Here is a 226,712-nt window from a genome sequence, read left to right on the forward strand (position 1 = left end):
GGGCGCCTCGTCGTCGACGTCGGTCGCGGCCTGCTGGAACTGCGAGTTGTACAGCCGGAAGTACGCGCCCTTGACGGCGATGAGCTCGTCGTGCGTGCCCTGCTCGACGATCCCGCCGTTCTCCATCACGAGGATGAGGTCGGCGTCGCGGATGGTCGACAGGCGGTGTGCGATCACGAACGACGTGCGGCCCTCTCGCAGCGCCGCCATCGCGTGCTGCAGCAGCAGCTCGGTGCGGGTGTCGACCGAGCTCGTCGCCTCGTCGAGGATCAGCACGGACGGCTGCGCCACGAACGCGCGCGCGATCGTGATCAGCTGCTTCTCGCCCGCCGAGATGTTGGACGCCTCCTCGTCGAGGAGCGTGTCGTAGCCGTCGGGCAGCGAGTGCACGAACCGCTCGACGTACGTCGCGCGGGCGGCGGCGAGGATCTCGTCGTCGGTGGCGTCGGCACGGCCATAGCGGATGTTCTCGCGGATCGTCCCGGCGAACAGCCACGGATCCTGGAGCACCATGCCCGTCTTCGCCCGCATGTCGCGCCGGGTGAGCAGCGAGATGTCCTGCCCGTTGAGCAGGATGCGCCCGCTGTCCAGCTCGTAGAACCGCATGAGCAGGTTGACCAGCGTCGTCTTGCCGGCACCCGTGGGGCCGACGATCGCCACCGTCTGCCCGGGCTCGACGCGGAACGACAGGTCGTGGATGAGCGGGTGGTCGGCCGAGTAGGAGAACGCCACGTCCTGGAACTCGATCGTCCCGTCGCCGTCGACCGGCGCCGGCGCGTCGGAGGAATCCGGCTCCTGCTCGGGCTCGTCGAGGATCTGGAAGACCCGCTCCGCGGACGCGGTGCCCGACTGCACGACGGCAGCCATGCCGCCGAGCTGCGACAGCGGCTGGGTGAACTGCTGCGAGTACTGGATGAACGCCTGCACGTCGCCCAGCCGGAGCTGGCCGCCGGCGACCATGAGTGCTCCGAAGACCGCGATGCCCACGTAGGTGAGGTTCCCGATGAACATCATGGCGGGCATCATCGTGTTCGAGAGGAACTGCGCCATGAACGACGCCTGGTACAGCTCTTCGTTCTCGGCCCGGAACGCCTCGCGCGAGCTCTGCTCGCGGCCGTACACCTTGACCAGTGCGTGCCCCGAGAACGACTCCTCCACGCGCGCGTTAAGGCGCCCGACCTTGCGCCACTGCGTGCCGAACGCCTTCTGCGAGCGCGGCCCGATGACGCCGAACAGCACGCCCATGAGCGGGAAGCTCACCAGCACCACGAGCGTCAGCTGCCACGAGATCGACAGCATCATGATGAGCACGCCGACGACCGTCAGCACCGCGGTGAGCGCCTGCGACAGCGACTGCTGCATCATCTGGGTGATGTTGTCGATGTCGTTGGTGACCCGGGAGATGAGCTCGCCGCGCTGCACCCGGTCGAAGTACCGCAGCGGAAGGCGGTTGACCTTCGCCTCGACGTCTTCGCGGAGGCGCCAGATGAGGCGCACCATGATGACGTTCATGACGTAGCCCTGCAGCCACATCAGCAGCGCCGACGCGAAGTAGAGTGCGAGCACGATCAGCAGCACGCGGCTCAGCGCCAGGAAGTCGACGCCGGCGCCCGGCACGAAGTGCTGCATCGCCTGGACGATGTTCGCGAGATCCTGCTGTCCCTGCGCCTCGAGGCCGGCGACCACCTGCTCCTTCGTGGTGCCCGCCGGTGCCATCGACGACACGACGCCCTCGAAGAGGATGTTCGTCGCCTCGCCGAGCACCTTCGGCGACAGCACGGCGAGCACGACGCCCGCCGCGCCGAGGACCGTCGCCAGCGTGAACGCGACCGCGTGCGGCTTGAGCAGCCCGAGCAGGCGACGGAACGACGGACCGAAGTGAGCGGCCTTGCCGGGGGCGACCGCGCCGCTCCAGTCGTCCGCGGCGATGCGCGCCTGCTCGCCGAGCTCGATCTCGGCCTTCTCCTCGGCGCTGAGCTCCGCGACGGCGTCCTGAACGCGGCGGCGGGACCTGGGCTGCTGCTCGCTCATCGGGCGACCTCCGCTCCGAGCTGGGATTCGACGATCTCGCGGTACGTCTGGCTGCTCTCGAGCAGCTCCTCGTGCGTGCCGAGCCCGACCACGCCGCCGTCGTCGAGCACGACGATGCGGTCGGCGTCGATGATCGTCGAGACGCGCTGCGCGACGACGATCTTCGTGACGTGCGGCAGCTCCCGCCACAGTGCCTGCCTCAGCCTCGCGTCCGTCGTGAGGTCGAGCGCCGAGAACGAGTCGTCGAACACGAGCACGCGCGGGTCGTGGACGATCGCCCGCGCGATCGCGAGACGCTGGCGCTGGCCGCCCGACACGTTCGTGCCGCCCTGCGCGATGCGCGCGTCGAGCCCGCCGTCCATCTGGCTGACGAAGTCGCTGGCCTGGGCAATCTCGAGCGCCCGCCAGAGCTCGGCGTCGGTGGCATCCTCCCGCCCGAACCGCAGGTTGGAGCCGACGGTGCCGGTGAACAGGAACGGGCGCTGCGGCACGAGGCCGATCGTCCGCCACAGGGCGTCGAGGTCTGCCCGCCGGACGTCGACGCCGCCCACGAGCACCGCGCCGTCGGTGACGTCGAACAGCCGCGGGATGAGCGAGACCAGGGTCGTCTTGCCCGCACCCGTCGAGCCGACGACGGCGACCGTCTCACCCGGATCCGCTCGGAACGTGACGTCCGCGAGGATGGGGTGCTCGGCGCCGGGATAGGTGAAGGTGACGCCGCGGAACTCGACCGCCCCCGGCTCGGGGAACGCGGCGACGGCGTCCGCCGGGCGCGCCAGCGTGGAGCGCGTGTCGAGGACTTCGCCGATGCGCTCGGCCGAGACGGCCGCGCGCGGGATCATCAGCGTCATGAAGCTCGCCATGAGGACGCCCGAGAGGATGATCATGGCGTACTGCATGAAGGCGAAGAGCGTGCCGATCTGGATCTCGCCGCTGTCGACCTGCATGCCGCCGAACCAGATCACGCCGATGACCGTGACGTTGAGGATGAGCATCACGGCCGGGAACAGCAGCACGAACAGCGAGCCCACCTTGCGGCCGACCACCATGATGTCGGTGTTCGCGACGCGGAAGCGCTCCTCTTCGATGGGCTCTCGCACGAACGCCCGGATGACGCGGATGCCGGTCAGCTGCTCGCGCATGATGCGGTTGACGCCGTCGAGCTTGCCCTGGAAGCTGCGGAACAGCGGCACCATGCGGGCGATCACGACGCCGGCGACCAGCAGCAGCACGGGGACCGCGATGGCGAGGATCCAGGCGAGGCTCGCCGCCTGGTCGATCGCCAGGATGATCCCGCCGACGGCGAGGAGCGGCGCGGAGACGAGGAAGGTCGCGCCCATCATCGTGAGCATCTGCACCTGCTGCACGTCGTTGGTGTTGCGGGTGATGAGGGAGCCCGCGCCAAAGCCGGTGACCTCGCGCTCGGAGAAGGCCGACACGCGCTCGAAGATGTCGTCGCGCATGTCGCGGCCGAGCTTCATCGCCGCCCGGGCCGCGAAGTACGTCGCGATGATGGCGGCGACGATCTGGCCGAGCGAGATCGTCAGCATGACCACGCCGGTGCGCCAGATGTAGTCGGTGTCGCCCTGGGAGACGCCGTTGTCGATGATGTCGGCGTTGAGGCTCGGCAGGTAGAGCGATGCCAGAGCGGAGGCGAACTGGAACACCAGCACGCCCAGCAGCAGCCACCCGGATGACTTCAGGTAGCGGACGAGGAGCTTGGCCAGCACGGAGGTCTCCCGGATGCGGCGGCACGGCAGGGCATGGCGAAGCCCGGCTCATGCGATGGATGGATGCGGCTCCCACCCTGGCACGGGCCGCCGACATCGCGCATTCGCGTTCACCGAGAGCGGAACGGGCCCGCCGGATCGCGCGCGGCGGCGCTCAGGCCTCCGCGCCCTGCGCGATGCCGGCTCGCTCGCGCCAGCTGCGCGCCGTGACCCGGTCGAGGGCCACCTGCCGGCGCAGCGCGTCGGCCTTCTCGTACAGCGACGGGTCGCCGTAGCTCGTGAGCACCTTCACGATCACGGGCAGCAGCTCGATCATGAAGAACAGCACGGCGATGAGCAGGTGCGCCCACTTCAGCGTCGGCTCGCGCTCCCCCAGCCGCTCCAGGGCGCCGATCTGGCTCAGCAGGCCGACCGCGCCGGCGTTGCCGCTCGCGATCTCCGCCGCCCGGGCGTCGTACGCGGCGAGCGCCGCCTGGTACTGCTCGCGGGCAGCCGGCAGCTCGTCGCGCGCCTGCTGCTTGTTCTGCTCCTCCGACGCGCTCGCGGCGGCCGTGCCCGACGCCTGGGCGTCGGCGAGGTCGGCCTGGGCCGACCGCAGCTTCGCGGCGAGGTCGTCGTAGGAGGCCTGCGCGGCGGCCAGCTGCGCCTCGGCGGCCTCGGAGCTCGCCCCCTCGCCGGCGACGCCGCTGCAGCCCGCGACCTCGCCGGCGCCCTGGCCGTTGATCTCGCACTGGTAGATCGCCCGCGCCTGGTCGATCACCTGCTGCTGCTCGGCGAGCTTGGCGGTGAGGTCGTCGACGGACGCCTGCGCCGCCGCGGCGGACGCGGTCGTCGTCTCGGCGCCGTCGACGACGCCGGTCGCCGCCTGGCTCTCCAACGCGGCGACCCGCTCGCTCGCGGCGTCGAGCGCCTGCCTCTCCGGGCCCGAGGTGACGGCATCCTGATCCGACTGCGCCTGCGTGATGTTGGTCGCGTTCACCTCGCGTGCGATGTCGTTCTGGAAGATCTGCAGCACGAGGGGCTCGGCCACGACGATGCCGATCACCGCCGCCATGATCACACGAGGGATCGCGAGCCCGATCAGCCGCCACACGTTGTGCGTCGAGCGCATCGTCGAGGTGAGGAAGCGGTCGAGGTTGAAGATGATGAGCGCCCACACCAGTGCGAGCGGCACCGCGACGAAGGCGGCGATCCGCACGCCGGTCACGAGCGCGAAGTACATCGAGATGGCCGAGACCAGCGCCGTCCCGGCGAGCACGAAGAACATCTGCACGAAGCGGGGCGTCTCGGTGGGCACCTCGTCGAGCACCGAGCCCTCCGCTCCGCCGAGCACGGCGAGGCGTCGCGCGGCGGAGGTCCGCTCGCGGCGGCGCTGCGCGCGCGGGGAGCGGGTGACGGGGACGGATGCCTCCGCCGCCGGCTCGGCGACGTCGGCCGCCGCCGGCTCCGGCGCCTCAGGCTCCGGCGGTGCGGGCGTCCCCTCGGGCGCAGGCTCGTCCACGGCGCCCCACTCGCCGACGGCCGGCTGACGCTCCGGCGTGGTCCGCGGGGCCTCGACCGCGACGGGCTCGGTCGGGCTCATCGCGAAGGAGTCCTCGAGCAGGCGCGTCTCGGGGAACGGGTCGTCCGGGCCTCCGCCGTCCTCGCGCCCGCCGTCCTCACGCGCGCCGGCGGCGTGCGCGGCGCGGACGTCGTCGAGGTACAGCTCCTCGGCCTGATCGGCCGGCGCGTCGAACTCGATGCGGCCGTCGGAGCCGAATCGGCCCGGCCGGTGAGCGGAGAAAGACATCCGGACACCCTAGACAACGCAACCTGGACGCCAGGTGGAAGACCCTCGTCGTCGAGCGGATGCCGCGGCCCGCGGCATCCGGAATCCGTCACACCTCGAGCGGGGTAACCGCGGCGACCGCGGCGTCCTCCTCGGTGGCGACCAGCTGGCCGCAGGCGCCGTCGATCTCCTTGCCGCGGGTGTCGCGGAGAGTGGTCGGGATGCCCGCGTCGTTGAGCCGCCGCACGAACTCGTTCTGCACCGGCACCTCGGACGCCGTCCAGATGGAGCCGGGGGTCGGGTTGAGCGGGATCGGGTTCACGTGCACCCAGCCGCGCCCGCGGGCGTTGAGCTTCTCGGCCAGGAGGTCGGCGCGCCACGCGTGGTCGTTCATGTCCTTGATGAGCGCGTACTCGATCGAGACGCGTCGTCCGGTCTTGTCGAAGTACGCACGGGCGGCGTCGAGGGCCTCGTCGACCTTCCAGCGGGAGTTGACGGGGATCAGCTCGTCGCGGAGCTTGTCGTCGGGCGCGTGCAGCGAGAGCGCGAAGGTCACCGGGATGTCCTCGTTCGCGAGCTTCGTGATCGCGGGCACGAGTCCGACCGTCGACACGGTGATGCCGCGAGCGCTCATGCCGAGGCCGTGCTGCTTGTCGGTCATGACACGCACCGCCTGCATCACCCGCGCGTAGTTCGCCAGCGGCTCGCCCATGCCCATGAACACGATGTTCGACACTCGTTCGGCGGAGTGATCGGTCTTCTTCTTGCCGCCGAGTCCACCCTCGGCGATGAGGCGGTTGGCGCGCACGATCTGCTCGACGATCTCGGCCGCCGACATGTTGCGGGTGAGGCCCGCCTGCCCGGTCGCGCAGAACGGACAGTTCATGCCGCACCCGGCCTGGCTCGAGACGCACAGCGTGATGCGGCCCGGGTAGCGCATGAGCACCGACTCGACGAGCGCGCCGTCGTGCAGCTTCCACAGGAACTTGATCGTGTCGCCGCGATCGGTCTCGAGGCGCCGCACCTCGGTGAGGAGGGAGGGCACCATGCCGTGCACGAATTCGTCGCGGCCCTCGGCCGGCAGGTCGGTCATGTCGGCCGGGTCGTGGGTCCAGTGCTGGAAGTAGTGCTTCTCGAGCTGCTTCGCGCGGAAGCCCGGCATCCCGAGCTCCTTCACCTTGGCGACCCGCTCCTCGGGAGTGAGATCGGCCATGTGCACCGGGGGCTTGCCGCGCTTGGGACTGGCGAACTGCAGGAGCGGCCGCCCCTCGGCATCCTTCTTCTGGGTCCACCCCTCGGTCGCTGGGCGCACCTGCTTCGGCTTCGTGGCGCGGACGGGGGAGGACTCGGTCATGGGTTCCAGGGTAGGCGACGACGCCTGGACGGATGCCGATGCCCGATGCCCGATGACGCCGTCAATCCCCCGCACGCCGGCGCAGCGCCTGGCTAGCGTGGCCGCATGGACGATCTGACCGTGCGCCCCATCCGCCCCGACGACGCCGGCGAGGTGATGACGCTCCAGCGCGCCGCGTTCGTGCAGGAGGCGCTGATCTACGGGACGCCCGAGATGCCGCCGCTGACGCAGACCCTCGAGGAGGTCGAGTCCGAGCTGCACGAGAACATCGGGTGCGTCGCGCTGGACGGGCCCCGCATGGTGGGCGCCGTGCGGGCACGCCTGGACGGGTCACTGCTGCTCGTCGGGCGCATCGCGATCGCGCCGGACCGGGCCGGCGAAGGCATCGGCACGACGCTGCTGGCCGCCGTCGAGCGTCGCGGGGCGGAAGCGGGCGCGACCGAGGCCGAGCTGTTCACCGGGTCGCTCAGCGAGGCGAACCTGCGCCTGTACGAGCGCGAGGGCTACGTCGAGACCGAGCGCGTCCAGGGCGACGACGGCACCGAGCAGGTGTTCCTGCGCAAGCGGCTCTGAACCGCCCGGCGGAGAAGGCTAGGGTGTGCACCGTGGTCCCCCTCGAGAACCTGCTCGCCTTCACGCTCGCCGCGCTGGTGCTGATCGTGATTCCGGGCCCGAGCGTGCTCTTCACGATCGGGCGCGCACTCGCGCTCGGGCGCGTGGGCGGCCTGCTGAGCGTGCTCGGCAACGCCCTCGGGCTGCTGCCGGTCATCGCACTCGTCGCGCTGGGCGTGGGCGGCATCGTGGCGCAGTCGGTCGTGCTGTTCACGATCCTCAAGATCGCCGGCGCGCTGTACCTGGTGTACCTCGGCATCCAGGCGATCCGGCACCGCGACCGGGCGGCGGCGGAGGCCGACGGCGGCGTCCTGCCCCGCTCGGCGTGGCGTCAGCTGGGCGAGGGCTTCGTGGTGGGCGTGACGAACCCCAAGACCATCGCGTTCTTCGTCGCGGTGCTCCCCCAGTTCGTCGACCTCTCGACGGGCTCCGTGCCGCTGCAGATGATCGTGCTCGGCCTGGTGTTCTTCGCGATCGCGCTCGTCTCCGACGCGATCTGGGCGCTGATCGCCGCGGGCGCCCGCGGCTGGTTCGGGCGATCGCCGAAGCGGATCGCGCGGCTGTCCGCGACCGGCGGCGGCCTCATGATCGGCCTCGGCGGCATCCTCCTCCTCACCGGGAACGAGCACTGATGACCACTCCGACAGGCTCAACGGCCGCCGACGCGACGCGTCCCCACCGGCGGCGGATCATCTTCCTCGATGTCGACGGCACGATCCTCGAGCACGGATCGCATGTCGCCCCCTCGACCGGCGACGCCGTGCGCGCCGCCCGCGCGGCCGGGCACCTCGTCTACCTCAGCACCGGGCGCTCCGCCGCCGACATCCACCCGAATGTCGCCGAGATCGGCTTCGACGGCGCGGTGACGAACTCCGGCGCCCTGGTCGTCTCCGGCGACGAGGTCGTCATCGACCGCCCGCTCCCGCGCGAGGCGACGGAGCGCCTGTTGGCGGCGATGCGCAGCCGCGGCATCCGCTTCTTCCTCCAGACCCGCGACGGCGTCTACGCCAGCGATGACATGGCCGAGCTCATGCGCGACTATGCCGCGGCACTGGAGGCCCGCGAGGCCGCGGGCGGCGAGGTGCGCCCGGAGGACTCGCTGGTGGGGCTGGCCCAGCGCACCTTCCCGCCGATCGAGGAGGCCGACCTCGGCCGCATCGACAAGGCGGTGTTCGTCAGCGACCACGAGGACGGCCTCGAGCAGCTGCGCGCCGACCTCGGGGACAGGTTCCTCGTGGTGCCGGGCAGCATGCCGCTGCCGGGCGGCTCGAACGGCGAGATCAACGAGCGCGACACGACCAAGGGCTCCGCGATCGAGCTGCTGCTGGACCGCCTCGGCATCGACGCCGCCGACGCCGTCGCCGTCGGCGACAGCTGGAACGACGTCGAGATGTTCCAGGTGTGCGGCGTCGCGGTCGCGATGGGCAACGCCCACCCCGAGCTCAAGGCCCTCGCCGACTTCGTCACCACAGACGTGCTCGACGACGGGATCGCCAACGCCTTCCGGCGCCTGGGCCTCATCTGACCGCTCGCGTCACGCCGGCGGCGCTGCGGGCGGCTCGGGCGGCTCGTCGGGCGGCTCGGCGCCGAGGTTGACGAGGTTGCCGGCGGGGTCCCGCACCTGCGCGACGCGCTCGCCCCACGCCATGTCGGCGGGCGGCTGCTCCGCGCGACCGCCGGCCGCGAGCCAGGCCGCATAGGTCGCGTCGACGTCGTCCACGTAGAACCACAGCGCGACCCGGTCGCCCACCGAAGGCGGCAGCGCGTCGAGGTCGCGTCCGATGCCCAGCGACACCTCGCCGATCTGGAGCGAGACGTAGTCGTCCTCGTCCCCGCCGGCGAAGCGGTAGGGCACCGAGGCGCCGAGCGCGGTCTCGTAGAACCTCACGAGGCCCGGAAGGTCTCGCGCGAGCAGGATCGGGAACAGGCTCCGTACCGCCATGGAGCCACCCTACGTCGGCCCGGTCGGCCCGGAAAGGCGGTGCGGGCCGACCCGGCGTCAATCGAGGAAGATGTCGGGGAAGAGCTCCGAGTCGGGGGTTCCCGGGACGGCGGCGTAGCCGGAGAAGTCGGTCACGCCGGCCGCCTCGAGCACGTCCTCGACGATGAGCGTCTGGCCGGTGTACGACCGCGACGGCTTGGTGAAGATCTCGTACGCGGCGTCGGCGTAGATCTCGGGGGTCCGGCTCACCTTCATCATGCGGTCGCCGCCCAGGGCGAACTTCACCGCGGCCGTGGCGATCGTGGTGCGCGGCCACAGCGTGTTCGCGGCGATGCCCGCGTCGGCGAACTCGGCCGCGAGCCCCAGCGTCGCCATGGTCATCCCGTACTTCGCCAGCGTGTAGCCGGTGTGCCCGCCCAGCCACTTCGGCGACAGGTTGAGGGGCGGCGAGAGCGACAGGATGTGCGGGTTGGCGGCATCCTTCAGGATCGGCACCGCGGCCCTCGACAGCATGAAGGTGCCGCGGACGTTCACGTCCTGCATGAGGTCGTACTTCTTCGCGTCGAGATCGAGCGAGCGGGACAGGTCGATGACCGAGGCGTTGTTCACGACGATGTCGATGCCGCCGAACTCCCCCTGTGTCTTGAGCACCGCCTCGGTGACGTCGTCGTCGTTGCGGACGTCGCCGACGATCGGCAGCGCCTGACCGCCCGCCTCGCGGATCTGCTCCGCGGCCGAGTGCACGGTGCCCTCCAGCTTGGGGTGCGGGGTGTCGGTCTTGGCCAGGAGTGCCACGTTCGCGCCGTCGCGGGCGGCGCGCAGGGCGATGGCGAGCCCGATGCCGCGGCTGCCGCCGGACATCAGGATGGTCTTGCCGGCGAGGGGCTTGTCGCTCATCTCGGGGTCCTTTCGGGTCGCACTTCCGTCGAGATCGTGTGTTCTCGGCGAGCTAGCACGTTGTCGGCGTCGATGACGTGGTCGTTCGGCGAGGTCGCGGTATCTCGACGGTGTTTGGGTGGGGGCGGATCAGGGGCGGGGGCGGGTCTGGGGCGGGGTGGGGTCAGGGGCGGGATTTGGCGGATGCCGCGGCGAAGGCGGCGACGCGGGCCTTCGACTCGTCGGTGTCGAAGCGGGCGCCGATCGAGGCCGCCTCGTCGTCCAGGTTGTCGGCGAAGGATCGTCCGGCTCCGGTGCGCACGAGACGCTTGGCCTGCCCGAACGCACCGGTCGCGCCGTCGAGCCAGAACCGGGCGACCGCCTCGGCCCGCGCCGCGACCTCGCCCGCGGGCGCGACCTCGGTGACCAGGCCCCAGTCCAGCGCGGTGGCCGCGTCGATCGTGAGGTCCTGGAGCAGCAGCTGCAGGGCACGACGCTGCCCGACGGCGGCCGGCAGCAGCGTCGAGACCCCCAGGTCGGGCGTCAGGCCGATGTTGGCGTACTTGCTGACGAACTTCGCCTGGTCGGACGCGACGATGTAGTCCGCCGTCAGCATGAGGCCGAGGCCCCCTCCGGCGACCGCGCCCTGTACGGCGGCGACGATCGGCGTGGAGGATTCGGCGAAGGTGCGGATGCCGTCGTGGATCGTGTGCGCGGCAGCCGTGACGTCGGCACCGGAGGCCCCCGACGTCGCCATCTCGAGCACGTCGCCGCCGGCGCAGAAGGCCGGGCCGGCGGCATCCAGGATGATGGCTCCGACCGAGTCGTCGGACGTGAGCTCGTGCGCCACGTCGCGCCAGCGGCCGCCCATCTCGAAGCCCATGGCGTTGAGGAAGGCGGGCCTGTTGAACGTCACGCGCGCCAGGGCGCCGTCGCGGGTGACGAGGATCGAGTCGCTCATGCGGTCTCCTTACTTCGGCGCCATGCGGATGGCGCCGTCGAGGCGGATGGTCTCGCCGTTGAGGTAGCCGTTGTCGACGATCGACATCACCAGACGCGCGTACTCGTCCGGCCTGCCGAGGCGGTTCGGATACGGCACCTGCTCGCCGAGGGAGTCCTGCGCGGCCTGGGGCAGCGAGGCGAGCATGGGGGTCTCCATGATGCCGGGGGCGATCGTGACGACGCGGATGCCGTACCGCGCGAGCTCGCGCGCGATCGGCAGGGTCATCGCGTGCACGCCGCCCTTCGACGCCGAGTACGCGGGCTGACCGATCTGTCCGTCGAACGCCGCGACGCTCGCCGTGCTGACGATGACGCCGCGATCGCCGTCCGCGGTGGGATCGGTCCTGGCCATGACGGCGGATGCCTGAGCGATGACGTTGTAGGTGCCGACGAGGTTGACGCGCACGATCCGCTCGAACGCGTCCAGCGGCGTCGGGCGGCCCTCGCGGTCGAGCACCTTGGCCGGCGGCGCGATGCCGGCGCAGTTGACCACCACCCGCAGCGGAGCGGATGCCGCCGCCGTCGTCACCGCGGCCGCGACCTGCTCCGGGTCGGTGACATCGGCGGGGGCGAACGACCCGCCGAGCTCGGCGGCGACGCCGGCCCCGGCGGAGGTGGGGAGGTCCACGATCGTGACGAGGGCGCCCGCCGCGGCGAGGCGCCGTGCGGTGGCGAGGCCCAGCCCGCTCGCGCCGCCGGTGACGAGGGCCGAGGCATCCGTCAGATCCATGGATTCTCCTTCGAAGTCCGGAATGTCGCGAAACCGCGTACCAGCATACGCGGGACTGAGTATCAGCCGCGACGCTGGGAGGCCGCCGCCCCCAGGCTAGTCGTGCGACCGCCGATCGGTCACGCCGCGCGGTGGCGCGGCCGCGGCGGGCGGGGTTGACTGGACGGGTGGAGATCCGGCTCAAGCGCGTGTACGAGGACCCCGACCCGGACGACGGGTTCCGCGTGCTGGTGGACAGGCTCTGGCCGCGCGGGCTGACGAAGGAGCGCGCCGCCCTCGACCTGTGGGCGAAGGAGGTGGCGCCCTCGACGGACCTGCGCAGGGAGTTCCACCACGGCGACCTGTCGTGGGCGGACTTCGAGACCGCCTACCGCGCCGAGCTCGACGGCCCCACGCGCACGGCCGTCGCGTCGCTGCGCGCGGAGCTGGCCGCCCACCCGGCCGTGACACTGCTGCACGCCGTCGCCGACGAATCCCACAACCACGCGCTCATCCTGCGGGAGGTCCTCGGGGCCTGACCAGGGAGGTCCTCGAGGCCTGACCCGGCAGGATGGGAGGGTGTCGATCCCGGGCGAAGACGTCGTCGTGCCGCCACGTGTGCGCCTGCTCGCGGGCGGGACCCGCACCGTGCCGGTGTGGCGCAACGACTACGGCGGGGTGACCTTCCGCACCGACGACGGCCGGTACATCAAACACGGCCCGCGCAACGCCGAATCGTCCTTCGCCGGCGAGGCCGAGCGGCTCGACTGGGCCGTCGCCCGCATCGCCGTGCCGCGCGTGCTCGAGGTCGGCGGCGACGACACGCACGAGTGGTTGGTGACGACCGCACTCCCCGGTCTCTCGGCCGTCGACCCTCGCTGGGTCGCCGATCCCGCGACCGCCGTCCGGGCGGTCGGCGAGGGCCTCCGGGCCCTGCACGACGCGCTGCCGGTCGCGGACTGCCCGTTCGACTGGGGTGTCGCCGGGCGCATCGCGAATGCGGCGGGGCGCGGCATCCGCGTGCCCGATGCGCTGCGCGAGCCGCCGCCGGTCGACCGTCTCGTCGTGTGCCATGGCGACGCGTGCTGCCCCAACACGCTCATCGGCGACGACGGCCGGTGGGTCGCCCACGTCGACCTGGGGACGCTCGGGGTCGCCGACCGCTGGGCGGACATCGCCGTGGCGTCGATGTCGACGGCGTGGAACTATGGCGAGGGATGGGAGGACGCCCTCATCGAGGCGTACGGGGTCGCCCCCGACCGCGAGCGCCTGTCGTACTACCGAGACCTCTGGAACGCGACATGACCGAAATCACCGGCACCGTCTGCAAGATCGACGGACACCCGAACCTCGTCATCCTCCGGCGGTTCCGGGCGACCGCCGATGCGGTGTGGCGGGAGCTCACCGAATCCGAGCGCCTCGAGCGCTGGATCGGCCGCTGGGAGGGCGATCCGGCGTCCGGCCGCGTGACCTTCTACATGACCGCGGAGGGACAGGAGCCGGAGCCGGAGGAGTACACGATCCTCGAGTGCGATCGCCCGCGGCGGTTCTCCGGCGACACGTCGCAGGGCAGCGGCTCGTGGCACCTGTGGTTCGAGCTCGCGGAGGACGTGCCAGGAGACACCGTGCTCACCTTCGGGCAGCGCCTGAATCCCAGTGAGGACGTGGGGTCGATCGGCCCGGGCTGGGAGTACTACCTGGACCGGCTGGTGGCGGCGCAGGCGGGCCTGGATCCCGACGAGGTCAGGTGGGACGACTACTTCCCGGCGCTGCAGCCGGCGTACGAGAGGCTCGTCGCCGCGGACTGACGCCACGGACAGTCGCCGCGGACTGACGCGGCGGGCCGCCCGATCGGATGCTCGCCGCCGACCGGGTGTCAGGACCACACGAAGCGGAAGGTGCCGACGGCCACCGCGGCGCCGATCGCCGCGGCCATGATCGCCACACCGCCCGCCAGCGCCACGGCGTCCCGTGCGTGCAGGCGCGACGGGCGCGACCACGTGCGCGGGATGCCGGACCCGAAGCCGCGTGCCTCCATCGCCATCGCGAGCTTCGTGCCGCGGCGGACGGCGAACACCAGCAGCACGAACGCCATGGAGAGGAAGCGGCGGACGGCACCGGTGTCGCCGACCCCGCGCGCGCGGCGCGCCAGCTGCATGCTGCGCCAGTCGTCGAGGAAGAGCCCCAGCGTGCGGGTGCCGGCCAGCACGCCGAGCACGAACCGGCTCGGCAGCTTCGCCACCTGGGCGAGCGCGTCGGCGAGCTCGGTGGGGTCGGTGCGCCCGAAGAGGAGGATGGTGGGCAGCGCCAGCGCGAGCACCCGCAGGCACACCGCGACGGCGAGGGCGATCGAGTCGTCGCTGATCGTCGCGTACCAGAACGACCAGTGGACGGTCCCCCCGGGCTCGGCGTACAGCAGCATGCTCACCCCCGCGACCGGCGCGAAGACCAGGACCGGCAGCATCCGCATCAGCACGGTCACGACGGCGAGGCCGGTGAGCGGGATGCAGACGAGCTGCAGCGCGATCGCGACGAGCGAGCTGGTGACGTCGATCGAGGCGAGGAGCGGCACCGACAGCAGCAGCGCGAGCACGATCCGGGTGACCGGGTTGACGCCGTCCAGCCACGCGCGCGCCTCGGCGGTCGCCTCCGGGACGCCCTCGCGCGCCTCGACCGCGGTCACGGCCGAGCTCCTGCCGGGACGGGGGCGCCGAGCTCGATGCGATGGCCGCCGAGGTGGCGCAGCACGTCCTCGTCATGGGTGACGGCGACGACCGTCGTACCGGCGGCGATCTCGGACTGCAGCAGCTGCACGAGCTCGATCCAGCCGCGGCGGTCCTGCCCGAAGGTGGGCTCGTCGAGCACGATGACCGGCGGCGCGTCGGCGAGCACGGTGGCGACCGACAGCCGGCGCTTCTGCCCGCCCGACAGCGTGAACGGGTTCGCCGCGGCGAGCGGGGCGAGGTGCAGCCGCTCGAGCAGCTCGTCGACGATCACGTCGACGGCCGCCGCATCGACGCCGCGCGAGCGCGGGCCGATGGCGAGCTCGTCGCGCACCGACGAGGCGAGGAACTGGTGCTCGGGCTCCTGGAACACCGTGCCGATGCGGGTGAGCAGCTCTCGCGACGTCCAGCGCGACGGGCGGCGCCCCGACCGCCCCGCCAGCTCGGGGGCCGCGACGACCTCCCCCGCCGCCTCGGGCAGCAGCCCTGCGAGGGTGAGGGCGAGCGTGGACTTGCCGGCGCCGTTGGGCCCGGTGATGGCGGTCGCCGCGCCGCGGGGCACGGTCAGGTCGAGCCCGGCGCGCACGATCGACCGCCCGTCCCGCGAGAGGGAGAGAGCGGATGCCGCCAGCGCCGCCGCCGCGTCGGGCTGAGCGGGGGGCAGCACGGGCAGGTCGACGGGCATCCCCGGCACCCAGACCCCCGCGGCCGCGAGGTCCGCGCCGTGACGGGCGAACACGTCGGCCGGGGTGCCGTCGGCGAGGAGTCCGCCGTCCGCGCCGACGACGATGACGCGGTCCATGAGATCGGCCCACACCGCGGTGCGGTGCTCGATCACCACGAGCGTGGCGCCCGTCTCGGCCAGCACCCGCTCGACGCTGGCGCGCACCTCGCGCACCCCGTCGGGGTCGAGGTTCGCCGTCGGCTCGTCCAGCAGGAGCACGCCCGGGCGCATCGCGAGCACCCCGGCCAGCGCGAGGCGCTGCTTCTGGCCGCCGGAGAGCGCCTTGGTGGGCCGGCCGAGCGGGACGCGCAGCCCCACCGCGTCGAGCGCCTCGCTCACGCGCGCCGGGATCTCGGCCGCCGGCACCCCGAGGTTCTCGGGCCCGAACGCCACATCGTCGCCCACCTTGGCCAGCACGACACCGGCGTCGGGGTCCTGGAGCACCAGGCCGACCCGCCCGCGGTGCGCTTCGGCACGCTCGCCGTCGATGAGCAGCGAGCCGGTCTCGTCGCCCTCGTCGGCGCCCCCGAGGAGTCCCGCCATCCCGGCCAGCAGCGTCGACTTGCCCGCGCCCGAGGCGCCGAGCAGCAGCACGCGCTCACCCGACTCGATCGTGAAAGCGACGTCGCGCACCGCCGGCGCGCGCCGCCCGGCGTAGCGCCACCCCCAGCCCGCCGCGGTGATGCGGCCGGGACGGGTGCCCGGCATCGTCAGACCTCGCGGCGCGCTTCGCGTCCGGCGGCGAAGCGGCTGAGCGCGCCGGTCGCGGCGAGCGCCCGCACCGCGAGCCAGCCGACGAGCCCGGCCAGCAGCGCGCCCGAGACGATGAGCGAGATCAGGTAGATCGTGTTGAACTCGAGCGTCTTGAGGATGTTCGGCGAGCTGCCGTAGAACAGCTCGAACACCCACGCCCCGACCGCGGCGCCGACACCGGCCAGCATCGCGACCGGCAGCGTGAAGCGCCGGTAGAGGAAGAGTGCGAAGACGAGCTCCGCCCCGAGTCCCTGGACGAGCCCCGACAGGAGCGTGGAGACCCCCCACACGTTGCCGATGAGCATCGAGACGATCGCCGCGATCACTTCGACGAGCAGCGCCGCACCTGGCTTGCGGATGACGAGGCCGCCGATGACACCGCCGATCAGCCAGATGCCGACCGCCAGGCCGCCGAGGCCGGGTGTGAGCCCGTCCATCGCGGTGAACCAGGCGTAGCCGACGGTGTTCCAGGCCCAGAAGACGAGGCCGATGGCGACGCCGAGGACCGCGGCGACGACGATGTCGACGACGCGCCACCGCAGACTGCGGGTGGTCGCCGAGGTGGCCGCAACGGGGGTGGATGCGGACGTGGATGCGTGCATGTGAACTCCTCCCTGCGCCGGCATGATCCGGATCAGGTTCGACGGTCGAAGCGTGGTTCGCTTCCTCTCAGCCCGGCTCACCGGACTCCCGTGGTCGTATGGCGAGTATACCGCCGCCATGACGGGTATTTTGGGGTGCGTGACCCCCGATGACGTTCCCGCACCGACGCGCCGTGCGCATCGGACGCGGTCGAGGGCCGTGCCGGGCGGGTCCCCCGAGGATCCGGCCGACAGCGGGACGCTGACCATGCCCACCGGCGGCGCGGCCGATTCGTCGCACCCCGGAACTCACACGGCGCCCGACGAGGTCCCGCTCGTGCCCGCGACGATCGCGACCGTGCCCCTCGGCGGCGCCACGGCCGTCGCGGCGCCGACGGTGCCCGTCTTCGAGCCGCCCGGGACCACGCTGACCCCTCCCCTCGGGGGCGCCGTCGCCGCTCTCGAGTCGAGCGGACCCGCCGCGGCCGCTCAGCCGAGCGGACCCGCCGCGGCCGCTCAGCCGAGCGAACCCCCCGCGGCCACCGAGCCGGGCCCGCCGACGGGCGACCCGGTCTCCGCCGAGGCCGCGACCGCGACCGCGACGGGAGGGCGGACCGCGCTTGCGTGGGTCGATGACACGACGCTCGCCGCGGGCTCGACCCCGGGCGACCTCGTGGCCGCGTCGACGCCGTACGTCGCCGTCGAGCCGAGCCTGCTCGCCGACCCGCCGCGCCAGTCGCCGCTGCGTCCCGGGGTGCTGGTGCCGACGCTGGTGATCGCCGGCCTGGTCGGCGCGTACTCCGCGACGACGCTGCTGTGGCCCCTGCACGCGGTCGCGCCGACGGTCACCGCGATCGAGGTGCAGCCTGAGGCGGCACCCGCGGCGGTGCCGGTCTGGCCCGCCCAGGGCAGCGCGGCGGCCGCGGTCGGCGGCATCCCGGGCCTCCTCACGTCGTCGCCCGACCCGTCCGCCATCGCGAGCATCACGAAGGTCGTGACCGCCCTGGTCGTCCTCGACGAGATGCCGCTCGCGCTCGGCGAGACCGGCCCCGAGTTCCGCTTCAGCGCCTCCGACAACTACCGGTACTGGCAGTACCGCGCCCGCGGCGAGTCGGCGCTCGACGTGCCCGTGGGCGGCAGCCTCACCGAGTACCAGATGCTCGAGGGCATGCTCATCGGCTCGGCGAACAACTACGCCGATCGCCTGGCGCAGAACCTGTGGCCGTCCGACGCCGTCTACGCGGCGGCGGCGACCGAGTGGCTGGCCGCGCACGGCGTGACGGGCGTCCAGGTCGTCGAGCCCACCGGGATGGATCCGCGCAACAGCGCCTCACCCGAGGCTCTCATCACCCTCGCGCAGAAGGCCCTCGCCCACCCGGTCATCGCGGAGATCGTCGCCAAGCAGTCGACCGAGCTGCCGGGCGCGGGCCTCGTCGAGAACACCAACGAGCTGCTGGCGGACCCGGGGGTCGTGGGGATCAAGACCGGCACGCTCGACGAGTGGAACCTGCTGTCGGCCAAGGACGTCGCGATCGGCGACACGACGGTGCGCCTGTACGCCTCGGTGCTGGGCCAGCCGGACGACGAGTCCCGGCTCGCCGCCTCGCGTGCGATCTACTCCCAGCTCGAGCAGGAGCTGCAGCTGAAGCCCTCGGTGACGGCGGGGACCGTCGCCGGCATCGTCGAGACGCGCTGGGGCGACGACGTCGACGTCCTCACGGCCGGCGACGCGTCGGTGGTGCTGTGGAACGGCGGCACGGGCGCGGTCGCGACCACCTACGACCTCGGCGACGCCCGCGACGAGGGTGACGTGGTGGGCTCGCTCACCGTGACCGGCCCGCTCGACGACGCGACGGTGGATCTGCGCCTGGCGGAGGAAGTGCCAGACCCGTCGCCGTGGTGGCGCCTCACTCACCCGCTGGATCTGTTCGGGCTGAACGACTGACGACAGCGCCGAGCCGCCGGCTGGCATCGGCCGGGTGCCGCCGCTCAGGCGGAGAGATGTCCCACGACACCCTTGCGCAGCAGGGCGTTGCCGTACTTGCGCGTCTCACCCGTGCGCACGACGACGTAGGCCTTCTTCGCCAGCTCGTAGTAGTCGAACCGGTCGACGTAGCGCGGGGCGTCGGTGCCGGCGGCCGCGGCGAGCTCGCGCTGCACGTCGAGCACCTCGCCGTCGGCCGACGCCATGAGGTCGAGCGCCGGCGCGTCGTCGAGCGGGAGCACCGTGCGCACCGCCGCGACGACCTGCGGCGTCGTCGTGCCGGGGAGGTCGACGACGCGGGTGCCCACCGCCCACGCCGGGAAGTGCGCGTCGGCGACCACGATCGCATCGGAGTGACCCATGCGGTCCAGGTGCAGCAGAAGCTCGCCGGTGAGCAGGCGGTCGATGCCCTCGAGCATGAGGGGTCCTTTCGTCAGCGGATGAGTCCTTCGGCGGCCAGATCCTCCCACAGGCCCGCGGGTATGCCGACCTCCATCAGCTCGGCGTTGCGCCGCAGCTGCTCCGGGCGGCTCCCGCCGACGACGACCGAGCGCACCGCCGGGTCGCGGAGCGGGAACTGCACCGCCGCGGCGGGGAGGGCGACGCCGTGCGCCCGGCACACGGCGAGGAGGCGCTGGAGCCGGTCCCACAGCGCGTCCGGCATCCGTCCGTACTCGTACCGGTCGTCCCGGCTCGGCTCTTCCTTCGCGAGCAGGCCGGAGTTGAAGACGGATGCCGCCACCACGCCGGTCCCGCGGTCGTGACAGGCCGGCAGCACCGCGTCGGCCGCGGGCTGCTCCAGCAGCGTGTACCTGCCGGCGATCATGATGACGTCGAGATCGGCCTGCTCGACCGCAGCCGCCAGCGCGTCGGCGACCATCGAGCCGATGCCGATCGCGGCGACGGCGCCGTCGCCGCGCAGCTGCTCGAGGGCGGGGAACCCCTCGCGCAGCGCCAGCTGGAGGTCATGCCGCTCGGGATCGTGCAGGTAGAGGATGTCGACGCGGTCCAGTCCGAGCCGCTCGAGCGACTCGTCGAGGCTCGCGCGGATGCCGTCCGCTGAGAAGTCCCACTCGCGGCGGACGGTTGTCGGCACGTGGAAGTCGTTGGCGAGGTCGAGCCCGCCGTCGTCGTCCGGGTTGGGACGCAGCAGCCGTCCCGCCTTGGTCGAGAGGACGAACTCGTCCCGGGGCTTCGTCCGCAGGAACGCGCCGAGGCGGCGCTCCGAGAGCCCCAGGCCGTAGTGGGGCGCGGTGTCGTAGTAGCGGATGCCGCTCTCCCACGCCGCGTCGAGGATCGCCCACGCCTGATCGTCGGTGACCTCGCGGAACAGGTTGCCGATGTTCGCCGCACCGTAGCCGAGGCGGGGCAGCGCCGGCACCCGGGACTCAGACGGCCGCACGGGCGACCTCCCACTCGTAGGCCGCGCGGCTCTCGGCCTTCATCTCCATGCCGGCGCCGGGTGCGAGCGGGGCCATGTACGCGCCCCCGCGGATGTCGGTCGGCACGACGAAGTGCTCGTGCAGGTGGTCGACGTACTCGATCATGCGGCCGTCGCGGGTGCCGCTGACGGCGACGAAGTCGAACATCGACAGGTGCTGCACCGCCTCGCACAGTCCCACGCCGCCGGCGTGCGGGCACACCGGCACACCGAACTTCGCCGCCAGCAGCAGGTTGGCGATGTTCTCGTTGACACCTGCCACGCGGACGGCGTCGATCTGCATGACCGACAGCGCCTCGGCCTGCAGCAGCTGCTTGAAGATGACCCGGTTCTGGGCGTGCTCGCCGGTGGCGACGCGGATCGGGGCGACGCCGCGGGCGATCTCCGCGTGGCCGATCACGTCGTCGGGGCTCGTGGGCTCCTCGATCCAGGCCGGCCGGAACTCGGCGAGCGCGTTCACCCACGCGATGGCCTCGGACACCTCCCACCGCTGGTTGGCGTCGATGGCGATCGGGAAGTCCGGCCCGCAGACCTCGCGGGCGACCCGGAAGCGGCGGATGTCGTCCTGCAGGTCCGCGCCCACCTTGAGCTTGATCTGCCCGAAGCCGTCCGCGATCGCCTCGCGGCACAGCCGGGCCAGCTTCTCGTCGGAGTAGCCGAGCCAGCCGGGGCTCGTCGTGTAGGCCGGGTAGCCGGTCGCCAGGAGCTCCTGCTCGCGCTGCGCCCGGCCGGGCTCGGCGGCACGGAGGATGGCGAGCGCGTCCTCGGGCGTGAGGGCGTTGGTGAGGTAGCGGAAGTCGACCAGTCCGACGATCTCCTCCGGCGACATCCTCGACAGCAGCTGCCACAGCGGCAGCCCCGCGCGCTTGGCCTTGATGTCCCACAGCGCGTTGACCACCGCGCCGATCGCCATGTGCATGACGCCCTTCTCCGGGCCGAGCCAGCGCAGCTGCGAGTCGCCGATGAGCTCGCGGTTGGTCGCGCCCATATCGTCGAGGAGAGGCTCCAGCTCGCGTCCGACCAGATGCGCGGCGAGCGCGTCGAGCGCCGCGACCTGCACGTCGTTGCCCCGGCCGATCGTGAAGACGAAGGCGTGACCGGAGACGTCGTCGGCGGCATCCGTCACCACCCGCAGGTAGGCGGCGGAGTAGTCGGGGTCGGGGTTCATGGCGTCGGAGCCGTCGAGGCTCAGCGACGTCGGGAAGCGGATATCGGTCGTCTCGAAGGCGACGATGCGGCTCACGGGGCGGCTCCTGAATGTCTGGATCCGCTGTTACGGACCGCTCGCAGTGTAAACATCGGATGTCTATACTGTCAATCACGCCCCGCGGACCACGACGGCACGGACGCCGCCCCGCACGAGAGTTCAGGAGAGCAATGAAGTTCGCGCGCCTCGGCGAGCCCGGAAGCGAGATCCCCGTCGTCCTCGACGGCGACCGTCACCTCGATCTGCGCCCGCTCACATCCGATGTCGACGGCCGATTCCTCGCCGACGACCCCGTCGGCCGCACGTCCGCGGCGATCGCCGAGGGGCGGCTCCCGGTGCTGGCGGGCGCAGACGCCCTGCGTGCCGGCGCCCCGATCGCCCGGCCGAGCGCCGTCGTGTGCATCGGCATGAACTACGCCGCGCACGCGGCCGAGTCCGGCTCCGCGCCGCCGAGCATGCCGGTGATGTTCCTCAAGACCCCCAACACGGTGGTCGGCCCGTACGACCCCGTCACGATCCCGCGCGGCAGCGAGAAGACCGACTGGGAGGTCGAGCTCGGCATCGTGATCGGGCGCCGCGCCGCCTACCTCGACTCGGCCGCCGACGCCGCGGCGCACATCGCCGGCTTCGTCGCCGCGAACGACGTGTCGGAGCGGACCTTCCAGCTCGAGGTGTCGGGCGGGCAGTGGTCCAAGGGCAAGTGCGCGCCCGGCTTCAACCCGACCGGGCCGTGGCTGGTCACCCCCGACGAGGTCGACCCGCAGGCGCTCCGCCTGCGCAGCCGCGTCAACGGCGAGCCGCGCCAGGACTCGTCGACCGCCGACATGATCTTCCCCGTCGACCACATCGTGTTGCACCTGTCGCAGTTCCTGACCCTCGAGCCCGGCGACCTGGTCCTCACCGGCACGCCCGAGGGCGTCGCACTGTCGGGGCGCTTCCCCTACCTCGCCCCAGGCGACGTCGTCGACATCGAGATCGAGGGCCTCGGCGCGCAGCGCCAGGAGTTCACAGCGTGGGAGGCGGCCCGATGAGCGCCTCGCAGCTGGACGGCCTGGTCGCCGTCGTGACCGGCGGCGCGTCGGGCATCGGCGCCGCCATCGCCGCGACGCTCGCCGATCAGGGTGCCGAGGTCGCGATCCTCGACCGCGACACCTCGGGCGCCGACCCCCGGTTCGCCGCCTTCGCCGCCGATGTGTCCGACCGCGCCGCGGTCGACCGCGCGGTCGCCGAGGTGGGCGAGCGGTTCGGCCGCATCGACATCCTCGTCAACAACGCCGGCATCGGCGCGCAGGGCGACATCGCCGCCAACGACGACGAGGAGTGGGCGCGCGTCCTGTCGATCAACGTCACCGGCATCGCGCGCGTCACCGCCGCCGCCCTGCCGTGGCTGCGCCGGTCCCCCGCGGCCGCGATCTGCAACACCTCGTCGATCGCAGCGACGGCGGGCCTGCCGCAGCGCGCACTGTACAGCGCCTCGAAGGGCGCCGTGCTGTCGCTGACGCGCGCCATGGCCGCGGACCACGTGCGCGAAGGCATCCGCGTCAACGCCGTGAACCCCGGCACGGCCGACACGCCGTGGGTGGCCAGGCTGCTCGACAGCGCGCCCGACCCGGCCGCCGAGCGCGCCGCCCTCGAGGCGCGTCAGCCGCACGGCCGCCTCGTCTCGGCGGGCGAGGTCGCCGGAGCGGTGCTGTACCTGGTGAGCCCCCTGTCCGGCTCCACCACCGGCACCTTCATCGAGGTGGACGGCGGCATGTCGGGACTCCGGCTGCGCCCCGCGCAGTCCTGAAACCGTCCCGACAGGTCAACCGGGCCTCCACAGGAGGGAATCCAGGCGAAACGTCCTGCAGAGCCCCGGTTGACCTGTCGGAGAGGTGCGAGAGACGGGCGGTGACGCCCGGGCGCACGGCACGCGCGGGGCGGTCACGCCAGACGGTAGACGCGTTCGGCGTTGCCGGCGAGCACGGAGTGACGGCCGTGCTCGCCGACGCGCTCGTCGAGCCACGTCGTGACCGTCTCGGCCCAGCGCCCGTACGGGCCCGAGACCGGCCAGTCGCTTCCGAACAGCAGGCGGCCGGGCCCGAAGGCGTCCAGCGCCACGTCGAGGAACGGCGTCAGCTGGGCGGCCGCCCACGCGCCCTGCGCCTCGGCCGGGAGCCCCGAGAGCTTGCACACGACGTTGGGACGGCGGGCGAGGTCGCGCAGCGACTGGGCCCACGGTGTCCCGTCGGCGGGGTCCGGCGCCTCGGCGGACCCCACTTCGGGCTTGCCGAGGTGGTCGAGCACGATCGTCAGCTCGGGCACCGCGTCGGCCAGCTCCACCATGTCGGGCAGCTGCGTCCAGCGCACGCACGCGTCGAAGACGAGACCGGCGGATGCCACGGCCCGCGCCGATTCGCGGAACCCCGGCGTCGCCGAGAACCCCGCCGGCTCGGACTGCAGCAGTCGCCGAACGCCGACGACGAGAGGTCGATCGGCATAGGCGGCGAGGTGCTCGCGCGTCGCCTCCGGGTCCTCGAGCGGGGCGCGGGCGACGATGCCGCTCACCCCGACGCGGCCGGCCAGCGCCGCGACCCAGTCCACTTCGGCGAGCGACTGCTCCGGCGCGCACTCCGCCTGGACGAACACGAAGCCGTAGGCCGCATCCGGCGCCTCGGCGATCGCCGTGTCGAGCTCGGCGGGCCCGAATGATCGGAGGAGCGGCCCCTCCAGCCAGTCGTACGACAGGACCGCGGGGTCCCACAGATGGAGGTGTGCGTCCACGACTCGCATGTGCCCCATTCTGCCGTGCACGGGCACGGGGTGCGGCATCCGCCCGCGATGACATCCGATGTCTATGATGAACGCGTGGCCGTCACCGACGAAGCGATCGAGAAGATCAAGGACATGATCGTCCGCGGCGAGCTCTCGCCGGGATCGCGACTGCCTCCCGAGAAGGACCTCGCCGAACGGCTCGGCCTGTCGCGAAGCTCCATGCGCGAGGCCGTGAAGGCGCTCGAGGTGATCCGCGTCCTGGACGTGCGCCGCGGCGACGGCACGTATGTCACGAGCCTCGAGCCGAAGCTCCTCCTCGAGGCCATCTCGTTCGTGGTCGACCTGCACGACGACGACTCGCTGCTGGAGATCTTCGCCGTGCGGCGCCTGCTCGAGTCGCACGCGACCGGGCTCGCGGCCCAGCGGGCCGACGACGACGACATCGCGGCCCTCGACGCGGAGATCGGCGCGATGGCGCCCGACACCGACATCGAGTCGCTCGTCGAGCACGACATGCGATTCCACAGCGAGATCGCGCGGCTCGCGGGCAACACCTACCTCGAGAGCCTCCTCGAGAGCCTCACGAGCCAGACGGTGCGCGCCCGCGTGTGGCGCGGCCTCACCCAGGCCGGCGCGGTCGAGCGCACCCTCGCCGAGCACCGCGCGATCCTCGACGCGATCGCCGACCACGACATGGAGCTCGCCGTCTCGACCGCGCAGGTGCACATCGCGGGCATCGAGCGCTGGCTGCGGCAGGCGCGCGACGCCTGAGCCGCCGCCTACGCGAAGCGCACCGTCTGCTGCAGGCGGGTGCGGTAGTCGAACACCTCGTTGCCGCCGATGTCGCGGGCGCCCGTGATCCCGCGGCGGAGCACGGTGCTGAGCGCACTGCGCGAGGTCACCGCCACGCGCACGCCGCGCACCTTGCCGATCTCGACGATGGGATCGAGCACGTCCTCGTCGGGCAGCACGACGATCGCGCCGCTGAAGCGCACGCCGGCCGCACGCGAGACCACCCGCATGCGGCCGAGCAGCTCGGCGATCGGGGCGCCGGGGACGCCGTCGCCCACGAACTCGCCGCGCCGGATCGACACCGGCCCCCCGAAGTCCTCCGAGAGCACGCCGTACAGCCCGCTCGGCCCGAGCACGATGTGGTCGATCTTCGCGTCGGGGTCGGCGTCCCGTCCGGCGGCGGCGACGTCGTGCCAGACGGTGTAGCCCATGCCCAGGTCCGCCACGATGCGCGCGGTGGCCTCCTCGGCGAGCGCGTCGGCGAGGAGGCGGCGGAGGCCGACCGGCGCCGAGCGCACGAGCGCCGGGTCGTACGGATCCTCGACGGTCACGCCGCGACCGGCCCACTCGCGGATGAGCGTGAGGTACCGCTCGCGCCGCCAACCGCCGGGGTGCCCGTAGGAGCGGGCGCGAGGCCGGGTGTCGGTGCGCGCCGCGGGCGGGCGCCACTCCGACCATTCCGGCGCCGCCGTCTCGCCGAAGCCGTGGCCGCGGTCGTACGCCGCGCGCGCCTCGGGCGTGCCGACGAGCTCCCACGCGCGCTGCACCTGGATGAACACGGCCGCGTCGCCGCCGGTGTCGGGATGCGTCTGGCGCAGCCGCAGGCGGTACGCCCGGCGCAGGGTCTCCTCGTCGACACCGGGGTCGACCGCGAGCACCTCGTACGCCGACGCCGAGAGCGGACTGTCGAACACGCATCCTCCCCGCAGGTTCCGCCGCGCCCCGCGGCGGGACTCAGGTTACGACACGCCTGCCTGGACGGGCTCCCAGCGATGCTCGTTGCGTCGCGCGTAGGCGGCGGCGCTGCGGCTGGACAGCGCGAGGAGGACGAGGATGTCCAGGCTCAGCGACACGAAGGTGCTGTCCAGCGTGATCTCCTGCCCCTGCACCCACCACGCGAAGAAGGATGTGCTGATCGAGCCCACGGCGATGACCATGACGACGACCCGCGCCCAGTTGTGCCCGCGGTACACCAGGATCGCCAGCAGCAGGTCCATGAGCAGCACGGTGCCGCCGGCGGCGAGCAGGAACCACAGCGCCGCATGCGTGCCCTCCGGGGACGGGTCGAAGCCGTCGAGGACGATGTCGGGATCGGCGATGATGCCCTCCCAGCCGATCGCGAGGCTGCCGAGGACCACGACTCCTGCGACCACGCGCAGCAGCACGAGCGCCGTGCCGGCGATGATCGTCGCAGGGCGGGGCATGTCGGGGTCGTAGCCCGTGGGCTTGAGCAGCCGCCCCGGCGGCTCGAAGGCGGGGCGCTTGTTCGGCGCCGGCGGGTGCTCCGGCGGCGGTGTCGACGCGCTCACGAAGTCACCTCCTGGATCGCCCGGACGTCCACGATCGGCAGGTCGCCGTCGGTGCGGATGCTGTCGCCGCCGCCGTTGCGCGCGTGATAGCCCGTGGCGAAGTCGGCGATGACGTCCACCGCCACGCGGGGGTCGGCATCCGTCACCGTCCGGACGATGTGATCGCGCTCGACATCGGTGTCGGCGTCGATGCGGTGGGTGACCTGGAGGGTGAACAGCGACAGCCCGACGCTCGTGTCGAAGGTGCCCGCCGCCAGCCAGTCGACACGACGTCCGCCCGGCAGCAGCCAGCCGTCGGGGCAGCGCCAGAACCGCACGTGGTGACGCTGGGAGGGATTGCCGTCGACCTCCTGCTGGTAGGCGAAGTCCTGCTGGCGCCCGAACAGGAACAGCGGGCTCACCGGAGCCTCGTCGTAGCTGCGCCGGGCGAGCGTCGACGTGATGATCCGCCACGACGACTGCAGGGTCACGGGCTCGGCGGGCGTCCAGCCCGCCGCCCGCATCGCCGCCTCGATCTGCTCGCCGGTGCCGAGGAACGCAAGGTTCACGGGGTCGCCGAGCAGGCCGTCGCTGGTGCGCGTCCGACCGATGAAGTAGTCGGGCACGTAGATGGTGGTGAGGATGCGGTGCAGCCGCGGCAGCACGAGATACGCCAGCAGCACCCAGAACGCGATGAAGAACGGGATGCCCCACCATCCGACCTGGAAGGTCTCGGTGAAGCTGAGGTAGGCCAGCCACAGCGCCGCCATCCCCGCGAAGACGAAGAAGAACCAGTCGATCGCGACCCCCAGGGAGTAGGCGCGTCGCCGGCTGCTCATGATCCCCCCGACGGTCCTTCAGCCCCAGAGCGGCACGTCGGGACGGTGGGCGAGAGCGGATGCCGCGAGATCCGGCGGCAGGTCGGCCACGGTCGCCGGCTGCCAGCGCGGCGAGCGGTCCTTGTCGATGACCTGCGCCCGGATGCCCTCGGGCAGGTCGGGCTGCGTCGTGGCGAACCACATGACCAGCCCGTACTCCTGCTCCAGAGCCTCTCGGAGGCCGGGCAGCTTCCGGGCGGCGCGGATGGCGGCCAGGGTGACGGCGAGCCCGGTCGGCGACAGCTCGCCGAGGAGGTCGGCGGTGGCGGATGCCTCGGGCTCGGGCCGGGCCCGCAGCCGCTCGATGATCCCGGCGACGGTGTCGGCGGCGAACGCGTCGTCGATCCAGGCGCGCGCGTCCTGAAGCCCGGACGGGGCCGGCGTCTCGTCGAAGAGGAGCACCAGTTCGGTCGGCGTCGACGGATCGGCCCGCGTCTGGAGCGCGTCTCGCAGCGCGTGGAGGTGCTCGTGGGGAACGAGATGGTCGGCGAAGCCGGCGTAGATCGCGTCCGAGGCGTCCATCACGGCGCCGGTGAGCCCGAGGTACTCCCCCACGCGGCCCGGGGCGTGCGCGAGCAGCCAGGTGCCGCCGACGTCCGGTGTGAAGCCGATGCGGGTCTCGGGCATCGCGAGCTTCGAGCGCTCGGTGACGATGCGGATGCCCGCGTGCCCGGCGACGCCGATGCCGCCGCCCATCGTGATCCCGTCGGCGACCGCGACGAACGGCTTCGGGTACTCGGCGATGCGGGCGTTGAGCGCGTACTCCTCGCGGAAGAACAGCGCCGCATCCTCGACGCGCCCTCCGGTCACCTGCTCGGCCAGTCCACGCACGTCGCCGCCCGCGCAGAGCCCGCGCTCTCCTGCGCCGTCCAGGAGCACGGCATCCACCTGGCTGCTGTGCTCCCAGGCGTCGAGGGTCTCGTGCAGGCGGCGGACCATGTCGAGGTTCAGGGCGTTGATCGCCCGCGGGCGATTCAGAGTGAGGCGACCGAGACCGCCGCTCGCCCTCACCAGGACGGGCGGCTCGGGTGCGGCGTCGACGGGGTCGGTCACGGTCGCAACGTTACCGGGCGGGCGAACTCGTTCCACGCCGGAACCGGATTTCCGCCAGGATGGGACGCAGTTCTGCTTTGAGTCCGCAAGGGAGCGGCCCGTCCCAGCCCCAACGGGGTGTTCGCTCACGACCACGAGAGGGTGAGGCATGCCCGATGGCCAGTTGCTGGAGTTCTCCGATGTCACCAAGCGCTTCGGCGCGGTCACGGCGGTGTCCGGCCTCACCGCCCAAGTCGAACCGGGGAGGGTGACGGGCTTCCTCGGACCGAACGGGGCCGGCAAGACCACGACGCTGCGCATCCTCCTCGGCCTCGTCCGCGCGACCGGCGGGCGCGCGACCATCGGGGGCAGGCGCTACGCCGACCTCGATCGGCCGCTGCACGCGGTCGGCGCGGTGCTCGAGGCCTCCAGCTTCCACCCCGGCCGCACGGCCGCCGCCCACCTGACGATCTACGCGCAGGCCGCGGGGATCGCCAGGGGCCGCGTCGACGAGGTGCTCGGCCTGGTCGGATTGTCGGATGCCGCGGGCCGCAAGGTCGGCGGCTACTCGCTGGGCATGCGCCAGCGCCTCGGGCTGGCCTATGCCCTGCTCGGCGACCCCGGCACGCTCGTGCTCGACGAGCCGGCCAACGGCCTCGATCCCGAGGGCATCCGCTGGATGCGCGGCTTCCTCCGGCAGCTCGCCGCCGAGGGGCGCACCGTGCTGGTCTCCTCCCATCTCCTGGCCGAGGTGCAGCAGACGGTCGACGCGCTGCTCATCATCGCGCGCGGCCGGCTGGTGTTCCAGGGCTCCGTCGACGAGCTCGCCGACACGGCCGAGCACGCGACCGTCGTCGACGCCCCCGATCGGGAGGCGCTCACCGCGGCCCTTCGCTCCGCCGGCGTGCCCTTCGAGGTGCTGCGGTCGGGCCTCACGGTGCGCGGACAGGACACCGTCGCGATCGGCGCCATCGCCGCGGCGTCCGGCATCGCGCTGTCGGCGCTGCACCGCCGCGGTCCGGCGCTCGAGGAGGTGTTCCTGGATCTCGTGAACGGCGCGCGCGTGCACACCGGCGCGTCGGTCGCGGCGGTCGCGGCGGTCGCCGCTGCGCAGCCGGAGGCTGCGGAGCCCGAACCCGGACGTCCGGAGGCTGCGGAACCCGAACCCGACCAGCCCGAGGCAACGGAACCCGAGGCCGAACAGCCTGAGGCGGCGGAACCCGTGTCGGGGCAGCTGGAGGCGGAGCAGCCCGAGGCGGAGCAGCCGGAGGCCGACCAGCCCGAGGCGGAGCAGCCCGACGCGGAGCAGCCCGACGCGGAGCAGCCCGACGCGGAGCAGCCCGACGCGGAGCAGCCCGAGGCACCGCGGCCGGAGGCGAGCACGGCGGCGTACGCGGTCGCCGGCACGGGCGTGATCGACATCGTGCCCGCCACCGGGGCCGACGCGCCCGAAGACGACCCGTGGGCGCCGGTGGACGCCGACCCGGACGTCGAGGCCATCGCCGCCGTGGACGACGAGCTGACCGCACCCGAGCCCCCGGACGCCGACGACCGCCCATGGGAGCGCTTCGTCAAGACCGAGTCCGACCTGGAGGCGGACGCGTTCTTCGCGGCCTTCGACGACAGCGACGGCGCCGCCGAGCCGGCACCGGCCGGCGAGGGCGGTCCCGAACCCCTCCCCGACGACACGGCCGGACCGGGCGACGACGGCGAGGACGCGGCATCCGTCACCTCCCCCGATGCTGCCGACGACGACGGATCCCGCCACGACGAAGGGGACGAGCGATGAGCCTCACCGCCGCGACGCGCGCGGAGACCACGAAGCTGTTCTCGACGAGCATCTGGTGGATCCTCGCGCTGGTGCTGTTCGCGTACATCGCCGTGACCGCCGCCGCCCTCGGCTTCATCTACGCCGCGGCGGCGACCGGATCGCTTCCCGGGAACGCCCCGCCCCTGCCCGAGGAAGGGCTCGCAGCGACGCTGTACAGCACAGCGACCGCGGTCGGATACGTCTTCCCACTGCTCGTCGGGACGCTCATGGTGACCGCGGAGTTCCGCCACAAGACGCTCACACCGACCTTCCTCGCGACGCCCCGGCGCGGGCGCGTGCTCGCCGCGAAGCTCGCCGTGGCCGCCCTGATCGGCCTGCTCCTCGGTGTCATCGGGGTGATCGCGTCTGTCGGCACGTCGGCGGCCTTCCTCGCGGGGTTCGGCATCGACACCATGCTGGGCGAATCCGACACGTGGGCGATGATGGGGCGGATGCTGCTGGCGTTCATGCTGTGGACGCTCATCGGCGTCGGCGTCGGAGCCCTCGTGCGCAACCAGGTCGGGGCGATCGTGGGCGTGCTCGTCTTCACGCAGTTCATCGAGCCGATCGGGCGCGCCGCGGCCGCATTCGTGGAGGGCCTGTCCGACGTGACGCGGTTCCTCCCGGGTGCGGCGAGCGACGCGCTGGTGGGCGCGAGCGTGTACAACGCCGGCATGCCGCAGGCCGATGGGGCCTCCGAGCTCGAGTGGTGGGTCGGCGGGCTCGTGCTCCTCGGCTACGCCGTCGTGTTCGTCGTGCTCGGGCACCTGGTGAGCTGGCGCCGCGACGTCAGCTGACGCGCCGGCTCCGGGCGGTGGCCTCGGCGGCGCTCGTCAGACCGCCGGCGCTGCGGCCGGGGTCTTGCGGCTGCGCGGCTTCTTCTCGGGGATGACGGGCGTGGTGCCGGTCTCGGCCGCGATCTCGGCGACGTCAGCGGGTTCCTCGTCGAGGTCGACCCGCAGCGCCTGCACGAGAGCGAGACCGTGCCGGGTGGTGAGGATGATGCGCTGGAACTCGGGGTGGCCCTCGAGATCGATCACGACGCTCGGGCGCCGGCGGCGGATCAGCGCGAAGTCGTCGCCGCCCGCCGAGCGCCAGGTTCCCATCGCGATGACGCCGCGCACGTACGAGCCGGGGCTCGGGTAGCCGCGAAGCCACGTCCACGCGTCGTCCGTCAGCTGCACACGGGTGATCGCGGAGCGCTCGATCACGACATTCCCCTTGCGGAATGACAGCGCGCGCTCGGAGAGCGACAGCACCACCTCGAGCTGCGTCGAGTCGAGCAGCAGCGTCACCATGGCACTAGTCTGCCAGCGGCTCCGGCGAGAACCCGGCTCATTTGCTTACGGGAGGGCAACGATCCGCGGCCCTCGCGGTGCACGCACGGTGCGAGACTGGGTCGGTGACCGTCGTGTCCCCCTCCGTCACCGTCCCGGCCGCCGCAGCCCCCTCCGCCGCCGTCGACGCCGCGCTCGTGCGCGCGGCCGCGGGAGAGCGGCTGGACGTCGGCGACGCCGAGGCGCTGCTGGGGGCGGCGGGCGACCGCTTCGAGCGGCTGCTCGCACTGGCCGGGAGGGTGCGCGACGCCGGGCTCGCAGCATCCGGCCGACCCGGCGTCATCACCTACTCGCGCAAGGTGTTCGTCCCGCTGACGACGCTGTGCCGCGACCGGTGCCACTACTGCGTGTTCGTCGACACGCCGGGTCAGCTGCTGAAGAAGCACAAGCCCGCCTTCATGTCACCCGAGCAGGTGCTCGCCGTCGTGCGGCAGGGACAGGCGATGGGGTGCAAGGAGGTGCTGCTGACGCTCGGCGATCGTCCGGAGGACCGCTGGCCCGAGGCTCGGGCGTGGCTCGACGAGCACGGGTTCGGCTCGACGATCGAGTACGTCGCCCACATCGCCCGCCTCGTCACCGCCGAGACCGGACTGCTCGCTCACGCCAACCCGGGCGTGATGAGCGAGGACGAGCTGCGGATGCTGCGGCCGGCCGCTCCGTCGATGGGCATGATGCTCGAGACGACGTCGCGCCGGCTCTTCGAGGAGCCCGGGCAGGTGCACTTCGGCTCGCCCGACAAGGACCCCGTCGTGCGACTCGAGGTGATCGACGCGGCCGGCCGCGAGCGGGTGCCGTTCACGACGGGCATCCTCGTCGGCATCGGCGAGACGGTGCACGACCGCGCGGCATCGCTCGTCGCCATCCGCGACGCCCACGAGCGGCATCAGATGGCCGGGCAGGGCCACGTGCAAGAGGTGATCGTGCAGAACTTCCGCGCGAAGCCCCGCACTGCGATGCAGGGGGCGCCCGACGCCGACCTGCTCGAGTACGTCGCCGCGGTGGCCGTGGCGCGGCTCGTGATGGGCCCGCGCATGCGCATCCAGGTGCCGCCGAATCTGTCGGACGCCGGCGAGTTCGGCCTGCTCGTGCGCGCCGGTGCCGACGACTGGGGCGGCGTCTCGCCGCTCACCGCCGACCACGTGAACCCGGAGCGGCCGTGGCCGCACCTCGACGACCTCGCGCGCATGACGGCGGAGCTCGGCTTCGCCCTCCGCGAGCGCCTGACGGCCCAGCCCGAGTTCGTGCTCGATGCCGAAACATGGATCGACCCCGCCCTGCGCCCCGCCGTGGCGGCCCTCGCGGACGCCGGGACCGGCCTGGCCGCCGCACCTGCCGTCGCGCCCGTCCGGCCCTCCCGCCTCCCTGCTCAGGAGGCGGAGGAGCGTCGCGCCTCGACAGCTCCCGGACCGGGCGTGCGGCGGCTCGCCGAGGCGGCGGCCGCCGACCCGCTCACCCTCGACGACGCCGAGTGGGTGCGGCTGCTGGGGGCGACCGGCGACGACCTCGACGTGCTCGCCGCGACCGCCGACGACGTGCGGCGCTACACCGTGGGCGAGGCCGTCACGCTCGTCGTGAACCGCAACCTCACCTCGACGGGGCTCCGCGCCGCGCCGACGGGCGAGCCTGCCGCCTTCACCCTCGACGACGTCGGCGCCATCGCGGCCGACGCGTGGGACCTGGGCGCCACCGAGCTCTGCGTGCAGGGCCGCCTCGACGCCGACGCCGAGCCGACCGGCTACCTCGACATCGCCCGTGCCGCGAAGGCGGCGGCACCCGGTCTCCACCTCCACGCCTACCGCCCCCAGGACGTCTGGGACCTCGCCGACCGCACCGGTCTCGGCCTCGACGGCGCCCTCTCGGCGATGCGCGAGGCGGGCGTCGACACCGTCCCGGGTACAGGGGTCAAGGTGCTGAGCGAGCGTGTCCGCGGGCTCGTCGCGCCGACGGACCTCGAGATCGACCGCTGGGTCGAGGGCATCACCACCGCGCACCGCGCGGGCTTCCACTCGACGAGCGTGATCTTCTACGGGCACGTCGAGACGGCCGCCGAGCGCATCGCCCACCTGCGGCGGCTCCGCGCGATCCAGGATGAGACCGGCGGCTTCTCGGAATTCGTGCCGATCCCGCTGCCGGGCCCGGCCGGGGGCGTCCCGCTCGTGCCGGGCCGCGCCGCGCTCGACGAGCACCGCGCGATGGTGGCGGTGTCGCGCCTGCTGCTGTCGGGCAGCATCCCGCACGTCCAGATCCCGTGGACGCGCGTCGGGCGCGCGGCATCCGCCGTCCTCCTGCAGTCCGGCGGCGACGACCTCGGCGGCGCCCTGCTCGACGGGCGCGTCAAGCCCGAGGCGGGGATCGAGCACGGTCTCGAGCTGCCGGTGACGGATGCCGCCGCCCTGGTCGCGCGACTGTTCCGGCCGTTCCGCCTGCGCACGACCACCTACGGTCAGGTCGCCCGATGACCCGCGTCGAGGTCGCGATCGTCGGCGCCGGGTTCGCGGGCATCGGCGTGGCGTCGGCGCTGCGTCGCGCGGGCCGCGAGGACGTCGTGGTGCTCGAGCGCGCGGCATCCGTCGGCGGCACGTGGCGCGACAACACCTACCCCGGCATCGCGTGCGACGTGCCCTCGCACCTCTACGGCTTCGCGGCGCACCCCAACCCGTCCTGGTCTGGCACCTACGCGAAGGGCGACGAGATCCGGGCGTATCTCGAGCATGTCGTCGACGCGGAAGGGCTGCGCGACCGCCTGCGGCTCCGCACCGCGATGCGGGGGGCGCAGTGGGATGCCGCGCTCGGCCTCTGGCGGATCAGCACCGGCTCGTCCGGGACGTGGCCCGGCACGCCAGATCACGGCGACACGCCCGACGGGGACCGCGGGGACGAGGTCATCGTCGCCGACGTGCTCGTGCTCGCGTGCGGGCGGCTCACCGAGCCCTCGATCCCCCGGATCGCCGGACTCGAGACCTTCCCGGGCCCGCTGTTCCACTCGGCGCGGTGGGACCATTCCGCCGAGCTGGCCGGCGCCCGCGTGGCGATCGCCGGCACCGGGGCGAGCGCGATCCAGATCGTTCCCGAGCTCGCCCGCACAGCGGCGCACGTCACCCTCTTCCAGCGCACGCCCGCCTGGATCGTGCCGCGCGGCGGCGATTCGTACTCCGACGCCGACCGCGCCCGGTTCGCCGCGACTCCGCAGGCGCTCGAGGCGCTGCGTGCCGACCTGTACGCCGAGGGCGAGGCGCGCTTCGCCTCGCGATCGGGCGACTCCGACGCCGCGGCCGAGGCCGAGGCCGTCGCGCGCGCGCACCTCGAGCGACAGGTCCCCGACGCGGCGCTGCGCGCCGCGCTCACGCCGGACTACGCGTTCGGCTGCAAGCGCGTGCTGCTGTCGGACGACTTCTACCCCGCCGTCGCCTCCGGGGCGGTCTCGCTCGTCCGCGGCGCGCTTTCGTCCGTCGAGGGCTCGACGCTCGTCGGCTCCGACGGTTCGCGGCACGAGGCCGACGCCCTCGTCCTCGCGACGGGTTTCGCCTCGACCCGCCAGCCCTACGCCGAGCTCGTCGCCGGCGAGGACGGCACGACGCTCGCCGCGCACTGGTCGGGCGGCATGACGGCGTTCGCCTCGACCGTCGTCGCGGGGTTCCCGAATCTCTTCGTGCTCAACGGCCCGAACGCGTCGCTCGGCCACTCCTCCTCCGTGCTCATGATCGAGGAGCAGGCGGCGTACGTCGCGCGCGTGCTGGACGACCGCGGCGGACGCGTGCTGCGCGTCGACCCCGAGGCCGAGCGCGCGTACACCGCCGAGATCGCGCGGGCCGCGGCATCCACTCGCTGGATGACCGGCGGATGCCGCAACTGGTACGTCGACGAGCGCTCGGGGCGGCTCACGCTGCTGTGGCCGGGCACCGTCGACGCCTTCCGCGCGCGCATCGCCCGAGCCGACGGCTCGGAGTTCCTGCCCGAACCCGCCCCCGTTCCCCGCTGAGAGGACACTCATGCCCGTTCCCCTGCGCTTCGGCTACAAGGCCTCCGCCGAGCAGTTCGGCCCGGCCGAGCTGCTGGACTACGCCATTCAGGCGGAGGAGGCCGGGTTCGACTCGGTCTTCATCTCGGACCACCTGCAGCCGTGGCTGCACGAGGGCGGCCACGCTCCGGCATCCGTCCCCTGGCTCGGGGCGCTCGGCGCGAAGACGTCGCGCGTGCTGATCGGCACGTCGGTGCTCACGCCGACGTTCCGTTACAACCCGACGGTCGTCGCCCAGGATTTCGCGACGCTCGGCGTCATGTACCCGGGACGCGTGATCCTCGGGGTCGGCACCGGCGAGGCGCTCAACGAGGCGAACCTCGGCATCACCTGGCCCGAGCCGCCGGAGCGCTTCCAGCGGCTCAAGGAGGCGATCGGCCTCATCCGCCGGCTGTGGTCGGAGGACCGCGTCACCTTCGACGGCACCTACTACCACGCCCGGAACATCACCATCTACGACAAGCTCCCCGAGCCGGTGCCGATCTACATCGGGGCCGCGGGCCCGGCCGCCACCCGCCTCGCCGGCCGGATCGCCGACGGGTTCATCACGACGAGCGGCAAGAAGCGGGAGCTGTACACCGACACGCTGCTGCCGGCGCTCCACGAGGGGCTCGAGAAGGCCGGCCGCGCACCCGACGCCATCGACACGCTCATCGAGGTGAAGGTCTCGCTCGACGAGAGCCTCGAGGCCGCGCAGGAGAAGACGCGGTTCTGGGCGCCGCTCGCGCTGACCCCCGAGGAGAAGATGGGCGTGGACGACCCCATCGAGATGCAGCGGCTCGGCGAGGCCCTGCCGATCGAGCGCGCCGCATCACGGTTCATCGTGTCGGACGACCCCGACGAGCACGTCGAACGCATCTCGTGGTACGTCGAGCTCGGCTTCCGCCACCTGGTGTTCCACGACCCGGGGCACGACCAGGGCTCGTTCCTGCGGATGTACGGCGAGGAGATCCTGCCGCGCCTCCGGGCCAAGTTCGGCGCGTGACGCCCTGGTTCACGCGGCGGTCGCGGGCTGAGCCCGTTGGGGCGCCGGCCCCTGCGCTGCGCTGGGTCGTCGTCGTCCCGGTGAAGAGGTCGGCGCAGGGCAAGTCGCGGCTCGAGGTTGCGGGCGTGGACCGCGCGGAGCTCGCGCGGGCGATCGCCCTCGACACGATCGAGGCCGCAGCGCGCTGCGAGAGCGTGCTGCAGGTCGTCGTCGTCTCGGACGACCCGGTGCTCGCACGCGAGTCGGCGACGATCCCCGCGCTGCGGACCGTCTCCGAGGGTGATCCGCGCGGACTCGACGTCGCGGTCGCGACCGGTATCGAGGCGATCGACCCGAGTGGACGGATGCCGCGCGCGGCGCTCCTCGGCGACCTCCCCTCGCTCCGCCCCGCCGACCTCCACGAGGCGCTGCGGGCTGCGGCATCCGTCGACCGCGCTGTCGTCGCCGACGCCGAGGGAACCGGCTCGACCATGGTGACGGCCCGGCCCGGGGTGCCCTGGTCGTCGTCCTTCGGCGACGGCTCCTTCGCGCGGCACACGGGCGCGGGGTGCACGCCGTTGGAGATTCCGGATGCCTCGACCCTCCGTCGTGACGTCGACACCGCAGATCAGCTCGAGGCTGCGGTACGGCTGGTGGTGGGCTGGAGGACGGCTGCGGTGCTCGGAGCCTCCCCTGCGCATTGAGCAAGGGTGGACTCGCCACTCTGGATGTCCATTCCGTGAGCCTGACGCCATCGCTCGAGTGCCGCAAGTGACGACGAGTGCGTTCTCCCACGACTCCTCCCGCACCGGGGGGGTGGCCCACTCTCAGGAGGGCGCGGGTTTCGCGGGGCAGCACTCACTCCCGGGCGACGAACCGCAGACCCGGCGGCGGGCGATCGATGTAGCGTCGGCCCAGTGGACTCGTCCACGCGAGCACGCCGCCGGAGTGCTGCTCGACCTGCCACGGAGTGTGATGCTTCAGCGTGTGATGTCGGCGGCACAGGTGGGCGAGATTCGTGTGCTCGGTCGGACCGCCGTGCTGGTGATCGATGGTGTGGTCGATGTCGGAGCGCCACACGGGCATGCGGCAGCCGGGGAATCGACAGTGCTCGTCGCGTGCCCGGAGGTGACGCCGCTGGGCCTCGGTCGGGAACCTGCGATCGACCGCAAGGACATCGCCCGAGACCGGATCGGTGAGCACGCGATCCCAGAGGGTCGCCGCACCCAGCAGCCGCCGCGCGGACTCGGGGTCGATCGGCGCGCGCCCGGTGAGCACGGGCGCGGGGCCGTCATCGCCGACGAGCGTCTGGAAGGGCACCGTGAGCTGCACGATCGCCTGCAATGCATCGATGCCTTCACCCCCGGACCGGTCAACCCCCGCGATCGTCGGATGACCTGTGAGCACGAGGTCGCACATCGCGTCGGCCCGCAGCTGATCCATCGTTCGGTCGTCGGGGTCGGGAGCATCGAGACCGATCGTGCCGGCGTGGCGATCAGGCGCGTCCTCGCCCTCGCCGAACGCGCCGACCGCGCCGACCGCGCCGATCGCGGCATCTTTCACCGATCGCGCGATTCGCGTCAGGCGATCGTGGATGCCGTGCGCCAGCACCGACGGGAGCAGAGCCCACAACTCGGTCATCCCGTCGTCCACGTCGTGAAGCGTCACTCTCCGCCCGACACGGGCCTCGGCGTGACGCTCGGCGATCGTCGACGGCGCGTAGTCTGCGGCGATCGAGGTCGCGACCACGCGCAGGCGGCCGGTCGTGAGCCCGGCGGCGCGGTCGAGCACGGCGGCCTCGTAGGACGCTCGGCCCTCAGGTGACGCGACCCGCACGCCCGCGTCGACCACCACCCGGGCGTGCGGCAGCGAGAGTCGCCCGGCTTCGAGCGCCGACATGGTCTGCGGGAAGCGGTCGCGCATCACAAGCGCGTCGTCCATGCGCTGCTCGATCGTGCGGTCGGCCATGCCGACGGCGCACGCGAGCTCGGCGGCGACGTTGCGCACCGACAACGGGGCGTCGTCGCGCATCGTGCCGTCTTCGAGGGCGAGGTCCATGGCCTCGGCCAGCAGCCGCACCTGCGCACCCTGCCACCGCGCGATCTGCTCGGTGACCCTCTCCCACTTGTACAGCAGCTCCTCGCGGCGCATCGCCACGACATCCCACTTGTGCCTCGACTCCATGCGCGGCCCGGTCTCCAGGGGCCCGTCGTACGGCTCTTCCCACCCCTCGGCGGCCAACTCACGCTCGCGCCAGAGCATCGCTTCGACCTCTTCGTCGAGAATCGGCGGCGGTGCGTTCATGCGTCTATTGTCGCGCCGGCCTCCGACATCATCTTCGAGTCCACCAGGATCATCCACATGTGGATGATCGAAGATCGGAACGACGAGGAACGTCCCCATCCCAGTCCGAACCGCGCCCGAGAACCTACGACACGAGCAGGTACGTCGCCCCCACGATCGTGAACGCGATCACCAGTCGCTCGAACACCGTCTGATCGAGCCGATCCGCGATCCAGCGGCCGGCCAGGGCCGCGACGATCACGAACGGCACGAGCACCAGGTCGATGAGCAGCCCCGGGACCGTGATGATGCCGATGCCGATCGAGAACGGCACCTTGAAGAGGTTCACGATCGCGAAGAACCAGGCGGCGGTGCCGAGGAAGGCCTTCACCTCGAACCGGGCGGCGAGGAAGTACATCGACATCACCGGACCGGCGGCATTGGCCACCATCGTGGTGAACCCGCCGAGCGAGCCGTAGGTCGCGGCGGCGACGCGGTGCGGCCCGTCCGTGTCGACCTGCGAGGCGAACCGCCGTCGCAGCAGCGTGATCGCGATGACGGCGAGGAGGATCACGCCGATCGTCCGCTTGACCCACAGGTCGTCGGCGAACCACAGGAAGACGACGCCCGCCAGCACGCCGGCCACCACGGCCGGCGCGAGCCGCAGCAGGGTGCGCCAGTCGGCGTGGCGCCGGTACATCGTCACCGCGAAGATGTCGGCGACGATCAGCAGCAGGAGCAGCACGCCGGTCGACTGCCGCGCCGGCAGGACGGCGGCGAAGATGGCGACCGCGATGGTCCCCGCTCCCGGCACGGCGGTCTTCGAGAGCCCGACGATCACCGCCGCGACGCCGAGGAGCACCCACGCCGACCAGGCGAGTTCCGGCACGTCAGACCCCGGCCGCCGCGAGGGCGGCCTCGGCGAGCGCGGCGCGGCGCGCGGCATCCGTCATCCACAGCGGACGGACGAGGGATCGGATGCCGTGCCCGGCCACCTCGTCGGACGCGGACGCGTCCTCCTCGGCGATCAGCCAAGCGTCGAGGATCCCGCCGGTGCCGCGGGCACCGTAGAGGGAGGCGACGGCGGCCGCCGAGGTGTCGACGCCGATCGCGGTGAGGCACACGTCGGCCATGCCGCGCACGACCTTCCCTCCGATGATCGGCGAGACGCCGACCACCTGGGCGGGCGCAGCGCGCAGCGCGTCGCGGACGCCGGGCACGGCGAGGATGGGGCCGATCGACACGACCGGGTTCGAGGGCGCGACGAGCACGGCATCGGCGGCCGCGATGGCGGCGGTCACGCCGGGCGCGGCTGCCGCGGCCTCGATGCCCGGATTCTCGAACCGGGCGGGAGCGAGGGTGGCGCGGTTGCGCGTCCACCACTCCTGGAAGTGCAGGCGCGTGCCGTCGCTCAGCACGACGACGGTGTCCACCTCGTCGTCGGTCATCGGCAGCAGTCGTGCTCCGAGGTCCCACCGCCGCGACATGCGCTCGAGCACGCCCGTGGGCGTCGCGCCCTCGCGCAGCCACCCGGTGCGTGCGAGATGGGTGCCGAGATCGAGGTCGCCGAGGGTGAACCACGGCCATCCGGCTCCCCACTCCTGGAGCTCGTGGTTGACGCGCTCACTGTCGCCCTGGCGGCCCCACCCCCGCTCGGCGTCGTTCACCCCGGCCAGGGCGTAGGTGATCGAGTCGACGTCGGGCTGGAGCCGCACACCCGAGAGCCACAGATCGTCGCCCGTGTTGACCACGACGGTCAGCGCCGAGGCGGTGTCGTCGACCCCCCGCTCACGCAGCGCGTCGCGCACGCCGAGCACGAACTTGGAGCCGCCGACGCCGCCCGCGAGCACGACGACGCGCGGTGAGTCCGTCACCGGGCTCAGCTCCGGTCGGCGCGCAGCCGCGGCAGCACACCCGTCTTCGGGGCGAACTCGTCGGCGGCGTGGGGCAGGTCGAACTTGCCGACCGCGTCGATGAGGGCGTCGACCGTCTGCGCGTCGGCGACGACGTCGACGTCGAGCCCGGCGCGGCGGGCGTCGCGGGCGGTGCGCGGGCCGATGGCGGCGATCAGGGTCGTGCGCGGGATCACGGGGAACTGGTCGTGCACCTGCTCGGCGACCGAGCCGCTGGTGACGAGGATGGCGTTGATGCGACCGGAGCGGACGTCCTCGGCGATGCGCTCGGTGACGGGGACCCCGACCGTGCGGTACGCCACGACGCTGCGGACGCGGTGGCCGGCCTCGGTGAGCATGCGCGTGAGCACGGGCTTGGCGATCTCGCTGCGGAGGGTGAGGATGTCGCGGGCCTGCGGCTCGAGCGCGATGAGCTGCTCGGCCATGCCGGCGGCGGAGTTGTCGCGCTCGGGGACGAGGTCGACGCGATACCCGACGGCGAGCAGCGCCGCCGCGGTCGTCTCGCCGACCGCCGCGACCTTGGTCGTCGGCGGCACGACGGCACGGTAGGCGTACAGCACGTCGACGGTCGTGGCACTGGTCACGGTGAGCCAGTCGAAGGCGCCGGCGGCGAGGTCGGCGATCGCCTGCTCGAGGGTGGCCTGGTCGTTGGTCGGGGCGAAGTTGATCAGCGGCGCGATGACCGGGGTCGCGCCCTGACGGCGCAGGGTGGCCGCGACGCCGTCGCCCCAGGGGCCGCCACGGGGCACGAGGACGCGCCAGCCGGTGAGCGGCTTGGCGGACTGGTGCTGTGCTGCGGCGGTGTTCATAAGGGGGTCGACTCTCGATGGTGCTCAGTCGGCCGCCCACGACGTTCGAGCAGCCGATTGCGCGATTGGAATCGGGTTCGCGCGATCGGCAGCATACGCACCATTGCACTGCCTTGCCTCACGAGCATACCCCTCCTTGCGGGAGGCGGGGACCGCCGTCGGGGGACGGTGGCGGCGAGGGCGGCGGGCGGAGCGGTCCGGGTCAGCGGGTGTAGAGGCGGACGAAACCCCACACCGCGGCGCCGACTGCGGCGGCGGACACGATCACCGCGACGGCGGCCAGCGCGGGATTGCGGCGCTGGAAGGTGCGGGCCCGGTCGATCCCGACATCGAGCGCGCGCCCGGCGCGCCGGGGCAGGTTCGCCTTCTCCTCGATGGCGGCGAGGGCGGCCTTCAGCTCGGTGCGCGCCTGCACCACGGGGTCGGCGATGCCGAGGGGGACGGCGGTGCGCGGGACCGGCACGACGGCGTCAGAGCTCATCGCGGACCTCCTTGACGTCGAGGGCGATCGATTCCACCGGGTTCTGGCGTTCGCCGATCTTGCGGAAGCGCAGGATGCCCAGCAGCGCCAGCACCGCGGTGATGATCAGCATGCCGAAGAAGACGACGAGCGCTGAGAGCCACACCGGCCACCAGGCCGACAGCCCGGCGATCACGAAGGTGCCGAGCACGGGGACGGACCAGAACAGCACGAACAGCGCCGCGAACACCCACAGGGCGCCCCAGCCCCCGTCCTTCGCCGTCCGGGCGAGCCAGACCTTGGCGGCGTCGATCTCGGCGATGACGAGGTTGCGGACCAGCTCCGGGATCTCCCCGACGAGGGTGAGCAGGCTGTCGTCCGCGCGGTCGCGGAAGCCACGCGGTGTGGTCATCACGTCAGGCCCCGCCGCGTCCGTTCTCGGAGGGGTCCCCGACCGCGTCGTCCACGGCGTCCTTCACGGCCTCCGCGGAGGTCTGCGCCGCCCGGCCGACGTCGTCGGAGGATTCCTTCCCGACCTTGATCGCGGCGTCCAGGCGCTCGCCGGGAGTGCCCTTCGAACCGGCGGCCTTGGTGACCTTGACGGCCGAGTCCCAGATGGTCGAGGGCAGCGCCATCGTCTGGGACTTCGCGAAGTCCTTGACCTTGACGACCTGCTCCTGCACCTGGTCCATGTTCCAGACCTTGAGCCACTGCTCCTTGATCTGCTCGTAGCGCTCGCGACCGGCCCTGCTCCCGAGCACATACCCGATGGCGATCCCGACGACGAGTCCTGCTTTGCCCTTCATGAGGTCTCCTCACGCTCGGTGTGACCTGACGATGCTCCCAGGGTAGCCCTGTATGCCGATCAGGGCATCCACCCTTGACACCGCTCGCCGCGCGGTGTTCACTTCTTCGGCCCGGCTCCCCACAGCACGCGACGACGGAGCTCGTCGGCCTGGTTCTGCGCGTCGGCGACGACCCGCGCAAGCCCGCTCCCGGCGAGCCATGCGCCCACCACCGCCAGATCCGGAACCCTCCCGGCGTCGGCGCGGACGCCGGCGGCGCGCTCGCGCTGCCCCATCGCCGAGGCGGGCGGCGCCAGCCGGTACACGCCCCGGTGGAAGCCCGCGACGCGGTCGGCGTCGAGCGGGACGCCGAGCAGGGCGGACGCCTCGCCCGCAGCGAGCGCGGCGGCGTCGGCATCCGTCATCCCGGCCGTCGCCGGTGCGGCGCCGGGCCCGCCGAACGCCACGCGCACGACGTGCCGGCCCGGGCCCGCCGCGCGGGCGATCCACTCCCACCGCGCGGTCTCGTGCACGAGACCGCTGGCCCGGCCGGTGCCGGGGACGGCGTGGACGTGCGCGCCGCGCGGCGCCGCGTCGAGCTCGGGCGCGTCGAGCACGAGCGTCACGACCTCGCGGACGATCCCGGCGGGCGATGTCTGCGCGAAGGCGGCGTCGCCGAGCACCGGCCCGAGAAGTGCGCGCGCCGCCGCCTCGTCGGCGGCGACGACGACCGCGTCGGCGGTGAGCTCGGCCGGCTCGACGGGCTCGCCCTCCGGCGCCGCAGTGTCACCCTCCGGCGCCGTGGGCTCCTCGAGCGTGACGCTCCATACGCCGTCGTGCCGCGCCAGCCCGGTCGCACGGGCTCCGGTGTGCACCACGGCGCCGCGCTCGGCCAGGCGCGCGGCGAGCGCGGCGACGAGCTGAGGCATCCCGCCGTCCAGTCCTTCGATCGAGCCACCCCGGGACGCGTCGATGCGGAGCTCGGCGACCGCGCCGCTCAGCGACCCCGTGCGGGTGAGCGCCGAGCCGAGCCCGGGCGCGGCGACCACGACGTCGACGTCGTCGGGCGCGACGCCGAAACGGTCGAGGCTGAGAGGCGCGACGAGGCGGTCGCGCACCTTCTCGCCCATGCGTCCGCCGACGAGCCGGCCGAGGCTGCGCTGCTTCCCGATGGTCAGCGGCGGCCGCAGGCGGTCCAGGTACGCGCGCCATGTGCCGCTCCAGCCGATGATGCGGCGCACGCTCTCGTCCCACGGGTTGGCGGGGATGCCGAGCACCTGCTCGGCCGGAAGGGGTGCGGCCGCACCCTTGGGCAGTCCCGCGATCCACTCGCTGTCGTCGCGCGGCCGTACGATCGCCGCGTCGGGCAGCACCTCGTCGATCAGGGCGCGCACCGCGCCGCCCCGGGTGGACCAGCACGTGACGCCCGTGTCGAGGTCGAGTCCGGCGATGCGCGTCGCCCCGATCGTGCCGCCGAGTCGATCGGATGCCTCGACCACCGTCACATCCATGCCGACCTTCGCGCACTCCCACGCGGCGACGAGTCCGGCGATGCCGCCGCCGACCACGACGACGCGCGTGTCGCGGGCGTGGGCGACGAGGTCCGGGAGCGGCTCGGCGGCCGGGCCCACGCGCCCGGAGGCTCCGGGCGACGCGCCGGCGGCGTCTGGAGTGGGCGTGGGGTGGGTCACGGCATCCATCCTCCCATCCGGGTGGTCCTCCCCCTCCGGCACTGTGCCGCCGCGGCGGGGCTGGTGGGAGACTGGGGCCATGACGCTCCACATCACGGGCGACGACGCCGCCGACCGCCTGCTGACCGACGACCCGCTCGCGCTCCTCATCGGCATGCTGCTGGACCAGCAGGTCGCGATGGAGACCGCGTTCGCCGGCCCGCTGAAGATCTCCGAACGCGCGGGCACGCTCGATGCCTCGGCACTCGCGAGCTTCGACCCGCAGGCGTTCGCGGAGCTGTTCGCGGCGACGCCCGCGGTGCACCGCTTCCCCGGGTCCATGGCCGCGCGCGTGCAGGCGCTGTGCGCCGCGGTGGAGCAGGAGTGGGGCGGCGACGCCTCGGCGATCTGGCGACAGGGCGAGCCGGACGGCGCCACCGTCCTGAAGCGCCTCAAGAAGCTGCCGGGCTTCGGGGAGCAGAAGGCCAAGATCTTCCTCGCGCTGCTCGGCAAGCAGTACGGGTACACCGGCGACGGCTGGCGCGAGGCATCCGCCCCCTACGGCGAGGAGGGGTCGTACCGCAGCGTCGCCGACATCGTCTCGCCGGAATCGCTGACCAAGGTGCGCGAGCACAAGCGCGCGATGAAATCCGCGGCGAAGAGCGGCGGCGGAGGGGTCTGATGAAGAAGACCGGAGGGGACGTCGACGAGTTCATCGCCGCCGTCACGCCCGCCAAGCGGCAGCGGGACGCGGCGGCCATGGTGCAGCTGATGCGCGACGTCACGGGCCGCGAGCCCGAGCTGTGGGGCACGATCATCGGCTTCGGCTCGTGCCATTACCGGTACCCGACCGGCACGGAGGGCGACGCACCGATCGCCGGGTTCGCGCCGCGCAGGCAGGCGACGACCGTCTATCTGCTCCGCACCGACGCGCACGCGGAGCGCCTCGCGCAGCTCGGGCCGCACGACACCGGCGTCGGCTGCCTGTACATCAAGGATCTGGACACCGTCGACACCGCGGTCCTGCGCGACATCGTGGCGGAGGACTACCGCAGGGTGATGGAGGGCGACACCGGACCGGCGACGCTCACCGTCACGGACTGAGGCGGCCGGGCACCCGGTTCTCCCCAGGCGGGCGGTTCCCGCCAGCGGTGAGACACCCAGTCCCACTAGGGTGGGGGGACCTCGCCCGTCGCCCTTCGTGGAGATCCCGTGCTGCCGTTCCTGATCGTCGGAGGCGTCGGCCTCGCCGTCCTGCTGATCTCGCTCATCGTCGGCGACATCTTCGACCACTTCGACATCGGCGACGGCGCCATCTCGGGCACCGCCCTCGGCATCGCCGCGGTCGTGTTCGGGGCGTCCGGCGCATTGACCTACACCAGCGGCCTCGACACGGTGTGGGCCTACGTGCTCGCGGCGGTGCTCGCCGTGCTGGCCTACCTCATCGCGGTGCTCTTCGTGAAGCGGCTGACGCAGAGCTCCGACGGGGCACCCGCCTCCGCGGTCGGGCTGTCGGGCGTGACCCGCTCCACGGTGTCGCCCGCCGGCGGCGAGGTGAGCCTCGACGGTCCGCAGGAGGTCGAGCGCCGGCTCGCGTACGCCGACGAGACCATCGTCGAGGGCGTGCGGATCCGCGTCGTCGAGCACTCCGGCACCCGCGTCAAGGTCGTCGCGGAGTAACCCTCGTCCCGGCCGCGTGCGGGTGGGGGACCCGGCGCGGCACCACACAGGAAAGGTCGTCCATGACCAACGAACTCATCCAGGTCATCGCGGTCGTCGCCCTCATCGTGGCGGTGCTCGGTCTGATCACGTTCATCGCGCGCCGCATCCGGCGCGTCCCGCCCAACGAGGCGCTCGTGATCGTCGGCCGCGGTGCGGGCAAGCCCGACCCCAGCGAGATCGGCAGCGGCCAGCGCGTCGTGATCGGCGGCCGCACCTTCGTCTGGCCGATCCTCCAGCAGGGCTTCTCGATCTCGCTCGAGCAGCGCCAGATCGGCATCACGGTCGAGGGCGTCGACAAGAACCGCATCAAGATCGCCATCAAGGCCTCGATCAACTTCAAGGTGTCGGGCACCGAAGAGGGCGTGCGCCGGGCGGCGCAGCGCTTCCTCTCGCAGCAGGACCTGCTCACCGAGATCATCAAGGAATCGCTCGAGGGGTCGCTCCGCTCCATCGTGGGCGACATGACGATCGAGCAGATCATCTCCGACCGCAAGAGCCTGTCCGACCGCGTCGTCGCCGAGACCAAGGCCGACCTCGTCGAGCAGGGGCTCCAGGTGGACCTCCTCAACATCAGCGACATCTCGACGCCGGGCAGCGACTACCTCGCGAACCTCGGTCGCGCCGAGGCGGCCCGCGCACGCCAGGTCGCCGAGATCAGCGAGGCCGAGGCGTCCCGCGCCAGCGAGTTCGCGCGCATCGAGGCGGCGGAGCAGATCGCCGAGCGCCAGAAGGCGCTCGCCCTCAAGCAGGCGACGATCAAGGCCGAGACCGACCGCGCCAACGCCGAGGCGCAGGCGGCCGGTCAGCTGGCGACCGCCGAGCAGGACAAGCTCGTCGCCGTGCAGGAGCGAGAGGCGCTGACCGAGCAGGCGCTGGTGACGCAGGAGCGCCTCGACATCGAGATCCGCAAGCCCGCCGAGGCGCAGGCGTACGCCGAGGTGCAGCGCGCGACCGCGCAGCGCGATGCGGCGAACGCCGCGACCGAGGCCGACGCGTACAAGCGCACGAAGATCGCCGAGGCCAACAAGGTCGCCGCCGTGCAGGACGCCGAGGCCGCCGCCACCGCGGTCCGCGTGTCGGGCGAGGCCGAGCGCGACAAGCAGGTCGCCCTCGCGGCCGGCATCAAGGCCGAGGGTGACGCGCGGGCGTCCGCGATCCAGGCCGAGGGTCTCGCCGAGGCCGCCTCGACCGACGCGAAGGCCCTCGCCCTGCAGAAGTACGGCGAGGCAGCGCTCGCGCAGGAGATCATCTCGCGCCTGCCCGAGATCGTGCGCGCCGCCGCCGAGCCCATCGCCTCGATCGACAAGCTCACGGTGGTCTCGACCGACGGCGCCTCCGAGATGACCAAGACGGTGGGCAAGGTGCTCGGCGAGGGCACCGAGGTCGTCAAGGGCCTCACCGGCCTCGACCTCCACGCGCTCCTGCAGGGCTACGCGCTGAAGGCCGCCGGCGCCGACGGCCTCGCCGTGTCGGGCGCGGCCATGGCGGCGTCGGACGGCGCGAAGAGCGCGGCGAACGGCTAGACCCGTGGAACGGCGGATGCCTCGACCCGGCCGGGTCGAGGCATCCGGCCTCGCGTGAGAGCGAGGGGTCAGGCGCCCTTGAGACGCTCCGCGAGGTAGGCGTGCAGACCCTCGAGCGGGACGCGCTCCTGCCCCATCGTGTCGCGGTCGCGGACCGTGACGGCGCGGTCGTCGAGCGAGTCGAAGTCGACGGTCACGCAGAACGGGGTGCCGATCTCGTCCTGACGGCGGTAGCGGCGGCCGATGGCGCCGGCGTCGTCGAAGTCGATGTTCCACTGGCCGCGCAGGGTCTCGGCGACCTCGCGCGCGATGGGCGAGAGCTGCTCGTTGCGCGACAGCGGCAGCACCGCGGCCTTCACCGGCGCCAGGCGCGGGTCCAGCTTGAGGACGGTGCGGGTGTCGGTGCCGCCCTTCGCGTTCGGCGCCTCCTCCTCGTGGTACGCGTCGACGAGGAACGCCATCATGCTGCGGGTGAGGCCGAACGAGGGCTCGATGACGTAGGGGATGTACTTCTCGCCCGACGCCTGGTCGAAGTAGGTCAGGCTCTGACCCGAGGCCTCGGTGTGGCTGCCGAGGTCGTAGTCGGTGCGGTTGGCGATGCCCATGAGCTCGCCCCACTCCTTGCCGGGGAACCCGAATCGGTACTCGACGTCGATCGTCCCGTCGGAGTAGTGCGCGCGCTCCTCCTCGGGCACGTCGAACCGGCGCATGTTGGCCGGGTCGATCCCGAGGTCGACGAACCAGTCCCAGCACTCGTCGACCCAGTGGTCGAACCACTCCTGCGCCTCCGCCGGCGGCACGAAGTACTCGATCTCCATCTGCTCGAACTCGCGGGTGCGGAAGATGAAGTTGCCGGGGGTGATCTCGTTGCGGAACGCCTTGCCCACCTGGCCGATGCCGAACGGCGGCTTCTTGCGGCTGGCGGTGAGCACGTTCGAGAAGTTCACGAAGATGCCCTGCGCGGTCTCGGGGCGGAGGAAGTGCAGCCCCGACTCATCGTCGACGACGCCGAGATAGGTCTTCACCAGGCCCGAGAACGCCTTCGGCTCGGTGTACTGCCCCTTCGTGCCGCAATTCGGGCACGGCACGTCGGCGAGGCCGTTCTCGGCCTTGCGACCCTTGCGCGCCTCGAAGTCCTCGACGAGGTTGTCGGCGCGGAAGCGCTTGTGGCACTGCAGACACTCCACCAGCGGGTCGGTGAAGGTGGCGACGTGACCGGATGCCTCCCACACGCGCTTGGGCAGGATGATCGACGAGTCCAGGCCCACCATGTCGCCGCGGCCGCGGACGAACGTCTGCCACCACTGGCGGCGGATGTTCTCCTTCAGCTCGGTGCCGAGGGGGCCGTAGTCCCATGCCGACCGGGATCCGCCGTAGATCTCACCTGCCTGGAACACGAACCCGCGATGACGGGCGAGGCTGATGACTTTGTCGAGGCGAGACTGCTCGGCCACGGTGGCTCCAATGGTCGGGAGAGGGGATGCACGAGGGTGCTGATGATCTCGATACGCTCGCAGAGCGAGCACTCGATCCGGCGGCCGCGTGAAACGGCCATCCGTCGATTCTAGTGATCGAGCAGCCGGTCCAGGTTCACGGCCGCGTTGATGAGCGACAGGTGGCTGAACGCCTGCGGGAAGTTGCCCAGCTGCTCGCCGGTCAGCCCGATCTCCTCGGCGTAGAGCCCCAGGTGGTTGGCGTACGTGAGCATCTTCTCGAAGGTGAGGCGGGCCTCCTCGGTGCGTCCGGTGCGCGCGAGCGCGTCGACGTACCAGAACGAGCAGAGCGTGAAGGTGCCCTCCGAGCCGCGCAGCCCGTCGGGCGACGCGGCCGGGTTGTAGCGGTAGACGAGGCTGTCCGACACGAGCTCCGTCTCCATGGCCGCGAGCGTCGAGAGCCACCTCGGGTCGCGCGGCGATATGACACCCATGACCGGCATGATGAGATTCGCGGAATCCAGCACATCGCTGCCCTCGGCCTGCACGAAAGCGCCGCGATCGGCGTCCCACGACGCGGCCATGAGCGCCCGGTAGATCTCATCCCGCCCGCCGCGCCATCGCACGATGTCGGCGGGCCGGCCGCCGGATTCGGCGAGACGGATGCCGCGGTCCAGCGCCACCCAGCACATGAAGCGGCCGAACGTGAACTTCTTGCGTCCGCCGCGGGTCTCCCAGACCCCCTCCTCGGGCCTGTCCCAGTTGTCGCACACCCAGTCGAGCATGCGGCTCACCTCGGACCATTCCCCGTCACTGAGCTGGAAGCCGTGCTCGGCGGCGAGCCGGATCGAGTCCATCGCCTCGCCGTAGATGTCCAGCTGCAGCTGATCGGCGGCGCCGTTGCCGATGCGCACCGGTGACGAGTCGCGGTAGCCGCGCCACCCGGGCAGCGTCGTCTCGGCCAGATCGGACGATCCGTCGACGCGATACATGATCTTGAGCGGGCCGGACTCGTCGCCCGCGCTCTCCTGCACCCGGTCGGTGAGCCACTGCACGAAGGCCTCCGCCTCGTCGCGGTAGCCGAGCCCCAGCAGGGCCTGCACCGAGAAGGACGCGTCGCGGATCCAGGTGTATCGGTAGTCCCAGTTGCGCTCGCCGCCGACCTGCTCGGGCAGTCCCGCCGTCGGCGCGGCGACCAGGGCGCCGCTCGGCGCGTAGGTGAGGAGCTTCAGCGTGATGGCCGATCGGTGGACCGTCTCGCGCCAGCGTCCGCGATACGTCGAGCGCCCCACCCAGTCGCGCCAGAAGCGCTGCGTCTCGGTGTACATCCGCTCGAGCTCGTCGATCGAGACGCGACGGGGCGCCGCCCCGCCCGTCTCGAGGAGCACGCCCGTGCGATCGCCGGCGTGGAGCGTCCCGTGGACGCGCAGCCCGCCGTCGATCAGCTCGATCGTGCCGGCCTGCTGATCGCCGCGGTGGATGATCTCGCCGACGCGGTGCACGGTGAGCGCCTGATCGCCGCCGCGGAACAGCACCCCGTCGCCGACCGCCGGCTCGACGCCGGTGTGGGCGACGGTCCCGTACGCGAACGCGGGCCGGATCTCGCCGACGAACGTCATCGACCCCCGGACGACGCGGATGAGGCGGGCGATGCGGTGCCGGTCGGTCGGCTCGTCGCCCGCGATGGGCATGAAGTCCAGGACCTCGCCGACGCCCTCCTCGGTCATGAACCGCGTGAGCAGGATGGCCGTGTCGGGCAGGTACAGCTGCCGCGTCACGTAGTCGTCGGTCTCGGGGCGCACGCGGCAGAAGCCGCCTCGCTGCGCGTCCAGGAGCGACCCGAACACGCTCGGCGAGTCGAACCGCGGCGCGCAGAACCAGTCGATCGACCCCTCGGTGTCGACGAGCGCGGCGGTCTGCAGGTCGCCGATCAGCCCATGGTCCGAGATGTCGGGATACTCGCTCATCGGTCCGCTCCCCTGCTCGTCCCCGCCGTCCGCCGTCGCCACGGCAGACCGCGCCGTCTCAGCTGATGAAGGAGATGGTCACCGGGTACTTGTACCAGTCGCCGCGGTTGGCCTTCACCGCGGCGACGATGCACAGCACGATGTTGAGCACGTACGCGGCGATGAGGATGAAGATGCCGATGATCACGACGCTCAGCACCGCGCCCACGATGTAGGCGATCAGCAGGGTGAGCTGGAAGTTGAGCGCGGTGGCGGTGTGGGCGCGGACGAACGGGCCCCGGTCCTTGAGCACGAGGAAGCCGATGAGCGGCGCCAGGAATCCGAAGAACAGGCCGCCGAGGTGCACGAGGGTCGCCCAGAGCTTCTCGTCGGCGGGCGACATCGGCTGCGGCGGAGGGGCGGCGCCGTACGCGGAGGGAGGTGGAGGGGTCGTCATGGCGTCAGCCTACTGGCGCGCACAGGACCGGCAGGAGGGGGATGCCCCCCGACGTCACGGCGGGGCGGCCCTCCCACCGCGCGCGGCGCCCGGACGCCGCGATGGCGCGGGCCCGCCGCCGGGGTGGTCCGTAAGCACCCCGGCGGCGGGGGTTTGGGAAAGCGTTCGCCCGAGAACCTAGGCCACAGGTCGCCGGTGGCGCAAGCCTCGGCGGCGACATCGCAAAAACGTTTCAGAAATGTCTTGCCCCTCCGCCCGGCCGCATGTCAGACTGCCAGCGGCTTCCATCGGAATACGCTTTCCGTCGGAGCCGACAACAAATCGGACCGGAGTATCCCCACCCCGGCCCGACCGGACAGGGCTCGAGTCCGTACGCGCCCGGTTCACGTCGACGGCTGTCGCGATGTCGCGTCCGCCGCCGTCATCCTTTGCCGATGCTGACAACAGGAGGAACCGTGCCCCACGTGTCCGCACGCGCCGACGGCGCGCAGCGACCCGCTGACCACGCCCCCATGCCCCGGGCTCCCCGCCACGGGCTCCGCCTCGCCGCGATCGCCGGCGCCACCGCCGTCGTCGCGGCCCTGCTCACCGCGACCCCGGCCGCCGCGTCCCTCGCCCCCGCCGAGGACGGAGCGTGGCGCTTCGACTTCGGCACCGCGTCGAGCCCCGTGGCGGACGGCTGGCAGCAGGTGCTCACCACGTCGCTCCACACGGCGGAAGCGGGGTGGGGCATCACTGTGCCCGACGGCGCCACGCTCTTCGACCGCGACCGCACGGGCAATCGCACGCCGGCCGATCCCGTCGCCGAGGACTTCGTCGCCGGGACGAACTGGGGATTCCTCCTCGACGGCGTGCCGGTCGGCGAGTACGACGTGACCCTCACGATCGGCGACGCCCTGACGGGGACCTCGGGCACCAACGCGACGATGTCGCTCGAGGGGATCGCCCAGACCCGTCTGACCACCGGCGGCGCGGCGACCACGACGGAGACGTTCCGCACCACGGTCGAAGACGGCCAGCTCACCGTGGGCTTCACCGGCAGCGGGCTCGGCGCGTACGTCAACGGCCTCGTCGTCGCGCCGGTCGTGCCCGACGCCCCCGCGGACCTCGCCACCACGCGGGTCGCCTGGAACGGCGTCGACCTCGCGTGGTCGCCCGCGGACGGCGCCGCGACCTATCAGGTGCTCCGTGCCGACGTCGTCGGCGACACCACCGGCGAGTTCTCCCAGATCGCCGAGACCACGGAGCCCTCGTACTCCGACACGTCCGTCGTCGAGGGCGGCTCGTACGCGTATGCGGTGGTCGCCGTGAGCGCGTACGACCGCACCTCGGAGCGGACCGCCGAGGTGCGCAGCGGCGTGATCCCCGCGCTCGTCGCGCCCGAGGCCCCGAGCGACCTCGCGGTCTCGCAGGTGACGCGGGAAGCCGTCGTCCTGACCTGGTCGGCGGTCGCCAACGGCGACGAGTACGTCGTCGAGCGCGCCGGCGCCGACGGCGTCTTCGCCGAGATCGCCACGCTGACGACACCCGGGCACACCGACCCCGTCGACACCTCGGCGGAATGGTCCTACCGCGTGACGGCCCGCAATCAGGCCGGGGCCTCCCCCGCGTCGGCGGTCGTCATCGCGCCCGTCTACGTCGCGCCCGCCCCGCTCCCCGAGAGCGACGTCGTCACCTTCGACTTCGGCCCCGGCGCGGTGGCCGAGGGAGCGCTCGGCGTCACCTCGTCGACCGCGTTCAGCGACGAGTGGGGCTACGGCTTCTCGACGGCCCCCGCCGCCGAGACGCCCGATGTCGACCGCGGCACCGACGACGCCCTGCGCAGCGACTTCGTCGCCGTCGCGGGGGCGACCTTCGAGGTGGATCTCGGCGCCGGCGACTACTCCGTGCAGCTGGTGGCGGGCGACGAGGAGAGCCCGACGACCACCACGATGACGGCGGAGTCGATCGCGAAGGTGCAGTCCAACCCGCAGGGCGCGGGCTCGTACCTGCAGATGGCGTTCCCGATCGCCCTGGTCGACGGCCGCCTCACCCTGCAGTTCGGCGGGGACGCGGCATCCGTCAACGCCCTCACCATCACGCGACTGCCCGAGCGCGTCGCGGGCGCCATCACGACGGCGTACCTCACGGGCGACTCGACCGTGCAGACCTACGACCCGATCGCCTACGCGCCGCAGGCGGGGTGGGGGCAGATGCTCGACCGGTTCCTCGCCGACGACATCGCCGTCGCCAACCACGCGATCGGCGGCCGCTCGTCGAAGAACTTCCTCACGCAGGGCCGCCTCGACGAGGTGCTGCGCAGCATCCGTCCCGGCGACTACCTGTTCGTGCAGTTCGGGCACAACGACGCCACCCAGGGCGTCGACGACCGCTACGCGAGCCCCGAGGACTACAAGGAGTATCTGCGCGTCTACGTGGAGGGCGCACGGCAGCGCGGTGCCACCCCGATCCTCGTCACGCCGGTGTCGCGGCGCAGCTTCGACCCCGCGACCGGCCTCTTCAACGTCAGCTTCCCGGAGTACGTGGCGAAGATGACCGAGCTCGCGGTCGAGGAGGACGTGCTGCTGGTCGACCTGTCGGCCTCCAGCCGGGCCTACCTCGACGAGATCGGCCCGGAGGCGGCCAAGGCGGTCTTCCTCCACGTCGACCCCGGCGTGTTCCCCAACCGTCCCGCTGGGACCGTCGACGACACGCACTTCCAGGAGTACGGCGCCATCCAGATGGCCCGCCTGGTCGCGCAGGACGTCGCCGGCCTCGACACCCCGCTCGCGGCCAAGGTCTCCGACATCGAGCCGCCCGCCGAGGTGCCGCCGGCGCCGCAGAATCTCGTCGCGGGTGCGATCAGCAACGGCGGGGCGACGCTGCAGTGGGATGCCTCGCCGACGGCGGACATCTACAAGATCCACCGTCAGGCCGTCGCCGACCCCGATCCGGAGTGGGCCCTCGTCGGCATGGTGACGCAGACGAGCTCGATCGTGCAGGGTCTCGCGGAGGGCACCGCCTACCGGTACCGCGTCGTCGCGGTCAACGGCCGGGGCGACTCCGAGCCGAGCGCCGTGGTGACCTTCACCACGAAGCAGGCGCTGTACAAGTACGACTTCCAGCTCGCGGGCAACCCGCTCATGGCCGGCTACACCGAGGTCACTCCCGACCTCACGTACACGACCGAGCGCGGCTACGGCTTCCTCGGCGTCCTGCCGGCGAACGCCGGGCGCGATCGCGGCGCGGCCGAGGGCTCGAACGACCTCGTGCGCGACTTCGTGCTCCCCGGCGACAGCTCGACCTTCGCGCTGGACGTGCCCAACGGCACGTACTCGGTGAAGACGTACTCGGGCGACTGGATCGGCTCGAGCCGGACGAGCTTCCGCATCGAAGGCAGGGACGCAGGTTCGGGCAACGCCGGCCGCGCCTCGGTCAACGCCACGCTGCGCGGACCGTTCCTCGTCACCGACGGTCAGCTGAACGTCGAGGCCTACGGCGCAGCGTCGGGCACACGTCTCAACGGCCTGGAGATCACGCCGATCCTGCTGGGTCCGGTGGGGCTCGAGGTCACCGACGTCGACGCCGACCCGGCCGCGCCCAGCGTCTCGCTGGCGTGGGATGCCGAGCCGGACCTCACCTGGAACGTCTACCGTCAGTCCCCGTTCGACGCGAAGCCGGTGCGGATCGCCGCGGTCGACGAGCCCGCGTACGTCGACACGACAGCCCGCGTGGGTCTGGACTACGAGTACCACGTGACCGCGATCGACCAGACGAAGCTCGAGTCGGTGCCGTCGGCGACCGCCGAGGTGTCCTTCGTCGACCCGGAGGTGACGCCGCCGGCCGCACCGGACGGGCTGACCGTCGAGGCCATCGAGAAGAACTCGGTGGAGCTCTCGTGGGCGCAGCCGCTGGGCGCGCTGTACTACCTGGTGTTCCGCTCCGAAGTGGAGGGCGAGCGCGGCGAACTGATCGGCGTGGCCGATACGAGCCGGTTCACCGACGGCGAGGTGCTCACCACGATCCCGTACTTCTACACGGTGGTCCCGGTGAACGCGGGCGGCGCCGGTGCGGCGTCGGCACAGCTGAAGACGGAGGCCGTGACGGTGCTGCAGCGGCAGGCGGAGTACCTCGATCGCGCTCCCGCGGCGGTGGCGACGGATGCCGGCAACCTGGTCTCGTGGCGCATGCTCGGCACCGACCCCGACAGCGTGGCGTTCCACGTCTACCGTGACGGCGCGCGGGTCACCACGACGCCGATCACCGACTCGACCAACTTCCTGGACGAGGGCGGGGACGAGGCATCCGTCTACTTCGTCACGAAGGTGCTGGACGGCGTGGAGGTCACCGACACCGACGAGTTCACGGTGCAGACCGGTGCGTACCGCTCGGTGCCGCTGGACAAGCCGGCGGACGCCTACTCCAAGGACGGCCAGCCGTACGGCTACCGCGCGAACGACGTCAGCGTCGGCGATGTCGACGGCGACGGTCAGTACGAGCTGTTCGTGAAGTGGGATCCCACGAACTCGAAGGACAACTCGTCCGGCGGGTACACCGGGAACGTCTACCTCGACGTCTACCGCCTCGACGGCACGCGGCTGTGGCGGATCGACCTCGGCGTGAACATCCGGGCAGGCGCCCACTACACGCAGTTCCAGGTGTACGACTACGACGGCAACGGCCGCGCCGAGGTCATCATGAAGACCGCCGACGGCACGATCGACGGCACCGGTCAGCCGATCGGCAACGCCGGCGCCGACCACCGCAACAGCTCGGGCTACGTGCTGACCGGACCGGAGTACCTCACGGTCTTCGACGGCGCCACCGGTGCCGCCATCGACACGGTGGACTACGTGCCGGCCCGAGGCGACGTCGGGGCGTGGGGCGACACGTACGGCAACCGGGTCGACCGGTTCCTGGCGGGCACCGCCTACCTCGACGGCGAGCGCCCGAGTGCGGTGTTCAGCCGCGGGTACTACACGCGCGCCGTCGTCGCCGCCTACGACTTCGACGGCGAGCAGCTCACCGAGCGGTGGGTGCTCGACTCGAACGACGAGGGCAACGAGGGCCTGTACGGCGAGGGCAACCACAACCTGTCGGTGGCCGATGTCGACGGCGACGCCAAGGACGAGATCGTCTTCGGCTCGGCGACGATCGACGACGACGGCGAGGTGCTGTACGCGACGGGGCTCGGCCACGGCGACGCGCTGCACGTGTCGGACCTCGTCCCGTCCCGCCCGGGCCTGGAGGTCTTCGCGGCGCACGAGGACATGAGCTCGTCGCAGAACCGCGGCGCGACCATGCGCGACGCGCGCACCGGCGAGATCCTCTGGGACATCCCGGCGGACCGCGACACCGGCCGTGCCGCCTCCGGCGACATCGACCCCCGCTACGAGGGTGCCGAGGGCTGGGCGGTCGGCGGCGACGCCGCGTGGAACTCGCGCGAGGGGTACCTCATGTCGGCGGACGGCGAGCGCATCGGCAGTGCGATCCCGGCGGCGAACTTCCTCGCCTGGTTCGACGGCGACCCGCTGCGCGAGATCGTCGACCACGAGTTCGACGACGGGCCGCGCACCGGCGTGCCGACCGTGTCGAAGTGGGACGCGGAGTCGCAGTCGTCGGAGGTGATCCTGCGCGCCGAGGGCGCCCTGTCGAACAACGACACCAAGGGCACGCCCAACGTGCAGGCCGACCTCTTCGGCGACTGGCGCGAGGAGATCGCGTGGCGGTCGGCCGATTCGACCGAGCTGCGCATCTACTCCACGACGGACGAGACCGACCTGCGCATCCGCACGCTGATGCACGACCCGGTCTACCGCCTGTCGGTGGCGTGGCAGAACACCGGCTACAACCAGCCGCCGCAGACGAGCTTCTTCCTCGGCGACGGCATGGAGCAGCCGCCGGCACCGCGCATCGCGGTGACGGGCGACCCCTCGGGGGCGACCGACACCACCGCCCCGGTGGTGAGCGGGCTGCCCGCCGACGGCACGCTGCTGGCGAGCACGGCGGCCCTCACGGTGGAGGTGACCGCGGACGACCCGGAGTCGGGCGTGCGCAACCTCGACATCGCGTTCGACGGCGAGCCGGTGGCCCCTGGCCAGGTCATCGAGCTCGACGGGCTGGTGGGAACCCACACGCTCACGGTCAACGCCGTGAACCACGACGGCCTGGTCACCCAGGCGTCGGCGCAGCTGCTCGTGTTCGACGACGAAGGTCCGACCGCGGCGCCGGGCCGCGGCATCCTGTCGACGAACTCCGGCTGGGACGACGGTCTCCACGACGGAACCTTCACGGTGTCGATGAATCTGTGGCACGGGGTGAACGGCGCGGTGTACAGGCTGTACGAGAACGGCGCGCTGATCTCGACGACGCTGCTGGACGCCGACTCGCCGAACGCGCAGGTGTCGACCGTCGACGTGAGCGGCAAGCCCAACGGCACGTACGTGTACACGGGTGAGCTGATCAACGCCGCAGGCGCCACGGCGACGTCGTCGGTCACCGTGAAGGTGGCGGATGCCGCTCCCGCGGTGCCCGTCCTCTCGCACGACAACCGCGACAAGGACGGGAACTACACCGTCACCGCGAACCTGTGGTGGGGCACCAACGGCACGAGCTACCGGCTGTACGAGAACGGCGTGCTGATCGACGAGCAGGCGCTCGAGGCGGCATCCCCGAACGCGCAGCAGGCCCGGACCGCGATCGCGGGACGCGCGCCCGGCACGTACACCTACGTGGCGGAGTTCGCCAACGCCGCCGGGGCCACCAGCTCCAAGGCGATCACGGTGACGGTGCGGTAGCCCGACCAGCGCCGGACGCGGCCGGTCGCCCTCGGGCGGCCGGCCGCTCGCCGTTCGTGGCGCGGACTTCGGGTCGCTCGGCGCGGGGCGCGCGGCGGTGGTCAGCCGGCGAAGCCGCACCAGGAGGCGACCCACGACAGGATCCTGCCCCGCATGTCCTCGCCGACGAAGAGCTCGACCTCGCCCGCCTCGCCGTCGACGGCGACGCGCACGCCGAAGATCGTCCCGCGCTTGTCCTCCTGCACGGCGTGCGGGTCGCAGCGGGTCGGTGTCAGCGGAAGCGAGACGACCGAGGGCTCCGCCTCCGCCGCGGCGATCTCGCGCTGCAGCGGGTACAGGTCCGCCTCGGGCGGGAGTCCCGCGAATCCGAGCAGGTTCGTCCGCTCGATGCCGACGAGGGTCGCCGCGGCGTCGCCGGTGGGCGCGACGGTCAGCTCCAGGGCGGCCGGCTCGCCGGGGGGCGACGGCGTGAACCCGGTGAAGGCGAGGGAGGCGGCATCCGTCACCCGCTCGAGCAGGCACTCGCGCGCGTGCAGCGCCGCGACGAACCCGAGCGGATCGGGAGCGGACGCCGTCATCTCGGCGCTGCCGTCGTCGCCGACGATCTCGAGCACGGCCTCGGCCTCGCCGTCGTCGGGCACGGAGCACTCGACGGGAGGCAGCTGGACGCGGATGTCGGCCGCGCCGCCCGCGGGGATCGTGCTGACGCGACCCTCGATCACGCGGGTGACCGGGCTCTCGAACCGCGGGTCTTCGACGCGCACGGCACCGACGGTGACCGCGGCATCGGACGCGTTCGCCACCCGCACCTGGGCCTGTCGCGGTCCGACGTCGGAGCGCAGCTGGTGCAGCTCGACGGTCACCCCGGCGGGCAGGCTCGGCGTGGCCGACGGCGCCGGTGTCGGCGTGCAGCCGGCGAGCAGCAGAATCCCCGCGACAACCGCGCCGATCCGCCCCCGTCGGCCTCGCCTCTCGACCGCCGGCCGTACCGTTCGCAGGACCGATCCCCGCCCTCGCCCCGGTGCGGCGGCGTGTCGGGGCCCCCGTCGCCCTTCCGTCCTGCGAACGGTACGCCGCTGCGCGCGCATGACCGGATCTGCGCCCGGCTACCGGATCAGCGTCTCGCGCGCGACGGTGAAGTCGTCGAGAGCGACCGGGTCGATCTCGACGCCGAGCCCGTGACCGGTGGGCACCCGCACGTGCCCGTCCTCCAGGACGGCCGGCTCGGTGACGATGTCGCGGCGGTAGAAGCGGTCCGACGCCGAGACGTCGCCGGGCAGCGTGAACCCGGTGAGGGCGGCGAGCGCGGCGTTGGCCGCGCGGCCGATGCCCGTCTCGAGCATGCCCCCGCACCACACCGGGACGCCGGCGGCGAGGCAGCGGTCGTGGATGCGCACCGCCTCGAGATATCCACCGACGCGGCCCGCCTTGATGTTGATGACGGATGCCGAGCCCAGCGCGAGCGCGTCGGCTGCGGCCTTGTCCGACACGATCGACTCGTCCAGGCACACCGGCGTGCGCAGGCGCCGCGCGAGCGTGGCGTGGTCGACGAGGTCGTCCTCCTGCAGCGGCTGCTCGATGAGGAGCAGGTCGAAGCGGTCCAGCTCCGCCAGGGTGTCGGCATCCGCCATCGTGTAGGCGGAGTTCGCGTCGACCTGCAGCGGGATGCCGCCGAACGCGTCGCGCACGGCCGCCGTGTCGGCCACGTCGCGGCCGGGCTTGATCTTGATCTTGATGCGCACGTACCCCTCGTCGAGGTAGCCGCGCACGGTGTCGACGAGCGCGGCCGGGTCGCGCTGGATGCCGACGGACACACCGCTCGGCACGCGGTCGCGCACGGCGCCGACGTATGCACCGAAGCTGCGCCCCTCGGCGCGCAGGGCCGCGTCGAGCACGGCGAGCTCGAGGCCCGCCTTCGCCATGCGGTGCCCCTTGAACGGCTCGAGCGCGCCGGCGATCTCGTGCGGGGCGATGAGGTGGCGGTCCAGCAGAGCCGGCACGAGGAAGCGCAGCGAGACGTCCCACGCGCCCTGCGTGTATTCGCTCGAGTAGAGCGGGTCGGACTGCGTCACGATCTCACCCCAGCCCTCGCCGTCCGAGGTCAGCGCACGGACGACGATGACCTCGCGCACCGTCTCGGTGCCGAACGACGTCGTGAACGGGGCGACCAGCGGCACGTGCAGCACGCGCAGCTCGAAGCCTTGCAGGGCGACGGATGCCGCCGGGGTGGCGATGGGCATGCGCTCAGCGTACGCCCGGGCCCGAGCGGTGCCTCGGCCTGGAGACCGGGCGTGGCGGGTCAGTGGGCGAAGCGCTGCGGCACGACGTCGCGGCGCACCGGCACGTACGTCGAGCGGGCGATGCGCGGTCGGCGCCGGCGGGGCTCGCGGGGGGCGGTGTGCTGCGCCTGGCCGCGCATGGTGTCGGTCAGGGCGACGATCAGGGTCTCGATGTGCTCGCGCATGGCTTCTCCTCGTTCGCCTGAGAAGAGCGGCGGAGCCTCGCGCTGATACGTCCCTCTTACGGCACCAGGGACGCCCGTCAGGCAGGGAGGTGCGTCAGGCGGGGACCTCGGCGAAGGCCCGCACCGGGAACGTGCCGAAGCCCGCGACGGCAGGCGGGGCGGCGGTGAAGCGCGCACCCCGCGCGGGCAGGGATCCGAGGTTGGTGAGGTGCTCGACGACGTGCACCCCCGCACCGAGGAGCAGCGAGTGGGCGGGGCGCTCGCCTCCTCCCGCACCCGTCGCAGGGTCGGCGTCGTCGATGTTGACCGAGTCGATGCCGACCAGCACGGCCCCGACGTCGATCAGCCACTGCGCGGCCTCGCCGGTGAGGAACGGCGCGCCGGCGCCGTACTCCGGCAGCCCGAACCAGCGGTCCCAGCCGGTGTGCAGGAGCACGGCGGCTCCGCGCACGTCGCGATCGGCGAGGGTGGTGGAGCGGATGCCTCGGCGCGCGGCATCCCACGCGTCCTCGAGGTGGAACACCTCGGCGCGCAGCCCCACCAGTGTCGAGAGGTCGAGCCCGGCGAGGTCGCTGCCCTCGGCGTAGCGGTGGTACGGCGAGTCGAGGTAGGTGCCGGTGTTGCCGATCATCGTGATGACGTCCATCGCGAACTCGGTGCCGGGCGCGTAGCGGGCGCGGGAGTCCTCGCGGGTGAGATGCGGCGTGATGGTCGGCGCCGGCAGCCCGGGGTACGTGACGAGCCCGGCGCGGATCGGGTGGCTGAGGTCCACGACGCGGGTCGCGCCCTGCGTCGCAGTCGCTCCGGCGTCGACGCCGCGGCTGCCGCGGTGCGGCTCCTCGACCACCCGCAGGGCCCGCAGCTCGACCTCGTCGACGAGGGCGAGGCCGAGGTGGATGACGAGGAGGCGCGCCACCTCGTCGTCGGCGACGTCGGCCGACGGCAGATCCAGCCGGAATCCCGTGCCGGACAGCGCACCGCCGTTGGCGAAGCGGATATCGAAGTCGAAGTGCGCGCGATACTGCGCAGGCGAGGTCGGCATGCCGGTCAGCCTAGACAGGATCACCCGCGGTCGACCGGAGGAAAAACGCGAAGCAGCGGACGATTCCCGCCGATCTCTCCTCCTTCCTCCGGTCGTCCTCGACGGAGCCGCCGGCGGCGTCGCGTAGCCCCGGGGCGCCGCGAGCGCAACCCCGTGCCACCGCTGAGAGCGCGCTCGTAGCCTCGAGCCCATGCAGACCTTCGACTTCTCCCCGCGCCGCGCGATCGTGACCGCCTCGGACTCGGGCATCGGGCAGGCGACGGCCATCGCCCTCGCCGAGGCCGGCCTCGATGTCGGCATCACCTGGCACAGCGACGAGGAGGGCGCGCAGCGCACCGCCGACGCCGTCCGCGAGCGGGGCCGCACCGCGGAGGTGGCGCAGTTCGACGCCACCGACCTCGACGGCGTCGCGCCGGCGATCGACGGGCTCGTCGAGCGGCTCGGCGGGCTGGACGTCTTCGTGAACAACGCCGGCGGCGGCTCCGGCGGCCCGTTCCTCGAGGTGTCGGTCGAGGACTGGCGGCAGGTCGTCGCGCTGAACCTCGACGGCGCCTTCGCCGCGCTCCAGGCGGCGGCGCGGCACATGGTGCGTGCCGGGCAGGGCGGGCGCCTCATCGCCATCACGAGCGTGCACGAGACGCAGCCCCGGGTGGGCTCGGCCGCCTACGTCGCCGCCAAGCACGGCCTCGGCGGCCTCATCAAGACGATGGCGCAGGAGCTCGGCGAGCACGCCATCACCGCGAATGCCGTCGCACCGGGCGAGATCGCGACGCCGCTGACCGACCAGGACCCGGAGGACGCCGAGCGCACGCACCGCCCCGGCATCCCGCTCGGGCGCCCCGGCAAGCCCGACGAGATCGCGGCGGTCGTCGCGTTCCTGGCGTCGCCCGCAGCGAGCTACGTGACGGGCGCGAGCTGGACGGTCGACGGCGGGATGCTGCAGATGGGGCCCCAGGCGGGCTCGCACCTGAAGAGCGACGAGTGGCGGAAGGGATGAGCATGGCGCAGGACAGCGGTCAGGGCGGCCGGGCGACGGACGGCACCGGAATGACGGATGAGGAGAAGCGCCGCGATCAGCTGACGTCGGCGCCGAACGCGGTGGAGTCCGACGCCGATCCGCGGATCGACGTGACGCACCGCGACGGCGTCACCCGCATCGACATCCGCGACGACGCCGACGTGCGGCCGGGCGACCCGACGAAGGACCCGGGCGAGTAGCACCTGGTGCGCCACGCGTCAGCGGCGCACCAGCAGGTAGCCGCGCGCGTCGTCGAAGCCGCCGATCACGAGACCCTCGGCCAGGTGCCGGGTGAGCTGCTCGCGCACGCGCAGACGCCAGGCCGCGGCATCCGCCGGCGCGTTCCGCCGCATCGTCTCGATGTCGCGCGGGATCTCGACGGACGCGACCACGCGGTCGTCGCCGGGCGTCGGCACCGGCGGCGCGGCGAGCGCCCACGACACCATGATGCGGTCGGTCTGGTCGCCCCGGTTGACCCCGTCGTCCATCGCGCCGTAGTGGTTCACGAGGTACTCGGTCGCGCGGGTGCCGAGCACGCGCAGGTTGAAGTGCGCGTTGCGGGCGACGAGCGGGTCGAACGTCCAGGTGATGTGGCCGACGCCGCGGGCGAGCGCCCATTCCCGCTGGTGCTGCTTGATCACACGGCCGACGCCGCGCGCCTGGCGACCGGGGAGCACCCCGGTGATGTGGCTGTGCATCGAGCGCGAGGAGGGGTCGCCGAAGAATGCGACGGATGCCCCCACCATCTGCTCCCCGTCGTAGACGCCGACCGCGTAGTTGCCGGAGTGGGCGAGGGCGCGCAGCAGATTCGGCGGCATGCCGCCCGGGTCGCCGCCCCACACCTCGGCCAGCACCCGCGCGGCGAGGTGGACCTGCTCGACGGTGTCGAGGGGGATGATGTCGATGCCCGGCGGCGGCACGGTGGGGGCCATGCCCTCAGTCTGCACCCGCGGAGCCCGCCCGCCCGAGCGCCGATAGCCTGAACTGATGCACACGGGTGATGAGGACGCGAGAAGCCGACTCACCCGGATGCCTCGCCAGGGCGCGATCGTGGCGGTCCTGGCGATCGCCGGCCTGGCCTCGTCGTTCATGTTCACGCTGGTCGTGCCGATCCAGTCCAAGCTGCCGGAGCTGCTCGACGCCAGCCGCGAGGACACCGCGTGGGTCGTGACCTCGACGCTCCTGGCAGCCGCGGTGATGACGCCCATCGCGGGGCGCCTGGGCGACATGTACGGCAAGCGCCGCATCGTGCTGGTGCTCCTGGCGCTGCTGGTGGTCGGCTCGGTCATCGCCGCGGCATCCACCGGCATCATCGGCGTGATCATCGGGCGCACGCTCCAGGGAGCGGTCACCGGCGTCGTCCCGCTCGGCATCTCGATTCTGCGCGACGTGCTGCACGAGGACCGGGTGGACTCGGCCATCGCGCTCATCAGCGCGACGCTCGGCGTCGGCGGCGCGCTCGGCCTCCCGATCAGCGCGCTCATCACCGAGCGCAGCGACTGGCACGTGCTGTTCTGGGTCTCGGCCGCGCTCGGCGCAGTCGTGTTCGCGCTCGTGCTGTGGATCGTGCCCGTCAGCGCGCTGCGCACGGGTGGGCGGTTCGACTACGTGGGCACCGCCGGGCTCGCGGTGGGCCTGCTGGGCGTGCTGCTCGCGATCTCGCGCGGCAACGAGTGGGGCTGGACGTCGCCCGCCACGCTGGTCAGCGGTCTCGGCGGCCTCCTGGTGCTGCTGGTGTGGGGCTGGTACGAGCTGCGCATCGCCGAGCCGCTCCTGGATCTGCGCGTGGCCGCGCGTCGGCCGGTGCTGCTGACGAACATCACGTCCATCGCCTTCGGCTTCTCGCTGTTCGCGTCGAACGTCGTCTATCCGCAGATGCTCGAGCTGCCCGCCACGGTGGGCGGCTTCGGCCTGTCGCTGGTCGCCGCGAGCCTCGTGGTCATGCCGGCGGGCCTGGTGATGATGGTGCTCTCGCCGTTCTCGGGGCGCCTTGCGCGCACCATGGGGCCGAAGCTCCTCCTCGTGCTCGGCGCCATCGCCCTCGTGCTGACCTACGGGTTCACGCTCCTGTTCGCGAGCGAGGTGTGGCAGATCCTCGTCGCGAACATCGGCATCGGATTCGGGATCGGCTTCGGCTATGCCGCGATGCCGATGCTCATCATGCGCTCCGTGCCGCAGTCCGAGACGGGCGCGTCGAACGGCCTCAACGCGCTGTTCCGCTCGCTGGGCACGAGCACGGCCGCGGCCGTCGTCGGCGCGGTGCTGGCCACCTACGTGGTCGACCTCGACGGCGTGGCGGTCCCCGGCCCGGCCGCTTTTCAGGTCTCCTTCCTGCTCGGCGGCGCGGCCGCGGTGGTCGCCCTCCTCGTGGCGCTGTTCATCCCGCGTCATCACTCGCCGCAGGAGCGGCATCCGTCCCTCCCGGAGTGAGCGGCACCCCTCCCGCGCGCGGGCGGTGCCCGCTACCCTGACGGGGAAACCGGGGGGCGACGGGAGCGAGGCGAGCTCATGGACGAGCGCGATCAGGGGTTCGACGACGGCGAGGGCGCACTGCTCGGGGACGGCGCACGGGATGCCGAGAGCCGACGCGAGCAGGTCCCGGTCGGCCCGCCCGACGGCGCCACCGCGGCCGCCGGCGACACGGGCGCGGCGCCGGGCGACACCGGCGCGGCGTCGCGGACGGCAGCGGCCCGCAGCGGAACGGACGCGGCGGCGACGTCCGCCGACGACGGCGCCGACCACGACTCCCGGTTCTTCGGGCAGCCGTGGGCGCTCGCGCACATCTTCGGCGTGGAGATGTGGGAGCGGTTCAGCTTCTACGGCATGCAGGGCATCCTGCTCATCTACATGTACTACTCCGTGTCCGAGGGCGGGCTCGGCATTCCCGAGGCGACGGCGACGGGCATCGTCGGCGCGTACGGCGGCACGGTGTACCTGTCGACGATCCTCGGAGCGTGGGTCGCGGACCGCCTGCTCGGCTCGGAGCGCGTGCTCTTCTTCAGCGCCTGGGTCATCATGGCCGGCCACATCGCGCTGGCGCTGCTGCCGAGCGTGTGGGGGCTCGGCGTCGGCCTCATCCTGGTCGCCGTCGGCTCCGGCGGGCTGAAGGCGAACGCGACGGCCGTCGTCGGCACGCTCTACTCGGCGAAGGACCCGCGCCGGGATGCCGGCTTCTCGCTGTTCTACCTGGGCATCAACCTCGGTGCGTTCCTCGGGCCCATCGTGACCGGGTTCCTGCAGAGCAGCGTCGGCTTCCACTGGGGGTTCGGCGCCGCGGCGGTCGGCATGGCGATCGGGCTGACGCAGTACTCGTTCGGGCGGAAGCAGCTCCCCGCGTCGTCGCGCGTCGTCGCCAACCCGCTGCCGGCGAACCGTCGCGGCCTCATGATCGGCGTCGCGGTCGCCGGCATCCTGGTTCTCGTCATTCTCGTGCTCACCGGGGTGATCCGCGCCGACAACCTGGCGGGCATCGTGATCCTCGTCACCCTCGTGGCGGCGATCGCCTACTTCTCGGTCATCATCACCTCGCGTGCGATCGGCGCGGACGACCGGTCGCGCGTGATCGGGTTCATCCCGCTCTTCGTCGTGAACGTCGGGTTCTGGTCGCTGTACCAGCAGCAGTTCACGGTGCTGACCATCTACTCCGACAAGCAGCTGGACCGCACGATCCTCGGGTGGGAGATGCCGGTGTCGTGGGTCAATTCGATCAACCCGGTGTTCGTGATCATCCTCTCCGGCGTGTTCGCCGCGATCTGGACGAGGCTCGGCGATCGCGCGCCGTCGGCGCCGATGAAGTTCTCGCTCGGCGCGATGATCATGGGCGTGGCGTTCCTGCTGTTCCTGCCCTGGGCGAACGGCGCGCCGAATTCGACGCCGCTGCTGGCGATCGTGCTGATCCTGTTGGTGTTCACCATCGCCGAGCTGTTCATCTCGCCGCCCGGGCTCTCGGTGACGACGAAGCTCGCACCCGAGCGGTTCCACACCCAGATGGTCGCGCTGTACTTCCTGTCCATCGCCCTGGGCACCGCGATCGCCGGCTGGCTCGCCCAGTTCTACAACCCCGAGGACGAGGTGCCCTACTTCACGATCCTCGGCGGCATCGCCATCGTGCTGGGCCTCGCGCTGCTCGCCGCAGTGAAGCCCGTGCTGCGGCTCATGCGGGGCGTGCGCTGAGGCGGGCGTGCGCTGAGGCGGGCGTGCGCTGAGGCGGCGCGGTACGAGGGCGCGACGCGGTCACGTCTGCCGCACTGCCATCCGCTCGCGCCGTCGGATCGGCGACCTCGTCACCGGCCGCCAGGTCCGCTGGGCGTCCCACCACGCCGGCCCTCTCACGTTGGGCACCCCCTCGACCATCGCCACCTGCCACCCGCCGGAGTCGATGGTGCGATGGTGGAACCAGCACAGCAGCACCCCGTTGTCGGTGTGCGTCGACCCACCCCGCGAATGCTCCTCGACGTGATGCACTTCGCACCACTGCGGCGGCACCTGACACCCGGGGATGAGGCATCCGCCGTCACGCAGGGTGATGGCCCGGCGCTGGTGATGGTTGAAGACCCGATCGAGCGTCCGCATCGACACGATCCGGCCGGCCGCGCCGAGCACGACCCGCTGCACCGCGCCCGCGCAGGCGATGTGCCGGGCCGCGGCGATCGAGACCGGCTCGTCGTCACCGGGGAGGTGCGCATACCCGCGCCCCGACGCGAGGTCTTGTTCGCGCACCGACACGACCAGTGTCGGTGCGGCGCCGCCGAGCATGGGCAGTTCACCGGATGCCGCGGCCGCCGTCAGCAGCACGGCCAGCGCATCGTGCCGCTTCTGGGCAGGCGTTCGGCGGTCCGCCGCGCCCCCTACCGAGTCGTCGCAATCGCTCGGATCGCTCTCTGAGAAGCACGGCCCCTGCACGTCGTCCACCTTCGGGTTCAGCACACTGTCGAACCCGAGCTGCAGCTGCGCTGCGACCTCGGGGAGGAGACCACCCCGAACCGGAACGAGCCCGTCTTCTCCTCGCCGCCCGATCGTGAGTCCCCGCTTTCGCATGGCGCGCGACTCGGCCGGCTCGTCGCCGTCCTGATCGAGATCGGCAGCCCACACTTGTGCGAACGCGCGAAGGTCGTCCGCTGTGGCCGGCGGCGCCGCATCCGCTCCCTCACCGCAGGCCGCGGCAGCGAGTTCCTCGTCTGCCGCCAGCAGCTCGCCACGACCCGCACCGCACCCGCGGAATGCGCTGACGACGGCGGCCATACCGTCGATGCCCACGGCACCCGCCGCGAGCGCGAGACGCAGGTGCGGGAACTCGGCCGGCAACGCCTCGCCGGTCGACAGCGACGTGGACCGTCGCACCGCCTTCGCCGTCGCGAGCACCTCGGCAGCGGTGCGCGATGACACCCGCGTCGCCCGCTGGATGAGCTCGCCGGCGTTCCGGCATCCGTTCCGCGCGGTCAGCCGGTCAGGATGTGCGCGCTCCTCATCCCGCTCGATGAGTTGGGCGACCGCCTCCGCCAGCAGGGCCTCGGCACCCCTGCGGAGTCGCCCGGCCGCAGCGAGCGTCGCCAGCAGCTCGTCATCGTCTGCCAGCCGCAGTCCGTCGTCGCCGAATCCCGCCGCGACACGCTCTGCGAGCGCGTCGCCGAGCGCCGTGAGGGCGGCGGCGAGGTTCGTCATGCACCCATTCTGATGAGAGCCACCGACATTCGAAGCCCAGATCAGAAGTCTTTTCCTCACCCCTGTGGACAACCACCGATCCAGAGGGTGCAGGACCGCCCTGTGGAGGAGGCGCGGCACCTACGGGGCGACATCCGCCGGCTGTGTCACCGTCCCCCGAGCTCGATCATGTGGGTGCTGCGCCCCGGTGTGAGCGCGACGTCGACCCCACCCGCGACGAGGTGCGCCGTGACGCCGAACGGCACGTCGACGGTGACGGTGCCCATGACCCCTCCGCGTGTCGTCCCCGCGCCCGCCGCGCGGGTCCACTCGACCGCGAGCCGCCCGAACGGCGTGCCGATGTGCGCGCGCACCCACTCGACCCCGGCATCGAAGCCGGGCTCGATCGCCGCGGTACGGAAGCCGGGCGAGGTGGAGCGGATGCCGGCGACCCGGCGGTACAGCCAGTCGTCGACGCTGCCCGGCGCATAGTGATTGAACGACATGGGCCGGATGGCGCCCTCCGGCGAGATCGCATCCCACGTCTCCCAGACCGTCGTCGCGCCGCGGTCGACCTCGTAGAGCCACGACGGCGCATCGGACTGCCACAGCAGCGTGCGCGCGACGTCGGCGTAGCCGTGGTCGCACAGCACGTCGAGCAGGTACGGCGTGGAGAGGAACCCGGTGTCGAGCCGGTTCCCACGCTCCCGGATGAGCTCCACGAGCCGCGCCGCCGTGCGTGCACGCAGCTCGGGCGGGACCATGTCGAAGGCGAGCGCGACGACGTAGACGCCCTGCAGCCGCACGGGGAGGTCGCCGTCGGCGTCGATGTACTCGAAGGCGAAGGCGGCGCGCACCTCGGCCGCCCGTGCGGCGAAGGCCGCGGCATCCGCCGGTCGTCCGAGAGCCGCCGCCGCCTGTGCGGCGATCGTCAGCGTCTGCGCCTGGAACATCGGCGCGAGGTACTCGCTCGTGAGCGCCGGGGCGACGCCGATCGCCTCGTGCGTCGGGCGGCCCTCCATCGTGCTCGGCGTCAGCCAGTCACCGAAGTGCAGGCCGGTGTTGTAGAGCAGCGCCTGCGCACGCCGGCGCTCATCCGACAGCCCGGCGCCGGCGAGCGCCTCGGGCAGCTCCGCCGCGGCGGTCGCGCGCTGGTACTCGACCCACCGCAGCATCGCGTCGTCGTTCTCGTCGAGCACGCGGCGATCGCCGGTGCGCTCGTAGAGGGTCCACGGCACGATCGCGACGGCGTCGCTCCAGCCGGCTGCCGCGACGATCGAGCCGATGCCCTGCGCGGCGTCCGCCGCCTCGGCGTCGAACGGCGAGCGCGGCGAGAAGATCGGGATCCGCCCGTCGGGCAGCTGGTCGGCACGCAGATTTTCGAGCCAGCGCGAGAGGAAGGGCAGCACCAGGGCGTTGTTCGTCGCGGCGCCGACGAACGCCTGGATGTCGCCGGTCCACCCGGCGCGCTCCCGCTGCGGGCAGTCCGTGGGCACCGACAGGAAATTGCCGCGCTGACTCCACACCACGTTCTCGTGCAGCCGGTTCAGACGGGGATCGGAAGACACGAACGAGCCCGTCTGCTCCAGATCGCTGGCGAGCACCACAGCCACCACGTCTTCGGGCTCGAGCGGCGCGGTCAGCCCGCTGATCCTCGCGAACCGGAAGCCGTGGAAAGTGAACGCCGGTTCCCACTCGTCGGGTCCCCCGTCGGCGACGAAGACGTCCGTCTGCTCCTTGTTGATGCCGACGATGTTCGCGAACCACGAGCCGTCGGCGGCGAGCGTCTCGGTGTGCTCGAGCTCGATCCGCTGTCCGTTCATCGACTCCCGCAGTCTCAGCCGTACGCGGCCGACAAGCACCTGCCCGAAGTCGACGATGGTGCCCTGATCGGTGTCGACGAGCGAGACCGCCGGCATCTCGCGCACGCGGCGGATCGGTTCGCCGCGGAACGGCACGAGCACGTGGTGGTCGGCGCCGACCTCTGCCACCGGCATCCATTCGCCGTCGTCGAAGCCGGGACGATCCCACCCGACAGGCTCGGCACGCCGGTCGAACCGCTCGCCCACGAACAGGTCGGCGTACGCCCAGGGCCCTGTCGCGCTGCGCACGTCGGAGCCGGATGCCACGACCTGCGTCGTGCCGTCGGCATAGTCGATGTGCAGCTGCCAGATCGCCGAGGTGCGGCGGCCGAACTGCGCACTCGAGCCGGTGAGGCCTATTCGGCCGGCCCACCAGCCGTCGGCCAGCGCGACGCCGAGCACGTTCTCGCCCTCGGTGAGCGCGGCGGTGACGTCGTAGGCCTGGAACGAGATGCGGTGCTCGTAGCTGTCGTATCCCGGGGCGAGCACCTGGTCGTCCGCGCGGGCGCCGTTGACGACGGGCGAGTAGACCCCGCGCGCGGCGGCGAACAGTCGCGCCCTGGCCACGCCGGGGCCGACGTCGAAGCGCTGGCGGAGCAGCTGCGGCGGTCGCAGCCGCTCTTCCGGCGATGTGTGGGGGCCGAGCCCGCGCACCCAGTCCACGATGCTCCACCGTTCGACGACGGCCTCCTGCTGCGCGGGTTCGACCCATGCCGCCGACCAGTCCGCGGGGTCGAGGAGCGACGTCTCGAACGTCGACGCCGCCCACTCCGACCAACCGCCTTCGGGCGACCGGCTGCGCACCCGCCACCGGTAGGCGCTGTTCGCGGCGAGCGGCTCCCCCGCGTAGGCGACGAGTCCCCCGTTCGGGCCGTCCACCGGGCCTCTCGCCCAGACGACCCGTCCACCGGTCGACACCTCCAGCTCGAAGGCGTCCTGGACGTGGTCGGCGAGCCACGAGAAGCGGGGCTCGCGGGCGCCGACGCCGATCGGCGCGTGCAGGTGTTCGACGCGCAGGCCGTAGGGGGTCATGGGTCCAGGGGTCAGTCGCCGACGGTGAAGCGCGTGGTGAGCGTGCCGATGCCCTCGATCTCGCTCACGAGCACGTCGTCCGGGCCGATGAAGCGCGGCGGCGTGCGGCGGTTGCCGATGCCCGCCGGCGTGCCCGAGAAGATGATGTCGCCGGGCAGCAGCCGGCACACCGCCGAGAGCCGCACGAGCAGCTCGGGCACGTCGTAGAGCATCATCGACGTCCGCGAGGACTGCATGCTCTCACCCGAGAGGCGGCACGAGATCGCGAGGTCGTCGCGGTCGGCGAACTCGTCCGGTGTGACGAGCCATGGGCCCGTCGGACCGAAACCGGGGAACGACTTGCCCAGGCTGAACTGCGGCGCCGTGCCCTGCAGCTGCGTGATGCGCTCCGACAGGTCCTGCCCGATCGTCAGGCCGGCGACATGATCCCAGGCCTGCTCGCGCTCGAGCCGGTGCGCCTCGCGCCCGATCACCACGACGAGCTCGACCTCCCAGTCGACGTGGCCCTCGGGCAGCTCGACCACGGCATCCTGCCCCACGATCGACGACGGGAACTTCGTGAACGTCACCGGCATCGAATCCGGCGGGTATCCCGCCTCCGCCGCGTGCTCGGCATAGTTCAGACCGATCGCGAACACCTGCCGCGGGCAAGGCACCGGGGCGCCGAGGGCCGCGACGTCGAGCGTGACGGATGCCTCGGGCGTGGCATCCGTCGCCGTCGAGGCCCACTGCGCGAACGACGCCCAGTCGTCGAACAGCGACTGCGGGTCGGGACCGAACCGGCCCGCCGAAGCCCGGTGCACGTCGACCGCGCGGTCCTCTGTCACGACGACGGCGCGCCCGCCGAGATTGGCCAGCTTCACCAGTCGACCCGCTGCGGAGCGGGCTCGCCGTAGCGGTCCTCCCACGAGATGACCCGGTTGCGAAGCGTCCCGATGCCGGTGATCTCGGCTTCGATCTGGTCGCCCGGCTTGAGGTAGAAGTCGAACGGGTTGTCCTGGATCGCCGCGACGCCTGAGATGGTGCCGGTCGTGATGATGTCGCCCGCGCTGTAGATCTGCGGCGAGTGGTACGCCACGAGGTGCGGGAATCTGATGCGGGTCTGGTTGGTGTTGCCCTGCTGGCGCACCTCGCCGTTGACGCGCAGCTGCATGGGCAGCTCGTGCATGTCGGGCACCTCGTCGCGCGTGACGATCCACGGGCCGATCGGGCAGAACGTGTCGATCGCCTTCGAGAACGAGAAGACGCCCGACTCCATCTCCTTGCGCTGTATGTCGCGCGCCGAGATGTCGTTGAACACGGTGAAGCCGGCGATGTAGTCGTCGGCCTCGTCGGGGCCGATGAACTTGCCCGACTTGCCGATGACGATCGCGAGCTCGAGCTCGTAGTCCATCTCCTTCGTGAGGTGATCGGGGTAGACGATGTCGTCGTCCGGACCGATGATCGCGTCCACGTTCTGGAAGAAGACGATGCCCTTGTGCACGGGGTGCGACCAGTTGACGGCTTCGAGCTCGTTGTGATGGTCGGCGAAGTTGCCCGCGGTGTGGAAGAACTTCTTGGGGCGGATGGGCGCCTCGAGCGTCACGTCGGCGTAGGCGAGGCGCTCGCCGGTCTCGGTGACCTGGCCGCCGCGCTCGAAGTACTCGCGGGTGGAGGGCACGTCGAGCTCGATGACGACGCCTTCCTCGAGTTCCAGACGGCCGACCCGGCCGCCGTCGAAGGTGATGAGCTTCATCGTTCGTTCTCTCCTTGATGTCGTCCGGCGGCGCTCAGGCGCCGACCATGTTGAAGCCGCCGTCGGCGAGCAGGTAGCCGCCGGTGAGGTGTGCGGACTCATCCGTCGCCAGCCACAGGCAGGTGCCGGCGACGAACTCCGGCGGCGGGATGACGCCCATCGGCGTCTGCGAGATCAGCACCTCGCGCCGGCCGCTCTTCCAGTCCTCGCGCTGGAGCAGACGCTCGGTCTCCATGAAGCCCGGAGCGAAGGTGTTGACCCGCACCGCGGGCGCCAGCACCTTTGCGTAGGACTTGGTGATGCCGAGGATGGCGTACTTCGCCGCCGCGTACTGCGGCGCGCGAGGCGACCCGCGCACGATGACGGTCGAGCCGACGTTGATGATGTTGCCGTGGCCCTGCTCGAGCATCCGCTCGCCGAACTCGTGCGTCATGAGGAGCGTGCCCTTCACGTCGACGTCGACGACCGCGTCGAGGGCCTCCTGCGTGAGGTCGCGCCATGACATCTGCTCGCTCGAGACGTCGCCGACGTTGTTGACGAGCACGTCGAGCACCCCGAAGGCCTCGAACACCTCGTCGGCCATGCGCTTGATCTGGTCCCACGAGCCGATGTCGGCCTGCACCAGGATGCCGTCGCTGCCCGCCTCGCGGATGCGCTCGAGCGTCGCCTCGGCGCCCGCCCTCGACGAGCGGTAGTGCACGGCGACCTTGGCGCCCTCCTGCGCGGCGCGCACGGCGATCTCGGCGCCGAAGCCGGTGCCGGCTCCTGTGACGAGCACCGTCTTGCCGGCGAAGCGGGGGTAGATCTGGGATGTGGGGTCGGTCATGGGTTCTCCAATCGTCGAGCGCGCTCAGACGAGCGTGCGTCCGCCGTCGATGTACATGACATGGCCGGTGACGAATTCGGCATGACGTGAGGACAGGAAGAGCGCGGGACCGGTGAGCTCGTCCGGGGTGCCCAGCCGGCCCGCCGGCACGAGGCTCTCGAGCTCTTCGCGCTTGCCCGGCTTGGACAGGTGGCCGGCGGTCAGGGGCGTCTCGATGTAGCCGGGAGCCAGCGCGTTGACGGTGACGCCCGCCGAGGCCCACTCGCGTGCCATGACGCGCAGCAGCTGGTTGATGCCGCCCTTCGAGGCCGCATACGGGCCGTGCGAGTGGTGCGCCAGCAGCCCCGACACGCTCGACAGCGCCAGGACGCGCCCATGCCCCTGCGCGACCATGTGCCGACCCGCGGCCTGCGCGAGCCCGAACAGCGACGAGAGGTTGACGCGCAGGATGCGGTCCCACTCGTCCTCGGTGAAATCGAGGATCGGGCGCCGGTCGTTGATGCCGACGGCGTGCAGCAGCACGTCCAGGCCGCCGAGCCGCTCGACGACGTCCGCGACGACCCGCTCCCCCGCCCCGTGCTCGGTGAGGTCCGCCTGGATCAGCTCGTGGCGGGCACTCATCTCCGACAGGTGCGTGCCGAGCGCATCGAGGGCACGCTGATCGCGGTCGACGACGGCGACGGATGCCCCGACCCCGGCGTACGCCAGAGCGCACGCGCCGCCGATGCCGCCGGCTCCGGCGACGAGGACGCGCGAGCCTCTCAGGCCCAGCCAGTCGGGATCGACGCCCCGCTGGGGAATGGTGTCCGCCATGACACTTCTCTCGCTCAGTTCACTAAATGAAAGTTGGTTTCGTTGAATGAACGTATACTGATCCCCATGATCCGTCAAACGGACGAGCCGATGACCGAGCGCGTGCCACCGTTCCCCCCGGAGGCGCTGACCGGCGCGCAGCGGGAGCTCTACGACGCCATCGCGAGCGGACCGCGTGCGCAGGGACCCCAGCACTTCGCGCTCACGCGCGCCGACGGCTCGCTGCGCGGGCCGTTCAACGCCTTCCTGCTCGCCCCCGAGCTGGGCGCCGCCCTGCAGAGCGTGGGAGCCGCCCTCCGCTACCGCGGCACCCTGACAGGCCGTGCCCGCGAGATCGCCATCCTCCTGGTGGCCGCCCGGTGGGACAGCGAGTTCGAGCGGGAGGCGCACGAAGCCGTGGGATCGGCGGCGGGCCTCACCCCGCCCGAGCTCAGCGCGCTGCGCGACGGCGACATCACGTCGTTCACGGGTGTCGACGCGGTCGTCGCGGTCGCCACCATGCGGCTGCTCGACGGTGATCTCAGCGACGAGGCCTGGGACGAGGCATCCGCGGCTCTCGGCGCCGAAGGCGTGTTCGAGCTCACCGTGCTCGTGGGCTATTACGCCACGCTCGCCCTGCAGCTGCGCGTCTTCCGCGTGCGGCCCTGACATTGCCGGCATCCAGACCAGCAGATACGGTTTCACACGATGAAAACTCCGGATGAGTCGCCCGCCCGAGACGACGCCGACTCCGCGGCCGACACACCCGGGAAGACCGCCAGCCGCTACCGCATCGAGGCGCTCGCGAAAGGCCTCGACGTCCTTCGGCTCTTCGACGAGTCCGTGACGTCGCTGAAGCTGCGCGAGGTCTCCGACCGCACCGGGATCCCGATGCCGACGGCGTTCCGCGTCGTCGCGACGCTCGAGGAGGGCGGCTATCTCGAGCGGCTGCCCGACGGCAGCATCCGGCCGGGAGTGGCGGTGCTCCTCCTCGGGTCGGCGGCGCTGCGCGGGTCGAGCCTTGTCCAGCTCAGCGAGCAGCCCCTCCGCCACCTCGCCGAGGAGACCGGCGAGACCGTGAACCTCGGCGTGCTGGTCGGTGACCAGGTGCTCTACCTCGCGCGCCTGCGCAACTCCGACCTCGTCACCGCGAACATCCAGGTGGGCTCGACGCTGCCCGCGGCGTACACCTCCATGGGCAAGCTCCTGCTCGCGTATCTCAGCGACGCCGAGCTGGCCGCCGCGCTTTCGAACCACGATTTCGGGGCGGATGCCGGCCCCAACGCCGCCCGGTCGCTCGACGAGCTGCGCGCGCGGCTCACCGAGATCCGCGAGCAGGGCTACTCGCTGCAGGATCAGGAGGTCGCCGCCGGCCTGCGCTCGGTCTCGGTGCCGGTCTTCGGCCGGGATGCCTCCAGGCCCGCCGCGGCGATCAACATCGCGGTCGCGTCGTCGCGTCATGACGTCGCCGCGCTGCGCGGCCCGCTGCTCACACGCCTGCAGGCGACCGCCGACGACATCTCGCGCCTGCTGCGCTCGACCTGAGTCCGGCGCCCCACGCTTCGTCGAGTAACCCCGATCTCGTCGAGAGACCACGTCCTCGGCGCCGACACCGTGGTCATTCGGCGAGGACGCGGTCACTCGGCGGAGAAAGGGTCTCGGCGAGCAGAGCGAGAGTGTGCTCCGCGGCGGGATGCCCGATCTCGTTGAGGTAGCCGTGCATCGCGCCGCGCTCGCGCACGACGCGGACGTCGACGCTCGCTGCGGCCAGCTCGGCCGCGAAGGCCTCGCCCGACGGCCGCAGGCTGTCGAGCTCCGCGTTGACGATCAGCACCTCGGGGAGGCCCGCCAGGTCGTGGCCGCCCGCGAACGCGTAGCCCTCGGGGTCGTGGCCGTCGGGCAGATAGTTGCGGTTGATCGCGTCCCGGCTCTCGGGCGTGAACAGATGTGCCGCAGGGACGTCCTTCAACAGCTCGGCGGTCTCGTCGTTCGGCGTCAGGATGCCGTCGTGGAGCGACGGGTAGACGAGGGCGAGCACGCGTGGCGCCGTGGTGCCGCGGTCGCGCAGCCGCATCGCGGCGCCGGCGGACAGGTTCGCGCCGGCGCTCGCGCCGCCGAGCGACACCCGCTCGGGGTCCGCGCCGTACGTGCGGGCGTTCGCGACGGCCCAGTCGAAGGCGGCGACGATCTGCAAGCCGGCGACGGGGAATCGCGCCCGGGGACCGGCGGCCTCCATCTCGGCGCGGATCTGCTCGGGAGACGGGATGTCGGCGTCGGGGTCGGGCGGACCGAGCACCTCGAGGGCGTCCAGCGGCGCCAGCGTGTAGTCGACCGACACCACCGTGACACCGCCCGCGCTGAGGCGCCGGCCGACCTGGTCCGCTTCGGGCATCTCGAGCGTGCCGAACATGAATGCGCCGCCGTGCAGCCACACCAGCAGTGCGCCGTTCGGCTCGCGGGCCGGGTAGACCCGCACCCGGAAGTCGTAGCCGCCACCTTCCAGTGCGACGTCATGCGTTCGGGTCATCGGTGATCCTCTCGGTTGTGCCCGGTGACGCGGGCGACGAAGTCGATGGCCCGATCGAACACCACGTCGGTGTCATCGAGCCCCTCCCAGAAGTGTCTGCCGCCGGGAACGGGGCGGAGCTCGACGCCGACGCCGACCGCACGCAGGGCCGCGGCCAGCGCCTCGCTCTGCGCGAAGGGGACGTGCTCGTCGGCCGTGCCGTGCGCGATGTGGAACGGGGGCGCCCCGGCGCGCACCTGCAGCGCCGGCGAAGCCAGACGTGCGACCTCCGGGCGATCTGCTGCAGGGCCACCCAGCCACTGCGCCTCCCGGGTGTCCTCGGGCGCTTCGCCGGTGTCGTGTTCGGCCATCGCGAACAGGTCGGCCGGTCCGAACCAATCCACGACGCCGCGGATGTCGTCTCGGCGGAGTCCCGCCAGGGCGGCGAGCGTCGCACCGGCCGAGACCCCCCACAGCACGATGCGCGAGGCATCCGCTCCGTGTTCGGCGCCGTGGGCCTGCAGCCAGGCGAGCGCGGCGTCCACGTCGTCCAGCTGCGCCGGAAAGCGCGCTTCGGCGCTCAGTCGGTATTCGCACGAGGCGACCGCGAACCCTGCGGCGACGATGCGGTCGAACGACCGGGCGTCGCCGATGCCGGGCGTGAACACCTTGCGGCTGCCGCGTCGCCACCCCCCGCCGTGCAGGAACACGACGAGGGGCGCGCCGGCGGCGCCGGGTGTGCGCAGATCGAGCGAGAGCGGGCGGAATCCCTCCGGCTGGGCGACGTCGACCTCGAGGATCGAGGGCATCGGAGTCAGTCGCGGAACCGGAACTCGGGCATGAACTGCGTCCAGTACTTCTCGCCCGCAGCACGCATGGTCGGGTAGTCGGGCACGTAGACGCCCTGGGGCTCGGTGAGATCGGTCTTCTGGCCCATCGCGTGGAAGAACCGCTCGAAGCCGGCCGTGCCCACACCGAACACCTTGGTCGTGTTGTGGATCTGGAACGCGTGCACGATGTTCGCGGGGATGTATGCGAAGTCACCCGTCGTCAGCGTGGTCTTGGAGTGGTAGTCGGCCTCGTCGTCCATCCAGATGCTGATCTCGCCGTCCACGACATAGAAGATCTCGTGCGTCTTGAAGTGCTTGTGGGCCGGGATGCGGTCGCCCTTCGGGCCGACCATGGTGAAGGCTCCGTACTGGTCGTCGGTCTCGTCGGCCGACAGCAGGATGGAGAAGAGCTGGTCGAAGACGAGCGACTTCTCCCCCTGCCCTTCGCCGAGGACGAACGGCCTGGGCGACGCCGGTAGGACGCCTGCGAAGGGGACCTTGTCGGGGTCGTCAGCGGGGAAAGTGGTCATGCTTACCTCCTTGTAAGAACGCGGTGCCGTTAGGCAGACGGAGCATCGGGTCGTTCCGAACAACTGCTCCGGGTGCCTCAAGTCTCGCCAGAGCGCGCGGCAGGCGGAAGTTCGAGCTCCCTACCCGGCGTTAGCCGGAAGCTAAGATTCGGAGCATGGATGTGCCTATCCACGTGATCCGCTATTTCTGTGTGCTCGCCGAGGAGCTGCACTTCGGACGGGCTGCGGAACGCCTCAGCATCACGCCTCCGTCGCTGAGTCAGCAGATCAGCCGCCTCGAGCAGCAGCTCGACGTCAAGCTGTTCGATCGCAGCCCCCGCAAGGTGGAGCTGACCGCCTACGGGCGCGAGCTGCTGCCCCTCGCCCGTCGGGTGCAGGACGACCACGACCAGCTGCTCAGCTGGGGCCGCTCGATCCGACGCGATCGCAACGCTCCGATGCTGCGGGTCGGGGTCGTGGCCGCCGGGGCGGGCAGCCTGACGACCGCGGCGATCGCGGCGACGATGCAGGCGATCCCGCAGGCGCGCATCGAGATGCGCCGGCTGGGCTTCTTCGACGTCGCCGAGGAGCTCGAGGGCGGGCGCGTCGACGTCGTCTTCGCACCGTGGCCCATGCTGCTGCCGCCGCGCGTCCGCGCCGAACCGCTCTGGCGGGAGGCGCGCGTGCTCGTCGTGCGGGCCGATCATCCGTTCGCCGGACGCGAGTCGATCTCGATCCTCGAGACCGGCGACGAGATGTTCGTCTCGGTGGCGAACGGTCCGGCCGAGGTCGTGAACTGGTGGCTCGTCGACCCCCGCCCCGACGGCACGCGACCCCAGCGCGGACCCACCGCCGACAGCGTCGAGGGGCTGCTCGAGCTGGTCGCCGCCGGCGCGGGCGTGAACATCGCCGGGCAGTCGGCCAGTCAGCACTATCGCCGCGACGAACTGGCGTTCGTCCCGATCTCCGACATCGAACCGGCGACCATCGTGCTGTGCAGCCTGAGCGACAGCCCGAACCCCATGGTCACGTCGTTCCGCGAGACCGCCCAGGCCCTGTCTCCGATCGTCGACGCGACGTTCCACTGACGCCGTCAGGCAGCGGGGACGGATGCCGCCGCCCTGAGCGCCTGCCATGCTTCGCGTCTGCGGGCCTGCTCGTCGGGATCGGGCACGGGCGACGCCGCCATGAGGACGCGGGTGTAGTGGGCCTGCGGGTTGCGCATCACCTCGGCGGTCTCGCCCTGCTCGACGATCCGGCCGCGGTTCAGCACGACCACCCGCTGGGCGAGGAACTCCACGACGGCCATGTCGTGCGCGATGAACAGGTAGCCGAGATCGGCGCCGGCGCGCAGGTCCGAGAGCAGGTTCAGCACCTGCGCCTGCGTCGACAGGTCGAGCGCGCTGACCGCCTCGTCGCAGACGACGAGGCGCGGGTCGGTGACGAGCGCGCGCGCGATCGCGATGCGCTGGCGCTGACCGCCCGAGAACTGGCGCGGATAGCGATCCTCCGAGCCGGGCGCGAGGCCCACGGATTCGAGCGCCGCCTGCACCCTCCACGTGCGCTCCGCGCGCGGCACGCCCGCGACGCGCAGCGGTTCGCCGAGCGCGTCGCCGATGGGCCTGCGGGGGTTGAGAGACGAGAACGGGTCCTGGAAGACGGCGCGCAGGTCGCCCTGCAGGGTGCGGCGATCCGCGGCGCTCAGCCGGGTGATGTCGCGTCCCTCGAAGATGATCTGCCCGCTCGTGACCGGCACAAGCCCGAGGATGGCGCGCCCGATCGTGGTCTTGCCCGAACCCGACTCGCCGATCAGGCCCAGGGTCTCGCCGCGGCCGATCGTGAACGACACGTCCTCGACGGCGAGCGGCCCCTTCCGCCCGTAGCGGATCGAGAGGTTGCGCACCTCCAGCAGCGGGGCGTCCGGCGAGATCACGACAGGCTGTAGCGCGCTCATAGCTCTCCTCCGACGGCGACCGGACGGCGCCACTCCTCTTGTCTGCCCTCGACCTCGTCGCGGCGGATGCAGCGCACGCCGCCCTCGCCCTCCGCGCGCGGCAGGAGCGGGATCACTGTCTTGCACTCGTCCCGGGCGAACCGGCACCTCGCGGCGAAGCGGCATCCGCTCGTCCACGATCCCGGCAGGGGCACCTGACCGGGGATGGACGCGAGGCGGGTCGTCCCCTCGAAGTCGATGATCGCGTGCGGGTCGGCGGCCAGCAGCGCCATCGTGTACGGGTGCTCGGGGCGCACGAGCACATCGCGCACGGTCCCGGACTCGACGATCTGCCCGGCGTACATCACCGACACGTCGTCGCACAGGTCGGCGACGACGCCGAGGTCGTGCGTCACGAGGATGATCGACATGTCGCGCTCGGCGATCAGCCCGCGCAGCAGTGCGAGGATCTCCGCCTGCACGGTGACGTCGAGCGCGGTGGTCGGCTCGTCGGCGATCAGCAGCTTCGGCGTGCCCGACAGCGCCAGAGCGGTCGCGACGCGCTGGGCCATGCCGCCCGAGATCTGGTGCGGGTAGCTCTTGAGCACGCCGGGCGGGTCGACGATCCCCACGTCTGTCAGCAGCTGCAGCGCGATGCGCTTCGCCTCGCGGCCGCCCACTCCGCGGAGCCGCTTGACGGATGCCGTGAGCTGCCAGCCGACCGTGAACATCGGGTCGAGCGCACGGGTCGGCTCCTGCGAGATGAACGCGATCTCGTGCCCGCGGGTGCGCTGCAGCGTCTTCTCGTCGGCACGGGCCAGGTCGACGCCGTTCCACCGGATGCTGCCGGACCGCACCGACAGCCCCGGGGCGAGCAGCCCGAGCATCGCGTACGACGTGACGCTCTTGCCGCAGCCCGATTCGCCCACGAGGCCCAGCACCCGGCCGGCCCCGACGCGGAGGGAGACACCGGAGACGAGCTCGGGCCCGTCGTCGACGCCGATGACCAGGTTCTGGACGAGCAGCGCGCCGTCCGCATCCGCGGGAACGAGGGATTCGGATGCCGCGACCGGCGCCGGCGCCGCGGCGGGCGTTCCCCCCGCAGCGGCCGGGGCATCCGTCGGCGCCTTCCTGCGCTTCAGTGAGACGAGGGAAGGCGGCATCGCGGAGCCCCCGGCGAGCACATCGGCCAGCGAGTTCGCGGCGATGATCGTGAGCGCGAGCACGCCGCCTGTCGGGATCATCATCCAGGGCTGCTGGAAGATGTATTGCGACGCGGTCTGCACCATGCCGCCCCACGTGGGCTCGGGCGGCTGGGGGCCGAGGCCGATGAAGGCCAGTCCCGCCTGCAGCCCGATCGCCGCGCCGAACAGCAGCACGAACTGGACGATGACCGTGGTCGACATGTTCGGAAGCACGTGGCGCAGGCTCGCCGTCATCGGCCTCACGCCGTCGACGGCGGCAGCCTCGACGTACAGCTGCTGGTGCAGCGACTTCGCCTGACCGAAGAAGACGCGGTAGAGCGCGCCGAACAGCAGCAGCCCGAAGGCGACCATGACCAGCGGCATGTTGGTGCCGACCGCGGCGATGAACGCCAGGATGATCACGGTGCCGGGAAGGGAGAGCACGATCTCGCTGACCCGGTTGACCACGCCCTCGGCGCGCGCGTAGCGCGCCGCCCACAGCGTGATCGGGACGGTGACCAGCACGGCGACGATCGGGGTGATGACCGCGATCAGCAGCGTCGGGGCGGCCGCGGTGACGATGCGGGAGAGCAGGTCGCGGCCGAGTTCGTCCGTGCCGAGGAGGTGCGCCCACGAGGGGCCCTGGAGCACGGCCGAGAGGTCCTGCTCGAGCGGACCGTAGCGCAGCCACAGCGGCGACGTGAGCGAGGCGAGCACGAGTCCCACCAGCCAGATGATCGACAGCACGGCCGCCGGCGAGCGCAGGACGCGACCGCCGAGCCGCCGCTGCGGCTTGCGGATGCGCAGGATCGAGGTGGTGTCGATGGTCATGATGCACGCAGCTTCGGGTCGAGGACGCGGTTGAGGAGTTCGAGGCCGAGGTTCACGACCACGACGACGAGCGTCGCGACCAGCACCAGCGCCTGGACGAAGGGCAGGTCGGCCGAGCCGACCGCCGCCTGCATGGCCTGCCCGATGCCGGGGAGCGCGAAGAGCACCTCGATGATGACCGAGCCGCCGAACAGGATGATGAACTGGATCGCGACGCTCGCCAGGATCGGCAGGCTCGCGCTGCGCAGCGCATGGACGTAGACGATGCGCCACGTGGGCGTGCCGACGGCGCGGAGGGTGCGCATGTGCTCCTGGGTGAGCGCCTCTCCCATGGAGGCCCGGGTCTGCCGCGCGAGGCCGGCCGCGGAGGTGATCGCGATCGTCAGCACCGGCAGCACCAGCGACCTCGCCCACGCCTCGGGGTTCACGGCGAACGGCACGAATCCCGTCGCGGGAAGCAGCCGCATCTGGACGGCGAAGAGGTATACGAGCAGGACGCCCACCCAGAACGCGGGAAGGGAGAGCAGGATGCCGGAGAGCGCGGTGATGCCGCGGTCCACCGCTCCTCCGCGCACGGCGGCCACGACGCCCATCGTGATCCCGAAGAGGGCGCTGACGAGCGTGCCGAGCACGGCGAGGGCGGCGGTGACCGGCAGGCGCTTGGCGATGTCGGGGCCGATCGGGCGCCCGTCGATGAGCGAGACGCCGAGGTCTCCCTGCAGGACCTGTCCCCACCAGCTGAGGTACTGCACGATCCACGGGTCGTACCAGCCGACCTCGATGTTGTAGGCCTCGACCTGCTCCGGGGTGCCCGCCATGCCGAGCGCCACCCCGCCGGGCGTGGACCCGGACAGGTGGACGAGCACGAAGGCGAGCATCGTGGCCACGACGAGGGTGAGGATCGCGAACGCGATCCGCTTGAGCACGAAGGTGAGCATCATCACTCCCTGGTGTGTCCGGTGCGGCGGCGGCGAGGGCCGCCGCCGCACCGGAGCCTGTCAGGACGCCGGCTGGAGCGCCGAGAGGATCGGGAACGAGTCCGTCCCGGGGAAGGTCGGCTCCTCGAGGACCGCCTCGTTGTAGGCCCAGGGAGACAGCTGCTCGAAGAGCGGGAGCAGCCAGCCGGACTCGACGATCGCCGCGTTGAGATCGGTCAGGGCCGCCGCCTGAGCGTCTTCATCACCGGAGCCCGCCGCCGCGCCGTACGCGCCGGCCGCCGCCTGGATCTCGGCGTTCTCGGCGCCGTGGAAGTTCGCGAAGCCGAACAGCACCCCGAACACGTTGCCGGGAGGGTTCGTCCACGTCAGCGCGATCGGGCCGCCCAGGGGCTGCGTCTGCACGGCGGCGAAGATCTCCTCCGTCGACGAGGCGTTCTTCAGCGAGACGTCCACGCCGATCTCGGCCCAGTACGGCTGCAGCGCCTCGAGGTCGCGCTGGCTCTGCTGGCTGATCGTGAAGTCGAACGCGAAGCCGTCGGGGTAGCCCGCCTCCGCCAGGAGCTCCTTGGCCCCCTCGGGGTCGTATGCGTAGTCGTCCTCGAGCTCGGGGATGTAGCCGGGGCTCTCGGCAGGAAGCGCGTTCGCGGTCGGGATGTCACCCGGGTGCACCGCGGCGACGTAGGCCTCGCGGTCGATCGCGATCGACAGGGCCTTCCACACGCGCGGGTCGCCGAACTGCGGCGCGAGGCTGCCGTTCTTGTCGAAGGGCAGCAGGTTCTGCACGACGCCGCCGTTGGCGACGAGTCCGACCCCGGCGGCCTCGACCTGGTCCTGCGTGGCGCTGGTGATGAAGGCCAGGTCGACCTCGCCCGAGATGGCGGCGTTCACGCGCGCCTGCGGGTCGAGGATCGGGCGGAACTCGTACGAGTCGTAGGGGTACGCGTCGACGTCGGGGTGGTCCTCCTTCTTGACCAGCAGGTACGAGTTGCCCTTGATCGTGGCATCGGTGTCGACCTCGAGCGGTCCCGAGCCGTCGGCCGTGGCATCGAGGGTGCTGCGGTCGGCGACGCCGGCGGCGCCCACGATCGCGCCGGCGGGAAGCACGAGGTTGGCCTCGAACCCGGGTTGCGGAGCCGCGAAGGTCAGCGTGACGGTGTCGTCGTCCACGACGGTGACCTCCGAGATCTCCTGCTCGCCGCCCTCCGCGAATCCGCTGTACGCCGACAGGTCGGGGTCACCGCGGAAGTCGAGGTTCTGCTTCACGAGATCGGCCGTCACGGTGGAGCCGTCGGCGAACTCCGCGCTCGTGTCGAGGTCGAGCGTGAGCTGCGTCTGGTCCTCGTTGTACTCGAAGTTCGTCACGAGGTCGGGGACGACCTGCCCTTCTTCGTCGAGGAGGAAGAGGGAGTCGTAGATCCCCTCGAAGAACATGCGCTGGCCACTGCCGTAGCGCAGCGGGTCGTAGCCGAGCGCGGCCTGGTCGGAGTCGAGGCCGATGACGAGGACCGACGTGTCGGCGGGCTCGCCGCTGGTGCCCCCCGAGCCGCCGGGCGCCGTGCAGGCGCTGAGCGCCAGGGCTGAGGCGGCGACGGCCGCAAGGACGGCGGCGCCGCGCGCTGTGGTGATTCGAGACATCCTGATCTCCTGTGATCGTGGTGTGCTGGTGCGGACTTCAGTGGTCGCGGATCGCTGATCGGGAGTCGATCCTTCGGTACAGGTTGACCCGGTGCGGCCGGTTTGGCCATTCGGATCCGGGCTGGGCTGCGTTAGCGAACGCCTAACGCTGCCCCTCTCGAGCGTTGCTTACAGTGAAACAGGTTTTCATACACTGAACGACTGTGCGAGGATGGACGAGAGTCAGAGAGGACCACTCATGCCCGCAGCATCCTTCCCCGCCGACTTCCTCTGGGGAGTCGCCACCGCCGGCCACCAGAACGAAGGCGACAACGTCCACAGCGACACGTGGTTCCTCGAGAACGTCACGCCATCGGTGTTCCAGGACCGGTCGGGCAAGGCGACGAACGGCTGGGAGCTGTGGGAGTCCGACCTGGACCTCGTCGCCGGGATGAACCTCAACGCCTATCGCTTCTCGGTCGAGTGGGCCCGCGTCGAGCCCACCGAGGGCGAGTTCTCCGAAGGGGCGCTGGCGCACTACGAGGCGGTCGTCGACGGATGCCACGCCCGCGGGCTCGCCCCGATCGTCACCTTCAATCACTTCACGTCGCCGCACTGGTTCGCGGCGCGCGGAGCGTGGCTGGACCCCGAGGCGCCCGAGCTGTTCGCCCGCTACTGCGGCAGGGTGATGGAACGCTTCGGCGACCGCATCCGCCTCGCCGTCACCTTCAACGAGCCCGACCTGCCCGAGATGCTCACGTGGGCGGATCTGCCGTCGTTCGTCGCCGACCTCGAGCGCGCCACGCTGGCGGCCGCCTCGGCGGCGGCGGGCGTCGAGCGGTACCGCGCCGGCAACGTCATGCTGCCCGAGGACTTCGCCGCGATGCGGGCGGGGATGACTGCCGGCCACCAGGCGGCGAAGGCCGCGATCAAGGCGCACCGGCCGGAGCTGCCTGTGGGCCTGTCACTCGCGGTCGTCGACGATGTCGCCGCCCCCGGCGGCGAGGAGCTGCGCGACCGCAAGCGCGCCGAGGTCTACGAGCACTGGCTCGCACTCGCCCGGGAGGACGACTTCATCGGAGTGCAGAACTACGAGCGCATCATCTACGGCCCGGACGGTCAGGTGCGTCCGGCAGACGGCGTCGCCGTGAACGGGATGGGGACGGCCGTCGAGCCGGACTCGCTGCGCGGCGCCGTCGAGTACGTGCACTCGGTCGCCCAGGTGCCGGTGCTCGTGAGCGAGCACGGGATCGGGACCGAGGATGACAGCATCCGCGCCGCCTTCATCGAGCCCTCCCTGGATGGCCTCGCGCAGGCGATCGCCGACGGGGTGCCCGTGATCGGCTACTGCCACTGGACGCTGATGGACAACTTCGAGTGGATCTTCGGTTACGGCCCGAAGCTCGGGCTGCACTCCGTCGACCGCGAGACCTTCGAGCGGACCGCCAAGCCGAGCGCGGGCGTCTACGCGGAGCTCGTGCGGGCGGCGCGCGGGCTCTGGTCCTCGGCCCGACACGACGGGTGACCGCGCCGGGCCGCCTTCACCAACGCGCCGCACGGTGGATTCGCGGATTCCGATGCGGGCCATCAGCGGATGCGGGTTCCCGCGCGCCCGGGGCACGGGCTACGGTCGCCCCATGACCAGCTATCCGGGGCTCGAGGGACGCATGGTCGTCGTGACGGGTGCGGGTGGCGGGCAGGGGGCTGCCGAGGCCCGCCTGCTCGCGGCCGCGGGTGCGCGCGTGATCGCGACGGACGTGACGGATGCCACCGCCGAGGCGCCGGGAATCGAGCACCGTCGGCTCGACGTCACGGACGAGGCCGGCTGGGCGGACCTCGCCGCCGAGCTCGCGGAGAGCCTCCGCGGCGAGCCGCTGCGCGGTCTGGTGAACAACGCCGGCATCACGCATCGCGCCCGGCTGGGCGCTGTCGCGCGCGTCGACTGGGACCGCGTGCTCGCGGTCAACCTGACGGGGCCGATGCTCGGCATCCAGGCCCTCGCACCCCTGATGGGCAGCGGGTCGTCGATCGTCAACATCGGATCGTCGGCGGCGCTCAACGCGCACTACCCCGTCGCCTACACGACGTCGAAGTGGGGCCTGCGCGGACTCACCCACGTGGCTGCCACTGAGCTCGGCCCCCGGGGCATCCGGGTCAACGTCGTGCACCCCGGCTTCATCGAGACGCCCATGACGGCGAGCGCCCCCGAGGTCATGCGCGACGCGCAGCTCGCGCTGACGCCGCTCGAGCGGCTGGGCGACGCCGACGAGGTCGCCGAGCTCGTCGCGTTCCTGCTCTCGGACGCCGCGTCGTACCTCACCGGCGCCGAGATCCCGGTCGACGGCGGCGCCACCTCGTCGGCCGGCGCCAAGTTCATGGCCGACCGCATCGGCAGGCCCTGACGGAGCCGCCGCGTCCGGCCCCGTCGCCGAGATCGCATGATCTCGCCGAGATGACACGTCCTGGGCGCCCGCGTCGTGTCATCTCGGCGAGAACGCACGATCTCGACAGCACGATCGGCGTCAGCGGGCGACCTCCTCGACCCGCGTGCCCGACACCTGCTCGACGACCCGGCGCGCGCCGCGCACCGCGATCGCGACGCTCATGAGCGTCGGGTTCATCGTGTTGGCCGTGGGGATGAGGGCGTTCCCGCCGACGACGAGGTTGTCGAACCCCCACACGCGCGACCACGGGTCGGCGACCGACGTGCCGTCGTCGGCCGCGCCCATGCGCATGGTGCCCATGTAGTGCAGGCTCGAGCCGTTCGGGAGGAGCCGAGGCTCGGCGACGAACGCCCCGAGCGCCGCGCCGGCACGCCGTACCCGCTCGTGGGCCTCGTCGAGCTCGGGCTGCTCGGCATCGGTCAGCGCGTACTCGATCGTCATGTTCGGGAAGCCGCGGTAGTCGAGCTCGGCGTCGTCGAAGGTGACCCCGTCCTCGACGCGGGGGTGCTTGCGCACGCCGTAGCCCATGTTCACGTAGCCCCACCGGTTGCCCGCCGCCGGGTGCGACGGGTCGAGCGGGAACGGCGGGCTCTCGGCGTACATCACCTGCAGCGACAAGGGGTGGTCTGGCTCCGAGAACGGGATGCGGTTGACGGCGGCGACCGGGTCGGCCGCGTTCTGCGCGCGGCGCGCCAGCTCGGCCGCGAACGCCTCCTCCGAGATGAGGCCGCTCATGCGCTCCTCGTCCAGGGCGACGGTCGTGATGACGACGTGATGCTCGGTGAGGTAGCGGCCGAGGGCGCGGGGACGGATGCCGCTGGCCCACAGCAGCTGCGGCGAGCGGAACGCGTCGGCGGCCACCACGACGACGTCGGCCGGGAAGAACGACATCTCCTTCGTGCGCAGGTCCTCTATCGTGACGCCGGTCACCTCGCCGCCCTCGTGCTCGATCCGGCGCACGAGCGTCAGGTCGCGCAGCTCGAATCGTGCCGACTCGGGCGTGCCCTCCTCGATGAGCGGGCCGAGGACGGTGTTCGCGCCCGCCCACACCATGGAGCCGTCGGGCTGCGGGTCGCCGGCGACGGGCAGGGTGCCCACGCCGTAGCCCTCCGGCAACTCGGCGCCGAACTCCGCGTCGAGCAGGGAGCGGATGGCAGAGCCGATGGGCGAGTCGGCGAACGCGGCGCTCTGCGCGTGCAGCAGCGCCTCGGCCGCCGTGATCAGCTCCTCCCACTCGCCGTCGTCGATGAAGTCGACCTTCTCGCTGAACGCGGGACGCGGGATGGCGCACGTCCAGTGCGCGCCCTGGCCGCCGACGTTGGTGGCCGCGGCGGCTGCCGGGAAGGTGGGGGCGTGCGCGGAGCCGGGTCCCCCGAAGTCGAGCAGGTGCGTGCCCTGGCGTGCCGTGAACATGCCCTCGACGACCACCCCGGCGGGGATGCCGAGGCTCTCACGGAACGCGCCGGACTGCGGTCCCTGCGACATCTCGCGGGCGCGGGCCTTCTCGTCCGGGTCGGCGATGTTGCGGACGCTCTCGCCGGGCACGGCCGTCAGCTGCGGGCCGGCCTCGAACATGACGACCCGAGCCTCGGGAGAGCCCTCCAGGATCACCCTGGCGTAGGCGGAGCCGATCGGCCCTGAGCCGACGATGGCGACGATGGGGGTGTGAGACATCGGAGTACCTCTTCTGGTCACGCGGTGAGCGGTTCGGAGCTGGGGGCGGGGGCGTGCTCGGACTCGTCCGAGAGCCGCCCGGCGGGAAGCAGGACGGCGGCGACGACGCCGACGGCGTAGGTGGCGGCGAGCGCCGCGAAGACCGGGGCGAAGACGCTGCTGTAGATGGCGGCGACCTCCGTCTGGACGGCGACGGATGCCTCGTGCACGAACTGGGGCGTCAGCGTCGCGGCGTCGAGGGACGACGGCAGGAGCGCCGCGACGCCGAGCCCGATGACACCGCCGACGATCGCCGTCGCGACGGTCGACCCGATCTGCCGCACGAGGTTGACGGCAGCGGTCATGCTGCCGGTGTCGCGGCGCGGCGCGGCGCTCTGCACGACGGCGATGACGAGGCTCATGAACGCCCCGGTGCCGATCCCGACGACGGCCATGACGACCATCGGCACCCACAGGGGCAGCCCCACCGGCAGCAGCGCCATCACGAAGAGTCCCGCTGCGCCGAGCGCGGTGCCCCCGATGCAGTAGACGCGGTAGTGGCCGGTGCGGCTCACCAGCCATCCGGTCGCGAGGTTGGACACCAGCATCCCGAACACCGTCGCGATGGGGACGAGGCCCGACACGGTCGCGCTGGTGCGGTAGGCCATCTGGAAGTAGGTCGGCAGGTACGCCGTGATCGAGAACAGTCCGATGCCGATGATGGCCGACAGCGCCGTCCCGGCCGCGATGGTCCGGTCGGCGAAGAGCCGCAGCGGCACGAGCGGCTCGGGGGCGCGCAGCTCGATGAGGAAGAACGCCGCGAAGGCCATGGCGGCGATGACGAACGAGACGACGGATGCCGCGGCCCGCGCGGGATCGCCGACCCAGGTGACGGCGAGCACGAGTGCGACCATGGCGACCGCGAACGAGAGCGCGCCGGCGATGTCGAAGCGCCGCCGACCGAAGCCGGGGAGGCGCGGGACGGCGATGAGCGCGAGGAGGAGCGCCGCGACCCCGAACGGGATGTTGATCCAGAACACCCAGGGCCAGCCCCAGTAGTCGGTGATCAGGCCGCCGAGCACGGGGCCGACGAGGATCGCGACGGGGAAGGCGGCGCCGATGATCGCCAGGTACCGGGGTCGCTCGCGCGGCGTGGTGACCCGGGCGACGATCGTCTGCGACATGAGGTGCAGCCCCGCCGAGCTCATGCCCTGCACCACGCGCGCGGCGATCAGCTGGGGCATGTCCTGCGCGAAGCCGCACGCCAGCGATGCGACGAGGAAGAGCACGAGCGACACGAGGAACACGCCCCGCGGGCCTGCCGCGTCGCCGAGCTTGCCGAGGATCGGCAGCAGCACGGTGCTGGCGAGGGTGTAGCCGACGACGATCCAGCCCATCTGGGCGAGGGCGCCGAGGTCACCGGCGACGGTCGCGAGGGACGTCGCGACGATGGTGTGGTCGAGCGCTCCGAGGATCGCGACCGTCAGCAGCGAGACGATCAGGAGGCGGATCCGCCAGGGTGACATGCTCATACGCGTTGTGGCCCGTACGACCGGGCGATCGACGCGACGGGATGTGCCCCTGCGCGCCTTCGCGGCAGGGGACGGGCCGGCAGCGGCCCCGACGTCACCGTCGATTCTAACCATTCTTTAGCAAGAAATCAACATAAGTGCCCCGACCGCGTCAGCCCCGTCGACGCGCACGGGGGCGCGGGCGCGCTGCAGCCGGCTCGGGGGCGGGGACGGCCTCCCCCACGAGACCGACGAGCTCGCCGATCCCCTCCACCGTCATGCGCACCTCGTCGCCCTCACCGAGCGGCGGGGGGACGAGGCCGCCGTTGCGGCCCCACAGCTCGCCGAGGCATCCGCCGTTGCCGACCGTGCCGCTGCCGAGCACGTCACCCGCCACGACGCGGGAGTTGCGCGATGCGTAGGCGACCAGCTCGGGGAAGGGCCAGCCCATGTTCGAGACGAGGTCCTCGCCGATCAGCTCGCCGTTGACGCGCACCTCGGCGCGCACTGCGAGGAACCCGTCGGCGTCGAGGAACGGCTCCAGCTCGTCGGCCGTGACGATCCACGGGCCGAGGCTCGTGCCGAAGTCCTTGCCCTTGGCCGGCCCGAGCCGCACCTTCATCTCACGGCCCTGCAGGTCGCGCGCCGACCAGTCGTTCATGATCGTGTAGCCGAAGATGCGGGATGCCGCGGCCTCCGGCTCGAGGTTCGCACCGGGCTCTCCCCCCACGACGACGGCGAGCTCCAGCTCGAAGTCGAGCCGCTCGGTGACGGGCGGCCGGAGCGTGTCGCCGGGGCCGAGGATCGTGTGCGGGTTGGTGAAGTAGAACGTCGGAGCCTCGTACCACTCCGGCGCGACGAAGCTCTTGCCCTCCACGCCGGCGCTCACGCCCTCGACGTGCTCCTCGAACGCCACGAAGTCGCGGACGGATGCCGGGACCAGCGGCGCCAGCAGGCGCACGTCGGCCAGCGCCGTGCCGCCGGACCGGTCGATCCGCGCGAACGCGGCGCGCGCGGCATCCAGCCCTCCCGCCAGGATCCCCGCGACGGTCTCGCCGTCGGGGAACGGCATGACGCGGTCGCCGACGACGAACCCCTCGCCGACGGCGCCGCCGGACTCCCAGCGCGCGATCCTCATGCGCGCACCCGCGTCTGGAGGAGCGCCTCGGCGTTGCTCGAGAGGATGCGCTCGGTCAGCTCCGGCGGCAGGTCCGCGCCGCGCACGAACGACACCGGGTCGTCCAGGCCCATGTCGAACGGGAAGTCGCTGCCCAGCAGCACCCGCGAGCCGCCCGCCACCTCGACCAGGTGCCGCAGCGCGACCGGGTCGTGCACGACGGTGTCGAACCACAGCTTCTTGAGGTAGCTCGAGGGCGCGTGCGCGCAGCGGCGCGCCTCGGGGCGGACGCGCCACGCGCGGTCGGAGCGACCGATCGCGAACGGAAGGTATCCCCCGCCGTGGGCGGCCACGATCTTCAGGTCAGGGTGACGATCCAGCACCCCCGCGAAGATGAGGTGCGACAGCGCGACCGCGTTCTCGGTCGGCTGCCCCACGGTGTTGGACAGGTAGAACCGGTCCAGGCGCTCGTCGAGGCTGCAGCCGAACGGGTGCAGGAACACGACGCAGCCGAGCTCGGCAGCGCGCGCCCAGAACGGCTCGAGACGCTCGTCCGACAGCTCGACGTCGCCGGCGAACGACGAGATCTCCACGCCCGCGAGGCCCCGGCCGAGCACGGCGTCGTCGAGGTACTCCACGATCCGCTCCGGGTGCTGCAGCGGCACCACGCCCAACCCGGTGAGGCGGTCGGGCGCACGGGAGACGTGCTCGGCGATGAGCCGGTTGGTCTCCCCCGCCACCCACACCGCGAGGCCCTCGGGCGCCCACGGATAGAAGTGGTTGGGCGAGACGCTCACCCACTGCCGGTCGACGCCCTGCGCGTCCATCGCCGCGAGCCGGGCGCCGACGTCGGTGAGCTTCGGGATGCGTGCCCCGACCATGGCGCCGGAGGCCTGGAGGCTCTCGACGCCGTTGCGGCGCCGCTCCAGCTCCGCCGCCTCGGCGACGAGCTCGGGCGCACGGCGCACCACCTCGTCGTGCAGGGCGGGCAGGAGGAGGTGCGCGTGGACGTCGGTGGTCATGCCGGCTGCGCCGTCATCTGTGCGATGCCGAACATGAGACCACCGGCGTCGGCGTCGCGGACGCCGTCGAGCTGCCATTGGCCGAGTTGCACGGATGCCTCGACCACGGCCTTCGCCCGCGGCAGGCGTCGCGCGTGGAACTCGTCCCACAGCTGCTGGTCGACGGCGTCGCGCTGCACCAGCAGCTCGGTGAGGACGAGCGCGTCCTCCAGGCCCTGGGCGGCGCCCTGCGCGATCGTCGGGGGGCACGAGTGCGCGGCGTCGCCGATGATGACGACGCGGCCGCGGTTCCACGGCTCCTCGACGATGTGCTGGGTGAACCAGGTGTAATTCGCGTGCGCACCGTTCTCGAGGTCGGCGCGGATCGCGTTCCAGGGCCCGTCGTAGGCGCGGGACTCCTCGAGCATGATGCGGCTGGCCTCCTCGTCGGAGAGGCCGAAGCGGTCCTGGGCCTTCTCGACCAGGAACGCGTACATGCTGTCGTCGCCCGTGGGCGTGTAGCCGGCGATGTACATCGGTCCGCCGTAGTAGAGCTCCGTGCTCTCCACCTCCGCCGGACGCGACACGAAGGCCCGCCAGATCCCCATGCCCGTCGGCTCGGGCTTGGTCTCGATGCCGATGAGTCCGCGCACCTTCGAGTTCAGTCCGTCTGCACCGATGAGCAGGTCGAACTCTCCGACCGACTCGCCGGCGACGAACACCTCGACGGCGCCGTCCGCGCGCGCGTCGAGACCGCTGATGTCCGCACCGAAGTGCAAGCGTGCGCCGGCCCTCTGCGCGTGCTCGGACAGGATCCGCGCCAGGTCCGCCCGCGGTATCCCCATGCTCGACGGGTAGTCGGGTCCGCCGGTCTTGAGGTCCGGCAGCGCCGCGACGACCGGGGCGCCGGGACCGGGGGCGCGCAGGTTGAGCCCCTCGAAGGCGAAGCCGGCGGCGTTGATGTCGTCCCACGCGCCGAGGGCATCGAACACCCGCAGCGCGTTGCCCTGCAGCGAGATGCCCGAGCCGAGCGCGGTGAGCTCGGGCTTGGCCTCGAAGACGTCGACGTCGACGCCGGCCTTCGCGAGCTGGATGGCGGCGGCGAGTCCCGCGACGCCGCTTCCGGCGATGGCGACCTTGCGGACTGCGGTCATGTCAGAACCTCCCTGTTCTGGATGGTGCGGATGAAGTGGCTAGAGGATGGCGATCGGGTTGATCGGAGACCCGACGGCCCCGGTGATGGGCAGCGGCGCCGCCGAGAGCAGGAAGTCGTAGCGCCCGCCGCGCGCACAGGCGTCGGCGAGGGCGTCGAGGTTCCACATCTCTCCGATGGTCAGCCCCATGTTGGGGATCACCACCTGGTGCAGCGGCTGGAAGGCGGGTGCGTCGAACTCGTTCGGGCGCACCTCGAACCCCCAGGTGTCGGTGGCGATCGCCGCGATCTCGGTGCGGTGCAGCCACCCGGCCGTGGTGAGCGAGAGGCCCGGCGCCGGTCCGCCGGCGTAGTCGCCCCACCCGTCGCGGCGTGTGCGCGCGTACTGGCCGGTGCGCACGAGCACGATGTCCCCGCGGCCGACGCGGCTGGACTCCCCCTGCGCCGCGATGGTCGCCTCGAGGTCGGCGACGGTGATGGCGTACCCGTCGGCGAGCTCGCCGGTCGCGGGCGAGAGGTGGCGGCCGACGTCGAGCAGCACGCCACGGGACACGATGACGGATGCCGCGTGCTCGATGCCCGTGACGAGGTCGCCGTCGCTGGTGACGACGTCGCCCGCCCGCCGGCCGTTCCACGCGTTGCCGTGGTCGAAGATGTGCCCGAGCCCGTCCCACTGCGTCGAGCACTGCAGCGGCATCGCGATGACGTCGTCCGCGCCGCCGATGCCGTGCGGGAATCCCTGGTTGCCACGCTCGGCGTCCGTGCCGGTGTCCGTCATGGTGTGCACCGGGTTGGTGCGCCGGCGCCAGCCCTTCTGCGGGCCGTTGGTGTCGAACGCCTGGGCCAGCGAGATCGCCTCGCCGCTGCGCACGAGCGCGGCGGCCTCTGTCCGCTTGGCCTCGTCGATGAAGTTCAGGGTGCCCAGCACATCGTCCTGGCCCCAGCGGCCCCAATTGCGGAACGCCTCGGCGCGCGCGGCGATCTCGCCCTCGGGGTCCTGCCGGTCGAGGTCTGCGGGGTTCTCGCTCGGACCGGTCATGCCGCCGGCCCCTCTGCGAGGCAGCGGACCACCTGCGTGCCGAGGCCCGCGATGGAGCCCGTCATGACGTCGCCGTCCCGCAGGAACCGCTTCCAGTGCTGGCCGTTGCCTGCGGGGCTTCCCGTGAGCAGGAGGTCGCCCGGCAGGAGCGGAAGGGTCTGGGATGCCGCGGCGACGAGCGTCTTGACATCGAAGACCAGCTCGGCGGTCGTGGCATCCTGCATCACATCGCCGTTGAGCTCCAGCTTCACCGACAGGTCGCTCGGGTCGACGAAGGTCGACGGCACGAGGAAGGGCCCGGCGGGGAGGAAACCCGGAGCGTTCTTGGAGCGGTACCAGTCGGCGCCGATGTCGCCCACATCGGGCGGGAAGACGCGATCACGGGTCGTGATGTCGTTGACGATGGTGTAGCCGGCGACATGGTCCAGTGCGTGCTCGGGGTCGACGCGGAAGGCCTCGCGGCCGATCACGACGGCCAGCTCGAGCTCCCAGTCATGGGTCTCGCTGTAGTCCGGCAGCACGAGCGGCACGTCGTCGCCGACGACGCACTGGGGCAGTCCCAGGAAGATGAAAGGGCGCCCGCTCGCGGCACGGGCGTCCATGATGCTCTCCGCCTTGGCCCGCACCTCGTCCGGCGACAGCCGCGCCTCGCCACCCTTGGTGAGACCGGCCATGATCAGCTGCACGACGTGCGTGCGGTAGTTGGCGCCCGCCTGCAGCACCTGCCGCGGCTCGACCGGAGCCGTGAGCACGACGTCTGTCAGCGGCATCCATCCCTCGCTCTCCGCGTCGGCGAGCAGGCGCAGGCGGTCCCATTCGGGCTGTGCGAGGAAGGCGTTGAGGTCGGCGGCGCCGAGCTCGTCGGCCGAGACCGCGCGGATGCGGTCGCCGGCGACGAGGCCCAGACGCACGGAATCGCCGTCGCGGTAGCGCGCGAGGGCGAAGGGGGCGGTGAGTCCTGCTGTCGACGTCGTCGTCATCGTGTCTCCATGTCCGTGGTTCGGAACGTGGTGCGAGGGCGGGGGCGCTGTCGGCACCCCCACCCCCGAGCCTGTCAGCCCTGGCCGTGCTTGGCGTAGGGGTTGAAGAGCGCCGCCTTGATCTCGTCCGGCACGCCCTCCTCGGTCGCCGACGGTCCGTCGGCGGGCGGGAACGACTCCGTCATCGACATCGGCATGACGCTGTTGCGGTAGAAGTTGTTCGACCCCTGGGACGGCTTCCAGGTGTTCGCCTCCCAGTCCGGCACGTAGTTGCGGTACCCGCCGGTGTTGAGCTCGATGCGCAGCGACGACGGCTCGCGGTAGTAGAGGAAGTTCTGCTCGCCGATGCCGTGGATCGACGGGCCGTACTCGATCGGGTAGCCGTTCTCGCCGAGGACGTCCGCCGCGATGAGCAGCTCCTCGCGCGTGTCGACCCAGAAGGCGTAGTGGTTCACGCGGCCGGCGCGGCTGGAGCCGTCGAGGACGACGCCGAGGTCGTGCGACTTCTCGTTCGTGGTGAGGACCGAGAAGACCGAGATGGGCGCCTCGTCGAGCACCGTGCGCGCCATGAAGCGGAAGCCGAGCACGTCGACGTACCACTGGACGAAGCCGTCCACGTCGCTCGTGGCGATCGTGACGTGGTCGAGCTGACGCGGGGCGCCCGCGACCTTGCTGCGACGCGACGGGCGGTCGGGGTAGATCGACGCGGCGTCGCCCTCGGTGTCGTGGTGGCGGGTGACGTCCCAGTGCAGCGTGAGGGTGTGGCCCCACGGGCCGGTGAAGCGGTAGGCGCGGCCGATCTTGTGCACGTCGACCCACTCGCCCTGGACACCGGCGGCCTCGACGCGCTTGGCGGCCTCCTCGAGCGCCTCCTCGCTGGAGGTGCGCCACGCGGCGGTCACGAGCGAGGGCTCGTCGCCCGGCACGACGACCACGCTGTAGGCGTAGTAGTCGCCCCAGCAGCGGAGGTAGACGGCGCCGTCGACGCGGTCGACGACGGTCAGGCCGACCTGGTTGACGTAGAAGTCGACGGATGCCTCGACATCCGGCGACGTGATCTCCACATAGGAGAGGTGGGACAGGAGCTTGATCATCATCGACCCTTTCGGAAGAGCTGGCGGGTGATCCCGCATCCCACTTTCGTCGGAGTCGGGCATATCCGGGAATGCCATATCGGCTATCCCTCGGATCGACGCCGTTTATGCCGTCACGGCGTCGCCGAGCACCGCCGCCAGCCCGTCGTCGTGCGCGAACTCCGCCACGTCGCGCGTCGCCTGGCCGGCCAGGACCGCCGCGACGGCGCGGCGCAGCGCCACCCGCTCGGGCGACTCGAACAGCCGCGGGAGGACTCGTCGGCCGGCGGCATCGGCGACCTCGATCCGCTGCTGGTGCTCGTCGCCGTCGAACTCGACGAGCGTCTCACCGAGGCGCATGGCGCGCACGCGTCCGAGCGGAGGGGCGCCGGGCGTCGCGGCTGCGATGACGGACGCCGGGACGCCGCCGGGCGCCTCGAGCAGGGCGAGCCCGCGGCCGCCCGACGCCGAGCCGTCGAAGCACGGGGACGACACCCGGGGGTCGGCGCCGAGCAGGACCCGCGTCCAGCCCACCGCATCACGGAGCGCGTCGCGCAGCGCGCGGGACGGTGCGTGGCACTCCACGGTCGCCGTCGCGAACGGACCGGCGCCGTCCAGCGCCGCGCGGGCGGCCACGACGGCATCGGCCCGGAGCAGCGGGCGATCGAGCACGATCGGGATCGCGAGCTCAGCGAGCCGCGCGAGGTCGTCGAGGGGCGCCGCCCCCGGGCGCCTCACCACGACGGCGGCAGCGCCGACGCGGATCGCGCGCTCGGCGGCATCCGTCCATCGCTCCCCGCCGATCGCGACCACCGCGCCGGACGGGTCGCCGGCGAGGCGGACGCTCTGCGGCAGCTCCGCCGCGGCGACGCGATAGGGCTGCAGCGTCGTGGACACCGCGACGGTCACGCCGGCACCCCCGCGAGGCCGGCGGCCTGGTCGGCGAGCGTCGAGGCGTAGCGCACGTCGTCGAGGAGCTCGTCGTACTCCACGGGCATGCCGCTGTCGATGAGCTCCGCGAGCGCGCGCCATTCGGCGAGGTAGCCGTCGCCCGGATCGCGGTCGTACGTCGTGTCGCGGCCGTCCGCGGTGAGCACGCGGACGCCGGCGCTGCCCGCGTGCACGAAGGCGGGCGGGAACGTCACGTCCAGCCGGTCGCGGGTCGTGGTGACGGTGACCCGCCACAGCGCGTCGGCACCGCCGGGCAGCATGACGGTCGTGAACTGGACCGGGATGCCGCTCGCGACGAAGCCCGCGGCGAATCCGATCGGCGCGAGGGCGCGCGCGAAGGCGACGCGCTCGAACCGTGGTGCGAGATCGCGGACAAGAGGGAGGTCGTGGATGGCGAGCCCCGTGACCAGCGCCCGGACGACGCCGGCGGCGACCTCCGGGCGTGAGAGATCGGGCGCCGGGCGCGCCGCGAACGGGGCCGCCACCTCGGTCACCACGTCGTGGTAGCGACCGTTCGGCGGGAGGGCGAGGGTCACCGAGATCGAGACGACGGGGCCGCCAGAGGCCGAGAGGTGGTGGCGCGCGCGTCCCCAGGCCGGGTCGTAGTAGTGGTTGGTCCCGACGACCAGCGCGACCCCCGCCTCGCGGCAGGCGTCGACGGCCTTCTCGGCGTCGGCGACATTGGTGGCCACGGGCTTCTCGCACAGGATGGCCCGCTTGCCGGCGGCGACCGCCGCGAGGATGTGACCGGCGTGCTCGTCGGGCGGACTGCAGATCGCGACCACGTCGATGTCCGGGTCGGCCAGCAGCTGCTCGGCGCCGGCCGACGCGCGGGCGCCCGTGCGGGCGGCGAGCGCGGCGGCACGGCCGCTCCCGGCGTCGGCGACGTGCGTCACCGCGAACAGATCGCTCAGGCGCGCCAGCGTCGGCAGGTGCAGTGCGGCGACGCCGGGGCCGGCCCCGATCACACCGACGCGATGGGTCATCGTCGCCTCCTACTTCTGCGTGAACTTTACCTAAGTCCGGAGCCGTTTGACTATAGATGGTCGAAAATCGGGTTCAACCGCATGCCGTTATGCAAGAATCGACCATGGCCAGGGAGTCCACCTTGCGTTTCGGCGCGCAGACTGACGAGATGACGAGCCTGCTGCGGATCGTCAACATGGTTCGCACGGGCGAGGCGGCGACCCGTCCCGAGATCGGCCGCGTCACGGGCCTCGGGCGCGGTGTCGTGACGCAGCGGGTCGACCACGCGATCGAGATGGGCTACCTCGCCGACGGCGACTTCGGCCCCTCGTCCGGCGGCCGCGCTCCTCGCACCCTGCGGTTCCGCGGGGACGCCGGCCGCATCGTCGTGTGCGCCCTCGGCGCGCTGCACATCCACGTCGGCGTGGCCCACCTGGACGGCGACGTCATCGAGCAGGCGCACTCCGCGTGGGACATCGCCCGCGGACCCGCCGAGACCCTCGATAAGGCGCTCAGCATGATCGACGAGGTGCTCTCGCGGACCGGCGATCTCCCGGTGTGGGGAATCGCCGTCGGCGTGCCCGGCCCGGTGGACTTCGAGTCCGGGCGACCGGTGGCGCCCCCGATCATGCCTGGCTGGAACGGCTTCGACGTGCGCCGGCGCTTCGAGCAGCGCTACGACGCGCCGGTCTGGGTCGACAACGACGTCAACCTGCTCACCTTCGGCGAGCGGGCCAGGCGCGGCGACGAGACCCTCGACCTCATCTACTGCAAGATCGGCACGGGCATCGGCGCCGGTCTGCTCTCGCACGGCCGCATCCACCGCGGCGCGAATGGCGCCGCGGGCGACATCGGCCACGTGCGGGTGCACGACTCCGATCTGGCGTGCCGATGCGGCAAGGTCGGCTGCCTCGAAGCGGTCGCCGGCGGCTGGGCGCTCGTGCGCGACGCCGCCGCCGAGATCGAGGCCGGCGCGACGGGCGCGCTCGCCTCCGCGGTGCGCGAGGGCGCGGAGCTGACACCCGAGCGGATCTCGATCGCCGCGGAGGACGGCGACGCCCTGGCCATCCGGCTCATCCAGCGCTGCGCGCGGGTGGTCGGCGAGTCGATCGCGGCCCTCGTCAACATGTTCAATCCCTCGGTCATCGTCGTCGGCGGTGCGGTCGCAGGAGCGGGCGAACTGCTCCTGGCGGAGGTGCGGCAGCGGGTCTACGAACTGTCCCTGCCCCTCGCGACGCGCGACCTGACGATCGCGCAATCCGTCAACGACGTGCGCGAGCCGCTCCGCGGCGGCTTCGAGATGGTGCGCGAGCAGCTCTTCGACGTCACCTTTCCGCGGTGGTTCGGCATCGGCCGCCCCACGATCGCGGCGATCGCGGGCACGCTGGAGGCCGTGGCCTGACTCGCGACCCTCGGAGCTTACTTCTTCCAGAAACCGACATAAGGGTGTAGGTTTCTTCCTCAAGCCGGGTCTGCCGGTGCCGGACGAGGAAGCGGGCCCGATGACGTTGCCGATGCTGCTGGAGGACGCGCTGATCGCGACGGACACCGGCTTCGCCCTCCGGGTGAGCCTGCCGTGGATCCGCTCGATGCCGCTCGCCGCGGTCACCGACCTCGAGGTGTCGATCGACGGCGAGCCGGTCGTCGTCGACGCCGTGGTCGACGGGCGGAGCGTCCCACTCCCCGAGCTGTCCCGCGAAGCCGGCTGGTGGTTCATCCAGGACCGCCTGGAGCTGCGGGGCGACCGCGTGCCGTCGCCCGGCGCCCACGCCGTCGCCCTTTCGTTCGTCCTCGCCGTCCCGTACCTGCAGGCCGGTCCTTCGGGCCCTCTCATGCTGCCGTTCCGGGCGGAGCGCGTGCTCGACGCGGGGGTCGCGGCATCCGTCGTCGAAGCCGTGGCCGACGACGCCGGGTCACCGTCCACGACGGCTGCCGCACCGCCGACACCCGCTCGGCCGACCCCGCTGCCGGCCGGGTGGACGCTGTCGGCGAGCGCGTTCAACTGGACGCCGGAGGTCATCCGCGCCGAGCGCACGGCCGAGGACGTCGCCGTCGCGGTCGTGACCGACGGCGTCAGCCCGACCCTGGAGATCGAGGCCGGACAGGTGTGGCGCACCTTCCCGCAGCCCTCCGATGCCGAGGTCGACCGCCTGCGCGAGCGGCTCACCACCGCCGGAGGGGCGGTGACGATCGTCGGGGCGAGCCTGGACGACTGGGCGCTGCCCGCCCGCCGCCGCAGCGAGGCCGAGCGACGGGGATTCCTCGAGCCGCAGCTGCGTGCCGCGGCCCGGCTCGGTGCGCGCGGTGTTCGCGTGCCGTTCGGGCAGGCGGGACCCGAGCTGCTGCGCCTCGTCCAGCCCGTGCTGGAGGAGCTCGACATCGTGCTGTTCGAGGAGATCCAAGGCCGGCAGACGCTGGACGAACCCGGGACCCTGGCGAACCTGGAGCTCCTCGAGGATCTCGGCGATCCGCGCGTCCGCGTGCTCATCGACATCAGCATGCTGATGCCGTCACTGCCGCCCACCTACGTGGAGGAGCTCCGCCGCGGCGGGGTCGAGGAGGAGCTCGTGGTCCGGCTGGAGCGCGAGTGGCGGGCGCCCGAGACGCACGAGGCCGTGCTCGCCGCGTTGCGCGGCGGACGCGTGCCGCCCGTCGTGCACACCCTCTTCATGAACCTGCTGGTGCGCTTCGGCCGTTCCGAGGTCTCCGACCTCGAGCCGCTCCTTCCGCTCACCGCCGGCGTGCACCTGAAGTTCTGGGACCTCGACGACACCGACGGCCGCGTGTCACGCCCGATCGCCGACATCGGCGGCGCGCTGCGCCGCACGGGCTTCTCCGGGTCGCTGACCAGCGAGTGGGGCGGGCACGAGTGGCTCGACGAGGACTCCACGACGATGACCCGCGCGCACCTGGACCTCGCCCGGCGCGCGCTGGCCGAGGCATCCGTCCCCGCCGTCTGACGGGGACCGGTCCGGCTCAGCTGCCGGTCGGCGTCCAGGCGCTGCCGTCGTTCGAGCTGCGCTCGACCGCATCGAGGACGCGCTGGATGTGGAGCCCGGCCTGGAACGAGGGCTCGGGCTGCGTGCCGGCGGCGATCGCCGCCACGAGGTCGACGACCTGGTGGCTGAAGCCGTGCTCGTAGCCCAGCATGTGCCCGGTCGGCCACCACGGCGCCAGATAGGGGTGGTCGTGCTCGGTGACGAGGATCCGGCGGAAGCCCTGCTCCGTCGCGGGAAGCGTCGCGTCGTAGAAGCCGAGCTCGTTCATGCTCTCGAGGTCGAACGAGATCGCGCCGAGAGACCCGGCGACCTCGATGCGCAGCGCGTTCTTGCGCCCGGTGCGGAAGCGCGTCGCCTCGAACGAGGCCAGCGCGCCGGACGAGAGGCGGCCGGTGAACAGCGCGAGGTCGTCGACGGTCACCGCCCCGCGCTCCTGCCGGGCCGTCCCGGAGAGCCCGACGCCCTCGCCGAGCAGGGGCCGCTCGGTCACGATCGTCTCGAGGATGCCCGAGACCGTCTCGACGCGCTGCCCGGTGATGTACTCGGTCAGGTCGACCGCGTGGGCGCCGATGTCGCCCAGCGCGCCGGAGCCCGCGCGATCCTTCTGCATGCGCCACGTCAGCGGCGCCTCGGCGTCCATCAGCCAGTCCTGCAGGTACTCGGCGCGCACCTGGCGGACCTCGCCGATGCGGCCGGCCGCGACGAGGTCGCGCGCGAACGTCGCCGCCGGCACCCGGCGGTAGGTGAAGCCGACCATCGAGCGGATGCCGCGGGCCGCGGCGCGGGCGGCGGCCTCGGTCATGGCCTCCGCCTCGGCGACGGTGTTGGCCAGCGGCTTCTCGCAGAGCACGTGCTTGCCGGCGTCCAGGGCGGCGATCGCGATCTCGGCGTGCGTGTCGCCGGGCGTGACGATGTCGACCAGGTCGATGTCGTCACGGCTGATGACCTCGCGCCAGTCGGTCGCGCTCTCGCGCCACCCCCACTTGTCGGCCGCGGCCGCCACGGCGGTGGCGTCACGCCCGACGACGACGTCCATCGACGGCGCCAGGGGCAGGTCGAAGAAGCGCGGCGCGACGCGCCAGCCTTGCGAGTGCGCGGCGCCCATGAAGCCGTAGCCGATCATGGCGACGCGCAGCGGACGGGTGGCGGCGGTGTGGTCGGTGGTCAACGCGATTCCCCCTCGGGAGCAGGTCGCGGGCGCCCGCGTCGAAGACGGGCGCCCGCGAGGATGGATCACTCGAACGACAGGTCGATGAACTGGTCGACGTTGTCCTTCGTGACGACGGGCGCGTCGAGCACGACCCGGTTGGGGATGCTCGGCGTGATGAGGTCCCCCATGGTCTTGCTCTGCGCGATGAGGCGCGCGAGTGCGACGCCGTCGGCCGCCTGGGTCGACGGGTAGATGACCGTGGCCTTGAGCACCGTGTCGTCGGCCTCGATCGCCTCCATGGCGCTGCGGCTGCCCGCCCCGCCCATCATGAAGAACTCGTCGCGGCCGGCCGACTCGATCGCGGCGAGCACGCCGATCCCCTGGTCGTCGTCGTGGTTCCAGATCGCGTCGATCTGCGGGTTGGCCGAGAGCAGCTGGGATGCCGCCGCCTCGCCGCCGGCGACCGTGAAGTCCGCGGCCACTCGGGCCGAGACCTCGAGACCGCAGTCGCCGAGCGCGTCGGCGAAGCCGTCGGACCGGTCCTGCGTCAGCGGCAGCGAGTCGATGCCGGCGATCTCGGCGACGATCGCGTCGGGGTTGTCGCCGAGCTGTTCGCAGATGTACGTGCCGGCGCTGACGCCCATGCCGTAGTTGTCGCCGAGGATCGTGGTGCGCGCGGCGAAGGGGCTCGAGAACTCGCGGTCGACGTTGATGACCGGGATGCCTGCCTCCATCGCCGCGATGGCCGCCTCGGTGAGAGCCGCGCCGTCGGTCGGCAGCAGCACGATCGCGTCGACCCCGTCGTTGACGAAGGTCTCGACGGCCGCGATCTGCGCGATCGGGTCGTTGGTGCCCTCGGCGACGCGGAGCTCGACGTCGTCGAAGCTGTCGGCGGCCGCCTGGGCGCCGGAGTTGATGGCGCCGAGCCAGCCGTGGTCGGCGGCGGGCCCGGAGAAGCCGATGACGACCGTGTCGCCGGACTCGGCGTTCTCCTCCGACGACGTGCCCTGGTCGACGACGTCGTCCTCGTCGGCGCCGGTGCCGGTGCAGCCGGCGAGCAGGCCGACGGCGGCGACGACGGCGGTTCCGGTCAGCAGCAGCCGTGTGCGCACCTTCAGGTGTGAGCGCATTCTTTCCTCCTTGAAATGTGATGCAGGGCGGCAGCGCACGGGGCGAGCTCGGAGCAAACGGCGCACGGGCCGGCCGTCCACGCTGACGGCATCACGGTAGCAGGCGCACTGCCGATCCGACAGCTTTTGCATTAGTTGCGGCAAAAGTGTTTTTCCGAAACTTCCGCTCTCGAGAGCGGAAGGGACGGGCGGGGAGCCGACAAGCGCCGCCATTCGCGAGCATCGACGCGCGGAAGCGCGCATGTTATGTTCATGCCGTGATCAAAGACGACCATGAATCGGCGTTACTCGTCGTCCGGGGCGTGACGAAGTCGTTCGCCGGAGTCAAGGCGCTCCGAGGAGTCGACCTGGACGTGCGTCCGGGCGAGGTGCACTGCGTCCTCGGTCAGAACGGTGCGGGCAAGTCGACGCTCATCAAGACGCTCGCCGGGGTGCACCGCCCCGACGAGGGCGTCATCACGTGGCTCGGCGAGCAGGTCGTCATCCCAGACCCCGAAGCGGCGATCGAACTCGGCATCGCGACGATGTACCAGGAGCTCGACGTCGTCGACGGCCTGACGATCGCCGAGAACATCTTCCTCGGCCACGAGCTGTCGCGCGGCGGCTTCACCAAGCGATCCGAGGCGGCCAGGCAGACGCGGGAGCTCCTGCGCCGGCTCGGCCATGACAAGCTGTCGCCGCACACCGAGGTCGGCACGCTCAGCGCGGCAAACAAGCAGATCGTGAGCATGGCGCGAGCGCTCTCGCACGACATCAAGCTCATCATCATGGACGAGCCCTCCGCGGTGCTCGACACCGAGGAGGTGAAGAACCTCTTCCACGTCGTCCGGGAGCTCACGGCGGCCGGCATCGCGGTGGTGTACATCACCCACCGCCTCGAGGAGATCCGCCAGATCGGCGACCGCATCACCGTCCTCAAGGACGGCCGCTCGATGGCCAGCGGCATCCCCGTCGCAGACACCCCGACCTCCGAGCTCATCCGGCTCATGACGGGCAGGGAGGTCGAGAACGTCTTCCCGCCCGCCGCGCCGATCCCCGCCGACGCGCCGCTCGTGCTCGAGGTCGAGGATCTGGCGCTGGGCGGGCTCTTCGCCGACGTCTCGTTCTCGGTGCGCGCCGGCGAGATCGTCGGGCTCGCCGGGCTCGTGGGATCGGGGCGCTCCGAGATCCTCGAGACCGTGTACGGCGCGCGCAAGGCGACCGCCGGCTCGGTGAAGGTCGGGGGGAAGCCCCTCCGCCGCGGCTCGGTGGTCCACGCGGTGCGCGCGGGGATCGGGCTGTCCCCCGAGGAGCGCAAGAGCCAGGGGCTCGTGCTCGACGAGCCGATCTTCGTCAACGTGACCCTGTCGTCGATGTCGCGCTTCGCCAAGGCGGGCTTCCTCGACGAGCGGTCCGAGCGGAAGATCGCGCGCGAGCAGATCGATGCGCTCGAGCTGCGCCCTGCCGATCCCGACCGCCCCGCGATGACGCTGTCCGGCGGCAATCAGCAGAAGATCCTCCTCGCCCGCTGGCTCGTCCACGGCACCCGCGTGCTGCTGCTGGACGAGCCGACGCGCGGCGTCGACGTGGGCGCACGCGCCGAGATCTACGCCCTGATCCGCCGGCTCGCCGCCGCCGGCAACGCGATCGTGATCGTCTCGAGCGAGATCGAGGAGGTGCTCGGCCTCGCCGACACCGTCCTCGTCGTCGCCGACGGCCGCGTGCTGAAGACCCTTCCCGCCTCCCAGATCGACGAGCACGGCGTGCTCGACCTCGTCATGAAAGGAACCGCCGCGTGAGCGAGCAGACCACCCAAGGGACGGCAGGCGTCCCCACTGCCGGCGAGGCGCCGCCGCCCGCCGGCGCCCCCGGACCCTCCGGCAGGTCGGGCCTCCAGCGCGTCATGTCGGGCTCCGTCGGCCGCAACCTCGGCCTCGTCGCCGCGCTGGTGGTGCTGATCATCGTCGGCGCCGTCACCGCCCCCGACACCTTCACCAGCGTCAGCAACGTCCTCACGATCCTCCGTCAGGCGTCGATCATCGGCGTGGTCAGCATCGGCATGACGCTGGTCATCATCGCGGGCGGCATCGACCTGTCGGTCGGGTCGCTGATCGGGCTCGCCTCCGTCGTCGCGACGCTCGCCGCGGTCCAGGATCTCGCCGACCAGCTCCACTGGTTCGTCATGATCCTGCTCGCGCTGCTCGTCGGCTTCGGCGCCGGCCTCATCAACGGCATCGTCATCGCGTACGGCAAGGTGGTCGCCTTCATGGCGACCCTGGCGATGCTCGTCGGCGCACGCGGCCTCGCCGAGATCCTCGCCGAGCGCCGCACCCTCCAGGTCGGCAATCGCGACTTCATCGAGTTCATGAACCTCGACATCATCGGCGTCGACATCCTCATCTGGATCTTCGCGATCGTCGCGGCGATCGGCTGGGTGGTGCTCAACCGCACGACGTTCGGCCGTCGGACGGTCGCCATCGGCGGCAACCGCGAGGCGGCGCGCCTGGCCGGCATCAACGTCAAGCGCCACACCATGTGGCTGTACTCGATCTCGGGGCTGTGCGCCGGGATCGCCGCGATCATGTACCTCGGCCGCACCACGGCCGGCACGTCGACGCACGGCACGCTCCTCGAGCTCGACGCGATCGCCTCCGTGGTCGTCGGCGGCACACTCCTCATCGGCGGCCGCGGCACCATCACCGGAACCGTGTTCGGCGTGCTCATCTTCGCCACGCTCAGCAACGTGTTCGTGCAGAACAACCTGAACTCGTCGGTGCAGGCCGTCGTGAAGGGCATCATCATCGTGGTGGCGGTGCTCCTGCAGCAGCGTTTCGCCCGGCCCACCGGGCGCGCGACGTGAGGGCTCCGGCCGTCGCGGGGGCGCGGCATCCGTCGATCCCCGGCGCGGCCGCCCGACCGCGGCGCGGTCCGCGTCCTGATTGACTTCCGTCGTGGTCACTCTCTCTCCAGAATCGGCTGCGGCGGGCACCGGCGCGATGGAGCTGTTCCAGCTGCTGCGCGACGGTGTGCCCCGCACCCGCGCGCAGCTCGCGAAATCCACCGGCCTGGCCCGGTCGACGATCGCGGCGCGGGTCGAGGAGCTCATGCGGATGGGGCTCATCATGCCGGTGGCGGATGCCGCGTCCACCGGTGGCCGGCCGCCCTCGCAGTTCGCGCTCAACCCCAGCGCCCGCGTCGTGCTCGCCGCCGACATCGGCGCGTCGCACACCACGGTCGCGGTGATGGACCTCACGGGCGCGATCCTGGTGACCCGCACGGAGTCCCGGGCGGTCGCCGAGGGGCCCGAGCCCGTGCTCACGTGGGTGGTGGACGCCGCCGCCGGGCTCCTCGAGGAGGCGGGGCGCGACATCCGCTCGCTCGTCGCGATCGGCATCGGCGTGCCCGGCCCGGTCGAGCACTCGACCGGTCAGCCGGTCAACCCGCCGATCATGCCGGGCTGGAACCGGTTCGACGTGCCCGGCTGGGTCCAGCAGCACCTGCAGGTGCCGGTGCTCGTCGACAACGACGTGAACATCATGGCGCTCGGCGAACGGGCGACGGCGTGGCCGGCCACGGCTCACCTCATGTTCGTCAAGGTCGCCACGGGCATCGGCGCAGGCGTCATCTCGGGCGGCGAGCTCCAGCGGGGCGCGCAGGGCGTCGCCGGCGACATCGGCCACGTGCGCGTCGCGCGGGGGTCGTCGGTGCCGTGCCACTGCGGGAATCAGGGATGCCTCGAGGCCATCGCGTCGGGGCCCGCCATCGCCCGCGCCCTCCGCGCCCAGGGCGTGCCCGCCGAGAGCGGCGACGACGTCGTGGCGCTGGTGCAGCGGGGCAGCCTCGATGCGATCCAGGCGGTGCGCCAGGCCGGACGCGACATCGGCGAGGTGCTGACGGCGTGCGTCAGCCTCATGAACCCGTCGGTCATCGCGATCGGCGGCTCGATGTCACGCGTCGGGGAGCACCTGATCGCCGGCGTGCGCGAGGTCGTGTACACGCGGTCCATGCCGCTGGCGACCGAGCACCTCGCCATCGTGCCGTCCGCCGCCGCCGAGAACGCGGCCGTCATCGGTGCCGGGATGCTGGCGATCGAGCACGCGCTCTCGCCCGAGGCCTTCCACTCGCTCGCCGGCTGACGCGGCGTCAGCGGGGTTCGAGACCGGCGGCGCGGTAGATGTCGTCGACGACGCGCATCGTGCCGACACCTCGCTCGGCGTCGAGGATGCTGGGAGAGCCGTCTTGGAGCACCGCGGCAAGATGCTCGAGTTGGCGCGCGTAGCTGTTCTCACCCTCGGCGGCCTTCTCCTCCAGAAGCAGCTCGTCGCCGGCGGTGACGCGCAGCGTCGCTCCCCACTGCGGCACGATGACGCTCGTCGCCTCCAGGCGAGCCTCCGATCCCTCGATCCGCAGCGACATCGCGCCCCGGTCGTCGCCGATGAAAGACGCCCGCACGCGCGCGGGGGCACCTGACGGAAGCCGCAGGAGGGCGTCGGTCTGCAGATCGATCCGCGGGTCGTCGTCGTAGAGCACCGCCAGGGCTGACTCGACGACGGGCTCGCCCCAGGCCGCGCGGATGAGGTCGACCGCATAGCATCCGACGTCCATGACCGCCCCGCCGCCGAGGTCGCCGTCGAGGCGGATGTTGCCCGGCTTCACGACGAAGTGCGGGATGCTGAAGTCGACGTCCACGCGCTCGATGTCGCCGAGGACACCGGACGCGATCACCTCGAGAAGACGCCGTGTGAAGCCGTGCAGTCGGTAGTGGAAGCCAACGAAGGCACGCCGGCCCGTCGCGGTCGCGGCGTCGGCGATGGCCGATGCCGTCGTGCCGTTCACCGACAGCGGCTTCTCGCAGAGCACGTGCTTCCCCGCCTGCAGCGCACGGGTCGCCCACTGGGCGTGCGTGATCGGCGGGAGCGCGAGGTAGACGAGGTCGATGTCGGGATCGCCGAGGATCGTCTCGTAGTCGCCGTGCTTCGGCAGATCGCACCGCTCGGCGAAGGCTCGAGCGCGCTCCGGGTCTCGCGCGCCGATCGCGACGACGCGAACACCCCCCGCATCGCGGCCGGGTTCCACCATCGCCCGCTCCGCGATCCCACCGGCACCCAGGATGCCGATCCGCAGCTCCGACGACATGATCTCATCCCTCGTGGTTGTAGTACGGCCAGGGCAGGAACCGGCGATCTCCGCGACGGTCGGGTCCCTCGAGCGTGACCTCGCCGGTCGCGGCCCATTCGACGCCCCGCGGGAACATGCGGATGAACTCGATCCGGCGGAACGTGTCGATGTCGTGGCCGATCGTGATCGTGAAAGATCGCCCCGCGCCGTACTCGTTGATCCAGGCGATCGGCTGGTGGGTGTTCATGCCGGGCAGCGCCGCGAGCCCCGCCTCGGGGATCGCGACGGGATAGTGCGACATCGGCCACATCGGCGCCTTCTCGTACGACTCGAGGTCGTCGTAGGTCGTCAGCAGCACCCGGGCGCCGTCGAGGATCTCGACGCCGGTGAGGATGTCGTCGCCGGTCACGGTCCAGCGGGCGCTGATGCCCTCGGTGATCGGATGCCGCGGCTCGACGGTGTCGAGCTGCGCCTCGCCCCACGGCCGCGGTCGCAGGCCGCCCGCGACGGTGAGCCGTGAGCCGCGCATGACGTCGTATTCCGCGGGGTAGCCCCAGTCGTCCTCCTGAGCGGCCGAGCCGTGGAACCACACGATGCCCTTGCCGTCGTCGTGGACGAACTTCAGGAGCGCGGCATCCGTCTCCGATCCGAATCCGACCGCCCTGTCGAAGTAGCCGTCGCGCCCCTCGAACACGACGATGACGACGTCGTACTTGTCGATCACCTCCGCGCCCAGGCCGCGCGGGTCCTCCACGACGCGCACCCGGAAGCGGCCGGTGTCCTCCAGCAGCGTCGTGAGCCACTGGTTGTGCAGCCGGAAGCTGCGGAACTCGTTGTCGTGCTCGCGGGTCATGTGACCCGAGAGGATGAGCACGTTCAGCACGTCGGACATCGGGGCGCTCCTTGCGTCCGGGCACGCCGCGCACCGGCCCCGGCGGGCCGGTGCCGGGCGTGCGGCGGCTAGTCGGTCTTGGTCGAGAAGGCGGCGTCGAAGGCTGCGGCGGGCGGCGTGATCGCGTTGAGCTTGCGCACGAACTCGATCGCCTCGGGGGCGCCGTGCAGGCGGTCCATGCCGGCGTCCTCCCACTCGATCGAGGTGGGCCCGTCGTAGCCGATGGCGTTGAGCGCGCGGAACAGCGGCTCCCACGGCACCGCGCCGTGCCCGGTCGACACGAACGTCCAGCCGCGACGCGGGTTCGCCCACGGCAGGTGCGACCCGAGCACGCCGTTGCGGCCGTCGAGGTTGGTGATCGACTCCTTGACGTGCACGTGGAAGATGTGGTCGGCGAAGTCCAGCACGAACGCGACCGGGTCCAGCTGCTGCCACATGAAGTGCGACGGGTCGAAGTTGAGGCCGAAGCTCTCGCGGTGGCCGATGGCCTCCAGCGTGGCCTTGGCCGTCCAGTAGTCGTACGCGATCTCGCTGGGGTGCACCTCGAGGCCGAAGCGCACCCCGACCTCCTCGAACACGTCGAGGATCGGGTTCCACCGGTCGGCGAAGTCCTGGTATCCGGCGGCGATCCACTCGTCCGAGGCCGGCGGGAACATCGCGACCGCCTTCCAGATCGACGAGCCCGTGAAGCCGTTGACCGTCTTCACGCCGAGCTTCGCGGCGAACCGGGCCGTGTTCTTCATGTCCTCCGCGGCCCGCTGTCGAACGCCTTCCGGCTCGCCGTCGCCCCACACCCGGGAGGGGAGGATGTCCTTGTGCCGCGCGTCGATCGGGTCGTCGCACACGGCCTGGCCGGTGAGGTGGTTCGAGATCGCCCAGACCTTCAAGCCGTTGCGCTCGAGGATGTCCTTGCGGGACTGCACGTACTCGGCGTCGTCCCACCGGGACACGTCGATGTGGTCGCCCCAGCAGGCGATCTCGAGGCCGTCGAAGCCCCACTCGCCGGCGAGTCGTGCGACCTCCTCGAACGGCAGATCGGCCCACTGGCCCGTGAAGAGGGTGATCGGACGAGGCATCGAAGCTCCTTTGCTTTGTTGTTTCTACAAACCTATCCGGCGATCCGCCCGTGGCAACGGGTCAATCCGCGGTCGTCCCGGCCGCGACCGGCGCCTCGACCCGTACCCAGCCCGAGCCGTTGTCCGAGCTCTCCTCCACGGCGGCCAGCACGCGCTGCACCGAGAGCCCCTCGGCGAACGACGGGTGCGGGTCGGAGCCCTCGGCGATGGCGGTCACCAGGTCGACGACCTGGTGGCTGAACCCGTGCTCGTAGCCGAGCATGTGCCCGGCAGGCCACCACGCGGCGACGTACGGATGCTGCGGCTCGGTGACGAGGATCCGCGTGAAGCCCTGCGTGGCCTCGGGGGCCGTGCGGTCGTAGAACCACAGCGTGTTGAGGTCCTCGAGGTCGAACCGCAGGGCGCCCTTGTCTCCCGACACCTCGATCGACAGGTCGTTCTTGCGACCCGTGGCGAACCGCGTCGCCTCGAACGAGACGAGCGCGCCGGTGGACAGGCGCCCGGTGAAGATCGCGACGTCGTCGACGGTCACGTCGCCGACGCCCGCCGCGGCGGTGCCGGACAGTCCCGAGCCCGAGCCCTGCAGCGGCCGCTGCTTCACGATCGTGTCGAGGACGCCCGAGACGGAGGTGACCTCCACGCCCGTCACGAACTGCGTCATGTCGATGATGTGCGCGCCGATGTCGCCGAGCGCGCCGGAGCCGGCGTGCTCCTTCTGCAGGCGCCACGCGAGGGGCATCGCCGGGTCGACGAGCCAGTCCTGGCGGTAGGCGGCGCGGACCTGCGCGATCCTGCCGACGGCGCCCTGCGCGATGAGGTCGCGCAGGAGGGTCACCGCCGGCACGCGGCGGTACGTGAACCCGACCATCGAACGGATGCCGCGCGCGGCGGCGCGAGCTGCGGCATCGGCCATCGCCTCCGCCTCGGCAACGGTGTTCGCCAGCGGCTTCTCGCACAGCACGTGCTTGCCCGCCTCGAGCGCCGCGATGGCGATCTCGGCGTGCGAGTCACCAGGGGTGACGATGTCGACGATGTCGATGTCGTCACGGGCGATGACCTCGCGCCAGTCCGTCGCCGACTCCTGCCAGCCCCAGCGGGTCGCGGCATCCGCCACCGCCTCGGCGTTGCGCCCGACGACGACGGCCATCTCGACGGCCTGGGGCAGCGAGAACACCCGCGGTGCCTGCCGCCACCCGACCGAGTGGGCGGCGCCCATGAAGCCGTACCCGATCATCGCGACGCGCAGGGCGCCGTCCTGAGCCTGTCGAAGGGTCATGCGAGCACGACCTCGCGCTCGACAGGGACGCGGTTGGTGACGTAGCGGCCGGGGCCACCGTCGACCCCGGGCGCGATCTGCATGTAGAGCAGGCGCATCGTGAGGACGACCTCGACGGTCAGCTTCTCACCGGGCTCGGGGGCGCGACCCAGGTCGATGAGGACCTCGGGCCTGTCGGCGACGAACCACAGGGTCTCGGACTGCTCGGGCAGCTCCTCGATGCGGTACTCGCGCCCGTTGAGCGAGAAGCGCAGCTTGTCGGTGGGGATCTCGACACCATCGACGGATGCCGCGACGCCGTCGACCGCCGAGAGCCAGAGGCTGCGGTACCAGGGCAGCTGCAGCGAGACGGCGACGCCGCTCTCGGTGCGCGTGACGTCCTTGTCGGCGAAGAGGGAATCGTGCGTTGCCATGGTCGTTCCTCAGGCGTAGGTGTCGGTGAAGGTGGCGTGCGGCACCGGCGGGGCGGGCTCGAGCTTCTGCACCGTCTCGGGGCTGTAAGGGTGGTTGGTCGAGGGCACGGGCTCGTCGGCCGGCGGCATGAACACGGGCTTGCCGTCGTCGCCGAAGTACATCAGGTCGAGGTCGAACGCGCCCTGGTTCTTCAGGCCGAAGCTCACCCAGTTCTCCTCGAAGGGAGCGCGGGCGAGCTCGTAGCAGCGGAACTTCCAGAACTTCCACTCGCCGTCCTGCTTGAGGAAGTCGATCGCGTACTTGCACCACACCCAGTGCGCCCAGACCTTCTTGCCGAGCACCTCCTCGGGGGAGTACATGTCGGGGAACGCCTCTGCGACCTTCGGGTCGGTGAGCCCGGACTCGGTGCCGGCCATCATCCACACGCCCTTCGCGGTCTGTCCGTCGGCGGCGACCTCGATCACGGGCGTCGTCGTGGCGTGGAGGATGAGCTTTCCCTCGGGGTGCGGCCGGCCGCGGTGGTAATCGGTGACGCTCTTCCACGTCGTGTACTGCCCCGCGTTGGTGTACCGGGCGCGGATGCCCTCGGTGCCCTCCTTGACCCACAGCGGGATGATCTGCTCGTCCTCGAAGGCGTTGTGCAGGTACATGTAGCGGTTGAACAGGTTCTCGACCTGGCCGCGGTCCTCGGCGCGCTGCGCGAGGGCGCGGGCGGCGAAGACCTCCTCGCGGAGGGCGGCGAGCTCGGCCTGCAGCTCGGTGAGGGATGCGGGGGCGATGGCGGTGTCAGACATTCGCGGTCTCCTTCGACTGCTCGGCGACGGTGTCTTCGATCGCCTTGCGCATGAGCGCGTGCTGCTTCTTCACGAGGTCGATCGGATCGGCCTCGCCGAGATCCTGGAAAGCGTGACCCTCCCACTCGCTGGAGAGATACCCCTGGTACCCGCCCACGACGAACTGCTTGACGATGCGCGGGATGTCCATCGCCGGCTCTTCACCGTCGGCACCGATGTCATAGAACTTCGCGTGCACGTGGAAGATCTGCGGCATGATGTCCAGCCACTCCTCCGGCGGCACGAGGCCGTGCATGTTGAAGGCGAGGCGCGTGAACGGGCCGAAGGTCAGCGGGTCGACGCCCTGGCTGACGAGGTAGTCCTCGAACTTCTGGTTGCGCACGTGCATGGGAGTCGGCTCGTGCCAGATCTCGTCCATGACCGCGAAGTGCTTCTCGTCCATGCCCATCTTCCCCAGCTGCGCGAGCAGCGTCGGCGAAAGGCTGTGCATCGTCGAGGAGAAGTCGGCGGTGAAGCCGAGGCGCTCGGACTGCAGCTCGTCGTACATCTCGCGCATCTGCAGCACCTGGGGATTGTTCGGCCCCGACGGCGCGTGGATCTCGTAGCCGAGGTACTGGTCGTACTTCTCGGCGAGCGGAAGGAGGCTGCGCAGCAGCTCCTTGCCGTGCGAGCGGATGACGACCCTCTTGAAGCCCAGCGTGTTCGCCGTCTTCAGCTGCCGGGCGAGGAAGTCGTGCTCCTCGTCCGGCGTCATGTCGCGGTCCTTGCGGCGGCCCATGTCGAGGTTCGTGCCCACGGCGCTCGCCTCGAGCCCGTACTTCTCGAGGGAGTCGAACCAGAGCTTCACGAACTCCTGGTCGACGTCGGGGTACGTGCGCAGCAGCTGTGCGATGTTGAACTCGACGCCCGGGCCGATCCCCTCCTCGGCGACGGCGGCGATGAGCGTCTCGGGCGTGTACAGGCCCGCGGCGAACTCACTCGTCATCGAGTAGAGGGTGGTTCCGAGCTTGATGCCGGTGCCGGCGATGCCGTCGGCGCCGCCCTGAGCCTGTCGAAGGGTCATGCGGATGCTCCTTGCGTGGTGGGAAGCCAGGCGGCGAGCTGAGCGCGCGCCTCGACGAGATCGGTGGTCATGCGCGATCCGGCGTCGGCGGCGGCGGAGCGCTGCACCGCCTGCTCGTCGCGGATGATGTCGAACGGGCTCTGCCAGTGGTTCCAATGCCAGCCCTCGTACTCGCTGGAGATCGCGCCGTTGTAGCCGTTCTCCACGAGCAGGCGGATGAGGTCGCGCACCGGGACCGACGGCTCCTCGTGCTGGTCGTCGATGCCGAAGAACTTGCCGTGGACGTGCTTGATCCACGGGAAGATCTCGAGCCAGTCGTCCACGCGGGCGGGGCCGAACAAGCCGGTCGCGTTGATGCCCATGTCGATTCCCAGGTCGGGGCGACCGTGCTGCGCGGCGAGGCCGATGAAGCGGCCGAAGCGCTGACCGTGCTCGGCCTGGTCGGCGGGCGGACCCTGCCGGTAGAACTCGTCCCACAGCCCGGTGACCTCTGCCAGCAGCTCCTCCGACGCGCCGCGCCGGCGGTAGGCCTCGATGAGCGAGGGGGCGAAGCCCGAGACGGTGGCGCCCCAGTCCATCGTGAAGCCGAGGAAGGGCGACCCGACCTTCTCGTAGCGGTCGCGCAGCGCGAGGATGCGCGGGTGCGAGGCGTACTGGTCGGCGTGGACCTCGAGCGCGAGCGTCACGCCGTACTCCTCGGCGATGGGGGCGAGCGCCTCCATCGAGTCGGGCGTGATGGAGATCTGCACGCGGGCGATCGGGAAGCCGAGCTTCGCCGCCGCCGCGATCTGCCTGCGCATGTACTCCAGCAGCTCGTCCTGCGTGAGCAGGCGGTCGCGGTGGATGCCGATGTCGGCGTTGACGGCCAGCGAAGTGGTGACGAGGCCGGTCTCGTCGACGAGGTCGCGGAACCAGCCGGCGAACCGGTCGTCGATCTCGGGGAATCCGCGGAAGCTGGAGAAGCCGATGATCTCCAGGCCCGGGCCGTAGCCGTCGGCGGCGACCTTGCGCACGAGGCCCTCGAGGTCGTACTCGCGGCCGTGGAAGGCGCGCGTGAAGCTGTAGAGCGTCACGCCCTGGATCGGGGTTCCCAGTTCCGGCTTTGCCTCAGCCTGTCGAAGGGTCATGCCGCCACCGCCTTCCGTGCGGACATCGTCTTGATGTCCTTCTCCTCGATGTGGAGCACTTCGTCCGCGCCGATGACGATGTACGGGATGTACAGCACGAGCTCGACGGCGACGGTGTGCTCCCCGTCCTCGTCCACTGCGAGGTCGCCCGAGAGCACGGCCGAGTCGGTGGGGAACCACCACTCCTCGGTGTTCGGTGCGAGCTCGGCGAAGGTGAACGTGCGGCCGTTCATCTCCCAGCGCAGCGACTCGGCGGGCGCCTCGACGCCGTCGACGGACAGCTTCGCGCCGGCGATGCACGAAGCGGGCAACGCGCGGTACCAAGGGAGCCGCACCTCGACCGCGGCACGCGTGCCGTCGGTCGTGAGCGTGCCCTGCTCGATGATGCGATCGGGGATCACGAGATAGCTCCTGACTACTTTGTCTATGTTTCTACACTCTAATGTCTGAATTAGACAGAAGCAAGATCGTCGACGATCTTGCGCGCGCCGCGCACGGCGAGGGCGACCGAGGTGAGGGTGGGGTTGCACGCTGTGGCCGTCGGGATGACGCCGTTGCCGGCGACGAAGAGGCCGGAAACGTCCCACACCTCGCTGTCGATATCGCATACGGTCGTGCCGTCGTCCGCCTCGCCCATCCGCGTGGTCCCCTGGTAGTGCAGCGACGACCCGAGCGGAAGCGTGAAGGGCCGGGAGTCCAGCGGGTCGCCGATCGCCTCGCCCAGTCGCACGATCTCTGCGCGCGCTCGCTCGATGACCTCGTGGTCGCGGTCGGTCAGCGTGTAGTGGATTCGAGGCGCTGGCAGCCCGTAGGAATCCCGCGCGACGTCGTCGAACTCGATCCGGTCGTCGGCCTGCAGATCCTTCGCGCAGAAGAGTCCCAGTCCGACGATCGAACCGGGGACGACCGGGTCGTCTTCGGCGAGAGGGATGGGCGAGGCATCCAGCTGCATGACCTGTCCGTGGAACGGGACATCGTCGGTGAACGGCACCCAGCTCACCCCGCTGTACTCGGCCAGACCCGTCGTCGGAGCATCAGCGCCGAGGGTCTGGACGTCGCGCAGGCGGGCGGCGAACACGACCTGTGCCTGGTCGTTGAGATAGCGCCCGAGAGCGGCGGGACGGATGCCCGAGGCCCACAGCAGCTGCGGGGTGCGCAGCGCGTCAGCGGCGACGACCACGAACCGGGCGGCCACCTCGTGCGTCTCGTCCGAGCGGAGGGCGCGCACCCGCACGCCTGCCGCGTGGCCGTCGCGTACGAGCACGGCGGTGACGAGCGATTCGTCGAAGAGCGTGAAGCCCGGGTTCCTGCGCGTGACGTCGCCCAGCACGACATCCGACCCCGACCAGACCAGGCGGCCGTCCTCGCGCCGGTGCGCTGCCAGCGGCATCCGCTGCACCTTCGTCTCGTCCGCTCGCCCCTCGTCAACGGCCCTCGCGAGACGCTCGCGGACGATCTCGCCGAAAGGCGCCGCGTCGAACGCGTTGGTGGTGACGCCCAGCAGGCGCTCGCCCTCCGCGAGGAGCTCGTCGAAATCGGGGAGGAACTCGATCCGCTCGCTGCCGCCCGGACGCGGACAGGCCCCCGTCCAGTGGGCGGACATGCCTCCCACATTGCTCGACATGGCCACCACCGGAAGCCCGTCCTCGCCGGGGAACTGGTATCCGTCCTCGAGGAGGAACGTCCCAGGACGCGCCGCGCGCACGCCGGCCTTGGCGGCACCGGGGTTCGCGACCTTCGCACCGCGCTCCCCCGGGCCTTCGGAAGCGGCCTGCGCACGAGCACGCGCCTCGGGGTCGGCGATGTTCTTGACATGCGCGCCCGGCGGGTCCGAGATCGTGGGACCGACCTCGAACATGGCGATCGTCGTTCCCGGCGCCTGCTCACTGAGGATGCGCGCGTAGGCGGCTCCCGTCGGACCCGACCCGACGATGACGACGTCGACGTCTTGGGGGTATCGGGTCATGCCGACGCCGCCAGCTCGCGGATGAGGGCGACGGATGCCTCCGACTCCTGCGTCGGGTAGTACTCCAGGCCGATCGGACCGTCGTAGCCCGACGAGCGCAGCAGACCGAGGCGCTGCGCCCAGTCCAGCTCCCCGGAGCCGGGCTCGCCGCGACCCGGCGCGTCGGCGAGCTGGACGTACCTGATGAGCTCGCCCGCGTTGGCGAGCTCGGCCGCCATGTCCTCGCCCTCGACGGCGGAGTGGTAGATGTCGTAGAGCACGCCGAAGAAGGGCGAGTCCACGCCGCGTGCCACGTACACGGCCTCGGCCGTGCGGTCCAGGAGCGAGCCGGGATGGTCGACGCGGACGTTGACCGGCTCGAGCACGAGCGTGATCCCCGATCCGTCGATCTGTGCGATCGCCTTCTGGTAGATCTCGATGAGCTTGTCGAGCTGCACCTGGCGCTTCCAGCCGCCGAAGCCGGTTCCGCTGCCGACGACGATCCGCGGGCACCCGAGATCCTGGGCGATGGCGACGCCCTCGTCGAGCTTGCGGTAGAACTCCGAGTGGTCCCACGGCGGGATCATGAACTGCGTGCGCGGCTCCGACAGCTGTGCGGTGAGCTGCGTGCCGGTCTCTTCGAGGGCGGCCTTCAGTGCGGGGAGGTCCTTGGGCTGCGATGGCGCATCGGCGCCGGTCGGTCCCCACATCTCGACGGCGGTGAAGCCCGCCGCGGCGGCGGCGCGCACGCGGTCGTGGTAGTCGCCGGCTTCGGTGAAGAGCAGCTCGATGTTGGGTGCGAGTCGATACATGACGTCTCCGGTCGGTGTTTCGGATGAGTGGGCGACGTGCGGGGCCTCTCGGCCGTCCGCTCGACGATCCGGCCGCCCCCGAATCGGTGCCGCGACGTCAGCCCTTCAGGCCGCCGGCGAAGCCCTGGATGAACTTCTTCTGCGCGAACATGTAGAACAGCAGGATCGGGATCATCGAGATGAGCACGACGGCGAAGATCTTGTTCCACGCCGAGACGAGTCCGCCGACGTAGGTGTACATCGCGACGGGCAGCGTCTGCGTGGTCGATCCGCCGAGGAAGATCAGCGAGTTGAAGAAGTCGTTCCAGACGATCAGCCCTGCCAGGATCGCCACCGTGCCGGTGGCCGGCGCCATGAGCGGCAGCACGACGCGGAAGAACGCCTGCGTCGGAGACGCGCCGTCGATGACGGCCGCCTCCTCGTACTCGGTGGTGAGCCCGCGGAAGAAGCTCGCGTAGAGGAAGACCGACAGCGGCAGCAGGATGCCGACCCACAGCAGGATCATGCCGATCGCGTTGCCCGTGAGGCCGACCGACCGCGCCCCGATGTACAGCGGCACGGTGCCCAGCTGCGCGGGCAGGATGATGGCGATGAGGACGAGGTAGAACGTGAGGTTCGTCCATGCGCGCGTCCGGCGCGTGATGACGTACGCGGCGACCGACCCGAACAAGACGAGCCCCGCGATGGCCCCGCCGGTGATGATGACGCTGTTGAGCATGCTCATCGGGATGCTGTTGCGGCCCCCCGTGGTGAGCACCTCGACGAAGGCACTGAAGTCCAGCGACGACGGCGGCGCCATCGCGCTCGTCGTGAGCGCCTCCTCGTCGGTCTTGAACGCGGTGGCGATCAGGAAGTAGAAGGGCAGCAGCCCGAGGAGGGTGACGACCCAGATGGCGACCTCGCGGGCCGCGGTGAGCTTGGTGTAGCGGAACATGTCAGGCGGCCCTTCCGACGGCGTCGCGGTCGCGGGTGGCGTACTGCTGGAGGATGGCGAAGACGAGGATGATGAGCGTCAGCACGAGGGCGAGCGCCGAGCCGAAGCCGAACTGGCCGAGCGAGAAGGCCTGCTTGTAGACCTGCGTCGCGAGCGTCTCGGTGGCGCCGGCCGGGCCGCCGCCGGTGAGGGCGAAGATCTGGTCGAAGATGCGCAGGCCCTGGATGATGCCGAGCGTGGTGGCGATGGCGATGGACGGGCGGATCGCGGGCACCGTGACGTGCCGGAACCGCTGCCAGATGTTGGCCCCGTCGAGGGCGGCCGCCTCCTCGATCTCGACCGGCACCGAGGCGAGGCCGGCGAGGTAGATGACCATGACGAAGCCGGTCTGCTGCCACACGACGGTCAGCAGGATCGCCCAGATGGACCAGGTGGGGTCTGCCAGCCACACCTTCTGCCACGACTCCAGGCCGATCGCCGCCAGGAAGCCGTTGAGCGGTCCGTTGAACTGGAAGATGAACTTCCAGATGTAGGCCACCGCCAGCGGGCTGAGCACCACCGGGAGGAAGAGGAGCGTCCGCAGGACGTACCGCGTCTTGAGGGTGCGGTTGATCGCGAGGGCGAACCCGAGCCCGAGGATGTTCGTCAGGATGACCGAGCCGAACGCCAGGAACAGCGTGTTGAGCACGGCGCCGACCATCAGCGGGTCGTTGAAGATGCGCACGAAGTTGTCGAGGCCGATGAACTCCCAGTCGCCCAGGCCCGTCCAGTTCGTGAAGGCGAAGAAGCCGCCGGTGAGGGTGGCGACGTAGTGCACCGCGATGACGAGGATGATCGCGGGCAGCGCCCACCACCAGTGCCCGTAGCTGATCAGCGGCTTGCGGCCGCGCGGGCGAGGGGTGCGGCGTGCATCGGGAGGCACCGTGAGGGTGCGAGTGGCATCGCGCTCAATCGTCACTGTCATCTGCTCTCTGACCTCGTCGTCACGCGCCGCGACTTCGGCGGCGCTGATGCCACCCTCACACACTTGCGTCGAAAGCACACATTAGTTTTAGCGATATCGGATATAAGTGGCGCAGGCGGCTCCGCACAGCGGGCGGCGGAGAGGATGAGGGCATGCCCGCGACGCCGTCGATGCCGACTCCCTCGGACCTGTGGCGGGACTTCGTCGACCCGCCCGATGCGGCACGGCCGCGGGCATGGTGGCACTGGATGGACGGCAACGTCGACCCGGACGGCATCGTCCGCGATCTCACGTGGCTCCACGCCGTCGGCGTGCGCGGCGTCCAGCTGTTCGACGGCGGCATGGGGGTTCCGCTGGTCGTGCCGGAACCGGTCCGCCCGGGGTCGGCCGCGTGGCACGAGGCGATCGACACCGCGGTGCGCACGTCGGCGGAGCTCGGGCTCGAGCTCGCCGTGGCGACCTCGGCGGGCTGGAGTGCGAGCGGCGGTCCGTGGGTGGATCCGGCGGATGCCATGAAGAAGCTGGTGTGGTCGGAGGCGGTCGTCGACGGCGGTGGCCGGCGCACCGTCGTGCTGCCGCCGCTTCCCGACGCGGCTGGGCTCTTCCAGGACGCCCCCCGCTGGGGGGCCGCTCGGCGGGAGCCCTGGGCGACCGACTGGCGCGTGCTCGCGTTCCCGGCCGAGGCCGCCCACGATGTGCTGCGTCCGGACCGCGTCCGCGCGTCGGCCTCGGCGGAGGACGTCGCCTGCCTCACCGACGGATCGTTCGAGACGGCGCTCGCCCTCCCCCGCGACCCGGACGCCTGGTCGTCCGCCTGGCTCGAGCTGGAGTTCGACGACCCGGTGACCGTGCGCTCGGTGACCGTCGGCCTGCCGGGCCCCCGCGGCTTCGGCGCGGCGCCGCCGCCGGAGGCGGTGCTCGAGGCCGGCGACGACGGCACGGGCTTCCGGCCGGTCGCCACGCTGGCGGCGACCACGTCGCCTGCCCGCACGGCGGCGTTCGCGCCCGTGACAGCGCGGCGGTTCCGGCTCGTCCTCTCCGGCGCGAGCGCGGCCGAGGCCCTCCCGCCCGTCGCGGACGGGGTGCGGGTCCCGCCGGTGCTGCGCCGCAGCGACGCGTTCCTCGTGTCCGAGTTCGCGCTGCGCGCCGGTGGCCGCATCCACCACGCCGAGGCGAAGGCGGGCTTCGCCGTCGTGCCGGACTACTACGCCGTCGACACGGACGCACGGGCGGACGCCGCCGCGGTGCGCGTCGCGGACGTGCACGACCTCACCGGGCTCGTCGACGGTGGGCGGCTGGAGTGGGATGCTCCGCCCGGGCGGTGGCGCATCCTCCGGCTGGGCGCCTCCCTCACCGGCCAGACCAACGGGCCGGCGCTGCCGGATGCGACGGGGCTCGAGGTCGACAAGCTCGACGGCGCGCGGGTCGCGGCCTATCTGCAGCGCCACCTCGTCGAGTTCGAGGCGGAGGGGTTCGACGCCCTGTTGAGCGACAGCATCGAGGCCGGCAGCCAGAACTGGACGGACGGCATCGCGGAGCGGTTCCGCGAGCTGCGGGGCTACGATCCGACCCCGTGGCTGCCGACGCTCGCGGGTTATCTGGTGGGTGGGGCGGGGGCATCCGATCGCTTCCTGTACGACTACCGCCGCACGCTCGCCGAGCTCCTCGCCACCGAGTACTACGGCACGCTCGCATCGGAAGCCGGCCGCCGGGGCATGACCCACTACGCCGAGGCGCTCGAGGACGGCCGCCCCCAGCTCGGGGACGACCTCGCCATGCGCTCGCACGCCGATGTGCCGATGGGCGCCATGTGGACGTTCGATCCCGGGCCCGGGCCGCGGCCGACCTACGTGGCCGATCTCAAGGGCGCGGCATCCGTCGCCCATGTCCACGGCAGGAGCTGGACCGGTGCCGAGGCGTTCACCAGCTTCGACCGGCCGTGGGCGTCGTCGCCCCGCAGCCTCAAGCACGTCGCCGACCTCCAGCTCGCGCTGGGCGTCACCCGGTTCTGCATCCACACCTCGCCGCACCAGCCGCTCGCCGCTCCGCCGCCCGGCGTCGCGCTGGCCCCGTTCCTCGGGCAGGCCTTCACCGCGACCGAGACGTGGGCCGGCATGGCGCGGCCCTGGGTCGACTACCTGGCGCGCTGCTCGGCTATGCTCTCGGCCGGCGAGCCCGCGGTGGACGTCGCCGTGTTCGTCGGCGAGGAGGCCCCGGTCACCGCCCTGTTCGACGACGGGGTCGACACCGCCGTACCGGACGGGTTCGACTTCGACTACGTCGGCCCGGACGGCCTGGCGCTCCTGCGGGTCGACCCCGACGGCGGCCTGCGCTCGCGGGGCGCGCGATATCGGCTGCTGTTCCTGGGCGGCTCCAGCCGGCGACTCACCGTGGCGACGCTGCGTCGCATGGAGCGCCTCCTCGACGCCGGCGCGACGATCGCGGGTCTTCCCCCGGAGTCCTCGCCCTCGCTCGGCGACGACGACGACGAGTTCCGGCGCCTCCGCGACGGGATCTGGGCACCCGACCGTGACACCGGGCGGGTGGTCGCCACGTCGGACCTCGCCCGGGCGCTTGCGCTGCTCGGCCTGCGCTCCGCCTTCGAGATGGCCGGTCCCCCGGTGCGCACCATCGCGCGCATCGTCGACGGTCGGCGGGTCACGTTCCTGGCCAACCCGACAGCGGAGGACGTCCGGGTCCGGATCTCCGTGCCCGAGCAGGTCGGCGCGCTCAGCATCTGGGATCCGGTCCAGCTGCGGGCGGATCCGCTGCACGGCGTGCGCACCGACGACCGCACGGTGGCCGAGATCGCCCTGCCGGCGTTCGGGTCGGTGTTCGTGGTGCCCGGCGCGGCGGCCGAGGGCGCGGCTTCCGTCCACAGCGTCCCGCTCGGGGGCGCACCGTGGTCGCTCACGTTCCCCGGCCGGCCGGAGATCGTCCTGCCGGCGGGGCCGGCGCTGTGGACGCAGCTCGACGCCGACGCGCGCGCCTTCTCAGGCACGGCGGTCTACCGTGCCGAGTTCGAGGTGGCCGAGCCGCACGCAGGGGCCCGCGTCTGGATCGACCTCGGCCGCGTCCACGACATCGCGCGGGTGGTCGTCAACGGCGTCGACTGCGGGGTCGCATGGACGGCGCCCTTCCGGGTCGACGCCACACCGGCGGTGCGCGAGGGCGCGAACACGATCGAGGTCGAGGTGGCGACCCCGTGGCGCAACCGTCTCATCGCCGAAGCCCTCCGGCCCTCCGCCCAGATCTTCGCCCCGATGACGGCCGTGTTCGAGCCCACGGCCGAGCCGCTTCCCGCGGGGCTGGAAGGTCCCGTCCGCCTGGTGACCGAGAATCCGGCCTGACCGGCGGGAATGTGCGGATCAGCGGGGCTATTGCACCGCATAAGCAATACTAATGTCGAAAACTGGCCAATGTGTGTCAGAGTGAGGGCGCGGCCAGGTGCCGAGCCAGCAGCCCGAGCTGGCGACAACGAAGTCACGAAAGGGTCGAAATGCCACAGCACACAGCTTCCCGGCTCCGCTGGCCGCTCCTCGCGGCCCCGATCGCGGGAGTCCTCATCCTCGCCGGCTGCGCCGGCAGCGGCGCCGACGACGGCGGCGACAGCAACGACGGCGGAGGCGATGCCACCGACGTCGGCTTCTCGCTCATGGTCGCCCAGGCCAACGATCAGGACGACTACTACGCGAAGATGGCGGAGAAGTACACCGAGGAGACCGGGGTCGAGATCGAGATGATCCCCTACCCCTCCGACGCGTACAACACGCAGGTCACCACGCAGCTGCAGGCCGGCAACGCCGCCGACATGATGGTGCTCGCCCCCGGCACGGGGCAGGCGATCTCGGTCGTCACGCTCGCCGAGGCGGGCTTCCTCGAGCCGCTCAACGACGCCTCGGCCGGGGTCATCCCCGAGGGGACGCAGTCGCTCTACGAGGTCGACGGCGAGATCTACGGTCAGCCGACGGCCCTTGCGCCCGTCGGGCTCATCTACAACGGCGCGGGTGGCGAAGAGGTCGGCATCGAGGCATACCCCGAGACCTTCGACGAGCTGCTCGATGCCTGCGCCACCGCGCGCGAGGGCGGCAAGACGTTCACCGTGCTCGCCGGCGGCGTGCCCTTCAACACCGGCCTGTTCTCGATGCTCGTCTCGGCGACGCGCGTCTACGCGGCCGACCCCGATTGGAACGAGCAGCGCGCCGCAGGCGACGTGACGTTCGTCGGCAGCGGCTGGGAGGACGTGCTCAACGACGTCATCACGCTCAACGACAGCGGCTGCTTCCAGGACGGCGTCGCGGGCGGCACGTTCGACAGCATCACGCAGGGCATCGGCGGCCAGACGTCCCTCACGGCGGCCGTCCCCGGCTCAGCGGCGATCTCGATCGGCGCCGGAACGGGCCTCGACCTCACGGTGCAGGCGTTCCCGCCGGCCGACGGCCAGGACGCGTACACGCTCGCCTCTGCGAACTACGCCTGGGCCGTCAACGCGGCCGCTGAGGACGACGTCAAGGCGTCCGCGCAGTCGTTCCTGGACTGGCTCGCTGAGCCCGCCCAGCTCGAGGAGTTCGCCGACCTGTCGGGCTTCGTGCCGATCTCGGGTGCGAACGCGGGCAACGTGAACCCGGTCTACGAGCCCATCGGCGACCTGCTGGAGTCCGGCTCCTTCGCGGGCCTGCCCAACGCGACCTGGCCCAACCCGACCGTCTACGACACCCTCGGCACCGGCGTGCAGGGCCTCCTGACCGGCCAGAAGACGGTCGACCAGGTGCTCGAGGAGATGGACGCGGCCTGGGACAGCTGAGTCCGCACCACTGAACCGGGCATGCCGCCCGGGGCCTCGGCCCCGGGCGGCATGCCTTTCTCGAGAACCGGCTGGGAGGCCGCGATGGAACGAACCGCACGCGTGAGCAGCCTGCTCGCCGAGATGACCGACGCCGAGAAGCTCGGCCAGCTGCAGATCGTCTTCCGCCCGAAGCACGAAGATGCCGCGCAGCTCGTGCGCGAAGGCCTCGGCTCCGTCTTCTGGCCGCCGTCGGCGGCGGCGACGAACGCGCTGCAGCGCGTGGCCGTGGAGGAGACCCGCCTCGGAATCCCGCTTCTCGTCGGGCTCGACGTCATCCACGGGCAGCGCACCATCGCGCCGGTGCCCCTCGCGCAAGCGGCGAGCTTCGACCCCGCGCTGGTTCGGGACCTCGCCGCCCTCGCGGCCGCGGAGGCCCGGTCGGGCGGGGTGACCTGGACGTTCTCGCCGATGGCCGACATCTCGCGGGACCCGCGGTGGGGACGGGTGGTCGAGGGCTTCGGCGAGGACGTGCACCTCGCCGTGACGATGACGCGCGCCATGGTCCGCGGCTACCAGGGGGACGACCTCTCGTCCAAGACCGCGATCGCGGCGACGGCCAAGCACTTCGTGGCCTATGGCGCCCCCGAGGGTGGCCGCGACTATGCGGGCGTGGACGCCTCGGACCACCAGCTGCGCAACGTCTGGCTCGAGCCCTTCCGCGCTGCGGTCGGCGAGGGTGCGGCAGCCGTCATGGCGGCCTTCAACACCGTCGCGGGGGTGCCGATGCACGCGAACCGGCGCCTGCTGACGGGTGTGCTGAAGGATGAATGGGACTTCCCGGGCGTGGTCGTCGGTGACGCCGAGGGCGTGCGAAACCTCGTCGCTCATCGGGTCGCCGAAACGGTCGAAGAGGCCGTGATCCTCGCCTTCCGCGCGGGCCTCGACATCGAGATGGGCGGCGCGCCCGCCGATCTCGACCCGAGCGCGCTCTCGGCGCTCGACCCCGCGCGGCTCGACGACGCGGTGACCCGTGTGCTGACTCTGAAGGAGCGGCTCGGGCTCTTCGAGAGGCCCTACGTCGACGAAGATGCCGAGATCACCGAGCCCACCGAGGCGTCGCGCGCTCTCGTCCGCCGCGCGGCCGCCCGCGCGTCGGTGCTGCTGAAGAACGACGGCACCCTCCCGCTTCGATCGCCGCGACGCGTGCTGCTCGCCGGCCCGTACGCCGAGTCGACCGACCACCTCGGCGCGTGGACGCAGTACTTCGGCGCCCGCGCGGGAAGCATCGCCGACGAGCTCGGCACGCGTCGGCCCGAGGTCGAGCTCGAGGTCGTGCCCGGGGTCGAGTTCCTCGCGGGCACCGACTCCGGCATCTCCTCCGTGGTCGACGCGGCGTCGCGGGCCGATCTGGTGATCCTCTGCGTCGGCGAGCCCAGCGCGCTCTCGGGCGAGGCGGCCTCCCGGAGCGACATCCGACTCCCCGGACGTCAGGAGGACCTGATCCGCGCGGTCGCCGGCTGCGGCATCCCGTTCATCGTGGTCCTCGAAGCCGGCCGCCCGCTCGTCGTGAGCGACTGGATCGATCTCGCACCGAGTGCGCTGGTGGCGTGGCACGGAGGCACGGAGGCCCCCGCCGCGATCGTGGACGTGCTCCTCGGGAACGAGGATCCCGCGGGGCGCCTCCCGATGTCGTGGCCGCGCTCGGTCGGCCAGATCCCGATCCACTACGCGCACGAGCACACGGGGCGTCCCGCCTCGACCGGCGGCAGGCTCACGGCGGAGGAGACCGATGTCGGCCTCCACGGACCCGACAACGTCGAGGACAAGTTCACCTCGAAGTACCTCGACCTCGAGCTCGGGCCGCAGTTCTCGTTCGGTCACGGCTCGGGCTACGCGACCTTCGCGCACGGCACCCCGCGCCTGTCACGGACCGAAGTGCCCGGGAGCGCGATCGACGAGCCGGTCGTGCTGGAGCTCGACGTGACGAACACCTCCGACAGGCCGGGCGACGAGGTGGTGCAGGTCTACGTCGAAGACGTCGTGGCAAGCGTCGCCCCGCCCGTCCGCCGGCTCGTCGCGTTCGAGCGCCGCACCGTCGGCGCCGGTGAGACGGTCGTCTCCAGGTTCGAGATCGGCCGCGAGCAGCTCGGCTTCTGGACGACGGATGCCGCGACCCCGGCCTTCGTCGTCGAGCCCGGCCTCTTCCGGCTCCACGTCGGCGCGACGCTGGCGTCGACGCAGGCCGTCGAGCTGCGCGTCAGCTGAGCGGGCGGTACCGGAAGTCGCGGAACCGGACCGATCCTTCCCCGGCCGCGTAGAGCGCCGGCCGGAGGCTCAGGAGGTCGGCCATGGTGTTCGCGTGGTAGCCGGACGTCTCGTACCGGATCGCGTGGCGCGTCCAGTCCCCGCCGGGCTCGCGGTACCAGCCGGTGACGATGTGCGCGTCGTTGCGGAGCCTCAGCTGCAGGCGGCGTACGGCCGGCGCGGGCTCCCGCCAGTGCGTGACGTGCCCGCCGGCGTAGCTGCGCATGCGCTCGCCGTCGATGCCCATGCCGCAGAAGAGCCGGTCGTTGAAGTAGAGGAGGATGCCGCCCTCGACATCGCCGCCGATGAGTTCCACCTCGACCTCGACTTCGTAGGAGTGGTCGCCGGTGAGGACGGCGAGCGGTGACGTGTCACCGGGGTTCGTGCCCCTTCCGGCGAGCACGAGGCCGTCGTCGAGAGTGAGCCGGGACGCCTCGCCGGGCGACGGTGCATGAAACGCCCAGCGCTCGCCGAGCCGCAGTGTCGAGAAGTCGTCTGCGAACGCGACCGGGGCGCGCTGTGCCGCGGCGCCGGCCGGTGCGGTGAGGTCTCCGCCGATGTCTTCGAGCACGCCGACGGGCCAGCCGTCCGCAGTCCAGGCGATCGGCTCGAGCAGGATCTGCCGTCCGAGCGTGCGGTACCCGTTCTCGTAGCCGTGCGAGACCATCCACCAGTCCTCGCTCGCGGGACCGGGCAGGATCGTCGCGTGCCCGCGCGACCACCAGGCCTGCGCGGCATCCGTCGTCCTCGCCACGGGATTGTGCGGGCTGTTCTCCCACGGTCCGTGGACCGACCGCGACCGCGCGACGATGACCATATGCCCCGTCGGCGGGCCACCGGTGCCGCCGACAGCGCTGACCAGGTAGAACCACTCGCCGCGCCGGATCAGCTTCGGTCCCTCGAGCGCGTACGCCTCGGTGATCCATTCGTCGGGGTAGCGCCAGCCGTCGTACACCTGCTCGAGCTCGCCGACGGTCGCGAGCCCGTCATCGGTGAGCGCGATGCGACGGATGCCGTTCACGAAGAGGTACCGCGTGCCGTCCTCGCCGACGACGTGCCCGGGATCGATCGCCCACCGGACTCCGAGATCGATCGGCTCCGACCACGGCCCCTCTATCGAGTCGGCGTGGATCACGAAGATCGATGGGGCTGTGAGCTTCGACCACGGCGCGGGGATGAACGGGATGTAGATGAAGAAGCGCCCGTCGTGCTCGGCGATGTCGACCGCGAACGTGCTGCCCAGCGGCTCGGGCAGCGCGGCACACTCGTACGTCCAGTTCACCAGGTCGCGCGATCGGTAGAGCAGCAGGCCCGGGGCGGACTCGAACGACGAGTAGGTCATCCAGTATTCGTCGCCGATCTTGATGACGGCGGGATCCGGCCGGTCTCCACCCAGGACGGGGTTGCGGAAGGTCGCCGCGTCATCCCTCACGCTCGGGGCCCCGCCTCGATGCGCAGCAGCGTGATCCGCGCGGCGCCGACGCGATCCACCGGCACGACCTGAAGCCGCTCGTCGCCGTTGAGCACGCGGCCGGCGACGACGGCGCCGGCGTCCATGAGCAGCTCGACGACCGCGTCGACCTCGACCGATCCGTGCGCCGCGGCGAAGTCGAGCTTCACGCCCTGTCCGACCACGACGATCTCATCGTCGGACTCGGCGAAGACCAGCGCGAACGGGCGTCGTTCGCCGGGCGTCGGCACCGGTTCACCCGGCAGCGTCTCGTCCGGGACCGGAAGCGGCCCCGCGGGCAGCTGCACACCCACGTCGAGCAGGAAGTCGCGCACGATGTCGTTCAGCCCGCGCGCGCTCACGGTGAGATCGCCGACGGATGCCTCGGCCGGCGGGGCCCCGGGCTCCACCACCACGGCGCCGATGCGCTGCCGTCGCTGGGCCTCGGCGATCGTCGTCTCGAAGGCGCTCAGGTATGCGAGCACCGCCGCGACCTGACCTTCGGGGTTCGCCCCGTCGATGCCGAAGGCCGACCAGCCGACTGCTCCGTAGCCGCCGACGGCGCGCACGAGCTCTCCCGCGCGCAGCCTGCTCTCGGGCACGAAGAGCGGCTGGTCTCCCGTCGCGTAGGCACGCATCGCGGAGTCGGCGTCGTCGACGTAGATGTCGGGGCCGACCAGCGACAGGGCCGGCGCGGCCGCTCGCCACACGTCGATCACGCGGCTGGACGGTCCGCCGCTCGGCCACTGTCCCGGCTCGTCCTGCCCGGGCTGGGGGCCCAGCCACGCGTTGGCGTACATCGGGATGCGCTTGCGGGCCCGCCCGCGCTCGGCGAGATGCTGCACGTACGAGGCGATCGACCAGGCCATGAAGATCTCGTCGGCGCCCGAGTCGTCCCCGAACACCTCGCGCCATGACCCGGCCTCGCGCCGGCCACGGGCGTCCCACCGCTCACGCAGCAGGGACGAGGGGTCCGATCGGCGCGCGGCGGCGATGAGCGCGGACGGCACGTCGCGACGCCAGGCCGCCTCGGCGAGGTCGCTGCGGTCGCGGCTGTCGCGGAGGAGTCCCGACTCGTTCTCGACCTGGATCATCGCGACGACATCGCCGGGGTCGACGTCGGCGACGTGCGCGACGAACGCCTCGAACGCCGCCGCATCCGCGTCGAGAAGGTTCTCGCCGAAGACCGAAAGCACCGGGGTGGGCATCACCCCGGAATAGTGGAAGGCGCTCCCCCGGGTCTTGGGGTGGACGACGGCTCGGGGGAACCTGCTCTGGTCGGATCTCACCCACCGCGGCGCGTACGTCGAGGCGGCGTTCTTGAAGGCGCCGAACCAGAGGAGCACGAGGCGGAGCCCGAGACCCCGGGCCTCTTCGATCATCGCGTCGACGAGCGCGAAGTCGAACGCGCCCTCCTGCGGCTCGGTCAGCGCCCAGCTCACCGGTGCCAGCACGGTGTTCGCATTCAGGTCCCGAGCCTGCGCGAAGGACCGGCGGATGGAGGCCGTCGACGAGCTCGACGAGTTGTGCACCTGGCCGCCGAGCAGCAGACGCAGCTCGCCGTTCTCGCGCAGCCGGAGATCCTCGCCGAACGACCACGCGGAGCCGCGGGACGCGCCGCTCATGTCGGTGTCAGACACGCGCGGCCTCCACGGCGTGCATCGAGCGCCGGATGAGGTCGTGCTGCCGGCGCACGAGCAGAAGCGGGTCGACCTCGCCGAGCTCGGCGAACGCGTGCCCCTCCCACTCGCTCGACCAGTAGCCGCGGTAGCCGCCCTCGACGAACACGCGCACGAGCTCGGGGTAGTCGATCGCGGGCTCCTGCCCGTCCTCGTCGATGTCGTAGAACTTCGCGTGCACGTGCAGGATCTGCGGCATGATGTCGGCCCACTCCCGCGGGTCGACGTGGCCGTGCATGTTGAACGCGAGGTGCGCGAACGAGCCGAGTCGTCCCGGATCGAAGTCGCGGCTCTGGAGATACGCGATGAACTCCTGCTGCCGCTCGCGCATCGAGGCATCCGTCCCCCAGATCTGCTGCAGACGCTCGACGGCTTCGTCGTCGAGCCCCGCTCGGCGCACCGCACGCAGGAGGGTGGGCGACATCGCGTGCATCGTCGAGGAGAAGTCGGCGACGAAGCCCAGGAGCGGCGAGTCGAGGTCGGCGTACACGTCGCGGACCTTCATGATCTCGGGCGAGTTGGGCCCCATCGGGGCGTGGATCTCGTAGGCGAGCCGGAGGTCGAGGCTCTCGGCGACCGGCAGCAGGCGGCGCAGGAGCTCCGGCTTGGCGCTCTGGATCCGCACCAGCGGGAATCCGAGCTTCTTGGCTCCCTGGAACAGCAGCTCGCTGAACTCGAACTCCTCGTCGGGCGTCATGTCGCGGTCGCGGCGACGGCCCATGTCGAGGTTCGCGCCGAACGAGCTCTCGTCGAAGCCGTGGCGGTCGAACGCGGCCCGCCACTGCGCGACGAACTCGTCCGACACGACCGGATACGTGGGCAGCACCTGCGACGCCACGATCTCGATCCCCGGCCCGATGCCGAGCGCGGCGACCCGGTCCAGCAGCCCGTCGAAGTCGTACCAGCCGGCGCGGAACTCGGCGCTGGCCGAGTAGAGCGTGAGGCCGAGGCGGAACGGGTCCTCCTCCGCGGCGGGCGGCGGGGGTGCGACATCCGTCACCGTCACCGCCGGCGTCGCGTCGCGGTCGGTCACCGTCAGCGTCGACGACTGGCGCACGATGTTCGGCACGTACATGCCGGGCCCGCCGCCCTGGCCGGGCGCGATCTGCATGTACGGCAGGCGCAGCTCGCCGAAGATCTCGACGTCGTGCTGCTCGCCGAGCTCCACCGGCCGGTCGAGCCGGGCGATGAGGAGCGGATGCTGCTGCAGGAACCACAGCGTCTCGCTCCGGTCGGGCAGCTCCGCGACGGTGTACCGCGTGCCGTCGAGCTCGAAGGCGAGGTCGTCGGCGGGGATGTCGGCGCCGTCGACCGTGAGGCGCAGCGTCGTGACCGACGAGAGCCACAGGCTCCGGTACCAGGGGATCGTGAGCGTGAGCGCGAGCCCCTCGGGATGCGGGCGCAGGCTGTCTTCGGCGATGAGTCCGTTGGGCATGGGGGTCTCCGGTTTCAGGGAAGGCGCGAGGCGATGGAGCGCACGAGGGAGTGCTGGCGGCGCACCTGCTCGATGGAGCGCCACGGGATGCGCTCGCCCTCGTACTCGCTCGAGAGGTACCCGGTGTAGCCGGCGTCCTTGAGCGCGCGCAGCACCGGCTCCCACGGGATCTGCTGGTCTTCGAGGTTCTCGTCGATGTCGTGGAACTTCGCCTGGATGAACACGACGTACTTCGCGATGTCGGCGATGTCGGCCGGGTCGACGGCGATGCCGTCCATGAAGGCCGGACGGCGTCCGGGCAGCTCGCCCGGCTTCAGCGGGATCGGACGGTCCTGGAAGATGCCGGTGTCCAGCAGCAGCCCGAAGTGCTTGGTGCCGGTGCGCTCGATGAGGTCGATGTAGTCGTCGACGACCTCGTGCTTGATGGGGGTGGGGGCATGGATCTCGGGGCAGATCACGACGTCGAGCTCGGCCGCGAGATCCAGCGAGCGCTCGACGGACTCGGTCCAGATCGGGTGCGGGATGAGGTCGCTCGAGACCACGCCGATCTTGGGGCGCACGAAGCGGAAGCCCAGGCGCTTCGCCAGGCGCAGATCGCGCTGCAGCATCCCGGCGCCCTCGGCCGCCGTGAGATCCCGCGCGTGGACGCCGCTCGAGTGCAGGCGGGTGTCGATCCACGACCCGTAGTTCGTGGGCTCGAGCGAGTACTTCTCCAGCAGGGCGAACCAGCGGTCGATCCACTCGACGGTCGGCTCGGGGTACCGCTCGATGTGGCCCTCGCCGAGGATCTCGACGCCGGTGGCGCCGACGTCCGCCACCGCGGCGAGCGCGGTCTCGAGGTCCATGACCGTGCCGAAGTCGGTCATGAAGCTGTACAGGCTCACGCCGTACCGGAACGGACCGCCCTCCTCTGCCGACGTGAGGGTGATGTGCCGCGACACGTTGTAGGTCGAGGGCTGGTGCTCCTCGGGGATGTACGACATCCGCAGCCGCAGCTGCACCGAGACCTCGTGCGTGCCCTCCGGCAGCCCGCCGGGGTGCGGCACCGTGACGACGGCCGCCTCCTCGAGCGGCCAGCGCACGCCGTCCGCGTCCCACAGCTCCTGCAGCGAGTACGTGCGGCCGGCGAACGTCCACAGCGGCACGTCCGGCGCGACGTCGACGAGGTCGCCGACGCGCACGGCGACACCGTCGATGAGGGATGCCGCCATGCCGCGGTACGACGGCATGCGGAGCCGGAGCTGGAAGCCGGTGACCTCACCCCCCTCGCGGATGTTGCGGAATCCGACGGACTGGATGAGGTCTCTTTCGAGAAGCATCGATGCTCGCTCTCTGGGTCGGGACCGCGTTGACCGCAGGCCGTGAGTCGCATCGAGCCTATCAGCGTTACGCTGGATTTTGACATAAGTAAGAGTGATGCGCACATAACAGCGGGGGGAGGTGTTCATCGTTGCGGGCGATACCGCCTCCCGCCTGCATAGACTGCGCCGATACACTGAACCGAGGCTCCCGCACCCGGAGGATCAGTGTCCGATCAACCACTCCTTTCCCGTCTCGATCTGAACCTGCTCGTCGCCCTCGACGCGCTGCTGACCGAGCGGAGTGTGACGCGCGCCGCCGAGCGACTCCATCTGAGCCAGCCCGCGCTGAGCGCTTCGCTCGCACGGCTGCGCACGCACTTCAACGACCCGATCCTCGCCCGCCGCGGCAACACCTATGAGCTCACCCCCCTCGCCCTGCGGCTGACCGAGCACACCACGACGGCGCTCGAGGCGGCACGGCGGGTGTTCGAAAGCCAGGCAACGTGGAGCCCCCGCGAGTCGATCCGCGAGTTCTCGATCTACGGGTCGGACTACGGCTTCGCCACGATCGGCAGCGAGGTCTCGCGCCTGGCCGCCGAGTCGGCGCCCGGCGTGCGCTTCCGGTTCATGCTGCACAATCCGTCCATCGTCGATGACGCGCTCAACCGGCTGCGCGCCGCCGACGGAATGGTCATCCCGCACGGCTACCTCGTCGATCTCCCCTACACCGACCTGTGGCGCGACAGCTGGGTGGTCGTCGCCTCCGATTCGAACGAGATGGTCGGCGACGAGCTCACGATGGAGGTGCTGGGCGCCCTGCCGTGGGTCTTCACGTATCAGTCGCGCACCGCATTCACCTCGGCGGCGCGGCAGCTGCAGCAGCTCGGCATCGAGCCGCACGTCGAGGCGGTCGTCGAGAGCTTCCTCGCCCTGCCGCACTTCATCGCCGGCACGAACCGGCTCGGCCTGATCCAGGCAGGCCTCGCGCACGTCGCCGAGTCCGTCGCAGGAGTCCGCACACTCGCCGCTCCCTTCGACGCCACGCCCGTCGTCAACGCCTTGTGGTGGCATCCGGTCCACGGTCGCGACCCCGAGCACGCGTGGATGCGGGGCATCTTCGAGCAGGCGGCAGCCGGCGTGTCGGCCCGGCCATCCACCATCGCGGCGCAACATCCGGTCTGACGAGGCGAAGCGCGCCCGGCCGCGGCGTCCACCACCTCGGCCAGGACGGGTTCAGGAACGAGCAGCCAGGCGGGCCAGTCCTTCGTCGATCGACACCGCGGGGGACCACGCGAGGATGCGCCGGGTCTCGCGCTGATCGAACCAGTGGGCGGTCGACAGCTGCTCGGCCAGGAACCGCGTCATCGGCGGCTCGTCACGCGCCGGCACGATCCGCCACACGGCCTCGACCGCGGTCCCCGCCGCGCGGCCGAGCCAGGCGGGGATGCTCCAGCGCGGGGGCGCGACACCGGCCGCGAGGCAGATGCCCGAGAGGAGGTCGCCCACCGGCCGCGGCTCGCCGTTGGTGAGGACGAGTGCGCGGCCGTGCGCGTCATCCGCCCGCTCGAGCGCCGCCGCGATGCCTGAGGCGGCGTTGTCGATGTAGGTGCTGTCGATCAGAGCGGTTCCGCCGTTCAGGAGGGGCAGCCGTCCTCTCCGGGCTCGCTCCACGATCCGGGCGACCAACTGGGTGTCTCCGGGCCCCCACACCAGGTGAGGGCGGACGGCAACCACGCTCATCGCCGTCGAGTCGCGCTCCAGTGCGAGGAGCTCGGCCTCCGCCTTGGTGCGCGCGTAGTCGCCGCGGGCACGTTCCGGATCGGCGGGCCCCGCACCGACACCGACGAGCGCAGAACCGGCGTGCGCGACGGACGGCGACGAGACGTGCACGAAGCGCGTCACCCCGGCGCGTTCCGCGGCATCGAGCAGGATCCGGGTCCCCTCGACGTTGACCGCACGGAACTCGTCTCGCCTGCCGGTCAGCGATACCCGGGCCGCGAGGTGGACGACAGCCTCGGCGCCCTGGACGGCGATGTCGATGTCGGCCAGGTTCGTGATCGACCCGCAGAAGTCAGCCGCTCCTGCCACGGCGGACGGCCGTCGCTGCAGTGTGCGCACGTCGTGGCCTGCCGCGACGAGCGTGGTCGCGACGGCCGAGCCGAGGAAGCCGGACGCACCGGTGACGAGGACGATCATGGTGCGCCGGGGCGCTCTCCCGCGAGCACGCGCTCAGCCCACACCGAGAGTCGGGATCGGTCGATCTTGGAGTTGTGCCGGATGTCGGTGGGCAGCCCCGGGACGGCGAGCACCGCGGCGAGCGGCGTGCCGGCAGCGTTCCGCACGGCGCTGGTGAGGAGCGGGTCCGCAAGGCCTGCCCGCCTCGCTGCGGGCGTGGTCTCGACGATCGCGACCGCCTGGCGCAGCCCGTGCGGGCCCACCCCCACCACGGCCGCGCGGCGCACCCCCTCGACCCGCTCCACCCGCTGCTCCGTGCCCACCGGCGCCAACGGGCCGTGGGCGGTCACGATGAGGTGCGGCATCCGTCCCTCGATCCACAGCCGCCCGTGCGCGTCGAGGTGGCCCACATCGCCCGTGCGGTGCCAGCGACGGGTCTCTCCGGGCGAGTCGAGACCGACCGTCTCGCGGACCGCCTCCCGGTCGGTGAGCCAGAGCCGGTCGTAGTGGTCTTTCACGTGGGATGCCGACACGACGACCTCGCCGAGCACTCCGGGCGCGTCCGTCGCACGGCCGGTCGCGCGACCGTCGCAGTCGACCGGGCTGACCAGAACGCGGTTCGCGCCGATCGGGACTCCGACGCAGACGCCCGCGTCACGGCTGCCGGCCGCGTCGCGGACACCGGCCAGCGTGATGTCGGTCACCAGCAGGCACTCCGTCATTCCGTACGGGGTGTGAGCCGTGGCGTTCGGCATGAGCGCCGCAGCCGACTCCAGCAGCCCCTGGCTGATGGGGGCTCCGGTGGAGAGGAACGTCCGCACCCCTGCGAGCGCGCGACGGCCTTCTGCCGTCAGCGCGTCCGCGGTATCGACGACGTTGAGGATCGCCGCCGGCGAAAGGAAGACCATCTCCGCACCCGACGCCTGCACCGCTGCGGCGACGGCCGGCGCCGTGAGCGTCCTCGGTGAGGAGACGTCCATGTCGGGTGTCACGGACCGGGTGCCCAGCGCCGGACCGAGAAGGGCGAACGGCGCGAAGCCTGTCACGAGGCCGGTCTCGCCGGTGACGCCGAAGTGCGAGGCGAGCAGATCGCGCAGCGCGGAGAGCTGCCGGTGCGTGTAGGCGACCCCTTTGGCCGCCCCCGTGGAGCCGGAGGTGAACAGGATCGCGGCAGGGTCATCCGGCCCGGGCGGGTCGGCCGGCGCGGCGGCGTCATACCCTTCCCGCGCGAGCTCACCGAGAGTGTGGGAGATGCCGAGCGCCGCGGCGGCGGTCTTCGGCAGTCGAGCGACCGAGATGCGCATGCCGGGCCACCCGAGCACCCGCGCGGCCGTCAGGCCTCGCGTCTCCCCGATGATCACGTCCGGCCACGATCCCCGAACGGCGCGCGTCAGCCCGCGCACTCCGAGGCCGGCATCGGCGACGACGACGACCGCGCCGATCCGGAGGCAGGCGTAGACGACGGCCGACAGTGTGGGCCCCGGGGGAACCAGAAGCGACACCCGGTCGCCCCTTCGCACGCCCACGCGATGCAGCCCCGCCGCGAGTCGTCGGACCCTGTCGTGGAGCTGATGCCAGCTCACCCGCCGCGGCGCGCGCCCGCCGGACGTCATCTGCACGATCGCGGTCCCGTCGTCATCGCTGCGCTGATCGAGGGCGTGCCAGATGGGGGTGCCGGAGGAGTCGGACCACGCGCTCGGCGGCACCTGGGCGGCCGGGCCACGTGAAGTCGCGGGCACGCGGGCCCGGAGCGGGACGACGTCGTCGTGCAGCCATGCCAAGAGGCCGTCCGCGCAGCGTTCTTCCTCGGCGAGCAGGTGACCCGCGCCTTCGAACCGGTGGACGTCGGCATGGGGAAGCCGGTCCACGAGATCATCGAGATACCGGTCGCCGAAGATCGGATCTTCCGGGCCCCACATCAGCAGCGCGGGAACGTCGAGCCCACGGACGCCGTCCGCGATCCTCTCCAGCTCGGAGAAGCTGCGATGGTGAGGCCCGACGGGGATGTCGGCGACGAAGCCGCGAATGCCGGCCCGCCGGGCCGCGGAGAGGTACGGCGCGCGATAGGCGGCTCCCGCCTCATCGGTCAGGGCCGGTCGCGCCAGCGCCAGCGTCGTGTCGAGGAACGCCGTGGTGGCCGACGTCGCGCCCGCGAGAACCCCCGGTGCCCGCGCCAGCCGGAGCGGAGCCGGGATCGGAACCCCCGGCGGGTGGTGTACGGCCGTGTTGACGAGCGCGACCCCGGCGAGGGACGACGGATGCTCCAGCGCCCAGCCGAGCGAGATGACGCCGCCCCAGTCATGACCCAGCGTGACGACCGGCGCGCTCAGCGACAGGGCATCCGTGAGCGCGCCGAGGTCGGCGACGCGCTGCGCCAGCGGACGGTCGGCACCGGTGCGCTCGGAGAAGCCCATGTCGAGCTGGTCGACGGCGACGAGACGCCATGCCGGCTCGCCATGCGCCGCGGCGTCCAGCGACCGCGCCGCAAGCCGGCGCCACAGGTACGACCACGTCGGATTCCCGTGCACGGCGAGGATCGTGCCGACCGCGTCGACCCCTCGTCGCACCAGCTCGGGCCCGGTGTCGAGGACGTGCCAACCGCGGGTGACGCCGGCATCGGGGCCGACGCCCGGCACGGCGACGATGCGGCTCCACCCCGGGTCGAGCCCGGGGAGTCCCGCGGGAGGCGGCACCGCGCGCCGGGTCACCAGGCGAGCTCCATCATGGCGGTGTTGAGCCCGGAGCCGACCCCCATGAGGAGGACGCGGTCGCCCGCGCGCAGCGTCGCCTGCTCCTCCGCGAGGGTGATGGGGATCGAGGCAGGACCGACGTTTCCGTACCTCGGGAACGTCACCGGGACGCGCGTCCGGTCGAGGTGGGCCGTCTTGATGATGGCATCGGTGTGCACGGCCGAGACCTGGTGGGTGATGTACCGGTTCATGTCCGACCAATCCCACTCCGGCCGCGCGTCCCGCCAGGCGGAGAGGACCAGGTCCAGCCCGCCCTTCAGGAGCGCTCTCGCGTCGGTGAACATGCCGTCCACGCTGCCGACGCACAGCTCGTGGAACTGCGTCGCGGCCCGGGTCACACCACCGAGGATCCGGTGGCCCTCCGGGTGCTCGTCGGCGCGGCCGAGCACCGCTGCGGCGGCGCCCGACCCGAGCGTGAGCGACGCGAACTCGCTCATGAAGCCGTCCCTGTCGACGTCGTCGCGCAGGAGGCGGCGGATGGTGTTGTCCTGGATCTCATCGGCGTCCTCGCCGTTGACGATGACGGCATAGCGGATCTGACCGGACTGGATCATGTTCGCCGCGAGACTCATGCCGCTGACGAACCCGAGGCACGCGTTGGCGACGTCGAAGTTGACGGCGGAGCTCGACAGACCGAGCCCGTGGTGCAGACGGACCGCCACCGACGGCTCGAGGTGCTTGCGCGAGACCGACGTGTTGATGAGGAGTCCGACGTCGGACGGTGCCACCGACACCTCGGCCAGCGCGCGCCGACCGGCCGACACCGTCGCCTCGTCCGAGGACTCGTCCGCCGCCCAGTTGCGGCGTTCGAGGACGCCCGCGACGCGTTGCAGGAGCCGCCCGGGCAGTCTCAATCGACGAAGCGAGCCCGACAGGCGGTGCTCGATCTCCTCGGACGTCGTCACCCGCCCAGGCAGAGTGCTCACCACCGAGAGCAGTGACACATTGTCGAAACGGGTTGTCGCGTTCGCCGCCATGGGACCTCCCTTGCCCCTCCCATCGGCCGGGCGATTCAAGAGGACCAAATGTACGCGCTCACCGTCGTGCCGGCATGACGGTTGCGCACCGCGACGGCTTGCTCTAGGTCTCTTGTCCCCGCTGGGGAGGTCGGCGACAATGAGCCGATGGCGGAACGGCGATCGCGGCGGTGAGAGCGAATCTCAGCAGGTACCAGGAGATCGCAGACACGCTGGCGCGTCACGGACTGAGCTTCCTCGTCGGTGCGACGGGACTCGGCCGGTGGATCCCCGCCGGCCGTCGCCACCCGCAGCACCGGCCGGCCGACCCCGCCCTGACGAGGGCCGCTCGCCTCCGGCTCGCTCTCGAGGAGCTGGGGCCCACCTTCATCAAGCTGGGCCAGCTTCTCTCCACGCGCCCCGACCTCCTTCCACCGGCCTACATCGCGGAGCTTTCCAAGCTGCTGGATGCCGCTCCCCCCGTGTCCATCGACGAGATCCGGGAGACGATCTGCCGGGAGCTGGGCGCGGAGCCGGAGCAGTCCTTCGCGTCGTTCGATCCGGCCCCGCTGGCATCGGCATCCATCGGCCAGGTCCACGCCGCAGAGCTGCGGGACGGCACACCCGTCGTGGTGAAGGTCCGCCGCCGCGATGCGGTTCGGCAGGTGCAGGAGGACCTCGACATCCTCAACGATCTCGCCGACCGCGCGGCGCGGGCGTGGGAAGCCGCGCGCACATACGACGTGCGGGGAATCGTCCAGGAGTTCTCGCGGACGCTCCGCGCCGAACTCGACTACGTCCGCGAAGCGGAGAACGCCGACCGGTTCGGCGCGCTGTTCGCCGACCGCCCCGACGTGCTGATCCCTGGGGTCGTCTGGACGCGGAGCACCTCGCGTGTGCTGACTCTCGAGCGCGTCACCGGTATCAAGATCAACGACCTCGAGGCGCTGGACGAGGCGGGAATCGACCGCGGCGCGCTGGCGAAGACGGGCGCCGACGTCATGCTCCAGATGATCTTCGAGCACCGCTTCTTCCACGCCGATCCCCACCCGGGCAACCTCTTCGTCCAGCCGGACGGCAGCATCGCGCTCATCGACTTCGGCATGGTCGGCCAGATCAGCGAGGACCTCCGCGACCGGTTCGCCGACTTCCTCATCGCCTACGCCCTGCAGAACCCCGACGCGCTGGCCGACGCGCTCGTGCGCGTGTCGGTGACCAAGGGCAACGTCGATCGGGATGAGTTCCGTCAGGCCATGGCGTCCTTCATCGGGCTGGCCGCCGACAGGTCGCTGGGAGAGGTGGGGTTCGGCCGGATGGCCACCGAACTGCTCCGCGTGCTCCGCGAGCAGCGGCTGCAGCTTCCGCGCGAGGTCGCACTCATCTTCAAGGTGCTCATGGTGATCGAGGGCATCGGAGTGCAGCTGGATCCCGAGTTCGACCTCGCCGCCGTGTTGACTCCCTACGCGCAGCGGCTGGTCCGTGACCGGCTCTCCCCCGCGGCGCTCGCCAAGCGGATGGGTCGCGCCTCCACCGACGCCGGCGCCCTGCTGCTGGAGCTTCCCACGCGCCTGCGCAGGATCCTCGACACCATGGACGGCAACGGCGTCGAGGTCCACCTCCGTGCGGCGGAGCTCGACCCGCTGGTCGCCCGGACCGAGCGCATCGGCAACCGCCTGGTGGCCGGGATGATCACCGCCGCCCTGATCAACGCCGTCGGCCGCTTCGTCGCGGGTGACGAGCGGTGGCGATCGTGGCGGAGCGCCCTCGTCGGCGCGGGCATGACGGCCGCGTCCACGTTGGGCGGATACCTGCTCTGGACGGCCCGGCGACGCCGTCGGTGATCGGTGGGCGCCGAGCGGCGGAATCCGACGCGTCATCACACGGCAGAATCGAGGGATGACCTCGCCCGCGATGCACCTCAACCCCGACCACGCCTGCCTCATCGTCCACGGCAGCGACCAGCCGGGGATCGTGGCGGCGGTCTCGGCGATGATCACCCGCATCGGCGGCAACATCGTCGCCTTCGACCAGTACTCCGACAACCCCGAGGGCGGTGCGTACTTCCAGCGGGTGGTGTTCCACCGCCCCGGCTTCGCCGCCGACCGTCCCCGCATCGAGGACGAGCTCGCGCGGACGCTCGGCGGATTCGAGCTCGAGTGGTCGCTGACCGACCAGTCCGTCCCCAAGCGCATGGCGATCCTCGCGTCGAAGCAGGACCACTGCCTGCTCGACCTGCTGTGGCGTCACCGCCGCGGCGACCTGCCGGTGACGATCCCGATGGTGATCTCGAACCACACCACCTCGGCCGAAGACGTGCGCTCGTTCGGCGTGCCCTTCTTCCACGTCCCCTCCGTCGCGGGACCCGACAAGTCGGCATCCGAGGCCAAGATCGTCGAGCTGCTCAGGGGCAACGTCGACTTCGTCGTGCTGGCGCGGTACATGCAGATCCTCTCGGGCGACTTCCTCGCGCAGGTCGGCGTGCCGGTGATCAACATCCACCACTCGTTCCTGCCCGCCTTCATCGGCGCCGAGCCGTACAAGAAGGCGAAGGAGCGCGGCGTCAAGCTCATCGGCGCGACGTCGCACTACGTCACCGACGACCTCGACGAGGGACCGATCATCGAGCAGGACACCGTGCGCGTCACGCACGCCGACTCGGCGGCCGAGCTCGCCCGCCGCGGCGCCGACGTCGAGCGCCAGGTGCTCTCGCGCGCCGTGCTGTGGCACGCCCAGGACCGCGTGATCCGCCACGGCAACCACACCATCGTGTTCTGAACCGGATGCCGCGGGCCGCGGCATCCGTTCCCTCACACCAGGCGCAGCTCGGCGTCGATCGCGGCGGCGGTGCGCTGCAGCGGGGGCAGGTACTCATCGAGCACGTGCTCGACGGTGTCGCGCGTCGCGCTCGTCGAGACGTTCACCGCGGCGACGACGCCGCCGCGGCGGTCGTGCAGCGGCACGGCGACCGAGCGCAGGCCGGGCTCGAGCTCGCCGTCCACGAGCGCCCACCCCTGCTCCCCTACCCGCACGAGCTCCTCGCGGAGGGCTCCCGCCGACGTCAGGGTGCGGTTGGTGAGGGCGGGGAGGGCGGATGCCGCGAGCGCGGCCTCGCGCGCGGCATCCGGCATCCCCGCCAGCAGCACGCGCCCCATCGACGTCGCGAACGCGGGGAACCGCGTGCCGATGGTGATGCGGACGCTCATGATGCGGCGCGTGGGGACGCGCGCGATGTAGACGATGTCGCTCCCGTCGAGGACGGCCGCCGACACGCTCTCGTCGACCTCGCGCGAGAGCCGCTCGAGGTGCGGCTGGACGACCTCGGGGATCGACAGCGCGGACAGGTAGCTGAAGCCGAGCTCGAGCACCCGCGGCGTGAGGCCGTAGCTGCGTCCGACGCTCGTCGCGCCGGAGCCGCGGACGTATCCGAGCTGCTCGAGTGTGCGCAGGAACCGGCCCGCCGCCGCGCGGGTGATGCCGGCCCGGCGTGCCACCTCGCTGAGCGTGAGCTCGGGGTGCTCGGCGTCGAAGGCCCGGATGACGGCGAGCCCCCGGGCGAGCGACTGCACGGTGTCGTGGGTGCGGCCCGCGGCTTCGGTCACCGGCTCACCCTACCCGTCCGGCTCCGCGGCTCAGCGCTCGAGCACGACGGCGAGGCCCTGCCCGACGCCGATGCAGATGGCGGCGACCGCGACGCCCCCGCCGCGACGGCGCAGCTCGTGCGCCGCGTGGCCGATGATGCGGCCACCCGACGCGCCGAGCGGATGCCCGATCGCCAGCGCGCCGCCGTGGATGTTGACGCGCTCCGGGTCGAGCTCGGGCCAGCCCTGGATGTCGGCGAGCGACTGCGACGCGAACGCTTCGTTGAGCTCGACGAGGTCGACGTCGGCCCAGGTGCGGCCCGCGCGGGCGAGCGCCTTGTTCGCCGCCTCGATCGGCGCCAGCGGGAACTGGTCGGGGTCGACGCCGTGCGCGGCGCGCGCCGTGATGCGGGCGAGGGGCTCGCCGTCCAGCGCCCCTTCGCGGGCGAGCAGCACCGCCGAAGCGCCGTCGTTGATGGGCGAGGAGTTGCCGGCGGTCACGCTGCCCTGTCCGTCGGCGGCGAACAGCGCCTTGAGACCTGCCAGCTTCTCGACGGACGTGTCGTCGCGGATGCCCTCGTCGCGCGCGAGCTCGGCGCCCGGGACCTGCACGATCTCACCGGCGTAGAGGCCGTCGGCCCAGGCCTGGGCTGCGAGGCGGTGCGAGCGCACGGCGAACTCGTCCTGGGCCTGGCGCGAGATGCCCTGCTCCCGGGCGGTCTTCTCGGCCGACTCGCCGTTGGAGATCGTCCAGTGCCTCGGCAGCTGCGGGTTGGTCATGCGCCAGCCGATCGACGTGTTCCACAGCGTCTGGTTGCCGACGCTCGGCCACGGCCTCGGCGACTTCTCGACGACGAACGGCGCGCGGCTCATCGACTCCACGCCTCCCGCGAGCACGACGTCGGCGTCTCCGGCATCGATGGCACGGGACCCCTGGACGACGGCCTCGACCGACGACGCGCACAGCCGATTCACCGTGACGCCGGTGACGGTCGTCGGCAGGCCCGCCAGCAGCGCGGCCATGCGCGCGACGTTGCGGTTGTCCTCCCCCGCCTGGTTGGCGTCGCCGAAGATCACGTCGTCGATGCGCGCGGGATCCAGGCCCGTGCGCTCGATCGTCGCCCTCATGACGACGGCGGCGAGGTCGTCGGGGCGCACCGCCGAGAGGGCGCCGCCGGCGCGTCCGAACGGCGTGCGGACGGCGTCGTAGATCCAGGTCACCATGTCATTCACCTTCCCGGATGCCGGGGGTCGAGGCATCCGTCAATTCCAGGCCCGTGAGCGCGGCGAGGAGCTGGACGGTGTTGTCGCCGAACGCCTCGCGCACCGCGAATCCCCCGGGCGTCACGTCGAAGACGGCGTGGTCGGTGTAGACGCGGGTGACGCAGCCGACGCCGGTGAGCGGGTACGTGCATGCTTCGACGAGCTTGGACTCCCCCGACTTGGTGAGGAGGTCGGTCATGACGTAGACGTTCTTCGCGCCGATCGCGAGGTCCATCGCGCCGCCGACGGCGGGGATGGCACCGGGGGCACCCGTCGACCAGTTGGCGAGGTCGCCGCCCTGCGACACCTGGAACGCGCCGAGGACGCACACGTCGAGGTGGCCGCCGCGCATCATGCCGAACGAGTCGGCGTGGTGGAAGTAGGCGGCGCCGGCGAGCGCGGTGACGGGTTGCTTGCCGGCGTTGATGAGGTCGGGATCGATCTCGCCGGCGGCGGGCGACGGCCCCATCCCGAGCATCCCGTTCTCGGTGTGCAGGATGATCTCCTGGTCCTGCGGCAGGTAGTCGGCGACGAGGGTCGGCGCCCCGATGCCGAGGTTGACGTACGAGCCCTCGGGGATGTCCCGGGCGATGCGGGCCGCGAGCTGCTGGCGCGTGATGCGCGTGCCCTGCGTCCTCGGTTCGCTGACGCTCACTGGTCGACCTCGATTCCGGATGCCGCGTCCGCCGCGAGCGGACGCCCTTCGATGTCCACGCCTCCGACGAAGGCGCCGCCCTCGAGCCACGCCCGCTCGCCCACCGCGACGACGCGGTCGACGAAGATGCCCGGCGTCACGACGGCCTCGGGGTCCAGCGTGCCGAGCGGCACGAGCTCGTCGACCTGCACGATCGTCGTCGTCGCGGCGGCGGCCATGATGGGCCCGAAGTTGCGCGCGGTCTCGCGATACACGAGGTTGCCCCACCGGTCTCCGCGGTACGCGCTCACGAGCGCCACGTCGGCTTTGATCGGGTACTCCAGCGCGTACAGACGGCCGTCGATCTCGCGGATCTCCTTGCCCTCGGCGAGTTCGGTGCCCACGCCCGTCGGCGAGAAGAACGCGCCGATCCCGGCGCCGGCCGCGCGGATGCGCTCGGCGAGGTTGCCCTGCGGCACCAGCTCCAGCTCGATCTCGCCCGCCCGGTACAGGCCGTCGAACACCCACGAGTCGTGCTGGCGCGGAAACGAGCACAGGATCCTGCGCACCCGCTTCTTCGCGAGGAGCGCGGCAAGGCCCGTATCGCCGTTGCCGGCGTTGTTGTTGATGATCGTGAGATCGCTCGCGCCCTGGGCGATGAGCGCATCGATCAGCTCGACGGGCTGACCGGCGCGGCCGAAGCCGCCGATCATGATGGTCGCCCCGTCGCGGATGCCGGCGACGGCCTCCGCGACGGACGCCACGGTCTTGTCGATCATCGTTGCGCCTCCTTGTGTTCGTCCTGCGAACACCTGTCCGTCTAACGGACACGATACCGCAGCGCGTCTCTCACCGCCAGGGCGAGACGCCGAGGACGGCACCCGGCACGGATGCCGCCCTCGGTTCAGTTCGGCGCCGTCAGCGGCGTCCCTCCCGGTCGCCGAGGAACTCGCCCGGCTGGGTGGGGACGAACGCCGACCCGCTGTCATGGAGCGACGCGGCCAGCTGGTTCATGCGCTGCGCGGACTGCCCGACCGCGCCCCAGTTGCCCGTCTCGACGCGGTCCAGGAGCGCCTCGATCCCCGCCGCGATCTCGGCAGGCGTGAAGCTGCAGTGCCCGACCCGGTCGACCTGGAACTGGCGCAGCAGGCTGGTGTCTCCGGCCGTGCGGACGTCCTCGGCGTACTCCTCCTCGACCTGGATCGGCGCCAGGATGTCGTCGAGCGTGTGCAGCGCGATGACCGGCATCTGCAGGTCGCCCGAGAGCCCCGACGAGGCGCGCAGCGTCTCGACCGAGCCGGGGTCGGCCACGACGTCCGCGGTCGCGGTCAGGGTCGCGAGGTCCGCCTTGAGGTCCAGGCCGGCCTCGCGGTACAGCTCCTGCACCAGCCCGCGGTCCTCGGACTGCGCGAAGAGCTTGTGGTAGTCCACTCCCGCATTCCAGGTCGCGTTGCCGCCCGCCGTCGACTCGATGTCGAAGCGGCCGGGGGTGACGAAGCCGATCGTGTCGAGCAGCTGCTCGTACAGCCCCTGCTGCAGCACCGCCGGGTCCGTCGGCGCGTCGGCCGCGGCCGCGCCGTCGGAGATGTGGAACAGCGCCGCGGCCAGCGCGATGCGCGCCTTCCCCTCCGGTGTCTGCTGACCGGCCTGCACCGCCGCGCTCAGCGCGCCGGAGGCGGCGAAGGCGTCGCCGAGCGTCGCGTAGCCCTCGATGTCGATGTCCTGGGCCGGCGCGAGCAGCTGGTCGATGGCGTGCGCTCCGTCGAGCTGGTAGTTGTTCAGATCGACGGCGCCCTCCATCAGCCCGCACGTCGGCATCGCCCCGTCGATGAGGTCGCCGGCGCTCTCGGCGATGCGGCCGGTGACGAGACCGCCCATCGAGGTGCCGTAGGCGAGGATGTGCTCGGGGTCGAGTCCGGTCTCATCGAGCATGGCGTCGAGGGACTGCAGCTGGTCGTCGACCGCGGTCGGCACCGCCCAGCCGCTGGACGCGTACGACGACCCGACGAGCGCGTAGCCGCGCTCGAGCAGCAGTGCCTTGGTCGCGCCGTCCGGGGCGACGGAGGCCGGGTTGCCGGGGATGAACGAGGGCCGGTAGCCGTGGCTGTACAGCAGCACGGTGCCGTTCCAGTCGGCGGGGACCGACGCGAGCCAGGTCGTGCCGTTGGAGAGCGAGCCGGCGTACTCGCCGCCGGTGTCCGCGAGGGCGGGTGGCGCGACAAGGCCGACAGACAGGGCGGCGGCGGCGACCGCGGCCAATCCGATGGTTCGGGTGCGGAGCTGGGACATGTGGGGTCCTTCCGTGTCATCGTCGACAGGGCGCCGTCATCGGCGACGGAGCTAGGACCAATTATCAAGTTTCCTGAACGTCAGTCAACCGGTTCCGTGGATTGCTCGAGGGCGCGCCGGGCCTCCTGGAGCCAGCGTCCGAGCGCCGCGCGCTCCGATCCGGACCGCCCGCCGAACGCCACGGCCTCGATGCGGTCGACGTCGTCGCGGCACGCGGACAGCAGCGCCACGCCGGCCGGAGTCAGCGAGATCGCCATGCGGCGCCGGTTCTCGGGGTCGCGGACGCGGTCGATCAGCCCCGCGTCCACCAGGGCGCGCACGATTCCCTCCATCGCCTGCGCCGTCACGAAGGCGTGCCGCGCCAACTGCGACGAGCTCATCCCGGGGTGCTGCTCGAGCACCGTCAGCGCGGTGTACTGCGTCACGGTGATGCCGTGCGGCCGCACCACGTCGTCGAGGCGTCCGCGGACGGCGAGCTCGACCTGCTTGACCTGGTAGAGGATCCGGGGTGCGTGTTCGGCCGTCATGCGCTCCCCGAGCCCGTCATGCGATGAAGCATACGGGCGTCAGGACTCGTCGGCGAACACGTCCTTCGCGATGCGGAACGCGGTGTTCGCGGCCGGGACGCCACAGTACAGCCCCGCCTGCAGGATCACCTCCCGGATCTCGTCGACGGTGAGGCCGTTGCGCCGCGCCGCGCGCAGGTGCATCGCGAGCTCCTCGTGGTGACCGAGCGCGATGAGCGCCGTGAGCACCGCCACCGAGCGCGAGCGGCGGTCGAGCCCTGGCCGCGACCAGATGTCGCCCCACGCGACGCGGGTGATGAAGTCCTGGAAGTCGGCCGTCAGCTCATCGGCGCCGGCGATCGCACGGTCCACGTGCGCGTCCGAGAGCACCGCGCGACGCACCGTCATGCCCTGGTCGTAGCGCTGCTGGTCGGTGAGGCCCTCGCCGTCCGGGCGGGTCATGCGGCGCGCTCCGCCGCGTGGGCGTCGAAGAAGCCGAGGAGGGCGTCGGCCGTCGCGGCCGGCGCGTCGGCGGGCGGCAGGTGCGCGGCATCCGCGATCCCGATCGCCTCGCCGCGCTGCACGCCGTCGGCGATCTCGCGAGCGGATGCCTCCGGCGTGACGCCGTCGTGATCGCCCCACACCGCCAGCACCGGGGTGGCGATCTCGCCCAGCCGATCGCGCACGTCGAAGCCCGCGAGCGCCTCGCAGCACAGCGCGTAGCTCTCGTCGTCGGCGTCCTGCAGCGCGTGCAGCAGCCGGCCGGTGATGTCAGGATCGCGCTCGATGGATCCCGGCGCGAACCACCGCTGCGCCGAGCCGATGATGAGGCTCGAGGTGCTCTGCGCGCGCACCTGGGCCGCACGCTCGTGCCACGCTGCGGCCTCGCCGATCGCGGCGCCCGAGCACACGATCGCCGCTGCGCGGACGCGATCCGGATGCCGCAGCAGCAGCTCGAGCCCCACGCAGCCGCCGAGGGACACCCCGGCGTACAGGAACTCTCCGTCGATGCTCGCGGCCACGGCGTCGGCGAGGTCGGCGATGGAGAACGGTGCGGCGGCGGCCGGTGCGGCGCCGTGACCGGGGAGGTCCCAGGCGATGACCCGGTACTCCTGCGCGAGCGGGGGCAGCGCGCGCTCCCACAGCAGGGTCGAGGTCCCGAGCGACGGGCCGAGGATCAGGGTCGGCGCGGCGATCGGGCCGACGGGTGCGGTGAGCGAGATGGCGGGGACGGTCACTCTGTCTCCTGTGGGGTGACGGCCTCGTCGACGAGGCGTGCGGCGAGGCCCGTGTACCGGGCGGGGTCGAGCAGGTCGGCGACGAATGCCTCGGCGCTCCGGCCGCGGTCGGCGGCGAGCGCGCCGACTTCGGGGAGCGCCGCGAGCGCCGCGGCGAGGTCGCCGTCGGCGCCGGCCTCGAGGACGAGCCGCGACACGCGGGCCGGTCCGAGCGCGGGGCCGAGGACGAGCGAGAGCCGCTCCGCGAGGATGAGCCCGCCGCCGGCGTCGAGGTTGCGGGTCACGGCGTCGGTGTCGACGTGCAGGCCGGCGACGAGGGTCGCGGCGTGGGCGGTCGCGCCCAGCGCGAGACGCAGCAGTTCGCGCAGCGTCGGCCACTCCGCGTGCCAGGCGCCGTCGGGGCGCTCGTCGACGGCGAGCGCCGACGCCAGGTGCAGGGTCGCGCCGAGCTGCGGCGCGCGCAGCGCGGCGGAGCGGATGAGGACGGATGCCGCGGGATTGCGCTTCTGCGGCATCGCCGACGATCCTCCGCCGGTGCCCTCGGCGAGCTCGCCGATCTCGCTGCGGCTGAGGGTGGCGACGTCGGCGGCGATCTTGCCGACCGCGTCGACGGCCTGCACGAGGGCGTCGCCGAGCCCGGTCACCGGCCAGCGCGCGGTGTGCCACGGCGCCTCGGGCGCGGCCAGTCCGAGCTCGCGCGCGTAGGCGGCCGGCAGCCCCGCCGCGGTCTCGGCTCCGCCGAGCTCGACGAACGAGGCGAGCGTTCCGGCTGCGCCGCCGAGCTGCACGGGGAGCGCGTGCCCGGCCTGCTCGAGGCGTCCCTTGGCGTGGGCGACGCCTCGCAGCCAGCCGGCCGCGCGCAGGCCGACGGTGGTCGGCACCGCGTGCTGGGTGAGCGTGCGCGCCGCGGCGACCTCGTCGCGGCGCGAGCGGGCCAGCGAGCGCAGCGAGACCTCGGCGTGTGCGAGCGCGGCGATGACCTTGCTGGTGGCCGCCCGCGCGACGAGCATCAGCGCGGTGTCGAGGATGTCCTGGCTGGTGGCGCCGCGGTGGATCCACAGGCGCGCGTCGGTGCCGACGCGCTCCCTGAGCACGCCGACGAGCGGGATCACCGGGTTGCCGCCGGCCACGGCCGCCGCCGCCAGCGCTCTCCCGTCGACGCCGTGATCGCGGCATCCGCGCAGTGCGCCCTGCCAGCCGAACTCCGTCTCGATCTCGTCGACGGCCTCGGCCGGCGCGAGGCCCGCCTCCAGGAGGGCGCGGGCGAGGCCGACCTCGGCCGTCACGAGCGCGTCGAGGATCGCGGCATCCGTCACCGTCTCGTCGTGACCGACGGTCACCGGCGAGAGCAGCCCCTCGTCGAGAGGGGGGTGCGGATCAGAAGGCAAGGAACACGGTCTCCTTCTCGCCCTGCAGGTGGATGTCGTGGTGCAGGCTGCCGTCGGGCCGGCGCGTCGCGATGAGCGTAGCGCGCTCGCCCTCGTCGAGCGAGGACAGCAGCGGGTCGGCGGCGAGGAGATCCTCGTGCTCGGGCAGGTAGATGCGCGTCACGAGCTTGTCGGGAAGCCCCCGGGCGAACACGATCACCGAGAAGAACGGCGCGCCCCCGTCGACCGGACCGGGGTTGCGGGTCCAGAACTCGTAGTGGCCGACATCCGTCGTCGCGGCGCGCCCGAATCCGGTGAACGAGTGGTCGTCGCGGCGGAACGCGCCGTGCGCGCGCGGGATGCTGCCGTCCTCGTCGGCGCTCCAGATCTCCACGACGGCGTCGGGGATCGGGTTGCCGGCGCCGTCGAACACGGTGCCGCCGAGCACGATCGCACCCGGGCTGTGCGGGAAGACGACCTCGTGCTTCTTGGGGTAGTCCAAGCCGAAGGCGAAGAACGGGCCGACGGTCTGGCCGCCGGTGGGCTCGTGGGTCTTGGGGCCCAGGTCGCGCTGGGTGCGAGCGGCCATCAGTGCTCTCCTTCTTCGGGCTCGAACCAGGTGGCGTCGGGTCCGTCGACCACGATGTCGAAGCGGTACCCCATCGAGAACTCGGGCACCGACAGGTCGTGGTCGTACAGCCCGATCAGGCGGTCGCGGTCCTTCTGGCGCCAGATCGTGTTGTAGATCGGGTCCAGCGGGAACAGCGGGTCGCCCGGGAAGTACATCTGCGTCACCAGACGCTGGGTGAAGCCGCTGCCGAAGATCGAGAAGTGGATGTGGGCGGGGCGCCACGCGTTGACGTGGTTCTTCCACGGGTAGGCGCCCGGCTTGATCGTCGTGAACTTGTAGAACCCGTTGTCGTCGGTGACCGTGCGCCCGGCCCCGGTGAAGTTCGGGTCCAGCGGCGCGGGGTGCTGGTCGCGCTGGTGGATGTAGCGGCCGGCCGCGTTGGCCTGCCAGATCTCGACCAGCTGGTTCGCCAGCGGACGCCCCCACGAGTCGAGGAGCCGGCCCTCGACCGTCATGCGCTCGCCCTGCGGCTCGCCGATGTGCTGCAGCGTGAGGTCGGACTCGATCGCCGCGACGTCGCGCTGGCCGAAGGCCGGTGACCACAGCTCGATGGTCTCGGGGTCGACGAGCTTGGGGTTCTTGGTCGGATGCCGCAGCAGGCTCGACCGGTAGGGCGGGAAGTCGTGGAGGCTGATGTTCAGCTTCTCGCCGGCCTCCTCGCGTCGCGCGGCGGCGGCGTGGTAATCGACGATCTCCTGCGTGATCTCGTTCTGCGTCAGCTGGTCGGGCGAGGCCAGCAGCGACTCGGGCGCTGCCACCGTCTGCTCGAGAACCACCGACGACGAGAACGCCTCTTCACCCCGGGGATCGGGCTGCGTCGCACTCATCAAGGTCTCCTTCGACGACTCGGGTCGTCCCAGCGTCGCACCGGCGCCGGGCCGTGCGGGCTCGCACTCCCACTCAGTGGGATCGACGGATGCCGCGGGCCGAGGCATCCGTCCCCCTTTGGTTCTCTCGGTCTCTTTCTTCCGGGTTTGGGGCGCCGTACGTTCGTTCGGGGCGCGCGCCGTGCGCCCCGAAGGGGCGGCATGCGCCCCAAACCCCGGGCGACTCCCCCAAACCCGGGCGACCGAGCCGGGCTCACGCGCCGCGGAGGTCGTGGTGGAGGTCCTTGGCCGACTGCACGACGAGGGGCCCGAGGCGCCGCGCGTCGGCGCGCTCGAGATGAACGACGAGGCCGATCGCGATGGGGGGAAGGCCCTCCACGCGCGGCAGGGCCGCGGCCACCGAGACGTTGCCGAGGGTCATCTCCTCGCGGGTCGTCGCGTAGCCGAGGGCCCGGGTGCGCGCGATGTCGGCGCGCAGGCCCGCCTCTGTGGTGATGGAGTTCACCGTCTCGCGCACCAGCGGCGCGCGGAAGTACTGCTGCAGCCAGGCCTCGTCCCGCGTGGCGAGCAGCGCCTTGCCGACCCCCGTGGTGTGCAGCGGCCCCCGCCCGCCCATGCGGCTCAGGGTCGGGATCGACTGGCGGCCGGTGAGGCGCCCGACGTACAGCGCGCTCGTCGTCTCGGGCGTGGCCCCGTCGAGCACGGCGAGGTGCACGTTCTCGCCCGTGGCCTCGTAGAGCCGCACCATGTGCGGCAGCGCCGTCTCGCGCAGTCGCAGCGACAGCGGCGACAGCTCGCCGAGCTCCCACAGCCGCGGCCCGATGGCGTAGGTGTGACCCGGACCCCGCGTCAGCAGCCCCTCGGCCACGAGGGTCGCGAGCAGGCGGTGCAGCGTCGACGAGGGGAGGCCGGTGCGCGCGGCGAGCACCGCCGCGGTGACGGCCGGCTCGTCGTCGGTGAAGCAGTCGAGCACCCTCAGGGTGCGCTCGAGCACGCCCTCGCCGTCCGCCATGGCTCCTCCCCGAGCGACGTTACCCGCCCGGGCGTGTGTCACAGTGGGCGCATGGCCAACTCGCCGACCGGCGACTCGATGACCGAGCGCATCGTGCGCGTGCTCGAGACGTTCACGGCCGAACGGTCGATGCAGTCGGCCGCCGAGATCGGGCGCCGCGCCGGGCTGCCGTCGTCCACCGCGCACCGCATCGTCGACGAGCTCGTCGCCGCCGGGCTGCTCGAGCGCGATGAGGACCGTCGCGTGCACCTCGGGATGCGGCTGTGGGAGCTGGCCCTCCGCGGCTCCACGGCGCTGCGCCTCCGGCAGGCCGCGCTGCCCCACATGGAGCGGGTGCAGGCGGCGATCCGCGAGCACACCCAGCTCGCGGTGCTCGAGCAGGACGAGGCGCTCTTCCTGGAGCGCCTCTCGCATCCCGACGCGGGCGCCAACATCACCCGCATCGCCGGACGCCTGCCGCTGCACGCCTCGTCGTCGGGCCTCGTGCTGCTGGCGCACGCGCCGGCCGCCCTCCGCGAGCGGGTGCTCGCCGGACCGCTGCGCGCCCTCGCGCCCGAGACGGTGACGGATGCCGCGCGCCTGCGCCGCCTGCTCGCCGAGGTCCGTCGCACCGGCGTGGTGGTGGCGCCGGGATCGATCGAGTCGGTGTCGACCGGCGTGGCGGTGCCGATCCGCGACGCGGGCGAGGTCGTGGCCGCGCTGTCGGTGGTGCTCCCCCGCGAGACGCCGCCCGACGCCGCCGTCGCGGCGCTCCGCGCCGCCGCCGCCGGCATCGAGGCCGCCCTCCGCACCGACCGCCGCTGAGCCCACGCCGGCCCGCGGCATCCGTCATCCCACCCCATCCTCATCCCCATCCCCACCCCCACCCCAACCCCCGCCGAGTTCGCGGTTCCTCGACGAGCGACCACGTCCTGGGCGCCCACAGCGTGGTCATTCGCCGAGTAACCGCGATGTCGGCAAGGGACGGGGTGACAGCCGTCCCGATGAACGGGAATCTACACACCGACGAGGTGGAGCGGGGTCACACTGGGGCGAGGCATCCGCACCCCCCTCACGTCGTCGAAGGAGACGTCATGACCACCACGATCAGCACCCGCGTCGCCATCGTCGGCGCCGGACCCGCCGGACTCCTGCTGGCGCATCTCCTCGGCAACGCCGGCATCGAGTCGATCGTCATCGACCAGCGCTCGCGCGAGGAGATCGAGACGACGATCCGCGCCGGCATCCTCGAGCAGGGCACCGTCGAGATCCTCGACGCGTCCGGAGCGTCGAGCCGCGTCCGCACCGTGGGCAACCGTCACGACGGCATCGAGCTGCGCTTCTCGGGCGCCGGCCACCGCATCGACTTCGCCGAGCTCGTCGGCCGTGGCGTGTGGCTGTACCCGCAGCACGAGGCGCTCAAGGACCTCATCGCCGCACGCCTGGACAAGGGCCAGGACCTCCGCTTCGGCGTCACCGCCGTGCGCGTCGAGGATGCGGCATCCGATCGTCCGCGTGTCATCGCGACCGACGCCGACGGTGCTCCGCTCGAGATCGAGGCGGACTTCGTCGTCGGCTCCGACGGCTCGCGCAGCGTCGTGCGCGAGGCGGTCACCGGCTCGTCGACCGGCGGCTACTTCCGCGAGTACCCGTTCGCGTGGTTCGGCATCCTCTGCGAGGCGCCGCCGAGCGCCGAGGAGCTCATCTACAGCAACTCCCCCGACGGGTTCGCGCTCATCAGCCAGCGCAGCCCCACGGTGCAGCGCATGTACTTCCAGTGCGACCCGAACGCCGACCCGAACGCGCTGAGCGAGGAGCACCTGTGGGAGGAGCTGCAGAAGCGCGTGCCCGGCACGACCCTCAGGGAGGGCCCGATCTTCCAGCGGGACGTGCTGCGGTTCCGCAGCTTCGTCGCCCACGAGCTGCTGCACGGTCGCGTCGCCCTCATCGGCGACGCCGCCCACACCGTGCCGCCCACCGGCGCGAAGGGCATGAACCTCGCGGTCGCGGACGTGATCGTGCTCGAGCGCGCACTGCGCGCGCTGCTGCTGGAGAACGACGACCGCCTCCTCCAGCAGTTCCCCGAGAAGGCGCTGCACCGCATCTGGAAGGCTCAGCACTTCTCCTGGTGGATGACCAACATGCTCCACGTCGCCCCCGACGCGTCGGACTTCGACCGCCTGCGCCAGCTGGGCGAGCTGCAGTCGGTGGTCGAGTCCGAGGCCGGCCGCCGCTTCCTGGCGGAGGCCTACACCGGCTGGCCCCTCGAGGGCCTCGCCTGACGCCCCTTCCTCGCACGAGGGCTGCCGCTGAACGGGAATGGACGGATGCCACGCCCGCCGCGTGGGCTATAGTCCGAGCCCTATGACCCCATCGTCGCGGACCGCTCCGCCGCGCACGCCGCGCACGGCGTCGGTGGCGATGCTGCTGGCGGCGGTGTGCCTGGTCGCGGCCAACATGCGCCCGGCCATCACGGGGCTCGGGCCGCTGCTCGACCAGATCGGCGCCGACACCGGGATGTCGCTGACCGCGCTCGGCGTGCTCGCGGCGGTGCCGCTGGTCGCCTGGGCGCTGTTCTCCCCCGTCGCGCACGAGCTCAGCCGCCGCTTCGGCCAGCCCCGCGTGCTGCTGTGGTCGCTGCTCGTGCTGCTGGCCGGCACGCTCGTGCGGTCGATCCCGGGGCCGGTCGTGAGCCTGTGGATCGGCACGGCGATCATCGGCGTCGGGATCGCGATCATCAACGTCCTCATGCCGGCCGTGGTCAAGCGCGAGTTCCCGGGCCGCGTGCCGGCGATGACCGCCGTGTACACCGCGCTGCTGGCCGGGATGGGTGCGGTCTCGTCCGGAGTCGTCGTGCCCATCTCGCACATCGAGGTCGGCGGCGAGGCGGCGGGCTGGCGATTCGCGCTGCTCGTCACGGGCGCGGCCCTGCTGCCCTTCGCCGTCGCGGCGTGGTGGTGGGCGCACCGCGGGGCCCGCAGCGTGCACGATCGCGCGAAAGCGCCGCGCGGTCGCACCGGGATCTGGTCGGATCCGATCGCCTGGCTGGTCGCGGTCTACATGGGGCTGCAGGCATCCATGTTCTACATGTTCGTGACCTGGCTCGCGCCGCTGTCGATGTCCACCGGTCGCTCGGAGGTCGTCGCCGGCGTCGACGTCATGGTCTACCAGCTGTTCTCGCTCGCCGGCTGCCTGCTGCTGCCGCTGATCCTCCGCGGGAGCCTCGAGCGCTGGGCCCCCGCGCTGATCCCGTCGCTCGCGATCATCGGCGTCGTCGGCCTGATGCTCGCCCCCGGCGCCGTGCTGGTGTGGGGCTCCCTCATCGGCCTCACCGGCGGCGCGACCCTCGCGATGTCGCTCACGCTGATGGCGCAGCGCGCCCGCGATCACGACACCTCCGCCGCGCTGTCGGGCATGTCGCAGTCGGTCGGCTACGTGATCGCCGCGCTCGGGCCGGTGGCCTTCGGCGGACTCCACAGCATCACCGGCGGGTGGACCGCGTCGCTCGCGCTGGTCCTGGCCGTGCTCGTGGGCCTCACCGTCGTCGGGGTGTTCGCCGGCCGCGACCGCTACGTGCTCGACCGCCGCTGACACGATGACGGATGCCGCGCCCCGCCGGCGCCGCTCTCCAACACCGACCCCGAACCCGGGAGCCGTCAGTCCTCGGGGAAGGCGAGCCGGCGCAGCAGGCCGGTGAGCAGCTCGCGCTCCTCCTCCGACAGCTGCGCGTGCACCCGCTCCTCCGCGACGCGCGCGGCCTCCCGGGCGGCGCCCGCGAGCGTGCGCCCCGCATCCGTGGCGACGACGACGTTCGCGCGCCGGTCGGAGGGGTCGGGCTGCCGCTCGACCAGACCGCGGGACTGCAGGTCGTCGACGAGGCTGACGACCTGGCTCGGGTCGAGGCGCAGGAACTCGGCGAGGTCGCGCTGCGAGGGCCGGGCATCGCCCGACGCCAGGACCAGCACCGAGAACGACCGCGCCTTCAGCCCGTGCTCTGCCAGCGCCGCGTTGCCCGCGGCGAGCGCGATCGCGTTCGCACGCGCGAGCAGGAAGCTCACGTCGTCGGCGAGCACCGAGGCGCGCAGGCCCGACGGGGCGACGGCGTCGGCGGATTTCGGCATGGCCACGAGCGTAGCCCAGTTCGTGGATGAACGAAATGATTGACATTTTCAACGGTTAGGTCTTCAATGGGTCCCGAACCTCGGTACGGCGCCCCGCGCCGACCGGGCCGCGACACGAAGGAGTCTCACGCATGTCATCCGACGTCACCCCGAGCGGCACCGCCCGCCCCCTCGACGGCAAGGTCGCGATCGTCACCGGCTCCGGGCGCGGGCTCGGCCTCGCCTACGCGCAGGAGCTCGCCCGGCAGGGAGCGGCCGTGGTGATCAACGACGTCGACGAGGCCACGGCCGCCGAGGCGGTCGCCGCGATCGAGGCCGAGGGCGGACGCGCCGCCGCGGTGGCGGCCCCCGTGGGTCCGACCGAGACCGCCGAGCAGCTCGTGCGCACCGCGGTCGACACCTTCGGCCGGCTCGACATCCTCGTCACGAACGCCGGCGTGCTGCGCGACACCGTGCTGTGGAAGATGAGCGACGACGACTTCGACACCGTCATCAACGTCCACCTCCGCGGCACCTTCACGTGCGTGCGGGCGGCCGCCACCTGGATGCGCGAGAACGAGGTCCCCGGCCGGATCATCGCGATCGGCTCGCCGACCGGGCAGCGCGGCAACTTCGGGCAGACCAACTACGCCGCCGCCAAGGCCGGCATCGTCGGCATGGTGCGCACGTGGGCGCTCGAGCTCAAGCGCGCGGGCATCACCGCCAACGCCGTCATCCCGGTCGCCGCGACCGCCATGACGGCCACCGTCCCGTACTTCGCCGCCGCCGTCGAGGCCGAGGCGGCCGGCGAGCCGATGCCCCCGTTCTTCCGCCACGACCTCGGCTTCGGCACCTCCGACGACGTGGCCGGGCTCATCGCGTACCTGGCATCGGATGCCGCCGCCGGCGTCACCGGCCAGGCCATCGGGATCGGCGGCGACCGGCTGCAGCTGTGGTCTCACCCCGAGCCGGTCGCGACCGCCTTCCACGACGGCGGCTGGTCGTACGACGATCTCGCCGCCGGCTTCGGCGACGCGGTGGGCGACCTGCAGACGGTCGGCGAGAAGTTCCCGCCGCTCCCCGACGACCTCCAGCGCCCCTGACCCGTCGGTCCCGTGCCTGTCGAAGCGCCCTTCGGCAGGCACGGGACCGAAGACCCGGAAGGCCCGACATGACCCGCTACGAACCCGCGATCGACCTCGACGCGATCACGGCGATCGACGTGCACGTGCACATCGAGGTCGACGGGCACGGGCACGCCTCGCTGCCGGGCGATCTCGCCGACGCCGCGGCGAAGTACTTCAGCACCGACGGGCCGAACCCCGACCTGGACTCGGTCGCCGCGTACTACCGCGAGCGGCGCATGGCCGCCGTCGTGTTCACCGTCGACGCCGAGACGCAGCTGGGTCACGCCCCGCTCTCGAGCGCCGACATCGCCGAGGGCGCCGCCCGCAACAACGACGTGCTCATCCCGTTCGGCTCGGTCGACCCGCGTCGGCCCGATGCGCTCGACCGCGTGCGGCGGCTCATCGACGAGCACGGCGTGCGCGGCTTCAAGTTCCACCCGACGGTCCAGGGCTTCGACCCCTCCGACGAGGCCCGCTTCCCGCTGTACGAGGCGCTGCAGGAGGCCGGGGTCGTCGCGCTCTTCCACACCGGCCAGACCGGCATCGGCGCCGGCCTGCCGGGCGGGCGGGGGCTGCTGCTCGGGCTGTCCAACCCGATCCTGCTCGACCCGGTGGCCGCGCGCTTCCCCGACCTGCAGATCATCATGGCCCACCCCTCGGTCCCCTGGCAGGACGAGGCGCTCTCGGTCGCCACGCACAAGCACAACACCTGGATCGACCTGTCCGGCTGGAGCCCGAAGTACTTCCCGGAGTCGCTGGTGCGCGCCGCGAACTCCTACCTCAAGAGGCGCGTGCTGTTCGGCTCGGACTTCCCGCTCCTCACGCCCGACCGCTGGATGACGGATGCCGAGACCGCCGGCTCCTTCAAGCCCGAGGTCCTGCCCGGCATCCTGAAGGACAACGCCGCACGCCTGCTGGGACTCGGGGGCTGACATGCCTGCGCTCGAGTCGGATGCGACGTTCGGGTTCGACCCGTATGCGATCGCTGCCGCGCACCTGAGCCCGGCCGCGCGCGCGGCGCTGGCGCGGCTGCAGCAGACGCTGGATCGCAGCATCCGTCCGCTCCTCGCCCAAGCGTGGGAGACGGCGACCATGCCGGCCGGCGTCCTGGACGCGCTCATCCCCCTCGATCTGATGCAGCCGGAGGGGGTGGATGCCGCCGAGGCGGCGTCGAGCATGTACTCGGGCTTCCGCAACTACGTGCTGGCCCGCACCGACGTGTCGGTGGCCACCCTGTACAACGCGCAGTCCGGACTCTTCCGTACCGCCGTCGCGCTGGGCGGGTCGCCGGAGCAGGCTGCGGAGCTCGACCCCCGTGTGCGCAGCTTCGACCTCAAGGGCGTGTTCGCGCTCACCGAGCCGGAGCACGGCTCCGACATCGCCGGCGGGCTCGCGACGGCCGCGCGGCGCGACGGCGGCGACTGGGTGATCGACGGCCGGAAGAAGTGGATCGGCGGGGCCGCGGCATCCGACGTCCTCCTGGTCTTCGCCCGCGACGTCGACGACCACGCCGTCAAGGCGTTCCTGGTGCCGACCGACGCCGAGGGCGTGCGGCTCGAGGCGATGACCGGCAAGGTCGCGCTGCGTCCGATGCAGAACGCGATCATCACCCTCGACGGCGTGCGTGTGGCCGAGACGGCGCGCCTCCACAACGTGAACGGGTGGCGCGACGTCTCGCGGATCCTGCGGGCGATGCGCTCAGACGTGGCGTGGATCGCCACCGGCCTGCAGGCCGGCGCCCTCGACGCCGCGGTCCGCTACGTGCGCGAGCGCCACCAGTTCGAGCGCCCCATCGGCGGCTTCCAGCTCGTGCAGGAGAAGCTGGCGCGCATGCTCGGCAACACCGTCGCCTCGCTCGCCCTCGTGGTGCAGCTGTCCGCCCGGCAGGACCAGGGCGAGTTCGCCGACGAGAACTCCGCCCTGGCCAAGATGCAGACCGCGCGCCTCGCGCGCGAGACGGTCGCGCTCGGCCGCGAGGTGCTCGGCGGCAACGGCATCCTGCTCGAGCACGACGTCGCGCGGTTCTTCGCCGATGCCGAAGCCGTGTACTCCTACGAGGGCACGCACGAGATCAACGCCCTCATCGTCGGCCGCGCGCTCACCGGCGCGTCGGCCTTCACCTGACCCGTCCACGAAGGAGAAACCATGACCACCACCGTCGACTACGCCGACGTCGCCGGCCTCGCCGGCACCGACCTCGGCCACACCGAGTGGTTCGAGATCACGCAGGACCGCGTGAACCTCTTCGCCGATGCCACCGACGACCACCAGTGGATCCACGTCGACCCGGCGCGCGCGGCGGAGGGGCCGTTCGGCGGTCCCATCGCGCACGGCTTCCTCACCCTGTCGCTCGCGGTCAAGTTCTGGTCGGAGCTCTTCGACGTGACCGGCGTCACGACGCGCGTGAACTACGGCCTCGACAAGGTCCGGTTCGTCTCGCCCGTGCCCGTGGGCGCCCGCGTGCGCATGACCGCCGTCATCGCCGAGGTCACCGAGGTGCGCGGCGGCTACCAGTTCGCCGTCGACCAGACCATCGAGATCGAGGGCGCCGAGAAGCCCGCCGTCGCGGCGCGCGGCCTGTACCGCTTCTACGCCTGATCGGCTCTTCCGACCCGCACGCTTCCTCGAGGGAGAGGACCCCGCAACGATGCACGAGGGAATCGGGTTCTGGCTCGCCAAGCGGCGGCTGAAGGACCCCGACAAGACGGCCGTCGTCTTCGGCGACGACGAGCTGAGCTATCGCCGGCTGGCGGATGCCGCCGACCATGTCGCCGCCGTGCTGTGGCATCGCGGCATCCGCCGTGGCGACGCCGTCGCCTACATCGGCGAGAACAGCCCGCAGTTCCTGCAGGTGATGTTCGGCGCGGCGCAGCTGGGCGCCGTCTTCGTGCCGCTGAACACGCGGCTCGCCGCTCCCGAGATGCAGCACATCCTCGTCGACTCGGGGGCACGCGCCGTCGTGCTCGACCCCGAGTTCCTGGAACGCGCGATGCCGGGCATCGAGGCGGGGCGCATCGCCCACGTCATCGTGACCGGCGAGGGGCTGCCGGGGCACCCGGGTCTCGCCCGCCTCGTGGCCGAGGCCCCCGGCGGCCACACCGTCGCCGACGTGGGCCTGGACGACCCGGCGGCCATCATCTACACGTCGGGCACCACGGGGCGTCCGAAGGGGGCCGTGCTGAGCCACGGCAACCTCACGTGGGTCGCGGTCAACTGCATCGTCGACTACGACGTCGTCTCGACCGACGTCTCGCTGATGATCTCCCCGCTGTTCCACGTCGCGTCGCTGGGCATGGGCGCGCTGCCGGTGATCCTCAAGGGTGCGACGCTCGTCCTCGAGAAGGGCTTCGAGCCAGGTCGCGCGCTCGCGCAGATCCAGCGCCACGGCGTCACGATGCTCAGCGGCGTGCCGACCACGTACCAGATGCTGGCCGACCACCCGGACTGGGCGGCGACCGACATCTCGACGCTGCGGAAGCTCACGTGCGGCGGCTCGGCCGTGCCCACCCGCATCCTCAATGCCTACGAGGAGCGCGGGCTGTCGTTCTCGCAGGGCTACGGCATGACCGAGACCTCGCCGGGCGCGACGTCGCTCGCACCGTCGAAGACCCGCGAGAAGCAGGGCAGCGTCGGCCTCCCGCACTTCTTCACCGAGGTGCGCATCACCGACGAGCACGGTGACGTCGTGCCGCGCGGCACCGTCGGCGAGATCGAGATCTCGGGGCCCAACGTCTTCCTCGGCTATCACGGCCAGCCCGAGGCGACGGCGGCCGCGTTCACCGACGACCGCTGGTTCCGCTCGGGCGATCTCGGCTACCTCGATGCCGACGGCTACCTCTACATCGCCGATCGCCTCAAGGACATGATCATCTCGGGCGGCGAGAACATCTATCCCGCCGAGGTCGAGAACCTCATCTCCGACATCGAGGGCATCTCGGGCGTCGCTGTCGTCGGCGTGCCCGACGAGCGCTGGGGCGAGGTGCCGTGGGCGGTCGTGACGCTCAAGGAGGGTGCGGAGGTGGACACCGAGATCGTGCGCTCCCACCTGGACGGCGTGCTCGCGCGCTACAAGCTGCCGAAGAACGTCGTCGTGGTGGAGGAGCTGCCGCGCACCGCCTCGGGCAAGGTGCGCAAGGCCGACCTGCGCGCGCGGTTCGGCGAGAGCCGATGAGCACGCGGCTCGACCCCCCGGCAGTCTCCCCCGACCCGCGCGCCCACCCGTCGACAGGTCAACCGGCCCTCTACAGGAGGCAGCGGACCGGATCGGTCCTGTAGAACCGCGGTCGACCTGTTGAGAGCCAAGGGTCGCGAGGCCGGCACGCGCGCTGGGACCGACGGCAGTGTCAGTCGACGAGGCCGGCGAAGTCCCGCACGGCCGGGAAGGCGAACTCCCGGTGCCGCCGCGTGAACAGCTCGGCGGAGCGGTCGGCCGGCCAGTCCTCGCCCATGTACTGGCGCGGCAGCCGGGGGTCGGCGCGCAGCAGCGCGAGCCAGTCGGCGACGAGCAGGGTCCGCGCGGTGACGGCAGGGAGATCGGATGCCGCATCCTCGCGCTCCCAGTGCGCGATGAACTCGAGGTGCGCCTCGCGGATGCGCTCGATGTCCCACGCCACGCGCACCGCCTCGGCCATCGGGAACCCGTCGAGCTCGGTCGCCGAGAACGCGGTGACCGAGCCCGGGGGCAGGTCGGGGATGATCGCATCCAGCGCGGCAGCGAGGTCCACCGCCCCGGGGGCGATCCACAGCCCGTCGCGCAGCACCGCGAATCCCGACCACGTCAGCGCGGCGCGCAGGCGGTGCCGCAGGTCGCGGAGGTGCTCGGGGACGCTGAAGGTGACGAGCGTCCAGCCCTCGCCCTGGGGCTCGAACGGCGCGGGCCCGTTCACGCGGCCCGACGCCTCGCGCAGCACCTCGCTGCCGTGGGAGGTCAGCTCGAACCCGATCTCGCGCCCGAGGCGCCGGCGTTCGAGCACCCCGCTCGCGACCATGCGGTCGAGGTTGGTGCGCACGGCGGAGGCCGCCACGCCCGCGCTCTCGAGGGTGCCGATCAGCACGCTCGCGCGCAGCGGTGCGAAGTACCGGTCGCACACGAACTCGCCGAAGAAGGCCAGCAGCAGCTGCCTCGGCTTGCGCGTGAGGACCGAGCCCTCGACGGGGAGAACGCTCACGCCGCCCCCGGGCGGACGGCCTCGCCGCGCTTGGCACGCTGGATCTGCTCGTACACGTGGGTGCGCAGCTCGGTGAAGCGGGGCAGCGCGCGGGTGGTGATCTGGTCGCGGTCGGCCTCGAGGTCGATCGCGAGGTCCTCCTGCACCCAGGTCGGCGACTTCGACAGCACGATCACCCGTTCGCCGAGGTAGACCGACTCGTCGATGTCGTGCGTCACGAAGAGGATCGACATGCCCCGCTCGCGGTGGAGCGTGCGCACCAGGTCCTCGAGGTCGGCGCGGGTCTGGGCGTCGACGGCGGCGAACGGCTCGTCCATGATGAGCACCTCGGGCTGGTACGCGACGGCGCGGGCGATCGCGACGCGCTGCTGCATGCCGCCGGACAGCTGCCACGGGTAGCTCTTGGCGGCGTGGTCGAGGCCGACGGCCGTCAGCGCGTCGTCGATGAGCCGGTCGCGGTCGGTGCGCGAGAGCTTCTTGTGCTTGAGGGGCAGCTCGACGTTGCCGCGCACGGTGAGCCAGGGGTAGAGGCTGCGGCCGTACTCCTGGAACACGAGCGCCATCTTGGGCGGCGGCGCGGTCACGCGCTTGCCGTCGAGCTCCACCACCCCGGAGGTGGGCCGCAGCAGGCCGGCGATGCACTTCAGCAGCGTCGTCTTGCCGCACCCGGAGGGGCCGACGATGCACACCAGCTCGCCGGCATCCATCCGGAAGCTGATGTCGCCGATCGCCTCGACGTTCCCGGTCGTCGATTCGTACACCTTGCGCAGGTGCTCGACCTTCAGCAGCGTGTCAGGCACGCTCCACCTCCTTGATTCCGTGGTACCAGCGCAGCACGCGACGCTCGACGAGCCCGAAGATCGTCGCGAGCAGGATGCCGATGAGGCCGAGCAGCAGGATGCCGCTCCACATCTCGGCGATGAGGTAATTGCGCTGGAAGTAGACGATCTGATAGCCCAGGCCGGACGACGAGTACGCCAGCTCCGAGATCACCATCAGGATGAGGGCGATCGACAGCGACTGCCGCACGCCGGCCATGATGCGCGGACTCGCCGCGGGCAGCACCAGGTAGCGCAGGCGCTCCATGGGCGTCACGGCGAAAGAGCGGGCCGTCTCGGTCATGACCGAGTCCGTGGCGCGCACGCCCTCGATCGTGTTGAGCAGGATCGGCCACACCGAGCCCACCACGATCACGACGATCTTCATCGCGTCGGTCGGTCCCATCAGCACGACGACGATGGGCAGCAGCACGGGAGGGGGGACCGCGCGGAAGAACTCCAGCATCGGCTCCAGCAGCTCGCGCAGCCATCGGTTCAGGCCGATGAGGGTGCCCGCGACGATGCCGACGAGGATCGAGATGACGATGCCGATCGCGAGGCGGCCGAGGCTCGGCAGCACGTCGGTGATGAAGGCCGGACCGATCCAGGTGTCGATGAACGCGTCGAGGATCTCGAGCGGCGGCGGGAAGAACGTGGCCGTCGTGAAGCTCGCCCAGATGCCCCAGATGATGAGCAGCAGAAGGGGCAGCCCGATCGCGTACAGCGTGTTCTCGCCGATCTTCGCCCAGACGCGGGACGGCCGCCGGGGGGTCACCACGGTGCTGGTGTAGAGCGTCACAGCACTTCCTCCCCTCGCACCGACTGGTGCCAGGCCAGCGAGCGACGCTCGATCGCGCGGAACACCAGGTTGATGAGCAGGCCCAGGATGCCGGTCACGATGACGAGCGCATACACGGTGGGCCAGTTGCCCGCGGACTGCGCGAACACGATCTCGCGCCCGAGGCCCGGGTTGCCGATGAACATCTCGGCCGTGATGGCCAGGATCAGCGCGACCGCCGCCGCGAGCCGCAGACCCGTCATGAGGTACGGCAGGGCGGTCGGGAACACCAGGTTCACGATCCGCGAGCCGCGCGAGAGGCCGAAGCTGCGGGCGGTGTCACGGGCGACCGTGTCGACGTCGGCGACGCCGTACAGCACCTGGATGAAGACCTGCCAGAAGCTGGCGTAGACGATGATGACGAGCGCCGCCTCGATCCGCAGCCCGAACATGAGGATGGCGAGCGGGATGAGTGCGACCGACGGGATCGGGCGGAGGAATTCCACCGTGGTGTGGGTCGCGCGGCGCAGGAACGGGACGAGTCCGATGACCGTGCCGAGCACCGTCGCGAGCACCGTGGCGATGGCCAGGCCGATGCCCCAGGCGGTCATCGTGCGCCCGACGTTGCGCCAGAACTCGAGGTCCCGCAGCTCCTGCCCGAGCGCGGCGAGCGTCGTGGTCGCGCTGGGGAAGTAGCGCGGATCGACCAGGCCGAGCGTCGGCAGCAGCTGCCATGTGACGAGGAATCCGACGACGCCGGCGACGCCGAGGGCGAACTTGCGGAGGGTGCGCATCCGTCGCGCGCTGCGTCGGCGCGGCGGTGTGGCGACGATCATGGGGGCGTCGGCGACGGCCATCGGCGGGTCCGATCGGTGGAGGGGCGGCGTCGGGAGGGCAGGAGGGAGGGAGCGGATGCCGCAGCGCGCGGCATCCGCTCACTCCACGCCGTCACTGCTGCTGCAGCAGGCGGTCGTAGTCGGGCTCGGCGTCGATGTACGCGAACTCGACCGCCAGGGCGCCGAGGTCTTCGATGCCGGCGTCGGCGAGGTCCCACGTGAAGGTCGGCAGCGTGATGCCGGCGGCCGCCTCCTCGGGGATCTCGAGGTTCGTCGCGATCGCGGCGCGGACCGCCTCCTCGTTGCCGGCCGCCCAGTCGAGGGCCTCAGCCATCGCCTCGGAGTAGGCCGTGACGAGCTCGGGGTCCTCGTCCATGAGCGCCTGCGTCGTGATGTTGGTCAGCACCGTCAGCCCGGGGATCGTCGCCTGGTAGGGCTGGACGACCGAGACGCCGCCGCCGCCCACGATCATGCCGCGGAACGGGTCGGGAGCCCAGGCGGCGTCCATGGTGCCGGCCTCGAGCTGCGCCGGCACGTCGGGGAAGGCGACCTCGACGAACTCGATCGTCGAGGGGTCGCCGCCGTCGTCCTGCACGGCCTTGCGGATGGTGAGGTCGCCGGCCGCGCCGATCGTGTTGACCGACACCTTCTTGCCCGCCAGGTCGGCGGGACGCGCGATGCCCGAGTCGCCGAGCGCCACGACGGCATTGACGTCGTCGCCCTCGGCGATGCTGTTGGCGTAGTTGCCGACGATGACGACGCCGAGGTCCTGGAGGTCGGCGCGGATCGGGCCGAACGGCTGGCCGATGGCGAACTGGATGTCGCCGCTGAGCAGCGCCGGGATCGCGTTGGCGCCGCCCTGCGAGGGGACGACCTCGATCTCGAGGCCGTGCTCCTCGAAGATGCCCTCGTCGATCGCGGCCCAGAGCGCGCCGGTCTCGGCGATGGGGAGCGCGGCGACGCGGACGGTCGTCAGGTCGCCCGAGCCGGCGTCTCCGCCGTCGGACGGGCTCGAGGCGGGATCGGCGCCGGAATCGGTGCAGCCGGCCAGGGCGATAGCGGCGGCGGCGAGTACGCCGACGGTGGCAAGACTCTTCTTCATTGACGGGCCTCTCATGACTGTGCGGGTTCACCGGCCGCCGGGTCCGTCCGACCGGAGTCGGAGTCCCCACCTCGGCGTGCCGGACAAGAGTCATGGTGCGCCACCCTCGAGCGATTGTCAATGGTTTCGTGACGCCCGTCACGATTTTCTTGAAGAACAGGTTCCGGGCGGGTGCGGCATCCGCTCAACGGAATCGACCCGTCGCCACCGCGGTCCGCGCACCGAACATGGAGGTCACGCACACGACGTGCCTATTGCCATTACCTATGGTGATAGGTATTCTCTGGATACCGGGACGCAGCGACGCACCCGGACGAGGAAAGGACCTCCCATGGCGCACCCGACCCCCGCCTCACCCTCGGCGGCCGCTCTGGTCGACGGCTTCTCGCTCGAGATGACGGGCAAGGACGTTCCCGGCCTCGAGGAGGCCCGCGAGACCATCCCGCAGGGGACGAAGATCAACGTGACGTTCCTCGGCAACGAGGACCTCGAGATGCGGGTCGCCGCGGCCAAGGCCGTCAAGGAGATGGGCTTCGTCCCCGTCGCCCACATCTCGGCACGGCGGCTGGAGTCGCAGGAGCAGCTCGAGGAGTTCCTCGCCCGCCTGCAGGAGGTCGGGGCCACCGAGCACGTCTTCGCGGTGGGCGGCGACCCGGCCGAGCCCGCAGGCCCGTACCCCGACGCCCTCACCCTGATCCGGTCGGGCCTGCTGAAGAAGTACGGCGCGCGCGAGGTGTCGATCGCCGGCTACCCCGAGGGTCACCCCGACATCCCGGAAGACGTGCTGTGGCGCCACCTCGACGAGAAGGCGCTCGCCCTCGCGCAGCAGGGGCTGGATGCCGTCGTCCTCACGCAGTTCGCCTTCGACACCGACCCGGTCATGGCGTGGATCGACCAGGTGCGCGAGCGCGGCATCGACGCGCAGATCCGCATCGGCACCCCCGGTCCCGCCGGCATCAAGCGCCTGCTCGGCTTCGCCCGCCGGTTCGGCATCGGCGCCAACGCCATGATCGTGAAGAAGTACGGCTTCTCGCTGACCAACCTCATGGGCACCGCCGGACCCGACCGCTTCGTCTCCGACCTCGCGGAGCTGCTCGCCGCCGACCCGAAGTCCGGCGACGTCAAGCTGCACTTCTACACGTTCGGCGGACTGCTCGCGACGAGCACCTGGGCGCGCGAGTTCGTCGCCGCGCAGTCCTCGGGGGCGCGCCGATGACGGCCCACCTCGAGACGCACCGCGACCACGCCTGCCTGATCGTCCACGGTCCCGATCAGCCGGGGCTCGTCGCGGCGGTGACCGCGCTGATCGCCCGCAACAAGGGCAACATCGTCACCCTCGACCAGTACTCCGACAACCCCGAGGGCGGCGAGTTCTTCCAGCGGGTCGTGTTCCACCGGCCCGACCTGCAGGCGGCCCTGCCCGAGATCGAGGCCGATCTCGACAAGACGCTCGGTCCGCTCGAGATGGAGTGGCGCGTGACCGACCAGTCCATCCCCAAGCGCATGGCGATCCTGGTCTCGACCAGCGACCACTGTCTGCTCGAGCTGCTGTGGCGCCACCGCCGCGGCGAGCTGCCGGTGACGATCCCCATGGTGATCTCCAACCACACCAACACCGCCGAGGACGTCCGCAGCTTCGGCATCCCGTTCTTCCACGTGCCGTCGCAAGGGCCCGACAAGTCGGCGGCCGAGGCGAAGATCGTCGAGCTGCTGAAGGGCAACGCCGACTTCGTCGTGCTCGCCCGCTACATGCAGATCCTCTCGGACACGTTCCTGGACGAGGTCGGCGTCCCGGTGATCAACATCCACCACTCCTTCCTCCCCGCCTTCATCGGCGCCGCGCCCTACCGCAAGGCCAAGGAGCGGGGCGTCAAGCTCATCGGCGCGACGAGCCACTACGTCACCGAGGATCTGGACGAGGGTCCGATCATCGAGCAGGACGTCGCGCGGGTGGACCACTCGATGTCCGCCGCGGACCTGCAGGCCCGCGGGGCGTACGTCGAGCGGGCCGTGCTCTCGCGTGCCGTGCAGTGGCACGCCGAGGACCGCGTGATCCGGCACGGCAACCACACCATCGTCTTCACCTGACCCATCACCAGAACAGAGAGGTTCCCCCATGGCGAAGAATCTGCAGGAGCTCATCGACGCGCAGAACGCCGTCGAGATGCTGCGCAACTCGCAGATCGGCTCGTACATCTACCCGGTGGTCCCCGCGGACTTCCAGAACTGGATCAAGGAGCAGAAGGCGTGGCGCGACACCGCCGTGCTCTACGACCAGTCGCACCACATGGACAATGTGTTCCTCAAGGGCTCCGACGCGATCAAGCTGATCTCCGACACGGCCATCAACTCGGTCGCGACGTTCCCGGTGAACCGCGCCAAGCAGTACGTGCCCACGACCGCGTCGGGCCACGTCATCGGCGACGGCATCCTGTTCCACGAGGCCGAGGACGAGTACGTGTACGTCGGCCGCGCTCCCGCGTCGAACTGGCTGATGTACCACGGTGAGACCGGCGGCTACGCGAACCTCGACGTCACGGTCGACCGGCGTTCGCCGTCGCGCCCGTACGGCGACGCCGTGAGCCGGCGCTACTACCGCTTCCAGATCCAGGGGCCGGCCGCGTGGCAGGTCATCGAGAAGCTCAACGGCGGCCCGCTCGAGCAGCTGAGGTTCTTCGCCATGTCCGAGATGCAGATCGGCGGGGCGAACGTCCGCACGCTGCGCCACGGCATGGCCGGAGCGCCGGGTCTCGAGGTGTGGGGCCCGTACGAGGACCACCACCGCGTGCGCGACCTCATCGTCGAGGCGGGCGCCGAGTTCGGCCTCGTGCCGGTGGGCTCGCGGGCCTATCCGTCGAACACCCTGGAGTCGGGCTGGATCCCGTCGCCGCTTCCCGCCATCTACTCGGGCGAGGCCGAGCGCGGCTACCGCGAGTGGCTGGGCGTCGACAGCTATGAGGCGACCGGAACGCTCGCGGGCTCGTTCGTGTCGCAGAACATCGAGGACTACTACCTCACCCCGTGGGAGCTCGGCTACGGCTCGTTCGTCAAGTTCGACCACGACTTCATCGGCCGCGACGCCCTCGAGAAGATCGACCCGGCCACCCAGCGCCGCAAGGTCACGCTGGCGTGGAACGCCGAGGACGTCACGAAGATCTTCGCGTCGCTCTTCGACACCGAGGGCGACAGCTTCAAGTTCTTCGACCTGCCGCTGGCGAACTACGGGTCGGCGAACTACGACGCGGTGACGGATGCCGGAGGCGACGTCGTCGGATTCTCGATGTTCACCGGCTACAGCGCGAACGAGAAGCGCGCACTGTCGCTCGCGACGGTCAACCCCGACGTGCCCGAGGGCGCCGAGGTCACGGTCGTGTGGGGCGAGCCCGACGGGGGCACGAAGAAGGCGTCGGTCGAGCCGCACAAGCAGCTCGAGGTCCGCGCCGTCGTCTCTCCGGTGCCGTACTCGACGGTCGCCCGCCAGACGTACCACGGCGGCTGGCGCACCGGGTACCAGGAATCCGCCTGACCCGCACCGACCCGAGGGGGTCCGCCCGCGCCGGGCGGGCCCCCTCGCACATTCCGTCACGGCGGCGGAGGAGGCATCCGCCGCTCGCTAGTCTCGGGAGGGAGAGGAGTCGCATGAGTCTGCGGTACGCGCTGCTGGCGATCCTGCGGGTCGGCCCGCTGTCGGGCTACGACCTGCAGAAGCAGTTCCACCAGTCCGTCGGTCACGTGTGGCATGCGCCCGACTCGCAGATCTATCCGGAGCTGCGCAAGATGGAGGAGCTCGGCCTCATCGAGGGCGAGGAGCAGCCGCGAGGCGAGCGCGGCACGCGCCGGATGTATCACGTGACGGATGCCGGCAACCAGGCGTTCCTCGACTGGATGGCCGCTCCCCTGGACTACCAGCGGGTGCGCGACCCCGCCCACCTGCGTGCCGCCTACCTCGAGGCGGCCCCGCCCGAGGCCGCGCGCGCCTTCCTCGAGCGGCACATCGCGCAATGGGAGGGCGAGCTCGCGCAGTGGGAGGGCGAGCTCGAGCGCATCGACGCGGTCGCCAACCCCATGCTCGTGCGGCGGCTGGCCGTGACGTCGGAGGCCGACCGCGAGCGCACCATCGCCTACAAGCGCTTCGCCTACGAGGGGCTCGTCGAGCGCGCCCAGGGCGAGATCGCCTGGGCGCGCCGCGGGCTGGAGCTGGTCGATCGCCTGGACGGCTCGGCTGTCTCGGGTTCCGCAGCCGAGGTTTCCGGCGCGGCGGTGTCCGGCGCCGCGAAGGGATAGGTCTCCCAGGCTCGGTGTGCCGCGAGGCGCGTCGGCGCTTCCCCGAGGTCAGCCCTCGCCGTCCGGGCCCTCGAGCTCGAACGCCAGGCGCCGCAGTGTCGTCACGGCGGCGGCGACCTCGTCTTCACTCAGACGCCGGAGGAGCTCGGCGAACGCCTCGTCGAGCGCCCGGCCGGCATCCTCCGCAACGGCGGCTCCCTGCGGCGTCGCGCGGATCAGCCAGACGCGGCCGTCGCGGGGATCTCTCGTGCGGACGACGAGCCCCATCGCGGCAACCTCGTCGACGAGCCTGACGACGTGCGCCTTGTCCAGCCAGAGGGCGCGCGAGACGTCCTGCTGCGACAGGCCTCCGGACGCCACGGCGATCTCCACGAGGGCGTAGCTGCGGGTGCGCAGCCCGAAAGGGGCGAGAACCCGATTCGACACCGTCGCCGCCGCCGACGCGAATCTCGCGGCGAGGAATCCTGGATTGGCGGCGAGCCGCCCCGCGGCGCGCGCGTCGCTCAGTGGTGCCAACGAATCCCCGTTCCGTGCCGGCTGTCTCGGTCGCAGTCTAGTCACGCGGTCGCGCGCTCACGGAGAAATACAGTTGCAATCTGCAACCATTATCTCTAGCTTGTGACCACGCCCGCAACGCAGCCGGCGCATCCCAGATCGTCCGGCGAGAACGACCTCGGCGGACCGGACCGGAAGAGGACTCCCATGTCACGCTTCTTCGATCGCGCTCGCCGGAGCATTCCACAAGACGAACGACCGCCACACGATCGCGCGCGGCGTCGCCTGTCATCGCTCATCGGTGCCGCCGCGGCATCCGTCATCCTCGTCGCCGGCCTCGCGGCTCCCGCCGCCGCGGCGCCGCCCGGGAACTCCGGAGAGCTGCCGCAGCTGTCCGCCGCGCAGCCCGGCGCACTTCAGGAGTGCGAGACGCTCACGGCGTTCACCTTCCCGTCGACGAAGATCGCGCAGGTGTCGCGGGTCGCGGCCGGCACGGTCAGCAACGGCGGGCGCCCGATCGGCGAGCACTGCCTCGTGCGCGGCAGCATGAACGAGCGCGTGAGCACCTTCGACGGGCAGACATATGCCATCGGGTTCGAGATGCGGCTTCCCGTCGACTGGGCCGGGCGCTTCCTCTACCAGGGCAACGGCGGACTGGACGGCTCGGTCACGCCCGCACTGGGCGCCACGCGCGGAGGCGAGAGCGGACTGCAGATGGGATTCGCCGTCATCAGCTCCGACGCCGGTCACAACGGCAGCCAGAACCCGCTGTTCGGTCGCGAGCCGCAGGCGCGGCTCGATTACGGCTACCAGGCCGTCGGCACCCTCACGCCGATGGCGAAGGCCCTCATCGCGGATGCCTACGGCCGGGGGCCCGACCGCTCGTACATCACGGGCGGGTCGAACGGAGGTCGCCACACGATGGTGGCCGCGGCGCGCTACGCCGACGAGTACGACGGGTTCCTGGCGATCGCGCCGGGCTTCAACCTGCCGCAGGCGGCGGTCGCCCAACTGTGGGGCGCCCAGCAGTGGGCGAAGGTGGCTGCGTCGCCAGCCGACCTCGGCACGGCCTTCACGCCGGCCGAGCGCACCCTCGTCGCTCAGGCGATCCTGACCCGCTGCGACGGGCTCGACGGTCTCGCCGACGGCATGGTCTTCGACAGCACAGCGTGCCAGCAGGCGTTCTCGATCAAGCGGGACGTGCCGCGCTGTGACGGCGAGCGCGACGGGACATGCCTGACGAAAGAGCAGCAGTCCGTCATCGAGGACGTGTTCGCCGGCGCGCGCACGAGCAACAACAAGGAGATCTACTCCTCGTTCCCGTTCGATGCTGGTCTCACGCAGAGCGGCTGGGCGGGCTGGAAGTTCGGCGCCCCGATCACCCGCGACGCGCCGGCCGTCGGCTTCATCTTCACGACACCGCCTGCCGACCCCAGCATCCTGGCCGATCTGCAGGGGTACGCGATGGGCTTCGACGTCGACACCGAAGCGGCGAAGATCTACGCCACGTCGGGCATCTACACCGAGAGCGCGATGTCGTTCATGACGCCGCCCGACCCCACGCACCTCGACACGCTGCGCGACCGCGGCGCGAAGATGATCGTGATCCACGGCGCTTCGGATGGCGTGTTCTCTCCCGATGACACCGCCGCCTGGTTCGACGAGCTCGACCGGAACGAGGGCGGTCACGCCGAGCAGTTCGCGCGGTACTTCGAGGTTCCCGGCATGGGCCATGTCGCCGGCGGACCGGCCACCGATCAGCACAGCGGGCTCGCCGCGCTGGTGGCCTGGGTCGAGCAGGGGGCCGCGCCCGAGCAGCTGGTCGCGTCGGTCAACCCCGCCAACCCCGAGGTGCCGGCCGATTGGTCGCCGACTCGCTCGCGCCCGCTCTGCGTCTACCCGCAGGTGCCGCAGTACATCTCAGGCGACCCGGAGAGCGCGTCGAGCTTCGCCTGCGGGATGCCGCACCCCGGCCTCGCCTACGGCACCCGCTGACGCGCCATCCGGCGTGCGCGAGAGGGTGGGTCCGGTCAGGACCCACCCTCTGTGGGATGCACATGTGAAGTGGCGGCCCGCCACGAAATCCCCCACCCGAAGACGCGATCTCATCGCACGGCGGAGGTGACCCGGTTCGTCGCGGCGCGTGTCCGATGCGCGCGACCAAGCCGGCAGTAGGTCAGGACGACACCGTGGCGTCCCGCTCCGCGGGCACCGTGATGGACGCCACCTCCTCGAGACGGGGATGCAGCTCGTCTCCGTCCTCGACCACGCCGGTGTGCCAGGTCATGGTGAGGCCGTCGGGTCCGTCCACCAGCAGCGCGACGTTGTTGTCGAACCACGGGCCCTTCACCGTCTTCCAGCGGAAGGGCGGGTCGGGGACCTTCGCGGAATGCGCGGCTGCGGCACCCATCGGCGTCGCGGCGCCGTACGACATCACGACCGAGAACCACCGCAGGAAGCGGGGCAGCGGGTTCCGCATGGGAGAGCACACGGCCTGCACGATGCGGCTTCCGCTTTGGCGCTCGACCTCAGCCAGATACGAGAAGTGCACGTCACCGGACAGGAAGGTCACCGTCTGCGGCGCCGGGCCCCGGTCGCCGTCCGCCAGCTCCGTCGCGATCCCGGCAACCGCCTGGAAGCTGTTCTGGAACGCCCCCCAGTGCTCCAGGTCGAAGGCCCGCCGCAGCCGTTCGCCGACCCACGCCGCCGGCCGACCCCACGCGCCCTGCGCGATGGCCTCATCCCATGCCTCGACGTGGTGCAGACCCAACGGCAGGAGGAACGGGAGCGAGGTGGCGATGAGGACGTGGCGGAATCCGCCGCGCATATGGTCGTCGAACCACCTGAGCTCCTGAGCGTCCAGCAGCCCCCGCGCCGACGGAGTGAGGTCTCGCGCGGCGCGTGAATCCAGGACGATGAGGCGTGTTCCGTCGAAGTCTCGGGAGTAGCTCCAGAGATAGCTGTCCGGGTCCTTGTCGCACCGGTCGGCGAACGCGTCCAGCACGGCAGTGAGGTCGGGCGAAGCGCCGTCGCGGCGCCCGGTGACCTGCTGCCACATCTCGTCGGCGGCCCGCTCGCGAGGAGACAGGTTGCCGAGGTGCTGGTACACCCAGTACGACGCCAAGCCGGCGACGATGCGTTCGTGCCACCAGCTCGTGGCCTGGATGTCCTTCTTCCAGTCGAGCGAGGCGTTCCAGTCGTCGCGGATGTCGTGGTCGTCGAAGATCATCGCGCTCGGCACGGACGAGAGCAGCCACCGATTGGCGTCGTCCGACCACGCCAGCTGGTAGAGGTGGGCATACTCCTCGAAGTCCTTGAGCTCCTTGCCGGGTTCCTCATGGATGTCACGTCGGCTGCGGATGAACTCCTGCATCTCCTTCGTTGTCGAGTCGGCGTACACCTGGTCGCCGAGGAAGAGCAGCAGATCCGGCCGGGTCTCGCGGCCGTCTGCCACCGCGAGCGCGAAGGCGCGCAGCGAGTCGACACCATGGGTCCGATTGCCGGACCGGTCGTGAGGGACGCTGGTGCGGCACGAACCGTAGGCGATCCGCGACCGTCGCCCGGGCGCCCGCGTGGCGATCACCGACGCCGGGTACTGGGAATCGAGCTCCGGCCACACGCGTACCCCATCGATCTCGACCGAGTACGGCGAGACGCTGCCGGGCTCGAGCCCGTCGACCTCGACGAGCGCGAAGTGGTGGCCGTGCACCGCGAAGGTGCGGGCCTGCCACGATCGCCCGTCGGCGTGGACGCTGACGACACCGTCGGCGCGCGTCTCCACCCAGATGCTGGCCGATGTGTCATCGACGTAACGCAGCATCGGTCCCAGCACCAGCGGGGTTGCCATGAAGCTGTTCTACCTCCTCCACAGCGCAGCGGCCAGGGAGCGGGCCCTCCGGCGCGGCGGACTCGGGCCCGCGGGTCTACTCGGCGAAGTACCTCCACTGACCTTCCGTGATGACCTCCACCCCGTCATCGGTCACCCTCAGGGCCGTCTGGTCGTCGATGGCGTACGACGGGTGACGGATGCCGGCAGCCCATCTCTCCGCTGCGGCGAGGGAGTTGCCCGGCTCACCGTCGGCCGCGAGGTGCGGGCAGATCGAGAAGTCGACGAGCCCGAGCGCGCTGTCGTCGCCGGCCGGCGGCTTCCAGCCCACGAACTCCTGGCCGATCCGCGGTGTCATCACCATGCTTCCGGCGCTCATGCCCACCCACACAGTCTCCGCCATCGACGGGAACATGTCGGCCAGCCGCGACTCTTGCAGCCAGTGGCTGAGGTAGAGCGCGTCGCCACCGGCAGCCAGCAGGACGTCGGTCTCGAGGACGAGCGGCTTCCAGCGCTCTTCATCGATGCTCGGCAGCGCCGTGAGCTCCAGCACTCCGATGGACCTCCAGCCCAGATCCACCATGGGATTCTCGGACTTCCCGCTGATGAACTCCCAGGCCTTGACGCCGGGTCCCAGCCACGGGTGGCCGTACTGGGCGGTGGGTATGCACAGTGCGCTGGACTCGCTGATCGGCTTGCCGAGCAGGTCTTCGAGGGCACCGCGGATGCTCGGATTGGTGACGCCCGCAGACGTGAGAAGAAGCTTCATGTTCCCTTCCCTGCTGCTCGACTCGTCAGGCCCTGCCCGATCACCCTACTTTCCGGGTTTGGGGCGCGCCGTGCACGTTCGGGGCGCACCGCGTGCGCCCCGAACGCACGGCGTGCGCCCCAAACCAGGAAAAGAGGGGAGGGTGCCGGACGACGTCAGTGGGCCATGGACGCGAGCGCCTCCGGGTCGATCGTGGCGATCGACCGGGTGTCCTGGAAGGCGCGGACGCCTTCGATGCCCTGCTCACGCCCGAAGCCGGACTGCTTCATGCCGCCGAACGGCGCCCGAAGGTCCAGGCGCGTCGCGCCATGGTCGTTGACCCACACGTAGCCGCACACGAGCTGCGACCCGACGCGCTGCGCCGCCTCGGGCGACCCGGTCCACACCGAGCCGCACAGCCCGCCCCACGTGTCGTTCGCGAGGCGCACGGCCTCGGCCTCGTCGTCGAACGGGATCACCGGGATGACGGGACCGAACTGCTCCTGCGTCACCACCCGCAGCTGCGGGTCGGGGTCCACCACGATCGCCGGGCGCACGAAGTTGCCGCCTGCCAGGTCACCACCGGGAAGCTCGCCGAACTCGCGCACGTCGGCGCCGGCATCCTTCGCCTCCTGGATGATCTCGTCCACGAACGCCTTCTGCGCCGGCTGGTGCAGCGGGCCCATCGTGGTGCCCTCCTCCAGGCCGTGCCCGAGCTTGGCCTGCTCGAGGCGGGACGTGAGCCCCGCGACGAGCTCGTCCATCCGCGAGCGGTGCACGAACACGCGCTTGGCGTTCATGCAGATCTGGCCGGTGGTGTCGTAGATCGCGGCGTACAGCCGGTCGAGGTGCGCGTCGTCGAGGATCGCGTCCTCGAGGAACACCGCCGCGTCGTTGCCGCCGAGCTCCAGCGTCACGCGCGTCAGGGTCTTGGACGCCATCTCCATGATCCGCTTGCCGCCGTTGACGCTGCCGGTGAAGCAGACCTTGGCGATGTCGGGGTTCTGGATGAGCCCGGCCATGTCCTGGTCGCGACCGGTCACGATGTTGAGCACGCCGGGCGGCAGCTTCTCGGCCACCCGCTGCACCACCCGGGTCGTCGCGAGCGGCGCCGAGGGCGGCGGCTTCACGATCGCGGTGTTGCCGGCCAGCAGCGCGTGCGGGAGGGACGCCCCCAGGATCGCGATCGGCCAGTTGAACGGGACGATCACCGTCACCACGCCCAGCGGCTGATACGCCACCTCGGTCGACACCGGGATGGCGCCCGGCACGGGCGGCAGCGTCTTGGACGCGTCGACCTCGTCGGCGAGCATCAGCGCGAGGTTCCAGCGGATTTCGAACACGAGCGCGTCGATCCACCCCTCCATGCGGATCTTGCCGTTCTCCTGCGACAGGATCGCGGCGTCCGTGTCGCGGTCGTCGGCGATGCCGGCGATCGCCTCGGCCATCTTCGCCGCGCGCTCCTGGGCGCTGAGCGCCGACCACGCTGGGAACGCCTTCTTCGCCGCCGCGACGGCATCCGTCACATCCGACGCGGATGCCGCGGCCGCCTCGCCGACGACCGCACCAGGCCTGCCGGGGTCGGGGATCGTCAGCACGTCGTCGGTGAAGCGCTCCTCACCTCCGATGTACAGGCCGGTCCGCACCGAAGTCCCTGTCGCCGTATCGCTCATGAACGTCCACCTCTCTGTGTTGGTTCCCGCCGCGCGACGCCGTCGCGCGCCGGTCGTCCGCGGTCCCGCGCCGGGTCTGCGCGGATCGACGTCTCTTCCAGCCTGCCCCTCGGACCCGGACGGATCAAGATTGTCGACGATTTTCGCGCAGATTTCGTATGAAATGCTTCGCAAGCCCGTCCTGATCGCGAGATAGTGTCAGTGCACGGACAACGGCGCCGAAAGGGGAAGACCGAGATGACGGATGCCGCGGTGCTCGGCGAGACCGACACGACCGACCGCCCCGACCTCACGCAGCAGATCCGCGACGCGATCCTCGACGCCCAGTTCGCACCCCACCAGCGCCTCATCGAGGCCGATCTCAGCGAACGCTACGGCGCCTCCCGCGCATCGGTGCGCAACGCCCTGATGAACCTCGCCGGCGAAGGCCTCGTCGAGCGGCTCCCCAACCGCGGCGCGCGCGTCCGCGCGATCTCGGTCGACGAGGCCATCGAGATCGTGGAGGTGCGCATCGGGCTCGAGACGCTCTGCGCGCGCAAGGCGGCCGAGAACGTGACGGCGTCCGACGCCGCGCAGCTGCGCGCACTCCGCGCCGACATCGAGCGCGCGATCGGCTCGGGCGACCTCATGGCGTACTCGCGCCTCAACCAGGAGCTCGACCGCCGCATCCGCGACCTCAGCCGCCACGGCACCGCCACGCAGCTGCTCGAGCGCCTGCGCGCGCAGTCGGCGCGGCACCAGTTCCGCCTCGCGTTCCACCCCGGCCGCGCCGCGACCTCCGCCCCGGAGCACATCGCCATCATCGACGCGATCCTCGCGAAGGACCCCGACGCCGCCGAGGCCGCGACCCGCGCGCACCTGTCGGGCATCGTCGAGGTGCTCCACAGCATGGAGTGAGCCGCGGCCGGGGCGCGGCATCCGTCTCCCGGTTCAGCCGGCAACGCCGGCACGCAGAGGACGGGCGGCCGGATGCCTCCGGCCGCCCGTCCTCGTGACCTCAGGTCACTCGTCCCAGCTCTCGGCCGGGGCGTAGCCCTTGCCGTTGTACTTCTGCACCTGCACGGTCGAGACCGCCGGCTGCCCGTCCTGGGTCGTGTCGACCGTGGAGCCCTCGAGCATGAGCGGTGCCGTGAAGCCCGAGACGTCGCGCAGCGCCTCCATGAAGTTCTCGCGCGTCGGCTCGGTCATGTTGCCGAACACCTCCTCGAGCGTCGCCCCGATCTGGTACGACCAGACGCAGTGCGGGAACGCCGGGACGTCCGGGTAGTTCGCGTACTCCGCGAGCTGCTCGAGGAACGCCGCCCCCTCCTCGCTCTCGGCGAACGTCGGCGCCGCCGCCGACTGGGCGAACGCCACCGTGTAGACGCCGGGGAACGCCGTGGCGCCGCCCGGTTCGAGGATGGCGGTGGGGCTCGACGTGTTCGACGGGAGGAACCACGACGGGAGCCAGCCGAGCTCCTGCGACTTCTGCAGCGACGAGATCACCAGCGGGGTGATCGACATCGCGTTGAAGAACACGTCGGCACCGGACCCTGCCAGCTCGGTCAGCTGCGCGTCGACCGAGGTGTCGGTGGCCTCGTAGGTGAGCTCCTTCACGATCTCGATGTTGTCGGCGCCCTCGATGGCCGTCTTGAAGCCCTCGACGTAGCCCTCGCCGTAGTCGTCGTTCTGCGAGAGGATCGCGACCTTGTGGTCCTCGGCGGACCCGGCCAGCAGCTCGCCGAACGCCTCGCCCTCGTTCTGGTAGATCGGCACGAACCCGAGCTGCCAGGGGCTCTCCTCCTGGTTGCTGAAGATCGGGTCGCCCGTCATGATCAGCACCTGCGGCACCTCGTCGGCGATCGCCGCGTCGAGCCACGCCCGGTTGGTGGGCGTGCCGAGGCCGGCGGTCATCGCGAAGACGCTGCTCTTGAGCTGGTCGTAGTTGGCCTTGGCCTTCTGCGGGTCGTACTCGTCGTCCAGCGCCTCGATCTCGACGGTGCGGGTGTTGCCGTCGCCGAACTCCACACCCCCCTCGGCGTTCCTGGCGCCGAAGTACGCGGTGACGCCGGCGACCGTGCAGGTGCCCGGTCCCGCGGTGGGCCCCGACAGCGGCGTGGTGATGCCGAGGGTGATCGAGTCGTCGGTGATGCCGGGACTCGCCTCGGCGGCGCCGCCGTCGTCGGTGCTGTCCGGCGAGTCTCCGCCGCGCGCGCAGCCGGCGGCGAGGACGGCGACGATGCCGATCCCCGCGACGACCGAGGCGACGCGCATCCTTCTGCGATTCGTGCTCATGGATCTGCCTCTCTGTGATTACGACTTCGTCGTAGGGGGTGGTGGTGATTGTGTCGGTGCGGTGCCGGTCGAGGGAGCGCCCAAGGCGTCCCCCACGGTGGGAGCGCCGGTGACGGATGCCGCGGCATCCGCCTGCATCGCACCGCCGGCCGGTCCCGGGCCGCTGTCGGCGCGGCGCCCGCGTCGCCGCCACAGTCGCGGCAGCGACACCAGGCCGCCGGGCAGGATGAACAGCACGATCAGGAGGATCGCGCCCTGCAGCAGAGCGGTGATGTTCGGGTCGATGATCCCGGTGATGTACGGCACGATGACGTACCAGACCCCGCCGAGAAGCGAGCCGATGATGCTGCCGGCACCGCCGATCACCATCGCCGCGAGCAACTCGATCGAGTGGCCGAAGTGCAGCGTCTCGGGCGAGGTGTACTGGATCACGACCATGTACAGGAAGCCGCTCACGCCGCCGATGAGCGAGGCGATCGTGAACGCGAGCACCTTGTAGCGGTACGGCGAGACGCCCAGCGACCCGGCGACCGCCTCGTTCCCCTTCACGATCGCGAACGCGCGGCCGTACTTGCCGCGGACGAGGTTGCTGGTGAGAAGGAAGGTGATCCCGCCGATCAGGAACACGATGTACAGCTGCCACTGGTCGTCGTACAGGCCGGTCCACTCCGGCGCGCTGGAGAAGCGCGCCGAGGTGCCCTGCGAGCCGCCGGTGAAGTCCGACAGGCGCTTGGCCAGCGGCACGCCGACGATCGGCAGGGCGATGGTCACCATGGCGATGGCCAGTCCGCCGAGCCGTGCCGCCGCCAGGGCGATGAGCAGGCCGATGACGGCCGGCACGAGGCAGGCCAGCACGAAGATCAGCGCGATGTTCCAGTCGGCGTTCACGCCGTACGCGGTCACGTACGCGCCGACGCCGACGAAGAAGATCTGGCCGAGCGAGACCTGGCCGGTGTACCCCATCACGACGTTGAGCCCGAGCACGGCGACCGCGAAGACGCCGATGCGGGCGATGGTCTGGTTGGCGAACTCCGGGAGGATCAGCGGCAGCACGATCAGCAGCACGACGACGGCGCCGGTGATCGCCCAGCGCACCCACGGGCGGCTGAGCACCGGGGTCCGGTTCGTGGGGTCCGTGTTCGCAGCCATCAGACGCGCACCACCGCTTTCCGTCCGAACAGGCCCTGTGGCCGCACGATGAGCACGACGAAGATGAGGATGAAGGGCACTGCGATCTTGAGGTCGTGACCGATGAACGGCACGTAGACGGCGGCGAGGTTCTCCAGCACGCCGATGAGCCACGCGGCCGCCACGACGCCGATGGGGCTCGACAGGCCGCCGAGGATGCACGCCGCGAGGGCGTAGACGAGGGCGGAGTCCATCATCCCGGGCGTCAGGGTGAGCTGCGGTGCCACGAGCACGCCCGCGACCGCGCCGAGGACGGCAGCCAGGCCCCAGCCGATCATGAGGTTGCGGCCGACGTTGACGCCGGAGAACGCGGCGGATGCCGGGTTGATGGCGACCGCCCGGAGCGCGAGGCCGAGCTTCGTGCCGAGGAACAGCGCCTGCAGCAGCAGCATGATCGCGACGATCACGATGAAGGTGCCGAGGGAGCGGACGCTGACCACCGCCCCCGCGACCTGGATGGTCTCCAGCGGGAACAGCGACGGGAACAGCCGGTTGTTGTACGTCCAGATCCAGGCGCAGAACCCCGTGATGAGGGTGAGCAGGCCGATCGTGACGACGACGGCGGTATCGGGGTCGCCGCGCTCGAACCGGCGGATGAGGTAGCGCTCGATGACCGCGCCGAGGAAGAACGAGATCACCACGGCGCCGAGGATGGCGAGCAAAAGCGGGATGCCGAGGCCGTTCAGCGCCCACGCGAGGTAGGCCGACAGCACGGCCATGCCGCCCTGCGCGAAGTTGATGAGCCCGGTCGCCTGGTTGACGAGCACGATGGCGAGGGCGAGCGCGGCGTAGATCGACCCGGTGGAGAGGCCGTCGATGACGAGCTGGATGAAGGTGCCCACGTCAGCCTCCCAGGTACGCGCGGCGGATCTCGTCCATGCCCCGCAGCTCCGCCGACGAGCCGGTGAGGACGTTGCGCCCCGTCTCGAGCACGGTGGCGCTGTCGACGAGGGTGAAGGCGAGGTTGGCGTTCTGCTCGACCACCAGCATCGCGATGCCGGACTCGCTGCGCAGACGCCCGATCGCCTGGTACACGGCCTTGGCGGTGCTGGGGGCGAGCCCGAGGGATGCCTCGTCCAGCAGCAGCAGGCGCGGCTTGGACATGATGGCGCGGGCGATCGCGAGCATCTGCTGCTCGCCGCCGGAGAGCGCGGAGCCGTTCGAGCGGATCCTGTCCTGCAGCTGCGGGAACAGGTCGAGGCAGTAGTCCATGTCCGACGCGATGCCCTTGCGATCCTTTCGCTTGTAGGCGCCGACCCTGAGGTTCTCGCGCACGGTCAGGTCGGCGAGGGTGCCGCGTCCCTCCGGGACGTGCGCGATCCCGAGCGCCGCGACCTGATCGGGGCGGAGCCCGTGGAGGTCCTTGCCGTCGAAGCGGATCGTGCCGGCGGAGCGCACGGTGCCTGAGATCGCCCGCAGCGTGGTGGTCTTGCCGGCGCCGTTCGCTCCGAGGATGCCGACGGCGCCGCCGTCCGGCACCGTGAGCGACACGCCCTCGAGCACCTGCACGCGGCCGTAGAAGGCGCGGACGTCGGCGAGCTCAAGCAGCGTCATCGACCGCGTCCTTCCCGATGTAGGCCTCGATGACGCGCGGGTCGGACTGGGCCTGCGCCGCCGAACCCTCCATCAGCTTGCGGCCGTGGTCGAGCACGACCACCCGGTCGGTGAGGGCCGAGATGAGGCCCATGTTGTGCTCGACGATGATCACCGTGATGTCGTCGTCGCGCACGCGGCGCACGGTCTCGATGAGCTGTTCGACCTCGGAGTGCGGCAGACCCGCGGCCGGCTCGTCCAGCAGCAGGAGCCCGGGCTTCGTCAGCAGCGCCCGGCACAGCTCGATGCCCTTGTGCAGGCCGTGCGAGAGCTCGTCGGCGCGCATCTTCGCCGCCCACCCCAGGCCGTTTCGCTCGAGGAGGGCGAGGGCCTCCTCGCGCAGCGCCCGCTCGGCGCGCACGGTGCGCGGGATGCGCAGCGACCACTCCACCGGACCGCCGGGGAGGCGCGTGTGCGCGCCGAGCAGGACGTTCTCCAGCACGGTCTCGCGCAGCTGGAGCGCCGGATGCTGGAACGTGCGCGCCAATCCCCGCCGCGCGAGCGTGGCCGGGGACGAGCCCAGCACCTCCGCGCCGTCGACCGTGATCGAGCCGGAGCTCGGCCGGTAGTGACCGCTGACGCAGTTGAACAGCGAGGTCTTACCGGCCCCGTTGGGCCCGACCAGTCCGAAGATCTGTCCGGGCTCGACGGTGAACGTGACGTCCTCGAGCACGCTGACGCCGCCGAAGTGAAGGCTGACGTCGCGGACTTCGAGCCGAGCGCCCATGGCCCCACCTTTCGCGTCGTCGCGTCGTGGTCGATCAAGGGGACTCGAGTCCTCCCCTGCTGGGAAAACTACGGATCCCCGGAAAGATTGTCAACGATTTTGGTGTGAAGATTCACAACCGTGACCCTGCGGTTCGATCGTGGCGCGCGGCATCGGGGGTCGTGGCATCCGATTCCGTTGAACGGAACGGCGCCGGGAAGCGCGGAGGGGCCGCTCCTACGCTGACCGCAGCTGACCACAACCAGAAAGAGGGTCGATGATGACCGAGACACTCGCGCAGGCGATCGATCGCGCGGGGAGCCCCGTGGAGCTGCTGCGCAACCAGAACTGGCCGGCGTTCACCTTCCCGGTGGCGCCGGAGTTCACCAACTGGCGCGATGAGCAGCGGGCCTGGAACACCACGGTGGCGCTGATGGACCAGTCGCACCACATGACGCAGCTATTCCTCGACGGCGAGGACCTCATCCCGCTCCTCAGCTCGATCTCGCCGAACACGTTCGCGACGTTCCGCCCGGGGGTCGCGAAACAGCTCATCTCCGTCAACAAGGACGGCTACCTCATCGGCGACGGGATCCTGTTCTACAACGCCGACGGCCCCGAGGGGCTCGTGCTCATCGGCCACCACATCCTCATCGACTGGGTGCGGTTCAACGTCGAGAAGGCACAGGCGGCCGGCAAGGACGTGCGCTACCGGCTCGAGGCCAACTCGCACATGCGCCAGGGGCCGCCCACCTTCTACCGCTACGAGCTGCAGGGCCCGGCGGCCGATCTCGTCATGGAGAAGGTGTTCGGCGGACCGGCGCCGGACATCAAGTTCTTCCACATCGGCGACGTCGAGATCGCCGGGCGGCCGGTCAAGGCGCTCCGCCACGGGATGGCGGGGCAGCCCGGCTTCGAGTTCTACGGCCCATGGGAGGACAACGAGATCGTCCTGAACGCCCTCATGGAGGCCGGCGCCGAGCACGGCATCCGCCGCGTCGGCGCGAAGGCGTACTCGTCGTCGCCGCTCGAGTCGGGATGGGTGCCGACGCCGTTCCCCGCCGTCTTCGACGACGACTTCGCCGAGTACCGCGCGTGGCTCCCCGCTGCACGCATCGGCTCGGTCGCCGGCTCGCTGTACTCGACCGACGTCCACGACTTCTACATGACGCCGTTCGACATCGGCCTCGGGCGCTCGGTGCGCTTCGACCATGACTTCCACGGCCGCGAGGCGCTCGAAAAGCACGCCGAGGACCAGCGGCGCCGCAAGGTCACGCTGATCTGGAACGCCGACGACGTCGCCGCGGTCGTCCGCTCGCAGGTCGAGCCCGGCACGCCCGCGAAGTACCTGGACTTCCCCAAGGCCCGCTACGGGCTGTACCAGATGGACGAGATCCTGAAGGACGGGCAGCGCGTGGGGATCTCGACGGATGCCGGATACGTGGCGTACGACCAGCTCTACATGTCGCTGGCCACGCTGGACGTCGGCCTCCGCGACGGCGACGAGGTCGAGGTCGTCTGGGGCGAGGACCCGATCTCGCGCAAGGACTCGGTGGACGCCGACCACCGCCAGGTGCGGATCCGCGCGACCGTCGCCCCCGCTCCGTACCACGACTACGCCCGCACGGTGTACCGCCAGAACGCCTGACGAGACCGGCAGAGGGGGTTCGCTGACCCGGCGCCGCGCCTGTCTCGTTTCCGTTCAACGGAAGAGCGCGCGCGGCGCGGGGTTAGCATGGCGACGTCGTCGAGGAGGATGCCGTGGCACGAGGATCGGCCGGCGAGTCGGTGCTGCACCGCCACCTGCGCGTGCTCGAGAGCTTCGACGCGTGGCATCCGTTCCTCACGCTCAGCGAGATCGCCGACGCCGCCGGGATCCCCCGGTCCAGCGCCCACCGCCTCATCGCCGAGCTGGAGCACGAGGGGCTGCTCGAGCGGCTTCCGGACCGGACCTACCGCCTCGGCGTGCGGCTGTGGGAGTTCGCCAGCCGCACGCCGGGGGCGGTCGGGCTGCGCGAGATCGCGCGCCCGTGGCTCGGCGCCGTCCACGAGCGCGTGCGGCAGCACACGCAGCTGGGCGTGCTGAGCGGGCGGGACGTGCTCTTCATCGACCGCATGTCCACGCGCGATGCCGTGGTCAACGCCACGCTCATCGGCGGCCGCATCCCGTTGCACGCGTCGTCGACCGGCCTGGTGCTGCTCGCGCACGCCGACGCGTCGGTCGTCGCCGACGTGATCGCGGGCGGGCTGCGCGCCTATACCGAGCGGACGATCCGGACCGGGGCCGACCTGCAGGCGCAGCTGAGGACGGTGCGCGAGAACGGGTACGCGATGACCGAGGGGCACATCCACCCCGAATCGCGCGGCATCGCGGTGCCTGTGATCGGCCCCGGCGGGACGGTGTACGCCGCGATCGGCGTCGTCGTCCCCAACGACAAGGTCTCGCCCCACCCGTACGTCGAGCTGCTGCGCCGCGCCGCCGCCGGCATCGCGCACGACCTCGCCATCGCGTACCGGCCCGACGTCGACGAGCGCACGCACGGCATCCGCTCGCTGGTGAGCGGATCCCGCCGGTCGCTGGAGTACCTCGAGAGCCTCGACGCCGACCCGCACGACGGGATCCCGCCCGCCGGCGCCGACCGCACGGCCGTGCTCTAGGGTTCGGCCATGACGAGGATCGCGGTCCTGGGGCTCGGCGAGGCCGGCCGCCGCTACGCGCGCGGCCTCGCCCGGGCGGGCGCGGAGGTCCGCGGGTTCGATCCGGCGCACGACCTCGGCGACCCCGAGGTCCCTCAGTCCGCCACGCTCGCCGACGCTCTGGCCGGGGCAGACGTGGCCCTGAGTCTCGTGACCGGCCATGCCGCGGCATCCGTCGCCCGTGACGCCCTCCCGCACGTCGCGGCGGGCGCCGTGTACGCCGACCTCAACACCGCCGCCCCCGAGCTGAAGCAGCAGATAGGCCGACTGGCCGTCGAGCGGGGCGTGGCGATGGCGGATGTCGCTGTGCTCGCGCCCGTCGTGCGCGCCGGTCATCGCACCCCCCTGCTGGCCAGCGGCCCGGGTGCGCGCGAGTTCGCGGCACGGATGGCGCCGTTCGAGGTGCCGGTCGAGGTCGTCGACGGCGCCGTGGGCGAGGCCGCCCGGCTGCGACTGCTGCGGAGCCTGTTCATGAAAGGGCTCGCCGCCCTCGTGCTGGAGGGCCTCGGCGCAGCGCGCGCGGCCGGCGCCGAGGACTGGATGCGGACGCAGATGGCCGCGGAGCTCGGGCCCGACGGGGCCGCGCTCGTGGACCGGCTCGTCGAGGGCAGCTCCCAGCACGCGGTGCGCCGCGAGCACGAGGTGCGGGCGGCGCTGGCGGCGCTGGAGTCGTCGGGGCAGCCCGCCGACATGACCCGGGCGACCCTCGCGTGGTTCGAGCGTCTCGTCGCCGAGCGCGACGCCGGCTGAGCCCCGCCACCTGCGCGCCGGGAACCATACCCGGCATGCCCCGCCGGCACAACGGCACAGCGCATTGGACGGAAGTCGTGTTGTGGGGCGCGCGGCGAGCTGACATGGTCGCGGCACACGCACGCCGCCGACCCCACGACGGCAGCGCATCACCACGCGAAGGAGCGTCGATGAAGTCAACGTCCAGGCGGCTGACGGCGGTGTCGGTGGGCATCGCCGCAGTCCTCGCCCTCACGGCCGGGGTCGCCCCGGCAGCCGCTGCCCCCGGCGGCCCCCACGCCGCACCACCGGTGCTCACCCCTGCGACGTGCACCTCGCTCGTCGGGCTGGAGATCGCCGAGAAGGCGATCGACCTGCCCACGCGGGGCGCCGTCGTCGAGACCGCGACCTGGGACGCCACGGGCAGCTACTGCGCCGTGACCGGCTGGATCCGCGCCGTCTCGGCTCCGCAGGACATGCAGTTCCAGGTCAACCTCCCCGCTGCGTGGAACGGACGCACGCTGCAGTTCGGCGGCGGCGGCTTCGACGGCTCGCTCGTGACGGCGACCGGCAACTACACGGCCCAGCCGGCCGGCACCCCCACCGCCCTCGCCCAGGGCTGGGTCACGCTCGGCTCCGACGGCGGGCATCAGGGCGCTCCCGGATTCGACGGCACGTTCCAGCTCGACGAGGAGCTGTTCCTCAACTACGGGCAGTGGTCGGTGAAGAAGGCGCACGACGCGGCGGCGGCCGTCATCGACGCCGCCTACGGCGTCGACGCCACGTGGTCGTACTTCATCGGCGGGTCCCAGGGCGGGCACGAGGCACTCGACGCCGCGGCGCGGTATCCGAAGGACTACGACGGCATCGTGGCCAACTACCCCGCCTACAACGTCACGATGATGCACGTCGGGGCGGTGAACTTCCGCGACGCGCTCCTGCTGGAGGGCGGCGCCGGCCACCTCAACGCCGCCGAGACGGCCACCATCACCGGCGCGGTGTACGCCGCGTGCGACGGTCTCGACGGGGCCGTCGACGGGATCGTCAGCGACGTGCAGGGATGCGGCGAGGCGTTCGACGTCCAGACGCTCGCATGCCCCGCGGGCACGGACCCGGCGACGGTCGACACGTGCCTGTCGGAGGTCGAGATCGACGCGGCGCTGAAGATCACGACCGACTACGACCTGGGCATCGACATCGAGGGCAACTCGATCTTCGCCCGGAGCGCGCTGTTCGAGGGAGCCCTCTACCAGGGCTTCGCCGGCTTCGGGAGCGGGCCGCTGGCGCAGGGGCTGCAGTTCCAGGTCTTCGCGGCGACCATGCGCTACGGCGTGGCGGGCGACCCTCCCGGCTTCGACCCGTACACCGTCGATCCGCTCGACTACGCGGATCGCGTGCAGGAGGTCGGCGAGATCATGGATGTGACGGATGTCTCGCTCAACCGATTCCGCGCGCACGGCGGGAAGGTCATCCTGACCCACGGCACGATCGACGACTTCATCACGCCGCACAACACCGTGCAGTACTGGGAGTCGCTGCAGGACGAGTTCGGCAAGCGCCTGGACTCGTTCGCGAAGTTCTACATGGTGCCCGGCTGGGGTCACGGCCAGGGCCGGTTCGTCGCGCAGTACGACGGGCTCGGCGCGATCGTGGACTGGGTCGAGAACGGCGTCGCCCCGTCGGACCTCGTGGCGGGCGACGGCACCGCCGGCGCAGACCGCACCCGTCCGATGTGCGAGTACCCGGCCTGGCCCGAGTACTCCGGGACCGGCTCGGTCGACGACGCGAGCTCGTTCACGTGCGTGACCGGGTGAGGCGCGGCGCCGTCGCGTGACGGCATCCGAGGGCCCCGGCATCTGCACGATGCCGGGGCCTTCGGATGTGCGCGGTCAGCCGGCCCGTTGTGCGGGCGGTGAGCCGGCGGATCGCTCCCCGAGCGACGAGAAGTAGTCCAGCGACCTGCGCGATGTGCTCGCCCACGTGCGGATGCCCTGGCCGCCGTCGGCCGCGCCCGCCTCGTCGAGGGTGCGGGCGATCCCCGCGGCCGCCACCGTCAGCAGCTCGACGAGCGGCTGGGGCGACGTGCCGTCGCTCGGCACGACGACGCCGAGCGCGGCGTGCAGCGCGCCGGTCCGCGCGTCCGCGATCGGCACGGCGAGACCGCGCGTTCCTGGGTGGACATGCCCGTCGGTGAGCGCGAAGCCGTCGGCGCGCACCCGCCGCAGGACGGCGCGCAGCTCGTCGCCGCCGCGGATCGTCGCCGGCGTGAACGCCGGCCATCCGGCGGCGATCACGTCGTCCACGACGCCGGGGCCGGCGTGCGCGAGCAGCACGAGTCCGCTCGAGCTGACCGGAAGCGGCACGCGTCCGCCGATGATCGTCGCGTTCACCACCGCCTCGCGCGTCGAGAGCCGCTCGAGGAACAGCACGTCCCGGCCGCTGCGCACACCGAGCTGCGCGTGCTGACGCACCCGCGCATGGACCGCTTCGAGCCACGGACGCGCGAGCTCGCGCAGGCCGACGGCCCCGGGCGTGCGGGCGGCGAACTCCCACAGCCGGATGCCGAGCCGGTACGACCGGTCCGGCATCCGCTCCAGCAGCTCCTCCCGCTCCAGCTCGGCGACCAGGCGATGGGCGGTCGATGCGGCCAGCCCGGTCTCCTCGACGATCTCGGTGAGCGTGAGGCACGGGCGCAGCAGGTCGAACGCCTGCAGCACCCGCAGGTGCTTGTGCAGGACGGACTCGCCGTCCGAGGCGCGTGCCACCTCACTCCTCCCTGCCGGGTGACGACGGATGCCGCACCCGCCGGTCGCCGGGACCGGGCAGCGTCAGGCGACGCCCGTCGTGCGCCAGCCGCCGTGGTACTCCTGCCGGGCCGTCACCGCGTACGGCACGGGACTGACGACCGCGCGGACCTCGATCTGCTCGTGCGGCTCGACGGTGGTCTTGCCCGAGCCGCCGTCCGGCTCGCCCCACACCACCCGCACCTCGGCGCCGATCGGCACGTCGCGGTCGACCGTGGCCAGCGACAGGCCGCGCCTCTCGTTCGCCGTCACGCCGGTGAACAGCGACAGCCCCACGGTGCTCCCGTCCGCGTCGATCACGGCGTCGTAGTTCGACGAGCCGTAGTTCGCGTTGGGCAGGTCGAAGAACTGGTATCCCGGCCCCTCGCGGTCGAGCACGCTGGTGAGGATGCGGCCGAGGTCCTCGTCGTTCCACGCGAGCGTGACCTTCTTGCGCTGCGCCTCGGGGTCCACCTGCTCGAGCGCGTCGCGGCCGATGAAGTCGTGGTCGAACTTCACGAACGAGCCGTAGCCGAGGTCCCACGGGTTGAGGTAGTAGTCCTCGATGTCGTCCGACACGAACGAGCCGGCGAGCGCGTTGATCGCCTCGTAGCTGTTCGCGGGCAGCCACTCGCGGTAGCGGCGCTCGATGTCGCCGCCGGTGTAGATCGCGGGCAGCGGCGACGGGATCCACCCCGACTCGAGGGTGTTCGACGAGTACGCGCGCGAGCCGCACGGCTCGATCCCGAACTCGCGGCCCGCCTCCAGCACGGCGTCGCGGATCCGGCCGTGCTGCTCGTACGGCCCCCAGATCTCCAGGCCGGGCGCTCCGGCCATGCCGTGCCGGAGCGTGCGCACGTGCTCCCCGGCGATCTCGAGCTCGCCCATGTGGAAGAACCGCACCTGCTCCACCTCGTGGCCGGCGAGCTTCTCGATGATCGGCCACGCGTTCGGGCCCTGGATCTGGAAGCGGTAGAACTCGCGGGTGACCGCCTGGCCGTAGGGCCGCGACGGCGAGCGGTCGTCGTAGCGCGTCTCGATGTCGTAGCCGCCGGTCTCGGCGTGGAACTGCAGCCAGTTCGCGCCGGGCGCCCGGCCGACGTAGACGTACTCGTCCTCGGCGAGATGGAAGAGGATGCCGTCGCCGATGACCCCGCCGGTCGACGACGTCGGCACGAACTGCTTCGCGGTGTTCACGGGGAAGTTCGCGAACGAGTTGATCCCGGTGTCCGACAGCAGCTTCAGCGCGTCCGGCCCGGTCATGAAGAAGTTCACCATGTGATGCGTCTGGTCGTAGAGCACGGCCGTCTCGCGCCACGCCTTCTGCTCGCGGCGCCAGTTCGTGAACTCGGCCGGGACCACCGGGTAGATGTACGTGCCGAGCTGCGAGTTGCGCAGCATCTCGACGACGTCCCCCTTCTCGTCCAGCAGCTCCTGCAGATTGCTCGCCATGCCTGTCTCGACTTCCTCGTCCAGTGGTTCGTGCGGGGTGACCTGAGCGCGATGCTACGTGTCGGCTATACCTACGTCCAGAGGTATATGGTCGCCACGATTGTAGACAATTTGTTGACCATTTCGCCATGGGTGTGATTCGCTGGCCCCATGACAGTCACCGCCGACACGCTCCTCGTCGTCAGCGCCCACGCCGGGGACTTCGTCTGGCGAGCGGGCGGCGCGATCGCCGCCGCGGCCCTCCGCGGCGACCGCGCCGTGGTGGCCTGCCTGTCCTACGGCGAGCGCGGCGAGTCCGCCAGCCAGTGGCTCGAGGGCAGGTCGCTCGAGGAGATCAAGGCCGTCCGCCGCGACGAGGCCGAGGCCGCGGCATCCGCTCTCGGTGCCGAGATCGAGTTCCTCGACCTCGGCGACTACCCGCTCGTCGAGTCGCGCGAGGCCGTCTCACGCCTCGTCGACCTCTACCGGCGAGTGCAGCCCACGGTCGTGCTGACGCACACCCTGCACGACCCGTACAACGGCGACCACCCGGCCGCGGCGCGCATGGCGCTCGAGGCCCGCGTGCTCGCCCAGGCCATCGGCGTCGCGAACTCCGACGGCGGGTACCCCGGCAAGGACGACATCATCGGCGCCCCGCCGGTGTTCTTCTTCGAGCCGCATCAGCCCGAGCAGTGCGACTTCACCCCCAACGTGCTCCTCGACATCACCGAGGCGTTCCCGCGCAAGCGCGCGGCGATGGAGTGCCTCCCCGCGCAGAAGCACATGTGGTCGTACTACACCGACCTCGCGGTGCGACGCGGCGTGCAGCTCAAGCGCAACGCCGGCCCCAACCTCGGGCTCCCCCACGAGACGATGGGCGAGGCGTACATGCGGTACTTCCCGCAGGTGACCGGCGTCCTCTCGTGATCAAGGACACGTCGCGATGAAGCCCGTCGTCGTCACCGACGTCGCCAGAGCGGATGCCGCGACCGCCGCCGCGCTGGGGGCCCACGGCGTCGCGACCGTGCACGAGGCGATGGGCAGGTCCGGGCTCGTCGGTCCCGGCATCCGTCCGATCCAGGACGGCGTTCGCGTCGCCGGCACCGCGGTGACGGTGCTCAGCCACCCCGGCGACAACCTGATGATCCACGCCGCGATCGAGCAGTGCCGCGAGGGCGACCTCCTCGTCGTGGCGACGACGTCGCCGTCCAGCGACGGAGCCTTCGGCGACCTGTTCGCCACGGCGCTCACCGCCCGCGGCGTGCGCGGCCTCGTCACCACGACGGGCGTGCGCGACATCGCGGACCTGCGGGAGATGGGATTCCCGGTCTGGTCGGGTGCCGTGCACGCGCAGGGCACGGTGAAGGCGACGCCGGGATCGGTGAACGTGCCGATCGTCGTCGCCGGGGCGACGGTGCGGCCGGGCGACGTCGTGGTGGCCGACGACGACGGCGTGGTGGTGGTCCCTCGCGAGCGCGTGACCGACGTGCTGCGCGCGGTCGATGCGCGCGTGGCGAAGGAGGAGGCCGACCGCGCGGCCTACGCGTCGGGCGCGCAGCTCAGCCTCGACCGCAAGGGCCTGCGCCCGCTGCTCTCCGAGCTCGGCGTGGAGTACCTGACGCAGGCGCAGTACGACTCGCGGGGCGGGGCGCGGGGCGATGGCGGCGCCTGACGCGGCTGCGGCCGCGCGCGACGGCATCCGGTGCATGCTGATGCGCGGGGGCACCTCCAAGGGCGCCTACTTCCTCGCGGCGGATCTGCCGGACGACCCGGCCGAGCGCGACGACCTGCTGCTGCGGATCATGGGCTCGCCCGATCCGCGCCAGATCGACGGCATCGGCGGCGCGCACCCGCTCACCAGCAAGGTCGCGATCGTGTCGCCGTCGACCGCCGACGGCATCGACGTCGACTATCTCTTCCTCCAGGTGGGGGTCGACGCGGCGACCGTCGCAGACGCCCAGACCTGCGGCAATCTGCTGGCGGGCATCGGCCCGTTCGCCGTCGAGCGGGGCCTCGTCCCGGCGACGGGCGAACGCACGACGGTCCGCATCCGGCTGCTCAACACGGGTGACATCGCGACCGCCGTCTTCGCGACGACCGACGGCCGCCCCGACTACGACGGCGACACCGCGATCGACGGCGTGCCCGGCACGGCATCCGCCATCCAGCTGCAGGTCGGCGGCGGCCCCGAGAAGCCCCTGCTTCCGACCGGCGATGCGACCGACGAGATCGACGGCCACACCGTGACGCTCATCGACAACGGGATGCCGGTGGCACTGCTGCGCGCCGACGAGTTCGGCGTCGACGGCAGCGAGCCGCCCGCCGCGCTGGAGGGCGACGCCGAGCTCGCCGCGCGCATCGAGCGCATCCGGCTGGCCGCGGGCCCGCTGATGGGCCTCGGAGACGTCGCGCAGCAGACCGTGCCGAAGATGATCCTCCTCTCGCCGGCGCGCCACGGCGGCGCGATCTCGACCAGGGCCTTCATCCCGGCGCGCGTGCACACGGCGATCGGCGTGCTGATGGCGGCATCCGTCGCCGCGGCGCTGCGCATCCCCGGAGCCGTCGGATCCGGCCTGGCCGGACCGCTCGACGGCGACGAGACCGAGATCGAGCACCCGACCGGCTCGTCCCGGTCGCACGTGCACGTCAGCCGCGACGGCGACGGCACCTGGCGGGCCACGTCGTCGACCGTGCGCACCGCCCGCAAGCTGTTCGACGGCACGGTCTTCCCGAGGCCACGCCGATGACCCGGCTCCCGGCCCCGCCCGACCCACGTCTGCCCGAGACCGTCAGAGAGGACGCACCATGACCGCCGACACGTCGTTCGACGTCGCCCACCTCGCCCACGTCGAGCTGCTCACCCCCACCCCCGCCGAGAGCCGCTGGTTCTTCGAGGAGCTCCTGGCCATGCGGGTCGTCGCCGAGGACGGCGATTCGGTCTACCTCCGCACGTGGGACGAGTACCAGCTCTACACGATCAAGCTCAGGGCGTCGGATGCCGCGGGCGTCGGCCGCACCTCCTTCCGCGCGTCGTCGCAGCAGGCGCTCGAGCGCCGGGTCGCCGCCATCGAGGCGACGGGCCTCGGCCGCGGCTGGGTGGACGGCGACATCGGGTGCGGCCCGACGTACGAGTTCACCGACCCCGACGGCCACGCGATGGCCATCTTCTACGAGGCCGAGCGGTACGTCGCGACCGACGACAAGCCGGCGCTGAAGAACCAGGCCTCACGGTTCCCCGGGCGCGGGGTCAACGCCCGGCGCCTCGACCACATCAACTACCTCGCGAAGGACGTCGAGGCCAACGGCGCCTTCCTCCGCGACGCGCTGGGGATGCGGGAGTCCGAGCGCATCCGGCTCGACAACGGCCGGTTCGCGGCGTGGTGGTTCCACTTCTCGCTGAAGTCCTACGACGTCGTCTACTCCGACGACTGGACCAAGCACGGCAACCGGCTGCACCACATCGCCTTCGCCCCCGACACCCGCGAGGACATCCTCAAGGCCGCCGACATCTTCCTCGAGAACGGCATCCACATCGAGTCGGGTCCGCACAAGCACGCCATCAACCAGACGTTCTTCCTGTACGTCTGGGAGCCCGGCGGCAACCGGATCGAGTTCGCGCAGGCCGGCGCCCGCCTGCTGCTGGACCCCGACCAGCCCGTCGTCGAATGGTCCGAGGCCGAGCGCAAGAAGGGTCAGGCGTGGGGCATGAAGACGATCGAGACCTTCCACACCCACGGCACCCCCGTGGTCGAGGTCCCCCACCACTGACCTCGCCCGCTCTCGGGGTTCACCATCCCGGGTTCGGGGCGCGCCGCGTCCGGTCGGGGCGTGCCCCGCGCGCCCCGAACGCACGGCACGCGCCCCAAACCCGGAACCTCAGGCCGGGGAGGGGAGAGTCCGAGGAGGGAGGGGTCAGCGCCAGACGTCGGCGGCGATGTCGACCACCTCGCGGACCTTCGCCCACTGCTCGTCCTCGGACAGGACGTTGCCCTCCTCGGTCGAGGCGAAGCCGCACTGCGGGCTCAGCGCGAGCTGGCCGAGGGGTGCGAAAGCGGATGCCTCGTCGATGCGCTGCTTGACGGCATCCACGTTCTCCAGCTCGCCGGTCTTGGACGTGATGAGTCCCAGCACGACCGTCTTGTCGCCCTCGGGCAGGAAGCGCAGCGGCTCGAAGCCGCCCGCGCGCTCGCTGTCGTACTCCAGGAAGTAGCCGTCGTACGCGGTGTTGCCCAGCAGCTGCTCGGCGACCGGCTCGTAGCCGCCGGACGAGATCCACGTCGAGCGGAAGTTGCCGCGGCACACGTGCGTCGTGATGACGAGGTCGTCGGGCTTGCCCTCGAGGATGCGGTTGAGGATGCCGGAGTACCGCTCCGCGATGCCGTCGGTGCGGATGCCACGGCCCCGGGCCTTCTCGAGCTCGGCGTCCGAGCAGAGGTAGGCCCACGCGGTGTCGTCGAACTGGAGGTAGCGGGCGCCCGCGGCGTAGAACGCGGCGACGGCGTCGCGGTACGCCTCCACGAGGTCGTCGACGATGTCCTCGCGGCCGTCGTACTCGGGCGTCAGGATGTGCCCGGGCTCCAGACGGAAGTCGAGCACCGTCGGCGCCGGGATGCTGAACTTGGGCACCGCGCCGGTCGTGCGCTCGAGCAGGCTCTTGAGCGAGCGGAAGTGGTCGAGGAAGGGGTGGCTGTCGCTGAACCCGATCTTCCCGGTCACCTCGATGCCGCGGGGCTTGGTCTGCACGCCCTGGAACTGGATGCCGTGGTCGAGCTCGACGATGTCGACGCCGTCGAGCAGGCCGAAGAAGTCGAAGTGCCACCACGAGCGGCGGAACTCGCCGTCGGTCGCGAGCTTCAGCCCGGCGTCGGCCTCGCGCACGACGAGCTCGGCGATCGCCGTGTCCTCCGCCACGCGCAGCGCGTCGGCGTCGATCTGGCCGGCCGCGAACCGGCGGCGGGCTTCGGCGAGTTCGGAGGGGCGGAGGAAGCTGCCGACGATGTCGGCGCGGAACGGCGGTGTTGACACCCTGGCGAGGTTACCCGATGCCTCCCGCCATAGGCATCCACTCGTCATCCGGCGTCACCGACCACGCCTCAGAACACGTACTCCATGAGGTCGGTGCCGAGGATGCGGAACGCCTCGTGCGCCCGCAGCCGGTGCGAGATCGAGAGGTCGTCGAAGCAGACGATGAGCGCGTACGACACCCCGGCCCGTGGACCGGCCAGCACCCCCGCCTCGACGCGCACACCGGAGTCCCTGCCCGTCTTGTTGATGAACAGCAGCCCGTGCTCGTCGTTCTCGTGCGAGAACGGGTCGAGACCGGTGGCGGATGCCACGAGCGACAGGTCGTGGTTGAGGCTGAGCCACTCCGCGACCTGGGCGCTCACGCTCGGCGAGACGACCTGCGAGTTCACCAGGGCGGCGAAGACCTCGGCGAGCTCGCGGGCGGAGCCGAGCGCGAAGTGCGGCGCGTCATCGGGGCCGCGCTCGTCGCGGAAGCGGTCGAGCAGGGCCGAGCGCGCGAGCCCGAGCTCCTCGATGCGGCTGCGCACGGCCGGCAGCCCGACCCGGCGCAGCAGCGCGTTCGCGGCGAGGGCGTCGCCGGTCGAGGCGGTCAGCACGGCGAGGTCCGACAGCGGCAGCGCCGGGGCCTTCAGGTGCTGCCACACGCCGCCCACGCCGACCGGCTCCATGTGCGCGCGGTCGATGATCTCGAGCGGGTCGAGCGTGCCCGACTCGAACGCGGCGGCGACCTCGATCAGCAGCGGCACCACACCGAGCCCCGCGACCGGCAGGGTCACGAAGTCGTCGCCCGAGAGGACGGAGGTGCCGCGGTCGAGGTCGGTGATGCGCACCGAGATCTTCGCGCCGGACGCAGCGAGGTCGTCGAGCGCCTTGAGGGTGGATGTGAATGATCGACGTCCGGCTGCCGCCCTCTTCGGCAGTCGTCGTCCGGTGCCTCGTCGCGCCCCCCGAAGCGACTCGGCATCCTTTCTGGGCTCCATGCCCACGGGTTTCCCTTCCCCTTGAACGTGTTGCGGGGCAGACGGACCGGGATCGGCCCGCTTCTCACCAGATGGTGACGCGCTGATCCTCGTCGAGCCACAGGGCGTCGGACTCGGTCACGCCGAATGCATCGTAGAACGCGTCGATGTTGCGGACGATCTGGTTGCACCGGAACTCGTTGGGCGAGTGCGGGTCGATCGTCAGCAGGCGGATGGTCTCGGCATCCCGCCCCTTCTGCTGCCAGATCTGTCCCCAGCTCAGCAGCAGTCTCTGGATTCCGGTGAGGCCGTCGATCACCGGCGCCTCGGCCGGATCGCCGTTCTCGTCGGTCCCCAGCGACAGGGCGTACGCCTTGATCGCGATACCGAGTCCGCCGAGGTCGCCGATGTTCTCGCCGATCGTGAGCGCGCCGTTGACGTGGTTCTCCTCGGCGAGGCCCAGCGGCACGAGCGCGTCGAACTGCTCGATGAGGTTCTTCGTGCGCTCCTCGAACGCGGCGCGGTCCTCGTCGGTCCACCAGTCCCGCAGCGACCCGTCGCCGTCGAAGCGGCTGCCCTGGTCGTCGAAGCCGTGGCCGATCTCGTGGCCGATCACCGCGCCGATGCCGCCGTAGTTCGCGGCGGCGTCCCGGTCGGCGTCGAAGAACGGGTACTGCAGGATCGCCGCCGGGAACACGATCTCGTTCATCAGCGGGTTGTAGTACGCGTTGACCGTCTGCGGCGTCATGAACCACTCGTCGCGGTCGATCGGCCTGCCCACCTTCGCGAGCTGGCGGTCGTGCTCCCAGACGTGCGCGCGGCGGACGTTGCCGACGAGATCCTCCGCGTCGATCTCGAGGGTGGAGTAATCCTTCCACTTCACCGGGTAGCCGATCTTCGGCGTGAACGTGTCGAGCTTCGCCAGCGCGCGCTCGCGCGTCTCGGGGCTCATCCACTCCAGCTCGGAGATCGACTGCCGGTACGCATCGACGAGGTTCGCGACGAGCTCGTCCATCGCGTCCTTGGCCGACGGCGGGAAGTGGCGCTCGACGTAGACGCGGCCGATCGCCTCGCCCATCGCGGCCTCGGTGAGGCTCACGCCCCGCTTCCACCGCTCGCGGTTGACCGGGACGCCGGTGAGCTGGGTGCCGTAGAACGAGAAGTTCTCCGCGACGAACTCGTCCGACAGGAACGGCGCCGCCGAGTGCACGACCGCGAAGCGCAGCCACGCCTTCCAGCCCTCGAGGTGCTCGTCGGTCAGCATCACGCCGAGGCCTTCGAGGAAGCTCGGCTGGTACACGTTGATCTCGGCGAACGCGTCGGCGTGGTCGGGGGCCATCCCGTCACGCCACGGCGCGAGGTCGACGCCGACCAGCTCCTGCACCTCGTCCCAGGTCTTGAGGTTGTAGGTCTTGACCGCGTCGCGGCTGGCGACGTTGTCCCAGTGGTGGGTGGCCAGCTCCGTCTCGAGCGCGACGATGAGATCGGCGGATGCCTCGGCCTCGGCGACCCCCGCGAGCTCGAGGATGCGCTGCACGTGGGTGCGGAACGCGATGCGCGTCTCCTGGAAGCTGTCGAGCCGGTAGTAGCTCTCGTCCGGCAGCGACAGGCCGCCCTGGATGAAGAACGGCACGTAGCGCTGCGGGTTGCCCGGGTCGGGCTCGATGTAGAGGTGGATGAGCGCGGCGATCCCGTCGCGCTCGAACTCGCCGACCGTGCGGAGGAACGCCGGGATGGAGTCGATCGCGTCGACCCGGGCCAGCACGTCGGCCAGCGGCGCCCCGCCGAGCTCCTCGATGCGCCCGGTGTCCATGAAACTCGTGTAGAGGTCGCCGATCTTGCGGGTCTCGGTGCCCGGGTCGGCCTGCTGCGACTCCTCGATGATCGCGTGCACGTCCTTTTCGGCCTGCTCCGCGATGAGGTGGAACGATCCCCACCGCGCCTTGTCGTCCGGGATCTCGGTGCGCTCCAGCCATGAGCCGTTGACGTGGCGGAACAGATCGTCCTGCGGGCGGATCTCGGCGCTGAGCTCCTCGAGCGCGAGACCGGAACGGGGGGCGTCGGTCATGCGTTCCAGGTTAGTCGCCCCATGCCTGGGCGATTCTCGCGTGGGGATGGATCGCCGTCGCATCGTGATGAAGCCCGGCCCCGCGCACGCGGAGGGGGACGGGTGCCGCGCCGCGCCGTCGGCGCCGCCTTCTAGGCTCTTCAGCGTGACCACCGACACGCTGAACCGCGACATCCTGCGGCTCGCGGTGCCGGCGCTGGGCGCCCTCGTCGCCGAGCCCCTGTTCCTCATCGTCGACTCGGCCCTCGTCGGGCACCTCGGCGTGGAGCCGCTCGCCGGCCTCGGCATCGCCTCGGCGGTGCTGCAGACGATCGTCGGGCTGATGGTCTTCCTGGCGTACTCCACCACCCCGGCGGTCGCCCGCCGGTTCGGCGCCGGAGACCCCACGCGCGCCGTCTCGGTCGGCATCGACGGCATGTGGCTCGCGCTGGGCCTGGGCGCGATCCTCGCCCTGATGGGCTCGCTCGGCACGCCGTTCCTCGTCGGCCTCTTCGGCGCGTCGCCGGGCGTCGCCGAGCAGGCCGAGATCTACCTCGGCATCTCGATGTGGGGTCTTCCCGCGATGCTGGTGGTCTTCGCCGCGACGGGTCTCCTGCGCGGCATGCAGGACACCGTGACGCCGCTGTGGATCGCCGGACTCGGGTTCGGTGCGAACGCCCTGCTGAACTGGGCGTTCATCTACGGGCTCGGCTGGGGCATCGCCGGCTCCGCCCTCGGGACGGTCGTCGCGCAGTGGGGCATGGTGGCCGCCTACGCGGTCGTCGTGGGGCGACTCGCGCGCCGGCACGAGGCATCCGTCCGCCCCCAGCGCGAGGGCGTGCGCGGCTCGGCACGATCGGGCGGCTGGCTGTTCCTGCGGACGGTGTCGCTGCGGGTGGCGCTGCTGGCGACGGTGGCCGTGGCGACCGGCCTCGGCACCGACGAGCTGGCCGGCTGGCAGGTCGCCTTCACGATCTTCTCCACCGCGGCCTTCGCGCTGGACGCGCTGGCGATCGCGGCCCAGGCGCTCATCGGCAAGGGGCTCGGCGCCGACGACACGCACCTCGTCCGCCGTGTGCTCGGGCGCACCGTCGCGTGGGGCGCGTGGTTCGGCATCGTCGTGGGCGCGTTGATCGCCGCACTGTCGGGGGTGATCGGGCTGCTGTTCACCGGCGATCCCGCGATCGCCGCACTGGTGCAGCCGGCGCTCATCGTGCTGGCCGTGGCGCAGCCGGTGTGCGGCATCGTCTTCGTGCTCGACGGCGTGCTCATCGGCGCGGGCGACGCGAAGTACCTGGCGATCGTCGGCGTGCTGAACCTCGTCCCGTTCCTCCCCGCGCTGGTGCTCGTCGCCGTGCTGCAGCCGGCCGGCGCGGCCGGCCTGGCGTGGCTGGCCGTCGCGTTCTTCGGCGTCTACATGCTCGCCCGGCTGGTCACGCTCGGCTGGCGCGTGCGCGGGTCCGTCTGGATGACGGTCGGCGTCTGAGGGCGCGCTCGCACCCACGTATCAGCGTGCGGGCCGCCCGCTCCTTGATCGCATGGCGCCCCCACCTCGGCGCCGGAAGGAGCCCGCCGTGTCCGAGAGCGGAACGTTCGCATTCACCGTCCACCCTCGCGCCAGCCTGCGCGAAGACCTCGCGCGCGTGTGGCGGCCGCTGGGGCTCATGCCCGAGGCCGTCTACGACGCGGCGCTGCGGCGCCTGCCGCTCCCGCCGGTCACGATGGCGGGCGTGCAGATCGGCGGCGAGCGCGTCGGCCACGTCGTGCTCGTGCCGTTCGGCGCCCGTCACCTGCTGTCCGACATCGACGGCGGCCGGCGTCGCGTGGGCCGCGCCGTCGACCGCGCCGCCGCGCTCGGCGCCGACGTCGTCGGGCTCGGCGCGCTGACGGCGACCGTGACCGCGGGCGGCGCGTCGCTGCGCGGCCGCTCCGACATCGGCGTGACGAACGGCAACGCGTTCACGGCGGCGATCGTCGAGGACCAGATCCGGATGCTGCTCCCCCACGTCGCGACGAGGACCACGCGCCCTCACGTCGCCGTGGTCGGCGCCAGCGGCAGCGTCGGCACCGCCGTGACGAGGCTGCTGGCACGCGACTCCGCCGGCGCCCGCTTGACGCTGATCGCGCGCACGGCGCCGCGCCTGGAGGCGCTCGCGACCTCGGTCGCAACCGACGTCGAGGTCGCCACCGCGCACTCGATCGACGCCGTCGGCGATGCCGACCTCGTGGTCCTCCTCACGGCGTCGGCCGACACGCTGCTCGGACCCGACCACCTCGCACCGGGCGCGATCGTGCTCGATGCGACGCAGCCGCGCAACACCTCGCCCGCCCTGGCCACCGCTCGTCCCGATGTGCGCGTCGTCGACGGCGGCATCGTGTCGATCCCCAGCCTGCGCCTGGTCGGCGGCGACATCGGGCTGCCCGACGGCCGCTCGTACGCGTGCTTCGCCGAGACCGCGATCCTGGCACTGACCGGCCACCGCGGCCACTTCTCGCTGGGCAACCCGACGCTCGAGCAGGTCGACGCCATCCGTGAGCGCGCGGGGCGCCTGGCGCACCTCGGCTTCCGGGCCGCCGACCCGACGAGCTTCGGCGCACCCGTCGCCCTCGAGCCCCGCACGGCGGTGATCGTATGACCCGCGTCGTGCTGCTCGGCGGCGGGTATGTCACGCTGCACGCCTACGCCACGCTCGCACGTCGCGCGGCGCGCGAGCTGCGGCGCGGCGACCTGGAGATCGTCGTGATCTCGGCCGACCGCGCGCACCGCTTCCACGGGTTCACCGGCGAGCTGGTCTCGGGCATCATCCGTCACGACCGCGTGGCCACCCCGTTGGCCGAGGCCATGCCGCTCGCGCGGATCATCGAGGGCCGGGCGCTGCGCATCGACGCCGTCCGCCGCTCGGTCTCGTACCGACGCGGCGACGACGCCGTCGAGGCGATCGCCTACGACCATCTCGTCGTCGGCACGGGCGCGACCGAGCCGACGGACGCCGTCGTGGGGCTCGCCCGGTACGGCCGCACGCTGCGGGGGCCGGGCGAGATCGCGGCGCTCGCCGATCACCTCGCGACCGTCCCCGGCTCCCCCGTCGTCGTCGCCGGCGGCGGGATCGCGGGGGCCGAGCTGGCGGCCGCCATCGCCGACCGGGGGCACCTCGTCACCCTCGTGCACGGCGGCGAGCGCATCCTCGGCGAGTGGTCCGATCAGCCGCGGCTGCGCTCGCGCGCCGAGGCGGAGCTCGCCCGGCTGGGCGTGCGGGTGGTCACGGGCGTGCGCCTGGCCGAGGTCACGCCGACGGCGGCGGTGCTCGCGGACGGCACGACGCTGATGACGGCGACCGTCGTCGCGACGACCGGGCAGAGCCCCGTGCACCTCCCAGGACTCGACCCGTGGCGAGACGAGCGGGGGCGGCTGCGCACCCAGCGGACGCTCGCCGTGCGCTACGGCGTGTGGGCCGCGGGCGACGGCGCGCGCGTGGAGCACCCGGTGACCCGGCAGCCCGTGCCGGCGAACGCGCTGTGGGCCATGAAGGGCGGCGACCACATCGGTCGCGCCATCGCGCGGAGGATCTCGGGCCGGCCGGCTCGCCCGTTCGCGTACCGGGGGCTCGGGCGCGCGGCCTCGTTCGGCCCCGGCCGGGGCATCTCCGAGCTGTACGGCGTGCCGTTCACGGGTGCGCTCGCGTGGATGCTGCGGCTGGTGTTCTTCCTGCGCTTCATGCCCTCGCGGGCTCGCGCCGCGGGGGTCGTGGCGGATCTCGCCCGCTCCGCGGTCACCGCACGTCAGGGCGAGCAGCAGGGCGCGCTGCGGCTGGGCGGTGAGACCGCCCTGAGCCCGGGACGCGGCTGACCGCGGGCCGGCTCAGGCCCAGCGGCGGCACCACTCGTACATCACGACGGCGGCCGCGGCGCTCGCGTTGATGGACCGGGTGGAGCCGTACTGCTCGATCGCGACGACGCCGGATGCCGCGGCCAGCGCCTCCGGCGAGAGCCCTGGCCCTTCCTGACCGAAGAGCAGGACGCACGCCTGGGGCAGGTCGGCCGCCGGCAGCGGCTTCGAGCCCTCGACGTTGTCGATCGCGATGACGGGGAGGGATGCGGCATCCGCCCACGCGGCGAAGTCCGCGACGGTCTCGTGGTGGCGCACGTGCTGGTAGCGGTCGGTGACCATGGCGCCGCGCCGGTTCCACCGGCGCCTGCCGATGATGTGCACCTCGGCGGCGAGGAACGCGTTGGCGCTGCGCACGATCGAGCCGATGTTCATGTCGTGCTGCCAGTTCTCGATCGCGACGTGGAACGCGTGCCGGCGGGCGTCGAGGTCGGCGACGATGGCGTCCATCGTCCAGTAGCGGTACGCGTCGACGACGTTGCGGGCGTCCCCGTGCGCGAGCAGCTCGCGGTCGTAGCGGTCGTCGTCCGGCCACGCGTCCGGTCCGCCCGGCCATGGCCCCACCCCGACCGGAAGCGTCGGTTCCGCGGCATCCGAAGGCGGTGTCCCCTCGTGCTCGGGCCGCGATGCGCTCGGGTCGGGCGTGGTCACCGGGAAAGGGTATCCCGGCGCGGCGCGCCGATCCGCGTCGGCGCGTGTTCGCATTGCGTCGCGAAGTCGCCCTCAGGTCCGGGATCGAACCATACTGGAGTCATCGTGACGACCGGGGGGTCAGTTGTTCGACGACGAAAGGCGCCAGCGCGCCATCGAGGCACTCGGGGTACTCGACACTCCGCCGGATGAGCGGGTGGATCGGGTCGCCCGGCTGGCGCAGGAGATGTTCGGCGTGCCGATGGTGAGCGTCACGCTCATCGACCGCGACAGGCAGTTCCGCAAAGCCCAGATCGGCCTGGGAGGGCGGGAGGCGCCCCGAGAGGGCTCGTTCTGCGACGTCACCATCCGGCAGGAGGGCACGCTCGTGATCGAGGACGCGGCCACCGACGCCGCCTTCGCCGAGAGCCCGTTCGTCCTCGGCGATCCGCATCTGCGCTTCTACGCCGGCCACCCGCTGAAGGCGCCGGGCGGCGAGCAGGTCGGCACGCTCTGCATCATCGACACCCGGCCGCGCACGCTCGACGATCGCGAGAGGGTGCTGCTGAAGGAGCTCGCACTGTGGGTGCAGTCCGAGCTGACCGACGCCGACGAGCTCGACTACGCCTCGGTCGTGCAGCGCGCCATGCTCCCCGCGCGCACCCCCGACGTCCCCGGGTACACGCTCGCCGCATCGGCGACGCCGGCGGGAAGCCTTCTGGGCGACGTCTACGACTGGCAGGTCGTGGACGGGCGCCTCCGGGTGGCCCTCGCCGACGTCATGGGCAAGGGCACGGGTCCCGCGATCGTCGCATCGGCCGTCAGGGCGTCGCTGCGCACCGCTCCCACGCGCTCCCTCGCCGACACCGTCTCGGAGGTGGACCGCATGCTCGAGGCCGACCTCGGCGGCGCGAACATCTTCGTCACGGCGGTCGCCGCCGACGTCGACCTCGAGACCGGCGGCGTCTCGTTCATCGACGCCGGCCACAGCCTCGCCTTCATCCTGCGGGCGCACGGCGAGTGGGAGCCGCTGCAGTCGACGGGGCTCCCGCTCGGCATGGGCTTCGACGAGACACGGACCACCTCGGGCGCCCTGCTCGCGCCGGGCGACGTCTTCATGGTGTGCAGCGACGGGCTCCTCGACATCCTCGACGCGGGCGACCCGTTCGGCCACGTGCACGACGTGGTGCGCGACCTCGGCCCGCACGGCGCGGTCGAGGAAGCGCGGCGTCTCGCGCTGCAGCAGGGGGCACCCGACGACGTCACGGTGCTCGTCGTGAGGCGGGATCCGTGACGGCGCGGTTCGTCTGGATCCGCATCCTCGCGCTGCTGTCGGTCCTGCTCGGGGTCAACTACATCGCCTGGCGCTGGCTCGACTCGGTGAACTGGTCGGCGTGGTGGATCGCGGTGCCGCTCGTCATCGCCGAGACGTACAGCCTCATCGACACCTTCCTGTTCTCGCTCACGATGTGGCGCGCACGGGAGCGCCCGGCACCGGTGTCGCCGCCGCAGGGCACGGTCGACGTGCTCATCACCACCTACAACGAGCCCGTCGACATGGTGATCGCCACCGCGCGGGCCGCGAAGCGCATCGCCTACCCGCACGAGACGTGGATCCTCGACGACGGCGCACGGCCCGACATGGCGGCCGCCGCGCGCGAGGCGGGGGTCGGCTACATCACGCGCTCGTCCGACTGGGACGGCAAGCCCCGGCACGCCAAGGCGGGCAACCTCAACAACGCGCTCTTCAGCACCGAGGGCGAGTTCCTGCTCATCCTCGACGCCGACCAGGTGCCCGACCCGCTGATCCTGCACCGCACGCTCGGCTACTTCGCCGACGACCCCGAGGTCGCACTCGTGCAGACGCCGCAGTGGTTCATGAACGTCGACGACGCCGATCCGCTCGGCAGTCAGGCGCCGCTGTTCTACGGGCCCATCCAGCAGGGCAAGGACGGCTGGAACGCCGCGTTCTTCTGCGGCTCCAACGCCGTGCTGCGCCGCGACGCCCTGATGCAGCTCGGCATCGTGGGGTACGTCCGCGACGTCGAGCAGTCCACCGCCCGCACGCTGCGCGCGGCGGAGGCGCTGCTGGTGAAGGCCGCGAGAGACCGCTCCGCCGACCCGGCCGTGCGGCTCCAGCTGCGACTGCTCGGCGGCGAGGTCACCCAGGCGCGCGTGCGCCTGGACGCGGGCGATCCGATCGGCGAGGTGACCTACCGCGTGCAGTCGGCGGTCGACACGGCCTCCCGCGAGCTCGTGCGCGGCGATCTGGCCCGCATGCGGGCCGACCTCGCGTCGATCGGCGAGCTGCCGGTGCAGCGCGACGCCGAGCTCGACGCGGTCGTCATCGACGACGCCGGCCTGGACGCCCTCACGACGCGGGAGCTGTCGCCGCTCGGCGCCGTCGGGTCGGTGGCGGCCCTCCTGCAGGCGCTGCGGGTCGATCGCCCCGACGAAGCCCAGCCCGTCCAGCCGATGGCGACGATCTCCGTCACCGAGGACATGGCCACCGCGATGCAGCTGCACTCCCTCGGATGGCGCAGCGTCTACCACCACGAGATCCTCGCGCGAGGCCTCGCGCCCGAGGACCTGCGCACCATGCTGACGCAGCGGCTGCGGTGGGCCCAGGGCACGCTCCAGGTCATGCTGCGCGACAACCCGCTGGCCAAGAAGGGGCTCTCCACCGGCCAGCGGCTCATGTACTTCGCGACGATGTGGAGCTACCTCTCGGGCTTCACCGCACTGGTCTATCTCGCCGCACCGGTCATCTACCTCGTGTTCGGCGTGATGCCGGTGACCGCGTGGAGCGTGGACTTCTTCGCGCGGTTCCTGCCCTACTTCATCGTGAACCAGGTCCTCTTCCTGGTGGTCGCGAGGGGCCTGCGGACCTGGCGCGGCCAGCAGTACTCCCTCGCGCTGTTCCCGGTGTGGATCAAGGCGTGCACGTCGGCGTTCGCGAACGTGGTCCTCGGACGCCCGCTGGGGTTCGCGGTGACGAAGAAGGACGGCCGCGACGAGTCCGGACCGCCGTGGCGCGAGATCTGGCCGCAGCTGACCGCGATCGCCGTCCTCGTGCTGGCGCTGGTGATCGGCCTCGCCCGGCTGGCCGTCGGCACCTCGGACGGCACCGGCACGCTCGTCAACACCGTGTGGGTGGTCTACGACCTGGCCGTGCTGAGCGTCATCGTCCAGGCCGCCCTGTACCGGGGGCCGACGCGCCCCATCGCCCCGAAGCCCGAGGAGGCTCCGTGAATCTGACAGTGACGCCCGGGACGGACTACGCGCTCGTCCGTCCCGAAGGCCGGCTGACCGCGACATCGGTGCCGCGGCTGCGCCAGGCGGTGGACGAGCTCGTGGGCACGGGCAGCACGCGCATCGTCGTCGACCTCTCCGGCACCGAGTTCGTCGACTCGTCGGGGCTCGGCGCCCTCATCGGCGGGCTCAAGTCGGCCCGCCTCGCCGGCGGCGATCTGCGGATCGCGGCGGCGACCGAGCCGGTCAAGCGCGTGCTCAAGCTCACCAACCTGGATCGCGTGCTGCGCGATCACCCGAGCCCGGAGGCGGCATTCGATGGCGACTGAGGCCGACCTCCGCTGGGAGGGGATCGTCGACGACGCGCTCGTCGACCACGTGCACGACGCGCTCGACGAGCTCTTCCATCGCACCCCGGGCGTGGGCGACGAGGACGCGATGCTGTTCCGCCTGGCGGTGAGCGAGGTGGCGGCCAACGTCGCCGAGCACGCGCAGGCGCGCGAGCCGATCCACGTGACGGTCGAGCTGGATGCCGACGACGAGGCGCTGTCGGCCGTCTTCAGTGACACGGCGGATCCGGCGCTCCTCGACCTCAGCGCCGTCTCCATGCCGGAGGCGGACGCCGAGTCCGGGCGCGGCCTCGCGATCGCGCTGGCCGCGTGCGACGAGCTCATCCACGAGACCGAGGGCGGCAACGTCTGGCGGCTGCGCCGCCGGCGCCGCGACACCTGACGCGCCACTTTTCGGCACACCGAAATCCGGGTATGGTTTCGGTGTGCCGAAAACTGCCGAACTCACGGATGCCCCCACTGGCGTGCGCCGGCGCGGCCTGACACTGCCGCGCCTGGCGTGGCTCATCGGCCCGGCGCTCGTGGCGGGCGTGGCGTACCTCGACCCCGGCAACGTCGCCAGCAACATGACCGCCGGGGCCCGCTACGGGTACCTGCTGGTGTGGGTGGTCGTCGTCGGCAACGTGATGGCATGGCTCATCCAGTACCTCTCCGCCAAGCTCGGGATCGTCACCGGCCAGAGCCTGCCCGAGACGCTGGGGCGTCGCATCCGCAGCCCGTGGGGCCGCCGCGCCTACTGGCTGCAGGCCGAGCTCGTCGCGATGGCGACCGACATCGCCGAGGTGATCGGCGGGGCCGTCGCGCTGTACCTGCTGTTCGGCATCCCGCTGGTCTGGGGCGGCGCGATCACCGGCGCCGTGTCGATCGGCCTGCTGCTCATCCAGTCGCGCAAGGGTCCGCGTCCCTTCGAGTTCGTCGTCATCGGCCTCCTCGTGGTGATCGCGATCGGCTTCTCGTTCGGCGTGCTCGTCGCGCCGCCCGACCCGGCCGGCGTCGCGAGCGGGCTCGTCCCCCGCTTCGAGGGCACCGACTCGGTGCTCCTGGCCGCCTCGATCCTCGGCGCGACGATCATGCCCCACGCGATCTACGCCCACAGCGCGCTCGCCCGCGACCGGTTCGCCCCGCGGCCGGCCGCCGCGTCGGCGCTGAGCGACCGCACCGCCCCCGACGCGACGCTGGCCGAGCTGCGCGGCATCTCGACCCGGCGCCTGCTGCGCGCGACGAAGTGGGACGTGACCATCGCGATGCTCATCGCGGGCACGGTGAACCTCTGCATCCTGCTCCTGGCCGCGGCCAACCTCGCGGGCGTCCCCGGAACCGACTCCCTGGAGGGCGCCTACGCCGCGCTGTACGCCGGGCTCGGACCGCTCGTCGCGACGCTGTTCGCCGTCGGCCTGCTGGCGAGCGGCCTGGCCAGCACCTCGGTGGGCGCCTACGCCGGCGCCGAGATCATGCACGGACTGCTGCACATCCGCGTGCCGCTGCTGGCCCGGCGCCTGGTCACCCTCATCCCGGCGCTGATCATCCTGGCGATCGGCTTCGACCCGACGGTCGCACTCGTGCTCAGCCAGGTGGTGCTGTCGTTCGGCATCCCGTTCGCGCTGGTGCCGCTGGTCGCGCTCACCGCCAAGCGCGAGGTGCTCGGCGGGTACCGCAACCGGGTGTGGACGACGGTCGCGGGGATCGCGGCATCCGTCTTCCTCATCACGCTCAACGGCGTGCTGCTCTGGCTCGTGCTGACGGGCGCGTGAGGCGGCCCCGGTACCCTTTTGACGTGCCCTCCCCCGCCGTCGACGACTATCTGAAGACGATCTACCACCACACCGAGTGGCAGGACGATCGCATCACCCCGTCGCAGCTGGCCGCCGAGCTGGGCCTGGCGCCGTCGAGCGTCACCGAGATGGTGCAGAAGCTCGCGGCGCAGGGCCTGGTGACGCATCGTCCGTACGGCCCGATCGCGCTCTCGGACGACGGCGTGCGCCGGGCGGCGGCGATCATCCGCCGGCACCGGCTCATCGAGACGTGGCTCGTGCAGGAGTTCGGCTACGCGTGGGACGAGGTGCACGACGAGGCCGAGGTGCTCGAGCACGCCATCAGCGACCGGCTGCTCGAGGGCATCGACGAGCGCCTGGGCCGCCCGAGGTTCGACCCGCACGGCGATGCGATCCCGGATGCCGCGGGCGAGGTGCACCGCGAGCCCTTCGTGCTGCTGGCCACCGCGCCGTCGGGGCACGTGGGTCGCGTGCTGCGGGTGAGCGACCGGGACCCCGAGCTGCTGCGCGCGGTCGAGACGGCGGGCGTCGCGGTCGGCACGACGGTGACGGTGACGGATGCCGCCACCCTCCGCATCGGCGGAACCGACGTCGCACTTCCCGCCGGCGCCTCCGACGCCGTGTGGCTCACCGCCTGACACCCTCCTGCTCCGTCCGGGAGCACAGGATCGGAACATCCGGACGACACGCCGACAGCGGATGCCGCCACCCGGCGTGTCGCCGAAGACCTCCGACGCTGTGTCGGCCAGGCGGCCGTCAGCGCCGGGCGGCGCCGATGCGGGCGGCGGCGTCGAACGGCCACCGGACGCCGGTCGCCTGCTCGGCCACCTGCCACAGCCGGGCGCCGACCTCGGGGTCGCGCGTGACCTTGGCGGCGGTCTGCTCCCGCGGCTCGCCGCGCGAGCCGGTGCGGGGGCCCCAGAAGCCGCCGCTCTCGGCCTCGGGATCGGTCAGGGCGCGCACCAGCGGCCACGCCCCGTGCTCCTTGGACTGCGAGAAGGCCGCCTGGAGGTTGTCGCGGAACCGCTTGGCGCGCGACGGCTCGTTGACGCCGACGATGCCGGGCGTGCGCCCGCCGATCGAGTACCCGGGGTGGGCGACGATGCTCGCGACGTCGACCCCCGCAGCCCGCAGGCGCCGGTCGGCCTCGAAGCCCAGCGCCGCGGTGGCGACCTTGGACTGCACATAGGCGCGCCACGCCGAGTAGTTCTCGACGAGCTGCGGGTCGACCGGGTCGTAGGGGGTGAGCGACGTCGACATGCTGCCGACCCACACCATGCGCCCGGCGGCCTCGGCGAGCGCCGTCAGCAGCTCGCCGGCGAGGGCGAAGTGGCCGAGCGCGTTCGTGGCGAAGACGACCTCGTTGCCGTCGATCGTCGTCTGGCGCACCTTCGGCGGGTGGACGATCCCGGCGTTGAGCAGCACGCCGTCCAGGGGGCCGCGGCCGCGGATGCTGGCGGCCGCGGAGCGCACCGATCCGAGGTTGGACGTGTCGAGGATGAGCGGATCGGTGGCGTCAGGCGCGGCATCCGGAACCCTCCTGCGGATCGCGGCGCGGGCCCCCGACAGACGATTCGGATGCCGCGCCGACATGATCACCCGCGCCCCCGCCCGCACCAGCTGCTCGGACGCGAAGTAGCCGAGACCGGTGTTCGAGCCGGTCACCAGATACACCCGACCCGCCAGGTCGGGGAGGCTGCGGGGGTCCCACGTCACGGCTTCGACCCTACGCCTGCCCGCCGCCTAGTCTGGACGCATGCGCACCCGGTCCGACATCGATTGCTGGCTCACCGACATGGACGGCGTCCTCGTGCACGAGAACACGCCGATCCCGGGGGCTTCGGACCTGCTGCAGCAGTGGCGCGAGCAGGGCGTGCCGTTCCTGGTGCTGACGAACAACTCGATCTTCACGCCCCGCGACCTCGCCGCCCGGCTGCGGGCCTCCGGACTCCTGGTGCCCGAGGAGTCCATCTGGACGTCGGCGCTCGCGACGGCGGACTTCCTGAAGTCGCAGATGCCCGGCGGGACGGCGTTCGTGATCGGCGAGGCGGGCCTGACGACGGCGCTCCACGAGGCCGGGTTCATCATGACCGAGACGAACCCCGACTACGTCGTCGTGGGCGAGACGCGCAACTACTCGTTCGAGGCGATCACGAAGGCGATCCGCTTCATCGGGGCCGGCGCCCGCTTCATCGCGACGAACCCCGACGCGACCGGCCCGTCGACCGAGGGCGTGCTGCCGGCCACGGGCGCGATCTCGGCGCTCATCACCAAGGCCACCGGCATGGAGCCGTACGTGGTGGGCAAGCCCAACCCGATGATGTTCCGCTCGGCGATGAACCGTCTCGGCGCCCACTCCGAGAACACCGGCATGATCGGCGACCGCATGGACACCGACGTCGTCGCCGGCATCGAGGCGGGCCTGCACACCGTGCTCGTGCTCACCGGCATCAGCGACGCCGCCGAGATCCAGCGCTACCCGTTCCGCCCCGACGAGGTGCTGGGCTCGGTCGCCGACCTGCTCGACTCCGAGCCGGTCGAGTCCGAGGACCCCGAGCTGCTCTGACCCTCACGTCGGGGCTCACCGATAGGGTCGCGAGCATGGGAGCGCTCGACGACGGCGAGAAGGTGGAGGCGACGGATGCCGCCGCCTGGCGCCGTTGGCTCGCCGAGAACCATCGCACCTCCAAGGGAGCGTGGCTCGTCCGCGCCCGGCCCGGCTCCGGGCTCGAGTTCGTCGGCTACGAGGACGCGATCCTGCAGGCGCTGTGCTTCGGGTGGATCGACGGGCCGGTCCGCTCCTTCGACGAGCAGCGCGGCGGGCTGTGGTTCGCGCCGCGGCGTCCGTCGAGCGGATGGGCAGCGACGAACAAGGCGCGGGTCGCGCGGCTCGAGGCCGACGGGCTGCTGGCGGAGGCCGGCATCCGTGCCATCGAACTCGCCAAGCAGAACGGCGCATGGACCGTGCTCGACAACGCCGAGGCGCTGCGCGAGCCCGACGACCTCGCCGCCGCCCTCGACGCCGAGCCGACCGCCCGCGCGGCGTGGGACGCCTTCCCGCCGTCGACCCGCAAGGTCGGCATCGGCGCCGTCGACTCCGCCCGCCGACCCGAGACGCGCGCCGCGCGCATCGCGAAACTCGTGGCCGACGCCGCCGAAGGGAAGCGCCCATGATCTCCGACACCGAGCAGACGCTGCTCCTGCTGACGAGCGCCGTCATCCTGCTCGGCACGCTCACCGTGATCCTGTGGCAGTGGTGGCGCAATCGCGGCAAGCGCGACTGACCCGCTCCACCGTCGCTCCATCGGATCGTCCAGGTGGTGGCGCGCTTCGCCCATGTTCCCTGGCGTGACACCGACGTAATCTCGGTGCGCACCATCCAGACGAGGCTGTCCCGTCTGCATCGCAAGGGAGCATGTATGTCCATTTCCACTCGTCGTCGCACCCGAGCGGCGGCCCTTCTCGCCGGCGGCGTCGCCGCCGTCCTGATCCTCGCCGGATGCGCAGGAGGGTCGGGTTCCGACCAGCCCGCAGACGGCGAGCCCGTCGAGATCAACTTCCAGTCGTGGGTGCCGAACATCGACCGTGCCGTCGACGCGTTCAACGACGCGCACGACGACATCCACGTCGAGCTCGAGACCATCACGGCCGGCCCCGACGGCGGCTACGCCACGATGCTGTCGGCGGTCCAGGCCGGCAACCCGGCCGACGTCGTGCAGCTGGGCTACGACGCCATCCCCGACTTCCTCATCAACGACGCCCTCGAGGACATCACCCCGTACGTCTCCGACGCCGAGGAGAAGTTCGTCCCCTGGCAGTGGCAGACCGGTGTCTTCGGCGACAAGGTGTACTCGATCCCGCAGGCGTCGGGGCCGCTCGGCCAGTTCTACCGCGCGGACATCTTCGCGGAGCTGGGCATCGAGTACCCCGAGACGTGGGACGAGTTCTACGAGGCCGCCAAGGTCGTGCGCGCCTCGGGCCCGGACCGCTACATCACCGCCTTCGCGTTCAACCAGGCACCCTGGATGATCGGCCTCGCGCAGCAGGGCGGCGCCAACTGGTTCGTCGCCGAGGACGACGCCTGGACGGTGTCGATCGACGGCGACGAGACGATCAAGGTGGCCGAGTTCTGGCAGAAGCTCATCGACGAGGACCTCGTGAAGGTGGAGGCCGACTTCTCCAGCGAGTGGAACGCCGACCTGCAGAACGGCAACATCCTCACGTGGATCTCGGGCTCCTGGGCCGACGCGATCCTGCGCGGAACCGCACCCGACACCGCCGGCAAGTGGGCGGTCGGCGCCATGCCGCAGTGGAACGCCGGCGAGAACGTCTCGGCGACCTGGGCCGGCGGCTCGGCCAACGCCGTGCTGAAGGGCTCGAAGCACCCCGAGGAGGCCGCCGAGTTCGCGGTCTGGCTGAACTCGAACACCGACAGCGTCAGCATCCTCACCGAGATCGGCGCCGGCTGGCCGTCGATCGTCGACACCGGCGCGATCGCGTCGCTGCAGGACGCGCCGGAGGTGTTCGACTTCTACGGCGGGCAGGACATCTGGGACGTCTTCGCCGAGTCCGACAAGGCCGTCGACACGTCGTGGGCCTGGCCGCCGCTGTCGTCGACGCTCTTCGCGAGTCTCACCGACAACGTCAAGGCCGCCGTCGACGCGGGCACACCGCTGCCCGAGGCGTACGCCAAGACCCAGGCCGACATGGTCGCGGCGCTCGAAGAGCGCGGCATCTCGGTCGACTGACACCGATGGGGTGGGCTGCACGGCGGCCCACCCCGTCGCCATTTCCTGGGAGAAGACCCGTGAGTCTCGCTGTCCGCACCCCTGCGCCCGCCGTCGGGCCCGCGTCCGAATCCGCACCTGTCGCCCCACGCCGCCGGCGACGCCTGCCGGGCGCGGTGTGGGTTCTCGTGCTGCCCTTCGTGGTCATGTTCGCCGCGTTCTTCGTGGCACCGATCGTCTATGCCGTCGTGCAGAGCATGTTCACCACGCGCAGCTCCGGGCTCGGCTACGGCGCTCCCGAGACGGTGTTCGTCTTCCTCGACAACTACGTCCGTGCGCTGTCCGACCCCACGTTCGTCGAGAGCCTGGGCCGCCTGGTGCTCTTCTCGGCGATCCTCGTGCCGCTCATGGTGGTCACGGCGCTGGGGCTCGCCCTGCTGCTGGACTCGGGGCGGGCACGGCTCCCGCGGATGTTCCGTGTCATCTACTTCTCGCCCTACGGGGTGCCCGGTGTCGTGGCCACGCTGCTGTGGGGCTTCCTCTACGTGCCGGCGACCAGTCCGGTGCTGCAGGTGCTCGGGTTCGCAGGTGTGAGCTTCGACCCGCTCGCCAGCGGCACGGTGCTCTTCTCGATCGCCAACATCGCACTGTGGGGCTTCGCCGGCTACAACATGGTGATCCTTATGGCGGCGCTGAACGCCATCCCCTCCGAGCTCTACGAGGCCGCGCGCGTCGACGGCGCCTCGGGCTGGGCCACGGTCTGGCACATCAAGCTGCCCCTGGTCCGGCCGTCGATCATCCTGGTCACCGTCTTCACGATCATCGGCACGCTCCAGCTGTTCGTCGAGCCCCTCGTGCTGCGCCCGCTCACCACAGCCATCAGCACGACCTACACGCCGAACCTCGCCGCCTACAACCAGGCCTTCGCGCAGGGCAACCCGAACCTCGCCGCGGCGATGGCCGTCATCGTCGCGATCCTCGGCTTCGCGTTCTCGTTCGGCTTCCTGCGGCTCGTCAACCGGAAGGGGAACCGCGCATGGTGACCTCGGCACAGCCCCGGAGGCAGTCCACGACCCAGCCCCGGATGCAGTCCGCCACCCGCGGCGGTGTGAGCACCGTCGCCGTCAACGCGGTGCTGATCGTCGCCGGTGTCTACTTCCTGCTCCCGCTGGTGTGGGTCGTGATCGCAGCGACCAAGTCGCCCGCCGACCTCTTCGGCACGTTCGGCCTGTGGTTCTCCGACTCGCCGCAGGCGTGGGAGAACCTCGTCGCGCTGTTCACCCAGGACGGCGGCGCCTTCACCCGCTGGGTGCTCAACAGCATCATCTACTCGGGCGTGGGCGCCTTCGTGGCGATGGTGCTCTCGGCGGCCTGCGGCTACGCGATCGCCAAGTTCCCGTTCCGCGGACGCGAGGCGCTGTTCTCGGTGATCCTCGGCGGCGTGCTGGTGCCCGCGACGGTGATCGCCCTGCCCCTGTACTTCCTGCTCAACACGTTCGGGCTCACCGGCACCTACTGGGCGGTGCTGCTGCCCAGCATGGTCAGCCCGTTCGGCGTCTACCTCGCCCGCATCCATGCGAACGCGAGCGTGCCCGACGAGGTCATCGAGGCGGCGCGCCTGGACGGCGCCGGCGACCTGCGCATCTTCGCATCGATGGCGACCCGCATGATGATGCCGGCGATGGTGACGATCTTCCTCTTCCAGTTCGTGACCATCTGGAACAACTACCTGCTGCCGCTGGTCATGCTGAACGACACGTCGACGTTCCCGGTCACGCTCGGGCTCACTCTCTGGAACGGCCAGACCCAGCGCGACCCGATGTTCTACTCGCTCGTCGTCGCGGGCTCCGCCGTATCGGCACTGCTGCTGGTCGCCTTGATGACCGCGCTGCAGCGGTTCTGGCGCGCCGACCTCACGGCCGGTGCCACGAAGGGCTGATCAGCCCTTGCGCAGTTCCCGGTACGCGCGCGGGCTCATGCCATGCGTCCGCCGGAACTGGCGTGAGAAGTAGAACGGATCGTCCATGCCCACCTGCCGGCCGATCTCGGCGACCGGCAGGTGGGTGGTGTCCAGCAGCGCCCGGGCACGCGCCATCTTCAGCGCGTTGTGATGGGCGAGCACGCCTCCGCCGGTCGCCTCGCGGAAGAGCGCGGCGAGGTGCGACGGCGAGACGCCGACCATCGCGGCGAGCTCGGGCACCTGCACCCGGCCGTCGATGCGGTCTTCGAGATAGCGCATCGCGCGTTCGACCGGGGCTCCCTCGCTCGGCAGCGCGCGGTCGACCGCGAGCTGCGTGAACAGCCGCCACGCCATTCCCGACGTCGCCGCCAGGCGAGCAGGGGTGGTGTCGCGCGCCAGCGCGACTGAGATCTCGTCGAGCAGCGAGGTCACGCGGTCCACCTCGCGCAGCGAGAGGGTGACCCGGTCGCGACGGATGCCGGCAGCCTCGACGAGTTCGGGCACATCGGTGCCGCGCACATGGCACCACCAGATGGTCCAGGGCTCGTCGGCCGCCGCGCCGTAGGAATGCGGCATGCCTCCCGGGAGCACGATCGCCGTCGAGCTGCCGACGCGCAGGCGGGCCCCGCCTGCCTCGACCCAGCCCGAGCCGGCGACGCACACGATGACGATCGTCTCCTCGGCGCCGCTCGGGCGATGACGACCGTGCAGCTCGGCCCGCGGGAAGTATCCGGCATCCGTCACCAGGATCCGTCGCGTGACGGGGCGCACAAGTGCGGCCTCCACGAGGGGGCGCGGCACGACACTGAGCCGCTGCCGCTCGAAGCCGTCGGCGCGTTCCATTCCGGCATCTTGCCATACGGCGACCAGCGGATCATCCAGGTTCGACGTGCGTTCTCCCATTGTCGCGCGGACCTGCGCGCCGTACTTTTGCCAGGTGACTTCCCCCGCCGACGCCCCGAGCCGTATCGAACTGCCCGCTGCCCCCGCCGACCAGGCGCGCCTCCTCGCCGCCGGCGGCGTCGCCTGCTGGAGCGAGCCGGTGTCGATCGACACCTACGCGGCCGGTGAGCCGGACCCGTTCCCGCTGTTCCTCGACCGCCGGGTCTACCAGGGGTCCAGCGGCAAGGTGTACCCGCTGCCGATGATCGACAGCGTCGCGCACGAGAAGGCGCCGCGGCTGTGGCAGGCGATCCATCTCGAGAACGCCTACGTGCGCCTTCTGCTGCTGCCCGACATCGGCGGCCGCATCCACATCGGCTACGACAAGGTCGCCGGCTACGACTTCTTCTACCGCAACAACGTCATCAAGCCGGCGCTCGTCGGACTGGCCGGTCCGTGGATCTCGGGCGGCGTGGAGTTCAACTGGCCCCAGCACCACCGGCCGGCGACGTTCCTGCCGGTCGACGCGCGCATCGAGCGCGAAGACGACGGCGCGGTCGTCGTCTGGCACAGCGACCTCGATCCGCTCCAGCGCATGCGGGCCGTGCACGGCGTGCGCCTGCGGCCGGGCTCCTCGCTCATCGAGCTCGAAGCGGCACTGCACAACCGCACCGACGTGCCGCAGACGTTCCTGTGGTGGGCCAATGTCGCCGCGCGCTCGCACGACCAGTACCAGTCGTTCTTCCCCGACGACGTCGCCTATGTCGCCGACCACGCCCGGCGCGCCATCACCGCCTTCCCGCGGGCGGACCGGCCGTACTACGGCGTCGACTACCCGGCGCGCGCCGCCGAGCACGCCGACGCCGACCGCATCGACGTCTACAGCAACATCCCGGTGCCGACGTCGTACATGATCACCGACACCGACGACGACTTCTTCGGCGGCTACGACCATGCCGCCGACGCCGGCTTCGTGCACTGGGCCGACCGGGCGATCTCACCCGGCAAGAAGCAGTGGACGTGGGGCGACGGCCCGATCGGCCGAGCGTGGGACGATCAGCTCACCGACGGCGACGGCCCCTACGTCGAGCTCATGGCGGGCGTCTACACCGACAACCAGCCCGACTTCAGCTGGCTGCTCCCGGGCGAGACCAAACGCTTCCGCCAGTACTGGTACCCGATCCACGGCACCGGCCCGGTCCGGCAGGCGACGACGGATGCTGCGCTCGGCGTCCGCGCCGACGGCGACGGCACGCGCATCACGGCGATCGCCACGCGTTCGCTGCCCGGCGCCTCGATCGAGCTGCGGCGCGGCGGTCAGCTCGTCGAGGCGTGGACGGCGGATCTCTCGCCGGATGCGCCCTTCACGGCGGGCGCGGCGATCCCGGCGGACGCCCCGGAACTCGAGGTGCGGGTCATCCACTCCGGCGCGCCTCTGGTGGTGTGGCGCGCCCCCACCGGTGACGCCGGCGAGCCGTGGGCCGCGACCGCGCCCGACCAGCCGGAGGACGTCCCGTCGAACGACGAGCTGTACGCCACGGCGGTGCACCTGCTGCAGTACCGGCACCCGACGCGGTCCGCGGTGCCGTACCTGCGCGAGGCGCTGCGCCGCGATCCGGGCGACTCGAGGGCCGCCACCGCGCTCGGCGCGTGGCACCTCGCGCGCGGACAGTACGCCGAGGCGCTCGAGCTTCTCACCGCGGCGACAGACCGGCTCACCCGCCGCAACCTCAACCCGCGCGACGGCGAGACGGCGTACCTCCTCGGCCTCGTCCACGAGCGGCTGGGGAACGACGACGCCGCCGATCGGTGGCTGGCGAAGTCGGGCTGGAACGCGGCCTTCGCCGGAGCGGCGGCCCTGGCGCGCGCACGCATCGCCCTGCGCACCGGGTCCCCGACCGCGGCTCTCGCGCTGGCGCGTGCCGCGCGTGCCATTCCGGAGGCGCGCCGGATCGAGGCGCTCGCACTCGCGCGCCACGGCGAGGACGCGGCATCCGTCGCCCTTCTGACAGACCTGCTCGCCGACGACCCGCTCGACCCGGCGACGCGGGCGCTGCGGGGCGACCCGCCCCGGCGCGACGCGCGCACCGCCCTCGACGTCGGCGCCGAGCTCGCCCGTGCCGGCGCGTACGACGAGGCGCTGGCCGCAACGGGGCTGGACCTCGAGGCCACTCCGTCGGCGGGGCTCGCCGGTCCGCTCCGCCACTATCTGCGCGCGCACTGGCTCGAGCGCGCCGGGCGGGCGGATGCGGCGGCCGACGAGCGGCGGTCCGCGCGTGCGTCGTCGGCGGCGCTCGCCTTCCCCGCGGGCCTGGATCAGTACGACGCTCTGGTCGCGGCGATCGACGACGACCCGACCGACGTCGTCGCGTGCGGTCTGCTCGGCATGTGGCTGCTCGACGCGCACCGCGAGGCCGACGCGCTGCAGCACCTCCGCGCGTCGACCGCCGGCGGATCGACAGACCCCGTGGTGTGGCGCAATCTCGCGATCGCTCTCGTGGCTGTCGCCGACGATGACGAGGGTGCCGACGCGGCCCTCGCACAGGCGCTCGCCCTGCGACCCGAAGCGCGCCTCGTCTTCGAGCGCGACGTGCTCGCCGAACGGCGCGGAAGGGATGCCGCCACCCGCCTCGCCATGCTCGAGCGGCACGCCGCGCTGCTCGACGTCCGCGACGACCTGGCTGTGCGCCACGCGAACCTCCTGCTCGATGCGGGGCGGGTCGACGACGCCTGGCGCCTGCTCAGCACACGGCGGTTCCGCCCCTTCGAAGGCGGCGAAGGACGGGTGATCGCGGCGTTCGATCGCGCCGCGTGCACGCTCGCGGAGCGGATGCTCCCGGCGTCGCCGGCAGAGGCAGCGGCCCTCCTCGAGGCGGGATTCGCGCCGCCGCGGTCGCTCGGCGAGGGACGGCACCCCGCTGAGCGTCCGGTGCGGCGGTGGATGCTCCTCGGTCTCGCGCGCGAAGCGGCCGGCGACCCCGCCGGCGCCGCCGACGCGTGGCGCGAAGCCGTCGCGCCGACGCCGCTCGCCGTCGACCCGCGCCCTGCCGACGAGACCACGTACTGGGAGGGCATCGCACACCTGCACCTCGGCGACGCCGCTGCGGCGAGCGCCGCCTGGGACGCCCTCGACGCGCGCGCGGCCGCCCTGCGCGCGGCGAGGGACGAGGTCGACTACTTCGCCACCTCGGTGCCCGAGCTCACGCCCTTCGACTCCGACACCGCATCGATCCGGGCTGCGACGGCGGACGAACTGGAGCGGCTCGCCGCACGAGGGCGCGCGCGGCAGGCCGCCTCGGCGACCGAGGTCCGCACCGCGGGAAGGATCGACGCATGACCGAGCGCTATCTGGGATCCGGCACGATCGAGCGCGACGAGTCGTCCCTCACCGGAAGGGTGCCGGCGCACCTGCCCCAGCGGCTCACGATCACCCTGTGGGACTTCTCCTGGTACACGCAGGCGGGTCCAGGCGAGCCGTACGCCGATCTCGGCGCGGCGATGGCGGATGCCGCATCCCTCGGCTACAACGCCATCCGCATCTGCGCCGCACCGCTGCTGCTCTTCGGCGGGCTGGGGCTCGACGACCTCGCCCGCGACCTCGAGATCGAGGGGCTCGGAGCCTCCCCCGCCGGCGGGTACTTCGGCCAGCGCACCCGCTGGTACGACACTCCGGGCGGCTTCCGCCTCGATCTGCGCGCACGACTTCTGGCGCTGTTCGAGGCCGCCGCGGCGCACGGCATGGTGATCATCCTGGCCAGCTGGGAGTACCAGCAGTCGACCGCGTTCGCCGCCTCTCCCGCATGGTTCCACGCGATCGACGCGGTGCCGCTCGCCGAGCGCTACCGCGTCCTCTCCGACGCATGGGACGCGATGATCGGGTGGCTCACCGAGCACGGCCACCGTGAGCGGATCGCACTCGTGGAGCTGCACAACGAGGTCGACTTCTCGATCCTGCCCGCGCTCGAGGACGGCGGAGCGGAGGAGGTGGCGCGGCTGCGGGCGCAGCATCCGGATCTGCTCATCACCGCCAGCTACGGCAAGCCGCCGCACCTCGCCATGCACCGGCTCCCCGACGGACTGGGCGCCGCGCAGTTCCACGTCTACAGCTACGGCGTGCTCGACGCCCTGCAGCAACGGGTCGACATCCGTTCGGAGGGCAGCGAAGGCTTCCCCAATGCCGCGCTGCGTTCCCTGCTGCGGTCGGATGCCCCGCCGGTCGCGGACTACGGCCGCGCCGAGGAGTGGAAGTACCGCGCGACCGTCGTCACCGACCAGATGATCTACGGCTACGACTGGATCGACCCCGCCGCGTGGGACGCCTGGCTCGTCGGCCACAACCCGCCGTACGAGCAGGTCATGCGTCGCGAGATCGCCTCGCGCACCATCGCGATCGCCGCGTGGGCGCGCTGGCAGAGTGTTCCGGCGATCGTCGGGGAGGGCTGGGTCGGCTACACGCCGCTGCACGGGACGTTCGAGGAGGGCCCGATCGGCCTGGCCCTGGCCGAGCACGGCGTGCGCACCGCCCTCGATCACGGCGTGTGGGGCGTCGTGCTGTGCTCGAACGCCGCGCCGCACCACCCGATGTGGCGGCTGCGGGACTGGCAGCGCGAACTCAACGCCGAGATCCTCGCCCGCTGAGGCTCCGGTCCCGAGCGCTCAGCGCCCCACCACCGCCGCCGCAGGCGTCTTGCCCCGGCAGGCGCGGCTGAGGCATCGGGCGCGGGGGCGGCGAATGCCTCTCCCCCACGCCCGAGGCCGCGTCAGCCGGTGAAGGTCGCCAGCCAGTCGAGGTCGTCGGCGCGGTCGACGCGGTACACGCCGCCGGTTCCCGCACACGTCGAGTTCTTGCCGAAGGAGGTGACCCCGGCGATCACGTTGGAGTCACCGATGAAGTTCGGCCCGCCGGAGTCGCCGGAGCAGGTTCCGCCGGTGTGCGCGTTGTTGGAGAGGATCAGCGAGCCGTCGCCGGTGTAGCCGGTGTTGATCGAGATCAGCTTGGGGTAGGACACCATCCGGAGGCGCTCGGCCTGGGTCTTCCACGAGGCCGCGTCGGGGAAGCTCTTCTGCAGTCCGTAGCCCACGGCGGTGAAGGTGACGGACTTCTTGTCGGTCTTCAGCGCGTCCAGCTGGTTCAGCGTCGGCAGCACGCCGTACTCGTCGACGTAAACCGGCTCGTCGAGCACCACGACGCCCAGGTCGTGGAGGTAGAACAGCGCGTCGTCGTACTCGGGGTGCGTGTACGGCGTGCCCGACACCTCGCCGGTGTTCGGGTACTGATGGGCGGCGGCATCCCGCAGGTCGTCGTCGAACCAGATCTGTACCTGGTCGGCCCCGAACGTGCAGTGGCCGGCGGTCAGATACAGCGTCGGCGAGATCAGCGTGCCGCTGCAGCGCCACATGGGCGTGCCCTCTTCATCCTGGGCGACCATGATGCCGACGTGGGGATGGCCGTCGCCGTCGGGGACGCCGTCGGTGATGGCCTGGGCCGGAGAGCCGATGGACAGGAACAGCAGTGCCGCTGCGGTTGCAGCGAGAGCGAGCGCGGGTTTGCGCATTCCACACCCCTTCCGTGGGTTGCGGACGAGCATGCCATCGCCATCGGACAGTCGACAAGCGGACACACTCGGCTCGCGCGAGTGCGGCGCCTTCCGGCGACCGCCGCGCCGATCGACGGCCCGCGGGCTACTGCGGCTGGAGGCCGAGGTCGTCGAGGTCGATCGCGGCGAGCCACTGCAGGCCCTCGGCCTCGACGGCCGCCTGGGCACCGGTCTTGCGGTCCACGATCACGGCGACGGCGACCGGCTCGGCGCCCTCGCGCCGCAGCGCCTCGACGGCCTTGAGCGCCGACTGGCCGGTGGTCGAGGTGTCTTCGACGACGACGACGCGCTTGCCCGCGACATCCGCCCCCTCCACCTGGCGCCCGCGCCCGTGGTCCTTCGGCTCCTTGCGCACGACGAACGCGTCGAGCGGCTTGTGGGTGCGCGCCGACTCGTGCATGACGGCGTTCGCGATGGGATCCGCGCCGAGGGTGAGTCCGCCGACCGCGACGATGCCGTCGACGTCGCGGATGAGGTCGAGCATGATGCGCCCGATCGACGGCGCCGCACGGTGATCGAGCGTGAGCTTGCGCATATCGACGTAGTACGTGGCCTTCTTCCCGCTCGAGAGGGTGAAGTCCCCGTGGAAGACCGCCTCGTCCTGGATCAGCGCGATCAGGTACTGGCGGTCGGCTTCGAGGGCGGGCGTGGAGGCGACGGTCATGCCGTCGAGTCTACGGATGCCGCGCCCCGGCCGATGCGGGTCACTCGGCGAGCGGACGCCCGCTGAGCGCGGCGGCGTCGCGCGCGGACGCACGCGGAGCGACGGCGTCGCGACGCTCGTCGGGGCCGGTCGCACCGGGCGGCAGGAGCGCGGCCACGGCGCGCGCGACCGCCGAATCGTCGGCGGCTCCCGCGAGCGCCGCGGTCCGGCCGAGCGCCAGATTCGCCGCCGCGGCGGTGCCGACGTCGTCCGAATCCGCCATCTTCTCAAGCTGCGCCGAGGCCGCACCGATCACGCCGGCGCCGAGCAGGCTCTGCAGCACGTCGCGGTCGCCGAGTCCGGCGGCGATCGCCGCGTCTTCGGGCGCCGTGCGTACGAGTGCGACCGGGTTCGACTCGAGCGTCAGTCCCGGCCGCGCCGCGAACCGCGCGACGAGCTCGTACCGCCCGGGCGCCGGGAAGAGCGGGGCGCTCCCCGCGGACAGCAGCGGCACGGAGGCGACGAGGCACTCCCCCGGCGCCAGTTCGACCGACCGCGGCGCGGAGTCGACCGGCCAGGGCCACGCCGCCCGCACGGGCCGGCCGCCGGGCGGCGTGACGAAGATCTCGAGGTCTCCCTCGACGATGTTCAGCCGCGCGCTCACCGTCGCCGCCTCACGCGCGACGAGCTCCGCGTCCGCGTAGGCGATGCGATCGAGGGGAACGGTCCATGCGGCCGCTGCACTCGCCCGCGGGCCGCTCCGCGCCTCTGCCCCGGGCGCGTCTCCGCGCGCCGTCCCCGGCGCGTCGCCGGGGGCCGTGCCGCGCGCGGGCTCGGCCGAGGCCGGCCGGAGCCGCAGCTCCAGCCCGCCGCCGTCCGCGTGCTTCGTCACGGCTCGATCCTTCCCCTGGACGGGCTCTGTGTCACCCTTTGCAGGAGAATCCGCCCTCCACAGGACGCTGAAGCGTTCCAACCTCCTGTGGAAGGCGACATCTCCTGTCGAACCGGCGCGGGGCCCTCGCTGAACGCGCAGCGCAACCTCCCGCCCGACCGTCTCCGGGCTCTGTGTCACCTCCACAGGAGAAACCGCCCTCCACAGGACGCTGAAGCGTTCCAACCTCCCGCGGAGGGCGATTTCTCCTGTCGAACCGCAGCCATACCCCGGATCAGCGGCCCTCGGGCGACACGAAGTCCGCCGCGATGCGCTCGGCCTCGGCGACGTCCTTGCCTGCCGCCGAGCGGGCACCGCCCTTCGCGCGCGCCTTCAGCGCGGCGATGGTGTCGGCGACGACCGGCGCCTCCTTCTCCGTCGGACTCGCGACGGTCACCGCCAGCGCGGCGACACGCTCGGCCGACCGGCCCTGCAGCGCGAGCTCGAGGAAGTGCGCCGCGTCGTCTGGCGCGGCCTCGCGCACGTCGCGGGTGCGGAAGTCCGAGAACGACCGCGCCAGCGCGTTCGCGAGCACCAGCGCTCCAGCGGCGCCGGTGTCGGTGTCGCTGTGCTGCTCGGCCAGGTCCGTGAGGACCGCGCGGGCGGAGGCATCCGTCGCGAAGTCCCCCAGCGCGATCGCACGGCCGACGCCCGGCGTGAGCGTCTTCGCGCTGATGTCGACCTCGGCATCGGAGGCAGGGCCCCGCACGTCGACCGTCACCGGCGCGGAGCGCACCGTGGTCACCGGATCGACCTCCAGCTGGGCGGCGACCGTGTGGCGTCCCGGCTCGGTGAAGGTCACCCCCTGGTTGGTGAAGAAGACCTGCACGTGGTTGCGGATCGACTCACCCGGCTGCAGGACAGCCATCGGCCGCGGGCCGCAGCCGATGGCGACGTCGACCAGATGCTGGAGCGAGTGGTCGGGCGGCGTGTGGAGGAAGACGAGGTCGCCCTCCGACAGGTTGATGAGCGTCGTGACGGTGCGCGCCTGGTCGGAGACGTTCGTCAGCACGACCTCGGCGGTCACGTACTCGCCGACGAACGCCTGCGCGGGCATCGCGACCGTCAGCTCGAGACCGTCGTCGCCCTGGTCGCCCCACAGGCCCGCGGCGTCCACCGGCGCGGGCAGCCCCGCCGACAGGTCGCCGTGGCCCCAGCCGAAGTTCTTCCAGCCGGGTCGCACCTGCGGGTCGGGCGAATGGATCAGCGACGTGCGGTCGTGGTCCGAGAACAGGAACGAGGCGTTGCCGGGGTACGGGTTCGCCGAGGTGGCGAAGCCCATGACGTCGCCGGTCTGGTTCATGATCTCGGTGCCGATGCCCGGGTTGTGCACGTCGTGCTTCGGATGCCACAGGTTGAAGGCGTGCCCCGCCTCGTGCACCAGCGTGCGCAGGAACGCCGCCGGCACCTCGTCCAGCGGTCGGCCCCGCGCGCCGGCGGCTATGAAGGAATCGTTGCCGAGCCGCACGTCGGCGAACCCGGCGGCGCCCTCGCGCGGCACGGTGTCGTCGTCGAACATGATCCCGAACAGCCCGCCCTGCGCCGACCCGACGAACAGCCACAGGCGCCAGCCGTCGCCGGCAACCGCTTGCCGGTGCCCCGTCATGAGCGTCGCGAGCTCGGCGTTGGTGAGCGCGGCGTCCTCGGGCACGTTGATCTCGTCGGTCACGACGGTGACGTCCCATCCGGCCGACGCGTACACCGAGCGCACCGACGCCGCCGCGCCCGAGCCGATGGTGGCGGATGCCGGGAACGCGCGGTTGACCATGGCGTCGACCTCGATGCGGCATCCGCGGTACATCGGCGAGGTCTTCGACGCCGTGACGTTCGTGACCGTGCCGCCGATCGACAGCGTGCCCGTCATGCGCTGCGACGAGCCCAGCAGGGCGCTGGTCGCGGTCACCACGAGCGGACGCCGGCAGCGCAGCGTGAGCGTTCCGGTGTCGGTCGAGACGAACTCCTGCGTGGTGCGGTTCCACAGGTGCCGCACGATCTGCACGGTGAGCGTGCCGCCGGCGTAGGTCGCGCCGTTCGACCGGAAGTACCAGGTGTACTGGGATGACGGGAACGCCGGGTACCAGCGCAGGTTGAACGCCGTGAGCTCCGACAGCACCGGTGCGTCGTCCTCTCCCGGATCCGGCTCGGCACCGTCGGCCTCGGCGTCCCCGCCGAACGGCTGCGGCCGGGGCTCGGGCAGCGGGAACGGCAACGGGCGCTCCACCTCCGTGAGCACGGGAGGGAAGACGCGGCGGGAGTACATGTCCCCCGAGACGCGCAGCGACGACGCGCCGACCTCGATGCGCATGGCACCGCGCACCTCGGGGCCGAACACGGTGCGCCGCTCGAGCTCGAGCAGCCAGGACCCGTCGAGCGTGCCGATGGGGCACGCGCGGGTGAGCATCTCCGGGCGGATGACGGGATCGGGGAGGATGAGCTCCCCGTCGGCGTCGAACTCCAGGGGCGCGGAGTCGTGGGCGGCTTGCGCCCCGTGGCCGCAGCCGCAGTCGTGGTCCATGGTGGGTCTCGCTTTCCCGACCGCGGACGCGGCCGCTGACAAGAAGGAGACTCCTCCCCGAACGGGTGATACGCCAGGGGGGCGGCATCCGCTCGCGTCCTTCCGACGTCGGCCGCCCGCTTTAGGCTGGAGGCCATGCGCCTGGCCACCTGGAACGTCAACTCGATCCGCGCCCGGGTCGACCGCATCGTCGACTTCGCGGTGCGCGAGCACATCGACGTGCTCGCGATGCAGGAGATCAAGTGCAAGGCCGAGCAGTTCCCGTTCGAGCGGTTCGAAGAGGCGGGGTTCCACGTCGAGGCGCACGGCTTCTCGCAGTGGAACGGCGTCGCGATCGCCAGCCGCGAGCCGGTCACCGAGGTGCGCACCGCCTTCCCCGGCATGCCCGGCTTCGAG

General features: G+C 71.6%; 200 protein-coding genes and 1 riboswitch (2 of these 201 only partly in view). Of the genes, 80 read left to right on the forward strand and 120 right to left on the reverse strand.

Features of this window, described 5'->3' with window-relative positions; genetic code table 11:
* The 4 genes from ACWGUG_RS00925 to rlmN form a co-directional block, all read right to left on the reverse strand.
* On the reverse strand, positions 1-2,031 hold the 5' portion of the coding sequence (locus ACWGUG_RS00925) for an ABC transporter ATP-binding protein (protein ID WP_452323537.1). The gene continues 84 nt to the left of window position 1, outside the view; the window shows 2,031 of its 2,115 coding nt (coding positions 1-2,031); it begins with the start codon at positions 2,029-2,031; its stop codon lies off the left edge, out of view.
* Positions 2,028-3,761, reverse strand: a complete 1,734-nt coding sequence (locus tag ACWGUG_RS00930; protein ID WP_452323538.1) for an ABC transporter ATP-binding protein — start codon at positions 3,759-3,761, stop codon at positions 2,028-2,030. The genes ACWGUG_RS00925 and ACWGUG_RS00930 overlap by 4 nt, the downstream gene beginning before the upstream one ends.
* A 154-nt stretch (positions 3,762-3,915) precedes the next feature.
* A complete protein-coding gene (locus ACWGUG_RS00935; protein WP_452323539.1) occupies positions 3,916-5,550 on the reverse strand; it encodes a DUF4407 domain-containing protein in 1,635 nt (544 codons plus the stop codon).
* Positions 5,551-5,638: 88 nt separating this feature from the next.
* On the reverse strand, positions 5,639-6,883 hold the full coding sequence (gene rlmN, locus ACWGUG_RS00940; protein ID WP_336394403.1) for a 23S rRNA (adenine(2503)-C(2))-methyltransferase RlmN: 1,245 nt from the start codon (positions 6,881-6,883) through the stop codon (positions 5,639-5,641).
* Between the two features lie 105 nt (positions 6,884-6,988).
* Here rlmN and ACWGUG_RS00945 point away from each other — a divergent pair, with 105 nt between their 5' ends.
* The 3 genes from ACWGUG_RS00945 to ACWGUG_RS00955 are packed head-to-tail and all read left to right on the forward strand — an operon-like array spanning position 6,989 to position 9,020.
* Positions 6,989-7,456, forward strand: a complete 468-nt coding sequence (locus ACWGUG_RS00945) for a GNAT family N-acetyltransferase (RefSeq protein ID WP_336394402.1) — start codon at positions 6,989-6,991, stop codon at positions 7,454-7,456.
* Between the two features lie 32 nt (positions 7,457-7,488).
* Positions 7,489-8,127 (forward strand): LysE family translocator, encoded by a 639-nt coding sequence (locus ACWGUG_RS00950; protein WP_378880183.1) that lies wholly within the window; start codon positions 7,489-7,491, stop codon positions 8,125-8,127.
* Complete coding sequence (locus tag ACWGUG_RS00955; protein WP_452323540.1) at positions 8,127-9,020, forward strand: Cof-type HAD-IIB family hydrolase; 894 nt, start codon at positions 8,127-8,129, stop codon at positions 9,018-9,020. Before ACWGUG_RS00950 ends, ACWGUG_RS00955 begins: the two co-directional genes overlap by 1 nt.
* Before the next feature lie 9 nt (positions 9,021-9,029).
* On the opposite strand, the gene ACWGUG_RS00960 is transcribed toward ACWGUG_RS00955, so the two are convergent.
* The 4 genes from ACWGUG_RS00960 to ACWGUG_RS00975 form a co-directional block, all read right to left on the reverse strand.
* Positions 9,030-9,437 (reverse strand): VOC family protein, encoded by a 408-nt coding sequence (locus tag ACWGUG_RS00960; RefSeq protein ID WP_378878585.1) that lies wholly within the window; start codon positions 9,435-9,437, stop codon positions 9,030-9,032.
* 57 nt (positions 9,438-9,494) lie between these two features.
* Positions 9,495-10,334, reverse strand: a complete 840-nt coding sequence (locus ACWGUG_RS00965) for an SDR family oxidoreductase (RefSeq protein ID WP_336394398.1) — start codon at positions 10,332-10,334, stop codon at positions 9,495-9,497.
* 163 nt (positions 10,335-10,497) lie between these two features.
* The gene (locus tag ACWGUG_RS00970; RefSeq protein WP_378878589.1) at positions 10,498-11,274 is read right to left on the reverse strand and encodes an enoyl-CoA hydratase/isomerase family protein; all 777 of its coding nucleotides are present in this window, start codon (positions 11,272-11,274) and stop codon (positions 10,498-10,500) included.
* 9 nt (positions 11,275-11,283) lie between these two features.
* Complete coding sequence (locus ACWGUG_RS00975) at positions 11,284-12,045, reverse strand: SDR family NAD(P)-dependent oxidoreductase (RefSeq protein ID WP_336394396.1); 762 nt, start codon at positions 12,043-12,045, stop codon at positions 11,284-11,286.
* Between the two features lie 167 nt (positions 12,046-12,212).
* Here ACWGUG_RS00975 and ACWGUG_RS00980 point away from each other — a divergent pair, with 167 nt between their 5' ends.
* Genes ACWGUG_RS00980 through ACWGUG_RS00990 form a run of 3 tightly spaced genes read left to right on the forward strand, consistent with a single transcriptional unit; the run spans position 12,213 to position 13,832 of the window.
* Positions 12,213-12,563: a DUF488 domain-containing protein gene (locus ACWGUG_RS00980; RefSeq protein ID WP_452323541.1), complete on the forward strand. Its 351-nt coding sequence runs from the start codon at positions 12,213-12,215 to the stop codon at positions 12,561-12,563.
* A gap of 40 nt (positions 12,564-12,603) precedes the next feature.
* Positions 12,604-13,329, forward strand: coding sequence for a phosphotransferase (locus ACWGUG_RS00985; protein WP_452323542.1), 726 nt, complete (start codon positions 12,604-12,606; stop codon positions 13,327-13,329).
* Positions 13,326-13,832: an SRPBCC family protein gene (locus ACWGUG_RS00990; protein ID WP_378878595.1), complete on the forward strand. Its 507-nt coding sequence runs from the start codon at positions 13,326-13,328 to the stop codon at positions 13,830-13,832. Before ACWGUG_RS00985 ends, ACWGUG_RS00990 begins: the two co-directional genes overlap by 4 nt.
* Before the next feature lie 68 nt (positions 13,833-13,900).
* Here ACWGUG_RS00990 and ACWGUG_RS00995 read toward each other — a convergent pair whose 3' ends face one another.
* The 3 genes from ACWGUG_RS00995 to ACWGUG_RS01005 form a co-directional block, all read right to left on the reverse strand.
* Complete coding sequence (locus ACWGUG_RS00995) at positions 13,901-14,707, reverse strand: energy-coupling factor transporter transmembrane component T family protein (RefSeq protein WP_336394392.1); 807 nt, start codon at positions 14,705-14,707, stop codon at positions 13,901-13,903.
* Positions 14,704-16,179, reverse strand: coding sequence for an ABC transporter ATP-binding protein (locus ACWGUG_RS01000; protein ID WP_452323543.1), 1,476 nt, complete (start codon positions 16,177-16,179; stop codon positions 14,704-14,706). The genes ACWGUG_RS00995 and ACWGUG_RS01000 overlap by 4 nt, the downstream gene beginning before the upstream one ends.
* Positions 16,180-16,181: 2 nt before the next feature.
* Positions 16,182-16,826 carry an ECF transporter S component gene (locus ACWGUG_RS01005; RefSeq protein WP_452323544.1) on the reverse strand — a complete coding sequence of 215 codons (645 nt, stop codon included), beginning with the start codon at positions 16,824-16,826 and terminating at the stop codon, positions 16,182-16,184.
* Positions 16,817-16,928: riboswitch (TPP riboswitch) on the reverse strand. Its footprint overlaps the gene before it by 10 nt.
* A gap of 214 nt (positions 16,929-17,142) precedes the next feature.
* Here ACWGUG_RS01005 and ACWGUG_RS01010 point away from each other — a divergent pair.
* Complete coding sequence (locus ACWGUG_RS01010) at positions 17,143-18,750, forward strand: D-alanyl-D-alanine carboxypeptidase (protein WP_452323545.1); 1,608 nt, start codon at positions 17,143-17,145, stop codon at positions 18,748-18,750.
* Between the two features lie 44 nt (positions 18,751-18,794).
* Here ACWGUG_RS01010 and ACWGUG_RS01015 read toward each other — a convergent pair whose 3' ends face one another.
* The 3 genes from ACWGUG_RS01015 to ACWGUG_RS01025 are packed head-to-tail and all read right to left on the reverse strand — an operon-like array spanning position 18,795 to position 21,473.
* Positions 18,795-19,208, reverse strand: coding sequence for an RbsD/FucU family protein (locus ACWGUG_RS01015; RefSeq protein ID WP_452323546.1), 414 nt, complete (start codon positions 19,206-19,208; stop codon positions 18,795-18,797).
* Between the two features lie 14 nt (positions 19,209-19,222).
* A complete protein-coding gene (locus ACWGUG_RS01020; protein WP_452323547.1) occupies positions 19,223-20,170 on the reverse strand; it encodes an aldo/keto reductase in 948 nt (315 codons plus the stop codon).
* Between the two features lie 7 nt (positions 20,171-20,177).
* Positions 20,178-21,473, reverse strand: coding sequence for an enolase C-terminal domain-like protein (locus ACWGUG_RS01025; RefSeq protein WP_336394386.1), 1,296 nt, complete (start codon positions 21,471-21,473; stop codon positions 20,178-20,180).
* A 134-nt stretch (positions 21,474-21,607) separates the two neighbouring features.
* Between ACWGUG_RS01025 and ACWGUG_RS01030 the strand changes: the two genes are divergently transcribed.
* Both ACWGUG_RS01030 and ACWGUG_RS01035 read left to right on the forward strand, forming a co-directional pair.
* Positions 21,608-22,468 carry a fumarylacetoacetate hydrolase family protein gene (locus tag ACWGUG_RS01030; RefSeq protein ID WP_452323548.1) on the forward strand — a complete coding sequence of 287 codons (861 nt, stop codon included), beginning with the start codon at positions 21,608-21,610 and terminating at the stop codon, positions 22,466-22,468.
* Positions 22,465-23,226, forward strand: a complete 762-nt coding sequence (locus ACWGUG_RS01035; protein WP_336394384.1) for an SDR family NAD(P)-dependent oxidoreductase — start codon at positions 22,465-22,467, stop codon at positions 23,224-23,226. Before ACWGUG_RS01030 ends, ACWGUG_RS01035 begins: the two co-directional genes overlap by 4 nt.
* A gap of 134 nt (positions 23,227-23,360) precedes the next feature.
* Here the strand turns inward: ACWGUG_RS01035 and ACWGUG_RS01040 are convergent, their stop codons facing one another.
* Positions 23,361-24,209 (reverse strand): amidohydrolase family protein, encoded by an 849-nt coding sequence (locus ACWGUG_RS01040; RefSeq protein WP_452323549.1) that lies wholly within the window; start codon positions 24,207-24,209, stop codon positions 23,361-23,363.
* A gap of 75 nt (positions 24,210-24,284) precedes the next feature.
* Here ACWGUG_RS01040 and ACWGUG_RS01045 point away from each other — a divergent pair, with 75 nt between their 5' ends.
* Positions 24,285-24,962, forward strand: a complete 678-nt coding sequence (locus ACWGUG_RS01045; RefSeq protein WP_336394382.1) for a FadR/GntR family transcriptional regulator — start codon at positions 24,285-24,287, stop codon at positions 24,960-24,962.
* Between the two features lie 8 nt (positions 24,963-24,970).
* Here the strand turns inward: ACWGUG_RS01045 and ACWGUG_RS01050 are convergent, their stop codons facing one another.
* Genes ACWGUG_RS01050 through ACWGUG_RS01065 form a run of 4 tightly spaced genes read right to left on the reverse strand, consistent with a single transcriptional unit; the run spans position 24,971 to position 28,422 of the window.
* A complete protein-coding gene (locus ACWGUG_RS01050; RefSeq protein ID WP_452323550.1) occupies positions 24,971-25,897 on the reverse strand; it encodes a DnaJ domain-containing protein in 927 nt (308 codons plus the stop codon).
* A gap of 45 nt (positions 25,898-25,942) precedes the next feature.
* Positions 25,943-26,512: a hypothetical protein gene (locus tag ACWGUG_RS01055; RefSeq protein WP_336394380.1), complete on the reverse strand. Its 570-nt coding sequence runs from the start codon at positions 26,510-26,512 to the stop codon at positions 25,943-25,945.
* Complete coding sequence (locus ACWGUG_RS01060) at positions 26,509-27,330, reverse strand: LssY C-terminal domain-containing protein (protein ID WP_378878615.1); 822 nt, start codon at positions 27,328-27,330, stop codon at positions 26,509-26,511. The genes ACWGUG_RS01055 and ACWGUG_RS01060 overlap by 4 nt, the downstream gene beginning before the upstream one ends.
* Before the next feature lie 18 nt (positions 27,331-27,348).
* Entirely contained in the window at positions 27,349-28,422 is a 1,074-nt protein-coding gene (locus tag ACWGUG_RS01065) for an enoyl-CoA hydratase/isomerase family protein (RefSeq protein ID WP_452323551.1), read from the reverse strand.
* A gap of 148 nt (positions 28,423-28,570) precedes the next feature.
* Between ACWGUG_RS01065 and ACWGUG_RS01070 the strand changes: the two genes are divergently transcribed.
* Both ACWGUG_RS01070 and ACWGUG_RS01075 read left to right on the forward strand, forming a co-directional pair.
* The gene (locus ACWGUG_RS01070) at positions 28,571-30,190 is read left to right on the forward strand and encodes an ATP-binding cassette domain-containing protein (RefSeq protein WP_452323552.1); all 1,620 of its coding nucleotides are present in this window, start codon (positions 28,571-28,573) and stop codon (positions 30,188-30,190) included.
* On the forward strand, positions 30,187-31,008 hold the full coding sequence (locus ACWGUG_RS01075) for an ABC transporter permease (RefSeq protein WP_452323553.1): 822 nt from the start codon (positions 30,187-30,189) through the stop codon (positions 31,006-31,008). The genes ACWGUG_RS01070 and ACWGUG_RS01075 overlap by 4 nt, the downstream gene beginning before the upstream one ends.
* 36 nt (positions 31,009-31,044) lie before the next feature.
* Here ACWGUG_RS01075 and ACWGUG_RS01080 read toward each other — a convergent pair whose 3' ends face one another.
* Positions 31,045-31,509 (reverse strand): hypothetical protein, encoded by a 465-nt coding sequence (locus ACWGUG_RS01080; protein WP_452323554.1) that lies wholly within the window; start codon positions 31,507-31,509, stop codon positions 31,045-31,047.
* A gap of 104 nt (positions 31,510-31,613) precedes the next feature.
* Between ACWGUG_RS01080 and cofG the strand changes: the two genes are divergently transcribed.
* The 4 genes from cofG to cofC are packed head-to-tail and all read left to right on the forward strand — an operon-like array spanning position 31,614 to position 37,234.
* Positions 31,614-34,007 carry a 7,8-didemethyl-8-hydroxy-5-deazariboflavin synthase CofG gene (cofG, locus tag ACWGUG_RS01085; RefSeq protein ID WP_452323555.1) on the forward strand — a complete coding sequence of 798 codons (2,394 nt, stop codon included), beginning with the start codon at positions 31,614-31,616 and terminating at the stop codon, positions 34,005-34,007.
* On the forward strand, positions 34,004-35,527 hold the full coding sequence (locus ACWGUG_RS01090; protein WP_452323556.1) for a flavin-containing monooxygenase: 1,524 nt from the start codon (positions 34,004-34,006) through the stop codon (positions 35,525-35,527). The genes cofG and ACWGUG_RS01090 overlap by 4 nt, the downstream gene beginning before the upstream one ends.
* A gap of 10 nt (positions 35,528-35,537) precedes the next feature.
* Positions 35,538-36,551 (forward strand): glucose-6-phosphate dehydrogenase (coenzyme-F420), encoded by a 1,014-nt coding sequence (gene fgd, locus ACWGUG_RS01095; RefSeq protein WP_336394372.1) that lies wholly within the window; start codon positions 35,538-35,540, stop codon positions 36,549-36,551.
* A complete protein-coding gene (gene cofC / locus ACWGUG_RS01100; RefSeq protein WP_452323557.1) occupies positions 36,548-37,234 on the forward strand; it encodes a 2-phospho-L-lactate guanylyltransferase in 687 nt (228 codons plus the stop codon). Before fgd ends, cofC begins: the two co-directional genes overlap by 4 nt.
* Positions 37,235-37,388: 154 nt before the next feature.
* Here cofC and ACWGUG_RS01105 read toward each other — a convergent pair whose 3' ends face one another.
* The 8 genes from ACWGUG_RS01105 to ACWGUG_RS01140 all read right to left on the reverse strand — a co-directional run bounded on the left by ACWGUG_RS01105 (position 37,389) and on the right by ACWGUG_RS01140 (position 44,471).
* A complete protein-coding gene (locus tag ACWGUG_RS01105) occupies positions 37,389-38,834 on the reverse strand; it encodes a DUF222 domain-containing protein (RefSeq protein WP_452323558.1) in 1,446 nt (481 codons plus the stop codon).
* A 124-nt stretch (positions 38,835-38,958) separates the two neighbouring features.
* Entirely contained in the window at positions 38,959-39,702 is a 744-nt protein-coding gene (locus ACWGUG_RS01110; protein WP_452323559.1) for a sulfite exporter TauE/SafE family protein, read from the reverse strand.
* 1 nt (position 39,703) lies between these two features.
* A complete protein-coding gene (cofD, locus tag ACWGUG_RS01115; protein ID WP_452323560.1) occupies positions 39,704-40,687 on the reverse strand; it encodes a 2-phospho-L-lactate transferase in 984 nt (327 codons plus the stop codon).
* A 5-nt stretch (positions 40,688-40,692) separates the two neighbouring features.
* Positions 40,693-41,535: a uroporphyrinogen-III synthase gene (locus tag ACWGUG_RS01120; protein WP_452323561.1), complete on the reverse strand. Its 843-nt coding sequence runs from the start codon at positions 41,533-41,535 to the stop codon at positions 40,693-40,695.
* A 202-nt stretch (positions 41,536-41,737) separates the two neighbouring features.
* Positions 41,738-42,016 (reverse strand): hypothetical protein, encoded by a 279-nt coding sequence (locus ACWGUG_RS01125; RefSeq protein ID WP_336394366.1) that lies wholly within the window; start codon positions 42,014-42,016, stop codon positions 41,738-41,740.
* Positions 42,006-42,407, reverse strand: coding sequence for a phage holin family protein (locus ACWGUG_RS01130; RefSeq protein ID WP_452323562.1), 402 nt, complete (start codon positions 42,405-42,407; stop codon positions 42,006-42,008). The genes ACWGUG_RS01125 and ACWGUG_RS01130 overlap by 11 nt, the downstream gene beginning before the upstream one ends.
* Positions 42,408-42,411: 4 nt before the next feature.
* Positions 42,412-42,801, reverse strand: a complete 390-nt coding sequence (locus ACWGUG_RS01135; RefSeq protein WP_452323563.1) for a hypothetical protein — start codon at positions 42,799-42,801, stop codon at positions 42,412-42,414.
* 98 nt (positions 42,802-42,899) lie between these two features.
* A complete protein-coding gene (locus tag ACWGUG_RS01140; protein WP_452323564.1) occupies positions 42,900-44,471 on the reverse strand; it encodes a protoporphyrinogen/coproporphyrinogen oxidase in 1,572 nt (523 codons plus the stop codon).
* 79 nt (positions 44,472-44,550) lie between these two features.
* Between ACWGUG_RS01140 and ACWGUG_RS01145 the strand changes: the two genes are divergently transcribed.
* The 4 genes from ACWGUG_RS01145 to ACWGUG_RS01160 all read left to right on the forward strand — a co-directional run bounded on the left by ACWGUG_RS01145 (position 44,551) and on the right by ACWGUG_RS01160 (position 47,695).
* A complete protein-coding gene (locus ACWGUG_RS01145; protein WP_336394362.1) occupies positions 44,551-45,132 on the forward strand; it encodes an HhH-GPD-type base excision DNA repair protein in 582 nt (193 codons plus the stop codon).
* Positions 45,132-45,554 (forward strand): DUF1801 domain-containing protein, encoded by a 423-nt coding sequence (locus ACWGUG_RS01150; RefSeq protein WP_336394361.1) that lies wholly within the window; start codon positions 45,132-45,134, stop codon positions 45,552-45,554. Before ACWGUG_RS01145 ends, ACWGUG_RS01150 begins: the two co-directional genes overlap by 1 nt.
* Positions 45,555-45,662: 108 nt before the next feature.
* Positions 45,663-46,130 (forward strand): hypothetical protein, encoded by a 468-nt coding sequence (locus ACWGUG_RS01155; protein WP_336394360.1) that lies wholly within the window; start codon positions 45,663-45,665, stop codon positions 46,128-46,130.
* A gap of 62 nt (positions 46,131-46,192) precedes the next feature.
* The gene (locus ACWGUG_RS01160; protein WP_452323565.1) at positions 46,193-47,695 is read left to right on the forward strand and encodes a flotillin family protein; all 1,503 of its coding nucleotides are present in this window, start codon (positions 46,193-46,195) and stop codon (positions 47,693-47,695) included.
* Between the two features lie 68 nt (positions 47,696-47,763).
* Here the strand turns inward: ACWGUG_RS01160 and ACWGUG_RS01165 are convergent, their stop codons facing one another.
* From ACWGUG_RS01165 to ACWGUG_RS01175, 3 genes are all read right to left on the reverse strand, one after another.
* Positions 47,764-49,149, reverse strand: a complete 1,386-nt coding sequence (locus ACWGUG_RS01165; protein ID WP_336394358.1) for a glycine--tRNA ligase — start codon at positions 49,147-49,149, stop codon at positions 47,764-47,766.
* 110 nt (positions 49,150-49,259) lie between these two features.
* Positions 49,260-51,095, reverse strand: a complete 1,836-nt coding sequence (locus tag ACWGUG_RS01170) for a glycoside hydrolase family 15 protein (protein ID WP_452323566.1) — start codon at positions 51,093-51,095, stop codon at positions 49,260-49,262.
* 58 nt (positions 51,096-51,153) lie between these two features.
* Positions 51,154-51,531 (reverse strand): DUF4870 domain-containing protein, encoded by a 378-nt coding sequence (locus tag ACWGUG_RS01175; RefSeq protein WP_336394356.1) that lies wholly within the window; start codon positions 51,529-51,531, stop codon positions 51,154-51,156.
* 464 nt (positions 51,532-51,995) lie between these two features.
* On the opposite strand from ACWGUG_RS01175, the gene ACWGUG_RS01180 reads away from it, so the two are divergent.
* Positions 51,996-58,307: a rhamnogalacturonan lyase family protein gene (locus tag ACWGUG_RS01180; protein ID WP_452324180.1), complete on the forward strand. Its 6,312-nt coding sequence runs from the start codon at positions 51,996-51,998 to the stop codon at positions 58,305-58,307.
* 101 nt (positions 58,308-58,408) lie between these two features.
* On the opposite strand, the gene ACWGUG_RS01185 is transcribed toward ACWGUG_RS01180, so the two are convergent.
* The 4 genes from ACWGUG_RS01185 to ACWGUG_RS01200 all read right to left on the reverse strand — a co-directional run bounded on the left by ACWGUG_RS01185 (position 58,409) and on the right by ACWGUG_RS01200 (position 61,813).
* The gene (locus tag ACWGUG_RS01185) at positions 58,409-59,170 is read right to left on the reverse strand and encodes a hypothetical protein (protein WP_378878645.1); all 762 of its coding nucleotides are present in this window, start codon (positions 59,168-59,170) and stop codon (positions 58,409-58,411) included.
* A 243-nt stretch (positions 59,171-59,413) separates the two neighbouring features.
* Positions 59,414-60,547, reverse strand: a complete 1,134-nt coding sequence (menC, locus tag ACWGUG_RS01190; RefSeq protein ID WP_452323567.1) for an o-succinylbenzoate synthase — start codon at positions 60,545-60,547, stop codon at positions 59,414-59,416.
* A gap of 59 nt (positions 60,548-60,606) precedes the next feature.
* Complete coding sequence (locus ACWGUG_RS01195) at positions 60,607-60,771, reverse strand: hypothetical protein (RefSeq protein WP_336394353.1); 165 nt, start codon at positions 60,769-60,771, stop codon at positions 60,607-60,609.
* A 94-nt stretch (positions 60,772-60,865) separates the two neighbouring features.
* Positions 60,866-61,813 carry a cyclase family protein gene (locus tag ACWGUG_RS01200; protein ID WP_452323568.1) on the reverse strand — a complete coding sequence of 316 codons (948 nt, stop codon included), beginning with the start codon at positions 61,811-61,813 and terminating at the stop codon, positions 60,866-60,868.
* 190 nt (positions 61,814-62,003) lie between these two features.
* Here ACWGUG_RS01200 and ACWGUG_RS01205 point away from each other — a divergent pair, with 190 nt between their 5' ends.
* Positions 62,004-62,810 (forward strand): SDR family oxidoreductase, encoded by an 807-nt coding sequence (locus ACWGUG_RS01205; protein WP_452323569.1) that lies wholly within the window; start codon positions 62,004-62,006, stop codon positions 62,808-62,810.
* A gap of 2 nt (positions 62,811-62,812) precedes the next feature.
* On the forward strand, positions 62,813-63,031 hold the full coding sequence (locus ACWGUG_RS01210; protein WP_452323570.1) for a hypothetical protein: 219 nt from the start codon (positions 62,813-62,815) through the stop codon (positions 63,029-63,031).
* Between the two features lie 18 nt (positions 63,032-63,049).
* Here ACWGUG_RS01210 and ACWGUG_RS01215 read toward each other — a convergent pair whose 3' ends face one another.
* Complete coding sequence (locus ACWGUG_RS01215; RefSeq protein ID WP_452323571.1) at positions 63,050-63,763, reverse strand: GNAT family N-acetyltransferase; 714 nt, start codon at positions 63,761-63,763, stop codon at positions 63,050-63,052.
* 97 nt (positions 63,764-63,860) lie between these two features.
* On the opposite strand from ACWGUG_RS01215, the gene ACWGUG_RS01220 reads away from it, so the two are divergent.
* On the forward strand, positions 63,861-65,261 hold the full coding sequence (locus ACWGUG_RS01220) for an MFS transporter (protein WP_336395040.1): 1,401 nt from the start codon (positions 63,861-63,863) through the stop codon (positions 65,259-65,261).
* Positions 65,262-65,339: 78 nt separating this feature from the next.
* Positions 65,340-67,004: a peptide MFS transporter gene (locus ACWGUG_RS01225; protein WP_452323572.1), complete on the forward strand. Its 1,665-nt coding sequence runs from the start codon at positions 65,340-65,342 to the stop codon at positions 67,002-67,004.
* A 60-nt stretch (positions 67,005-67,064) separates the two neighbouring features.
* Here ACWGUG_RS01225 and ACWGUG_RS01230 read toward each other — a convergent pair whose 3' ends face one another.
* The 6 genes from ACWGUG_RS01230 to ACWGUG_RS01255 all read right to left on the reverse strand — a co-directional run bounded on the left by ACWGUG_RS01230 (position 67,065) and on the right by ACWGUG_RS01255 (position 74,739).
* The gene (locus tag ACWGUG_RS01230; protein WP_452323573.1) at positions 67,065-68,492 is read right to left on the reverse strand and encodes a DUF222 domain-containing protein; all 1,428 of its coding nucleotides are present in this window, start codon (positions 68,490-68,492) and stop codon (positions 67,065-67,067) included.
* 146 nt (positions 68,493-68,638) lie between these two features.
* Positions 68,639-71,365, reverse strand: coding sequence for a family 78 glycoside hydrolase catalytic domain (locus ACWGUG_RS01235; protein WP_452323574.1), 2,727 nt, complete (start codon positions 71,363-71,365; stop codon positions 68,639-68,641).
* An 11-nt stretch (positions 71,366-71,376) separates the two neighbouring features.
* Complete coding sequence (locus ACWGUG_RS01240) at positions 71,377-72,228, reverse strand: fumarylacetoacetate hydrolase family protein (protein ID WP_452323575.1); 852 nt, start codon at positions 72,226-72,228, stop codon at positions 71,377-71,379.
* Complete coding sequence (locus ACWGUG_RS01245) at positions 72,225-73,100, reverse strand: fumarylacetoacetate hydrolase family protein (protein ID WP_452323576.1); 876 nt, start codon at positions 73,098-73,100, stop codon at positions 72,225-72,227. Before ACWGUG_RS01245 ends, ACWGUG_RS01240 begins: the two co-directional genes overlap by 4 nt.
* A 34-nt stretch (positions 73,101-73,134) precedes the next feature.
* Positions 73,135-73,926 carry an SDR family NAD(P)-dependent oxidoreductase gene (locus ACWGUG_RS01250; RefSeq protein ID WP_194396789.1) on the reverse strand — a complete coding sequence of 264 codons (792 nt, stop codon included), beginning with the start codon at positions 73,924-73,926 and terminating at the stop codon, positions 73,135-73,137.
* Positions 73,927-73,950: 24 nt separating this feature from the next.
* Positions 73,951-74,739: an SDR family NAD(P)-dependent oxidoreductase gene (locus tag ACWGUG_RS01255; protein ID WP_452323577.1), complete on the reverse strand. Its 789-nt coding sequence runs from the start codon at positions 74,737-74,739 to the stop codon at positions 73,951-73,953.
* A gap of 66 nt (positions 74,740-74,805) precedes the next feature.
* On the opposite strand from ACWGUG_RS01255, the gene ACWGUG_RS01260 reads away from it, so the two are divergent.
* Both ACWGUG_RS01260 and ACWGUG_RS01265 read left to right on the forward strand, forming a co-directional pair.
* The gene (locus ACWGUG_RS01260; RefSeq protein ID WP_228479375.1) at positions 74,806-75,387 is read left to right on the forward strand and encodes a carboxymuconolactone decarboxylase family protein; all 582 of its coding nucleotides are present in this window, start codon (positions 74,806-74,808) and stop codon (positions 75,385-75,387) included.
* A 39-nt stretch (positions 75,388-75,426) separates the two neighbouring features.
* Positions 75,427-76,263: an IclR family transcriptional regulator gene (locus ACWGUG_RS01265; protein WP_336394342.1), complete on the forward strand. Its 837-nt coding sequence runs from the start codon at positions 75,427-75,429 to the stop codon at positions 76,261-76,263.
* Positions 76,264-76,336: 73 nt separating this feature from the next.
* On the opposite strand, the gene ACWGUG_RS01270 is transcribed toward ACWGUG_RS01265, so the two are convergent.
* From ACWGUG_RS01270 to ACWGUG_RS01280, 3 genes are read right to left on the reverse strand one after another with little or no spacing between them, the layout of a single operon-like run.
* The gene (locus tag ACWGUG_RS01270; RefSeq protein ID WP_452323578.1) at positions 76,337-77,245 is read right to left on the reverse strand and encodes an alpha/beta hydrolase fold domain-containing protein; all 909 of its coding nucleotides are present in this window, start codon (positions 77,243-77,245) and stop codon (positions 76,337-76,339) included.
* A complete protein-coding gene (locus ACWGUG_RS01275) occupies positions 77,242-78,033 on the reverse strand; it encodes an alpha/beta hydrolase fold domain-containing protein (protein WP_452323579.1) in 792 nt (263 codons plus the stop codon). The genes ACWGUG_RS01270 and ACWGUG_RS01275 overlap by 4 nt, the downstream gene beginning before the upstream one ends.
* Positions 78,034-78,038: 5 nt before the next feature.
* Positions 78,039-78,584 (reverse strand): quercetin 2,3-dioxygenase, encoded by a 546-nt coding sequence (locus ACWGUG_RS01280; protein WP_336394339.1) that lies wholly within the window; start codon positions 78,582-78,584, stop codon positions 78,039-78,041.
* Between the two features lie 155 nt (positions 78,585-78,739).
* Between ACWGUG_RS01280 and ACWGUG_RS01285 the strand changes: the two genes are divergently transcribed.
* Positions 78,740-79,651: a LysR family transcriptional regulator gene (locus ACWGUG_RS01285; RefSeq protein ID WP_452323580.1), complete on the forward strand. Its 912-nt coding sequence runs from the start codon at positions 78,740-78,742 to the stop codon at positions 79,649-79,651.
* Between the two features lie 5 nt (positions 79,652-79,656).
* Here the strand turns inward: ACWGUG_RS01285 and ACWGUG_RS01290 are convergent, their stop codons facing one another.
* The 4 genes from ACWGUG_RS01290 to ACWGUG_RS01305 are packed head-to-tail and all read right to left on the reverse strand — an operon-like array spanning position 79,657 to position 85,084.
* Positions 79,657-80,517 (reverse strand): ATP-binding cassette domain-containing protein, encoded by an 861-nt coding sequence (locus tag ACWGUG_RS01290; RefSeq protein ID WP_452323581.1) that lies wholly within the window; start codon positions 80,515-80,517, stop codon positions 79,657-79,659.
* The gene (locus tag ACWGUG_RS01295) at positions 80,514-82,511 is read right to left on the reverse strand and encodes a dipeptide/oligopeptide/nickel ABC transporter permease/ATP-binding protein (protein ID WP_452323582.1); all 1,998 of its coding nucleotides are present in this window, start codon (positions 82,509-82,511) and stop codon (positions 80,514-80,516) included. Before ACWGUG_RS01295 ends, ACWGUG_RS01290 begins: the two co-directional genes overlap by 4 nt.
* Positions 82,508-83,452, reverse strand: coding sequence for an ABC transporter permease (locus tag ACWGUG_RS01300; protein WP_452324181.1), 945 nt, complete (start codon positions 83,450-83,452; stop codon positions 82,508-82,510). The genes ACWGUG_RS01295 and ACWGUG_RS01300 overlap by 4 nt, the downstream gene beginning before the upstream one ends.
* 57 nt (positions 83,453-83,509) lie before the next feature.
* The gene (locus tag ACWGUG_RS01305; RefSeq protein WP_194396799.1) at positions 83,510-85,084 is read right to left on the reverse strand and encodes an ABC transporter substrate-binding protein; all 1,575 of its coding nucleotides are present in this window, start codon (positions 85,082-85,084) and stop codon (positions 83,510-83,512) included.
* Positions 85,085-85,322: 238 nt separating this feature from the next.
* Here ACWGUG_RS01305 and ACWGUG_RS01310 point away from each other — a divergent pair, with 238 nt between their 5' ends.
* A complete protein-coding gene (locus ACWGUG_RS01310) occupies positions 85,323-86,588 on the forward strand; it encodes a glycoside hydrolase family 1 protein (protein WP_452323583.1) in 1,266 nt (421 codons plus the stop codon).
* Positions 86,589-86,700: 112 nt separating this feature from the next.
* Entirely contained in the window at positions 86,701-87,465 is a 765-nt protein-coding gene (locus ACWGUG_RS01315) for an SDR family NAD(P)-dependent oxidoreductase (RefSeq protein WP_452323584.1), read from the forward strand.
* A gap of 120 nt (positions 87,466-87,585) precedes the next feature.
* Here the strand turns inward: ACWGUG_RS01315 and ACWGUG_RS01320 are convergent, their stop codons facing one another.
* From ACWGUG_RS01320 to ACWGUG_RS01365, 10 genes are all read right to left on the reverse strand, one after another.
* Complete coding sequence (locus ACWGUG_RS01320; RefSeq protein WP_452323585.1) at positions 87,586-89,181, reverse strand: GMC oxidoreductase; 1,596 nt, start codon at positions 89,179-89,181, stop codon at positions 87,586-87,588.
* Between the two features lie 17 nt (positions 89,182-89,198).
* The gene (locus tag ACWGUG_RS01325) at positions 89,199-90,692 is read right to left on the reverse strand and encodes an MFS transporter (protein WP_452323586.1); all 1,494 of its coding nucleotides are present in this window, start codon (positions 90,690-90,692) and stop codon (positions 89,199-89,201) included.
* A 151-nt stretch (positions 90,693-90,843) separates the two neighbouring features.
* Entirely contained in the window at positions 90,844-91,809 is a 966-nt protein-coding gene (locus tag ACWGUG_RS01330) for a fumarylacetoacetate hydrolase family protein (RefSeq protein ID WP_452323587.1), read from the reverse strand.
* The gene (locus ACWGUG_RS01335) at positions 91,806-92,810 is read right to left on the reverse strand and encodes an amidohydrolase family protein (RefSeq protein WP_452323588.1); all 1,005 of its coding nucleotides are present in this window, start codon (positions 92,808-92,810) and stop codon (positions 91,806-91,808) included. Before ACWGUG_RS01335 ends, ACWGUG_RS01330 begins: the two co-directional genes overlap by 4 nt.
* A complete protein-coding gene (locus ACWGUG_RS01340) occupies positions 92,807-93,943 on the reverse strand; it encodes an FAD-dependent monooxygenase (protein WP_336394329.1) in 1,137 nt (378 codons plus the stop codon). The genes ACWGUG_RS01335 and ACWGUG_RS01340 overlap by 4 nt, the downstream gene beginning before the upstream one ends.
* A 39-nt stretch (positions 93,944-93,982) precedes the next feature.
* A complete protein-coding gene (locus ACWGUG_RS01345; RefSeq protein WP_452323589.1) occupies positions 93,983-94,981 on the reverse strand; it encodes a cyclase family protein in 999 nt (332 codons plus the stop codon).
* Entirely contained in the window at positions 94,978-95,961 is a 984-nt protein-coding gene (locus tag ACWGUG_RS01350; protein ID WP_452323590.1) for a fumarylacetoacetate hydrolase family protein, read from the reverse strand. The genes ACWGUG_RS01345 and ACWGUG_RS01350 overlap by 4 nt, the downstream gene beginning before the upstream one ends.
* Positions 95,962-96,035: 74 nt before the next feature.
* Complete coding sequence (locus ACWGUG_RS01355) at positions 96,036-97,055, reverse strand: VOC family protein (RefSeq protein ID WP_378878704.1); 1,020 nt, start codon at positions 97,053-97,055, stop codon at positions 96,036-96,038.
* Positions 97,056-97,160: 105 nt separating this feature from the next.
* Positions 97,161-97,943, reverse strand: a complete 783-nt coding sequence (locus ACWGUG_RS01360) for a hypothetical protein (RefSeq protein ID WP_452323591.1) — start codon at positions 97,941-97,943, stop codon at positions 97,161-97,163.
* Positions 97,940-98,971, reverse strand: coding sequence for a Gfo/Idh/MocA family protein (locus ACWGUG_RS01365; protein WP_452323592.1), 1,032 nt, complete (start codon positions 98,969-98,971; stop codon positions 97,940-97,942). Before ACWGUG_RS01365 ends, ACWGUG_RS01360 begins: the two co-directional genes overlap by 4 nt.
* A 104-nt stretch (positions 98,972-99,075) precedes the next feature.
* Here ACWGUG_RS01365 and ACWGUG_RS01370 point away from each other — a divergent pair, with 104 nt between their 5' ends.
* On the forward strand, positions 99,076-100,353 hold the full coding sequence (locus ACWGUG_RS01370) for an ROK family protein (protein WP_452323593.1): 1,278 nt from the start codon (positions 99,076-99,078) through the stop codon (positions 100,351-100,353).
* Between the two features lie 100 nt (positions 100,354-100,453).
* Positions 100,454-101,911, forward strand: coding sequence for a hypothetical protein (locus ACWGUG_RS01375; RefSeq protein WP_452323594.1), 1,458 nt, complete (start codon positions 100,454-100,456; stop codon positions 101,909-101,911).
* Between the two features lie 16 nt (positions 101,912-101,927).
* Here the strand turns inward: ACWGUG_RS01375 and ACWGUG_RS01380 are convergent, their stop codons facing one another.
* Entirely contained in the window at positions 101,928-103,073 is a 1,146-nt protein-coding gene (locus ACWGUG_RS01380; RefSeq protein WP_452324182.1) for a Gfo/Idh/MocA family protein, read from the reverse strand.
* Between the two features lie 110 nt (positions 103,074-103,183).
* Positions 103,184-104,230 (reverse strand): substrate-binding domain-containing protein, encoded by a 1,047-nt coding sequence (locus ACWGUG_RS01385; protein WP_378878714.1) that lies wholly within the window; start codon positions 104,228-104,230, stop codon positions 103,184-103,186.
* 302 nt (positions 104,231-104,532) lie between these two features.
* Between ACWGUG_RS01385 and ACWGUG_RS01390 the strand changes: the two genes are divergently transcribed.
* From ACWGUG_RS01390 to ACWGUG_RS01400, 3 genes are all read left to right on the forward strand, one after another.
* Entirely contained in the window at positions 104,533-106,008 is a 1,476-nt protein-coding gene (locus ACWGUG_RS01390) for a sugar ABC transporter ATP-binding protein (RefSeq protein ID WP_336395037.1), read from the forward strand.
* Positions 106,005-107,069: an ABC transporter permease gene (locus ACWGUG_RS01395; protein ID WP_336394320.1), complete on the forward strand. Its 1,065-nt coding sequence runs from the start codon at positions 106,005-106,007 to the stop codon at positions 107,067-107,069. The genes ACWGUG_RS01390 and ACWGUG_RS01395 overlap by 4 nt, the downstream gene beginning before the upstream one ends.
* 136 nt (positions 107,070-107,205) lie before the next feature.
* Positions 107,206-108,345 (forward strand): ROK family transcriptional regulator, encoded by a 1,140-nt coding sequence (locus ACWGUG_RS01400; RefSeq protein ID WP_452324183.1) that lies wholly within the window; start codon positions 107,206-107,208, stop codon positions 108,343-108,345.
* Positions 108,346-108,352: 7 nt separating this feature from the next.
* Here the strand turns inward: ACWGUG_RS01400 and ACWGUG_RS01405 are convergent, their stop codons facing one another.
* The 13 genes from ACWGUG_RS01405 to ACWGUG_RS01465 all read right to left on the reverse strand — a co-directional run bounded on the left by ACWGUG_RS01405 (position 108,353) and on the right by ACWGUG_RS01465 (position 120,624).
* Entirely contained in the window at positions 108,353-109,345 is a 993-nt protein-coding gene (locus tag ACWGUG_RS01405; RefSeq protein WP_452323595.1) for a Gfo/Idh/MocA family protein, read from the reverse strand.
* A 4-nt stretch (positions 109,346-109,349) separates the two neighbouring features.
* Positions 109,350-110,219, reverse strand: a complete 870-nt coding sequence (locus tag ACWGUG_RS01410) for a ThuA domain-containing protein (RefSeq protein WP_452323596.1) — start codon at positions 110,217-110,219, stop codon at positions 109,350-109,352.
* A gap of 68 nt (positions 110,220-110,287) precedes the next feature.
* On the reverse strand, positions 110,288-111,295 hold the full coding sequence (locus ACWGUG_RS01415; RefSeq protein WP_452323597.1) for a sugar phosphate isomerase/epimerase family protein: 1,008 nt from the start codon (positions 111,293-111,295) through the stop codon (positions 110,288-110,290).
* Between the two features lie 61 nt (positions 111,296-111,356).
* Positions 111,357-112,571, reverse strand: coding sequence for a Gfo/Idh/MocA family protein (locus ACWGUG_RS01420; RefSeq protein ID WP_452323598.1), 1,215 nt, complete (start codon positions 112,569-112,571; stop codon positions 111,357-111,359).
* Positions 112,568-112,984, reverse strand: coding sequence for a C-glycoside deglycosidase beta subunit domain-containing protein (locus ACWGUG_RS01425; protein ID WP_336394315.1), 417 nt, complete (start codon positions 112,982-112,984; stop codon positions 112,568-112,570). The genes ACWGUG_RS01420 and ACWGUG_RS01425 overlap by 4 nt, the downstream gene beginning before the upstream one ends.
* 9 nt (positions 112,985-112,993) lie before the next feature.
* Positions 112,994-113,779: a nuclear transport factor 2 family protein gene (locus ACWGUG_RS01430; RefSeq protein WP_336394314.1), complete on the reverse strand. Its 786-nt coding sequence runs from the start codon at positions 113,777-113,779 to the stop codon at positions 112,994-112,996.
* A complete protein-coding gene (locus ACWGUG_RS01435) occupies positions 113,772-114,842 on the reverse strand; it encodes a sugar phosphate isomerase/epimerase family protein (RefSeq protein WP_378878727.1) in 1,071 nt (356 codons plus the stop codon). The genes ACWGUG_RS01430 and ACWGUG_RS01435 overlap by 8 nt, the downstream gene beginning before the upstream one ends.
* Positions 114,839-115,969 carry a sugar phosphate isomerase/epimerase family protein gene (locus ACWGUG_RS01440; protein WP_336394312.1) on the reverse strand — a complete coding sequence of 377 codons (1,131 nt, stop codon included), beginning with the start codon at positions 115,967-115,969 and terminating at the stop codon, positions 114,839-114,841. The genes ACWGUG_RS01435 and ACWGUG_RS01440 overlap by 4 nt, the downstream gene beginning before the upstream one ends.
* Complete coding sequence (locus tag ACWGUG_RS01445; RefSeq protein ID WP_336394311.1) at positions 115,966-116,370, reverse strand: C-glycoside deglycosidase beta subunit domain-containing protein; 405 nt, start codon at positions 116,368-116,370, stop codon at positions 115,966-115,968. The genes ACWGUG_RS01440 and ACWGUG_RS01445 overlap by 4 nt, the downstream gene beginning before the upstream one ends.
* A 50-nt stretch (positions 116,371-116,420) precedes the next feature.
* Complete coding sequence (locus tag ACWGUG_RS01450; protein WP_336394310.1) at positions 116,421-117,935, reverse strand: GMC oxidoreductase; 1,515 nt, start codon at positions 117,933-117,935, stop codon at positions 116,421-116,423.
* Positions 117,932-118,726: a TIM barrel protein gene (locus tag ACWGUG_RS01455; protein WP_336394309.1), complete on the reverse strand. Its 795-nt coding sequence runs from the start codon at positions 118,724-118,726 to the stop codon at positions 117,932-117,934. The genes ACWGUG_RS01450 and ACWGUG_RS01455 overlap by 4 nt, the downstream gene beginning before the upstream one ends.
* Positions 118,727-118,823: 97 nt before the next feature.
* Positions 118,824-119,660, reverse strand: a complete 837-nt coding sequence (locus tag ACWGUG_RS01460; RefSeq protein ID WP_452323599.1) for a carbohydrate ABC transporter permease — start codon at positions 119,658-119,660, stop codon at positions 118,824-118,826.
* A gap of 1 nt (position 119,661) precedes the next feature.
* Positions 119,662-120,624: a carbohydrate ABC transporter permease gene (locus ACWGUG_RS01465; RefSeq protein WP_336394307.1), complete on the reverse strand. Its 963-nt coding sequence runs from the start codon at positions 120,622-120,624 to the stop codon at positions 119,662-119,664.
* 152 nt (positions 120,625-120,776) lie between these two features.
* On the opposite strand from ACWGUG_RS01465, the gene ACWGUG_RS01470 reads away from it, so the two are divergent.
* From ACWGUG_RS01470 to ACWGUG_RS01480, 3 genes are all read left to right on the forward strand, one after another.
* Positions 120,777-123,974 (forward strand): glycosyl hydrolase, encoded by a 3,198-nt coding sequence (locus ACWGUG_RS01470; RefSeq protein ID WP_452323600.1) that lies wholly within the window; start codon positions 120,777-120,779, stop codon positions 123,972-123,974.
* 149 nt (positions 123,975-124,123) lie between these two features.
* Complete coding sequence (locus tag ACWGUG_RS01475; protein WP_336394305.1) at positions 124,124-125,428, forward strand: ABC transporter substrate-binding protein; 1,305 nt, start codon at positions 124,124-124,126, stop codon at positions 125,426-125,428.
* A gap of 84 nt (positions 125,429-125,512) precedes the next feature.
* Positions 125,513-127,675, forward strand: a complete 2,163-nt coding sequence (locus ACWGUG_RS01480) for a glycoside hydrolase family 3 N-terminal domain-containing protein (protein WP_452323601.1) — start codon at positions 125,513-125,515, stop codon at positions 127,673-127,675.
* Here ACWGUG_RS01480 and ACWGUG_RS01485 read toward each other — a convergent pair.
* The 4 genes from ACWGUG_RS01485 to ACWGUG_RS01500 are packed head-to-tail and all read right to left on the reverse strand — an operon-like array spanning position 127,668 to position 133,597.
* Entirely contained in the window at positions 127,668-129,146 is a 1,479-nt protein-coding gene (locus ACWGUG_RS01485) for a family 43 glycosylhydrolase (protein ID WP_452323602.1), read from the reverse strand. The two genes, ACWGUG_RS01480 and ACWGUG_RS01485, sit on opposite strands and share 8 nt — an antisense overlap.
* Positions 129,143-130,804 carry a DUF5597 domain-containing protein gene (locus ACWGUG_RS01490; RefSeq protein ID WP_452323603.1) on the reverse strand — a complete coding sequence of 554 codons (1,662 nt, stop codon included), beginning with the start codon at positions 130,802-130,804 and terminating at the stop codon, positions 129,143-129,145. Before ACWGUG_RS01490 ends, ACWGUG_RS01485 begins: the two co-directional genes overlap by 4 nt.
* A complete protein-coding gene (locus ACWGUG_RS01495) occupies positions 130,797-132,278 on the reverse strand; it encodes a C-glycoside deglycosidase beta subunit domain-containing protein (protein ID WP_452323604.1) in 1,482 nt (493 codons plus the stop codon). Before ACWGUG_RS01495 ends, ACWGUG_RS01490 begins: the two co-directional genes overlap by 8 nt.
* A gap of 14 nt (positions 132,279-132,292) precedes the next feature.
* Entirely contained in the window at positions 132,293-133,597 is a 1,305-nt protein-coding gene (locus ACWGUG_RS01500) for a C-glycoside deglycosidase beta subunit domain-containing protein (protein ID WP_452323605.1), read from the reverse strand.
* A gap of 207 nt (positions 133,598-133,804) precedes the next feature.
* Here ACWGUG_RS01500 and ACWGUG_RS01505 point away from each other — a divergent pair, with 207 nt between their 5' ends.
* Positions 133,805-134,761 carry a LysR family transcriptional regulator gene (locus tag ACWGUG_RS01505; RefSeq protein WP_452323606.1) on the forward strand — a complete coding sequence of 319 codons (957 nt, stop codon included), beginning with the start codon at positions 133,805-133,807 and terminating at the stop codon, positions 134,759-134,761.
* A gap of 51 nt (positions 134,762-134,812) precedes the next feature.
* Here ACWGUG_RS01505 and ACWGUG_RS01510 read toward each other — a convergent pair whose 3' ends face one another.
* The 3 genes from ACWGUG_RS01510 to ACWGUG_RS01520 are packed head-to-tail and all read right to left on the reverse strand — an operon-like array spanning position 134,813 to position 139,481.
* Positions 134,813-135,775, reverse strand: coding sequence for an NAD-dependent epimerase/dehydratase family protein (locus ACWGUG_RS01510; RefSeq protein ID WP_452323607.1), 963 nt, complete (start codon positions 135,773-135,775; stop codon positions 134,813-134,815).
* The gene (locus tag ACWGUG_RS01515) at positions 135,772-138,465 is read right to left on the reverse strand and encodes an alpha/beta fold hydrolase (RefSeq protein WP_452324184.1); all 2,694 of its coding nucleotides are present in this window, start codon (positions 138,463-138,465) and stop codon (positions 135,772-135,774) included. The genes ACWGUG_RS01510 and ACWGUG_RS01515 overlap by 4 nt, the downstream gene beginning before the upstream one ends.
* Positions 138,459-139,481, reverse strand: coding sequence for a 3-oxoacyl-ACP synthase III (locus tag ACWGUG_RS01520; RefSeq protein WP_378878750.1), 1,023 nt, complete (start codon positions 139,479-139,481; stop codon positions 138,459-138,461). Before ACWGUG_RS01520 ends, ACWGUG_RS01515 begins: the two co-directional genes overlap by 7 nt.
* A 170-nt stretch (positions 139,482-139,651) precedes the next feature.
* Between ACWGUG_RS01520 and ACWGUG_RS01525 the strand changes: the two genes are divergently transcribed.
* Both ACWGUG_RS01525 and purU (ACWGUG_RS01530) read left to right on the forward strand, forming a co-directional pair.
* Entirely contained in the window at positions 139,652-141,301 is a 1,650-nt protein-coding gene (locus tag ACWGUG_RS01525; RefSeq protein WP_378878752.1) for an ABC1 kinase family protein, read from the forward strand.
* Between the two features lie 55 nt (positions 141,302-141,356).
* Positions 141,357-142,235, forward strand: coding sequence for a formyltetrahydrofolate deformylase (gene purU, locus ACWGUG_RS01530; protein WP_378878754.1), 879 nt, complete (start codon positions 141,357-141,359; stop codon positions 142,233-142,235).
* A 32-nt stretch (positions 142,236-142,267) separates the two neighbouring features.
* Here purU (ACWGUG_RS01530) and ACWGUG_RS01535 read toward each other — a convergent pair whose 3' ends face one another.
* The 12 genes from ACWGUG_RS01535 to ACWGUG_RS01590 form a co-directional block, all read right to left on the reverse strand.
* The gene (locus tag ACWGUG_RS01535; protein ID WP_452323608.1) at positions 142,268-143,059 is read right to left on the reverse strand and encodes an IclR family transcriptional regulator domain-containing protein; all 792 of its coding nucleotides are present in this window, start codon (positions 143,057-143,059) and stop codon (positions 142,268-142,270) included.
* 30 nt (positions 143,060-143,089) lie between these two features.
* Positions 143,090-144,262, reverse strand: a complete 1,173-nt coding sequence (locus ACWGUG_RS01540; RefSeq protein WP_452323609.1) for a thiolase family protein — start codon at positions 144,260-144,262, stop codon at positions 143,090-143,092.
* Position 144,263: 1 nt separating this feature from the next.
* Positions 144,264-144,956 (reverse strand): 3-oxoacid CoA-transferase subunit B, encoded by a 693-nt coding sequence (locus tag ACWGUG_RS01545; protein ID WP_452323610.1) that lies wholly within the window; start codon positions 144,954-144,956, stop codon positions 144,264-144,266.
* Positions 144,953-145,714: a 3-oxoacid CoA-transferase subunit A gene (locus tag ACWGUG_RS01550; protein ID WP_452323611.1), complete on the reverse strand. Its 762-nt coding sequence runs from the start codon at positions 145,712-145,714 to the stop codon at positions 144,953-144,955. Before ACWGUG_RS01550 ends, ACWGUG_RS01545 begins: the two co-directional genes overlap by 4 nt.
* A 139-nt stretch (positions 145,715-145,853) precedes the next feature.
* A complete protein-coding gene (locus ACWGUG_RS01555) occupies positions 145,854-147,224 on the reverse strand; it encodes an alpha/beta hydrolase family protein (RefSeq protein ID WP_452323612.1) in 1,371 nt (456 codons plus the stop codon).
* An 80-nt stretch (positions 147,225-147,304) separates the two neighbouring features.
* Positions 147,305-147,751, reverse strand: a complete 447-nt coding sequence (locus tag ACWGUG_RS01560) for a MarR family winged helix-turn-helix transcriptional regulator (RefSeq protein WP_336394289.1) — start codon at positions 147,749-147,751, stop codon at positions 147,305-147,307.
* A gap of 39 nt (positions 147,752-147,790) precedes the next feature.
* Complete coding sequence (gene pcaC, locus ACWGUG_RS01565; RefSeq protein WP_452323613.1) at positions 147,791-148,192, reverse strand: 4-carboxymuconolactone decarboxylase; 402 nt, start codon at positions 148,190-148,192, stop codon at positions 147,791-147,793.
* Complete coding sequence (locus ACWGUG_RS01570) at positions 148,189-148,968, reverse strand: alpha/beta fold hydrolase (protein ID WP_378878764.1); 780 nt, start codon at positions 148,966-148,968, stop codon at positions 148,189-148,191. Before ACWGUG_RS01570 ends, pcaC begins: the two co-directional genes overlap by 4 nt.
* The gene (locus ACWGUG_RS01575) at positions 148,965-150,356 is read right to left on the reverse strand and encodes a lyase family protein (RefSeq protein WP_452323614.1); all 1,392 of its coding nucleotides are present in this window, start codon (positions 150,354-150,356) and stop codon (positions 148,965-148,967) included. Before ACWGUG_RS01575 ends, ACWGUG_RS01570 begins: the two co-directional genes overlap by 4 nt.
* Positions 150,346-150,924, reverse strand: a complete 579-nt coding sequence (pcaG, locus tag ACWGUG_RS01580; protein WP_452323615.1) for a protocatechuate 3,4-dioxygenase subunit alpha — start codon at positions 150,922-150,924, stop codon at positions 150,346-150,348. Before pcaG ends, ACWGUG_RS01575 begins: the two co-directional genes overlap by 11 nt.
* Entirely contained in the window at positions 150,924-151,793 is an 870-nt protein-coding gene (pcaH, locus tag ACWGUG_RS01585; protein ID WP_336394284.1) for a protocatechuate 3,4-dioxygenase subunit beta, read from the reverse strand. The genes pcaG and pcaH overlap by 1 nt, the downstream gene beginning before the upstream one ends.
* 253 nt (positions 151,794-152,046) lie before the next feature.
* A complete protein-coding gene (locus ACWGUG_RS01590; RefSeq protein WP_452323616.1) occupies positions 152,047-152,805 on the reverse strand; it encodes an IclR family transcriptional regulator in 759 nt (252 codons plus the stop codon).
* Positions 152,806-152,856: 51 nt separating this feature from the next.
* Here ACWGUG_RS01590 and ACWGUG_RS01595 point away from each other — a divergent pair, with 51 nt between their 5' ends.
* The 3 genes from ACWGUG_RS01595 to ACWGUG_RS01605 all read left to right on the forward strand — a co-directional run bounded on the left by ACWGUG_RS01595 (position 152,857) and on the right by ACWGUG_RS01605 (position 156,375).
* A complete protein-coding gene (locus ACWGUG_RS01595; protein WP_336394282.1) occupies positions 152,857-153,609 on the forward strand; it encodes an IclR family transcriptional regulator in 753 nt (250 codons plus the stop codon).
* 269 nt (positions 153,610-153,878) lie between these two features.
* Positions 153,879-155,066, forward strand: coding sequence for a 4-hydroxybenzoate 3-monooxygenase (locus ACWGUG_RS01600; protein ID WP_452323617.1), 1,188 nt, complete (start codon positions 153,879-153,881; stop codon positions 155,064-155,066).
* Positions 155,067-155,148: 82 nt separating this feature from the next.
* Positions 155,149-156,375 carry an MFS transporter gene (locus tag ACWGUG_RS01605; RefSeq protein WP_452323618.1) on the forward strand — a complete coding sequence of 409 codons (1,227 nt, stop codon included), beginning with the start codon at positions 155,149-155,151 and terminating at the stop codon, positions 156,373-156,375.
* 65 nt (positions 156,376-156,440) lie between these two features.
* On the opposite strand, the gene ACWGUG_RS01610 is transcribed toward ACWGUG_RS01605, so the two are convergent.
* Complete coding sequence (locus tag ACWGUG_RS01610) at positions 156,441-156,905, reverse strand: MarR family winged helix-turn-helix transcriptional regulator (RefSeq protein WP_452323619.1); 465 nt, start codon at positions 156,903-156,905, stop codon at positions 156,441-156,443.
* Between the two features lie 131 nt (positions 156,906-157,036).
* On the opposite strand from ACWGUG_RS01610, the gene ACWGUG_RS01615 reads away from it, so the two are divergent.
* From ACWGUG_RS01615 to ACWGUG_RS01635, 5 genes are all read left to right on the forward strand, one after another.
* A complete protein-coding gene (locus tag ACWGUG_RS01615) occupies positions 157,037-157,987 on the forward strand; it encodes an SDR family oxidoreductase (protein WP_452323620.1) in 951 nt (316 codons plus the stop codon).
* 68 nt (positions 157,988-158,055) lie between these two features.
* Positions 158,056-158,943, forward strand: a complete 888-nt coding sequence (locus ACWGUG_RS01620; RefSeq protein WP_378878781.1) for an amidohydrolase family protein — start codon at positions 158,056-158,058, stop codon at positions 158,941-158,943.
* Position 158,944: 1 nt separating this feature from the next.
* Positions 158,945-160,135 carry an acyl-CoA dehydrogenase family protein gene (locus tag ACWGUG_RS01625; protein ID WP_452323621.1) on the forward strand — a complete coding sequence of 397 codons (1,191 nt, stop codon included), beginning with the start codon at positions 158,945-158,947 and terminating at the stop codon, positions 160,133-160,135.
* A 21-nt stretch (positions 160,136-160,156) separates the two neighbouring features.
* Positions 160,157-160,609 carry a MaoC family dehydratase gene (locus ACWGUG_RS01630; protein WP_336394275.1) on the forward strand — a complete coding sequence of 151 codons (453 nt, stop codon included), beginning with the start codon at positions 160,157-160,159 and terminating at the stop codon, positions 160,607-160,609.
* Between the two features lie 49 nt (positions 160,610-160,658).
* Complete coding sequence (locus tag ACWGUG_RS01635) at positions 160,659-162,182, forward strand: acyl-CoA synthetase (RefSeq protein ID WP_336394274.1); 1,524 nt, start codon at positions 160,659-160,661, stop codon at positions 162,180-162,182.
* Positions 162,183-162,354: 172 nt separating this feature from the next.
* Here ACWGUG_RS01635 and ACWGUG_RS01640 read toward each other — a convergent pair whose 3' ends face one another.
* The 5 genes from ACWGUG_RS01640 to ACWGUG_RS01660 form a co-directional block, all read right to left on the reverse strand.
* Positions 162,355-163,179, reverse strand: coding sequence for a PaaX family transcriptional regulator (locus tag ACWGUG_RS01640; protein ID WP_452323622.1), 825 nt, complete (start codon positions 163,177-163,179; stop codon positions 162,355-162,357).
* Positions 163,176-163,979, reverse strand: coding sequence for an ABC transporter ATP-binding protein (locus tag ACWGUG_RS01645; RefSeq protein WP_378878788.1), 804 nt, complete (start codon positions 163,977-163,979; stop codon positions 163,176-163,178). The genes ACWGUG_RS01640 and ACWGUG_RS01645 overlap by 4 nt, the downstream gene beginning before the upstream one ends.
* Complete coding sequence (locus ACWGUG_RS01650) at positions 163,972-164,796, reverse strand: ABC transporter permease (protein ID WP_336394271.1); 825 nt, start codon at positions 164,794-164,796, stop codon at positions 163,972-163,974. The genes ACWGUG_RS01645 and ACWGUG_RS01650 overlap by 8 nt, the downstream gene beginning before the upstream one ends.
* Positions 164,793-165,632, reverse strand: coding sequence for an ABC transporter permease (locus ACWGUG_RS01655; protein WP_336394270.1), 840 nt, complete (start codon positions 165,630-165,632; stop codon positions 164,793-164,795). Before ACWGUG_RS01655 ends, ACWGUG_RS01650 begins: the two co-directional genes overlap by 4 nt.
* Before the next feature lie 91 nt (positions 165,633-165,723).
* A complete protein-coding gene (locus ACWGUG_RS01660) occupies positions 165,724-166,713 on the reverse strand; it encodes an ABC transporter substrate-binding protein (protein ID WP_336394269.1) in 990 nt (329 codons plus the stop codon).
* A gap of 331 nt (positions 166,714-167,044) precedes the next feature.
* On the opposite strand from ACWGUG_RS01660, the gene ACWGUG_RS01665 reads away from it, so the two are divergent.
* The 4 genes from ACWGUG_RS01665 to ACWGUG_RS01680 all read left to right on the forward strand — a co-directional run bounded on the left by ACWGUG_RS01665 (position 167,045) and on the right by ACWGUG_RS01680 (position 170,997).
* Positions 167,045-167,929: a methylenetetrahydrofolate reductase gene (locus tag ACWGUG_RS01665; protein ID WP_336394268.1), complete on the forward strand. Its 885-nt coding sequence runs from the start codon at positions 167,045-167,047 to the stop codon at positions 167,927-167,929.
* Positions 167,926-168,801, forward strand: a complete 876-nt coding sequence (gene purU, locus ACWGUG_RS01670; RefSeq protein WP_336394267.1) for a formyltetrahydrofolate deformylase — start codon at positions 167,926-167,928, stop codon at positions 168,799-168,801. Before ACWGUG_RS01665 ends, purU (ACWGUG_RS01670) begins: the two co-directional genes overlap by 4 nt.
* A gap of 28 nt (positions 168,802-168,829) precedes the next feature.
* Positions 168,830-170,239, forward strand: coding sequence for a vanillate/3-O-methylgallate O-demethylase (gene ligM, locus ACWGUG_RS01675; protein WP_452323623.1), 1,410 nt, complete (start codon positions 168,830-168,832; stop codon positions 170,237-170,239).
* Between the two features lie 113 nt (positions 170,240-170,352).
* Entirely contained in the window at positions 170,353-170,997 is a 645-nt protein-coding gene (locus tag ACWGUG_RS01680; protein WP_336394265.1) for a PadR family transcriptional regulator, read from the forward strand.
* Between the two features lie 48 nt (positions 170,998-171,045).
* On the opposite strand, the gene ACWGUG_RS01685 is transcribed toward ACWGUG_RS01680, so the two are convergent.
* A complete protein-coding gene (locus tag ACWGUG_RS01685) occupies positions 171,046-171,513 on the reverse strand; it encodes a MarR family winged helix-turn-helix transcriptional regulator (RefSeq protein ID WP_336394264.1) in 468 nt (155 codons plus the stop codon).
* Positions 171,514-171,699: 186 nt separating this feature from the next.
* Between ACWGUG_RS01685 and ACWGUG_RS01690 the strand changes: the two genes are divergently transcribed.
* Positions 171,700-173,487, forward strand: coding sequence for a tannase/feruloyl esterase family alpha/beta hydrolase (locus ACWGUG_RS01690; RefSeq protein WP_452323624.1), 1,788 nt, complete (start codon positions 171,700-171,702; stop codon positions 173,485-173,487).
* 181 nt (positions 173,488-173,668) lie between these two features.
* Here ACWGUG_RS01690 and ACWGUG_RS01695 read toward each other — a convergent pair whose 3' ends face one another.
* From ACWGUG_RS01695 to ACWGUG_RS01705, 3 genes are all read right to left on the reverse strand, one after another.
* Complete coding sequence (locus ACWGUG_RS01695; RefSeq protein ID WP_452323625.1) at positions 173,669-175,339, reverse strand: alkaline phosphatase D family protein; 1,671 nt, start codon at positions 175,337-175,339, stop codon at positions 173,669-173,671.
* A gap of 76 nt (positions 175,340-175,415) precedes the next feature.
* A complete protein-coding gene (locus ACWGUG_RS01700) occupies positions 175,416-176,087 on the reverse strand; it encodes a Type 1 glutamine amidotransferase-like domain-containing protein (protein WP_378878799.1) in 672 nt (223 codons plus the stop codon).
* 155 nt (positions 176,088-176,242) lie between these two features.
* Positions 176,243-177,739: an aldehyde dehydrogenase family protein gene (locus tag ACWGUG_RS01705; protein WP_452323626.1), complete on the reverse strand. Its 1,497-nt coding sequence runs from the start codon at positions 177,737-177,739 to the stop codon at positions 176,243-176,245.
* Positions 177,740-177,976: 237 nt separating this feature from the next.
* On the opposite strand from ACWGUG_RS01705, the gene ACWGUG_RS01710 reads away from it, so the two are divergent.
* Positions 177,977-178,636 carry a GntR family transcriptional regulator gene (locus ACWGUG_RS01710; RefSeq protein ID WP_336394259.1) on the forward strand — a complete coding sequence of 220 codons (660 nt, stop codon included), beginning with the start codon at positions 177,977-177,979 and terminating at the stop codon, positions 178,634-178,636.
* Positions 178,637-178,741: 105 nt separating this feature from the next.
* Here the strand turns inward: ACWGUG_RS01710 and ACWGUG_RS01715 are convergent, their stop codons facing one another.
* The 5 genes from ACWGUG_RS01715 to ACWGUG_RS01735 are packed head-to-tail and all read right to left on the reverse strand — an operon-like array spanning position 178,742 to position 183,521.
* The gene (locus ACWGUG_RS01715; RefSeq protein ID WP_452323627.1) at positions 178,742-180,013 is read right to left on the reverse strand and encodes an ABC transporter substrate-binding protein; all 1,272 of its coding nucleotides are present in this window, start codon (positions 180,011-180,013) and stop codon (positions 178,742-178,744) included.
* 18 nt (positions 180,014-180,031) lie between these two features.
* A complete protein-coding gene (locus ACWGUG_RS01720) occupies positions 180,032-181,162 on the reverse strand; it encodes a branched-chain amino acid ABC transporter permease (protein ID WP_452323628.1) in 1,131 nt (376 codons plus the stop codon).
* Positions 181,162-182,043: a branched-chain amino acid ABC transporter permease gene (locus ACWGUG_RS01725; protein WP_452323629.1), complete on the reverse strand. Its 882-nt coding sequence runs from the start codon at positions 182,041-182,043 to the stop codon at positions 181,162-181,164. The genes ACWGUG_RS01720 and ACWGUG_RS01725 overlap by 1 nt, the downstream gene beginning before the upstream one ends.
* A gap of 1 nt (position 182,044) precedes the next feature.
* Positions 182,045-182,755 carry an ABC transporter ATP-binding protein gene (locus ACWGUG_RS01730; protein ID WP_336394255.1) on the reverse strand — a complete coding sequence of 237 codons (711 nt, stop codon included), beginning with the start codon at positions 182,753-182,755 and terminating at the stop codon, positions 182,045-182,047.
* The gene (locus ACWGUG_RS01735; protein ID WP_336394254.1) at positions 182,742-183,521 is read right to left on the reverse strand and encodes an ABC transporter ATP-binding protein; all 780 of its coding nucleotides are present in this window, start codon (positions 183,519-183,521) and stop codon (positions 182,742-182,744) included. The genes ACWGUG_RS01730 and ACWGUG_RS01735 overlap by 14 nt, the downstream gene beginning before the upstream one ends.
* 256 nt (positions 183,522-183,777) lie before the next feature.
* On the opposite strand from ACWGUG_RS01735, the gene ACWGUG_RS01740 reads away from it, so the two are divergent.
* The 4 genes from ACWGUG_RS01740 (at position 183,778) to ACWGUG_RS01755 (ending at position 188,740) form a co-directional block, all read left to right on the forward strand.
* Positions 183,778-185,148, forward strand: coding sequence for an aminomethyl transferase family protein (locus ACWGUG_RS01740; protein WP_452323630.1), 1,371 nt, complete (start codon positions 183,778-183,780; stop codon positions 185,146-185,148).
* Between the two features lie 113 nt (positions 185,149-185,261).
* Positions 185,262-186,158 (forward strand): IclR family transcriptional regulator, encoded by an 897-nt coding sequence (locus tag ACWGUG_RS01745; protein ID WP_336394252.1) that lies wholly within the window; start codon positions 185,262-185,264, stop codon positions 186,156-186,158.
* Between the two features lie 9 nt (positions 186,159-186,167).
* The gene (locus ACWGUG_RS01750; RefSeq protein ID WP_452323631.1) at positions 186,168-186,947 is read left to right on the forward strand and encodes a DUF1932 domain-containing protein; all 780 of its coding nucleotides are present in this window, start codon (positions 186,168-186,170) and stop codon (positions 186,945-186,947) included.
* 170 nt (positions 186,948-187,117) lie between these two features.
* Positions 187,118-188,740, forward strand: coding sequence for a tannase/feruloyl esterase family alpha/beta hydrolase (locus ACWGUG_RS01755; RefSeq protein ID WP_452323632.1), 1,623 nt, complete (start codon positions 187,118-187,120; stop codon positions 188,738-188,740).
* Between the two features lie 75 nt (positions 188,741-188,815).
* Here ACWGUG_RS01755 and ACWGUG_RS01760 read toward each other — a convergent pair whose 3' ends face one another.
* Positions 188,816-189,691 carry an IclR family transcriptional regulator gene (locus tag ACWGUG_RS01760; RefSeq protein ID WP_452323633.1) on the reverse strand — a complete coding sequence of 292 codons (876 nt, stop codon included), beginning with the start codon at positions 189,689-189,691 and terminating at the stop codon, positions 188,816-188,818.
* A 63-nt stretch (positions 189,692-189,754) separates the two neighbouring features.
* Positions 189,755-191,161 carry a vanillate/3-O-methylgallate O-demethylase gene (gene ligM / locus ACWGUG_RS01765; RefSeq protein ID WP_452323634.1) on the reverse strand — a complete coding sequence of 469 codons (1,407 nt, stop codon included), beginning with the start codon at positions 191,159-191,161 and terminating at the stop codon, positions 189,755-189,757.
* Between the two features lie 150 nt (positions 191,162-191,311).
* On the opposite strand from ligM (ACWGUG_RS01765), the gene ACWGUG_RS01770 reads away from it, so the two are divergent.
* The 4 genes from ACWGUG_RS01770 to ACWGUG_RS01785 are packed head-to-tail and all read left to right on the forward strand — an operon-like array spanning position 191,312 to position 194,908.
* Entirely contained in the window at positions 191,312-192,067 is a 756-nt protein-coding gene (locus ACWGUG_RS01770) for a PIG-L deacetylase family protein (RefSeq protein ID WP_452323635.1), read from the forward strand.
* A 16-nt stretch (positions 192,068-192,083) separates the two neighbouring features.
* Entirely contained in the window at positions 192,084-192,812 is a 729-nt protein-coding gene (locus tag ACWGUG_RS01775) for a 4-carboxy-4-hydroxy-2-oxoadipate aldolase/oxaloacetate decarboxylase (RefSeq protein WP_452323636.1), read from the forward strand.
* A complete protein-coding gene (locus ACWGUG_RS01780; RefSeq protein WP_452323637.1) occupies positions 192,799-193,887 on the forward strand; it encodes a 4-oxalomesaconate tautomerase in 1,089 nt (362 codons plus the stop codon). Before ACWGUG_RS01775 ends, ACWGUG_RS01780 begins: the two co-directional genes overlap by 14 nt.
* A gap of 58 nt (positions 193,888-193,945) precedes the next feature.
* Positions 193,946-194,908, forward strand: coding sequence for a VOC family protein (locus ACWGUG_RS01785; RefSeq protein ID WP_452323638.1), 963 nt, complete (start codon positions 193,946-193,948; stop codon positions 194,906-194,908).
* A gap of 144 nt (positions 194,909-195,052) precedes the next feature.
* On the opposite strand, the gene ACWGUG_RS01790 is transcribed toward ACWGUG_RS01785, so the two are convergent.
* From ACWGUG_RS01790 to ACWGUG_RS01800, 3 genes are all read right to left on the reverse strand, one after another.
* On the reverse strand, positions 195,053-196,165 hold the full coding sequence (locus ACWGUG_RS01790; protein ID WP_452323639.1) for a 5-methyltetrahydropteroyltriglutamate--homocysteine S-methyltransferase: 1,113 nt from the start codon (positions 196,163-196,165) through the stop codon (positions 195,053-195,055).
* A gap of 68 nt (positions 196,166-196,233) precedes the next feature.
* Positions 196,234-197,145: a serine hydrolase gene (locus tag ACWGUG_RS01795; protein ID WP_378878823.1), complete on the reverse strand. Its 912-nt coding sequence runs from the start codon at positions 197,143-197,145 to the stop codon at positions 196,234-196,236.
* A gap of 64 nt (positions 197,146-197,209) precedes the next feature.
* Complete coding sequence (locus ACWGUG_RS01800) at positions 197,210-199,192, reverse strand: M13 family metallopeptidase (RefSeq protein WP_452323640.1); 1,983 nt, start codon at positions 199,190-199,192, stop codon at positions 197,210-197,212.
* 145 nt (positions 199,193-199,337) lie between these two features.
* Here ACWGUG_RS01800 and ACWGUG_RS01805 point away from each other — a divergent pair, with 145 nt between their 5' ends.
* The 3 genes from ACWGUG_RS01805 (at position 199,338) to ACWGUG_RS01815 (ending at position 203,018) form a co-directional block, all read left to right on the forward strand.
* Positions 199,338-200,657, forward strand: coding sequence for an MATE family efflux transporter (locus ACWGUG_RS01805; protein WP_336394240.1), 1,320 nt, complete (start codon positions 199,338-199,340; stop codon positions 200,655-200,657).
* An 88-nt stretch (positions 200,658-200,745) separates the two neighbouring features.
* Positions 200,746-201,807 carry a semialdehyde dehydrogenase gene (locus ACWGUG_RS01810; protein ID WP_452323641.1) on the forward strand — a complete coding sequence of 354 codons (1,062 nt, stop codon included), beginning with the start codon at positions 200,746-200,748 and terminating at the stop codon, positions 201,805-201,807.
* Entirely contained in the window at positions 201,804-203,018 is a 1,215-nt protein-coding gene (locus ACWGUG_RS01815; protein WP_452323642.1) for an NAD(P)/FAD-dependent oxidoreductase, read from the forward strand. The genes ACWGUG_RS01810 and ACWGUG_RS01815 overlap by 4 nt, the downstream gene beginning before the upstream one ends.
* A gap of 12 nt (positions 203,019-203,030) precedes the next feature.
* On the opposite strand, the gene ACWGUG_RS01820 is transcribed toward ACWGUG_RS01815, so the two are convergent.
* Positions 203,031-203,708 carry a TrmH family RNA methyltransferase gene (locus tag ACWGUG_RS01820; RefSeq protein WP_378878829.1) on the reverse strand — a complete coding sequence of 226 codons (678 nt, stop codon included), beginning with the start codon at positions 203,706-203,708 and terminating at the stop codon, positions 203,031-203,033.
* 124 nt (positions 203,709-203,832) lie between these two features.
* Here ACWGUG_RS01820 and ACWGUG_RS01825 point away from each other — a divergent pair, with 124 nt between their 5' ends.
* The 6 genes from ACWGUG_RS01825 (at position 203,833) to ACWGUG_RS01850 (ending at position 209,699) form a co-directional block, all read left to right on the forward strand.
* Positions 203,833-204,981 (forward strand): PP2C family protein-serine/threonine phosphatase, encoded by a 1,149-nt coding sequence (locus ACWGUG_RS01825; RefSeq protein ID WP_452323643.1) that lies wholly within the window; start codon positions 203,833-203,835, stop codon positions 204,979-204,981.
* Positions 204,978-206,939, forward strand: a complete 1,962-nt coding sequence (locus tag ACWGUG_RS01830) for a glycosyltransferase family 2 protein (protein WP_452323644.1) — start codon at positions 204,978-204,980, stop codon at positions 206,937-206,939. Before ACWGUG_RS01825 ends, ACWGUG_RS01830 begins: the two co-directional genes overlap by 4 nt.
* A complete protein-coding gene (locus ACWGUG_RS01835; RefSeq protein ID WP_336394235.1) occupies positions 206,936-207,268 on the forward strand; it encodes an STAS domain-containing protein in 333 nt (110 codons plus the stop codon). Before ACWGUG_RS01830 ends, ACWGUG_RS01835 begins: the two co-directional genes overlap by 4 nt.
* Positions 207,258-207,671: an ATP-binding protein gene (locus ACWGUG_RS01840; RefSeq protein ID WP_452323645.1), complete on the forward strand. Its 414-nt coding sequence runs from the start codon at positions 207,258-207,260 to the stop codon at positions 207,669-207,671. The genes ACWGUG_RS01835 and ACWGUG_RS01840 overlap by 11 nt, the downstream gene beginning before the upstream one ends.
* Positions 207,672-207,753: 82 nt before the next feature.
* Complete coding sequence (locus tag ACWGUG_RS01845; RefSeq protein ID WP_336395033.1) at positions 207,754-209,040, forward strand: Nramp family divalent metal transporter; 1,287 nt, start codon at positions 207,754-207,756, stop codon at positions 209,038-209,040.
* A gap of 23 nt (positions 209,041-209,063) precedes the next feature.
* Positions 209,064-209,699 carry a metal-dependent transcriptional regulator gene (locus ACWGUG_RS01850; RefSeq protein ID WP_452323646.1) on the forward strand — a complete coding sequence of 212 codons (636 nt, stop codon included), beginning with the start codon at positions 209,064-209,066 and terminating at the stop codon, positions 209,697-209,699.
* Positions 209,700-209,817: 118 nt separating this feature from the next.
* On the opposite strand, the gene ACWGUG_RS01855 is transcribed toward ACWGUG_RS01850, so the two are convergent.
* Complete coding sequence (locus ACWGUG_RS01855) at positions 209,818-210,777, reverse strand: SDR family NAD(P)-dependent oxidoreductase (protein ID WP_378878835.1); 960 nt, start codon at positions 210,775-210,777, stop codon at positions 209,818-209,820.
* A 40-nt stretch (positions 210,778-210,817) separates the two neighbouring features.
* Here ACWGUG_RS01855 and ACWGUG_RS01860 point away from each other — a divergent pair, with 40 nt between their 5' ends.
* The 5 genes from ACWGUG_RS01860 to ACWGUG_RS01880 all read left to right on the forward strand — a co-directional run bounded on the left by ACWGUG_RS01860 (position 210,818) and on the right by ACWGUG_RS01880 (position 215,727).
* Positions 210,818-211,627 (forward strand): HAD-IIA family hydrolase, encoded by an 810-nt coding sequence (locus ACWGUG_RS01860; RefSeq protein ID WP_336394231.1) that lies wholly within the window; start codon positions 210,818-210,820, stop codon positions 211,625-211,627.
* Positions 211,628-211,662: 35 nt separating this feature from the next.
* Complete coding sequence (locus ACWGUG_RS01865; RefSeq protein ID WP_336394230.1) at positions 211,663-212,235, forward strand: YdeI/OmpD-associated family protein; 573 nt, start codon at positions 211,663-211,665, stop codon at positions 212,233-212,235.
* A gap of 245 nt (positions 212,236-212,480) precedes the next feature.
* A complete protein-coding gene (locus ACWGUG_RS01870) occupies positions 212,481-213,809 on the forward strand; it encodes an ABC transporter substrate-binding protein (RefSeq protein WP_452323647.1) in 1,329 nt (442 codons plus the stop codon).
* 59 nt (positions 213,810-213,868) lie between these two features.
* A complete protein-coding gene (locus ACWGUG_RS01875) occupies positions 213,869-214,831 on the forward strand; it encodes a carbohydrate ABC transporter permease (RefSeq protein WP_452323648.1) in 963 nt (320 codons plus the stop codon).
* Positions 214,825-215,727, forward strand: a complete 903-nt coding sequence (locus ACWGUG_RS01880; RefSeq protein WP_452323649.1) for a carbohydrate ABC transporter permease — start codon at positions 214,825-214,827, stop codon at positions 215,725-215,727. Before ACWGUG_RS01875 ends, ACWGUG_RS01880 begins: the two co-directional genes overlap by 7 nt.
* On the opposite strand, the gene ACWGUG_RS01885 is transcribed toward ACWGUG_RS01880, so the two are convergent.
* Positions 215,728-216,591: a helix-turn-helix domain-containing protein gene (locus ACWGUG_RS01885; RefSeq protein WP_378878837.1), complete on the reverse strand. Its 864-nt coding sequence runs from the start codon at positions 216,589-216,591 to the stop codon at positions 215,728-215,730.
* Between the two features lie 94 nt (positions 216,592-216,685).
* On the opposite strand from ACWGUG_RS01885, the gene ACWGUG_RS01890 reads away from it, so the two are divergent.
* Complete coding sequence (locus ACWGUG_RS01890; protein ID WP_452323650.1) at positions 216,686-219,967, forward strand: DUF5107 domain-containing protein; 3,282 nt, start codon at positions 216,686-216,688, stop codon at positions 219,965-219,967.
* Positions 219,964-221,268, forward strand: coding sequence for a cellulase-like family protein (locus ACWGUG_RS01895; protein ID WP_452323651.1), 1,305 nt, complete (start codon positions 219,964-219,966; stop codon positions 221,266-221,268). The genes ACWGUG_RS01890 and ACWGUG_RS01895 overlap by 4 nt, the downstream gene beginning before the upstream one ends.
* Positions 221,269-221,390: 122 nt before the next feature.
* Here ACWGUG_RS01895 and ACWGUG_RS01900 read toward each other — a convergent pair whose 3' ends face one another.
* The 4 genes from ACWGUG_RS01900 to ACWGUG_RS01915 all read right to left on the reverse strand — a co-directional run bounded on the left by ACWGUG_RS01900 (position 221,391) and on the right by ACWGUG_RS01915 (position 226,316).
* Positions 221,391-222,185, reverse strand: coding sequence for a S1 family peptidase (locus tag ACWGUG_RS01900; RefSeq protein ID WP_336394223.1), 795 nt, complete (start codon positions 222,183-222,185; stop codon positions 221,391-221,393).
* A 127-nt stretch (positions 222,186-222,312) separates the two neighbouring features.
* Positions 222,313-222,891: an orotate phosphoribosyltransferase gene (gene pyrE, locus ACWGUG_RS01905; RefSeq protein WP_378878843.1), complete on the reverse strand. Its 579-nt coding sequence runs from the start codon at positions 222,889-222,891 to the stop codon at positions 222,313-222,315.
* 40 nt (positions 222,892-222,931) lie between these two features.
* Positions 222,932-223,762, reverse strand: coding sequence for a hypothetical protein (locus tag ACWGUG_RS01910; RefSeq protein WP_452323652.1), 831 nt, complete (start codon positions 223,760-223,762; stop codon positions 222,932-222,934).
* A 274-nt stretch (positions 223,763-224,036) separates the two neighbouring features.
* On the reverse strand, positions 224,037-226,316 hold the full coding sequence (locus ACWGUG_RS01915) for a hypothetical protein (RefSeq protein ID WP_452323653.1): 2,280 nt from the start codon (positions 226,314-226,316) through the stop codon (positions 224,037-224,039).
* 135 nt (positions 226,317-226,451) lie between these two features.
* On the opposite strand from ACWGUG_RS01915, the gene ACWGUG_RS01920 reads away from it, so the two are divergent.
* On the forward strand, positions 226,452-226,712 hold the 5' end (the start) of the coding sequence (locus ACWGUG_RS01920; RefSeq protein WP_336394219.1) for an exodeoxyribonuclease III. Its footprint extends 579 nt past the window's final position; the window shows 261 of its 840 coding nt (coding positions 1-261); it begins with the start codon at positions 226,452-226,454; the stop codon falls past the right edge of the window.

It is taken from the genome of Microbacterium sp. NPDC055455, from assembly GCF_053619935.1.

Excerpts from the sequence above, each read along its gene's own strand:
- ACWGUG_RS01440 (WP_336394312.1), bottom strand. The coding sequence starts at position 115,969 with ATGACCCTTCGACAGGCTGAGGCAAAGCCGGAACTGGGAACCCCGATC.
- ACWGUG_RS01120 (WP_452323561.1), bottom strand. The coding sequence starts at position 41,535 with ATGAACACCGCCGCAGCACAGCACCAGTCCGCCAAGCCGCTCACCGGC.
- ACWGUG_RS01605 (WP_452323618.1), top strand. The coding sequence starts at position 155,149 with ATGACCCCATCGTCGCGGACCGCTCCGCCGCGCACGCCGCGCACGGCG.
- ACWGUG_RS01755 (WP_452323632.1), top strand. The coding sequence starts at position 187,118 with ATGAAGTCAACGTCCAGGCGGCTGACGGCGGTGTCGGTGGGCATCGCC.
- ACWGUG_RS01355 (WP_378878704.1), bottom strand. The coding sequence starts at position 97,055 with ATGATCAAGCTCCTGTCCCACCTCTCCTATGTGGAGATCACGTCGCCG.
- ACWGUG_RS01620 (WP_378878781.1), top strand. The coding sequence starts at position 158,056 with ATGACCCGCTACGAACCCGCGATCGACCTCGACGCGATCACGGCGATC.
- ACWGUG_RS01610 (WP_452323619.1), bottom strand. The coding sequence starts at position 156,905 with ATGCCGAAATCCGCCGACGCCGTCGCCCCGTCGGGCCTGCGCGCCTCG.
- ACWGUG_RS01285 (WP_452323580.1), top strand. The coding sequence starts at position 78,740 with ATGGATGTGCCTATCCACGTGATCCGCTATTTCTGTGTGCTCGCCGAG.
- ACWGUG_RS01335 (WP_452323588.1), bottom strand. The coding sequence starts at position 92,810 with ATGACCACCGACGTCCACGCGCACCTCCTCCTGCCCGCCCTGCACGAC.
- ACWGUG_RS01325 (WP_452323586.1), bottom strand. The coding sequence starts at position 90,692 with ATGAGCATGTCACCCTGGCGGATCCGCCTCCTGATCGTCTCGCTGCTG.
- ACWGUG_RS01070 (WP_452323552.1), top strand. The coding sequence starts at position 28,571 with ATGCCCGATGGCCAGTTGCTGGAGTTCTCCGATGTCACCAAGCGCTTC.
- purU (WP_378878754.1), top strand. The coding sequence starts at position 141,357 with ATGACCTCGCCCGCGATGCACCTCAACCCCGACCACGCCTGCCTCATC.
- pcaC (WP_452323613.1), bottom strand. The coding sequence starts at position 148,192 with ATGACCCGCCCGGACGGCGAGGGCCTCACCGACCAGCAGCGCTACGAC.
- ACWGUG_RS01160 (WP_452323565.1), top strand. The coding sequence starts at position 46,193 with ATGACCAACGAACTCATCCAGGTCATCGCGGTCGTCGCCCTCATCGTG.
- ACWGUG_RS01365 (WP_452323592.1), bottom strand. The coding sequence starts at position 98,971 with ATGACCCATCGCGTCGGTGTGATCGGGGCCGGCCCCGGCGTCGCCGCA.
- ACWGUG_RS01555 (WP_452323612.1), bottom strand. The coding sequence starts at position 147,224 with ATGTCCCAGCTCCGCACCCGAACCATCGGATTGGCCGCGGTCGCCGCC.
- ACWGUG_RS01275 (WP_452323579.1), bottom strand. The coding sequence starts at position 78,033 with ATGCCCTCGATCCTCGAGGTCGACGTCGCCCAGCCGGAGGGATTCCGC.
- ACWGUG_RS00975 (WP_336394396.1), bottom strand. The coding sequence starts at position 12,045 with ATGGATCTGACGGATGCCTCGGCCCTCGTCACCGGCGGCGCGAGCGGG.
- ACWGUG_RS01600 (WP_452323617.1), top strand. The coding sequence starts at position 153,879 with ATGACCACCACGATCAGCACCCGCGTCGCCATCGTCGGCGCCGGACCC.
- ACWGUG_RS01795 (WP_378878823.1), bottom strand. The coding sequence starts at position 197,145 with ATGGAGCCCAGAAAGGATGCCGAGTCGCTTCGGGGGGCGCGACGAGGC.
- ACWGUG_RS01730 (WP_336394255.1), bottom strand. The coding sequence starts at position 182,755 with ATGACGCTGCTTGAGCTCGCCGACGTCCGCGCCTTCTACGGCCGCGTG.
- ACWGUG_RS00970 (WP_378878589.1), bottom strand. The coding sequence starts at position 11,274 with ATGAGCGACTCGATCCTCGTCACCCGCGACGGCGCCCTGGCGCGCGTG.
- ACWGUG_RS01370 (WP_452323593.1), top strand. The coding sequence starts at position 99,076 with ATGGCCAGGGAGTCCACCTTGCGTTTCGGCGCGCAGACTGACGAGATG.
- ACWGUG_RS01720 (WP_452323628.1), bottom strand. The coding sequence starts at position 181,162 with ATGGCTGCGAACACGGACCCCACGAACCGGACCCCGGTGCTCAGCCGC.
- ACWGUG_RS01215 (WP_452323571.1), bottom strand. The coding sequence starts at position 63,763 with ATGGCCCCCACCGTGCCGCCGCCGGGCATCGACATCATCCCCCTCGAC.
- ACWGUG_RS01895 (WP_452323651.1), top strand. The coding sequence starts at position 219,964 with ATGACCGAGCGCTATCTGGGATCCGGCACGATCGAGCGCGACGAGTCG.
- ACWGUG_RS01305 (WP_194396799.1), bottom strand. The coding sequence starts at position 85,084 with ATGTCTCGAATCACCACAGCGCGCGGCGCCGCCGTCCTTGCGGCCGTC.
- ACWGUG_RS00990 (WP_378878595.1), top strand. The coding sequence starts at position 13,326 with ATGACCGAAATCACCGGCACCGTCTGCAAGATCGACGGACACCCGAAC.
- ACWGUG_RS01035 (WP_336394384.1), top strand. The coding sequence starts at position 22,465 with ATGAGCGCCTCGCAGCTGGACGGCCTGGTCGCCGTCGTGACCGGCGGC.
- ACWGUG_RS01075 (WP_452323553.1), top strand. The coding sequence starts at position 30,187 with ATGAGCCTCACCGCCGCGACGCGCGCGGAGACCACGAAGCTGTTCTCG.
- ACWGUG_RS01695 (WP_452323625.1), bottom strand. The coding sequence starts at position 175,339 with ATGGCAACCCCGCTGGTGCTGGGACCGATGCTGCGTTACGTCGATGAC.
- ACWGUG_RS01005 (WP_452323544.1), bottom strand. The coding sequence starts at position 16,826 with ATGCACGCATCCACGTCCGCATCCACCCCCGTTGCGGCCACCTCGGCG.
- ACWGUG_RS01340 (WP_336394329.1), bottom strand. The coding sequence starts at position 93,943 with ATGACCGCAGTCCGCAAGGTCGCCATCGCCGGAAGCGGCGTCGCGGGA.
- ACWGUG_RS01510 (WP_452323607.1), bottom strand. The coding sequence starts at position 135,775 with ATGATCGTCCTCGTCACCGGTGCGTCCGGCTTCCTCGGCTCGGCCGTC.
- ACWGUG_RS01865 (WP_336394230.1), top strand. The coding sequence starts at position 211,663 with ATGGGAGCGCTCGACGACGGCGAGAAGGTGGAGGCGACGGATGCCGCC.
- ACWGUG_RS01590 (WP_452323616.1), bottom strand. The coding sequence starts at position 152,805 with ATGGCGGACGGCGAGGGCGTGCTCGAGCGCACCCTGAGGGTGCTCGAC.
- fgd (WP_336394372.1), top strand. The coding sequence starts at position 35,538 with ATGCCCGTTCCCCTGCGCTTCGGCTACAAGGCCTCCGCCGAGCAGTTC.
- ACWGUG_RS01550 (WP_452323611.1), bottom strand. The coding sequence starts at position 145,714 with ATGATCGACAAGACCGTGGCGTCCGTCGCGGAGGCCGTCGCCGGCATC.
- ACWGUG_RS01425 (WP_336394315.1), bottom strand. The coding sequence starts at position 112,984 with ATGGCAACGCACGATTCCCTCTTCGCCGACAAGGACGTCACGCGCACC.
- ACWGUG_RS01660 (WP_336394269.1), bottom strand. The coding sequence starts at position 166,713 with ATGAAGAAGAGTCTTGCCACCGTCGGCGTACTCGCCGCCGCCGCTATC.
- ACWGUG_RS01310 (WP_452323583.1), top strand. The coding sequence starts at position 85,323 with ATGCCCGCAGCATCCTTCCCCGCCGACTTCCTCTGGGGAGTCGCCACC.
- ACWGUG_RS01410 (WP_452323596.1), bottom strand. The coding sequence starts at position 110,219 with ATGTCCGACGTGCTGAACGTGCTCATCCTCTCGGGTCACATGACCCGC.
- ACWGUG_RS01205 (WP_452323569.1), top strand. The coding sequence starts at position 62,004 with ATGCAGACCTTCGACTTCTCCCCGCGCCGCGCGATCGTGACCGCCTCG.
- ACWGUG_RS01220 (WP_336395040.1), top strand. The coding sequence starts at position 63,861 with ATGCCTCGCCAGGGCGCGATCGTGGCGGTCCTGGCGATCGCCGGCCTG.
- ACWGUG_RS01625 (WP_452323621.1), top strand. The coding sequence starts at position 158,945 with ATGCCTGCGCTCGAGTCGGATGCGACGTTCGGGTTCGACCCGTATGCG.
- ACWGUG_RS01105 (WP_452323558.1), bottom strand. The coding sequence starts at position 38,834 with ATGAACGCACCGCCGCCGATTCTCGACGAAGAGGTCGAAGCGATGCTC.
- ACWGUG_RS01740 (WP_452323630.1), top strand. The coding sequence starts at position 183,778 with ATGATGACCGAGACACTCGCGCAGGCGATCGATCGCGCGGGGAGCCCC.
- ligM (WP_452323634.1), bottom strand. The coding sequence starts at position 191,161 with ATGGCGAGCAATCTGCAGGAGCTGCTGGACGAGAAGGGGGACGTCGTC.
- ACWGUG_RS01450 (WP_336394310.1), bottom strand. The coding sequence starts at position 117,935 with ATGACCCGATACCCCCAAGACGTCGACGTCGTCATCGTCGGGTCGGGT.
- ACWGUG_RS01785 (WP_452323638.1), top strand. The coding sequence starts at position 193,946 with ATGACCGCCGACACGTCGTTCGACGTCGCCCACCTCGCCCACGTCGAG.
- ACWGUG_RS01775 (WP_452323636.1), top strand. The coding sequence starts at position 192,084 with ATGAAGCCCGTCGTCGTCACCGACGTCGCCAGAGCGGATGCCGCGACC.
- ACWGUG_RS01665 (WP_336394268.1), top strand. The coding sequence starts at position 167,045 with ATGGCGCACCCGACCCCCGCCTCACCCTCGGCGGCCGCTCTGGTCGAC.
- ACWGUG_RS01245 (WP_452323576.1), bottom strand. The coding sequence starts at position 73,100 with ATGAAGCTCATCACCTTCGACGGCGGCCGGGTCGGCCGTCTGGAACTC.
- ACWGUG_RS01290 (WP_452323581.1), bottom strand. The coding sequence starts at position 80,517 with ATGAGCGCGCTACAGCCTGTCGTGATCTCGCCGGACGCCCCGCTGCTG.
- ACWGUG_RS01840 (WP_452323645.1), top strand. The coding sequence starts at position 207,258 with ATGGCGACTGAGGCCGACCTCCGCTGGGAGGGGATCGTCGACGACGCG.
- pyrE (WP_378878843.1), bottom strand. The coding sequence starts at position 222,891 with ATGACCGTCGCCTCCACGCCCGCCCTCGAAGCCGACCGCCAGTACCTG.
- rlmN (WP_336394403.1), bottom strand. The coding sequence starts at position 6,883 with ATGACCGAGTCCTCCCCCGTCCGCGCCACGAAGCCGAAGCAGGTGCGC.
- ACWGUG_RS01655 (WP_336394270.1), bottom strand. The coding sequence starts at position 165,632 with ATGGCCGTCGCCGACGCCCCCATGATCGTCGCCACACCGCCGCGCCGA.
- ACWGUG_RS01815 (WP_452323642.1), top strand. The coding sequence starts at position 201,804 with ATGACCCGCGTCGTGCTGCTCGGCGGCGGGTATGTCACGCTGCACGCC.
- ACWGUG_RS01125 (WP_336394366.1), bottom strand. The coding sequence starts at position 42,016 with ATGAGCTCTGACGCCGTCGTGCCGGTCCCGCGCACCGCCGTCCCCCTC.
- ACWGUG_RS01280 (WP_336394339.1), bottom strand. The coding sequence starts at position 78,584 with ATGACCACTTTCCCCGCTGACGACCCCGACAAGGTCCCCTTCGCAGGC.
- ACWGUG_RS01635 (WP_336394274.1), top strand. The coding sequence starts at position 160,659 with ATGCACGAGGGAATCGGGTTCTGGCTCGCCAAGCGGCGGCTGAAGGAC.
- ACWGUG_RS01130 (WP_452323562.1), bottom strand. The coding sequence starts at position 42,407 with ATGACCACACCGCGTGGCTTCCGCGACCGCGCGGACGACAGCCTGCTC.
- ACWGUG_RS01330 (WP_452323587.1), bottom strand. The coding sequence starts at position 91,809 with ATGAGGATCGCGCGCTGGGAGTCCGGCGGCGCCGTCGGCGAGGGGTTC.
- ACWGUG_RS01150 (WP_336394361.1), top strand. The coding sequence starts at position 45,132 with ATGAAGAAGACCGGAGGGGACGTCGACGAGTTCATCGCCGCCGTCACG.
- ACWGUG_RS01265 (WP_336394342.1), top strand. The coding sequence starts at position 75,427 with ATGAAAACTCCGGATGAGTCGCCCGCCCGAGACGACGCCGACTCCGCG.
- ACWGUG_RS01750 (WP_452323631.1), top strand. The coding sequence starts at position 186,168 with ATGACGAGGATCGCGGTCCTGGGGCTCGGCGAGGCCGGCCGCCGCTAC.
- ligM (WP_452323623.1), top strand. The coding sequence starts at position 168,830 with ATGGCGAAGAATCTGCAGGAGCTCATCGACGCGCAGAACGCCGTCGAG.
- ACWGUG_RS01780 (WP_452323637.1), top strand. The coding sequence starts at position 192,799 with ATGGCGGCGCCTGACGCGGCTGCGGCCGCGCGCGACGGCATCCGGTGC.
- menC (WP_452323567.1), bottom strand. The coding sequence starts at position 60,547 with ATGCCCATCGCCACCCCGGCGGCATCCGTCGCCCTGCAAGGCTTCGAG.
- ACWGUG_RS01135 (WP_452323563.1), bottom strand. The coding sequence starts at position 42,801 with ATGAAGGGCAAAGCAGGACTCGTCGTCGGGATCGCCATCGGGTATGTG.
- ACWGUG_RS01705 (WP_452323626.1), bottom strand. The coding sequence starts at position 177,739 with ATGAGCGATACGGCGACAGGGACTTCGGTGCGGACCGGCCTGTACATC.
- ACWGUG_RS01615 (WP_452323620.1), top strand. The coding sequence starts at position 157,037 with ATGTCATCCGACGTCACCCCGAGCGGCACCGCCCGCCCCCTCGACGGC.
- pcaH (WP_336394284.1), bottom strand. The coding sequence starts at position 151,793 with ATGAGTGCGACGCAGCCCGATCCCCGGGGTGAAGAGGCGTTCTCGTCG.
- ACWGUG_RS01885 (WP_378878837.1), bottom strand. The coding sequence starts at position 216,591 with ATGGAACGCGCCGACGGCTTCGAGCGGCAGCGGCTCAGTGTCGTGCCG.
- ACWGUG_RS01415 (WP_452323597.1), bottom strand. The coding sequence starts at position 111,295 with ATGCCTCGTCCGATCACCCTCTTCACGGGCCAGTGGGCCGATCTGCCG.
- ACWGUG_RS01680 (WP_336394265.1), top strand. The coding sequence starts at position 170,353 with ATGAGTCTGCGGTACGCGCTGCTGGCGATCCTGCGGGTCGGCCCGCTG.
- ACWGUG_RS01315 (WP_452323584.1), top strand. The coding sequence starts at position 86,701 with ATGACCAGCTATCCGGGGCTCGAGGGACGCATGGTCGTCGTGACGGGT.
- ACWGUG_RS01860 (WP_336394231.1), top strand. The coding sequence starts at position 210,818 with ATGCGCACCCGGTCCGACATCGATTGCTGGCTCACCGACATGGACGGC.
- ACWGUG_RS00965 (WP_336394398.1), bottom strand. The coding sequence starts at position 10,334 with ATGAGCGACAAGCCCCTCGCCGGCAAGACCATCCTGATGTCCGGCGGC.
- ACWGUG_RS01460 (WP_452323599.1), bottom strand. The coding sequence starts at position 119,660 with ATGTTCCGCTACACCAAGCTCACCGCGGCCCGCGAGGTCGCCATCTGG.
- ACWGUG_RS01630 (WP_336394275.1), top strand. The coding sequence starts at position 160,157 with ATGACCACCACCGTCGACTACGCCGACGTCGCCGGCCTCGCCGGCACC.
- ACWGUG_RS01475 (WP_336394305.1), top strand. The coding sequence starts at position 124,124 with ATGCCACAGCACACAGCTTCCCGGCTCCGCTGGCCGCTCCTCGCGGCC.
- ACWGUG_RS01560 (WP_336394289.1), bottom strand. The coding sequence starts at position 147,751 with ATGACGGCCGAACACGCACCCCGGATCCTCTACCAGGTCAAGCAGGTC.
- ACWGUG_RS01210 (WP_452323570.1), top strand. The coding sequence starts at position 62,813 with ATGGCGCAGGACAGCGGTCAGGGCGGCCGGGCGACGGACGGCACCGGA.
- ACWGUG_RS01350 (WP_452323590.1), bottom strand. The coding sequence starts at position 95,961 with ATGACGACGACGTCGACAGCAGGACTCACCGCCCCCTTCGCCCTCGCG.
- ACWGUG_RS00935 (WP_452323539.1), bottom strand. The coding sequence starts at position 5,550 with ATGTCTTTCTCCGCTCACCGGCCGGGCCGATTCGGCTCCGACGGCCGC.
- ACWGUG_RS01225 (WP_452323572.1), top strand. The coding sequence starts at position 65,340 with ATGGACGAGCGCGATCAGGGGTTCGACGACGGCGAGGGCGCACTGCTC.
- ACWGUG_RS01800 (WP_452323640.1), bottom strand. The coding sequence starts at position 199,192 with ATGACCGACGCCCCCCGTTCCGGTCTCGCGCTCGAGGAGCTCAGCGCC.
- ACWGUG_RS01770 (WP_452323635.1), top strand. The coding sequence starts at position 191,312 with ATGACAGTCACCGCCGACACGCTCCTCGTCGTCAGCGCCCACGCCGGG.
- ACWGUG_RS01420 (WP_452323598.1), bottom strand. The coding sequence starts at position 112,571 with ATGACCCTTCGACAGGCTCAGGACGGCGCCCTGCGCGTCGCGATGATC.
- pcaG (WP_452323615.1), bottom strand. The coding sequence starts at position 150,924 with ATGGCCGCTCGCACCCAGCGCGACCTGGGCCCCAAGACCCACGAGCCC.
- ACWGUG_RS01175 (WP_336394356.1), bottom strand. The coding sequence starts at position 51,531 with ATGACGACCCCTCCACCTCCCTCCGCGTACGGCGCCGCCCCTCCGCCG.
- ACWGUG_RS01915 (WP_452323653.1), bottom strand. The coding sequence starts at position 226,316 with ATGGACCACGACTGCGGCTGCGGCCACGGGGCGCAAGCCGCCCACGAC.
- ACWGUG_RS00955 (WP_452323540.1), top strand. The coding sequence starts at position 8,127 with ATGACCACTCCGACAGGCTCAACGGCCGCCGACGCGACGCGTCCCCAC.
- ACWGUG_RS00960 (WP_378878585.1), bottom strand. The coding sequence starts at position 9,437 with ATGGCGGTACGGAGCCTGTTCCCGATCCTGCTCGCGCGAGACCTTCCG.
- ACWGUG_RS01465 (WP_336394307.1), bottom strand. The coding sequence starts at position 120,624 with ATGACAGTGACGATTGAGCGCGATGCCACTCGCACCCTCACGGTGCCT.
- ACWGUG_RS01455 (WP_336394309.1), bottom strand. The coding sequence starts at position 118,726 with ATGTATCGACTCGCACCCAACATCGAGCTGCTCTTCACCGAAGCCGGC.
- ACWGUG_RS01480 (WP_452323601.1), top strand. The coding sequence starts at position 125,513 with ATGGAACGAACCGCACGCGTGAGCAGCCTGCTCGCCGAGATGACCGAC.
- ACWGUG_RS01300 (WP_452324181.1), bottom strand. The coding sequence starts at position 83,452 with ATGATGCTCACCTTCGTGCTCAAGCGGATCGCGTTCGCGATCCTCACC.
- ACWGUG_RS01200 (WP_452323568.1), bottom strand. The coding sequence starts at position 61,813 with ATGCCGACCTCGCCTGCGCAGTATCGCGCGCACTTCGACTTCGATATC.
- ACWGUG_RS01520 (WP_378878750.1), bottom strand. The coding sequence starts at position 139,481 with ATGGCGGCGAACGCGACAACCCGTTTCGACAATGTGTCACTGCTCTCG.
- ACWGUG_RS01040 (WP_452323549.1), bottom strand. The coding sequence starts at position 24,209 with ATGCGAGTCGTGGACGCACACCTCCATCTGTGGGACCCCGCGGTCCTG.
- ACWGUG_RS01345 (WP_452323589.1), bottom strand. The coding sequence starts at position 94,981 with ATGACCGGTCCGAGCGAGAACCCCGCAGACCTCGACCGGCAGGACCCC.
- ACWGUG_RS01000 (WP_452323543.1), bottom strand. The coding sequence starts at position 16,179 with ATGCCGGGCACCCGTCCCGGCCGCATCACCGCGGCGGGCTGGGGGTGG.
- ACWGUG_RS01735 (WP_336394254.1), bottom strand. The coding sequence starts at position 183,521 with ATGGGCGCTCGGCTCGAAGTCCGCGACGTCAGCCTTCACTTCGGCGGC.
- ACWGUG_RS01430 (WP_336394314.1), bottom strand. The coding sequence starts at position 113,779 with ATGTCTGACACCGCCATCGCCCCCGCATCCCTCACCGAGCTGCAGGCC.
- ACWGUG_RS01495 (WP_452323604.1), bottom strand. The coding sequence starts at position 132,278 with ATGCCCAACGGACTCATCGCCGAAGACAGCCTGCGCCCGCATCCCGAG.
- ACWGUG_RS01715 (WP_452323627.1), bottom strand. The coding sequence starts at position 180,013 with ATGAGCACGAATCGCAGAAGGATGCGCGTCGCCTCGGTCGTCGCGGGG.
- ACWGUG_RS01540 (WP_452323609.1), bottom strand. The coding sequence starts at position 144,262 with ATGGTGACCTGGATCTACGACGCCGTCCGCACGCCGTTCGGACGCGCC.
- ACWGUG_RS01500 (WP_452323605.1), bottom strand. The coding sequence starts at position 133,597 with ATGCTTCTCGAAAGAGACCTCATCCAGTCCGTCGGATTCCGCAACATC.
- ACWGUG_RS01700 (WP_378878799.1), bottom strand. The coding sequence starts at position 176,087 with ATGAAGCTTCTTCTCACGTCTGCGGGCGTCACCAATCCGAGCATCCGC.
- ACWGUG_RS01400 (WP_452324183.1), top strand. The coding sequence starts at position 107,206 with ATGGAGCTGTTCCAGCTGCTGCGCGACGGTGTGCCCCGCACCCGCGCG.
- ACWGUG_RS01880 (WP_452323649.1), top strand. The coding sequence starts at position 214,825 with ATGGTGACCTCGGCACAGCCCCGGAGGCAGTCCACGACCCAGCCCCGG.
- ACWGUG_RS01320 (WP_452323585.1), bottom strand. The coding sequence starts at position 89,181 with ATGTCTCACACCCCCATCGTCGCCATCGTCGGCTCAGGGCCGATCGGC.
- ACWGUG_RS01900 (WP_336394223.1), bottom strand. The coding sequence starts at position 222,185 with ATGCGCAAACCCGCGCTCGCTCTCGCTGCAACCGCAGCGGCACTGCTG.
- ACWGUG_RS01250 (WP_194396789.1), bottom strand. The coding sequence starts at position 73,926 with ATGACCGACCCCACATCCCAGATCTACCCCCGCTTCGCCGGCAAGACG.
- ACWGUG_RS01470 (WP_452323600.1), top strand. The coding sequence starts at position 120,777 with ATGCCCGCGACGCCGTCGATGCCGACTCCCTCGGACCTGTGGCGGGAC.
- ACWGUG_RS01090 (WP_452323556.1), top strand. The coding sequence starts at position 34,004 with ATGACCCGCGTCGAGGTCGCGATCGTCGGCGCCGGGTTCGCGGGCATC.
- ACWGUG_RS01870 (WP_452323647.1), top strand. The coding sequence starts at position 212,481 with ATGTCCATTTCCACTCGTCGTCGCACCCGAGCGGCGGCCCTTCTCGCC.
- ACWGUG_RS01015 (WP_452323546.1), bottom strand. The coding sequence starts at position 19,208 with ATGCTCGAGGGCATCGACCGCCTGCTCACCGGCGAGCTTCTGCTGCAC.
- ACWGUG_RS01235 (WP_452323574.1), bottom strand. The coding sequence starts at position 71,365 with ATGACCCCCTACGGCCTGCGCGTCGAACACCTGCACGCGCCGATCGGC.
- ACWGUG_RS00945 (WP_336394402.1), top strand. The coding sequence starts at position 6,989 with ATGGACGATCTGACCGTGCGCCCCATCCGCCCCGACGACGCCGGCGAG.
- ACWGUG_RS01405 (WP_452323595.1), bottom strand. The coding sequence starts at position 109,345 with ATGTCGTCGGAGCTGCGGATCGGCATCCTGGGTGCCGGTGGGATCGCG.
- ACWGUG_RS01385 (WP_378878714.1), bottom strand. The coding sequence starts at position 104,230 with ATGCGCTCACACCTGAAGGTGCGCACACGGCTGCTGCTGACCGGAACC.
- ACWGUG_RS01690 (WP_452323624.1), top strand. The coding sequence starts at position 171,700 with ATGTCACGCTTCTTCGATCGCGCTCGCCGGAGCATTCCACAAGACGAA.
- ACWGUG_RS01435 (WP_378878727.1), bottom strand. The coding sequence starts at position 114,842 with ATGACCCTTCGACAGGCTCAGGGCGGCGCCGACGGCATCGCCGGCACC.
- ACWGUG_RS01375 (WP_452323594.1), top strand. The coding sequence starts at position 100,454 with ATGACGTTGCCGATGCTGCTGGAGGACGCGCTGATCGCGACGGACACC.
- ACWGUG_RS01295 (WP_452323582.1), bottom strand. The coding sequence starts at position 82,511 with ATGACCATCGACACCACCTCGATCCTGCGCATCCGCAAGCCGCAGCGG.
- ACWGUG_RS01710 (WP_336394259.1), top strand. The coding sequence starts at position 177,977 with ATGACGGATGCCGCGGTGCTCGGCGAGACCGACACGACCGACCGCCCC.
- ACWGUG_RS01170 (WP_452323566.1), bottom strand. The coding sequence starts at position 51,095 with ATGAGCGAGTATCCCGACATCTCGGACCATGGGCTGATCGGCGACCTG.
- purU (WP_336394267.1), top strand. The coding sequence starts at position 167,926 with ATGACGGCCCACCTCGAGACGCACCGCGACCACGCCTGCCTGATCGTC.
- ACWGUG_RS01145 (WP_336394362.1), top strand. The coding sequence starts at position 44,551 with ATGACGCTCCACATCACGGGCGACGACGCCGCCGACCGCCTGCTGACC.
- ACWGUG_RS01380 (WP_452324182.1), bottom strand. The coding sequence starts at position 103,073 with ATGATCGGCTACGGCTTCATGGGCGCCGCGCACTCGCAAGGCTGGCGC.
- ACWGUG_RS01060 (WP_378878615.1), bottom strand. The coding sequence starts at position 27,330 with ATGAGCAGCCGGCGACGCGCCTACTCCCTGGGGGTCGCGATCGACTGG.
- ACWGUG_RS01595 (WP_336394282.1), top strand. The coding sequence starts at position 152,857 with ATGGCCAACTCGCCGACCGGCGACTCGATGACCGAGCGCATCGTGCGC.
- ACWGUG_RS01230 (WP_452323573.1), bottom strand. The coding sequence starts at position 68,492 with ATGACGAACCTCGCCGCCGCCCTCACGGCGCTCGGCGACGCGCTCGCA.
- ACWGUG_RS01030 (WP_452323548.1), top strand. The coding sequence starts at position 21,608 with ATGAAGTTCGCGCGCCTCGGCGAGCCCGGAAGCGAGATCCCCGTCGTC.
- ACWGUG_RS01260 (WP_228479375.1), top strand. The coding sequence starts at position 74,806 with ATGATCCGTCAAACGGACGAGCCGATGACCGAGCGCGTGCCACCGTTC.
- ACWGUG_RS01080 (WP_452323554.1), bottom strand. The coding sequence starts at position 31,509 with ATGGTGACGCTGCTGCTCGACTCGACGCAGCTCGAGGTGGTGCTGTCG.
- ACWGUG_RS01255 (WP_452323577.1), bottom strand. The coding sequence starts at position 74,739 with ATGGCGGACACCATTCCCCAGCGGGGCGTCGATCCCGACTGGCTGGGC.
- ACWGUG_RS01195 (WP_336394353.1), bottom strand. The coding sequence starts at position 60,771 with ATGCGCGAGCACATCGAGACCCTGATCGTCGCCCTGACCGACACCATG.
- ACWGUG_RS01270 (WP_452323578.1), bottom strand. The coding sequence starts at position 77,245 with ATGACCCGAACGCATGACGTCGCACTGGAAGGTGGCGGCTACGACTTC.